Here is a 230,686-nt window from a genome sequence, read left to right on the forward strand (position 1 = left end):
CTGCAGGACCGACCACAGGAGTAGCCGTTCGGCTTCCTTGCGGTAGTTGTCAAACGTGGTCTTCGTATCGGCGAAGCGGGCGAGCCACGCGCGAAGCGCGTCGAGGTCGGTGTCAGCGGCGACCTGCATGCGTCCGCTTGCGCGATTCGTGCCGTGACGGCCATCGAGGTCGGGGGACAGTTCTAGCGCATCGAGCGGGCGCGGGGCGGGCAGGGCGGTTGTCATGGTCGGAGGCGGCGGTGGCCCGGGTTGCTGGCATGGACGTAATTATGAGCGCAACAGATCGCATAAAATCAACATTATAGGATTAATGTCAAAATTCATCGCTTCGTGCGTCAGATATACGGCGGTTTACGTAGTAATATATGAGGAAATTCAACGGTGAGGACCTCATGAATGACGGCCTGTCCCCCGACGCGGCGCTGGCCGCCGAGATCGAGCGCCTGAAGGCGACGTTTCCGAAGACGCGCGAGCTGTATCGCGAGATCTGCGCGCTGCTGTTCTTCCGTCACGGCATCACGCCGACCGCCAACCGGCTGTACCGGCTGTACCAGCTGGTCCGGCGCGGTAGCATGGGCACGCCGACCGCCGTGCTGGGCGAGTTCTGGTCGGAGTTGCGCGAAAAGAGCCGGGTGCGCATCGACCATCCGGACCTGCCTGCCGATCTCGGTGCGGCCGCCGGGGAACTGGTCGCCACCCTGTGGACGCGCGCGACCGCATCAGCCGGGGCCGCGCTCGACGCGCTGCGCGACGAGGTCGAGACGCAGCGGGTCGAGGCGCAGCGGTCGGTCGTTGCCGCCCGCGATGAGCTGGGTCGCGTCGAGACCGCGCTGGAGCAGCGCACGGCGGCGCTGCTGGCCGCGCAGGTCGAGATACGGGATCTGGACAGGGCACAGGCCGAAGGCCACGCCCAGCGACAGGCGCTGGAGGGAGAACTGGTGCGGGTCCAGGCGGCGCTGGCCGCGCGCGACCGTGAACTGGTGGAGGCAAGGGAAGGGTTTTCGCGCGACCTGGCGAAGCAGCGGGAAGCGGCTGAACGCGCAGAGGAACGGCTCCGGGCTTCCGAGAAGCGTGCATTGCTGGAGATCGACCGCGAGCGCAGTACCGCGACGAAGCTGCAGAAGGAGCTCGATGAGGCCACGCGCCGGGCGGACCGGAAGGACGCCGACCGCCGCCGTGCCTCTGAAACCATGCAGGCGCAGCTGGGCGATGCACGTCATCAGGCGGGCGTGCTGCAGGGGCGGCTGGATGCCGTTCAGGCGGAGAATACGCGGCTGCAGGCGGAGATGATGACGCTGCGGCAGATGGAAACGCGCGCACGGGAAGCCCGGGTGTCGTCCGCACCGGCCGGAGTCCGGAAGGCCCCGCGCCCGACCCGTTCGACCCGCACCGTGCCGTCCGTCAAGCCAGCAACGCGTCGCAAAAAAACGGTATAGATGCAGGGTGACTCGTCGCTGAAGGATAGCCTGCATGGCCGACCTCTACCTGCTCGCCGGACTGACGCTTCCGCAGGGCGTCGCGCATGAGTCCCTGCCCGGAGCCGTGACGCTGTTCGTGTCGGATTGCTGGCACGGCATGAGTCGCACGCAGATGATGGCCCGCGCGAAACGGCGTGGTGTGCGCCTGTCGTTTCGCGCAACGACGCCATGTCCGTCCGGCGAAACCGGCGTGTTCGAGTTGCGCTTCAACGATGGTGCAGGGGAATGCCTGATGCTCGCACGGCTGCAGCGGGTCGGAGGCAGGCGCGGTAACCGCCGGCAAACCAGGCGGACCGACGTATCCCCACCGCCGCCATGCGATCCGCGACAGACCAGGCTGTTCTGACGCGACCACCCCGGTTGCCGTGCAGCGCGCCGCTCGCTATGCTCCATGGCTTCAACCAATCGGTGAGTGACGAAGTGCGGCGCGTGACGGTCAGAAAATCATCGGTTCATGGACGAGGTGTGTTCGCGCTACAGGCGATTCCTGCCGGCCAGCGGGTCTTCGAATATCGCGGGGAGGTGACGTCGTGGCGGCGGGCATCGGCCCGGTACCGGCGATCCGGCGTGCACGGTCACACCTTCATCTTCGGGCTGGCTGACGGTCGCGTGATCGACGGCAGCGTCGGGGGCAACAGCGCCCGCTGGCTGAACCACTCCTGCCAGCCGAACTGTGAGGCTATCGAGGACGGGCGGGGGCGGGTTTTTATCGAAACCATCAAGCACTTAAAGCCGGGCGACGAGCTTTTTATCGCCTACGGACTCACGATCGATGAGGAGAAGTCCCCAGAGATTGTCGCTGACTACGTGTGTCGCTGTGGGGCGACGAAGTGCACGGGCTCGCTGCTAGCCTGACGAGCGGATAACGACTTCCGCCAGACGCCGGAGAACTCAGCGCTAGCAATGTGAAGCGGGCACTCCCCGGAAGCCCGACCGGATAGTTGTTTTGAAACTGAAAACGCCAAACCGGAAGCGACGTGAAGATTGTCTCCGCACTGCGGAGGGAATTTGAGGGGTAAAGTCCCTCACTGGAGCGTGGACCGCGATCGTACACGGCTACAGCTAGCGAAGCCGCGTCGGCCGGCTTATCCCGGCGAGCCGGGTGACGCAGTTGCGTGCCGATTGCGCAGAGGTGTGCGGATCGGGTAGGGTGGCAGCTCTTCACAACCTCGATAAGGCGGAGCGCAATGAACAAGCAGGAACTGGTGGACGCCGTCGCCGCGAAGACCGGCGACAGCAAGGTCGCCACAGGCGAGACGATCGATGCGGTGATCGCGGCCATCACGGGCGAACTGACGAAGGGCAAAACGGTACAGCTAATCGGCTTCGGATCGTTTTCGACGGGCGCGCGCGCCGCACGGGTCGGGCGTAACCCGGCAACTGGTGCAGAAATCCACATTCCAGCCGCGAAGACAGTGAAGTTCACGGCGGGCAAGGCGTTCAAGGATGCGGTGAACGGCGCCTGAAACCGGCGGCAGGTTGGCGGAAGTCGCATTGGATGTAGTGACCAGGCAGCCGGCACGGACACAGATCGGCTGGCTGGCCTGTAGCATTTGCTGCGAGATGCCGCGCTGTATCACGACGCCCGCGCTTTTGCTGCCTGTCTATATACCCGAATTGAAAAGAAACGACCCCGGACCACCCGGCAGACCTTGTGTCCGACCATCGGTGCGTTGCTTCCTACCGGACGCGCATCGTGCGCGTCATCGCGGAAGCCCGCGGGCAGCCGTCAAACGGCGGCCACCGCGGGCTGCTCAGCCGGTGGCACGAACGCGAGCGGGATCGTGTGTACTTCGTCGTCGAGCCGCACGACGAGCTTGTCTTCAGTGTGCTTGATGATCTCGACGTCGCCGAAGTGAAATTGGCGGTGGTGGTTCGCGCAGACGATCAGCGTGTTGCGCGACATGTCGAGACCGCCGTTCGCCAGTTCTTCGAGGTGATGCGCCTCGGTGTACGTGCCGCCATTGCGCATCCTGAAGGTGTGGTCGCAGACCTGACACTGACGGCCGCGAGCGTGCTTCAGCAGCCGCACGAGCTCTGCGTCGCGCTCGTAACGCTCAGCCAGTTCGCTGATCTTCGTCGGCGGCTGGCCGCTGTTCTGCTCGTCGATCGCGGCGATCCGGGCCAGCAGCTCGTCGAGCAACGTCGGCGGGGGCGCGACAGGTGCTTTTGCAGGCTGCACGGGGGCGTTGGCCAGATTCATGTGCGGTTCAAATGAAGAAGCCCGCGATGCCGGTCGGCGAGTCGCGGGGCTTGATGCTGTATGGTGGGGCGTTACGCGAACGACATTTCGAGGCTGATGCCCGAGTAGTTCACCCGTGGCGCGACTTCCCGACCTTCCCCCTTCTCGAAGTACACAATGCCGTACCGCTCCATTGTCTTAAGCGTGCGCGAGAGGTTGGACTTGGCCCGTCCAGACGCCTCGGCCAGCTCCGTCAACGATGCCGGGTTCGTCTTCGCGATCAGCGCGAGCAACGCCTGATTTTTGCCCGACAGCACCTGTGCGAACGACTCAGGCGACGAGAACCAGATCTTCGGCTCATCGGGTGACGGCTTGTATTCGCCCCGCGCGATCGCCATCGTCCGCGCCTTGAATTTCTCCATCGGGGCAATACCGACTTTCAGGATGTGTACGTCAGTCATCGCTCTCGCTCCTTTCCTTCATCACTGTTTCGACTTCGGTCCAGAAGTCTGCAAGCAACGTCGCGGCATCCGCGTAATCGTAAAACCGGATGCGCTCGCCGGCGTGCTTGTGGTCGTACTCGATTCGCGTCCTGGCACCCGGGCCTGAACCCTCCCGGATCGGATGCGCGTTATCGAATCCCAACAGGCGAGAACCCTTTTCATCGTGCAACGTCAGCGAATACCGCAGCCCGTGCGGGCGCTCCGGTGATGCTGCGATCCGCGCTACTTCAAATTTCACCCAACAACACCCGGTGTCGTCGACGGTGTACATCACGCCGTCCAGCTCGAGCAGGGTGTCCAGGCTGTGATCTCGATCTGTCATGGCTTGTATGTTATCATCCGGTGACAACTAATGCAAGGAATGCCCCGGTTACCGGGAAAACCCGTTCGTGGGCGCAGCCTGGGGTAATCGTCCTTTCCGCGTTAAATCTGGCGGTAGCCTCGCGCGAAACCGCTCGCAGCAAGCCCTTGCGCATTGGATGTAAGCCACCCCCGCTGAAAGAAGGATGACCACCACTCGGGCTGATTGGCGCGGCCAATCGGGACCCGCGTCGCTACGCGGATCCCGACCGGCTCGACATCGGGCGGCGCGCGTTCGCGCCGCTCTCGTTCGGCAGCGGTCCGCATGTCTGCATCGGCGCGGCGCTGACGATGATGGAAGCCGAGATCGTGTTCGACAAGCTCATGCGCCGCTGGCCCGCGCTGGCTCTTTCCGAGCCTCGGCCTCGATGGAATCGCAATCCGGTCTACCGTGGGCTGGCGACGCTCCAGCTGCATGTTCCCGCGTCCGCTTAAAGCCGACACATGGGTTGGAGTCGGACGCGGGATTGTCTGGCGTTGGGGAGATTTCGCGCGGGGGCGCACCAACCCGCAGGCGCAAACGCCAGACGTGCGGCTTCACAGTGGGAGGTTCTCTCCCGTTGGCGAGAAAATCATCTGCTAAGGATAGCTATGGATTAACCCCGCAGATGATTCCCGTTCGTCAACTTGACAGCGCCCGCGCGCTGTCGATTCAAATCCCCGCTTACCGACCCAGCAATCTCGCAGCGTTCTCGCCGTACACCTTGTTCATCTCCACACCGGGAATCTTGATGTCGTCGAGTACGGCGCCGAACTGCCGGATCGCGGCAGTCGGGGCGAACGGAAAGTCCGTGCCGAACAGAATGTGGTCAGGCGTCGTAATTTGCGCGAGCGCGCTCAATGGCGCCGTTCCTCCCGAAAGGGCCGTGTCGAAATACAAGGATCTGACCGCCTCAAGCGGGTCACCCACGCGCTCGATTGCCCCAGGCATCATCGAAATGGAGAGAGCAAGACGGGGTACGAGGAAGGGCAACGTGCCCCCGGCGTGGGACAGAATGAACCGCACATTCTTGAACCGGGTTACCGCGCCCGAAATAATCAGGCTCGCCGCGGTGCGCGTCGTCTCGAACGGATATTCCAGCACAGACGCCGGAGCGACGCGCGGTATCTCGTGAGGCGGTTGATTCGGGTGCACGAAAACGACGGCGCCACGACGGTCCAGTTCCTCCAGCAGCGGGGTGAAATGCGGATCCCCCAGATACATGCCGTCGTAGTTCGTGAAGAGAATGAATCCGTCGACCTTCAGCTCGTCGAGGGCATAACTCACCTCGCGCAAGGCCGCGTCGATGTCCGGCAGCGGCAAGCTGGCAAAGGAACCAAACCGCCCGGGATGGCGTGCCCCGAGATCGGCTGCATAGTCATTGCATTTGCGGAGCAATGTCGCCGCATCCGGAATCGTCGGGCCCGACGAGATGGACAGAATGCCCTCGTCAATGCCATTTTCATCCATCATCGCGAGGGCCGCCTCTACGGACCAGCTTGGGGCAACCCCATTGGGCATGGCGGCGTTCAGTATGTCGAGACCTACAGCGTCCACATACAGCTTGGGAAGGAAATGTTGGTGGGTGTCTATCTTTCGCGTCGGCATGACTATCGTCTCCTGATCTGGATTCCGGACTAGCAGGAGGGCAGGCCCGCTGCGCCCCTCGCTTCGTTCAATTCCACTATACACTAAATTTTACGAATGAAAAGTATAGTGAGAGGGCTTCCCGACACTTGCACAGTGCCGTGTACCGGAACGGTCTTTCACGGACTTTCGCAAACTGCTTCATTCCAACCCTATGCGTGTCGGCCTTCCAGTCACTCTCACGGTTGAGCGGCCGGAATGTCCCTCGGTTGCGAGAAGCATTTATAGGGGATAGCACTAGCCCAACAAAGCTGTACGACCGGAAAATTACCGAGTAGTCTAATGCTGTACGGACGGTAAAGTTAAAAGAAGAGTTGCTTCATTCGCGCGAACGGCAATGTTCGGATGTATCGTCAGAGGAGACTGAAAATGAAGAGGCTATCGTGCGGCGCCGCTGTGTTATGTGCAGCATCGGCGTCCGCGTACGCACAGAGCAGCGTGACCTTGTATGGGATCATCGATGAAGGCATCACGTACACCAGCAATCAAAAGGGCCACTCGAACTGGCAGTTGCAGAGCGGTGGGGCCTCGATATCGCGATGGGGCTTTCGCGGGGCGGAGGATCTGGGCGGTGGTCTGAAAACCATCTTTGTTCTGGAGAGTGGCTTTGACCCGTCGACGGGTAACCTCGGCAACAACGGCGCGCTTTTTGGTCGATCGGCGTATGTGGGCATTGCCAGCCCGTACGGAACGGTGACACTTGGACGTCAATACGACGAGATGGCCAATCTGCTGTCAAAAACCAACGCCGGCCTGAACTGGTCGGTCTTTCTGGCCCACCTCAATGACGTTGACAATACCGCCGGCGTCAACCGTATTAACAATGCCGTCAAGTACGCCAGCCCCGTTCTTGCCGGATTCACCGTCGAAACACTCTATAGCTTTGGCGGAGTGGCGGGGCAGTTCTCCACCAACAGCGTGAAGTCGTTTGGTCTGAGCTACGCCAACGGGCCGCTGTATGCTGCTGCGGCCTATACCTACATCAAGAATCCGCTCAACTCTGTGTTCGGCGGCGTCGCCCCGAACGCAATTGCATTCTCAGCGTACGTGCCCCATGCGCAAAGCCAGCAGATCTGGGGTACGGGTGCCCAATACAATTTTGGCAAGGCCACCCTCGGACTTCAGTACACGTCCACGCGGTTCGGAAATGCCTTCGACGGCGCAGATGTTCGCTTCGACAACTATGAAGCAAATCTGGGCTACCAGGTCCGGCCGGACGTTTTTGCCGGCGTAGTGTACATCTACACCCACGGGAAGGTCGACGCAACGGACCAGTCTCCAATCTATCGCGCACTTGGTCTCTTTTCAGATTACATCTTGTCAAAACGGACAGATATTTACCTGGTTGCCCAGGTGCAGAAGGCGGCTGGCTCTGCGACGCAATCGCAGATTACAACCGTGTCGGCCCCATCGAGTGGAGCGACACAATCCATCGTGCACATTGGGCTGCGTCATAAGTTCTGATCTGACGAGCGCGTTTGACGGCATGGATTGATCAATATATTTCGCATACCGAATTACAATGCGGCTTGAAAACGGGAACTGCCAGTGGCGTGCGGATCGGTGGCGGTGCTGCTTGCGGTTCTCTGCGTTTTCCGGCCAACACGCAACGGGAAATCACTTGACGCGATGGCCGGGCGGTTTCCAGCCCAGCAGCGTCTCTGCGCTCCATTGCGCTGAGGCAAGTCTGGAGATGAAGAAATCGGCCAACGCGCTGACCTTGGCTGGCCGCGCGCGGGCAGTGGGGGTGACCAAATACAGAGCGCCTTCAGGCAGTCGCCAGTCGGCCAGGATCGGTTCGAGCTGCTTGTCCGGGAAATACTGTGTCGCGACAAACTCAGGAAGCTCCGCGATGGCGAGTCCTGCGAGCAGCATGGGCAGTAGCGCTTCCACGCTTGTTACCCGCAATGCCCCCGTTGGCGTGATCGTGCATTCCTCGCCGCTTTGGTGGGTGAAGCGCCAGACGTCGCGCTTGTTCCTGTTGGCGTAGGTAAGACACTGATGGGCGCCAAGATCATGCGGGTGCCGCGGTCGACCATAGCGGGACAGATAGGCAGGGGATGCCACGACAAACCGGCGCACGGGTGCAATGAGACGTGCGGCGAGTGACGAATCTTCCATGATGGCAATGCGGAGGGCGGCGTCGAAGCCCTCTCCAATCAGGTCGACATGGGCATCCGTGAGATCGAGATCAACGGAAATATCCGGGTAGGTGCGAAAGAACTCGGGCAGCAGCGGGGCGACCCAGCGAGCGCCGAAGGAGAGCGGTGCAGCGAGCTTGACCGGACCGCGCGGCCGGCTCGAGGTCTCACGTGCGAAGTCCTCGGCCTCCTCTGCGTCCGCGTAGATTTTTGCGACTCGCTCGGCCAGCAGATGGCCGTAGTCGGTCAGTGCAAGTCGTCGGGAGGTGCGGTTAAAAAGCCTGCCCCCCAGCCGCTCTTCCAGGCGGGTGCTGGCCGGCTGGCCTGGGGTTCGGGTCCCCGTGGCGAGGCACCGCACTATACGGGTGTGGACTTCATCATCGTTCGCGACGGAAGGATTGAAGCACTCTACGTCTTTCTGGATTCAATGCCGTCATAGCCGCGTCAACACCTCTGTCGGCTTCCGGTGCGCAGGCATCCCCAGCCTGCTTTAGATGGAAGCGGCGGACGACGCCTCGCCTTGCGCCTGACCGTGCGTGCGCGTACGCACGAAAGCCGCGGCCAGCGCGCCGGCCGTTACCGCCGCCATGGCCCCCAGCAGGAAAGCCAGGTGGTAGCCGTTATTGAGCGCAGTAGCGGCATCGGCACCCGCAGCGGCCAGGCCATCGGTGCGCGCTGCCGCGGAGGCTCGCCAGGATGGCGAGGCCCAGCGCGCCGCCCATCATGCACGACGTGTTGACCACACCCGAGGCCGGACCCGACTCATCCGGCGTTACGTCGCTGATCGCGGCAAGCCACACCGGATCGAAGGCCTCCCCCGCCCCCAGACCCATCAGCATCATGCCCGGCAGCACGTCCAGCACGAAACTGCCCCCGGCCGGCGCACGCGCAAACAGCAACAGCCCGGCCGCCGCCGCCAGCAAACCCAGCGAGAGCGGCGCGCGAATCCCGAAGCGGGCGTCATGGAACTGCTCCTGTCGGATGCTGGCAGTGCAAAACTGCGCAGCGGATGTGAAACGGGATGCTGGTGTTCAGGGAGGCTTTGCTGTCAGGCCGCCGCCGGGATCACGAAATTCGCTTTGGCCCATGCGGCAAACTTCGTCGGCTGCTGGCCGGCGACCTTGTTGGCGAGCGCGATCGCGTCGCGCGAATCCGCGCCGAGATACGTGTGCGCTTCGAAGTACGCGAGCATCGCCGCGATCCCCTCGGCGTGCGGAAACCAGCCAGCAAAAACCTCACGCGGGACCTGCTTGAACGAGAGCGTGTTTCCTTGTTGATTCAGGGTGGCGATGATCTCGTTGAAGCTCAGGAAATCGCCGACAAGCGGCAGATGTTCACCGTGCCCTGCGAGTTCCGGCTGCTCGAACGCACCCGCCACGAGACGGCCGAGTTCGGTGATGTCGCCCATATGGATGACGCGCCGCCCCGGATCGAGCGGCAGCGCCCATCCCACAGCGCCATCCGGTTGCTTCTGCGCAGCCATCAGGCCGATCAGGTTCTGGTAATAGAACGGCGCGATCACGAACGTGTGGTACGCAAATCCGGCCTCGCTCACGACGTGTTCCATTTTCGCCTTGGCCGTGAAGTGCGGGACATGGATCGTGCCGCCGCTGATCGTCTCCACATTGGGAAGCGTCGACCAGATGAAGTGCTGTACGCCGGCGTCTTTCGCCGCATTGACAGCCGCGAGCGCCTGCTTGGGCTCGTCTGCTTGTGCTTCCCACGAATTGGTCACCAGGAAGACGCCATGCGCTCCGGCAAATGCGGCATTGAGCGTTTCCGGACGATTGAAATCCGCCAGCACGACTTCGTCACCCAGCTTCGGATGCGTGGCCGGATTGCGCGTCAACGCGCGCACTTTGAATTGACCGCTCGCCTGCAGCGCGCGCACGACGGAGCCGCCTTGCTGGCCGGTGGCGCCGACGACGGCGATGAGCTTCGGGTTGTTCGGCATGGTGGTTCTCCAGCGAGTGTTTCGTTAGGGCGATGCTGCTTCACGCAGCGAGTGCGGCGGTCTCTTTCTTCGCCGAGGCGATGGCCTCGCGGCGTGCCTGCGGACCCATCGCCACCCCTTCCGCGCGAATGAAGGCGATATCCGTGATGCCCAGAAAGCCGAAGGCCGCCTTCAGATAGGTTTCCTGATGATCGACGACGGCGGCCGGCGAGCCTTCGCTGTATACGCCGCCGCGCGACGAGGTGATGATCAGCTTCTTGCCGCCGCACAGTCCGACCGGGCCGTCCGCCCCGTAGCGGAACGTCTTCCCCGCGACGGAGATGCGGTCGATCCAGGCCTTCAGCTGAGAGGGCACGCCGAGGTTGTACATCGGCGCGCCGATGACCACGATGTCGGCTGCCAGGAAATCATCGAGCGCGGCCTGGCCCAGGGCGACATCGGCCTTCAATGCATCGTCGACCGGAGCGCCTTGGGCGGCCGCGAGGTGTGCGGCGCTCAGATGGCCGATCGGTGTGGCGGCAAGGTCGAGACGAATGACCGCAAGGTCGGGATGGCGGCCCCGGAAGGTCGCGACGACATCCGCTGACAGATCACGGCTGACGGAGCCTTGCCCGAGGATGCTGGAATCTACGTGTAACAGTTTCATGAGAATGACCCTCGAATGGGATTACTGTTTCAGTGCTTCGGCCGAGATGAGCAGCCTGGTCTTCATACTGAAGCCGTACGACTTGCCAAAATCGACGCCGAAGTCGCTGCGGTCGAATTCGCCCGCTGCGTCGACGCCGCACACCTCGCGCTTGAGCATGGGGTGCGGCATGCACTTGAGCGAGTCGATTGCCAGCGTCAGTGGCCTGGTCACGCCGTGCATCGCCAGATTGCCGACGACCGCGGCCGGCTTGTCGCCCTTGAACTGGATCGTGCCCTTGTAAGTCGCTTCCGGGAACTTCGACGCGTTGAAGAACTGATCCGCCTGCAGGTACTGGTCGAGCTTCGTGCTACCCGTGTTGACCGACGCAATGTCGGTCGTCACTTCAACGGTGCCGGTCCTGGCCGCGCGATCGAGCGTCACCGTGCCCTGCGACTTGTCGAACTTGCCACGCCAGACCGACACGCCGCCCATGTGGTCGGCCTCGAAGCTCGGGTACGTGTGGTCCGGATCAAACTGGTACGTCGACACGTCCGCGAATGCCGACAGCGACAGTGAGGCGGCGAGTGCTCCAGCCCCGATCATCAAATGCTTCTTCAAATCAATCTCCTTGAAACGTCAGGTTGCCGCAGCTGTGCGCGGTATCGGGTGATGCAACGCCGCCACGCTTACTTCGTGGCAACGATATGAAACTTGATCTGCACGTCGTCCGAGACGATCGACGTGTCCTTCCACTCGCCTGTGCCGACGTCGAACACCGAACGCCTGATCGGCAGCACGCCGTCGAACGTTTGCGTGGCGCCGCTTTGCGTGACGGTGACGGTGACGGGCACGGTCAGCGTCTGCGTCTTGCCCTTGATCGTCAGCTTGCCGGTCACGTTGTACTTGTTGCCGCCCGCGGGCTCGATCGCCGACGACACGAAGGCCGCGCGCGGATACGTCTTCGCATCGAACCAGTCCTTGCCGGCGACCTGATCGTTGTACATCCGGTCGCCGATGTCGAAGCTCGCGACCTCAATCGACACCTGTGCGCTGCCTTGCGCGGCCTGCGCCGGATCGAACCTGATCTGCGCGGAGAACTTCTTGAACACGCCCTCGGTCGGCACGTTCATCTGCTTCGAGATCGCGGACACCTTGCTCGCCGACAGGTCGAGGTCGGCCAGCGCTGCGCTCGACGCAACGAGCGACACTGCGGCGAATGCTGCCGCCATGGAGCGGGAGAATGACTTTTTCATCGAATCCTTCATTTGGAAAAGGGAAGCATTCGCGACAGCAGGCCGTCGCGATCCAGCACCTGATGCTTGACTACCGCCAGCACGTGCAACACCACAAGGGAAAACAAGACGTCATTCAGGATCACATGGAGCGTCCTGAAGGTTGCCTTCAGCACCGGATCGGGATCGATCAGGCGCGGCAGCGCTACGATGCCGAGATACACGACCGGGATGTTCGACGCCGACCTGTAGAGGTAGCCGGCCACGGGAATCGCGAGCATCAGCCCATACAGCAGGACATGCACCGCATGCGCGCCGATCCGCTGCGCCGCCGGCATGCCGGCCGGGAGCCCCGGCGGCACGTGGGTCGCGCGCCACACCACACGCACGATCGCGAGCGCGAACACGGTCACGCCTATCCACTTGTGCCACGAGAAGTATCTGAGTTTCGTCGGCGTGAAGCCGGGGATGCCGGTCATCACCCAGCCGAGCGCGAAGCCGCAGATGATCAGCAGCGCGATCAGCCAGTGCAGCGCTACCGCGGTCCGCGTATAGCCGGCTGGCGCGGCCGGGATGGAATTTGAAACCATAAGCTCCTCAATATGGCGAAAGGTCGCAATCGGTGTCGGCCGGGCAGTCTCCCGTCTGGTTGACTCGTTCACGCGTCGACGGTGCCGCATGGCGGCTGACGTTCAGCCGGACAGCCTGTCCGCCGTCCTTGCGATCGGTTCACCCTGATGGCGCGCGCCGGCGAGCTCGATCACGAATCGACTTGCCCCGCCGGCAGCCTGGAAACAGCGGCCTCCTGTGCGACACCTCAAGTATGGGGATCAAGGGCGCTTCACACTAGATGGTAAAATAGGATTGGATTAATCCATTTATGGAGAAATGCCATGCTCGATCTGAATGACCTCGCGATGTTCGTCCAGGTCGTCCGTTCCGGCAGCTTTTCCGAGGCGGCGCGGCGTCTGCGCATGCCGGCGAATACGCTGAGCCGGCGCATCGATCAACTCGAAGGGCAACTCGGCACACGTCTGCTGCATCGCTCGACTCGCAAGCTCGCGCCGAGCACGGAAGGCCAGGCGCTGTTCGAGCGTTATGCGCCGGCGCTTGACCAGATCCTCGAGATCGGGCGGCTCCATGCCGATGAGCAGGCACCGTCGGGGTCGGTTCGCGTCACCGCGATGGCCGGCCTGTTCGAATTCTTCCGCCTGGAATGGCTGCTCGAGTTCTACGCGCGCTATCCGCACATCAGCATCGACTTTTTGCTCGACGACGCGCCGTCCGATCTGATCACCGAGCGCATCGATCTGGCCTTGCGCATGGGCATCGAGACCGGCAGTGGCTTCAAGGTGCGTCGGCTGGGGCCGGGTGCAATGATCCTGGCGGCGAGTCCGGCCTATCTGGAACGGCGCGCTGCGCCACGCACGCTGCGTGAGCTGGCCGAACACGACTGTCTGACGATTTCCAATCGCCAGGGTCGCAGCACGTGGCGTTTGCAGGGTCCACGCGGCAGTCAGGAGGTGTCGATCAACAGCCGGTTCGCGGTCAACGACATGCGAGTGCTGGCGCAGGCTTGTGTAGCCGGACTGGGGATTGCGCTGCTGCCGCAGTTGATCGTCGAGCCGATCATCGCGCAGGGGAAACTGGTGCGCGTGCTGCCGACTTATCGGCGCGCGAGCGCGAGCCTTGGCCTGCAGCTCGTCTGCACGAGCCGCCCGCCGGTGCCGCCCGCAGTAGCGGTCTTCGCAGAATTTCTGTTGGAGAAAATGGGCGACACGATGACAAAACCGGCACAGAACCATGCCGGCGATATGTTCGTCACCTCACCCTGGACGGGCGAAGCGTAGGGATCAATTCACCGTCGAACAGATCCTTGCGGGCTCATGTCAGCGATACGACGGCCCAAGGCTCGTGGCGACCGAGGGGCGAGGAGGAGTAGGTTCGCCTGTCTGGAGACCCCGTCCGGCAACAGAAGCGGGGCTCAAGTGCTATGGCGGAAGAGCCCGCGAAATCAGGCGGCGGTCTTTGCGCGACTCGACACGCGCGGCTGCTTCGCGGTACGGCCCGGACGCGGCTCAACCGTCGCGGACCGGCTGGGGCGAGTCTCTCGATGAAAGATGAGTTCCTCAACCATTTCCCAGTATGAATCCACCACCTTGGGATCCGACGAGGAAATATTGGCGGTTGCCTGCATCTCCGGACCGAAGCCTGAAAGGGTTGACGTCAGGCTGATCAACAAATAATGGAAGATGATGGGTTCGCATTGGGGCAACGCGCCTTCTTCCTGTGCAGTACGAATCTGCGGCAGGAGCCCGTTTAGCAGGGGCTTGAGCACCGTATCGGCGAGCCATTGCAGCCTCGGGCTATAGCAGAGGAATTCCTGAAGCATGAAGCGATGGAACTCGGGATAGTCGACCGTGAATTTGAACAGGGCCTTGTACATCCCTTTCACGTGGTCCGCGGCGCTGACAGCGGGCGTCTCCGCCAGATAGGCGTCCCACTCGTGACGAATATGTTCGAACACGTATTCGGCTACCGCCTGCCAGAGAACGTCTTTCGAACGGTAGTGGTAGGTGATGAGCGGGTGCTGCAATCCGACCCGGTCCGCGATACTGCGTATGCTCGCAGCCTCAAAGCCCTTCGCGGCGAACTCCGACAGCGCGGCATTCAGGATGGCGGAACGCGTCTCCTGCGCACGTTGCTGCTCCGCACGCCGAAGCGCTGTCGGACGTCCCTTTCGGGCAGAGTTCTTGCTGGAAACGGTGCGTTGCGCCATATGGTTTCTCGAATAGGAAGCTGGTTGCCGGACCGCACATTCGCGGGGGCCTGGCATGACGGTAGTGTTCGATGCCGCTTTCGGCTGCCGGTCTTAGGTGCCGCGCCGTGGGGGCAATCTGAAAAACTGTACAAAAGTATAATACATTGGATCCCGCGTTCTGCGTACTCCTCCGGGCGACCACCCGCGTGTTTCCCAACCTCTCTTTGCGGTAAGCCTTGCGCACAGAAGTCGCGCTTTTAAATTGAACGATGGTAAAATATAATGTCATCGTGGACACGGGAAGATCCCGAATCCCGTATCCCGTATCAGGTCCACGTGATGTGTGTATAGACCGGAGACATAGCTGACAGATGTGCGGAGACATGGTTGACACTTCCGGGTATTAAAACGCCCGGTCCCGACCATGCCCTGGAACGCAAGAGACACCATGAGCCTCCGACAGGAATTTGTTCATCTGGCCAGTCAGCGCACGCTGACGATCACCGAGTTGTGCCAGCGCTTTAACATCAGCCGGCAGACCGGCTACAAATGGCTCAAGCGCGGCGAGAACGCGCTGTCAGATCAGTCCCGGCGCCCTGCCAGCAGCCCCTCGAAGACACCCGCTGCGATGGAGCAGGAAGTGGTGCGGCTGCGCCAGGCGCATCCGCGCTGGGGCGGCCGCAAGATCAGGCGGCGCCTGCAGGATCTGGGCTTTGAGGCGGTGCCGCAGTCCAGCACCGTGACCGACATCCTGCACCGGCACAACCTGATCCTGCCGGCCGATTCAGCGATGAGCGAACCCTGGAAGCGCTTTGAGCACGAGCAGCCCAACGTGCTCTGGCAGATGGACTTCAAGGGGCACTTCGAGACCCTCCAGAAGGAGCGTTGCAGTCCCCTGACGGTACTGGACGACCACTCGCGCTTCAGCATCCTGCTACGCGCCTGTGGACCCACCGACACCGCGACCGTGCAGGCGGGATTACGGGAGGCGTTCGGGCACTACGGCCTGCCGTTGCGCATCAACACCGATAACGGCTCGCCGTGGGGGTCGCCCGGCAGTCCCGGTCAGCTTACCGAGCTGGCCGTCTGGCTGATCCGGCTGGGTATCCGCATCAGTTACAGCCGGCCTTACCACCCGCAGACCAACGGCAAGGACGAGCGGTTTCACCGTACGCTGAAGGCTGAAGTACTGAACGGACGAAGCTTCGCCACCCAGCAGCACGTGCAGCAGGAGCTGGACCGCTGGCGCACCATCTACAACTGCGAGCGCCCGCACGAGGCGATTGGCATGAACACACCGATCAGCCGTTACCAGCCGAGCCCCCGGGCGTATCCATCGATCCTGCGCGAGCCGGAGTACGGCCCGGATGATGTGGTATTGCGGGTCAAGTCCGATGGCCGGCTACGCTTTGAAGGACGGAAACTTAAAGTCTCGAATGCACTTTATGGGCCGCCGGTTGCGGCACGCGCAAAGCCTGGCGAAGACGGCGTATTTGAATTCTGGTTTGCCCATCATCGCATCCTCACCCCTGACCTGAGGAGCAACAATCCCTGACCATAAGGTGTCAACGATGTCCCCGCACATGTGTCAATCATGTCCCCGGTCTATACAGATGTGTTAAGAAAGTGCCGAATTGACGCGCCCAGTCAGTGCCACCTTGGTGGGGCATGCACCTGAACGGATCCCGGTTCCTCCACCAGAACACTGTGAACGCAGGCATCGCCAAATGCAGAGAAACATCACCTTGACCTCCCGTGAAGATCTCGCGGTCATCACTTTGGGAAACGAAGCGCAGGCCAACGCGATCGACCTGGCGTTCTGCACGGATCTATTGAATGCGCTCGCGGACATCGAGGCGCATGGCAGGTACCGCGCGGTCGTTCTGCGATCCTCCGGGCGCATATTTTCAGCCGGTGGGAATCTCGTCCAGATTCTCGAAGGGCTGCAAAGGTCCGACGGCTTTCTCGAAGCCCTGATCAGCCTGCTCAACGACCTGATTCTGAAGTTGCGGCGACTGCCGATACCCGTGATTGCGAGTGTGCAGGGGGCCGCGGCAGGTGCAGGTTTTTCGCTGGTCATGGCGTGCGACCTCGTTGTCGCCTCACGTGCGGCTCAATTTGTCGTCGGGTACGGCAAGCTGGGCACCTCGACCGACGGGGGACTTTCCTTCCATCTGGCGCGGCGCCTGGGGTCGGCACGCGCCCTCGAAATTCTGCTGGCGAGGGATTCGTTGAATGCGGAAGAAGCGAACTCGCTGGGGTTGGTGCAGGCCGTTGTCGATCCAGCTTCGCTGGAAGAAGCTACGTTCGCATTGGCGCGGCGTGTAGCCGACGTGCCGCCAGTTGCTGTCAGCGAGATGAAAGCACTCGTCGGCAACGCATCGGAGTACGGGCTCGCACAACATCTCGAGGACGAAAAGCAGGCGTTTTTGAGGTGTGCCGCCACGGAAGCGTTCAGTCAGCGAGTCGCCGGATTCGTCGGACGATCGAATTCGCCAGCAAAATCGCCGACCTGAATTCCGCCTGGAGCAAGGGATTGACCGCCAGGCCAATTCCCAATACACGCCGTCTGTTCCAGAAATGACGTTGCCAGGATCGTACTGTCCGGCGCGCTTGGGGGGCGCTGCGTAAATACCATCACCGGGCAGACGAAATGCAGGTCTGCAACCCCCATCGGTATCGCAACTGCCGGGCTTCTTCATCCATCCCCGTGACCATTCCAGGTGCGCTTCGCGCGTCGACGGTCCGTCCGTAAGTCGGCGCCCCATAGGGATAGTCCCAGTCTCATAATCCTGTACGATCGGAAAGCTTTTAACTAGAATAAACCTGCACGATCGGAAAATATAAAGTTCGACGACGCGAGCGCAGATGACATATGTCCGAAGTACGTCAGTGGCGCTTTGTGGTGACTTGAGGCGACCACGTTATTTCTGTCCGGTCGCCTTCGGGAGAGTGAACCGGACATGTTTGATACGACACTGCGGCCACGCTTCATCGCGGCAGGAAGCCGAAGTGAATCCTCAGTGAACCCTGCCTCGCACGCCTCAAGGACAAGTAATGGAACGCAGAGACTACGTTCATCGCGACATACGCGGATTCTTCAATGATCATCCGATAGGGAAGCAACAGTGGGTGGTGTTTATCCTTTGCTTTGCGGCGACCACGACCGAGGGATTCGATACGATCGTCATGGCGTTCATCGCACCCGCCGTCAGTCACGAGTGGCACCTTCCTCCCGCAGCCCTCGCGCCATTGGTTGCGATCGGGTTGTTTGGGCTGCTGCTCGGGTCAGTCATCGGCGGATCGTTGGCCGATCGGGTAGGGCGCAAGGCGGTGATCATCGCGGCAATCACATGGTTTGGTATTGCGGCGATCGCATCCAGCGAGGCGCAATCAGTCGTGCAACTCGTTTTGTTCCGTTTTGTCACCGGTCTCGGCATTGGCGCCGCCATGCCTGCCACGTCAGCGTTTGCCGCTGAATATAGCCCCGACCGTTCGCGCGCCGCGATGCTCGCTACCATCATGTGTGGGATTCTGTTCGGATCAGCGGCCGCTGGCTTTGTCACCTCTTTCGGAATAGGTGTGCTGGGCTGGAGAGGTATGCTGGCTTTGAGTGGCGTCCTGCCGCTCTGCGTCGCGGGTCTATTCGTCTGGCAAGTACCCGAATCGCCGCTCTATCTGGTGGCGAGTAGTAAGTCCAACGAAGTTGTCAAGCGAGTCTTGACCAGAGTCTTCCCTGCGGTTGATTGTTCCGGCTTGTATTTCGTCATGGGGGCGCCAGCCGGTTCGAAGAAAGGAAGCCTTGGGCTCGTAGGAAAGGATTATCGGCTCGGCACAGTGCTCACCTGGATTACGGAATTTGCCGGATATCTGGTCTTCTTTCTCGTCGGATACTGGTTGCCGACGCATTTGAAGCAGAGTGGCCTGTCGATGCAGGAAGCTTCCCAGGTGTCGTCGATGTTCCAGTTCGGCGCGCTTACCGGCGCGGTGCTCTTCGTGTTCCTGGTGCGCCGCATCAACGTTGCCTCGGTCATTTGCGGCTCCTTTGCCGTAGGGGCGTTGCTCGTCGTCGTGCTAGGCCTGTCCGAAGCGGCATCATGGCTCGCGGGAATCATCTTCCTGGCCGGATTGGCTACCGGCGGCCCTCTAACCTGCATCAACACCATTCCGGGCATCTTCTATCCGACGGCGCTTCGTGCATCCGGTGCAGGATGGACAGTTGCAGTTGGGCGGGTTGGTTCAATCATCGGCTCATCGCTGATTGGCCTGATAGTCATTTCGGGTTACCCCTTTGTGCTCGTATGCGCTGTGTTGTCGATACCGCTCGTGATAGCCAGCGTCTGCATGGCAGTGATGGCGCGTATTCTCTCGGCGCAGCACCGGCTGGAAAGCGAACATCTCGAAGCGATCAGTTCGGCGCCGCCTGACAGCGCGCTGCCGGACATCCCCGTGCATTGATGACGTTCAATCCCCGGCGCACCGGTAATCCGGCGCGCCGGGTTGCCAATACCGCGTTATAAGAAAGACGTAGCAGCAACGACACGAGCATTGCCAACTCCGTGCTCGAGTTCCTGCTAACAGGTGTTACTTGCCTTGCATACTTTACGAACGTGAAGTATAGTGATTTGCAGAGGTCGTATTGTCGCGGGACACCGCCGAAGGGCAGGCGCGAAGAGTCCGACTTCCAAATATCCGGGCCGCCTTCGAATTCGTCAGCGGCCGTCTGTTGAAGCCGAACATACCTATGTATCTGGAGGCGAGACATGATTGAAGAACGCGACGTCTACGTAACGATGCGGGATGGCACTCGTCTGGCCGTCGACGTCTATCGGCCCGAGGGGAGCGGGAAGTATCCGGTGCTCTACGCTTCCGCTTTGCATAACAAGGACCTTCAGGGTCCGGACATTGCCGACGTGTTGCCTCCGCAACCCGCGCACGCTCCGCTATGGTTTGGGCCGGTGGAAGCGGGCGACACCCGGCGCTTCGTGGCCAATGGCTATGTGCACGTGATCGCCCAGCCGCGCGGTTCGGCCAAGTCCGAAGGCCACTATGGCGAAGAAAACACCGACCACTACGACATGATCGAGTGGATCACGCAACAGCCCTGGTCGGACGGGAAAGTCGGAATGGTCGGCATCTCGGGGTTCGCAGGCGAGCAATGGCGCGCTGCCGCACAAGGGCATCCGGCGCTCAAGGCGATCTTTCCCTACGACGCTTGCAGCGCCTACGGCGGCATGTTCGGCTTTCGCGATTTCAATCCCGGCGGCGTCGTGCATACGTTCCCCTATCTGCTTGATGTCTTCAGCACGGTGCATGAGTCGCGCAATGTGCCCGGACCGCTGCCGGATGAGCAGGAAGCGCTCTGGCGCGAGGCCATGCGCAATCCCGACTACAAGATGTACATCAACCTCTACAACATCCTGACGCAGAAGGGGCAGCGTACGTGGGTGATGTATCACATTATGACGAACCCCTGGGAGCCGGACGGGACCGTCGAGGGCAGCGAAGAGCTCTTCAAGAAGATCAAGGTGCCGTTCTATACGGGCTCCGGTGCCTATGCATACACCTACAAACTGCATTGGCTGGGCGCCCAGCACTATTTCGCCAACGTCAAGCAACCGCGCAAGCTGGTCTTTACCGGTCCGGCACACCTGGAACGCCCGTTCCACCAGTACCACGACGAAGTGATCCGCTGGTACGACTATTGGCTGAAGGGGGTCGACACCGGCATCATGGACGAGCCCCCCGTCCGTTACTGGGTCATGGGCGCCAACGAATGGCGCACGGGCACCGACTGGCCTCTGCCCGAGACCCAATGGGCGAAGTATTACCTTGGTGGCTGGGAGCGGCTTTCCACGGAAGAGCCGCGCCCCGCGGCGCAAGTGGGCAATGCGTTGCGCGAGCCGGACGTCTTCACCCAGATGCCGCTGAAGAAGACAAGCAAGGTCGAGCGCCTGCGCTATATGACGGAGCCGCTTGCGCACGATGTCCTGGTGGCCGGTCCAATCTCGCTCACGCTCTATGCAGAGATCGACCAGCCGGACACGAACTGGATCGTCGTGCTCAAGGACGTGGGTCCGGATGTGTCGGTCGTTACCGCGCGCGTCGGCGAGCGCAGCGTTCCCGATACTTTGCCCGAACGCGAGCTGACTCGCGGCTGGTTGAAGGCGTCGTACAGGGCATTGGATGCGGACCGCTCCAAGCCTGGGGAGCCGTTCCACAAGCTGACCAGGGATTCAATCAAGCCTGTTACTCCGGGCGAGATCGTCAGGTACGAGATCCAGGTGCTGGCGACTGCCAACCAGTTCAAGGCTGGCCATCGCATCTGCGTCGAGATTTGCAGTCTTGACGTGCCGACCGGAACCGGCGCGATGACCGACGTCGAATACATTCCGTATCACGTAGGCAGCAGCAATACGGTGACTCACAAGATTTACCGCGACGCTGACCGGCCATCACATTTGCTGCTCCCCATCATTCCGCTGAATGATTCGTCATCCTGAATCAAGGAACTTTGAAGGGCGCCGTGCGCGCCCGGTGACTTTGACTGACAACATGAGGTTAGCAAATGAAGAGCATTCGTTTTGAGCGTCGCGGAAAGGAAGGGCATATCGTGCTGGCGAATCCGCCCTACAACCGGCTTGACGCGCGTTTTTCCCAATGTCTCCGGGACGCGGTTCACGAGGCGAGCGAAAGCGATATCCGGGTTCTCGTCGTTCGTGCGGAAGGGCCGCATTTCAGTCTCGGCGGCGAGGTTCGCGAATGGCCGGGCAAGGACCTGAACTGGTTCCGCACGTTCGTTGCCGAGGTCAATACGTCGTATCGCGCCATCGAGGCCTTGCGTGTGCCGACCGTGGCGGTCGTGCAGGGGCTGGCCTTCGGTGGCGGACTGGAGCTCGCTCTTGCCTGCGATTTCATCGTGGCCGCGTCGAATGCGGTGTTCCGATGCGTCGAGGTCACCACCGCCATGCTGCCCATCGCGGGTGCGCTGCAGCGGCTGGCCGAGCGCGTGGGGCGTAGCCGTGCCTCGCGTTTTGCCATGCTGGGCGAACCGATTCCGGGGAGCCTTGCCGGGGAGCTTGGGATTGCCACACACGTGGCAGAACCGGATCAGCTCGAAAGCGTCGCCCAGGCACTGGTCACGCGACTCGCGGACGGCCCGACGCTGTCGTTTGCGGCGACGCGCACCCTGCTCAAGACGTGGTCGAGTGGCGGGGTGACAGGCGCGGATGCGGCAATGCTCGATATCACCATGGGCTTGTACGTCACGGAAGACGCGATCCGTGGCTTCGCCAACACGGCCGAAGCGTTCGACCGCGACGAGGAGCCTGGCGATCTGGTGTTTTACGGCAAATAGCGCGGCGGCTGTTACAGCAGACGTATGACCCTGGTTCAGTGCACACCTGAACTGTGATTCACAGCAGCGTTGGAGAATGGATTTATGCAAACCTTACCCGGTCCCCTTGCGCTTATTGCACCTGCCGACGGCATGGCCTATGTGCGCGGCGCCGCGAATGTTCCGTTGACCGAAGCCACAATCGGCGAGTTTCTGCGGGATACGGCGCTACGTTTTCCCGACTGGCCAGCCGTGGTGTTCCGCGACCAGGGCGTGCGCTGGACATGGAAAGAATTTGACGAGCGGGTCGACCGGCTTGCCGCGGGTCTGTTGTCCCAGGGGATAGAAAAGGGCGACCGCGTCGGGATCTGGTCGCCCAATCGATTCGAATGGCTGCTCACGCAGTTCGCCACGGCGCGTGTCGGGGCAGTGCTGGTCAACATCAACCCTGCCTACCGGGTTTCGGAACTCGAGTATGCGCTGCGCAAGGTGGGGTGCAAAGCGCTCGTGACGGCCGAGCAATTCAAGAAATCGAAATACGTTTCGATGCTGCTCGACATCGCGCCGGAACTTGCGACGCAACGTCCTGGCGAGCTGCAGTGCGCACGCCTGCCAGAGCTTCGCACCGTGATATCTGTCGGGGACTCCGGCGTACACGGGATCCTGCCGTTTTCTGCTGTGATGCTGGAGGGCGAGGCGATGCTTCGGGCCGAAGGACCAACGACTGTAGCGCTGTCGGCTCGCGACCCAATCAATATCCAGTTCACGAGCGGCACGACGGGAAACCCGAAGGGCGCCACGCTGACGCATCGAAACATCGTCAATAACGGGCGCTTCGTTGCGATGGCGATGAATCTTTCCGAAGTTGATTCGCTCTGCATCCCCGTTCCGCTCTACCACTGCTTTGGGATGGTGCTCGGCGTGCTGGCGTGCGTATCGGCCGGTGCGCAGATGGTCTTCCCGGGTGAAGGGTTCGATGCCGGCGCGACCCTCGCGGCGATCGCTGAAGAACGCTGTACGGCGCTTCATGGGGTGCCGACCATGTTCATCGCGGAACTCGAACATCCGGAATTCTCGACGTTCGACCTGAGCAGTTTGCGCACGGGCATCATGGCGGGTTCACCGTGTCCGGTAGAGACCATGAACCAGGTGGTCGCGAAGATGCACATGCGGGAGGTCACCATTGGATATGGAATGACGGAGACCAGCCCGATATCGTTTCAGAGCGCAACGACAGACCCACTCGATAAGCGCACGACCACCGTCGGACGGATTCAGCCGCACCTCGAAGTGAAGATCGTCGATACCTTTGGCAATACGGTTCCCGTTGGTGAGACTGGAGAACTGTGCACAAAAGGATATTCCGTGATGCTGGGGTACTGGGACGACCACGAAAGGACGCGTGAAAGCGTCGTTGACGGATGGATGCGGACGGGCGACCTGGCCACCATCGACGCCGACGGCTACTGCAATATCGTGGGCCGGCTCAAGGACATGGTGATTCGTGGCGGCGAGAACATTTACCCCCGCGAGATCGAAGAGTACCTCTTCAGGCACCCAAAAATTCAGAACGTACAGGTGTTCGGCGTGCCGGACGAGAAGAACGGCGAGGAACTCTGTGCGTGGATCGTGCTTCGGCAAGGAGAGTATGTGACCGAGGAAGACATTCGGGAATTTTGCCAGGGACAAATCGCGCACTACAAGATCCCCAGGTATGTTCGCTTCGTCGACGATATGCCGTTGACCGTTACAGGGAAGGTTCAGAAATTCGTGATGCGAGAGGAGATGATTCGATCGATGAGTTTGAGCGAGACAAAGACAGCGTGAGAGGGATGTGAAAGCCGGATTGGCAAGCATAACGCGCAATACCAGCTCTCTATTTATTTAGGCATCCACATCGAATATCCGCGTGCATTGGGTGACAGGATCTGATATCAGGAGAAATCGACATGGCAGAAATTACGACAGATGTACTCATCGTGGGGACAGGGCCCGCAGGCTCCGCTTGCGCAGCGCTGCTTTCCACCTACGGTGTCGACAACATGGTCATCAACACGTACCGCTGGCTGGCCAACACGCCGCGTGCGCACATTACCAACCAGCCAACGATGGAGGTCTTGCGCGACCTCGGACAGGAAGTAGAGCAGGAGGCTTATCTGCACGCGACCAGTGATGATCTCATGGGCGGAACGGTATTCTGTGAAAGTCTGACGGGCGAGGAAATCGGCCGCGCGCCGAGCTGGGGCTTGCATCCCACGTCGCGAGGGGAGCGCCGCCTGGCGAGCCCCACCAAAGTGAACGATTTGCCGCAGACGTTCATGGAGCCGCTGTTGTTCAAGACGGCCTGCTCGCGCGGCACTCAGGCGCGCATGAGCACGGACTACGTGAGCCACACGCAGACGGACGACGGCGTGATCACAGTATGCCGTGATCGTTTGAGCGGTGAGGAGTTCACGGTCAAATCAAAGTATCTGGTCGGCGCGGACGGCGGGAACTCCCAGGTCGCGAAGAATGCGGGGCTGCCTTTCGAAGGGAAGATGGGTGTGCGCGGCTCGATGAACATCTGGTTCCGCGCCGATCTCTCGGAGCTTGTCGCGCATCGGCCCGCGGTGCTTTACCCGATCATGCAGCCGGGGGCGGAAGTCGGCGGCATCGGGATGGGGCTGATCCGGATGGTGCGGCCGTGGAATGAGTGGTTGATCGTCTGGGGCTATGACATCAACGACCCGGCTCCGGTCATCGACGAAGCCAAGGCCACGGAGATCGCGCGTCAGCTGGTCGGTAAGCCGGATCTCGAGATCAAGCTGCTGGGGGCGAACACGTGGACGGTCAACAACATGTACGCCACGCGCATGCAGGACGGGCGGGTTTTCTGCATGGGAGACGCCACGCACCGGCACCCGCCGTCGGGCGGCCTGGGTTCCAACACTTCCATTCAGGATGCGTTCAATCTCGCCTGGAAACTCGCCGCAGTGATCAACGGGAAAGCGGGTGCAGCGCTTCTCGATAGCTATACGTTGGAGCGCGCTCCAATCGCAAAGCAGATCGTCACGCGCGCAAATCAGTCGATTGCGGAATTCGCGCCGCTTTACGAGGCGCTTGGAATTGCGGAAACGACGGATGCGAAGGTCATGCAGGCCAACATGCATGCTCGCAGTCTGTCGACTGCGGCTGCGGAAAAGCAGCGAGAGGAAATTCGCGAAGCGTTGGCGTTCAAGAAATATGAACTGGACGCCCACGGGGTCGAAATGAATCAACGCTATCACTCCGGCGCGATTGTCACCGACGGTCAGGAGGAGCCGGCCTTCGAGCGCGATTCAGAACTGTATTACCAGCCGACGACGTGGCCAGGCGCTCGCTTGCCCCACGCCTGGGTGTTCGACAAAAAGGGACGGCAGCACTCGACGCTTGATCTCGCCGGGCATGGACGGTTCACGGTTTTCACAGGACTCGGAGGTGAGGCATGGGTCGAGGCCGCTGCACATGTCGGGGAGGAACTTGGCGTCGAAATCGATGTGCGCGTCATTGGCCCGCGTCAGTCGTATGCGGATCATGCCGGCGAGTGGGCGAGCGTGAAGGGGATCAGCGACTTCGGCTGTCTGCTGATCCGCCCGGACCACCACGTAGCCTGGCGCAGCTTTGAAGGGGTGGTTGATCCGGCTGCCGAACTTCGCCGCGTCATGCAGACCGTACTCGCAAAATAGGCGCTGCCGGCCGCGTCTTACCCCGGGGCGTTCGCGGCGTCCAAGGGGTAGGACGCGCAATAGCAGGAGAGAACGGTGAAGGAGTGGATGCCGCGGACACCATGTGGGACCGATCGTTTTCCCAAGCGGGTGCGTCATGATGAAACAAAACTCTACCGCTAGATATTCCGTCCGGACGCGCCAGCCGGTGGAACTGAAGCGTGCTGGGCAGCAGAGGGCCGAGGAAACCCGTTCGGCAATTCTGCACGCTGCGTTGCTTGAATTCGCGTCGAGGCGTTTCGATGCTGCAAGCATCCGCAGCATTGCCGACCGGATTGGCGTGCGGCATCCGCTCATCACCTACCATTTCCGATCCAAGGAAATTCTGTGGCAGGCCGTTGCCGGATACGTATTCGAGCGTGTGCGCAGTGAACGCGATGCCAATCTGTCGGGCTCGGATTCGGTAAGTGCAGTCGAACGGGTCAAGCTGGCCTATCGGGCGCTATTCCGCTTCAGTGTGGAGTACCCTGAGTTTCATCGCTTCATGCTTCAGGAAGAGCTAGGCTACAGTTCGAGGCTGCAATGGATCGCCGATACGATTCTCAAACCACTGATTGCGTGGCTCCTACCGCAAATTCGCGCCGCTCAGGACGAGCATGCTTTGCCGAAGGTCGAACCTATCATTTTTCACTATATGTTGGTCAGTCTGACGTCGACGCTATCGGGCTTCGGCCCTGAAATCTCGGTGACAAGCAATCTCTCACCGTCCGACCCGGCGTTGGTCGATGCATGCTGGCGCACTATCGAGCAGCTCGTCTTCAAGACATCACCGGCGCAGAGGGCGCCGGCGGGCGGGTGAATACTTCGAGTTTCACGGCTTTGGCGCACTCCCTTCGAATGCGCGCTGAAGCAACGCACGAATCGCATTACGTTCCAGCGGCCGGGGATTCCAGTACGCATTGCTGCACGCGAGGTCGGCGGCGTGGTCCAGCTGGTCTTCGCGCATGCCGATGTCTTTCAACGCGATGGGCGCGCCGTTTGTACGCGCGAGCTCGAATAGACCCTGTGCCGCACTCTCATGTCCCACTGCTCTCGCGACGCGCTTCATGGGGTCGGGCGCAGCCTCGGCGTTGTAAGCGAGCGCATGCGGGAGCACGATCGTATGAGTCGGCGCGTGCGGCAGATCGAAGCTGCCGCCAAGCGTATGGCAGAGCTTGTGATGCAGGGCCATGCCGACGCTTCCGAGAACGGCGCCACATAGCCAGGAACCGTACAAGGCGTCGGCGCGCGCAGACGGGTCGTCTGGACTGGCGACGATGGCGGGCAGGCTGCGCGCGAGCGCCGTGATGCCTTCTTCCGCCATCAGGCTCGTAAGCGGATTCGCGTCACGCGAATATAGGCCTTCTGCCGCGTGCGCAATAGCGTTGATCCCGCTTGTTACCGACATGCCAACGGGGAGGGTGAGCGTCAGGTCCGGGTCGTATATCACGGTTTTGGGCATGACGCGAATATCGGTCCCAGTTCGCTTCAGGCCTGCGTCCGTCAGCCCGTATATCGGTGTCATTTCGCTACCGGCATAAGTGGTGGGCAACGCGAGAATGGGCAGGCTCGACTCGAGCGCAATCGCTTTGGCGAGCCCAATTGCTGACCCGCCACCGGCAGCGATGATGCAATCGGCGCCCAACGAGGCCGCGACCGTTCGTGCTTCGACAGCCAGTTCGAGTGGCACGTGCATGGCGGCGCGATCGAAAAGACCCGCTGAGTGGCTTCCGAGCTGCTCCGCCACCGACGCGCCGAGTGCGTGCTGTTCCGGGCTGCAGAGAACCAGCGCGCGCTGTTCGCCGAGCGCCAGCAGTTCGCGCCCTAGATGCACGCGTGATCCATTACCAAATACGACACGCGTTGCGCGACCGTTATAGACAAAGTCGGAGAGGGGCACGGGGGACCTCGTGGAAGGAGAGAATTTTCTGTTGACGAGCTCGTCGAGGGCCCTTGGTCAAGACCAGACTTTCAGGTGCGGGCAGCTAGAAACGCCGGATCACGACGCGTGGCCGACAGGATTGAGAACGAACTCATAGTCGAGCGTGTAAAACGGCGTGTCCATCAACGTGCCGTCCGGTGCCACGCCTGGCGGGTGCTCAATCCAGTCAGCCACCAGGGTCGAGCGCACGCCGAACACGGCGTCCGAGTCGAGGTACTTGTCCCCGTTACGGAAGATATGCGTGATCACAGGCTCGTACCCGGCCGCGTTGATCCAGAAATGCAGGTGTGCGGGCCGCCACGGATGTCGTCCGAGCGCTTCGAGCATCCGCCCAACCGGACCGTCATGAGGAATCGGATATGCCTCGGCGAGGATCGAGCGAAAGTGAAAGCGTCCATCAGCAAGCGTGCGCAGGCGACCGCGGCCTTGATGCTTTACTTCGGCTTGCTGCTGGGCAGCATACTGCACGTCGTAGTAGCCATCTTCGTCCGATTGCCAGACTTCGATCGTCGCACCCGGCACCGGTTCCCCATTGAGACCGCGAACGTAGCCGCTAACAAAGCACGGCAGCCCTGCTGCGCCATTGGATATGTCTTCGCCGTTCTCATAGTCGGGCGCCCCTTCGACAAAGAACGGCCCGAGCACGGTGGTCTCGGTGCAGGTGGGAGGCTTGCGGTTGTTTTGCGTCGTGGTCAGCATCGACAGGCCTAGGGTGTCCGATAAAAGGATGAACTCCTGGCGTTTGTCATCAGTGATGTGGCCGACTTCGGTAAGGAAATTGATTGCGTAGGTCCACTCGCTCTCGGTCAGCTTGACTTCACGTGCGAAGGAATGCAAATGTTGGACGAGACTGATCATGACCGTATGCAGCCTGTCATTGCTGCAGTCAGACATTGCCGCAAGCACTGCTTGCGTGATGGTGTCCTCGCTGATATTGCGCATTATTGTCTCCGGGATTTTGCTTGCTGAGCGCACCACGGGAAGGTGGCCATGTCGGCACTCTAGCGATGTTCCAGAAGAAAAAATATGCGCTATAGTGAAAACATATTTCCATTGGGCGGAAGAATCATCGCATGGACCGCTATACGCAAATGGAGTTCTTTGCGCTGACAGCCGAACTCGGCAGCCTGTCCAAAGCTGCGGAACGCCTGGGCATTTCAAATGCAGCGGCGAGCCGGATGCTGAGCGCGCTCGAAGATCGTTTAGGGACACGTCTGGTCGAGCGCACTACGCGCCGACTGTGGCTCACGGACGCAGGACGCGAGTATCAACAGCGTTGCGCGTCGATCCTCGCGGAGATCGCGGATGCCGATACCGCTGTCAGTGATATGGCGAGGCGGCCGAGGGGCGTACTGCGTGTCACGAGTTCGGTGTCGTTCGCTGTCTTGCATATTGCCCCGTGGCTGCCGGAATTCAGGCAACGCTATCCTGAACTGTCCGTGCAGATCACGGCGGCGAACCGTTATCCGAATTTTATCGAAGCGGGCATCGATTGCGCGATTCGCACGCGCGAACACGAGGGGGACTCGGGCATAACCGTACGGCGGTTGGCGCACACGCGCCGCGTGCTGGCCGCGTCCCCGGCGTATCTCGCCAGGCACGGCGTGCCGCAGACGCCCGACGACATTGCAAACCATGGCGTGCTCGTTTATAGCTACGCGACGAACCCCTTTCTGCTCGAATTCAAGCGAGGCCGGGAGCGGCGCAGCATTGCAATCAGCGCGGTGCTGGAGTCGAACGAAGGACAAGTCATCTGCGCAGCGGCGCGGGCCGGGCTCGGCATTGTGGTGCAGCCGCTCTACATCGTGCACGACGATATCATCGCCGGACGGCTGGTTCCTTTGCTGGGCGACTGGGATTTGCCACCGCTGACAATCAATCTCGCCTATCAGAGTCGACGAAACCAGCCTGCGAAGATTCGGGTATTTGCCGACGCGTTGACCGAGCACGTCAGGAATCTGGACCTGGAGAATCGCTGGAACGCAGTGCCCAAAAGTGCCCTCGCTGCACGAACCGCGCAGAAAACCCCGGTTCGCTGATTCCGGATAGCTCGACAGCGTGCGTTGCGGGTTTCTGACGCCATTCTTCCACTAAGTGGAAATCAATTTTTCCGCACGCGCATTTTTCTTGCCCGGAAACAGATCTATCGTTAACTCAAAATTTGGCGACCGGAAAATATAAAGAGGTGGAGCGGATGGTAAAGAAATGCTACAGCTTCGACCACGACTTCGTTTTGAATCCGCTTCGTGAGACAGAGCAATGATCAGGCACATTGTGATGTGGCGTGTGGCAGGCAAGACCGCGAGGGAGCGCCGCGAGACGGCCAGACGCGTCAAACTGGAGTTCGAGAGCCTTCGAGGCTTGATTCCGGGTTTGCTGGAGATGGATGTGGGGCTTGATATCAGTGAAGTCGACTATGCGTGCGACGTCGTTCTCGTGGCCGATTTCGAATCACGCGCCGCCCTCGAAGTCTATGCGAACCACCCGGAACACCTTCGGGTTCGCGAGGCGCTTGCCGGTCTGCGAGAGGCGCGTCACCAGGTTGATTACGATGCAAGCTGATCGCGCTGCCGTGACTACTATGCAGGCTCTTTAAAACATCAGGGTGGAACCAATGAGGACGACATATAAAGCGGCATTGTTGGCGATAGCGGCTTGTCTTTCGACTGTTGTTCTTGCCCAGGGACCGACATCGGCCCCGGCTGCGCAAAGCGACGCCGCAGTAACCGGTCAAGCGTCTCAACCCGGGGGCTCGAAGAAAGCCGACCGGGCCGCGAACCGCTCATTTGCGAAGAAAGTGCACCAGGTGCTGAACAGGACGAAGGGCCTGGCGGGGACGGACATTGCGGTATTTGCGAACGCACAAACGGGGGAGGTGATTCTGAGCGGCTTCATTGATACCCCAGACCAGGAACACATCGCAACGGACGCTGCCAGCAAGGTGCAAGGTGTCACGTCGGTTAGCAGCAAAATCGTGCAGCGGCCCCAGCTCTAGTTTAAAAAATCGCACGACGCACCGCGCTGACTCATCAATGGCCGTACCACTTTTCGTTGAACGCTTCGAATCCCGCAACGAGTGCGTCGAGCAGGTGTCGGACAGCCGGAACCATGCCTCGGCGCGTGGCGAAGATCGCGTGCACGAGGCCTGGCGTCGAAGCCAGGTCGGGCAGCAGGTGCCGTAGCCGGCCAGCCTGAATGTCGTCCCCGACAAGTTCGCGAGGCAGCAAGGCCACGCCGACGCCTTGCATTGCGGCGATCCTCAGGCTGGCCAGATCGTCTGTCGCCAATCGCGGGTGATGTGTCAACGAGGTCGCCTGACCCTTGGTGTCGACCAGGTTCCACGCAAACCGTCCGCTGCCGTTCGCCATCGAGAGGGTTGGCCATTCTTTCAGCGATTCGAGGGAGCCGGGCGCCGGATGGCGCGCCGCCAATTCCGGACTGGCAACCAGAATGTGGATAGACAAGCCGAGTTGCCGGACTGCGAGATCGGTGTTTTCGAGCGGGGGACGCCTGACCCGGATCGCAAAATCCAGACCTTCCTCGACGACATCCACACGGCGGTTGGTCGCATCGAGCAGTACCTGGACTTGCGGGTTGTCGTCTATGTATCTGGAAATGATCGCGGAGACACCGGAACTCAGTAATGCCACCGGACAACTGACGCGAACCGTGCCCTGAGGCATGGTTCGCGTCTGGTCGACGATGTCTTTGGCAGCCTTCGATTCCGCCACCACGGCGAGGCAATGCTCATGGAACTGCCGGCCGGTTTCCGTCAGCGACAGGCTGCGGCTCGTGCGATTGAGCAGGCGGACCTGAAGCTCCTCTTCCAATGCGCGAACACGCCGGCTGAGCTTTGACGTTTGCATGCCGCGGGTTCGGGCGGCAGCCGTGAAGCTTCCGTGCTCGACCACCTCCGCGAAGATCCTCAGGTCATTGAGGTCATTGATCTGGTTCATTGGCGAGTCTCAATGGAGTTTCATCTTTCTATCACGGGCAACGTTGCATTGCAATTCAGGAGATATGCGCATGATCGTTGCGTATATAGCATTCCGTGACGGTCTGAATCATTACGGTATCGGTGGCCGCCGATCTTGCGACTGTCCCATGTTTGGGCGGCGGGAAAAAGGAAGCGACATGTTTGAACACCGGCGTTGGGAATCACTGGGAAGAGCCGATCTCGGCTGGCTGCGCGCGAAGCACCATTTTGCTGTCAGCGCGGACGACAATCCCGAACACGACGCTGTGGGTCCCTTGATCGTCTGGAACGACGATGAGATTGCGGTCGGCGGTGGCTTCCCGATGCATGGGCACCGCGACATGGAAATCATCACCTATGTGCGCCAGGGTGTGCTCGGGCATCGCGATACTTTGGGATCCGAAGGAACAATCCGCGCGGGTGATGTTCAGGTGATGAGCGCGGGCACCGGTATCCGCCACACCGAGTTCAACAAGGGCGATGTACCACTCAAGCTCTATCAGATCTGGTTGGTGCCTCGCGAGGCCGGCGGCGAACCCCGATGGGACATGAAGCAGTTTCCCAAGGGCGAGCGCTCCGGGCGCTTCGTCGTGCTTGCGAGCGGTTTCGCCAGAGACGAAGGCGCGCTTCCCATTCGTGCGAATGCGCGGCTGCTTGGCGCAACGCTAAAGGCAGGCGAGCGCATCTGGCAGGCGTTGAGTCCGTCGCGTTGTGCGTATCTGGTGGTGGCACCGGGACGAATCGAAGTCAACGGCGAACTCATGGGTCCGCTGGACGGTGCCGCGATTACGAAAGTGCCGGCGGTCGAAATAACGGCGCTCGAAGATTCCGAGCTGATGATGGTGGACACCGGCCAGGTGTAATTTTCATAGTCCACCTACGTGAGTCAATTTCAGGAGGTCATCATGGATCGTTACAAGTTTCTGCCGCTGTTGGGCCGTATCATGATCGGAGCACCGTTCGCCGCGAGCGGGCTGGGCAAACTCGGCGCATACGCCGCGACGGTCGGCTATATCGCGGCGATGGGTTTGCCGGTACCGCCGCTCGCGTACATTGCCGCGGTGGCCGTCGAACTGGGCGGCGGCTTGCTGTTGCTGTCGGGATATCGTGCGCGCTACGTGTCGCTCGCGATGGCGGTGTTCTGTCTCGTCACGGCGGCTTTCTTCCACCACAATTTCGCAGATCAGAACCAGATGATTCACTTCCTCAAGAATGTGATGATGGCTGGCGGCCTTCTGCAGATCACCTACTTTGGTGCCGGTGCGTTCAGCCTCGACGCGCGCGCCGGGCGGATCGCCTCGCGTGCCGCGCCGCTCAGCGCGAGCTAGGCGAGCCAGGAAGACGGATCCGTCGAGGCGAACGCTTGCCTGAACGGGTGGGTGATCGTCTCGTCCGGCTGGTTCCTCTGTCGCATCGCTATCCTCAAACGGAGATTCACCGTGTCGAACAGGCTCGCGGGAAAGGTGTGCATCATCACTGGAACAGGCGGGAGCATGGGGCGCGAGGCCGCGCTGGCGTTCGCGCGAGAAGGTGCGCTCGTGGTCGGCTGCGGTTTGTATGCCGACGATGCGCAAGCCACGGTCGATGCAGTGCGCACCGCCGGCGGCACGATGGTGTCGCTGCATCCGTGCGATCTGACGAGACCCGCCGACTGTGGGGCACTCGTCGACCTCGCTGTGCGGACATTTGGCCGTCTCGACGTCCTTTTCAATAACGCCGCGATGGCGTACTTCAACTGGATCGAGGACATCTCGGACGACGAATGGGACCGCAATCGTCGCGAAGAGGTTGATCTGGTGTTCTACCTCGCGCGGGCCGCATGGCCGCATCTGAAAGCAAGCCGCGGCGTGATTGTGAACACGGCTTCCCTGAATGCTCTCATGAGCTTCAAGAACCTCGGCTCGCTTGGGGTGATCGAAACCAACCAGACGCGAGAGCAGCTGAAAAATCCGGAGTGGGCCGGCTACATGCTTGGCAAGACGTCGGTCGACTTGGACGGCCCGAGGAAGTGGCGAACGTCGCTTTTTCTGGCCTCCGATGATAGTTCGTACGTGACCGGCGTCGACATCGTCGTCGACGGCGGAATGAAGGTCTGGTAATCGCCCGGTCGAGTCCGGTCGAGGGCTCGATCGCCGGGCAATTCGTCCTGCTGATGGTTCTGGTGCAAATATGCTCATTGGACCGGTTAAAGTAGCGATCCAATCAATCTGGTGGGCGGCGATGAGCAAGAGGAAGGGGCTGGAGGGGTTGTTCGATGGCCGGCATTTTGATCGGGAGATCATTGTCCTGTGTGTGCGCTGGTATCTTCGCTACAAGCTCAGCCTGCGCGATCTGGTCGAGATGATGGCCGAGCGGGGATTGTCGCTGGCACACACCACGTTCATGCGTTGGGTAAAGCGCTTTACGCCGGAGTTCGTCAAGCGCTGGAACCGGTTTGGCATGCCCACTGGCCGGTCATGGCGTGTTGACGAGACCTATCTGAAGATTCGTGGCAAGTGGGTCTATCTCTACCGGGCGGTAGATCGGGTCGGCCAGACAGTGGACTTCATGCTCAGGGCAAAGCGCGATGTGAGCGCGGCCAAAGCCTTTTTCAGCAAGGCCATCAAACATCAGGGCCAGCCACCGGAGACGATCACGCTCGATGGGTATGCCGCCTCGCACCGGGCCGTGCGCGAGATGATCGCTGACGCTCTGCTGCCTGAGGGGACGCGTGTGCGCTCCTCGAAGTATCTGAATAACGTGATCGAACAGGATCATCGAAACATCAAATCCAGAACGAACGTGATGCTCGGATTCAAACGATTCAGGTGTGCGAAGACCACGATTTCAGGCATCGAGTTGATGCACCGCATCCGCAAGGGTCAGTTCAATCTCCGCACTCTCGGACTCAAGGATACTACTGCACCCGCCGTCTGGAATTCTGTCCTATTCAATAAATAAGGCATCCTTATGTATTGGAGATGTCTCGGTTTCACCAGCTGTTTGCACCAGAGCCGCGTCGGTCATGGTATTGCTCCGGATTTATCCCATTTTGAGTGTAGCCCTGTTGTGGCCAACGAGCCTCAACTATCGGTCTGCGCATGGACTGATCCGTCCATTCGCATCGGCTCGTCCAGCGAGCAGACGTTGCTGTCGGCGCAGATACGAGCTCGGGCGCTTTGCGCGATTGCTACTGATAGCGGCACCGTGCAAACAATCTCCGGGCGGGACAACGTCACGCGATGACATGCTTCGACGCAGGGGCCTTGCGCAGAAGTGACATACCTCGAGCGTGGCTTTGCGTCTTTTGCGGCACCTGCTGGCGGTTTCGACCGCTCATGGCGATGCGCACACCGATGCAAATTGCGACGGGTCATGAAGCATGGCAGGAACTATGACAAAACTGTCTGGACAGTTTTCCATCGAGCGCGTGCACGAAAGCTGTACGCTGGTGGTTCCCGACCGCGACGGGATCGGACCCAGATAAGCGCACGGCATCCGGCTTTCATCACCTCAGGCGCAGCTGCGACGCACTCGGGCACTGCGTAACGTTCTGGGATTATGGCGACGTCGCGAAGGGGACCACGAATATCGGTGTCGAACAGACGGGAGGGCGGAAGATGCGACTGATCGAACCTGATGAACGCCAGGCTTTCCTGGCGACCTTGCAGCGCAAGGGACTGGCAGAAGGTGAATTCGAACTGCTGGAATCGGATACGACTGACCCGAAGGGCGACGAGAATGTCGGTCTGCAGGGATATGTCACCGTAACGAGACTATCAACACAAATTGCGAGGGAATACCCAATCGGCTTCGAAACCGGCTGGGTGCAGCATTTCAGGCAGGATCTGGAAGCTGGTGTCTTCGATAAGCAGGAGTGAGATCCCACATCTCATTGAGCTGCAGGTAAGAGTTGACCGGCCACCCGGTGCCAGCTTAGTCTCACTACCTGTCGCACGGACCGGGGCTGACTGATTCCGCATCGCGTTATTTCGCGGGCTACCCAATAATCGGCGCTTCAGGCAACGCTTGTGCCCATTCGCGTCAGGCGGGTTCGTCTGTGCGGGCACCCGAAGGAACGATTGCAGACGACATCACGAGTTGCCTGAAGCGCTGCGTGCGACGTCAGGGTGGCGACCTTGTCGTGATGGGCACGCAGGGGCAGGCATGGCGTGGGCAGGCCCGTGCTTGGCAGTATCGCCGAGCAGTTCCTGCGCATGTCGACTTGCCCAGTCATGCTGATCCGATCCGAGACAGGCCTGTCGCAGTGAAGCCGCGTACCGAAGGTGCAACTTTGCCGGCCTATCCGGATTGGTATAAAGTCAATCCTCGACCGCTACGCGATGGGTGCGCATTGCCGCATCCGTTCCCCATGGGTCTGCCGCCAGTATGAAATACAAAGACTCTTGGGTCTCGAGCGCAGAGCGTCTCAGGAGGACGTCAAACGTTCGTATCGGAAGCTCGCGCGCAAGTACCACCCGGACGTCAGCAAGCACACTGACGCCGAAGATCGCTTCAAGGAACTGGGTGAAGCCTACGAGGTGCTCAAGGACCCGGAGAAGCGCGCGGCTTACGACCGCATGGGCAGCGAGTGGCGCAACGGTCAGGACTTCCAGCCGCCGCCGAACTGGGACGAGGGCTTCGAATTCCGCGGCGCGGGCAACGAGGCCGGCCAACAAGCCGATTTCCACGATCTCTTCGAGCAGATGTTCGGCGGCGCGCGTGGCGCGCATCCGCGGCAGCGGCCTTTCGATGTGCGCGGCGAAGACCATCACGCGAAGGTACTGATCGATCTCGAAGATTCCTATCGCGGCGCCCAGCGCTCGATTTCGCTGCAAATGCCGATGATCGATGCGCAAGGCCATGTTTCGCTAGAAACGCGTACGCTCGATGTATCCATTCCAAAGGGGATTCGCGGGGGCCAGCACTTGCGGCTGAGCGGGCAGGGAGCCGCAGGCGCCACGCCCGGAACTGCCGGCGACCTCTACCTGGAAATCGCCTTTCGCGAACACCCGCGCTTTCGCGTGGACGGGCGCGACGTCCCGCTCGAGTTGCCGGTGGCACCGTGGGAAGCTGGCCTCGGCGCGCAGGTTACCGTGCCGACGCCTGACGGTTCGGTCGAGATGACGGTGCCAGCGGATTCTGCCGGCGGCAGGCGCTTGCGGCTCAACGGCAAGGGCATTCCAGGCAACCCGCCAGGCGACCTATATGTGATTCTGAACATCGTGCTGCCGCCGGCGGATAGCGACACTGCGAAGGCCGCTTACGATGCGATGCAGCGGACGTTCAACTTCAATCCTCGCGCGCACTTCTATCGGTGATCATCGTGAAAGAGACGAGTACGACGACCTATTTGCAAGGGCAGATTGTCGACGAGAACGTCGAGTTCACCCTGGTTGAATTGAGCCGGGTGAGCGGGGCATCGGAGGAGGAATTGACGCACTGGGTGTCTGAAGGCGTGTTTGAGCCTATGGGCGAGCGGCCGCAGGAGTGGCGCTTCAGCGGCGCGTGCGGACTGCGCAGCGGCTGGCACACGACTTTCAGATCAACCCTCCCGGCGTCGCGCTAGCCCTCGATCTGCTCGACGAGATCGACGCATTACGCGCGCGTGTGAAGCGCCCTCGCGGAAGCTAGGCGAGCCTATGCGTGATGTCTTGTTGCATTGACACCGGCTGAGATGTTTCCGAATAGCTCTGTGCATCTATATAACCCCAGCGATTTCGATAGAAATTCGCGTTCAGCGTGGTCCGCCCCCTAATTCTGGCAGCCCTGTCGGGTACCCAGCGTCTTCTCTTCAGACTGTGACAAAGTGGCGCCCATCAGATCGGAAATAATGGGCATCACTTTGGTCTCGCCGTCTATAACGGCGGGCGCGAGCCGCTTACGTTAAGTGTCGGTTTCCCACTGTCGTTCACACTGTAGAAACGTCTTCGCCTTGTGGCGCGAATTACAAAAACGCCTGAAGCTCTGCGGGGCGAGTGGCAGCAAGTCCGGCTACGGCGGTCATTCCATCGACGGCGGTTCCATCGGTCCAGCAAACAGTGCGCGGTCGAAGAACGGGTCGTCCAGTTCCAATATTTCATCGTCGCCGAGAAGGACCACAACTAACTGCCGTGAACCGTTCCCAGGCACGTCTGCGATCTCCCCGATTGTTTGCTTCGGCGACCGGTCGTCCGTAAATCGCACCCAGTAGTATCCCGGCGCTACGGGTCGTGTGTCCGTCCAGTCCATAACTGTTACCTCCTGAAATCCCGTGTAGTTGATCGCTACCACATTGTCGAGTTTATCGCGGCATCGTCGACGGCAGTTGGACGGCGCAGTCAGCTAGGAATAGTTGCCAGTCTGTACAGACGAGCGTGCTGTTCGTCGATGCGCTCGCGCGTCGGCGCCGCCGAGCAGATGACTCACAGGAATGTGTGACGTCAATGCCGGCACAGGGTTGCGGGGTAACCACTTTTACTGGGGACGGTCCACGGCCCAATTGCGCGGCCCGTCTGACAGACATTGTTTGTTGACTCCCGAAAGGCCTCACCATTGAACGTTGCTTTTCGAAAAAAACGACTAACCGATCGTGTCGGCCGCCGACGGAAGCAGAATCGATTTCCGGCTGGCCCAAGCGACTGACTTCGCCGAATGTGCAATCACTCGCGAAGCACTCGAAGTCCATTTCTGGCTGCCACCACGCGCCAATGCGAGCCGCATGTTCAAAGCCTTCGACGACGGCCGGAATCGTGTCGTCGCGGTCGCGCAAAGAAAAATGCGGCTCGGCCGGGCTATCCGGTTCGACTGACCAGTCACGACTTCGCCGCGAGACGTCAGGGAGGCCGAGTCTTGGGCACGGTAAGCGGAAATGGTATTGATTTGACTCCGATCGCTGTCCCTTGGGTGCAATCTTGTAAAAAAGCGCGACCGTCCATGTTCATGTCATGTCGAGTGTTGATCATTTCTTTTATGTAAATGTTCTGAATCACAATGGATAGGAATCCGAAAAATACCGGCCAGGCTGCCGCTGTCAGAAATTCGCTCGTAAATCCCGTCGTTAAAATAAGAAGGATTATCTTAATACCACGGTTTCAGAATGGGTTCTTTTGAAAACGCAGCTTCACGGATTGGCGTGCAAGCGCCTTAGTGCGGATATGGGATGTCAGCGCCGACACAACGCCGGTAACCCTGCAGACCCTGAAGACCCAGCAGACACCCAGATGAAACCGCAGCGTGGATGACGTTCGCCATCGACGCTGCGCCTTTGGCAGACCGCGATCTGTGCTGTCCGGGACCGCCCCGTCCGGTCGTGGTAAAACAGCGCGCGAATGCGCCGGTGTGCGGCGCACAGACGCAATCAGGAGCACAGGTTGAGAAGGAAGTCAGAGAACAGGTCGCAGGTCATCGCGGTACGCGTCGAGCCGGCAATCGAACAGCGATTGAGAGTGCTGGCGGAGGTCACCGGGCGCAGCCAGTCGTTTTTTCTCAAGCAGCTGATCGAGAAGGGCATCGACGCGATGGAAGACGCGTGGCTGCCGCAGGAGGTGGTTGCGCAGGTCCGCAGCGGGGATCTGCCCGCACGGCAGCGTGGCACCACCTTGGATCTGTTCGGGGATTCGATTTGCGACCGGTGAGCAAGGGCGTCCTACGGATGCCCATTATTGATGCTTTGACGGGCAGCGAGACGGCGCAACTCGCCGACTTCGTTCAGATCAAACGAGCTGCCACTTGGTCCTGACATCCAGGGTATGAAAGTTGTGGCTTTCATACCCTTCGCTTGCGGACACGACGGTGGCAGTGAGCACTAGAAGCCTGAGGGGAACGCATCGAGGCGTCGGGTTCAAGCCGGCGAACTGCGGCGCGACGGCGCGGGCACCTGGTATCTGGCGGCATGGATCCGACGGAGACGGAATGGTCGGAGCGGCTTGGGGTGACCGCCGGCACGCTGGCGCGTGACGTTGCCGCTGTAAGTTACCCACTCGCTTTGCGCTATCGGCGTGCCGCAACGACGTCCGCGGTATCGGTATCGCGGAAGACAGGTCGGTCCGGGCAGGCGGCGGCAGTTCCCGCGCGCTTGCTCAGAACCCGACACCTATGCCGACGCCGACCCCACCGCCGAGGCTGCCGCCTCCCACGCCCACGCCTATGCTCGGGCCCGGCGCGTAGTAGCCAGGACCATAGGCAGGATCGCTGTAACCGTACGGCGGGGCAGCAACACATCCCGAGAGGGCCGCTGCCAGCGCTAGAAAGCCGAGAAGTCTGAGCATGATGGTCTCCCGTGGACGAACTGCGCAGCAAGACCTGATCCCGGTTCTGGCGGGGTCAATTAGTGTTGGCCCGTCGCGACCTGAAGCGCTTCCGCCCGCCAGCCCGATATCCCGCGTTTAGGCGACGCATGCAGAGTGTCAGATGTTGTTTTTCGCTGGCAGGAATTGTTATACGGAGTCTCGTTATACGGAGTCTCGTGCTTTACGGTTACTGCTCCGGAAGTAAGGGCGATTCCCGACTTTTAGTGTGTGTTCAGGCCGACCGTCCCGTTGGGGCGGTCGGCCAATTCTTATTTGCCGTCCGGCAGGGCGGATGGGCGGTGCAGGGGGGCGAAAGTGACGCTCTCGGCGTCAATGGAAATAATACGACTTATCACCATTGAAACGATCAAAAAGCGCCGGAATGGATGCCGCGCAGCCGTTCTCAAAGTCGGCGCGGAATTAAGGGGTGGATAGTTGCAGCTATCTACCCCTTCATTTGCGGACACTGGGCCTAATATGAGCCGGACGGCGTCGCCGGATCGCATCATGGGGTGATGACGCGGTGCGCCGACCGTGACCTGAGGACGCGGGACTGGATCGCTGTGGTAGTCCGCAGGCGCGAAGCGCGCGGTACGCGCAACGGAAGACGTTGAAAACGCAGAGACGTGCGACCCTCGGAAAAGACTGGACCTCCGGCGCAGAACCCGGAGTTTGACGTTTCTCCGTCAGCGTCCTGGACCGTGCACGGGTCAGATTCCCCCAGACGACTTCTTCCGGTGCGTGCCCGGCACGACAGGACGACGGGCCTGTCGCGGACCACCTGCCGCTGCGTGCCGATTGCGCGAAGGCGCGCCGATCGGGTAGGGTGACGAGATTTCAACCACAACGAGGAAGTCACCATGAACAAGCAGGAACTGGTGGATGCAGTCGCCGCGAAGACCGGCGCAAGCAAGGCGGCCGCCGGCGAGGCGATCGATGCGTTTATCGACACGGTCACCGCGGCCGTCACGAAAGGTGACACGGTGCAGCTGATCGGCTTTGGCTCGTTTTCGACGGGGGCGCGCGCCGCGCGCGTCGGCCGCAATCCGGCGACCGGCGCCGAAATCCAGATCGCGGCTGCGAAGACAGTGAAGTTCACGGCGGGCAAGGCGTTCAAGGATGCCGTGAACGGCGCCTGAGACCGGACGCAGGCCGTCGGCCGGATGTCTGCCGACGGCGCGGCTGCCAGCAGTAGCCGCTGCAGGCAGTCGACGAGCTAGAGGGCCAGCCTGACGCCAAGGGGTCTGCTGCCATCGAATGCTTCCTCGATACAACTGATTGTTTAAGCATTTCAAGAGTCGTGTACCCAGCTGCCGGGTAGCCGGGTACCGTTCACGCAGGCCGTGCAGTCGTGTTAAATGCAGCAAGAACTCGATCACCTCCTCCGAGGCTGCCAGTTCTCGCTCGCTATTTCATCGCTTTGCTCAAACGTTCCCGGGAGCGACGTAAGCGGTTTTCACGGTCGTATAGAACTCGCACGCATAGGTGCCTTGTTCACGCGGACCCAGACTCGAACCTTTGCGCCCGCCGAACGGAACGTGGTAATCGACGCCCGCGGTCGCCGTATTGATCATTACCATACCGGCCTGTACGTGACGCTTGAAATGGCTCGCATGAGCCAGCGACATTGTGCAGATGCCGGCGGAAAGGCCGAATGGCGAGTCGTTGGCTACGGCAAGCGCTTCCTCGTAATCCGCGACCTTGATGACGGAAGCGACAGGACCGAACACTTCCTCCGTGTTGATCGTCATCGCCGGGGTCGTGTTGGTGACGAGAGCGGGTGCCAGGAAAAATCCTTCTGTTGCCGAGGGAACACGACCACCGCCAAACACCGAGCCACCTTCGGTGCGTGCGAGTTCGATATAACGCTCGTCCTGTTCCAGCTGTTTGGCGTCGACGACGGGACCGATCTGCGTCGACGCATCCAGCGCGTTACCAATCTTGAGACTGCGCATGCGCGCCTGCATGGCCTCGACAAAACGGTCGTGGATGCCGCTCGTCACGATCAGGCGGCTAGATGCGGTACAACGCTGGCCGGTGGAGCAGAAGGCGCCGTTGATGCACGCCTCGACCGCGACGTCCAGATCGACATCGTCGAGCACGACCATCGGGTTCTTGCCACCCATCTCGAGCTGGAACTTCTTCCCGGTGGCGACGCATTTCGCGGCGATGGCCTGGCCGGTCCCAACCGAGCCCGTGAAGCTGATGGCATCTACGTCAGCTGATTTGACGAGTGTTTTCGCCGACGATCGAACCCGTGCCCATGACGAGACTGATTACGCCCGCCGGTGCACCGCCTTCGGCGATGATCTTGACGAGTTCCCATACGCTTCCCGGCACGAGTTCCGCCGGCTTGATGACGACGCAGTTTCCATGCGCGAGCGCAGGCGCGATCTTCCAGGCGGGAACAGCGATCGGGAAGTTCCACGGCGTAATCAGACCGATGACGCCCAGCGGTTCGCGTGTGACTTCGACCGTCAGTCCCGGGCGAACGGACGGCACAATCTCGCTGCCGACCCGCAATGCCTCGCCCGCAAAAAATTTGAAAATCTGTCCAGCGCGTCCCACTTCGCCGACTGCTTCGGCGAGCGTTTTCCCTTCCTCGCGTGCAAGAAGCTTACCGAGTTCGTTTTTGCGCGCAAGGATGGTGCCGCCGACCTGGTCGAGCAAGTCAAAGCGCTGTTGTGGAGTGCTGAGCGACCATGTGCGAAAGGCTGAGCGTGCAGCCGCCATCGCTTTCTGTGTCTGATCTGCGCTGGCCTGTGCGAAATGGCCGATCACGTCGCTTGTGTCCGAGGGGTTCACATTAGCAGCGAAGTCGTTGCCATCGACCCATTCGCCACCAATGAAGTTCTTGAATTGTGTCATCGTAAATCCGTCAATGATTAAATACTTGCTTGATCAGCTGGGGTTCAGCAGCGAGCGCTCGGCGAGGTTGGCGTACAGCGCACGCACGCCGAATGTCCACGGAGCGATTGCGGTCGACAGCCGCACGATGTTGACGAGTGCGCCAAGCGGACGGGCGCTGATCGTCACGCGGTCGCCGAGCTGATGTGTAAAGCCGCCACCCGGCGCATCGCGATCCTTGATCGGAGAGAACATCGTGCCGAGGAACTGAAGTTGACCCGCAAAAACGGACGCCTATCCTTTTGAAGAGATCCTATGTATAGGGGGGACACCCAATAGGCTGATCGTAAAATCAGTCCGTATGAACCTTACTCAAAGGAGAGGATCATGCGCACAGACGATACACACACGACGTGTTCCGAAACGCTCGTGCTCGCGGTGTCGCTGGAACTGGCGGCAGCGAAATGGAAGGTCGCGCTGCACGACGGTCGTCGCGAGAAGCCGGCCGTGCACACGGTTGCGCAGCCACAGGCCGCGGCCCGCCTGCAGGCCGTACTGAACGTGATCGAACAGCAAAAGCTGAAGTGGTCGCTACCGGCCGGCGTGCGCATCGTCGTCAGCTACGAAGCTGGCCAGGACGCGTTCTGGATCTGTCGCGCGCTGCAGGCACAGGGCATCGAGTGCTACGTCGTCGATCCGGCCAGCATTCCGGTCGAACGCCACCGGCGGCGCGCCAAGACCGACCGGCTCGATGCCATCAAGCTGGTGATCAACCTGCGCGCCTGGCTGCGTGGAGAGCGTGACCGCATGCACGTGGTTCACGTGCCGTCACCGCAGGACGAAGCGTCGCGCCAGCTGATGCGCGATCGCGGACAACTGCAGAAGGAAGTGCTGCAACACCGTGACCGGATGCGCAAACTGCTGGTCACGCTTGGCTGCTGGGATGAGGTCGATCACAAGGCCTTCGCGAGCCGGCTCGCCCGTGATGAGGTGCGGTGCCACGACGGCGCGCCGCTGCCGCTCGAGTTACGGGAGCGACTGCTGCGCGAGTGCGAACGGCTGGCGCTGGCGCAGCAGCAACTCGCGGCACTCGAGAAGACGCGACAGGCGAGCGTGCCGGCGCCGGCGCGCCGGCGAAGCGATGCCCTGGCGCGCCTGAAAGGGATTGGCGAAGTGGGCGCGTCGCGCCTGGCGCTCGAACTGTTCTGGAGGGAGTTCAGCAACCGGCGCCAGGTGGGTGCCTGTGTTGGACTGGTGCCGCAGCCCTACGACAGCGGCCAGAGCCAGGTCGATCAAGGCATCAGCCGGCAGGGCAACCGACGGGTGCGCGCGTTACTGGTCGAGATGGCGTGGGACTGGATCCGCTACCAGCCCGGCAGTGCGCTGACGCAGTGGTTCAACCAGCGCACGCAGGGCACGGGACCGAACCGCCGCGCGCGACGCATTGCGATCGTCGCGGTGGCGCGGCGCCTGGCGATTGCGCTGTGGCGCTATCTGAAGGAAGGCGTGATTCCCGAAGGAGCACAGCTAAAGGCAGCCTGAGCCGAAAGGTACGATGAGCACCCAATGAGTGAAACCCGATATACACAACGTTGAAGTGAACATGCCCGTGGCACCTCCGGGTTACTGACGTAACCGGTCAAGAGATGGGGCATGCTCCCGGAAAAGATTCCGGCGCATCGCGCATGCAGGATAAGGCTGGCTAGGCGCCAGCGGATAGAAGGTGGTCGGACGTCACGTCTGACGCGCGCAACCATCGGCTTCAGACCAGGGGGACGTAGATCGGATCGCAGCAAATTTCGATGCATCATGCGCCTGTATGCCTGGCGAGCATAACCCGTGCTCGCCAGGCATACGCCAGCCTATCGAACTCTTCCTGTGTCAAGGGTCCGCTGGCGCCAGGCTTCGCCCGCCCTTGACACAGCTCATGCGCCTTCGCCACAGGAGGCGCACAAGGAGAAGGCTTTGCCAATGTGGACTTAGACTGCTCCCGTGAAAGCAGACCTTGACAAAGTTCTCCTCATAGAAGGAGGTGCCGAAATGGGCAAGCATCGTACCCCGTACCCGGCGGAATTCCGGGCGCAGATGGTTGAGCTGGTGAAGGCCGGGCGCACGCCGGAGGAACTGGAAAAGGAGTTCGAGCCGACCGCGCAGACCATCTACAACTGGGTGGCACAGGCCGGTCGCGATGCGGGCGTGCGCCATGACGGGCTGACCACCGCCGAGCGGCAGGAGCTTTCGCGGCTGCGTCGCGAGAATCGGCAACTGAAGATGGAAAGAGACATCCTCTCTCACGCAGCGGCCTGGTTTGCCCGGGAGACGGGAGCCGTATCGCCGAAGGATACGGATTCATGAGAGCGAACCGGGCCCGCTGGCCCATCGCCACGATGGCGCGGCTGCTCAGGGTCTCCACGAGCGGCTATTACGGGTGGCTGGCAAGAGAGCCATCGGCGCATGCATGCAGTGACGCGCAGCTGCTGGCGCGCATCCGCACCCTGCATGCGAGCTCGCGCGGCACGTACGGCGCGCCCCGTATTCACGCGCAGCTCGCGCGTGAGGGAGTGCACGTGGGGCGCAAACGGGTGGCGCGTCTGATGCGTCTGGCTGGTCTGTGCGGGGCCAGCCGCCGGCGCTGGAAGCTCACCACACACCAGCGCGCGGGAGCGCGGCGCGCGCCCGATCTGGTGCGCCGCCACTTCAGCGCCGCCGCGCCGAACGTGCTGTGGGTGGCTGATGCCACCTACATTCCGACCGGCGAAGGGTTTCTGTATCTGGCCGTCGTGCTTGATGTATTCAGCCGGCGTATCGTGGGCTGGGCAATGTCTAACCATCTGTACACCGAACTGATGCTACGCGCACTGGACATGGCATTGTTGCAGCGGCGGCCCGTGGGCGTGATCCATCATTCGGACCAGGGGTGTCAAGGCGAATTCAATCGGTCGTTGCAACATCTCGAGATTGGAGGTGTTAAATGGGACGACCACGAGGTTGGGCTGCGCAACAGACGGGGCGGGCATCGATGTCTTCACCGGGCAGGCCAGGTGTCAATCAGTTAGAGACGAAACAAGCATTCTGGAACTGCATTGCCGAGGGAATGGAGAGTGATGCCGCCGCGTTGGCGTGCGGCGTGTCGCAGCCCTTGGGCCCGCGATGGTTTCGCCAGGCTGGAGGCATGCCGCCGATAGATTTGGCGCCGCGCTCGGGTCGCTATTTATCGTTCTCGGAGCGTGAGGAGCTTGCCTTGCTTCGGGCGCAGGACTGCGGGGTTTGCGAGATCGCACGGCGGCTTGGTCGTTCGCCCTCGACCATCTCACGCGAACTGTGCCGCAATGCCGCGACCCGTGGCGGTACGCTGACCTATCGGGCGACGGTCGCGCAGTGGAAAGCCGAGCGAGCGGCAAGGCGGCCCAAGACCAGCAAGCTCGCCGAGAACGAGCGATTACGGGCTTATGTGCAGGACCGACTGGCGAATGCGGTTACCGATGAGAAGGGCCGGCCGATACCGGGACCCAACGTACCGTGGAAGGGAAGACGGCATGGTCGTCGGGCCGACCGGCGTTGGGGCACTTGCTGGAGTCCGGAGCAGATCAGCCGCCGGTTGCGACTTGATTTCCCCGATGATGAGTCTATGCAGATCTCACACGAAGCCATCTATCAAGCACTCTACATTCAGGGCCGTGGTGCATTGCGACGCGAACTCTCTGCGTGTCTGCGTACCGGCCGGGCACTGCGCGTGCCACGGGCCAGAACGCAGCAGCGAGGAAAAAGCTTCATCACCTCCGAGGTGCTGATCAGTGAGCGCCCGGCCGAGGTTGCCGACCGTGCTGTACCTGGGCATTGGGAAGGAGATCTGATCATCGGCCTGAACAGCTCTGCAATTGGCACTTTGGTTGAACGTACGACCCGATTCACAATGCTGCTGCACCTACCGCCCATGCCGGGCCACAATTCTGGCGCTCGGGTGAAGAACGGGCCGGCGTTAGCTGGCCACGGCGCCGAGGCTGTTCGCAATGCCATTGCCGCGAAGATCGCGATGCTGCCCGAGCATTTACGCAAGTCACTAACTTGGGATCAGGGCGCGGAAATGGCCCAGCATGCGCAGCTACAAATCGACACGGGTTTGGCAATCTACTTCTGCGATCCGCGAAGCCCGTGGCAGCGTGGAACTGACGAAAACACCAACGGCCTGTTGCGACAGTACTTCCCCAAAGGCACCGACATCAGTCGATATTCTGAACGCGAACTCGATGCGGTCGCCAACACACTCAACGCCCGACCGCGCAAAGCCCTTCAGTGGAAGACCCCCGCTGAAGCGCTTGAAGAGTTACTATCCACAGCTTAAAAAACAAGTGTTGCAACGACTCCTTGAACCTAAGCAATATACGTCGATTGCCTTCGGACGCCGCTGCCGCGAGGCAGGCGTGCAGCCATCGATGGGCACCGCAGGCGACGCCTATGACAATGCGATGTGCGAGTCGTTCTTCGGCACGCTCGAAGCCGAGCTGCTCATGCGCGAACACTTCGATACCCATGATCAGGCCAGGCGGCGTATCTTCTCCTTCCTGGAGGGCTGGTACAACGTACGCCGCCTGCACAGCAGCATCGGTTATCGCGCACCGCTCGAATTCGAAAGCCTGCATGCGCAGGAGCAAACGCCATCGCAGTGCGGGTTGCCCACCGCCGGGCAGCGTCACGGTCGTGACAGGCGACCCGCCGCCCGGCCGTGGACAACCCGAGATCCAGCAAGCCATGGAGGATCAACAACACATTAAACCCAACTGCAAATCTGTCCGTCCAACCGGGTCAACCTCAGAACAACATGAAGCCATCGGGATACTGATGGTGCTTGCCCCATGTCTGACTCACCAGGTCAAGGGGGTCACGGCTGATCTCCCGCATATGGCTGACGCCTTCGAGCAGGAAGCCGTCGTCGGTACCTTCGACGCGCAGCGAAACACTCGTTTCTCGAATCGTGTCCAGCGTGAACCGTCCGTCGAACAGGCGGATAAACGGGCCGATCGCGCATGAGCCGTTGTTGTCCTTGCATTTGCCCAGCAGCAGCGCGGAGCGGCCTTCGATGTCGCGCAGATTGACGTCGTTACCCAATGTGGCGCCCACCACCTCGCCCTTGCTGTTGACTGCGAGGACGATCTCCGGCTCTGGCGCTGTCAGGTTAGTGGAAAGGCGGCGGTAAAATGATGAAATGAAGAAGACGAAATCGCTTTATCACGGCCACCGGTTCCCCGCTGTCGTTATCAGCTGTGCTGTTCGCTGGTATTTTCGGTTCAGCCTGAGCCTGCGCGACATCGAGGAGTTGTTGCTCGAGCGCGGTGTCGTAGTCACATACGAAACGATCCGTTGCTGGTGTGACAAATTCGGCGCCGGATTCGCTCAGCGCGCCAAGGCAGTGCGGCGCAAGCCGGGTAGCACGTGGCACCTCGACGAGATGTTCGTGAAGCTGCGCGGTGAGCCGTATCTGTTATGGCGTGCGGTCGACGAACATGGTGCCGAACTGGATGTGCTGGTGCAAAAGCGTCGCGACAAGGCTGCGGCAAAGCGCTTTTTCCGGCGGGTGCTGCGTTCGAACCCGGTGCCGCGCAGGATCGTTACAGACCAGTTGCGCAGTTACCCGGCAGCGAAAGCGGATATTCCCGAACTCGCTCATGTGAAGCACGTATTTGTCAAAGCGGCGGCACGTGTGAACAATCGCGCCGAGAACAGCCATCAGCCGACCCGCAGACGCGAACGACACATGTGCGGCTTTCGCGATGCACGCCGCACACAGGCGTTTCTCTCATGCTTTGGCCCGATCAGGCAGCACTTCGCCTTGCCCAGACATCAGATGAACGCGGCATGTCATCGTGCCATACTCACGAAACGAATCGCCGCCTGGCATGGTTGGACCGTCGACGTTGAATTCCAGCATACTATCTGATCAGGATACCTATATTTAACCAGAAACGTAGCCTGTGCTCGTCAAGTTGACAAAGCCTGCGAAACGATAGCACGGTGTACGTTGGACTGGATCTTCACAAGGACTCGATCACGGTCGCCTACGCGATCGACGCGGGCGAGATCGAGCTGCTGGGCAAGACCGGTACGACCGGGGCCGACATCGATCGCCTGTGCACACGCCTGCAATCCAAGGCGCCGCACGTGCGCGTCGTGTACGAGGCAGGTCCATGTGGTTACGGGCTGTACCGTCAGCTCGTCCAGAAGGGCTTCGACTGCATGGTCTGCGCACCTTCACTGATCCCGCGCAAGCCGGGCGAGCGCGTAAAGACCGACCGGCGTGATGCCATCAAGCTGGCGCGCTCGCTGCGCGCCGACGACCTGTCGGCCGTGTACGTGCCCGGCATTGAAGACGAGGCATTCCGGGATCTCGCCCGCGCGTGGGCGGCTGCCCGCGAGGATCTGCGACGTGCACGGCATCGACTGAAGTCGTTCCTGCTCGCGCATGGCGTCCGTTATACCGGTAGCGCAAACTGGGGCGAGGCGCACCGTCGCTGGCTGGGCCGCTGTTCGTTTCCCAGCGCCTGGCAGCACCTTGCCTTTGACGAACACCGGCGCACGATCGAGGACCGGCTTGCGCAGTGCGCCCGTCTCGAAACAGCCGTACGCGAAGCGGTGATCTCCTGGCGCTTCTATCCGGTAGTGCTGGCCCTGCAGGCCATGCGGGGCGTCCAGTTCGTTACCGCCGTCGGGATGATTTCAGAAGTGGGCGACCTGTCCCGCTTCGAACACCCGCGTCAGCTGATGGCCTGGCTCGGCGTAACGCCATCCGAGCATTCATCGGGAGGCAAACGCCGCCAGGGCAGCATTACCAAAACCGGCAACAGCTACGCCCGAAGACTGCTGGTCGAAGCGGCCTGGAGTTACCGCCATCCTGCCCGCGTCAGTCCGGAAATCCAGGCCCGTCTCGAAGGTCTGCCCAAGGCCATCATCGACCGCGCCTGGGACGCCCAGGTGCGGCTGTGCCGACGATTCCGCCGGCTGACCGCGCGAGGCAAGCCCATCAACATCACGGTCGTGGCTATTGCCCGCGAACTGGCGGCGTTCATCTGGGACATCAGTCGACTGGCCATGGCGCTTGCAATACCTCGCAGCAAACCGCCCGCGGCCTGTGTGTGATTTCCCGAACAACGGAAGGAGTTTCCTGAAGGCGGCGCAGCCCGGCATCCGAGCAACCCGCGATGGTATTACGCAACGGGCATCACCAACTTGCGGCGGAAGTTAGCGGCAGGCTCATGAGGCGGACCTCTGTAATGCGGTATCCAACCCGCGGATGTCAGTGTGATCCACCGTCGAGACTTACTGCTGCGCCGCCCTCAGGAAATTCATGCGTCGATGCAACCTGGAAACCAATTTCGCGATTGACACGCAAAGTCATATCAATACCAGCGAACAGCACAGCTGATAACGACAGCGGGGAACCGGTGGCCGTGATAAAGCGATTTCGTCTTCTTCATTTCATCATTTTACCGCCGCCTTTCCACTAACCTGACAGCGCCTCCGCAGCTTCAGCACCCGACACCGCACAGTGTCAGACGTGGGCGAAACAGACGACAGGTGTGGACCCGGGTGCGCTTGCCCCGCAGGTTTCAATGCTCCCGGGTTTGCCAGGGCCGCAGGGCGAGCGCAGACGCGGCGCCGCAGGTGGCGCAGCAACGGGGGCGCTGGTCGGAGCGATCGCTGGCGACGCGGGCAAAGGGGCGGCGGTCGTCGCTGTCACCGGCGCTGTGGCAGGCGGCATGCGGATCGCGTTGACTGCCCACAGGCCTTACGCTCCAAACATAGCGCCATTGTGGTATTCATCGCGAGTATCCCGCTCACGAGGCTTTGTCGCGGTAAGGATCGAGGGACGAACGAGATCGATATGAGAAGTACTGCTTATATTGCAAGATCGTAGAATTGATCGGCGGCGGACGGATAGGTTCCGCGAGCGCACTTCATCTGTCCTTTCGCGATCATGTGCATAAGCTCAATACCGGCCAGAAGGATCCGGGCACTGCGAAAAGTCTTGAAGCCTAGCATGGGCCGGGTGCGCCGCTTGATCGCCCGATGGTCCTGCTCGACGAGGTTGTTGAGATATTTGGACTGGCGGATCTTGATAGGCGTTTCACGATCAGCATTGATCGCTTCGAGCGCGGCGAGATTGGCACCGCTTTTATCGATGGTCACCCTCTCGGGGACGCCATTCTGGGCGATAGATTTTTCAAAGTAACGCCGGGCGGCAGTCTTGTCACGATGGGCGCGCAGCAGGAAGTCGATGGTGTTGCCGTCCTTGTCGACGGCGCGGTAGAGATATTTCCAGTCGCCCTTGACGCGGATGTATGTCTCGTCCATGCGCCAGCTCTTTCCAACTGGCCGCTTGCGACGGCGAAACGCTTTCTCCAGTACCGGCAACAGCTTGAGCGCCCAGCGATGGACGGTCGAATGATCGACCGCAATCCCACGTTCGGCCATCATTTCTTCAAGATGACGCAGACTCAGCGGATACGCGACGTACCAACGCACGCACGTCAGAATCACCTCCAGCGGATAGTGCAAGCGTTTCAGTACCTTGGCCAACGCCGGGTTCAGCGTCTTCATCGATTCTCTCATCGGTGACTTTGTATCGCCGGAGTTCTACCGTCCATCTCTTACTGCGACACAACCATTCATGATCGGTTGCGCGCGATTCGAGCACGCACCGATGCGGCGTGGGGTGCTAGGGCGATGCGGCAGCGGAAACTCGCACGATCAACTTTTCCTTGGCCTTGGCCAACGCGAAGATTACGTCCTCGCACATTTGTGCCCGGGCAGAGTGCTCGCTTGTGCAGCGAGGGGAGGGAAACGGCCGATCGAGTCGCAGGGCGGTTACAGCCGCCTTTTGCCATTCGGCTGCGCACTTAGACGTGCACCCAAACGTTGGCTAGACGAACATACCCTTGATCAAACTGATTACCAACGTGTCACTCTCATATATGGTCATTCTCATCACCTTCCCGCGTATTGACAAAGCCGGAGAGGGCCGCACCGGTCACCGGCACTTCACTTCGTGAGCGGAGCCCTGTCGGGTGAGTCGAGGCTAAACACCCGCACAATCATCGCGTCGATCATTCTAAAGAATCCGTCGCCGCCATAGCCCGCGAGGAATGCGATCGCCGACGCGGACAAGGTCAGCACGCCTGCCCCGGAGTGGACTTGCGCAGCGACCGAGGCCGGCGTAAAGAACAGCCCAACAGCTAACCCGGCAATTGCGCCGATAATAAGACGGATGATGCCGAGCGTCTCATCGCGTGGCGCAAGCAGGCTGCAGGTGATCCGGTTGCCGATATCTCGAAGGAACGACGCGATTGTTCCTACCACGCCGAATACTACCGGCAAGACGTAGCTTGCATACGCGGAAAGCACCAAGGTGATCGACTGGATATTTTCCTGCTTAGCCACATAGTCGTTGCCACCCTTTTCCTCGATTCCAGGCGACGTCGGAAACGGCCACATCAACCATTTCGACGGCCACTGGTTGGCAAAACTCGCGGCGTCGGTAATTGACTTGATATAGCGCGCCTGATAGTAGGACCACTGATTGCATAGCAGTTTGATCTGGTTACTTTGCTGTGCAATCTTGTCGTCGCGGCAACGCACCGGAACGGCGTCATGCGTTTGCTGCGCGGCGGGCAACGCCGCATTTTCCTTGTCGACCTGCGCGTAAATCTGACTGGTCAGGTCGGCCGCGCTTTTCTGGTCTTCCTCGAACCGAGAAGTCACCTGCACGCCGAAAACCACGAGCCACAAGAGCAATGCAGCGAACAGCGTGAGCACAACGCCCAGCCGCGCCACACCCTTATGAAACCATCGAAAGCGCTTTGCGCTTGCTATCAGGCCGGGATATGCCGTCCCGGCAACCGAGGCGCGTGTTTGGGGGGGCACTTGGGGCGTTTTACTGACAATGGATTTGTCGGTCTCCGCAAGAAAAAGGTAGGTATAAGCAATCGTTACACCGGAAGTCGGGTATGCGATCGCATTGAGTTTGTCTTTTACGGACAGGAGTAGTGCCGAATTGTCGGCCTTAGCTTGGATGTCCGCCACTGGTTGTGGCGGATACCGCATCTCGCAAATGCGTCGAAGAACCTCGTTCGCTGAGAGTAATGTTCCGGCAGAAAACCGATCCGGAAACTTGATGTCGCCGATTTCCGAGATATGAACGTCAGGCCGCCCGGAAATATAGTCCAATAGCAGATGCACTTCATTGAGGTCGCGACTAAAAATGAGTTCATCGAAAGTGCCTGTGGAGGCTTGGACGACGTGTGGGTCATCTACTGCAGGATCGGCCATCGGAATGCCTCTGCAATGCGTCTAAACGCTGGGCGAATCGGGAATTAAGTTGACTCCACGCTGATATGCGTCTTCAAAGCGAACTAGACCATTTGTGCCACCGTTGACAAGTTGCCGCGCGGTCGCCATGTTGCCGGCAAGCAGCGCGTTCTTGATTGGAAGCTCCCGGTCCGCAAGGAAGAGCGCGAGAAGGTCGGCCGCGATGGCCGGATCGCCAGCGAGGTCTGGGTTCTCGACCAAGTCGACCGGCGTCGTGAGCTTGGGGCCGTATGTCGCATAGTTCAGTCGGCCCGTGAGCTGGATGTAACCGCGCCCCTTGAACCGCTCGCCGTCCGGGGCACCCTCATTGCCCAAGTCCTTCCGATGGTCATAAAGATCAAATGGAGTTCCCGATGGCGACGTGTTGAAGCGCGACTGTGCTTCGCTGATCGGTTCGAAACACTCCACCTCCGCGCGCACGGTCGAGAGAGCCATTAGGACCATCGGCTTATCGGCCACCCGGTTATTCACTAGAGCCAGAAGTACCGTAGGCAAGTTCTGGCTGATGTGTCCAATCGGTGTCTGCGGAAACATTTGACTGACGACCTCGACTGTCACTCCCGGAATGGCAGAGGGTAGCGCATCCGAATCGGCGAGGCCGAGCGCGGAGAGGGTACGCGGCCCTGCCACGCCGTCGGGCAACAGGCCCTCGCTTTTCTGAAAGGCCATTACCGCCGCAACAGTACCCTGCCCGTACATGCCGTCGATCGCACCGGGATTGAAACCACGCTGTGCGAGCGCTTGCTGCAACGCCTTCACGTCGTCACCGCTGTCTGCCTGTTGAAGCGGTCCCGTCGGCATAGCCATCTCCTACTGCTCTTCCGCAAGCGCGTGCCAGTTATTGGAGCGCTAAATCTGGATAGTTCAGACATTAGTCGCTAACGCGGAAATCTCCAGAACAAAACGGGTTTTTATGTTGCCTAGCGCACGCTCACCGCAGCCAAGCTTTTACGTTCAACTGGTTGCGGGTTTCCCTCTAGCGCGAGCTGGAGGCAGCGAAGCGATGTGGCATGAGCGCGCAGGGGAGATTTGAGTTGTGAAAAAAATGCGATCGTTATGTTACTTTGAGCGATCAATGGTCAGGATTGCAGATGACATGGGCGTGACGCTTCATGGCGCGCTGCGCCATCGCCATGGTGCTGGCACCAGCGCTGATTGTCAGCAGTAGTGCCGCAGGTTGATCATCGTGTAAGCGAGGGTCTTGAAGGCGTAATGGACCGGGCTCAGACGCTCGAAGCGAAGCAGCAGGCGCCGGAACTTGTCCTCCCAGGCGAAGACCCGCTCGATGGTCCTGAAGCGCTCCTCGAAAATGGCCGGGTCGAAGCGCAGTTTGCGGCCCCGCTTCGGCGCTTTACGTCCACGCGGATTTTCGGGAATGTTGGGAATCATGTCCCGGTTGAAAATCGCCTTGCGATTGACCCGGCAGTCGTAGACGCCGTCCAGACTGACCGTTGAGCCTTGCAGGTCCATGCCAATGGCGCGGGCCATGTGGCTCAGTCTGGGCAGCGCGTCACGCAACAGCGGCGATTCGTTGCGGTTGCCCGGGGCAGAAACGAATGGTGCGATCACGTTGCAGCGGCGATCGCAGAAGGCGACCACCTTGTCGCCTTTCAGGTGTTTGTGTCCGCTGTACCCCAGGTTGTCGCCGCCCTTCTTCGCAGCAGTGGTCGTGCCGTCGCCGTCAACTGGTTGCGGGTTTTCTGAGGGGGCTAAATTTGTCTGCGAGCCGCATCAGGACTGGATTTGGTGGTCTGCGCGGCCGGATCGGTTAAAGTCCAGATTTGTGGATGTTGCGGATGGCTGGAGGTCAATGCGGGCAAGCGATTCCAACGAAACTAAGTGTTGAGCAGTTCGAGCAATTTGAAAATCATCTAGCGGGCCTCCCACCGTCGCCATGGAGGCGACGGGGTTTAAAGTGAGTTTGCGAAGTGCTTTAACCAGAAGGAGGCTGAGATGAAATATAGCGGAATTGACCTGCATTCGAACAACAGCGTGGTGAGTGTCACCGACGAAGCAGACGGGGTTGTCGCTGAGAAGCGCCTCCCCAACGATTTGTCGAAGATTCTCGCGTTTCTCGCGCCATGGCAAGCGGAGCTCGCGGGCGTCGTGGTCGAGTCGACCTTCAACTGGTACTGGCTCGTCGATGGTCTGCAGGCGGCCGGCTTCACTGTGCACCTGGCACACACCGCGGCCATCAAGAAATACGACGGGCTCAAGCACAGTGGCGATGAAACCGATGCCCGTTACCTGGCGCAGCTGCTGCGCCTTGGAATTCTTCCCACCGGCACCATCCTCTCGCCGGAGCACCGTGCCGTACGCGATCTGGCCAGGAAACGCATGCAACTGGTCCGCAGCCGCACCAGCCATATTCTCGCGGTTGAGAACATTACGGCACGCCAGTTCGGCACGCGGATCACGAGCAATCAGGTCAAGCGGCTGGGCGAAGAAGCGATCAATCAGATGCGGCTGCCAGACGACGTCGCACTCGCGCTCCGGGCCAACGTCGCAGTGATCACAACGTTGTGTGCGCAAATCGACGTCCTGGAAAAGCGTCTTCAGGAAAAGGTCGCACCGAACCCCGACTATGCATTGCTCACTACGGTGCCGGGCATCGGCCAGACACTGGCAACCGTCATCCTGCTGGAGACCGGCCCCATCGAGCGCTTCTCCGGCGCCGGTAACTTCGCGTCGTACGCCCGTTGCGTGGACAGCCAGCACACGAGCAACGGCAAGAAAAAAGGCGAAGGCAACATCAGGAATGGCAACCCGTATCTGTCCTGGGCGTTCATCGAAGCGGCCAACCTCGCGCTGCGCTATTGCGCCGAGGCCAGACGGTTCTATGAGCGCAAGAAAGGCAGAAGCAACACTATCCTGGCCCGCAAGGCTTTGTCGCACAAGCTCGCCCGCGCATGCTTCCATATTCTGAAGGACCACAAACCGTTCGATACGACACGCTGCTTTACATAAGCTTCCGGACGTCGGGCGGCAAGCCCCGTGGCAAGACTGAGCTCCAGCTCCGGGAATTTGAATGGGATGCCGTGCCGCCGTCCCCCGATGTGCAGTCAAAGCGGATCGCCCGCAATACGAGCCACCGATGGATTGGCGCCCAGATGTTGGGCAACCCTTGAATTTGTACGAACCCCATGGACGTATTGCGGTACCAATGTTCTTCTGGGGCGGCACCGCCGCCAGGGCGAAAGGCGCCGGTAGCATTGCCGCTCGCTTGAACCTGATGGGTGTCTGGTGCGATTCGTCGCAGCCAGGAAATGAAGAAACGGACGCGTTCGGCCGACGCATTCGGGTACCAGAGTTCGAAACCGGCTGTTGAGGCAGTCGATGGTGGTGTTTGCTCACTTGACGCAGGCCCGCTAATGGGTGGGTGTCTTGCCGCATCTGAGCCGGGGCCGGCGCGGACCGGCACCGACGCTGACGTTGCACAAGATCTTCAACTACATCCTTCAGCTGCTGTACATGGGCTGTCAGTGGAAGGTGCTGCCGATCGAAAAGAATGACGAAGGTCGTCCTGAAATCCACTACACGCGCATCTCTCGGGCGTTGCGGCGATGGCAAGCCGATGGCTGCATCGACGCGATTTTCGCAGTCTCGGTGCACAGGCTTCATCAGGACCAGCTCCTGGACCTCACGGTCATTCACGGCGACGGCACGACCACTGCCGCGAAGAAGGGCGGCGACAACCTGGGGTACAGCGGACACAAACACCTGAAAGGCGACAAGGTGGTCGCCTTCTGCGATCGCCGCTGCAACGTGATCGCACCATTCGTTTCTGCCCCGGGCAACCGCAACGAATCGCCGCTGTTGCGTGACGCGCTGCCCAGACTGAGCCACATGGCCCGCGCCATCGGCATGGACCTGCAAGGCTCAACGGTCAGCCTGGACGGCGTCTACGACTGCCGGGCCAACCGCAAGGCGATTTACAACCGGGACATGATTCCCAACATTCCCGAAAATCCGCGCGGACGTAAAGCGCCGAAGCGGGGCCGAAAACTGCGCTTCGACCCAGCCATTTTCGAGGAGCGCTTCAGGACCATCGAGCGGGTCTTCGCCTGGGAGGACAAGTTCCGGCGCCTGCTGCTTCGCTTCGAGCGTCTGAGCCCGGTCCATTACGCCTTCAAGACCCTCGCTTACACGATGATCTACCTGCGGCACTACTGCTGACAATCAGCGCTGGTGCCAGCACCATGGCGATGGCGCAGCGCGCCATGAAGCGCCACGCCCATGTCATCTGCAATCCTGACAATTGATCGCTCAAAGTAACATAACGATCGCATTTTTTTCACAACTCAGATCTCCCCTGCACGCTCATGCCACATCGCTTCGCTGCCTCCAGCTCGCGCTAGAGGGAAACCCGCAACCAGTTGGCTTTTAAACAAGACGGCGCGGGCGCGGCGTTTACCAGCCCACTGAATCATTCAACGCAGTGCTGCCCGAAGGCGGCACATTCAGCATGCGATTGCCGTTGCCCGGCAAGTTCTCCCACGTCACGCTGCCGTCCGCATTCTTGCGGTAGTACTTGTATTGGACGCTGCCGCTCGCCGGTAGATTGACCGTGTTGTTCCACACTGGATAGTTGGCGGAGTCCACTGGCAAGCCAAGATCGGTGTTCCAGTTGCCGAGAGCGTGGGTGCTACCTGTCACGTACATGTACTGCCCGGGCTGCGTCTTTGCGTTGACGCTGATCGTGACGCCGACCTGCCCGGCGGCGGGTTTTATCACGCAGTTGCTATAACGCGCGCACACGATGGACGGAGTAGCAGCGCGCGCGTTGTCGCTGTTGTCTTCGGCAATGCGCGCAGCGGCTACGAGCCCCGCGACTTCCGCCGCGATCGTGGACGGCGAATAGCCCGAGTTCTCCTCCCGGCGGTCCTCATAGGTCCACGGCCCCGTGCGAACAATATAGTCGGCGCTCAGGCGGATATTCGGCCACAGCGCGTTGTAGACGGCCGGCCCAAGACGCCACGCGAGCAGGATCGGCCTCGCCTGCTCGTCCATCTGCGTGCCTTGCCAATACTGCGCGCCGTTCACCCATGAATTCTGCGGGAAACGGCCGATGCGGCTGAAACCTTGCTGGCATTTGTTGGCATCGTATTCGGCGTTGCCGCAGTCGGCTTTCTGTTGCTGCGTGTTGAAAAGATAGTTGACGACCGCGGCGGCTGTCGTAGTATCGCCGGCGGTGATGAGCGCATTGGCGAACTTGAATAGATCGCGCGCCCACACGAGGTGATAACCACCGGCGTCGCTATCGCCCTGCGTTTCGCCCCATGGCGTGCCGATGCCTGCAATCATTGCGCTATTGCTCTTGTCCTGCATTGTCTTGAGCGTCATCGTGGAGAGGTAGTACTCGTCGTTCGCGGTGCCGTTCTGCGTCGAGAGGCCCGATGCATAGCGATGCCAGGCAATGTCGTATTGCGAGCGCAAACCGCCGAGGCTGTCGCCGAGCGTAGCGCTTGCCGTCTGCATCGCATTGCTCGCGGACGTGCTGTCGAACGACAGCACGATGTCAAACGAGAGGCTGGTTGCGCGGCCGGCGCCAAGGTCGAGCCAGCCCATCTGCGCGACATTGCCGTTGGTCGCGGACGAATAGGTCCAGTCCATCTTTCTATCCGGCGATGTCCCGCCGAGCAGATCGGTCCAGCCGTCGCTTTTTCCGATGAAGCCGTTCGACACCATCATCGTGCCGCCTTGCACCTTCCACGGCAGCGATGATGCAAGCGCTGAATAGCGCGAGTTGTGGTTGCCAACCAGCATCGTGCGGCCATTGCTCGCCTCTGCGGTGAAGCTCGTGTTGCCAGAACCGGCGTTGTCGAGATGCGGTTTGAACAGCAGATAGAGGTTGTAATCGCTAACGTGGGTGCCGTTCAATGCCCGGAACGTGACGCGCTCGATCAGCGAATTGCGCGTGGGATCGCTGTAGATGACCTTGACGATCTGCGAGTTGTGCGGGGCATTGCCTGTCGCGACTTGCCAGCTCATCGTGTGCGGATCGGTCCGCGCGGAGGTATAGGGCTGGAGCTTCTCCTCGTCGACGAAAGTGGCAGCGGTATCGCCGACGAGAAACTGCAAGTCGACCGTCGCCGTCGTGTCGAGCACCGGGTAGTAGACCTCCGACACGATGCCGCGATAACCCGTGAAATAGATCTGCGACGCCGGATTCAGTGCCGTCCCGAGAAAGGACTTCTGCGCCGGCCCATGCATCGCGGGCAAGCCGGGACTACCAAATGCCTCGCCTGAGCTCGTTGCATGAGCGGCGCCTATCAGCAGTGCGGCGACGACCGTCGCCGCCGCACGAAAGACGGTATGGAGTTTCATTGCGTGTCTCTCCTCGATCTACCGCTGCCTCGCGTTTCCGTCGATCAGTGACTCGCGCCCGAAGTCAGCCGATCGATCATGTTGCGGATCGCGCGCATCTGAACGCTTTGCTGGTCGGCGAAGTGATTGCCCGTGTAGCCCCACGAGTCCCAGCATCCATTCGGATTCAAGCCGGGAATCGACACCGCCTGCGGAAATAGCACGACGATCTGGTTGCTGTCCGCCCATTGCGTGTAGCCCGCATGCCGAACGAACGTCGTGCCGAAGAGGAGGCCGCTGCCCGGCGGCGAATCGATCGGCAAATAGTCCTGGCCCTGCTCGCAGCCGTGTAGCGCGATGTGCAGGCGGCACGGTGCACCGGCATCGCATGCGCTCGGCGCGTAGAGCCAGCCGCTGCTGTCCATGCCCGTGGTCCAGGTGAAACTCGAAGGACGGTCGGTTGGCAGGTAGCGGTTCTGATCGAAACGCAGGTAGCGGCCTTTTTTGCGCTGTCGTCGTTGCGGGCGGCGCGAGTGGGGCGGGACCATAGATCCAGCTGAGTATGTCCTTTGCGCCATCCACATTGCACTTGCCGATGAATGGCGACACGGTCTTCGAGCATGCCACGCCGTAGTTGAGTGTCGGCATGGTATGGCCCGCGTCGTTCAGTTCGATTGTCGACACGTTTTGCGCAGGCACGCCGAGTGCCGCGTAGTACGCCTGCAACTGCGTGACCACCGGCCGTGGCACGGTGGTGTCGTCCGCACCGGAGAGGGTGACGACGCGTTGTCGCACGATGTTTGCGGCGTCGTCGATGAGATGATTGGCCGAGGATGTCTTCGTGAACGCCACGAGCGTCGGGACGTCGGTGCTGGTCTGCGTGACCTGGCACAAGCTTGGCGGCTGGATGGTGCACGAGCACTTTGTCGTCGCGATCAGCACGTCGTTTTGCGAGCAGTAATAGGGGCCGGCCGCGACGACGCCCACGCCCTTGATGATGGACGAATATGCCACCGCCAGTTGCACCGCCATAAAACCGCCGGACGAAATTCCCGAGACAGACGTCTGGCTGATGTCGATGTTCAGCGCCGGTAGCGGCGGGTAAGTGATCGGGGCCGCGAAGCAGTTAGCCGACAATGCCCACAGCGTGACGGCACAGATAGACGGGATGATTTTCATCGGTTTGCCTCACGATGGGTTGTGTTTGCTTGCAGAAGCATTGCGAAAAAAACCCCAACTGATACGTGGACAACTCGAATACTTCACAGGATCTTTCATGCGACACAGCCATTTCGGTTGGGGATGTCTTGGGAAGATTGGCATTGTTCCTTATAGACGGCACTGAGCGCTCAATTGTCTTCGAGACGTGCAAGAGCCTCGGCGACCGTCGGACGCGTTAGTTCGGGGCCGACTCAGGACGTGTCGATCAGGTTTTGTTGAGCAACAAGGCGACGTTGCGTTCAGCCAGCGCAGCGATTGTGCGCGATGGGTTCAGCCCCAACGCTCGCGGGACAATGGCGCCGTCCATCACGTATAGATCGTCGTAGCCAAATACCTTCCCATTCGCGTCGACGACACCATCCGCCGCAGTGAGGCCCATGTTGCAACCGCCAAGCGGGTGAGGGGTGATCAGCTTGTGCAACTTGCTCCACGTCGGTGGGATGAAAGGACGGCCGCCGGTGGCGACCGACAGGCGCTCGTGTGCGTCGATCATCGCATCGACCACCACCTGCGATCGCGTGTACGACCAGTCGAGTCGCAGCTCACGGCGCCACGGGGCATGCCAGCAGCGACCTAGGCGCATCCGCCCGTCGCCCGGATCGACCGCCTGCCCGAACCACGGCATCATGTTGTTGAAGGGGTCCTCGGAATCAAAATGGCGCGCGAAGCTGCGCCAGAAGGTGCGCAACGCGCCATGAGGCGTTCGCTGAAGCCGGCGTTGCACGAGGTCATGAGTAAGATCCGGCACCCCACCGTCTTCCACGAACAGTGACTGGCCGTTGGCGCCAGCATGGTCCAGCAGATCGATCGCGGCGGAAATAGTCACGCCATGCGATGGGGAAATCTTGCGGCTCCGATAGAACGTTGCAGTGACGAAGTCGCCATTGAACGCCCATCCGCAGCCGAGTCGCGAAGACAGATTGGGCAGCGAGCGATGTTCGTCGCGACAGCGTAGCAGCAACTCGGTGCTTCCGATTGACCCGGCGCTAAGGATTATCCTGGCTGCCGTGGCGGTCCCAGGCGTGCAGCTGCCTCCTGAGCGGTCGACGACATTGAAATGCACACGCCATCCAGGGCTGAGTGGCTCGATCTTTTGCACCACATGCAGCGGCAGGATCTTTGCGCCGTGGCGCTCGGCTACGGCGAGATAGTTAAGGTCGAGGGTGTTCTTCGCCGACACCTGGCAGCCGATGTCACAGTTGCCGCAGTGTACGCACGTGCCTTGCTCCACTCCATGCACGTTGGTGAACCTGAACGAATGGCTGTCGCTGCGGGCATCGGGCAATGACGGATCGTAATCGGGCGAGAAGCTTACGGCCAGCGGTAGCTTTCGAAAGCGGTCGCCCCAGCCGCACGCCTCGGCGGCCTCGCGCATGAGTCGCGTGCGTTCGCTGAACTGGTTGTCGGGCAGCTCCTGTACGCAGAGCATGTTGCCAACGATCTCATAGTAGGGCTTAAGCGCTTCATACGTGATCTCCGGCGGCCAACCGCGGTCGAAGGCGTCACGTTTTGCTTCGACCGAGACATTGGCGTAGATCAGCGATCCTCCGCCCACACCCGCGGCAGCGACCACCCACATGTTCGAGAATGTGCGCAGGTCGGCCCAGCCATTGAATCGTTGCGGTCGCTGCTGGTTCCACAACCAGGACTCGGCATCGTTGCGCGGATAGGTCTGCGGCGGGGTCCAGCGCCGGCCACGTTCCAGCACCAGCACGTCTTGTCCCGCCTCCGCGAGACGACAGGCCGCAACTGCACCGCCAAAGCCGCTACCAACAACAATCACATCGTGCTCGAACGTGCTCATGTCGGCGATCTCCTGATATAGATGCGCCACAGTTCAGATACGAAAAACCTGAAGAACCGCCAGATCGCATGTGCTGCCTGTTGCGAGTTCTGAGCATTCGTGGCGTGAACCGTATGCATCAGTCGAAGGAGCTGGGGCACGCCAAGGTGCAGCACGCCGGCGCCGACCACGGGTCCGTTCGCATCGCCGCCCTGATGCAACGTCGTGTAAAGCGTCGTCGTCTCGCCCCACATCCTGAACAGGCTGCCAATGCGGACATGCTTCTTGCCCGCAAGATAGTACGGTTGGCCCGCGTAACGAAATCCGATTTCGTAGATCATGTAGGTTAGCTGTGGATCGTCGCTGGGCGTGAACAGGCCGAAGAGGCCCGACTCCGATGGCATCGCGAGTCCAAAAGGGGTGAAATCTATGTGGCCCGTCAGGCCACCGAGGTGACGAGGGTCGGCGATGAAGGCAGCCATGTCGTCGATGTGAATCGTGGCGTTCATGGTCAGCGGGGAAGTATCTGCATCGCTTTCGACGGCAAGTGGGTCGGTAGCCCCGATGCGAAAGCCTCCCGCCATCGTCTCGCGGAAGCTCAGCCCCACGCCGGGCTCGCGCATGGCAGATGCGCTCGGGTTCAGCGGTGACGGAGTACCGAGGCGCAACGTGCGTCGCGCGTCACGGTAGCCCATGTCGATCAGTGTCGCGGCATCGATCCGGCCCAGATAAAAATCGGGGTCGAGGGGGAGAGGGCGCTCCGGTTTGATCACATGCACGGTAATGGGCTGGTCATGGCCAAAGACAACCTCGCCGCCCGCGATCCTGCGATTGAAATCCGCGATCGTCTCCAATTCCCGGTTAAGCGAGCCTGTAGCGCTCATCTCGATCATGTGCACGTACTGGTTGAATGCGCCATTGCGGTAGACGGGCGTGTTGCCGATGCACCAGACGAGCCAAAGTTCGCGCGCGCCCCGCTCGACACAACTCAGTAGATTGGCGTCTTTGATCCAGACTGCATCCGTCCAGGTCTTGCCGTTGGCCTTCACGGCGGGCATGAAGATAGGTAGCGAGGCGGCTGCGACTAGCCGCTGCAGGTCAAGCTGTGGGTGGGAGATGGGCACCACGGTCTTGTCGTCGAAACAACAGGCATTGAAGGACCCATCAATGCCAATCGCCGCGCGGATCAGATCGATGGAGATGCCCAGAGCTGGATAGACGTGCTCCGTCAGGCCGGCAGCGCTACCCAACGCGCTCATGTTTGCTATGTGCAAATATTCAGGTGCCGGCCGTAGCGCGGCGAACTCCTTGACTGGCAGTGCGCGCCAACGAGCGCACAACTCATCGGGCGGCACGCCGGACAACAAGGCAGCCAGGTTGATCGTGCCGCCAGAGGCACCGTCGGCATGACTGAATCGCAGGCCCTCGTCAATTAACGCCTTGACTGCGCCCGCCTGATAGGCCACACGCATGCCGCCGCCGGCCAGCACCAGTGCGCGACGAACAGAGGGGTTGTCAGCCGCGATAGGCGGGCAATGGTTTGCGCTCACGACGTCCTCCCGCGCCAGACTACCCCCCACACCAGGAATCCCGTCACAGCCTCCAGTACACAGAACGCGATGAAGGCCTTGGTGGGGATGCCATCGACGATACAACTCAGTACGCGGGCCGCGACACCGGCGCACAGGCCGCCGAGAAACACGCGTGATGCAGTGCGAGGCAAAAAGATTTCGTTCCGAAAAACCCGACAAAACGCACCGAAGCCCAGTTCGATCCCTTTGAGAAAGCGATATTGGCTGAGAAAGGTGGCCCAGTGCAGTTCGTCGATCGAATCCAGTCGCACTTCGAAGATGTGAGGAAGCTCCCACGCGGCAATGAAGATTCCGCTTCCACCGATGCCCAGAAGCATCAGCGTGTAGCCCCAGAAGAAAAGGCGCGCCATTCGTTCCATTGGCTATCCTCCGCGGCGTCGCAAGTCAAGATAGAGCAAGCCGCTGGCCCCATCGAACATGGCCACCAGCAGTGCCGCGGGAATGAAGACGCCATGCGTGACGCCCCACGCTACGAACGCCGACGCCAGTAGCTTTTGGAACGCTCCCCAGAGAAGCACGACGGAAAGGGCTTCCGTGCGCCGCTGTGCGTTTAGCAGAATGCCGCCGAACAGCACCATGAACATGCCCACCGTGGCGAACAGTTGAGCTGCGAGCCGATCGGGCGGCGTGTCCGCGATGAGGGCCAGCAAGGAACCCGGGGCGATGACCTGGGCAGCTCCCGTCAATACGGTTATGGCCGCTATCACTTTTGTCGCGAGGCGTTCCAGAACCAGGATTTGCATCATCGCCCCAACGCTGAATAGCGGCTACGGTATGTCCAACGCGCGAAATACCAGGCCATCGCAAACCACTGTATGCACCACAACGCGGCACGTATCCGATTGAGCCGCATCCATTCGTTCAGCACCTGGTGCAACCGGGTCGCATCCTTAATGTGACTGGCCATTTCTGCGTTGAGCGGGAAGATCCATTTCAGTGTGAGAAACGTAGCAATGAACACACCGAGCAGGACGACAATCGGCACCCAGCGCGTGGGCTGACGCCATTCGGCGATGAGCATGATGAAGCCGCTCGCCAGCATCAGCTTCGTCATCGTCGTGAAGAACGCGGTAGCTGCCGACACCTGGGGGACGAATTGCAGGTAGTAGTTGTCCGGGGTGAGCTGCGAGGCAATGGGAAATGAAAACAGCACCAATGAGCCGCCCGTGCCCATGTACATCGATGCGCACAGCAGGAGAAAGGCATGGTTGGCGATGAGAAAGCGGCCGATCATGGCGCGGACTCCCAGTCTGCCGGCCGGGCGGGCGGTGCAAGCCACTGCTGGGACTGCCCGAGCGGATACGTGGTCTCGAGGCCCGGCATCGGGCGGTTTGGAGGCTCAGCGCTGGTAACGAACCAGCACTCGAAGTAGTCGTCCAGCACGCCCGCTGTCGACGGGAAGAAGCCTGTGGCGATCGGTGTGGGATCGATATCCAGCGCCTTCAGCCAACCCATGCGCGGATGATCGCCGATGAACATGCGAGCGGACCCGGGAGCGAACAGCGAGAAGCCGAGCTTGCCCTTGAAATAGATGTACGACTTCATGAGCATGCCGCGAAAGGAGCAGTAGTTGACAGCTCCTGTGGTCACGGGCAACCACGCCGACCGTGGCTTCTGCACGTCTATGCGCATCATCATCTCGTCATTGAGGTCGTACTGGCTGCTGACCCACTGCTCTCCGATGACGAAGTCGAGGTTCGCCTGGTGCTTCGGCATGCCCCAGATGCCACGACCGCCTTTGACCGAAATCTCGGTCGACACTGGAAGGTCCACCACGTACTGCCCTGTGCCGAAGGTCTTCATGAGAAGGCCCGGCAACAGGCGCGGGGCCGGGCGGCGGCCGCGGGTGCAGGCGATCGCGATGGAGTACTCGATGTAGTGGCCGATGTTGGTGATGACGTAGTCGATCACGGTCACGACAAGCAAGCCTCGTCGCCAGAGCTGGAATGGATGGACTTCATTGCCCGGGATCACACTGCGCGCTGCGTCGAGGTCGATTGAAAAGACCGCCATCAGCGCCGGCGAATTCTGGGAAGCGACCGGCATCTCGAATGGAATGTCATCCACCCGTGCATGGCGGCCAGCAAGCCACTTCTGTCGTGCCGGTATCGCCATGACGGGCTCCCTTTGTTGGTCCAGAGTCAGTGCGGGGCGGCCAGTGACGCCATGAGCACGGGAAACACGTCGCGCTCCGCGTTCTTTCCGATGAAGACGTCGAGATGCCCATATCCGCCCAGCACATGCAGACGGTGATAGTTAGGCCGGTGGCGCTCGAACCAGTCGAACGTAGCTTGCTGACTTTGCCACTTGAAGCAGTCGTTGAGCTCGCCGGCGATGAACGTGAAGCGCGCCTGCGTCTTCGGCGGCTGTGCTGTCGGGTCCGGCAGAAGCCCCGGCAACTGTGACACCAGGTGACCTGCATCCAGGCACCGGTTCATCTGCCGGAAGAACGAGATCGGCACATTGGCGAATTCTTGGCGGATCCAGTCGTGCACGGCATCGCTGAGATTTTCATGGCGCCACAGCACCGGAAATCCTATACCGAAGGTGAAGCTGGAAAACCGGCAGACGCCATTGGTGCACTCGTGGTGGGTAAGCCGCACCAGACCTTTGAGCAGGTTGGGTACGACACCAGAGGCGTGCTCGCCCCATTGAGGATTGAGATAGTCGGTCATCAGGCTGACGATGGGCATTGCATAGCGACCTTTGCGATATGAAAGCCAACCGACCTGAGGATGAAGCGATACTGCGTTTGATACGATCGTGTCGACTTGCGGGACGAGCCCGGCAACTGCCGACAAGAGGAAACTGGTTGAGCCCTGGCAGTGCACTACAGCTTTGATCGTGGGGGCCCCCGTCAGATCGACAATTTTCCTTACGGCGGCGGGGTGATCATACAAAGCCGCTTCGTCCAACGTCCATTGGCATGGCGGAAGATCGATGCTCGCGCGCCAGTTTTCCAGCCAGACGTCGTATCCCTCGTCGAGCAATGCATCGACGAAGTTGATGGTGTTGGGCGGGCGAAAGATGTTGGCGCGCACGCCTGCCCCATGCACCAGCAGAACAGGCCCCTTCGAGGCCTGCCTGGATGCGCCGATGTGAATAAGGTTGCACGCATGCCCGTCGCTGGCGCGAAACGCGACAACTTCTTCGTGGGACATGAGCAACTCCTTTTGAGCGATACGAAGATCTCAACAGTGCGTAGACGTCGATGAACAGCTTTAGCTGAATCACGGAGCTTTTTGTGCTGAGAAACCGGTTGTAACGAACTCCAATGCGAGTGAGTGCCGGGTCGAGCACGACGGTCTGACAACATGAAAACGATTGGTCGGGATTTTATTTAAAATCAAACTCCGTTCAGAAAAACGGGCACTCAACGAAGATATGACGTGCTCGCTGACAGCAGGCACTGCGTGGCGTCAAATGAACGAACGCCCCCACCTACCAGGCAGAAGAAGCTGAAAGGAAGTGGACCTATACTGGCCGTCGGCATCAAAGTGCCAGATAGAAGTATGCCAGGGGCGGCCACTTCCGGCCGGTGCGCGAGCAGCTCGTGCAGGCGCAATGCCGCTGGGCGACCGTGCAACGATTCGCGCGTTGTCATCAACGTCTCCGGGAGATGACCCGTTTCCGTGGACGGTTAAGCAGCTGAAATCGAAATGGACTAATGTGCGTTACCGAACATAACAAAATGTAATGAGGGCGGAACGACAGGCGCACGGTATAAGCTGATCAAAGCAGCAAGGCCGGGCTGCTTGCGGCACAATGGCTCGTCGTTGTGCATATGGCACGTCCGCGCAGACTGCCGATGCGCTGCGTTTGCGGCGAAGCATGCAAGCCGGCGGTGCGGCGCAACACGGCAATTCGCTGGCCTGACGACGCGATCGATGACAAGGGTCTCGCTACTCCCTGGTTGATAACACAACGATGCGAATACATGAATGGTCTCGAATGCGGCGCCATCGATCTGCGTTGTCGAATTCAATTGAGCGAAGCGGTGCCTGTTTCGATCGGCTCTTCTCGAAAGTTGAGGTGCATGCATGCGCAAGACGCTCTTTGTTATCTCGGACTTACATCTTGGCGGCGCGCCAGGGACAAAAGAGCTCCGTGGCTTTCAGATCACGCCGCCACGTACCCAGGCCCTACTGGCGCGCTTCATTGATGGCCTGCCGGGCCGCAGTCCAGAATGCGACGTGCGCCTTGTGATTGCGGGCGACATCGTCGACTTTCTGGCTGAGGAGCCATTCCAGGCGTTCACCGGAGACCCTCAGGCGGCGCGTGCGAAACTCGACCACATTTTGGCCGAGACTGCACCCGTGTGGGAGGCGCTGAAACGATTCATTGCCAGCCGCGATGGTGCGGTAACGCTGATGCTCGGTAACCACGATATCGAGCTTGCATTGCCGGGGCCACGACAACTGCTTCTGGACGCCATAGGGCCAGGCCGGATCGAGTTTATCTACGATAATGAAGCATTCACGTGCGGCCCGGTACTGATCGAGCATGGAAATCGCTTCGACGAGTGGAATGCGGTACCGCATGGTGCGCTTCGACGCGTGCGGTCTCAACTGTCGCGCTCGTTGCCGCTGAAGCCGGAATTTCCGGCGCTGCCGGGCAGCCGCCTGGTTGTGGATGTGATGAACCCGCTCAAGCGGCAATACCCTTTTGTCGACCTGCTGAAACCTGAAGATGCGGGCGCACTGCCTATCGTCGCCGCGCTTGGCGCGGCTGGTATTCGGGACGTGTGGCAGTTCTTCCAGAAATATCGTCAAACGTGGGCTGTCGATTACGATGAAAATCGCGAGCCGCTCGGCGAAGAGTATATAGGTAGCGGTGACCAGAGCGACCAGAAAATGTTCGATCTCGCGCAGGACATCGCGAGCGGTGGTGATGCCGCGCAGATCAACGCGGCAAGCGATATTTTGCATGGCGTCGGCGGTGCCGTGGCGGAAATGGTTCGTGAGGGCCGCCGCGAAGCGCTATTCAAGGCAATTCGCGCAAGCGCTGGCAAGCATCGACTAGCGTTCGAGGTCGGCGAAGAGGTGGCTCCGTATCTGAGCGCGGCGCGCACGGCCTCGGCATCGGGCTTCGAGGTCGTTGTCTATGGGCACACGCATCTTGTCAAACGCGTCGGTCTTTCCGCAGTCGATGGCGCATTGCCCGTCTATCTCAACACCGGGACCTGGGCCGATCTGATGCGTATGCCGGATTCCATCTGGGGCACGGAGGACAGTGCGCGCAAGGCATTGATGGCATTTGTGGCCGATCTCGAAAGCAGTTCGCTCGACCAATGGCGCCGTGCGGTTCCGACGTACGCGAAAATAGAGATCGACGGTGATGCCGTGCTCAGCGCGGACGTCTATTTCGCCGATGGCAATGCCGACGAACCTGTGAGCACGGCCGGGCTCTTGCAACGTCTTGCAGGAGGGCCTGCACATGCCTGAGAACAACGGCAACTCGATCGACCGGCTGAAAGAGAGCAGCGTCTTCATCCGCAGTACAGAGAGTTCCGGTTCGGGTTATCTCGTCGCCCCGCAGCGGATCGCGACCGCGCTGCATGTGGTCAGGCACTTGCAGCCAGGACAACGGGTTGCTGTAACCGTCGGTGTGGGTGGCCCGACGGTCGAGGCAACTCTGCTGAGATCCGATCCCGAAGCCGATGCGGCTGTGCTTGGCTTCCAGGAAGATCTGATGGTGGCTGCACTGCCGGTCGCGAAGACGCTCGTACGCGACGTGGCGTGGACCAGTTACGGCTTCCCGACATTGGCCGACAAGACGGGACTGCCGGTCGGCCTGCCGATCGATGGCCGCGTAATGGACGCCCGAACCCGCAATGATGTCGGTCAAAGTGCGGTTTTGCTCTACTCGGATCAGATCGCCGCCGGCAATGCTTCACCGCTGCACGGCTTTTCGGGCGGGCCGATTGTGGTGGCGGGTGCATTGGTCGGTCATCTGACGAAACATATCGGCGACGCCGACGACAAGCGCCGGGCCGCATATGGTTACGTCTACGCGTGTCCGATCGACGAAGTGGTCAAACTTCTCGATGTCGAGCCGCTAACGGTGGAGATAGCGCCTTCTCCGATTGAAACGCGAGCGGAATCAATTCCCCACCTCAATACGAATGAGTATCACGTATTCGTGAGCTATCGCTCGACCGACCGCGCGTGGGCGATGAGTCTCGTGGCGCGCCTGGAAGGAGCAGGGCTGCGTGTGTTCATCGACCAGCGAGAGCTGAAGCCGGGGGAATATCTCGCGGGTCAACTCGAATCTGCGCTCAAGCGCAGCCGAGCAGCGGTCGTTCTGGTGAGCCAAGACTGGCTCGAGTCGCCATGGTGTCAACAGGAAGCGAATGTCCTCGTAAAAAGGGCCGTCGAAGACGCGAAGTTCAAGCTCGTGCCATTGCGTGTCGGCGACGTTTCAATGCCCACGTTTCTGGATACGCGTGTTTGGGTCGATTTCAAGGGCTCGAAACGGGCCGAGGGGCCGAAACTGGATAGTCTGCTTAGCGTGCTGGCCGATCTCGATCCCGGCAGGGACCCGAGAGCCGTTCGCGCGGACGCGGCCGATGTGCGCGTGACTGACCGGTTTGTAGCCGAAATCATGACGGCGGCAAAGGGTGATGGAAGACGGATCCTCGCCGTTCTGGACGAGTGGCGCAAGACCGAGTTGTCGGACAGTGCCCCGCTGATCAAAGCGGCCGAGGTGTTCAACGGAAAGGGACTGTTTGAATCCGCTCTGGAGATGCTGAAACCGCTTGAGCCGACCGTTCGGGTGCGGCAACTGCGCGCGTTCGCGCTACGCAAGAAGGGTGACGTTGACGAAGCGATCCATATGCTGGAGGCGTTGCATCGGGAGGGCGTGGTCGATCCGGAGACGGGCGGCTTGCTGGCCGGATGCTACAAGCAGCGTTGGCTTGATACGGACGATCCGGCGTTCAAGCAACTTACCTACCGAACCTATCTTCAAACGTACGAACGTTTTGGTGATGCGTTCAACGGCATCAACGCGGCAGCGATGGCCTTGCAGTGCGATGACGTGCCGCGCATGTTCCAGACTGCAGGCAAGGTCCGTGATGCGTTACTGACAAACGACGAAGCGACTCTTCCGCATTGGGATCTGGCGACCCTGGGTGAGGCGTGCCTGTTGCTTGGAAAGTTCGACGATGCGCGCGAATGGTACGGAAAGGCGGTCGCGAAGGCCGCAGGTCTGCACGACAATATCGCCATGATGCGCAGGCAAGCTCGTCTGAATCTGAGTGCACTCGGCAAACCGCCGGATTGGCTGGATGATCTGCTCACGGTGCCTCATGTGCTTGCCTACTTTGGGCACATGACAGATGCGGATGATCGCCCGAGCCCGCGCTTTCCGCAAAGCAAGGTCAGTAAAGTGCGCAAGGCCATCAGAGACCGGGTTATAAGGTACGGAAACCTGTATGGCTTCGGCCAGGCGGCTCGCGGAACCGACTTAATCGTGCTCGAGGAACTGGTGAGCCATGGGCGCGGAGCGACTGTCGTGTTACCGATGCCCGAGGCCGATTTCGTGGCGATCTCAGTCGGTGACCAATGGAAGGCGCGTTTTGACAAAGTGAAGGCCACCGGACGGGTCCAGTTTTGCAAGCCGCTTCGGGACCCATGTCCACCGGACGCTGAGCTGGGAAGGGCGCTCGAAGAAGCAAATCGCGAAGTGCAGAAGCGCGCGCTCGAATTCGCCCGCCGGCTGGACGAAACGCCGATCGTCCTGGCGGTTTGGGACCGGCAGCAGGGCGATGGTCCAGGGGGAACCGCCGACGCGATCAGGCTATGGCAAGACGATGGGTTTGAGGTGGACGTGATCGATGTCGGTAACGTGTAAGGTGATCGTGCATGCACAAGCCTGCTACGTTTGCGGCATATTCGATGTGGTGGGAGCGGGATCGTTGCACGCGATCGATGCACCGCGAACGTTCGGAAGCGGATGAAGAGTCGATCGCCGGACTACATGATCGGCTAATCGTCTCGCTCATAGCTCGATTCGAACTTGGAGGATGTCATGGCGTACCCGTCCTTGCCGTCTTCGTCGTTGAAGACGAGATAGTCGCCGGCAGCATAGCGGGTCTGGCCTCCCCTGGTCATCACCTCGCCAGCCATCTGTGCGATCTCAGCCCAGACCGGCGTGATCTTTGAATAGGCGCCGCGGCGAATTTCGCGGTACGTTCGGGCAAAGACGTCAGCATCAACGGTATAGATGTCACCGTCGTTGTCCACAAGCCAATCACCGTGCTTGCAGCGCTGATCCGCGCCCCATTTGTAGTAACTGAAACCGGCTGTGTCGAGTTGCAAGCGCACCGCGACAACGAACTGCCCCGGTTTGCGGCGGTAGCGACGACGTTCGCTCATGTTAGGTTCCGAGATAGATGAAGCGGAATTGGAATTGGCAATCACGGCCGCCAGCACCGAACCGCCGGTTGGCGATGCTCAAACGCTACCACGGGTTGCGCCTGCCGACTACTACGTCTGGGTGGTAAATCAGGGCAATCGCATCAAGAGACCTGCATTCCAAGCACTCGAGCCCGATAGTGTTCATCGAATCCGGCCTTGAGGCGCTTGTTCTTTATGCCGACCTTGGTAGCTTTGTCAGCGCGCAGTAGATTCGACACGATACGGCGCAGGATCGCGAAGTTTTGTGCTGCATTGTCCACCCGGGCACGACATTGATCCTCGCCAAAGGCGACATCGAGCACCCAATGCATGCTGTTTTCGATGACCCAGTGGGCGCGCACCGCCTCGTTGATCCGTTTCGGATCAGCGGACAGGCTGTTCATGTAGTAGCGCCGTTCCAGCGAAACGCGGCCTTCGATCTCGCGGGTGGCCTCCCCCATCGCCACCGAACGCAGGCCGGCCCATTTGCCGTCCTCATCCAGCCAGTCAATCATGTCGGTCGCAACGCACCGGCGCGTCTCGATTCTTCCGTGCACTTTCTTGCCTGTCTGACAGTGCTCCGCGAAGCGCACGTTGCGCAAAGACTGTGTGCGCTGTGCATCGAACAGTTGCACGATTGCTTCATGCAAGGCAGGCTGATTGCCTTTGACCGCAAGCACATAGTCGGCACCTCCAGCCACGATCTTCGCCGCGATCTCCCGCTGGCAACCCATCGCGTCGATCGTCACGATCGCACCCTTGAGCAGCAAGGCATCCAGCAATGCCGGGATCGCGGTGATCTCGTTGCTTTTGTCTGCAGTCCTGACCTGGCCAAAGGTCGCCCCCAACGCGCCACAATAGGCCGATGCCAGATGGATCGCGCTTCGCCCCATGCCGTGCGAGCGCCGTACTGTCTTGCCGTCAATTGCCACCACCTGGCCCGTGACTGCAGGACAAATGCCGCTTACCCATCGCACAAAGCACGCCTCGAACTGCCGCGCATCAAGCGCCGCGAATACGCGCCCGAACGTGTCGTGCGAGGCAATCCCGTTGCGCAGCGGCAAGTACCGGCGCAGCCATTCCAGTTGTCCTTGCGCCCACAACGCAATCCCCACCCAGGTGTCGGCACCCGACAGGATCGCCGCCGGTGCAGCCACCAGCATCTCCGTCAGATCATGCTCCGGAGTGCGTACACGCGGATCCGTCAGGTCCCCAAACGCGTCTTGCAAACTCAACGGCTCGTATTCGTCGTCCACACCACTCTCGGCTCTTGGCAAAACCAAGAGTTAACGCTTCTTCGCAGCAGTCTACAACCCCCATTCGTAACCCATTGTGTGTAAACAATTTTTCGTGCGATTGCCCTGGGTGGTAAATGTCGAAACGGAAGTCGCCAGGATCAATTGTTGTCGCTAGCCAGAAGGGAGAAACGCGACTACGCATTACGCGAATCTTCGCTTCGTGGTTAGCACGAAATGGCTACCCGGCCGCTTTTCAATCCGGTACCATCAATGCTGGAATCGGCTGTGAGCAGGTTTGCACCCACGAGCTTTTTTTACATACAGCGTCGGCGACGCTCTGACCTTGTACTTCGCGATCCACCTAGCTGGTCCAAACTGGCTTGCGCCAGTCGCACATATTCTAGGCGACTCGCAGCAAAAGCGAACGCCGGGAATCGACGCAATAGGAGGTTGGCACACGGGAGTTTTTCGGTATGTTCCTCGCATTGTTGCGCGATCAGCGGATTAGGCTGCATCTTGAAAATAAATTCTTCGCACCCGGGCCAATTCCGCCACGGTCTGCAAAGCCTCGCGGTAGCCGAAACGAGGCATCGATGCCATCCGAACGACTGTGGCATCACGGGAGCGCTGCAGTTCCCTGATTTGCTTCAGTGCATCGCTCAATTCGGACGCGGGGACCACGTCCTCGCCGACACTAACCGCTGACAGACTACCGTTCTGACGCAGCTTGCGCCAGTGAAACAGCTGGTTCGGACCGGCGCCGTGCTGGCGTGCAACTATCGAGACCGACTTGCCCGGCTCAAAACTCTCTCGCACCATCGTCAGCTTTTCATCGGCTGACCATCGTCGCCGGCGCTCCGGCGCCGTCAACACTTTCATCACTTTTTTGCTTGTTGTTTGTGTCAAAAAATCTGGCAAGGCTACTGTGGACGCGATTTCGCCTGCGTCACACTGCGCCGCAGTCTCACGAGTATGCTCGTTGCTTCGGCGCTGAAGAACACCGGTTGGCATGCCGAAACTGAGGTTGATGTTGTGAACGACGGCGCAGAAGGCATGCGTTCCCTAGTCACCGATGTGGTACCGAACGTTGCAACACCAATGCTCGACTGGTTTCACTTGGCTATGAAGCTGCATGCGGTGCGGACTCCGCTGTTCGCGAGCACATTCGAACGAGCACAGGCGATCATCCAAAGATGCCGGAGGCTCTGGGCGAAGATCCGTGACGCGCTGTCGCGCGGACGAGCGGCGCTTGGTACCGAGTTCGCGCGTACGCTCGGCACTTCGCTCGCTGAGGCTGCGTCAACGTTGAGGCCGTCCTGTGGGCTCGGCGCAACGGTTCTCGACATCCCGCAACGTGTCAAAAAATTACACCGAAACAATGAGATACGAAAATTCGCCATTAGCAATATGAATGAACGTCACTAGCGGAATTAGCGAACCTTCAGCAGCCAATATACCTTCCAGATACGCCGCGTCGGACTATAGACGATCTCCTCTGGATGTAAAAAGGAAGTTAGCTATGCGCACCGACTTTAAAAAGACGCGCACGTCAGCGTCTAGAGATCGGGAATGCCATTCCCGCGGCTTGTCCTGACACGGTCAGAAAAAAATCCATTACAAGTTCACAAGCTAGCGACTACTGTAAATGGATTCGACGAGTTCTCCGTTCGAATGCCGACGTTCTCCGGACCGTCGCGCGCGGTCATACGAATGATCGTGCCGGCACCTCTTCTGCGGAGATGCTATGAGATTTGCTTCCGCTTTCGGGATGACGTGTTTGGGGCTGGCGTGCGGAGCATGCGGGCGCGGACGGCTTCCCGCACTGCTGCTCGTCGCGGCGATGAGCGACGTCGCTTTCGCCGATACACCCGAGCCCACGGTTCCAGATGCTTCCGCCTCCAGCGACGCGAGCCAGGGGGTGCTTCCGCGCAAGCCGCTTGACATCGCGGTGAGTCTGGGAGTCGGCTATGACAACAACGTGAGCCGCGCGCGCGATTCCATTGATAAGCTCTCCGACGAGTCGCTGAAGGGGGAGATCGCGAAGACATTCTTCATTCCGCTCGGCGATTCCTTCCAGGTCATGCTCGACGTATACGGCGGCGCCGAAGGGTTCCGGACCTATACGAAACTGTCGAACCTCTACGCAGGTCTGTATGGACAGCTTCAATACCGGCCGTCAATTGCTTTCTATGCGCCCGTGCTCTCTGTCTTCAGTCTCTTCGAAGGTGACCAGTACGGCTCGGACCTGCGAAGGGGTTATCGCTATTCGGTGGGCGGCATGATCGATCAGCCTGTGACCGACCGGATCCGGGTGACGGGTACGCTTGCCCATAACCAGCGCTACGCGAAGAGCGATGTATTCGCGGCCATCGACAACGCCGCGCAACTGAGCGTCAACTATCGGACGTTCGCGGGCGGTCGCTTCTACGCCAATGTGGAATACCGGCTTGGCGACGCGGTGTCGTCGGGACGGCTGACGCTCGACAACATCGACGTTGCAAACGTCTTCGTTCGTGACGACGCGTTCAATCGCGACGATTTCTTCAGTTACCGCTTCCGGGCGCACATGTGGTTCACGTCGCTGGGCTATGTCCACCCGATCGGTCCGAACGGATCATTGGATGTCTCGTGGCGTTATACGCATGTGACGCCGACGGAGCGGCCCGACTTTGAAGGGGCGAGCGACGTGCCCTATGTGTCCAGTCAGTTCATCATCACCTACAAGCACCGCTTCTGAGGGCAGGGCCATGACTTTGAGACCGCTTGCCAGACTCCCGGCCTTCGCGCTGGTGTCTTGGCTCGCCGCCTGCACCGGCGGCAGCAGCAGCAGCAACGATGTGTCGCCCTCTGCACCGCCCGTCGCGGCGCCGACGAGTTCGGACATGTTCCTGATCTTCCCGAACCCGCAGTTGCCTCCCGACGCCACGCAACTGGCCCAGGCGCAGACGCTGTCCGAAGACTATGCGAAGGCGTACTACGCGGCTATCGATCCGCTCAACGAGCGGGATACGCTCGACAAGTGGAAGGCCGCAAACGGCTTCGGAAGTGGTACGGGAACCGAAGTCACCGCTGTATTCGGCGATGTGCGCGATCTTGGTTACGGGCGCAGGATGACGGCGCGGCGCGATCCTGCGCGCAGGACCATTGCGTTTCTCGTCGAGAACTACCTGACGAGTCCGGGCGGCGTCTATGGCTACACGCCGCAAAGTCTCAGCGCTGCAATCGTGAAGGACACGCGCTGGCGCATTCTTTACAACGCCATTGAATTCAGTCCGAGGCCTGGCGCCGGGCCGAACGATGCACCGTTCGCCAAGTTTTTCAACTTCGATCGGATTACGGGACAGCGCCAACTGACGGTCGATATCGACGGGCGAGGGAGTAAGGCGATGCCGGCGGTCTGCTTCAGTTGTCACGGCGGACGCGCCGATGCACTGGACAGAAATGCAAGCGGTCAACTTTTCTATGGCAGTCCATTGTTCGCAACATTGCCCGGGACTTCCAACGCTAATGGTGATGCACAGGCGCGCCTGCAGCCGTTCGAGGTTGGCACCTTCGATTTCTCGACAATGACCGGAAACACGCGCGCCGATTACGAAGCCGCGCTGAAGCTGATGAACCGCTTCGTCCTGTGTTCATACCCGTCGCCCGCCGGGAGCGGCGGCAACAACTGCCCCGATGAACCGGCCTTCAGGCGCGAAGCGAACGTGAACGAATGGCAGGGCGGCGCGGCGAATCTGATCCGTAACGCATACGGCGGCGACGGACTTCCCAATGACGTTTATGCGGATACCTACATGCCGGTTTCATGGGCCAACAACAATCCGGACCTGTATCGCAGCGTCATCGCACGATCCTGCCGCGCGTGTCACATGTTGCGGGACGATGCGAGGTCTGCCGACTTCCCCTACATCCATCTGGACTTCGACGACTACGCGACCTTCAAGAACTACGCCCCGCTGACACGGCACTACATGATCGATCTGGGGACCATGCCGCTTGCCAAGATTGTGTACGACAACTTCTGGCAAACGGACGGCCCGGAAAAGCTCGCTCAGTTTCTCGAACAGACACTCGTGCCGACTCCCGCCGAACCGCTGCCCATCCGCGACGCATCGGGTAAGGTGATCCAGCCGGGGCGTCCGATCGCGGATCCCGGGCCGCTTACCCGCACGGTGCGCACGGGATGGGTGGCATTGAGAGCAGTTCAGACGTTCAACGACGCCTATAGCTGGACAGTCGTTTCCGCGCCTGCGGGCATCGCACCGGCGGCGGTGCAGATCGAAAACGCAAACACGCCTCGGGCCCGTTTCAACGCAACCGCGTCCACGGGAACCTACAAGGTGCAACTGGTGACGAGCCGGGCTGGCATGAAGAGCGATCCCGCGACCGTCGAGGTGTTTGTAAGCAACGACAACGCCCTCTTCGATCAGAACACGATCGGGCTTACTCAGATCAACACTATTCTTAGCAGGGATACCTGCTTCTCATGCCACTCCTCGCCATCGTCAGAACCGACGCCGCCGGTGGATTTCCAGTCGGCTCCGGGCCAGTACGAAAGAATCACGAGCCGAATCAATTTCTCCGATACTCGATTGAGCAAGCTCCTGCTCAAACCGGCTGCCCTCGTACCGCACGCCGGCGGAAGCGACCCGCTCCCTCAGTTCAAATCGCTCGCCAACCCGGGAACTGCCGACAGAGTCGACTACGACAACTTCGTGAACTGGATATCCAACGGCGCACCGCAATGACCGCGTAAGTCGGCGCGATGCGCCGACGCGCTTCATCGATAACGGCTCTGGTCGCGCTCATACAACGTGTCGAATCTCGGGAACGACGGTGGCAGCACGCGTCCCGCAATCGTCTCGATTACCGCCAGCTCCTGATCGGTGTGATTGACGAACGGCGCATTACGGATGCTGTTGCCGGCCGATTTCTTGCCGGCATTGATGAACAGCGGCCGGTCGTGATGTGTGGACACCACGGTCGTCCTGCTTTGCGGATCGTCTTTCGCGACGACATCGGTGGTGCCGAAGCAGGTGCAGAAGTAGGTCTGCTCCGGATCGGTCTCGAGATAGAGCCCGGTGCCGCGAACGCCGATGAGCGCGGTCAGCGTATCGATGCGGACCGGCCTCCCCGGCGCGAAGACCGACAACACCTTGCCCATCGCGAGATTGAGCGACACGGGCGTGGAAGGCGCGTTGACGTCGGTCGACTTGTCGAGCAGCAACTGCGTGTTGTCGCGCATGAGCATGGCCGTGTCGCCGACGACGAAGATGAACTGGCTGCGTGGCCCCGTGACGATCGTGTCGCCCGGAGCAATACGTGATTTCATCGTCGCGGCCTCGCCGTTGATCGTGCATGTGCCGTCGATGCTGAACACCGACTGGCCCGGCGGCAACTTGCGCGGCACGCCGCCGAACAGGCTCATCGCGTAGGCTTGGCCCGCCACCCCCCAGGCTGTGAGCGTAGTGCCGACGAGGGCACTGATCACCAAGCGGCGGCGCGGATCTTCTGCTTCACCAAAGCGTGACATGGAGGGGCTCCGTCGATGCGTCCGGTTTCGGGCTTGCCGCGGCAGAAGACTTCGCTTTCGCACCGCGGATACTTCAAGGTATGTCAGTTTGTGTCGACTATCCATGCCTTTCTTCATTCACTCACGGCGTTCGCTCGACGCTGTGCGTGCTTCGCCTGCCGATGCTTCCGCACAGGGAACACCTTCGCACACGCAATGAAACGACGGTGCGCCGTCGGCGGACTTTGGCCAGTCGGCGGAAGTCAAATTTCGATTGGCGATCGCGCAGGCCTGTTCGCGCAGCGCTGCGGGATCGATATCCCAAAGACTCACCGAGCCGTCGAAGCCCGCCGCCGCGAGCTGCTTGCCGTCCGGGCTGAAGGCGACAGCCTGCAGACGCGCGGTCGCGCCTCCAATCGTCACGGGCGAACGAATCTCCCTCATGTCGTGCAGGATTACGTTGCGGTCCCATCCGACCGATGCAAGGTCGTCGGATGTCGCGCCGAATGCGACGCCCGTCGCACGCTTTTGATGCTCTTCCATGACTACGGGCTTGTCGAAGTTCGCCGTATCCCACGCATACACGACGCCATGCCAGTCCGACGCCGCAAGCCTCTTTCCGTCATGGCTCAGAGCGAGACCGCTCACGGCGTCGCGGCACTTGAACAGTTCGCGCGGCGCACTGCCGGGCACGGCGCGCAGGTCGCGTAGCAGAATCCTGCCGTCCGCCCTTCCGCTGATGAGCCCGGTGCCGTCAACGCTGAACGCGAGTACGAGCTCCTCTTGTCTCACGCCCCGTCTGGGATACCTCGCGACGACTGCGCCCGTGCGCAGATCCGTCAGCGTGGTTTCCGTCTCGGCGGCCGCGGCTAGCAGCGAACCGTCGGGCGAGAAGACGACGCTCGTGACGCGTCCCGGCTGCGGGAAGATGCGCAACGGTGCGGACTGTGCGTCGGCGTCCGAGCGCCATAACTTCACTGTGCGATCCCATCCGCCCGACGCGAACAGCGTGCTGTCGGGACTGAAAGAGATGCTAGTCACGACGCCGTCGTGTGCGGACAGTGCGACGCGGTGCAGGCTTTGCCGGTCCCATATCACGACCTGATCGGAGCCGCTCGCGGCGGCGAGCCGTTTGCCGTCGGGGCTATAGGCGAGCGCGGTGACCACCCGGTCGTCGACCGGCAGCTTGGTGACGGCTCCGCTTGCGTCGGGATGCCAGAGAATCACCGAGCGGTCCTGGCTGGCAGAGGCGATCTGGAGTCCATCCGCGCGCCACGCGACGCCGAAGACCTTGTCCGTGTGGCCACTCAGCGTGACGACGGGCTTGCTCGTCGCGACGTCCCATATCATGACGGTCCTGTCGCCGCTCGATGAAGCGAGCTGTTGCCCGTCCGGGCTGAAGGCGAGGCTTCTGACCGCTTCCGTGTGGCCTTGCAAGGGCTTGCGCGGGCTTGCGCCGCCGCACATGACATTACGCAAGTCGACGAAAACAGTCTGCGCAGCGCTGCCGCTCATACAGCCCATGTCGAACATGTCGATGTATCCGCTGGTTTCTCCCATCGCGAGAGTGCGGTCGTCCGGGCTGAAGGCGACGCCGTAGAACCCGCCGCTCCGTTTCTCGCTCAAGACCGCGAGAGGCCGGTCGGGCCTCGTGACCTGCCAGACGACGATGCGCTGCGTCGTGCTGACGGCGAGCAGCTTGCCGTCGCCGCTGAAGGCGAGGTTCGTCACACTCTGCGCGCCTTGATAGGCGGTGCCTTCCGCATGGCCAGCGAGGGGCCACACGAGGACGTTGCCTGCGATATCGCATGCGGCGAGCATCGTGCCGTCTCGGTTGAACGCAACGCTCACGACCGTCGCGCGGAAGCCACCGAAATCCCGAATTTTCGTGCGCGTGTCGGCATCCCATAGCGTGACGGTTTTCGCGTCGCCGTTCGCGGTGACGAATTCGTGCGTCTTCGGCCGGAACGCCGCGCCGTAGAGCTCAGTGGGCGCCGATGTGACGACGCCGAGCAGCCCGTGCGTGGCTGCGTCCCAGATTGCGGTGGTGTGATCGTAGCTGCTGGAAACCAGCAGCATTGAGTCGTCGCTGTAGGCGACGCCGAATACAGGCGCTTCATGTCCGCGCAGAAAGGTGATCAGCTCGGGATGTGCCAGGATCCGCTGCATGAGACGCGCGCTGTCTCCCGCGTCGTGCGTGGTCCGCATTGCTTCGAGATGCAGCAGCAGTGCGCGATCGTAGTTGCTCTTTTCCATGCTGTCGGCGCGAGCCATCAGCGTGTCGTGCCGAACGCGCTGGCGGTGCCGCTCCGACGTGGCCACCAGCACGGCGATCACGGCCACACAAAGCGTGGTCGCGCCGAACGCGCGCCACGCATTCCGGATGCGCCTGCGCCGCGCTTCGAGCATCGCCTCGCGGGCGCGCCGAATGTCCCGGCTCTCCCTGACCACGCTCGTGAGGACGTCGTGAGCCAGCTCCAGCCGTCGCACGCCGCGCCGCTCGTCAATACGCAACAGGCGCCGCCTGACGAGCAGTTCGAGCCCGTCGCGCATATGGTCGCCGCGCGTGAGCGCTGAGAGATAATCGCGGCTGTCACGGTCGCCGCGCGAGGTAATCAGTTCCTCTTCGACGAACTTTTGCAGGTCATCCGGACACCCCTTCATGCTGCGATGATAGAAGCTCGACAGAATCTCGCGATCCGCTCCTTCCAGCAGCCCGATGTCGATAAACGGCAGCCCTCTGTCGATCCGCTTGCGGTTGAGTTCACTGCAGACCACGCTCAGCAGGGGCGGGTCGATCTCCATGAACTCGAAGTTCGATCGTTCGGCCGGAGGAGCCGGTTCGTTCTTCCAGGCGAGCTGAATGATGCGCCGGGCGATGTCATCGTCAACCAGCCCGCCGCCCGCGCGCGTGATGGCCGAATACGCCTGGTCGCCGCTCATGGCGGTGAGCGGCAGCCGGTTGTACATCAGCGACGGCATGAGCTTTCTGCAACCCTCCAGTTCCGCTAGAAAGTCCTTGCGGAGGCTCAATATGACCTTCACGCGAGCGCGCGTGAACTCGAAACGGCCTGCCGCGGCGGGATCGCGTTCCAGCAGCGAGCGGACGGCTTCTGGCGGGCGATTCTCGACTACTTCCGAGAGTGCGATGAAGAAATGGGCGGCGCGCGCGCGCGCCGCTTCGTCGTCGCGCTCCGCGGTGAAGATCTCCTCGAACTGGTCGAATACGATCACCGGCGCGACTAGCTGAGTACGATCGTTCCAGAACTCGACGTCGTGGCGCTGAAAATAAGACCACAGAGTTTCGTCCGGCGCGGGCGGCGTACATCGCACGGCGGCGCGTTCGCATGCCGCGAGCAGGGAATCGAACACCTGTTGTACGAGGGGAGCCGCGTCCGGAGCATGGTCGAGGCGGATATAGACTGGCAGCCTAGCTTCGTCGCGTAAGAGAGGAAACAAACCGGCATTGAGCAGCGAGGTTTTGCCGAGTCCTGAACGCCCGTGCAGCACCGTCAGGGTCTCGCGTCGCACGAGGCGCAGCAGGGCCTGCGTTTCCCGGTCCCGGCCGAAAAAAAAGCCGTGCTCGCGTTCGCTGAACGATGCGAGTCCCGGCCAAGGATTCTCCGGCGTCAGCGGGTCGCGCGCGAAGTCGTCCATGTCAATGCGCCGGTTGACGCCGATGGAATTCCTGCACGAGCTTCACGAGCCGGCTTACCGATGCCGCGTCGATCTTTCCACCGGGCGCGTCGATCGCCTGAACGCGGCTGAAGCAGGCGGGCAGCGCGTCGGCGCTGCCCATGCGAGTGTCGTCGATCACGACCGGCACGATGAACGGCTCGCTCGCGGCGATGCCATCCGCGATTCGGCTCGCGCTGTTCCATTCTCTCCAGAAGTAGCGGCGGCGATTGGATTCGCGGAGCGTTTCGCGCGACACGATGGGCACGAACAAGGAACATCGCTCGACGTTGCGGCGGATTTTTTCGTCCCACTCGTCGCCCGCCTGCAGCGCTTCGCGGTCGAACCATACGTCGAGGTGGTGCACGCTCAGCGCGCTGGCGAGCAGCTTCGCCGCTTCCCGGTTCTCGCTCGCATAGCTGATGAAGATCGCGCCACGCGCAACCATCTTCAAGACCGGCGCGGCGGCAACGGGGCGAGGCGACGGGGTGTCGTCATGATGCCGGAGGCGCCAGCGGCGCGTCAGCTCCTTCACGAACGCGTAAGAACTCGTCTTGATCACGCGCGTCTTGCGGCTGAAGTTCTCGAGAAAGAGCAGCAGGCCGGCGGCGTCATCGGCCTGTTCGCCGACGAGCGTTTCGCAGAACCGGCGCGATTGCGAGAGCCCCGCACTGCGCGATGCACGCAGGAAGAAGCGCGTCACCCAGTCGTTGAGGCCGCAACCGAGAATGAGCAGATAATGCTCGCGCAGCGCATCGAACAAATATTCGGGTTGACGCTGCCGGTCCTGCAGCGCATGCAGAAATTCGAGCAAATCTTCTTCGCAGGTCACGAATTCGGGCGCGCAGCATGCCTTGCCCAGCAGGTAAAATACGACCGGCTGCGTCAGATCCTCGAACGGCACAGGCAGGTCGCTGACGTTGTTCGGCGCATAGGCGATCCTTTGCGCGCGTTGCTGCGGCCTGGCGTCATCGATAGCTTGCGCGAGCGCGGGATCGCAGGTCAGCAATACGAACAGCTTGAACGGTTCGATGGATACGAGATCGCGCAACGCGTGATCGTCTGCGAGCGCGATGCCTGGTTTGAGAATGGCATAGATATCCGAATAGATTTCCTGCCGGTCGCCGCCGTCGCTCAGGTACTTCGACACCACGTCGTTGTACGTGAGGCGCTTTGGAAGACCGGATTCAGGCAGGTTTAGCCTCTTAAGCAGCCTCTTAGAAATCCACTGGTCAATTGGTACGAGCGTGCCGTCGTCGGGAAGCAGCACGAGTTCAGGGCCGATCACCGGGATGACGCGGCCATCCTCGATGGAATCGAGGAGCGTTTCCCATTGACGCTCAGGATCTTCGTTCATCGCGTGCCCCGTCAGTAACTCAGCGGCGTACCGGCGTGCACCGGGCCTCTGACACGATGTCGTGCTCGAATCGAATCATGCAGCAAAGCATATTGCTTGTCGAGTGAGCGCCCGATGTGAGGATTGGGATCACTTCCCGAGTCAATTGAAAAACCGTCCCCAAGTTGGGTCGAGATCGACGTTAACGCAATAGCAAACGATCCGCCAGGGAATTTCAAAAGAAAGTGTTCCTGTTCGTCAATGAAAGGCAGGCCTTAACCCGGGAACCGGCCGTGTCCCGTGTTCATCGTGGACAGTTCCGCTCCTTTGTCTGCACCGAGAGAGCATGCTCCTTCTCGCCACAGCGCGCATGAAGCCATGATCAGGCTTGCCGCGTCGAGCGAAGCAGGCGTCATCAGAGAGTTGAAGGTTGATATGGCCAGTAGCTGGAAATCACTGTCAGGTGTCCCATCGTTCACACCTGACACCACGCTCCTCATGACCGATGCGAGTGTGTTGATTCACGATACCGGTGGGAAGGACTGATATCGGCTGAGGCCGGACGGAAACGGCAGGTACGACATCGCAGGTGTGACCTGGTCAGGACCGTTCATGATGACCAACACGAGGCAGTTCTATGCATCCGGCGTTCTGAAAGATGGGCGGTTATTCGCGCTAGGCGGCGAGTATTCCGATGCCGGCAACGCTGTCCAGACCTTGGTGCCGCCCCCCCCAAAAAGGTCGACTGCGCGCGGACTACCTGGATCTTCAGAATTTCCTCATACTCGTCTCCGTCCTCGTGCCTCGCAAACACCCTTAGCATTTTATCGCCCGGCCCGGTTGGCGTAATGACGTACCGCGCGGTGCCCGCCCCCTGACTTAGGTCCAGTGTGCGAGGTTCCGAAGGTCGCACCTTGAAGGATTCGGATTCAAGCCTCACGGTCTCCTGCTCGATCATATCGCGCAGTGTTGGAGCAACATCGGTTTTGAGGTCGATCTGCACTTCAGCATCCGAGTCTTCGCGCAGCGTGATAAGTGTCGAGGACCTCGACCATGCGGGCGCGAAGGTGGGTCCGCTCACGATCGATAACATCGATCTGACCGGCTTTCTCAAGCTCGGCACGCCCGCGCTCGCGTATATTGGCTTCACGGGCGGAACGGGCGCGAAGAGCGCCGCGCAGACCATCCTCGACTGGAGCGTGCCTTGATGCGTGGATGGTTCCGCGGACATCTTCGTGCTCAGACGATCTTGCCTTCCTTGACGTACTCGCGCTTGATGGCCGCCTCCAGGCTTTTCAGGTCCACCCGGCGCGAGGCTCGGGCGAGGGCATCGATTGCGCAGAACTGCGTGACGTTGAGAATGCTTGCGCCGGTGAGTTCGTGCCGCGCCGCAATGCGATGCCAGTCGATATCGTCGGCGAGCTCGATCTGCGCGGGGAAGGTCTTGCGCCAGATTTCGTAGCGTTCCTCGGGACGTGGCATCGGAAAGGGGATGATGGCCTGCAGGCGGCGCACGAAGGCATCGTCGATATTCGCGCGCTGGTTGGAGGCGAGAATGACGAGGCCGTTATAGCCTTCGATTCGCTGCAGCAGATAGGCGACTTCCTGATTCGCGTACTTGTCGTGCGCGTCGCGTATGTCGGTGCGCCGGGAGAAGAGGGCGTCGGCTTCATCGAAGAACAGAATCCAGTTCTTGTTCTCGGCCTTGTCGAAGAGGCGGGAGAGATTCTTCTCCGTCTCGCCGATGTACTTCGATATCACGCGCGAAAGATCCACGCGGAATACGTCCTTGCCGGTATGCTTGCCGAGCAGCGTCGCGGTGAGGGTCTTGCCGGTGCCGGGCGGGCCGTAGAACAGCGCGCGATAGCCGGGTTTGATCCTCTTGCGCATGCCCCATTCGTTGAGCAGCGTATCGTTGTGCGTGATCCAATTCTCGATCTCGCGTATCTGCGAGCCGGTGGCAGGATTGAGTATGAGATCGCGCCATTCCATCGCGGTCTCGATGTGCTCGGCGGGGAAGTCGAGACTGAAGGCCGGAGGGCTGACCTTGCCGGTGACGATTTCTTCGACGATTTCGGGGTTGACGAGCAGGCGGCCGCTCATCATGGGCTCGCCTTCGCGCACGGGTTCGAGCCAGAGAATGCGATTGCGCGTTAGCCAGTGGTCGTTCGAGAGGATTCGCCGAACTTCGAGACCTTGCTCAAGATCGTCGCCTGCGAGAACGAATTGCACGGTTTCGCCAGTGGGCAGGACGCCACGATGATGTGTGCCTTTCATCCCGCCGAATTCGAGAAAGTCGGCGCCTTCCGGCAGACATGCGGCGATGAGATTGTCCAGCAATGCAGGTCGGAAATGCGGTGCGAGCGCGAGCATGAGCGTAACGAACTCGTGGAAGCCGGTCTCCTTGCGATTGACAAAGCGCGCTATCCACGAATCGTCGTCCCGGAAGTTCAGCTCTTTCGAAACGTATTGCTCGGTCTTGCCGAAATGGACATTCAGCCTGCCGGCTATGATTTTCGCAAGCCAGTCCAAAGCCAACTCGATGTTGGCTGCATTGGGGTTGGGGGGGCTGGAGTTGGGGAGTGTCATTTTTTCTTGGGGACATCTAGATAAGGCTCCCAACTCGTTTTGGCTAGTTTGGTGAGCGCTGTCACGGGATTCTGAGTCTGTTCATTACCAGGGAGCCGAGTAGGTAAGCGGAGATTACTTACCGTTGAGTTGCCCATTGTCAAAGCCTGGTTATACGCTGCGCGAAACTCTTCCTCAACGTGATCCATGTCTGGATTTATTTCATCCTCCTCAGTGGGAATAACGGTGCCTGGAAAATTATGCTCGAGAGTCGACTGTCCTGGTTTTACTGAAATATTGCCCTTCTTCGTTCTTATGACTTTAGCTTTTTCTCCCAATTTTTTGGGAATCGCACGGTGAATGAATGTGTGAACCTCTTTCTGTAGCCAGATTGCAGACAACTCTTTTCCTTCCTCATTTGCTCTATGACTCTTGGCCTTTTTTTTCAGCTCTTTTCTTAGGTCCTTATCGTCTGCCAGCGCTGCTGCTTCTTCGAGTTTCGATGCGAACCAGGACACCAGGACTTTCACGGGCACGTGGTGGGACTCTCCTATCTTAAGCTCCGGCTTCGTCGATTTCGCGAAATTAGGAGGGTCGGCGGGATGCCCGCTTACCGAAAAGTACCGTTGTCTTTTTGGAATCGTTATCTTTGGCTTGTCCTTAGCAGGATTGATCGAGCCTTCCATATGGACGGTCTCCTGGTCTTCATTCTCACTGTCGATCACCAGGTCGAGAGCCTGCATGTTGTACTTTTTCTTGATCGCGGGAAGCCCCTCCCGGATCTCCTCCTCGCTCGTGTCTGGCTTTTTCTGCAACGTCTCCGCTTCTGTCAAAGCCAGATCCAGATCACGCAGTTTCTGCTCCGGCGTACGTTCATCCGGCTTACTGTCCTTCCCGGAAAACAAACTCGCAAACAACGCCTTCGCCTTCCCAACCACCCAATTCACCGCCACCCCAATCGCCGCATCGACCTTGGCGCGCACCTTCTTCACCACGTCCATGATCTTGTCGGTGACCTTGCCAAGCCCGAGGAAGCCGGCAAGGAAGCTGATCGCGAGCGAAAGCAGCCCCGCCAGCGTGCTCTCCACGCGCTTGGCCGCAGGGCCGATATTGCCCGCCGCGATATTGACGATGGAATCGACGAAAGCGGTCACGACCTCCATGACCTTCTTGATCTTCTCGACGAACACCATGATGGTGTCGTAGATCGAGATGATGGCCGGAATGAAGCCCGCACCCGGAATGAACATGCCGAGGAGCTTCGGAATCGCTTTCTTGACGATGGTATCGGTCACGAAGGAAATGATGCCTTCGATCACCTGATCCTTGAGATCGGCGAGCTTCTCCTTGACGAGATCCCAGACCGCCGCAATGCCGCCCGTCACGAACGCCTTCACGACATCGAAGGCGAGTTCGAGCCCCTGCATGATCTTCTCGCCGCGCGGGCCGAGCGCGGTGACGATCTTGCCGCGCACCTGCGCCCAGGTGATGCCGAGCACACTGAGCGCGAACTTGCCCAGCTCGATTAGACTCCCCGCCTTCGGTATATAAACGCCCTCCAGCGAACCGGTGAGCCAGTCGATGATGCCCGTCTTCAGATGCTCGCCGATACGGTCGGCAAAATTCGTGAAGCCGAGCTTGGCCGCTTTCACCAGATTGCCGAGGAAGGGCATTGGGTTCTGCACGATGCTCTTGAGCGCATCGCCCGTGCGTTGCAGATAGCCCATGAGGCCGGGCTTGACCACGTCGATGACGATCTTGAGCAATTCCCATACGGTCGATAAACCCCAGGTGACGAAATCGACCGCGATGTTGACGAAGGTGCCGACGATCTTCCCGAACGCGCCCGCAAGCGTGGCGATGTCCTGAAAGTTCAGTGCTTCCAAGGTGCCGACGATCTTCATCGGAATGGCGTGCACCATGGCCATCAGGCTGCCGAGCGCATTCTGGAACCACGCGTACGCGCGCGCGATGGCATTGCCCTTCTTGATGTTCTCCCAGACCTCCTCCTGGCCGATCAGCTTCATGAAGCCGCCGATCAGGTTTTCGGCGCCGCGCGGCACAGGTTCGCCCGAGATGGGGTCTTCGCCCAGCAACACGCACAGCAGGTCGTAGCCGCGCGTGCCCTGCGCGAGCGCGGCGAGCGGCTTGAGAATCGCGTCCTTCACCATCTTCAGCAATTCGCCAGCCGTGGACAAGGCGAACTGGATCAGTCTGCCGGCAGGGTCGGCGAAGATATGTTTCGCGCGCGCCCACACGCCGTCGAGGTTGAAGATGTCAGTCCAGCTCAACGAGTCGAGAAAGGTCCGCAGCGCTGCCGAAAGGCCGCCACCGATGTCGCCGAGTTCGGCCAGCTTGCCCTCGACCCACGTCGCCGCCTTCGCGATGACGCCGTGATTGTCCAGCGCCTGCGTGATGAAGACACCGCCCGGTATCAGCTCGATCAGCGCGCGGAGCAGGTTCGCGGCCGAGCGGTCGGCCGTGCGCAGATTGATCGGATTGACGCCCATGATGAGCGTGAGCAGCCGAAAGCCCGGAATCGCGTTGGCCCAGTCGGCGAACTTGTCGAGTGCGTCCTGAACCCCCAGACGCTGCACGGAAGGCGTCGCGCCCGATGTCGAAACCTTGGGCGTGCGCTGGATCGATTGCCCCTGCTGGATGGTGTGCGTCAGTTCGTGAGCAAGCAGTTGTTTGCCGTCGCTCGAATCCGGCTGATACTGATTGCGCGAGAAGAAGATGTGATTCTGGTAGGTGAACGCCCTCGCGCTCAGCCGGTTGCTCAGGTGCGATGCTTCGGCGTCACGATGCACGCGCACACCTTGAAAATCCGCGTTGAAGCGCGGTTCCATGAAACCGCGTACGTCGGCGCCGAGCGGTTCGCCACCGGTCATCCGGCCGCGTATCGCGGACTGCACGTCATTCTGGACCGAAGGCGAGCCGTCGACTCCGGTGGGAGACTGCGCCTTGTGGATGGTCTCGTCCGCCGCGCGCAGGATCTGCTCCTCCGCGCGATGCGGCTCAAGCGCCTGCTGCGCGTTTTCACCGGGTGCGGCGGCGCGAAGAATCTTTTCCTCCTCGCGTCGCTGGATGCGAGGCTCGGCAGCGGCGCGAAGGATTCTTTCCTCTTCGCGTCGCTGAACCTGATCGGCGCGTTCCCGCTGAAGCGTGTTCGCACCGCCGGGCGCGGGCATGCGCATCACGCGCTCCGCAGTCTTGTCCGCTTCCTGCTCGAAGCTGTCGCCGGGACGATTGACCGTCATCTTCGTCTGGACGCGCGCAAAGAACGGCTGTCTGGCCGCGTGCGGACGCGCCGCAGATGCGGTGCCGGATGTCTTCTCGGCCGTGGCTTTCAGGGCGCCCACGCGATGTTTTCCCGGTCTCAGTTACGCCATTCGACCCATAGCAGCCGCGTCATCCACGGCAGCCGGATCGTGCCGATACCCCACGGCAAGTCGTCGAGGAGTATGTCGAACGTCTGCGTCTCGACTTGCAGCAGATCGTCGTCGCCCCGTTTGCTCAGCTTGCCCGGCCGCGTCAGGAACGTGCCGCGCAGCGCATCGGATGAAGCACCGCGCAACGCCGTCCAGTGTCCGATGACGGCCGCTAGCAGATCGCTCGCTTCGGTCGTTTCCGCATCGGTCAGTTCGACGGGCGGCCCGGCCAGCGCATCGACCGGCAGACCGCATAGCAGCTTGGGCAACACGAGCGCGTATTCGGGCGCAGACGTCGCGCCGGTCGCGAGAAAATGCAGCAGCGCCAGCGCGCGATCCGGCTGCACGAGCGCGCCGTCTGCGGCAACGCCGAGCCGCTCGAACAACGCGGGAAGGAACGGATGCAGCAGCGCGATTCCCGCGCAATCGATGAAGAGCGCGTCCTCTGCATCGACACGCGTGTGTGACGTGTCGGATGCTTCGGAGGTCGGCGCAGGCCGCGCGTCACCGTCGGGCTCGGGCAGCGCGGAATCGCCGGTAGTCACGTCCAGCGCCAGGGCAATGTCCGCGAACGCTCGTCGCGCTGCCATGCGCTCGTCGCCGGAGCCTGCATGGTCATCGCGATACGTCGACTGCGCCCATTGCGCGAGGAGTGTCTCCACAGTGACCATCCGGCGCGAGGACAGCATGTCGAGCGCCGCATCGCGCAACTGCGCCGAAACACGCGTCAAGGTGCTGCGCGCATCGACGTGACGGGCCGCTTCGACGAGCAACGTCTGAGAAGCCGAGGCCGCAGGGGGCGAGATGCGTTCGAAGAGCGCATCCACGAAGGCGGCAGAGAATTGCTGCTGCAAACGCGTACGCGCGGCGGGCGCACGCATCAGTTCGATGAAGGCAAAAGACCCGGCGCCCGGCGGCGTCTCCCGCCACGATGCGCCGACTGCCTGCTCAAGCGACTGTCCGGGCGAGAGCCGGAACCACCACGGCAGCGCGCCGGTCGCCAGAAAATGCAGCCATGCCGCGTGCACGGACTGTGGGCCCGTCAGACGCCGCACGACGCCAGGACCCGCTTCGTCACGACTGGCCGACGAGCTCGCGCACGCGCGGATGCGTGCGCCTACGGCTTGCGCTACCGCGTGCACGAAATCGCGCTCGAAGGTTGCGGGCGTGAAGCATCCCGCGTCCACTTCGAGGCGTTCGAGAAACCAGTGCTCGTCGCGCGGCACGGATTGCGCGAAGGCATCGTCGAGCGCGTTCGTAAGCCCTCCGCACAACTCCCCGAGCTTGCGCTGCAGCGCGAAGCCGTCCACTTCGGAACCCACGACGAACAGGTCCACTAATTCACGGCGAACGATATGCGAAATGCTGTCCATGCTGTGCCTCTGTTGTCGCGCGCGGCAACGCCTAGCCCACGTTGACGATCTGCGAACTCGTGGCCGAGCAGCCGTTCGCATTGAAGCCCGTGACGGTCACGAGCTTCGAGCCGGACGTGGCGAACCGGGTCTTGAACTTCGCTCCGTTGCCCATCGGCGGATTGCCGCCCTGGGCTTCCCACAGGAAGGTGATTCCCCCCGGCACCGATGCCGTCACGGTGAAGGTCTGCGTAGCGCCCGCCGCGTTGCCCAGCGCGATCTGCACGGTGAAGTCGGCCTCCGCCGGACAGAGTGCGGACGCTTCGGTCTGCTGACACTTGTCGGTCGAGACGCCATCGAAGGCGGGGACGGTGACTTGCGTGTCGTTTGCACTGATCGTCGTGCCCTCGGGCGTATAAGCCGCGTGCAGGGTGGTCTTGCCCAATGCGAGCGCATAGCCCACGCTGACCTGGATATCGAACTTCAGACACTGGAAATACTCGATCGAAAGCACGCCCAGCCTTCCTGGCGCAGTGGCCTTGTAGGCGAGCGTGAGCCATTGCGGGCCGTCGGCTTCGTTCAGTCCCGGCGTGCTCGCAATGAGCCTGTTGATCTTCGTGAGCCAGCCGTTGACGAGCGCCGGAAATTTGGCCGCCGTGAGCTGATCCTTGGACGACACCTTGATGATCTGCCTGACCTGCGCGCTGAGATCGACTGGATTGCCGGGCGTGGCCTCTACGGTGAAAATGAGGTCGGTCAGTTCGAATGCTTCGTAGGCGTCGGAGGGGTCCGGGTCGGGCAGGAAGAAGCGGAATCCCCGATTGAGCGCAATGCCTGCGCAAGGCAGCGTGCAGGGCGGCGGACACTCGTGCGTGAACTGCGTGGTTGCCGTGCAGCCCAGGCTGTCCGTGACCGTCACCGAAACCGGCGTGCCGCTTTGCGTGGGACCGGCGCGAAGCGTCTTGTCGTCCTGCAGGACACCGCCGCCGATCTGATAAGGCGGCGTGCCGCCGACGATGGGCGCGGTCGTGGTGTAGGCGCCCTGAGCGCACTCGAAGACCGGTTCGCCGATGACGAGCGTCGGCGCCACCGTGACGGTCTGCGGCAGCGTCTCGGAGCCGTCGTTGTCGCGCAGTTTGATCTCGTGATTGCCTGCGGTGAGTTGCAGCGGGCCTGTCAGCGCCTCATAGGCGTTGCCGTCCAGCGCGACGTCGTACGGCGGCGAGCCGCCCTCGGCGCTGATCGACACGGCGGCGTTGCCGTTCGTCGCCGTGCAGCCGACCGTGACCGTGAACGACGGCGGCACTTTCGGCAGCACATACTGGATGCCGGGACTGCCGCCCGAAACGCGATAGGGCAGGAAGAAATCCGCGATCACGATACCGTTCGCCAGCCCATTCACGACCGCATCGATGATGCGCCCGGCGGGATCGGCGTCGTCGCTGCGGCTGATCCCGGGAATGTTCAGCGTCGGGCGCGTGAGCAGGCCGATGAGCAGGTTGATGTCGTCGTTCGCGATCAGATTGCGGTTGGCCGCGATATTGCCGATGGCCTTCATTACCGAGGAGGTTTCCGCCGGATCGGGCGCGGCGGCGGGCTGCACGTCGAGCGCCTGTTGCAGCGCCCGGATGTTGCCGATGCCGGTCATCGTGCGCTGCCGCTGCGGCATGCCGTGATAGACGACGATGAACGTTCCGCCGGGCGGCACCCCCGCCTTGTGCTGGATGCCGGGGTCGCTCTGCAGGAAGGTCGAGATGAACTGGCGCTTCTTCAGCTCGCTCACGCGCGCGGCATATTCGTCATGCACGGCCTTGACTGCGTCGAGCCGGGCATCGAACAGAATGCCTTCACAGATGTCGATGAACGCGTCCTCTGGCAGGAAATTCTTCAGGTCTGGCGTGACGCTCTTGATCGCGTCCGAGCGCAGATAGCGGATCAGGCTCATGAGGTCCTGATACTTGTTCTCGAAGTTCGCATAGTCGAGTGCGTCGAGCGTCGGCGGCACGCTCTCTGCGAGCTTGCTGATGTAGTAGATGGCGACGACGTTCGGATACGCGGTGGCGTCCGGCGCTCGCGTGTTGTTGAAGAGCGTGCAGTAGACGGTCAGCACGACGTTCGGATCGACCGCATTCTGATCGATGTCGAGATAGCCCTGATTCTCGAACTGCGTCAGGTAGAACTCGTACCACGAGCCGACTGTGTTCGGAGCATAGCTGTAGTGCGGCGCGTACTGTTGCAGCAGTGGCAGGCCGGGTGTGCCTGCCTTGAGCGTGAGCCCGGCCACGGGCGCAATGTCCTTGACGTAGAGCTGCATCACGCCTTCCGCGAGAGCGGACATGAGTTCGCCGCGCAGTGCGCCGTAGAGCGCTTCGAGATCCTGAAAGCGCGCGACATCGCTGGCTGGATCGACGGGCTGGGTGTCGTCGTACAGGCCGGTGCGCAGCGCGATGACGTCGATCGGCAGACGATACTGCGAGCGCAGGGTGAGCAGGGACTGCATGACCGCCTGATAGTCCTTGCCGAGATGGCCTTCGATGCGCAGGAAATCGTATGGCTCGATGTCGTAACGCAGCGGATCGGTGACGAAGGCCGGCGCGGGAGGGTTCGCGTACAGGTCGGCGTTGTAGCTGAAGTTCTGGTTGGCGCGGTTGCGGCGCGTCTTCACCGGGCTCCATAGCTGATAGAGCGGCGGCTTGCCGTTCTGCGCGTAGTAATACGGAATGGCCTTGCGTTCGAGTGCATGGTCGTCGCGCGCAATCGTGCTCGGCGTGATGCGGATCTGCGGATCGGTACGCAAGGCGCGGCTCGCTGGCGGCAGTGACGGCGTGTTAGTAAAGGAGACCGTCATTGCCACCAGACGCGCGAAGAGTTGCACGACTTCCGCCGTCTTTTCCGCGCAATCGCCCGTCGCTGGCGACGCCAGGAAACCTTGCCGGTAGCCTGCCGGCTGCGCGACGCCGCCGGGCTTCAGGAGGCCGAGCATCAGATGGCGCGGGAATAGTGCGTCATCCGGACAACAGGCGCAGATCAGGTCGAGGCCGCTCCAGCGAAACTCGTCATAGGCGCGCAGCAGGTCGTCGAAAAGGTCCGCGTAATACTGCAGGAATACGACCTGCGCATTGTTTTCCGGCGCACTGTCGAGAAAGCCGTAGGCCGCGTCGAAGCCGGTGAACGGATCGTTCGGATATTGCGCCGCGAGCAGTGGACGGAACGCGGCGTAGGCCGCGCTCAACGCATCGGCGGTTGCCTGTGCGAGGCCGTCCGTGCGCACCATGTCGAGGAACGCGGTGTACAGATCGTTCGACGTCACGATGGTGGGATCGATCACGCCGAAGCGGCGCAGGCGCAGATCGGGCAAGTTCAGCCGTGCGGACAGCACGGCGTCCAGGTCGGTCGCGGTCAGTCCGCTGCCCAGATTATTGGTCGCCGCGATGATCTTGTCGAGATCGCTTCTTGCGATCAGCAGGCGGCGCACCGTAGCCGTCACCTGCGAGCCTTTGTCGTCGCAGTTGTTCGGGCTGCAGTTGCGCAGCGCGTCCTTCCTCAGTTCGAGAAAGAGGAGCACGGCCTTGTCATCGAGAAAGCCGGCCGGCGTGTCGAGCCGCGTCGTGTTGGGCACGCCGTCCTCGAACAGTTCCCATAGCGCGTACTGGCCCCCCGCAGTGCTGAACGGCGAATAGGCGATATCCGATGGCAGGGTGTACGTGCGGCAGGCGACCAGCGACTCATCCAGCGGCACGACGATCAGATAGCCTTCGGAGGTCACGCCGCAGCCTTTGGTGAGCGCAATCGTGCTGCCCGAAAGACTGATCTCCAGACCACACACGATGCCGATACCGATGAGATGGGAGCGGGTCTGACGCTCTTGCTGATCGAGATAATCGAATACATCGTTCAGATGCTGGCTCATCAGCACCTGATTGGCTTGGAAGACCGGGAAATGATCGAGCAGGCTTTCCATGGCACACCCCGTCATCAGGAGGTTATGAGGCTGAACGACGCGGATAGTTACCCAGAGCGGTGCTGTCGAGCCGAACCGGATTCTGGTCGCTGCCGTCGTCGCAATCGTGCAGCGTCGCCCCTGGCCATGAGTTGTGCAGACCGGCGAGCAGCGTCACCACCGCCCACAGCCACCACGACGGTTCGGCGTACGCCGCGTAACGCTCTTTGAGCAGCGCTTCGATCGTCTGTTGCGTCTGTTGCGCGTTGTCGCCGAAATCCATGCCCGGACACAGCGCGATGTCCGGGGCGGCGAAGGCGGTCAGTTCGCTCAGTGCGTTGCCGGCCCTTACGTTGGCCTGCATCCACGTGTAGAACTGCGTGCCGTAAGCCATCACAATGCCCTGCGCGCAGTCGCACAACTGCGCCTCTGTGACCGTGGTGCTCACGACATTGGCCGCGAGAATGGCCTCTACGCGCTCGACGAGCCGCTCGCCGGTCCAGTCGATCGCGGCGCTGGCCTCGATCCAGTGGCGCCAGGCCCATTCGAAGCGCTCGAACTGCCAGCCGTCGCGCGCGATCTCCACGAAGCGCGCGGTCATCACGCCGCGAATCTGGTCCCACAAGGTCTCGTCGAAAACGGTCGTGCATGCGCCGGCCGTGAACATGGCGACGGCGCCGAATTGCTGCGCGATCTGCGCTTCGAGCGCGTCGGCATGAATGAAGACGAGCTCGCGCCCGGCGTACCAGGCGGCGAAGGCATCGCTGAATGCGTGATGGATCGACAGCGCGCACGTACAGGCATCGGCGGGAGTGGGTGGTGTGCCGTCGGCGGTCTTGCCGCTGGCGATGAGAAGCGCGGCCAGCGTGTCCACGACTTCATCGCACGGATTCTCGACGAAACCGTCATTGCCCACCCAGCAGATTTTCGGCAGCAGATGCGCTGGCGTCTCCTGACGGATGGTGCGCTCGGCGTAGCGGCGCAGATCGAGGTTGTCCGTGTATTGCGGCGTCCAGCCGCGCATGACGTACGTCATGCGGAACGAATAGGGATCTTCGCCTCCGCAGGTCGAGCAGCCGTTGTCGCAACAGGCCGGATACAGCGCATCGCCGATGAACTTCGGCCGCAGCAGCAGGTGCTCGACCACGAGCATCCGTGCGCTCGCGCTCCACGCGAGCAGCGTATCCCGCCGGGTGGCGGCGTCGTCTTGCGTGGCGAACGAATCCGGCGACAAGCCCATCTCCGCGCCCGCCGCATCCGTCAACGACAACGTGTTCGGCCCGTGGAGACCCACCGCGATCTGCCACGCGCCGAACAGGATCATGCGTTCGACGATCAGCTCGTAGGCGTTGCGTTCGGCCTCTGTCTCGCTCGCCGCCGCGACCTTCACCGAACCGTCCAGCCAGTGTTTGCCGAGAGCGTCCATCAAACGATAGCCGACCGTGTATTGGCCCGCACCGGGCGCGCACACGGTCCATTCGAACGCGAGATCGGGATAACCCAGCAAGAGAGCGATGCGTCTCTCGACGCCAGGATTGTTGCCGGGCGCGGCGGGATTCGCGGCATAGTCGAAGGCGCGCGCACGATCGTGGCTGATTTGCGGATAGCGCAGGAGAAACGCGATCTTGCTCGCGATGAGGCTCGGCAACGCCACGGCACGGGCCGCTGTGTCCGTGAGCAAGAGCGCGTACTCGTCGAACTGTTCGCCGAAGCGCGCGAGCAGATGATCGAGAAAGCCGTTGCGGCGCGCGAGGAACTGCGCCGGCGTCTCGGTGAGCGCCTCGACGGCGGCCGTATTGAAGACGGTCGTATCGGCGATATCGTCGAAGCCCTGGATGAGCGTGCCGTCGAGCTCCTTCGAGAAATACGTATGGTCTATCGCGGGATCGAGCGAGAACAGGTCCGCCGTATGCGCCAGTTGCTCAAGCGAGTCGGCGAGCAACTGCTCGAACACCATCAGATAGGCTTTCAGATCGCGTGCCTGCGCACGTCGCGCGGGCGTGGCGTTCGGCGGCAGGCCGTCCGGCCCGATGCCGTAAGCAGCCGGGAAACTGTACTGCACCGGAAAGTATTCGTCGGCATTCGAGAAGTTGCCGGACGGCACCGGCAAGTCGTTCGTCCCTTGCGGATTCTTCGGCCGGTCCGCGTCGCCGCGCAACTGGTTGAGCGTGTCGGTCGCTTCGTCCACGCGCGCCCTGAAGGGCAGGCCGTTCTTGTAGAACAGAAAGCGCGACTGGTTCAGATAGAGCCGCGGTTTATGCCGCGGACTGATCGCGAGCAACCACATGGCGCTGACCTTGAGCGGATCGTAGACCGGCTTTTCGTTCACCCATGTAGGATCGGCTGCGCCGGACACCGTGTTGCCTTCCGCATCGTATTTGGTCATGAGCAGTCGATTGACCGCCAGCACGCCATCGATTTCCATGAGCCGCCTGATGATGTCGGAGCCGCGCAACATGGCGCGCGGCACGGCTGCCGCGAGGTTGTCGTCCTCGATGAAGCCGTTGGCAAGCGCCGGTCCGTTGAAGATCACCTCCGATGGCACGCCCTTGTCCTGCAACTCTTGCAGCGTTCTGAACGGAATCGGCGGATTCATGTACTGCTCGATTGCAAACCAGATCTCGCCCTGCACACGGTCGATGTCGGCATCGGCCGCGACTTCGATATCGGCGCAGACGGCCACTTCCTCGATGCCCACGCTCGTGATGAGGCAGTAGTCTTCGTCGAGATTGCGATACTGCTGAAGCGCGCCTTTCGCGAGTTCCACGGCGTTGTGCGTCGCGATCGCCTTGTGGCGGTAAAGCGCGACGAAGCCATCCGTGCCGGCGTCAGTGAGCAACGCGCGCCAGTCCTGCGTGCTCGCGGCGTCGCGCACGGCGTTGTCGCCCAGTACGCGCAGCGCCGCGTTCGCAATGTCGACGCTCGCGCCGTCGGTCGCGAACGTCACGCGCAGGCTCACGTAGAACACGTCGTTCCATACGCTTGCGATATATGCGTCCTGCTCTTGCGGCGTGGCGAGATCAAACACGTTGTACGTCTTGGTCGCGCCGAGGCGCAGCAAGTCGATCGAAAATTCGCCCGGCTTGTCGAAGGCATCGTCGCGCTGCAGAAAGCGCGCCCACTGATCGCGTTCGAGCAGGTAGATATCGGGAAAGCGCAGTTCCATCACGACAGGATGCGCGCCGGCATCGTCGTGATAAACGGTCGCCGACGTGATCTTGCGGTCGTTGAGGTCACCCTGGTCGGGGTCTTCGTCGAGTTCGAGCAGAACTTCGTAGAGGCCGAGCACCCATGCCTCCTTCGCGGGGTTCGGCGCGGCCGCAGGCTTGCCATACTGCAGCACGAGCGCGCCTTGCGTATCGCAGAACGCCCACCAGCTCACGTCGCACGCGCACTGCTTGCAGATGATCCACGCATCGCGCACGCCGGCCAGATCGATCAGCATGCGCCGCATGTCGTTCACCGTCGAAGGATTGACCGTGAGGATGGTGCGCGCCGTGAAGAATGCCTGATGCGGATAAGGCTGCTCCGGATCGGTGGATGGCTTCGCGGGCATAAGAATGTCCTCGATGCGCCAGCCGATGCGATAGCCGATATCCGTTATCGCATAGCAAAGCGCTTCGAGGATCGTGATGCCGGGATCATGGACGTTGTAGTCGGTCCATTGATCGCTTCCCGCCTTCTGCACGAAACCGATGCCTTCGCGGCGCAGCTCGTAGAAATCCTGCGACGGATCCAGAACGGGCTTCCTGACGAGAGGAGCGACGACGGCGTTCATGCGCCGCACCCGCAACTTTCGGCGAGCGTGCGATCCGGCTCGGCTTCGATGGCCGTGATCGCGTGCGCACCCGCAGGCGCCGACACGAGGATCGACACGGCGTGCGAACCGGCCACCTCATCGAGATCCTCCGTGCCGGGCGGCTGGCACGGGATATCGTGAAACAACTGGAAGTCGGTGACGTAATCCACGTAGGGCTGGTTTTCAACGAAATCGATCAGCGCCGCCTTGCGGATCATGCCGCCGAACGACGGTGCGCCCGAACCGCCGAAGGCCCACGGAGAGAGGAACCGCGTGATCGCCTGCTGAAGCTGCGTGGTGTACCACGCGCGGTCATAGCCGTCGTACAGCTTGAGCTTGAATGCGACGCGCACTTCCTCGAACTGCGGATTCCGGACATGCAATTGCACGAAGCAGCCAGCGCGTGTGCGCACGAAGGCTTCGATGTCGCTCAACAAGCCAAGACTCGTATAGGGCTTGAGCGGGTCGGTCTGCTGTTGCGATTTGAGGTCCGGCAGCGTGACGATGGTGACGTGTCCCGGCGCAAGCTCGCGATAAATGCCGCCGCTGCACGGCGTCGCGCCCTCGCTGTCGGCGGGTTCGTAGCAGGTGTGGTTCAGGCATTTGGCCTTGTAGATGGCGGGAAATGCTTCGAGGATCAGATGCTCGTAATCCCACAGGTCGATGGCGCGATCCTTGTGCCGCAAGCGCTCGCTCACGCGCCGGTAGAAGTCCGCTGGCCGTTCGGCTCCGCGCCCGCCGAACGACGCGAACGGCTGCGCGACGCTCTTCACGTCGGCGTCCGGTGTCGCGAGTTGCGTGACCGTGCCGGGCGGCAGCGGCGTGGCGGAGAAATCCGGCGCATTGCCCTGATCGGAGAAGACGGCCTTCAGCGCTTGTGCCGCTACGAGCTGCAGGCGGCATACCGCATCGCTCGCCTGACTCACGGCGGCGCGAATCCAGAACATTCCAGCGGGCAGGAGCCGGTTGGTGCGGGTCGCATCCCCGGGCACCGCGAACGTCGTGATGCCGGAGCCGAGCAATTCGCTGGTTGCATCGGTGATGGCGTTCTCGGGGAATTCGACCCACCGGTCCGACGCGAGATAGGACCAGTCGATATGCGGGCTGGGCTTCTGCGATAGCGGATTGGCTGTGCCGTCCACGACCTGGAACAGCAGCGAAAGATTCTGCGGCGGCGCAAGCCCGGTGATGCCGATGTACAACTCGGCTTCGCTCGCGACCGGCGCGCCGCCGCGCACGAAGCCGAACGGCGGTAACAGCGGCACGGGCGCGCCATCGCCGAGATACGGATGCTGCTCGGCCGTACCGAACGGCGCGAGATGGAAGAAGCGTCCGGTGCGCGTTTTGAAGGCCAGCGTGGTCGCCGAGTTCAGCGCGAGCGTCGTGTGGGCGGCATAGTTCATCGTGAGCGCGGCGGCGATCGGACCTTGAGGCGGCTTCGGGCCGGGATTGATCTCGCTGTCCTTGCGCAAATACGCGATGAGCGCCAGTTGATATTCGCTCTGGCCGATATCGTCGTCGAGTGAGAGCCTGACGAAGCCGTGGCGGCTCTGCGTGCCGTAAGCCTGATCGGGGTCGAAATCGGGTGCATCGAGCACGGGCAGGTCGAGACTGGCGTCGAGTGCGAACGATGTCGTCATGCCCGAGGCCGGGGCGAGCGAAACCGCCGCGATCTGAGACGGCGTCCAAACGCCCGCGCGAAGAAACTCGATGCCGGCATGCGGCATGGATTTCGTTTGCGCGACCACTTTGCCCTGCTGAATCGCCATCTGCACCATCTGCGTACGTGTCCTTTGCAGGCTCTCCGTGACGGACGACGTTTGCGGATAGACCGTAGGCGCAACCTGCCATGTCAGATCGAGTTCGGCGCTGACGAGGTGCTTCTGGAAAATCTCCTTTGAGCCGATGACGAGACTGCTGCCCGCCACCGCCGAGGAGCCGAATGGCTGGAACGGCTTCGACAGATCGATGGTGCCGAAATCGTTAGCCACTACGAGAGACTTCATGCCGGTGACGCTCACGTCGATGTCGATTGCCGTGATGGTGACGTCTTGCAGCGCGCCGTATGCATAGGTCGCGGCGAAATCTTGAACCAGCGTAGCGACGAGCAGCGGCAGCGTGGTGTCGAAGTCATAGCCATGCGTGGCGGGCGCATAGGGGGCGATGGCGTCATCGGCGCCCGTCAGGTCGATGCGCAGTTCCAGCACGCCGCCGCGTGCGACGAAGCTCGTCGCACGCTTGTCCAGCCACCCCTTCGCGGTCGTCAGGCGGCAGTCGAAACCGGCAGCGAAGGACTGCCCCTCGGATAGCGCCGGTGTGCCTCCGGTCGTCAGGCTCACGACGATGGAGCGCATACCCTCAGCCATCAGCAGATAGTGCGATGCAATGGCGAACCCGATCTGCGCGGGCGGCATGTCGATCTGCGCGAGCGCACCGTTGACGTAGACCTTGTTGAAGAAAGGCTGCCACGACGGATCGGAATCCGGCAGCGGCGCGCCGAGACCATCGGTGGAATTCGCCGCTGGCGCTGCGTAAATGCGACCTTGATCCTGCTGGCCGGGCACCGGCTCGCTGCCATGGCGGTACACCGTCTTCAGCGCCGCGACCACCGCCTTGTTCGCGACGAAATCCGCGGTATTGGCGAAAAACGCGTTCTTGCCCGCGCTATCCTTGCCGGCCTTGAACAGCTCACCGGACGGAAAATCGTGGCTCTGCGTCTGCTTGGCGAGCACCGCGAGCAGATGCACATAGCCCGGCTGCGCGGGCTTCTCCTTGAGCCCGAGAATGGTCCGGTAGTAGAAGTCGAGATGCCGCTGCGTCAGCGTGTTGCCCGCGTTGCGCGCGTGTTCCAGCAATTGCAGGAAGGCGAGATACAGCGCGTAGTGTGGCGCGTGTGCGGAAGAGTTTTCTATCGTATCGACAAGGCTCGATTGCGCCACGCTCACCGTGCGTCCAAACACCTTCAGGAACTGGTCGAACACCGCGCGGAACAGATTGTGGGTCGAGCAGTGGTTGATGCGCGTGAACGGGTCCGGCGCGCCACCCGCACCGTAGACCGTCGCGTCGGCATCGGTGCCGTTCAGGTAGTCGTCCCAGGAACCGGCGCCGCGCCAGTGCGCGGACAGGCCATCGGTGAGCACGTCGGCGAACGCGCGGGCCTTGCGGCGCAGGATCCACAGATCGGGCGACGGCGCCACCGCGTTCACGACGCCCAGCGATTCCCCGCCCTTGTAGTAAGCGACGAGTCGCCTGAACGCAGGCGCGAGTTGCGTGCCGATCAGATTGCGCAAGACGCCTTTGAGGGCGACCGCATCCGGCAGCGACTGCGCGAGCGTGTCCAGCGCCTGCGCCAGCGTGCCGATAGCAGCGTACAGATAGCCGAGACGGTCCTTGAGGGCCTCCGCATCTGTGGCATTGCTCAAATCGTTCAGGTAGTCGAACCAGCCACGCACGGCCTGCCTGTACTGATCGACGTCCTCGGTTGCGGCGACGGCGAGCGGTACGGCGGCGTCGGTTCCGAAGTAGTCGCTCCAGTGTCCCGGCAACACCACGTTGTTCGCGTCGTAGCGCTGCAGCAGTGCGGCATAGCCCTGCGCGAACACGATGCCGTCCGCCACCGTGCGGGCATCGGCCAACGCGGAGTCCGGCGCGAGCGCCGCGTTCGTGCGGTCGTCCTGGCTCGTGCCTTCGCGCACGAGTTTCAGCGCATCGATATTCTGCGAACAATCGTCGGTCATGGCTCAGGTGATGTCGGGCAGCAGGTTGATCGTGGTTGTCAGATTGATGTCGGTCCCTTCCTGGATGTAATACGGATAGACGAAGTTGAAGCGCGAGTTGGTGGTCTTGACGCGGTACTCGACCTGAATCAGCACCACGCCTTCGAGGATGCGGCTGTCGTCGAGCGCGACGCTGTCCAGCGTCACGCGCGGCTCGAAATACAGGATGGCCGACTCGATCTTGTCCTGCATGAGCGTCTTCATGCGCGTATCGAGACTCTCGAACAGCAGCTCGCTCAGGTTGCATCCATAGAGCGGCTGCATGACGCGCTCGCCCGGCGTCGTGCTGAGAAGGATATGCAGGCTCGACGCCACATCGGCTTCGTCCTTGAGCATCGCGACACCGGTCGCGGGGCCGCTGAAGTCGGGCGGAAACGACCAGCCGGTGCCGAGAAACTCCGGGGTCATCGTCATCCTCCGATCAGCACGGTCGGCGCGCCGAGCGATAACACGGCGCCGCCACCGCCGGTCGGGTCGGCCACGCGCGCGGCGGGCAGTCCTCCGATCAGCACCGTCATCGAACCCATCACGATGGCGTCTACCCCGCAGCCGTCGCTCATGCGCGCGGCCGGCAGCCCCGCGATCAGCACCGTCGGTTCCCCCGGCGGCACGATGGGCGCGGGAACGCCGTTGGTCGCCGTGCTGACGATCGTATCGCTCACCCGTGCGGCAAATCCCATGACACCCTCCGAGCGTAGTCCCGCGCGCCCGTGTCCGGTCATCCGGACCACGCGCATCCTTCGAGCCTCAGTTGATCTCCACCACGCCGCCCTTGATGACGGTGGAGGCATCGCCATTGATCCGTGTCTGCGCGCCGGACAGTTCAGCCGAGCCGTTGCCCGATACTTTGAACGCACTCTGCGCGCTCAGATCGGCATTCGCGCCCGACATCGTGATGTCCTTCGCCGCCTTGAAGGTCAGGTCCTTCGCGCTCTCGATGGCGATGCCGTTCTGGTCGAGCGTGATCTTGTTGCCGTTCTGGTCCTGCAGGACGATGCCGTGCGCGTCTTCCGACAAGGTGATCTTGTTGCCGGCCGGCGTTTCGAGCGAGATGAGCTTCTTGCCGTCGTCGAAACTCATCTTCAGCTTCTCGCGGCTGACGTAACCCTTGTGATCGTTGTCGTCGGCGGGCGCTTCGGGCGAGGGCCGCGCGCTACTGTTGCACTGGCCGAGGATGACGGGATAGCGCGGGTCGCCGCCGAGAAAGCCGACGATCACTTCGTCACCGACTTCCGGGCGGAAGAACGTGCCGCGTCCGTTGCCCGCATCGAGCGTGGCGATGCGCGCCCAGACGCCGTCGGCGCTCGTGGAGACGAGCGGCAAGCGGCACTGAATGCGGTCCTCGCCGTCGGGATCGCCGCCGATCTGAGTGATGACCCCTGTCTGAAGCCCCGCAACAGAGGGCAGCAGGCCCGCCGCGGGCATGGGCCGCAGATCGATGGTCTTGGCGAAGGTCTCGGGGCTGAGGCCGAACTGCACGTCGGTCTCCCAGTTGCCGCCAGCAATGCTCTGACGCACGCCGGACACGTAGAGCTTGCCCTGAAAGCGCTCCCCGATACCGTCTATCTGCACGATATCGCCAGGCGCGATGCCCGCGAAGCCCTGACAACGCGCGCGTCCGCGCAGCCGGGCGAGCCGCATGCGCAGCAGCCGCGCGTCGGCCCAGGTCTGAAGCTGGGACTGGTCGATGCCGCCGCCGTGCATGATCTCGTCGGTATCGTCGCCGACGGCGCGCGCGAGGTCAGCCGCGGCGATGTTGCCCGCTGGCGGCGTGGCGGGCTCGCTCGCGTCCGCCGCGACCCGCTCTTGCGACGCCGCTTTCCAGCTCACGGCCCTGATGCCCTTGGTCTGCTCGCGCGCGTCGGTCTCGATATCGAGTTCGAGCACAGTCGAGCCGTAGGTCATCTGCAGCACGGGAGTCGCGTCGGTCTTCGGTCTGGCGATGCTGATCTCGTCGTCGCCCACGATCACGACCTGACCGTTCGCGTCGGCGCGGCACAGCAGGAAATCCCAGTCGGTGGAGTCGTACTGCACCACCTCCTTAAGATCCGGGCGAGTCGCTTCAATATCGCAGGGCAGGGCATGGGCGTCGAGGATGCGCACCATGATGTCGCTGTCCTTCAGATCGGTGAAGTAGGTGCTCTTGCGCGCGGTGGTCGTCTTCACCGCGTTCGCATGGCAGTCCACGCTCAACACGCCGCCATTCTTGCGGACCTTCAGACGCTGCCGGACGATCATGCCCTTGAAGACGGTCTCGTTGTGCGAGCGATAACCAAACTGTATTTCGATCGGCTTGCCGGGCGTGAACATGTCGGCGTTGCTTGCCGCGAAGGTCGCCTTCGCTGCCTCGCCGTCGTCGATCTGAAGCGAGGCCGAGGGGATGCGATTGAGCTCCCGGTTCACCGAAACGGCAAGCACATGCAGCGTGTCGGGCAAGGTCTCGCCGTTCACGAGAATGTTCATGGTGCAGACATCGGGCGTGGCCGGCGTCGGAATCGTGGAGGTGTCAGCCATCGGAAGCGCTCGCTGTCATGACAGTCGTGCTCGTTTTGGCGAGCGGCGGGAAGGTGAGAATCGATCCGGGTTTCAGGCTGCGGAAGTCGGTCAGTCCGTTGCGCGCGGCCACCTGCAGGTAGTACGAAGGGTCGCCGTAGATCAGATAGCAGAGTTGCGGCAGCGTATCGCCGCGCTTGATACGGCGCGCCTGCGTGAGATCAGGCGATTGCTTGTTCTCCTTGGCGGCGCGCTTTTCTTCCTCGATGCTACTTTTGAACGTGACCCTGGCGGTGGCGCGGATCGGCGTGCCGTCGCTCTTGAACAGCTTGTAGTTGATGTCCACGGCCGTCACGCGGCCCTTGAAGATGGAGTTCTCGCCCCACACGAGCTTGAAGTGACGCGGTTCGTGCGAGTCGCCCTGATAATCGATCACGACCTTCCTGAAGCGCAGGAGATCGTCGGCGATGGAATCGCGCGGTTCGCCGTCGATGATGCCGGTGTTATCGAACAGAAACTCGAAGGTGAGGTCGGTCGGCTCGCTGTATTCGTACTTGAGCTGCTTGCCGCTCGTGCCTTGTCCTTGCCCGCCCGGCGAGAACTTGAGCTTGTACGACAGCGTGTAGTTCTCGGGATTAATCAGCGCTTCGAAGGAGTCGTCGGCTTCCGCGACGCCGCCGCTCTCCGCGGCCTTCGAGTCCGCGAAAGCGAGGATCAGCATCTTGCCGTGCTTGCCGGGTATCGCCATCACCGTTCCTTTTTCGCTTGCAGGATGTGCAGCACCTGTTCCACGCATTCCGCGACGAGTTCGTCTTTCGCCGCGCCCTGTGCATCGTGCGACGCGTCATGCGCGCCGCCGTGGCCCGCATTGGCCGAGGTTCCTGGCGGCAGACCCGCGACCGTGACGCGAATGTGCAGCTCCTTGATTTCGATGGGCATGTCCGCTCGTCGTATGAAGATGTCACGCAAGAACCGCGATGCGTCCGGCCTATAGCGAATCCTGCAGGCTGAAATAGCGATACGTCAGTTCCATCGTCTCGATGACCACGGCGCTTTCGCCGGAATTGAAGTCGCTCACCATCCATTTCTTCGGGATGGCGTGCGCGACATTCCAGGTGCGCAGCGGGTCGCCTTTTTCGTTCATCAGCGTCACGTTGATGTCGGTCGGCGTGAACTGCCGATCCACGAACGCCGCCGTGAACCAGTCGATCACGGCCGAGCCCATCAGCATGCCGCGCTTGAGCGTCATGTCCGCATATTTGGTTCGTACCGGCAGTTTGTGCTCGAAGCGGTTCTCGCCGCCTTCCTTGAAACTCTCGTAGTCGTACTCGACCGAGAGACCGGAGACGCTCTGAAAGCGGGCGTCCTCGGTAGCGGCGGGGCCGTTGCCGAGCATGAACTCGACCTTGTAGTAGAAGCTCCACGGAGGGTAGTATTCGCTCATGGCTATCAGCCGTCGATATCGATCGGGCTCAATCCTTCGTGCGCGACCTCGATGGACTCGATCGCGATTTCGTTGGCGTCGGACTTGAGATCGGGCGCGCTGACCTTCGTCGGAAAGCAGCGCGCCGCCTTCCAGGCCGCCACGGGTTCGTGCTTTTCGTTGAGCAGACGGATGATGACATCGCGCCGCGTGTTGGCGCGATCGTCAGCGACTTCCTCGAACCAGATGTTGAAGTCGGTGTCCTTCTCGAACTTGCCACGTTTGAGCACGATGGCCGCGGTCTTCTGCAGACCGGGCATGGCGATCTTGTGAAAGTCCTTGCTGTCGCTATGCCGGTACTCGATCTTCTCGCGCTCCATGACGAGGCCGGTCACTTCGCTGAAGCTAATCATCGCGCCGTTCCAGTCCACCTGGAAATGGAACCGTGGCAGCGGGTAGGGTGTGTTCTGGCTCATGGATCGACTCCCAATTCAGACGTGTGGTGGGCGGGCTGCTTCAGGAGGTCGGCATCAGCTGTACGAACTGCAGGATGATGAACTCGGCCGGACGGACCGGGCACAGGCCGACCGTGACTTTCATGCGGCCTTCGAGGACATCGATCGCCGTCATGGTGGCGCCGAGGCCGACGGACACCACATAGGCATCGGCTGCTTTGGTGCCCATGAGCGCGCCCTGGCGCCATTGCACGTTGAGGAAGTTTTCGATCATGCCCTTCACCTTGACCCAGGTGTTGGCGTCGTTCGGCTCGAAGACGAATTGCATGGCGGCCTTGCTGATCGATTCCTCGACGAAGATGCAAAAACGCCGCACGTTGATATAGCGCCATTCGTTGTCGTTGCCCGCGAGCGTGCGCGCGCCCCATACCAGCGTTCCTTTGCCGGTGAAAGCGCGAATGGCGTTGATCGACAGGCCGGCCGTCGGATCGATATTGAGCGTGCTCTGTATCTGATTGGAGATCGGAATGGTCGGCTGGATCACGTCCGCGATGCTGACGTTGCCGGGCGCTTTCCAGACGCCGCGCGCATTGTCGACCGCGGCATAGATGCCCGCGATGGCGCCCGACGGCGGCAGATTGTTCGGGATCTGGTCGATGGCCGCAATCGCGCGGTTGTAGAGCTGGTTCTTGGTGGCCGGCAGGTCGCTGAGTTTTCCCTTTGTGCCATCGATATCGACTTCCGTATCCTTCGCGTAACTCAGACTGATGAAGGTTTGCAGATTGGGCGCGTAGACCGCACCGTAACTCGCGCTATCCAGCGGCCAGGAACCGCTGCTCCTGAATTTCGAAGCTGCATCCGTTATGTCCGTGGTAGACACGTTCATGGATTGCCCGGCGTCCGCGCCGTGCAGGTCCATGATGGCGAAGCGGTCCTTAAGTGCGAAGCATTGCTGTAGCGTGAACTGGTATAGACCGACGCAGGAGACAAGGTCGAGTGTCTGCGCCTCGGGATAGACGATCAGCGTCGGCTCATCCACCAGGTTCACCGCGGCGAGGCCGTTCTTGAGGTCTGTCGCCGTCATTGCCGCAGCATAGTTGCCCACCGAACAGATGTAGCAGGGGCCGCCGCCATTGTCGAAATACAGCTGGAGCGCATACCACATCAGATGCTTGGTGCGCTTGGCCTCGTCCAGTGCGGCCGTGACCGCGACCGAGCCGTCGGTGCCAGTGGTCATGGTGACCACGATCGCCGTCTCCGGGTCCGCCTGGCCAAACAACATCTGGTACTCGGGCATGGACGTGATACGCGTGGGCTTCATCGTCAAGTTCGGATCCGTCGCCGATTGCGCGGTCTCCGTGTAGCCGATGAAAGCGGGGATGGCTGTCGCGACCGGCGCAACCGACGGAGGGAGCGTCGGAATTTCCTTTACGTAGACGCCTGGTACGGTGATGGTGGTATCCATGAGTTTCCCTTTTAACGCATTGAGGCCGATCGCCTATACGTAGATCTCCGACACGAGCTGAGTGATTCGCGTGCCGCTGTGCTGCGCCTTGACGATGCCGCGCGACGGTTTCTGCCATGCGCCCACACTGCCGCGAAACGTCAGCGGCAAAGGCTCGGGCGAACTCGCTTCGAGCGCGCCCGTTTGCTTGTCGAGGTAAGTCCAGATGGTCGAGCGGTTCTTGAAGCGCACCTGATAAGTCGGCGCCGGCGTCTTCGCGGCGCCCGTGGCATCGACGAAACTAAATGCGTCGTTGTCGGCGCGCATGGCGCTCAACTGGATCACCATGTATGCGTCGTTGGAGATGTCATTCGACAGTTGCACGCCGCGCGCAGGCGCGCCCGTCACGCCCGCCGGCGGCGCGATGACGGGGGCATCGCCCTGATTGACGAAGACGGGCATGGCTTTCGCGTTCGCGTTCAGCTGTTGAGTCGCAGCGCCAGGGTTGTCGCTCGTGAGCTGGGCGAGCGCGGTTCCCGACAGAACGAGCGATTCGACCGGATCGCTTGCATTCGGCGCCGGATATTCTCGCGACAGGAAGAGCGCGTTATTCGCGCCTGAGCCACGCGTGGCACCCGTGAGATTGGACAGGACCGGCACGTTCTCCCGATAGCGATAAGTCGTCCGGTCGGGCGCATGGTCGTCGGGATCGAATACTTCATAGAGCGCTCTCGACTGCAAGGTGAGCGCCGTATAGTCGAACACGCGGGCGTCGGCGACCGACACGCTGAAGTCGAGCTGCGTGTCCGTTGCAAGCGTCGCGGTGGCGGGCACGGTAACGATGAAGCCCAGCGCCGTTTGCACGAAGCGGCCGCGCAAATCATCGATGCGCTTTTGCGTCGATGGCGTGGGCGTCGCAATGAGGAGCGGCCGCACGTCATAGTCCAGAAGACGCTCGGCCTGCACGTCGGCGGCCAGTGCATCGAACAACTTCGCACCGTCGTCGAGCCAGTAGTGATGCAGTAGGCGCACCTCGAACAGGCGCACGTAAGAGCTTGTCGTGCGATCGACCATGTCAGCCCGCTCCCGGGTTCTTCTGATAGGTGTCGTTGTAGACGTGCGTAATGACTCCGGCTTCCGATTGCGTGGCCTTGAACTGCATTTCCAGTAGCCGCAGCGTATAGAGCACGAACGGATACTGCTTTCCTCCGAGCGTGCCCCACAAATGGTTCACTTCTTCCATCGTCGGCGAATAGATTTCGAAGATCAGTTTGAACGTTTCGAGTTGATCGAGCGGATTGTCCGGTGCATTGGTCAACATTGATTCTGGCGCGACGGAGTCCTGGTCGAAGAAGTTCGAAAACTGAAAGAATCTGATGGCGCGCGAAAGCGATAGAAGGGCGTTGGTGTAATTCGTATGCGTGGCGACGAGCAGAATGTGAAAATTCAAAAAGACCGGCGGATTACGATAGATGACGCGCAACGTTGCGTCGTTACGCACTTGATTCGATATGTTCTTGAGCGTCTTCTCCTCACGGATGTTAATCATGGAGAAGCCGAGCACATCGCGCGGAATCGCACCCTGATTGGCCGCGCCATTTCCCACACCCTCGGCAATATTGCCGAGCCTGACCTGAGGCGAGACGGAAGGCAGCCCATAGATCTTGTCTAGGTGCCGTTCAAGTTCGTTCGCGACGATAGTCAAAGCGTGCGAAAGCATTCGCCTGCCTCCTTTCAAGTGCGGAGCGTTCTTACGCTGTCTTTCTTCTTACAGACTATAAGCATGCCGAACTACATAAATCGAACTGCCCACCGGTCGAATGCACTCACTCAGCGACTTCTAACTTATGTGCGGATCAGATGCAAGAAGAACAGGATGAAACCTGGTAGTGCCGATCTCATGACCGGAGAGATTTCGCGTCGGTAAGTCGCGAGTGCCACCTGAATGAAGGTTAGGCAGCGAGCGACGCAAGCGCAAATGGCAATACGGGCGCAAGCCGCCAATCTAACGGCATTTTCGGCCTTGTAGAGGCCGTTCGCAGAGCCAGCAGCAGAGCCGCGTTAAAGATATATAGCGTGCTGTGCGTTCAGGCTCGTCGAAAAAAACGTCTTGCACTAATTCGAAAAGCATCTATAAATGGCGCGAAGGTCCGGATTTATTGGTCTGGAAAACGCGTTATTGTTTAGAGCAATGAGGCCCAGAGCGCGATCGTTCGTTATGAAGCTGGATATGATCGTAGGCCACACCTGTAGCGTTTTGTCAACAGCACAATATTGCCACTGTATGCAGTGTGTCTCGCTCGCGCATTACTTGATGCGGTGAGCGAACCGCTCCATTGCTTTCTCTAAGAGTGGCCCACAAGACATCGCGCAGGCTCGGATATGCGCTGGGAGAGGTGCATCGCCGGGGCTTTGTTCGGATGGGGGGTATTGCGAAGTTTAGGCGGATTGTGTAGAAGCACACCATCATAAAGCCAGTCCAGATCATGCCATACAAAGCCAGGCTGAAACAGGGTGAAGCGCGCAAGCGCAAGAAGCCCGGGTACCGGGTGACTGCGAATGCGCGCGCGTACAACCAGAGTCTGAGAAAGCGCGGCATGATCAGCCTCTATGTTGCCGATGACGATCTGAAGGCGCAGTTTATTAACGCGAAAGTCCGTACGCCCGGCGTGTCGGGGCGCGAGCCACTACACCACCGCGTACATCGAGCTTATCTATACGTTCTACCGGCTGTTCGGCTGGGGCATGCGGCAGATCACCGGGTATATGGAAGACTACCGGGCGACCCGGGGGCTGGACATTCCGGTGCCCAGTTCGGGCCAGCTGTGCGACCGGTTCGCGGCGCTCGAGGTGAGTGTCACGCAGCGCTGCGAGCAACTGGCCAGACGGCTCGCGCGCGGCGAAGCAGTGAGCATGATCGTCGACAGCACGGGGCTGAGCTTCGGGCGTGCGAGTGAGTGGTACGAACAGAAGTACGGCAGGAAGGCGACGCAAACACCGTGGCGCAAGATGCATCTGTCGATCGACGGGGAGATGAACATTTACGCGATCAGCATTGCCACCACAGAAGTATCGGATAGCGAAGGAATGGACGCGGTCCTGCCCGCGGATCTGCCAGTCGAGCGGGTAATCGCGGACGGCGCGTACTACAGCATCGAGCGCACCGAAGCGCTCGCGCGCGCGGGCGTGACGCCTGTCATTCCACCGTCGGCTCACGCCGTCGTGCATGGCAACGACCAGACCCGCTGGCATGATCAGATCGTCAAATACATCGATGAGAAAGGCATCTATGCGTTCCACAAGAAATATGGATTGGCGTACGCGCGCTGGTCGAAGCGCAGATCTCACGCATCAAGCGATGCATTGGCGCCACCCTCCTGACGCAGAAGATCGCGTCGCAGGAGAGCGAAGGCGTGATCATCGCCAACATCATTAACCTGTGGAAGTCGTTTGGGAGGCCCGTTTCCGTCAAAAATCTATAGTTGCGTCCGCAGCATGGGAACTCATACCCATCCGAACAAAGCCACGCGACTCCGGACTTTTCACTTGGTCAATATATCGTGATTTGACGGAAGCACCTTGAACCGGATGAGTCGTCAGTCGCCCACTACCTACTTTTTTGCCGATCACAAACGTGGCTTCGCGCTGCCTAATGACTGTTCGAATATGCTCGCTCTCGCGTAGTTCCTGCAACGGTCGCATGGCTTAATTCGTGTGCACGCGGAAAGATCGTCGGACGCGGCGATAGTCACCGGGGGAAACATCGCTCCTTGAGCGGACACCGCGGGCCAGTGCACCTGCAGCGTCATGTCAGCTACACCATGGTAGGCGAGCAGCGCCCGGCCAATTTGCGATTACTTTCGGACAAGAAATTACTGAAGCTTGCATTTCCTACTCACGCGACTATGGTTTAAAACAATTGCCTTTGAAAAGGCGTCGCGCCACTGACTCGCCCCCCAGGTGAACGGTTTGGGTGATTCTTTGCTGATCTATCTTCTCCGCACCCGACACGTGATCGAACGTTTTTAAACATCTGCCTCTTTAACGATCTTGAACTTTTTTCGAAAAGTGATGATGCCTCACCCGTCTGCTCGTCGGTTAGGAAAAAGCCAGCGTCGAATGATCGGCACAGTACAATGTTCAGGAAGATTGTGCCTGAATGGCGCTCCGCGAATCGCGCGTTTTAATATGTAGTAGTGCTAGTTATGTACATTCGTATGCATCCTTCTGAAGCGCGGCGGGAACAATGTCGACAGAGGTATCTATGCCCATTACATACGCACGATGCGCCATTTCAGTGCTATATCGCCCGGAGCGGCGCCACGCCGTCGGATGAGGGGTGCAAGGTAGCGCCCACGATTGAGGGGAAACGAGAACGTCTAGCAGGGCAAGTGGTCAGCGCTCGAACGCCCAGGCGTGTGATGACTTGTTTCGAAGTCTTGGGCCAACGCCGCCGAACGGCTAGTTCTATAGGAGGGCAACATGGCAAATATCAGGGTTTCAGTGATCAATGCGAGCACGGCTTTGACCGACGACGAGGTGAAGACTGTGCTTCCCGCGCTACAGACTCAGGTTCACCAGCACTTTGCGCCGACATGGGGAATCGACGCAGATCTCACCTTCGTTCCCAAGAAGGCCAAGCCTGCCTTGGGTTCCTGGTGGCTCACAATCCTCGACAACTCGGACCAAGCGGGCGCCCTCGGCTACCACGACGTGACCAACGAGGGGCTTCCGCTCGGTAAGGTCTTCGCCAAGACCGACCAGCAATACAACAGCAAGTGGACAGTGACTGCAAGCCACGAGTTGCTGGAAATGCTCGCAGACCCGGAAATCAACCTCACGGTATTCGTGCAGCCTAGCGCCACGCAGGGCATCCTCTACGCGCATGAAGTCTGCGATGCCTGCGAGGCGGACCAGCTTGGCTATGACATCAACGGAGTAACGGTTTCAGATTTTGTTTTTCCGTCGTGGTTCGAGGCATTCCGCCCGCCGGGAAGCACGCAGTTCGACTACGGAAAGCATCTACAGAAGCCAGTCCCCGCGCTTATGCCCGGTGGTTACATCGGAGCTTTCGACGTGGCATCGGGAGGCGGCTGGAATCAGATCACGGCGCAAGGTCATCCATTAACGTATCAAATGCGTGCCAAGGTGGGAACCCGGAGAGAGCGACGTCGGACGCCGCGTGACCAGTGGCTCAAGAGCGGCGTGGAATTCTGACATACCTATCGGAGGAATTTTGGCGCGGCATTCGCCGCAGCCCCTCCTGCCTTTCGATGAAGGTATTCCCAATCTCAACGCGGAGCACCCAGCAAAATTACTTCGCCACTAGCACGCGACTTGAGGACGCTGTTACACGCAACCTTCTCCGATGACGCGCGCTTTGTGACCGACAGATGTAGCAGCCAAGGGCGCAAAGGGAGACAACGCCAAGGCAGCCTCCGCGTCGCGGGAATTCGTTCGCATGATCTGGCACATTGTCATGGCGGTCATGGCGGTCATGGCCGTAGCGGCGTGCGCGTGCGCATTTGGATAAATGCGTTTGGAAGGATCTTCGCACCACTATGCGGTGCGCCGCCAGTCGAGCCTGCGCCCGCGGGTGCACCACCGGTTGAGTCCGCGCCTTCCGGTGCGCCGCCTGCGTCCCCTGCGGGGCACACTCCATTGCGAAGCGTGCGGAAAACCGCGGGTGGCAAAGTCGAGATGCGGAACGGCAAGGTCGTGAGCCGTCCTTCGTCGCCGCGACCGAGTGGGTCCAGAGGCGTCACAAATGATCACTTTGATGGTTCATTTGCAAGAGATGTTGAACCTGAGCCCGTGTCGCCGCTCGAGCCACCGCCCTTGTACGAGGTGCCCCAGCCACAGGAGATGCCTCACGCGGAACCGGCCTCAACCCCAAAGGCGCCCGCCACGCCCCAGGCAAAAGCCCCAAGCCAGATGAAAGCAGAATTGCCGCCTCTTTCAGGCCGACTGCGCGGGCGAGCCGATGTACCAGAAGAAGGGGAATACGACGAGCATGGATGCTTCTATCTTCCGATTGCAATGCAATTCGGAAGTTATCCATGTCGTGTGGACTGTGCGCGATCGCTCAGCGGGGAGTTGAGGGAATGTCACCAAGCCAGGAGGTGAGTCGGCTGAGTTCGATGCCATGGATCAGTTGAGGAATTTGTACGAAGTCAAGACGGGATACGGCTGGATGAACCGCAAACACTGACGCCGTAGCGGCAATGCATGCGCTTCGGCCGGCGCAATTCGCAGCCGTTCCTTGAGCTGGGCGCGATGACGTGTGACGTTCAACTCCTGTCTGACTGATGCCATGCGCTTCGAACAGCCTCGATCTCGTATGTGATTCACCGTGGGGCATCATATGACACTTGAATGTAAGCAGTGCAAGGCACTGAGTCCGGACGACAAACGGTTCTGCGGGGAGTGCGGTGAGCCGCTGGATCCGGCCTTCGGAAGCATCAGGATCTTGATGAATTCTTTGGTGAATTCTTTGGTGAAGGAGCAGGTGAGGGAGGTGCTGAAGGCTTCAACAATAGCCCATTGTTTGCCGAAATCACCGCTTCCATCTCGCCGGAATACAAGGCGTGGGATTTCAGCAAACGCCGGAGCTTCAATGAACTTCGTCCGGGCATTGCCTACGCGATGCTGGATGGCGGCGAAATCTGGGGCAGCGCATTTTGGGAGATGCGCGAATTGCTCGGGAAAGCCGTCACGGACAAGCTTCTGTTCGATGCGTGGTTCCGGTTTCGTAGCAACGTCGATAAAGATGCTACGGGCGCGGCATTCGTTCGGCAAATAGTTGAGTTAGACCGTTCGAAGAGCAATCCCGCGCATACCGCCCAAATCACAGGGATCTTTGCACGACGGCAGCTGAAGATCACGGAATAGGATGTGATCTGAGCGCGTACACAGTGACGTCGAAATGAAGCTTATGTGTCGTGGTTTCGAGGTATGCGGTCCACGAACGACGCCACTCAGAGGTGCTCTGAGGCGTAAATTGTGTGGTAGGGAGAAGGGTCAGCGGAGATTGGCGGGCATCTTCCACGGCAACAGCGCGTCGTAGTCGTCGACGGTCTTCGCCAGTGGCAGACGTTGGAACAGCCAGGTGAGGTAGCAGTACGGGTCGATGCCGTTGGCTTTTGCTGACTCGACCAGCGAATAAAGATTCGCACTCGCATGTGCGCCAGCAACTGTATCGGCAAACAGGAAGCTTTTGCGTGCGACGACAAACGGGCGAATGGAATTTTCGCAGGGATAATGCCGCCGGTGGAATTATGCCGCGCGCACTGGATTGCCTCACTGCAGATGCCGGCGGCGCTCGGATCGAACGCTTGACGAGCGGCATAATCAAAGCCCCTCGAGGAATGCAAGCAATGAGTCCGGCGGCTGATATCGACCGGGGACTTGCCCGGATCGCGACACATGAGACAGAGCACGTTCCTTGAGTTCCATGTCAGCGTGCAGGTAAATCTGTGTTGACTCGGTAGATTCGTGGCCGAGCCAAAGTGCGATGACACTCAAGTCCACACCTCGTCTTAACAATGTCATTGCAGCGGCGTGGCGTAGCGTGTGTGGCGTGACGTTCTTGAGCTTCAGCGAAGGACAGATCTGCTCTGCGGTCGCGACATGACGCGCAACGAGCCTTTGGAGAGCGTCGGCGCTGAGGCGATTGCCGGTCAGAGCGGGAAACAGCGGATCATCAGGCGCACCGTGTTGTTCCTCGAACCATTCCTTGAGAATCGCGACGACGTCTGGACGCAAAGGCGTACAGCGTGCCTTGCGACCCTTTCCCATGCAGCGAACATGGGCGCCGACTCCCAATTGCAGGTCCCGGTTTCGCAGCGACGTGATTTCGCTGTTGCGAAGGCCGGTCTGGACAGCAAGCAGCAGTAAGGCCCGATCGCGCCGACCGATCCAGGTGCGAACGTCAGGTGACGCTATAAGCGCACTGACCTCGTCATCCTTGAGGAACTCGACGGGGTGATGTTCACAACGCTTTGCCGGCATCGCGAGGACTCGCTGGCAGTGTAATGCGAGCGCCGGCTCATTTAATGCCACGTATTGAAAGAAGGCATGAAGCGCGGAAAGACGCGTATTGCGCGTACGCGGAGTATTGCCTCGGTCACGCTCGAGATGATCGAGAAACCTCGAGAGGAAGCGGACATCAAGGTTCTCCGCCAGCAATGAGGAAGGCGCTCGCTTGAACTGCTCTGAAGCGAACAGAAGCAGTAGGCGAAATGTATCGCGGTAACTCGCGACTGTGTGTGGGCTCGCGCCCAGCTGGCCTAATAGCCGATCGGTAAAGAACCGTTGAAGTAGCGGGGCCAACGTTGGCGTATTCATACCCGGCCTCTCGACACATGAGAGCCTAGCCGCTCGGCGGCCAGGCCAAGCAGTTCCGGAACTCCTTCGACGTACCAGTAGGTGTGCCCCACGTCTACGTGACCAAGGTAAGTGGCCAACTTCGGCAGTTCCAGGCCTACGTCCAAACACCTCGGTACCAATCGATGAGCGTTCGTGTGGCGAAGCTGTGACGGATATCCTGCAATCTGGGACCGTGGCCGACGCGCCCATTCCCAACGTCGACACGCAAGCCGACAGTACGAGAAACCTTCGCGAAGGTACGGCGAACGGATGTTGCATTAAGTCGCCTTCCGCGCTCCGATAGGAAGAAGGCTTCGCTGCGCAATTGCGGAGCGCATTCAATCCTTCGCTGTTGATATCGCTCAAGCGCCAGTCGCGTGGATTCGGAGACTGAGGTAGCCTGACTTTTTAAGACACTCCTTTTTGATAAACTTTATCAATGGGAGCACAGATGACGAAACCAAGAACATACACGCCAGAGCTTCGTGAAGAAGCTGTAAAGCTTGTGCTTGCACAGGGCCTGACGCTGGATGAAGCGGCGAAGCGAATTGCCATTCCGATGGGGACTTTGGCCACGTGGGTCAAAGCAGCCAAGCGTGGCAATGGCGCCGTGACGGCGCCAGGCAGTCGTACGGTTGCCGAATTAGAAGCCGAGGTAGCCAGACTACGTAGGGAACTGGCGGAGACCAAGATGGAGCGAGATATCGTAAAAAAAGCGGCAGCGTATTTTGCGCAGGAGTCGCTGCCAAATACGCGGTCATGAATACGATGCGACTCGATTATCCAATTGCTGTCCTGTGCCGTGCCTTTAAGGTTTCGCGCAGCGGCTTCTATGTCTGGTCTAAAGGTAAGCTGTCTCCACGTGCGCAGGTTGATGAACGCCTGAAAGTCGCCATCAAGGCTGTGCACAAGCAGAGCCGCGAGACCTATGGCACGCGACGCGTGAAGCCTGAGCTTGAGGCACAAGGCTTTATAGCCGGCCGCGACCGCATCGCTCGCCTGCGCCGAGAGCTCAATCTGCGGTGTAAGCAGAAGCGCAAATTCAAAGCCACGACGAATTCGAATCACAACTTGCCTGTCGCCGACAATCTGCTGAACCAGACGTTCGCGCCAACGCGGCCAAACGAAGCCTGGGTGACAGACATCACCTATTGTGCCACCGACGAGGGATGGCTCTACGTCGCCGGTATTAAGGACGTCTTCACCTGTGAGTTGGTTGGATACGCCATGGGTGAGCGCATGACACAAGGACTCACGGCGCAAGCTCTGTGGCGTGCTGTGCGCAACAAACGCCCCGAGAAAGGCCTGATTCATCATTCGGACCGTGGGAGTCAATACTGTGCTCATGACTATCGGAAGCTGGTTGAACAATTCGGCATGCAGGCCTCAATGTCGCGTAAGGGCAATTGCTTTGACAATGCTCCGATGGAAAGCTTCTGGGGCAGTCTAAAAAACGAACTGATACATCACCATCGCTACGCCACGCGTGCCGACGCGAAGGCAGCAATTCAGGAGTACATCGAAAGCTTTTATAACCGCCAACGGCGCCACTCACGCCTAGGCAATGTTCCGCCAGCGTTGTTTGCCGAAGCGTTCAGCAAACAACAACAGGCGGCTTAAGAAAAGAGTGTCTGCTGTTGACAGTACACCTCACCGCACGCAGTCCCGACGGCGAAGACAGTTCCGCTGCCGCACTCATGAGGCGGGTTATCTCGTCGTCCGAGAATATGTACGGCAGTTTGCGACGTCTTCTTCCGGCGATAAGACGTGGAGGTGGCACCTGCGTAAGTGGTTCGCTAGCGCTGAGCCAGCATGCGAATCGCCTTACCATCGTAAGTCGTCGTGCCCATGTGGCATGTTGTACACCCTGAGGTTGCATGGCCCACTGCATGGCCAGCTTTGTGGTGATGAGTCGCGCTCCCTTACGCTCCATGAAGTCGACGAAATATCCGAGCGTTTGTGCGGGCTCCTGATACTTGGTTCCAAACGCACGGCGCAGATCAATGTATTGCTTCAGTGATTCACGAAGAGTGGTCATCACATGTCTCCCGGGACAGGCCAAGGCTTCGCCACGGCACGTAGTGCCTCGCAAGAAACCTTCGTATAGATCGCGGTGGTGTTCTCCGTGCGATGTCGCAACACCTCGGCGATTTGCGAGAGTGATGCCCCATGACGGATCATTTGTGTCGCGAGGCTGTGCCGCAGCAAATGGGCCGCTCCGCGACTTGTTCTCTCGATTCCCGCACGCGCAAGCGCCTGACATACGATCTGGCCGATGGCCCCCGGCCCGGCCAGTTCACCACACGGAGCTTTCTCTCGTAGAAAAACGCGTCGCGATCGACAGATGCCGCGATCCTCACGAAGGTATGCCGCCAGCGCTTCGCCAACATCGGGAAGTAGGGGCAAACATTGCACAGCCCGTCCTTTGCCGTGTATTGTGATCTCACCGGTTCGCCAATGGAGATCGTCAAGCTCAAGTGCCGCAACTTCCCCGGGACGCAAGCCAAGCCGTGCAAGTAAAAGCAGGATTGCGCGATTGCGGCGCCCACTTGACGTAGGCCGATCGGTGGTCGCCAGCATTCGCTCGACCTGTTCAGGCGTAAGAAACGCGGGAATCTCTGCGTGGCGCCAGCGACGTACGGTAGGAACGCAAACTGAGAGATCACGTTCTATGTGACCGTGAATGAAAAGAAATCGGCAAAACGATCGGAGTGCTATAGCGAGCAGGCGCGAATACTCGCTTGAGTGGTTTCTGGCGTGGTCCAGAAGGAAACTTCGGATTGCAGCTGCACTGAACCAGTCCGCCGCATCGACATTGATTCCAACTGCTCGCTCGGAGAGAAATGCCCGGACAAAGGGCGAATAGACACGAACCGAACATTCGGTCAATCCACGATCAGAGCGCAGAAATTGAGTGTAGGCTCGCAACAGTTCGTCGGCGCGAGAATCAACGTTCGCTGATATGGTCGGCGTCGCAAACTCAGTTTGCGTGCGAAGATACCTGAACAGATGCGTCAAAGTGCGCCGTACGAACGACAGCCTGTAGGGTCCGGCGCGGTACAAGCATGACGAGAACACTTCGATGTCTTGGTCTTTGAGAACAGTCATCACGGGCTTCTCGGACCGAATCCATTGCGCGAACGCGGCAATCACTCGCCGTTTCTTACGAAGCGTGGACGGAGCGTAGTCAACCGAACGAAGGTAATTGAGATAGCGTTCGACAAATTCGTCGAACGTATGAGCCGTCGGAACTCCGGCGGCCGGTGGGTGGGTATCTACGGACATGATGCACCTCCTTCTCTGGCGTCAAGCCAGTTAAAGGAGAGCCCAAGAATTATGCCGCGTCAATGCTCGGTCCGAGCGCACACGACGTGGTTTGGGTGCTTCCAGCGCGGCATAATTCGACCGGCGGCATTATGCCTGTCATGCCGCTAGCGGCATGACAGGGATTGTTCGATATAGGCCAGTTGCCGTTCTCGATGTATCGGATCAGCTTGGGCCACTGCCCATGCAGATAGGTTAGCGCCTTGCCGAGTAAGCTTTGCGGCACGACGCCGGGCAACTGTTCAAGCATCAGCTTTTCGATGGCATCGAGCACGCGTGCACTGTATCGTCGTCGCAATCGCTGTCGTCGTTCAGCCGCCCACGTTTCACTGCGCGCCTCCGCCGCGAACAGCTTGCCGATCAGTTTGATGAAGCGTGTGGCGAGCAGATCGGGGGACCGTGCCGCCTTGGGCACGTTATCTTCGGCCTTGACCAGATACCGTCTCGCATGAGCCCAGCATCCGAGGTGCACGAGCTGATACTGTTGTGCGATGCTGTTGTAGGGCTCGTATCCGTCGGTCATCAGAACCGCGCCCTTGCGGATGCCGGCGAACAGTTTGTCGGCCAGCTTCGCGCCGCGACCAGCCGTATAGGCGAAACAGCGGATGGGCGTTCCCGATCCGGTCATTTGCGACCAGAGATAGCTCTTGGTTTGCGGCTTGCGCCCTTCTTCCTTCAGGACCTGGAACGTCGTCTCGTCGCAGTAGATCACGTCAGCATCGAGCAACGCGTCGCGCATCAGGTTGATAACAGGCTGCGTCGCGAGACCGACGCGGACCATGCTCGCTGCGAGCGTGTTCGACGAGATGTCGCCACCGAAGCGTCGCAGCAGGCCCGCCTGGCGATAGATCGGCATGCCAAACTGATACTTGCCGGAGGCGACCCACGCGAGCGCCGATTCCGTCAGCAGTCCACGCGGGATGATGCGCAGTGGCGCCGGCGTGACCTTGATGCCAAGATCGCAGCACGGGCAGGCATACTTGACGCGCTGGTGCTGGATGACGCGAAGCTGTTCGGGGATCACGTCGAGCTGCTCGCTCGTTTCGACGCCGATCTCGACGAGCGCGTGGCCGTCGTGGTTGCAGAAGCGTTCGGCTTCGGCAAGTTCGTGCCGAACGAATTCGCGCGGCAGATTGGGATCGAGCGGTTTGCGATGACCGCGCTTCTTGCGCGTATGCGCGGCGATCGTGGTTTCGGGAGTATCTTCCTGCGCGGGTGTCGCGTTCGTGCCGAGCACTTCGGCTTCGTTGAACAGACCGGGCTGCACAGAAGCTCGCACTTCGCTCTTCGGGCCGAATAGCTCGCGACGGTAAGCACGCAGTCGTTCCTCGGCGAGATCGCGCTCCGCCGTCATGAGGCGCAGTGCACTGCGTAACTCGTCGCGCTCTTTCTGAACGGCACCATGTTCCTCACGCATCGCGAGGAACATCCTGAGTTCGTCGGCGTCAATGGTCACGTTGATCGGCATGCCACTTAGACCGGCACGCCGATAACGTGTTCAACTCACGCGAGCATAATGGCGTTTCCGATGCCGCTGAAGAGCAGCAATGTCGGCACCTTCGAGAAGCCAGTGCAGCAGATTGACGGTCAACGTCACGACTTCGGTTTTGCTGTCAGGCCAGACGAAGCGGTCATTGGCCTCGAGTCTCTTGAGCATGAGCCAGAAACCGTTGTCCTGCCAGCCCAGGATCTTGACGCGATCGCATCGCCGGTTGGTAAAAACGTAGAGCGAGGAATCCATCGGATTCAGGCGCATCGCCTGTTCGACGAGAATCGACAGACTGTTCATTCCGTACCGGAAATCGACGGGATCGCGGTGCAGATACACCTTCAGATTTTCGTCGAACCGGAACACGGCATCCTCCCGAACATCTGGACCACGGTGCTCAGTTCGTCGATGCTCGCTGCACTGAGATCAAGCTCCACGCCATTCGACAGTCGCACATGCAGCGAAAGCGTGATCGGCGCAGTTGCAGTCAACACGAGTGGCAACGGCGGCACCGATGGTGCTGAGACGACCGGCACAAATGCAGAGGGAGACGGTGCGGACAAGAGGTGCTTACGTGAGCCCGCAACGTCGATCGATACGTCATCCACGCCACGACGAAAGTCCTCGTGGGCAATCACGTCGACGGAAGATGACGGTAGATCGCGCTCGCCGGCGCGCGTTTCCTGCGATGCCCATGCGATGCCTTTCTCGCGCTCCATCAGGTACCTTGTGATCCATTTGCGCAGCAGGTTAGCGTTGATCCCGTGCTCCTGTGCCAAACGGGCGACCGACGCGCCTGGTCGCAACGCGGCCTCGATCAGTACGCGCTTGCCTTCCTCGTCATAGCGACGGCGCCCGTCGCGGCTTTGACGAACTACTTTCAACTCTGAGTCTTTGCCAGTCATAGGTGTCCACCTCCAAAATAGGTGGACACCTATGCTCCTCGCTCAGAGCGTCGTTGGGTAGACGCCGAATATGGATCGCTTACGTTTCGAGTGACTGGCGTACGGATTGACAAGCTTAAAGTGATCAATTTTAGTGAGTGAACTATTTAGTTCACATCGTGCGTTGTCGCTGGCTGCTCACTTGTCTGTTGGCTTCGCCACTTGAACCTCTGTGTTCGCCGACCAGCGCGCTGCATCGCCCGCGATGGCGCAACCGGGCGAAGCCGCGTGCGGCGAATTCAGGGCGACGGACAAACGTTGTGAACTGCAGCGTATCTTACGGTGGGCAAATCGACCATCGTGGCGACAAATCGCGAGTGGCCGCTTTCTCAGACAAGCACTTTGCATAAAACCGAATTTAGTCTATATTCGGTCTAAGCGAAGCGACAAACCGAGGATCACACATGCGTCTGGCAGACCACGTAAAGCCAATCAGCTACCTGAAAAGCGATGCAGCGCAGATTGTGAAGGATCTGACGGCTTCCGGCGAGCCGCTGCTCATTACGCAGAACGGTGAAGCCAGGCTCGTCGTTCAGGACGTGCAAAGCTATGAGGACACGCAGCAAACGCTGGCGTTGCTCAAGATTCTGGCCTTGGGTCAGAAAGACATCGAACAGGGGAAATTCAAGGACGCGGATGCGTTTCTCGCGGAGCTCGACGACCTTGACCGGAAGGAACAGATCGGCTGATGGCGCAGACGAAGTTCAAGCTCCTGATACTTGAAGAGGCGCAGGAGGATACGAAGGATCTGCGCCGGTACATTCTCAGGAGTTTCGGTACCGAGACGTGGAACCAGACGTCCAAGCAGCTTGCCCTCACGTTTGGAAACATCAGGCAATTCCCGCAGAGCGGTTACGTTCCAGCGGAGCTTTCAGATTTTGGCGGTCTGAACTTCCGCGAAGCGTTGAGCGGTCAGAACCGGGTTATCTATGAGGTGCGCGGTGACACGATTTACATTCACGTCGTCACCGATACGCGCCGCGATTTACGCACGCTTCTTCAGAAGCGACTACTGCGTTCGCGCTGATAAACACAGGATTGGCTGTGTTTTCAAGGTGCCATGCCGGGGTGCTCGCCCGGGATCGGCCACACGGCGTCTCCCGAGAAAGCTCACCGTCATGACGAATGTCGATTTTCAATATGAGACTACCCGTCAATGCCGGCTGACACGCTACAAAACAAAAACCCGCGTGCAACAAAGGGATTGCGGGAATGTGGGGCGCGCAACAAACGCTCCATGATGGTCTTCGTTCACGGACGCCGGGCGTAGCTGAATCGTTAAATCGTTGACGACCGCGCTGCTTGCAACTTCTGGTAGATTTATCGTTACGCGGCGCAGTACAAATACAAAGACCGCGAATGATCTCGTTGAGGTGCGTCATGGAAGTTCTTGATCGCGCGCCCGTCGTCTCGCCGGACGGACGCACCGTGGTTTTCATCCTGTCGGCCCGCGGCCGCAACGTCGAAGGCGCGGTTGCGCGTGTCGCACTCGAAGAACATTTCTGGCTCTCGCCTGACGCCGACGCGGCACGCACACTCAAGGCATTTGAAAACGGTCGCAACCGCATCGTCGCGGTCACACAAAGAAAGTTACTTGCGCGGCCGGACGAGCCGCTGTGGCTGACCGCCAACGACTTCGTGACCCGGTAACCGACCGTTGACCGAGGATGACGGTCGCGTCCATGTCCGTCTGATAGACACATAAAAAGCACGCTCGTGCTGTCGAGGCCAGATTCAGATGTCCGCTTTCTGGCCAGATAGAAATGTCCGGGTTTAAGGGTTCCGGCTTTGCTTCTCATGGGTTAAAGATCACGCAGTGTCGAAGACACCGTTCTGAATGGGCAGGGCGCTTACGCCTGTTCCACCGTCTCTTGCAGACCGTCGGCCAGGTTTGCGGGGTTGCGGTTGTGCCTGTCTTTGCCGGGCAAGATCCACAATCGTATGTTCGACGTCGGCCTGCGTGAACTCGCGTTGTTTCTTCTTGCCCGTCGAACGACTTTGGCCTTTGGTTGGAGCGCCCAGATGCGTTCGGGAAGGTGCCTTGCCGATGCGCTGGTTATCGCGTTGTGCCTGAATCGCCTGAGAGACCTGAAGCACGTGGCCCAGTCGCTTGTGTTCAACGACGGCGGCCTGATCGATCTCTGCCAGCCGGTCGTACTGCCTGCACGTCAGAACACGGCCGTCCACCCGGAGTTCGATCCGCGCATCCGGGTACTCCCAGACCTCGATATATCGATCAATCAGCTTGCGGTGCTCCGGCGTATCCTCGAGCAGGTACATGACCTTGTCGTATTGCACCGTCAGCGACTTCGTCACTTTGCGCGGCTCGCGCCAGGTGAGCACCAGATCAAGGCTCTCGTCAGCGCGAAGCGGCCTATGTGCGTCGAACTCGCTTCTGGGCGGCCTGGCGAAACGCGCGTTGTAGGCCGCCATGAAGGCAGGCGCGTATGCATTGGCCTGGGCGAGCGTGCTGATGCCACGCAGCCGCAGTTCCTTCACGAGGCGATCCTGCAAAGTCAGATGTGCGCGCTCGACGCGCCCCTTGGCCGGACTGCTGTTCGCGCAGAACGTGTCGATATTCAGTTCGTACATGGCGCGGCCGAAGTGGGTCACGCTATTACCATCCTTGTTCGCCCCAGTCTTGCGAAACACGCTGTACTTGTCGCTGTACAACGCGCCCGGTTTGCCGTGCTGTTCGATGTACGCACGCGTCGCTTCAAAGTAGCTGAACGTCGACTCGGTCTGCGTGAAATGCAGCGCCATCAACCGGCTCGTCGCATCGTCGACGTACACCAGCAGGGCGCACGCCGGCGCCCGATCCTCGAACCACCGGTGATCGCTGCCATCGATCTGCACCAGTTCGCCCAGACACGCACGACGGGCACGTGGCTGGTAGATCTTTGGCGGACGTTGACGGCGCGGCACCCACAGATGGGCATCCATCATCAATTGCCGGAGCGTTTCCTTCGCCAGGCGGATGCCGTGGCATTCACGCAGCTTCTCGCACGCCAGCGTGGGTCCGAAATCGGCGTATCGCTCCCGCACGATCGCCAGCGCCCGCTGGGCCAGCTCGTCGTCCAGTCTCCGGTTCCCGGGCATGCCGCGCTTGCGCGAGACCAGTCCAGCCGCGCCAGCCTCGCGAAACCGCGTCACCAGACGGCGTATCTGCCGCGTCGTCAGTCCGAGACGTTCGGCTGCACGCCACGGCTTGAGCCGTCCGTCCATCACGTCCTGAATGACCTTGAATCGGTCCAATTCCCGCATCGTCATAGTTATCCGTTCTGTCACAGCCATCGAACTCTCCAGCGCCGGAAAAACGGCAGCTGGCTAGCATACGACGGCATCAAAAGCGGACATTTCTATGCGGCTAAAAGCGGACATTATCATCTAGCCGCTACAAGTTCATGTCGAGGCCATTCTGAAATGTCCGGGTTTGGACTTTTTAGAAATGTCCGGTTTTGAAGTTCAGAAATATCTACTTTTAAGGGCTTTAAAGCACCGAGCCAACCCGAGTTCCGGCAGTTCTCAGGATCGCCTCATTCAGCTCTTCACGCGTCAGTTCCCGCTGCTTGCGGGTGCCTACCTTGCGCTCCTTCGGTCGGGGTGCTTCGCCCTGGTTGGTCCGCGATGGCGAGCCCGACGCCCGCCGGTCATCACGCTGCGCCTGGATCACCTGCGCCATCTGCAACGTGTGCCCCAGCCGCTTGTTGTCAACCACCGCCGCCTGGTCAATCTCGGAGAGCCGGTCGTAGCGGACACAGGGCAGGGCAGCACCATTCACCCGGATCTCGATGCGCCCGTCCGGATACTCGAACACGTCCAGATAGTTGTGAATCAGGCTGCGGTTTGCCACCGTGTCTTCAAGCAGATAGATCACCCGGTCGTACTGCACGGTCAGCACCTTCGACACGCGCCGCGGCACGCGACATGTCAGGATCAGGTCAAGATCGTCATCCGTCCGCAGCGGCCGGTGCGCGTCGAACGTGCTCCTGGGCGCCTTGCCAAACCGGCCGTTAAAGTCGGCGATGAAGTGGGGCGCATAAGCGTTGGCCGCCTCCTTCGTGCTGATGCCACGTAGCCGCAACTCCTTCACCAGTCGGTCCTGCAACGTGAGATTGGCGCGCTCGACGCGCCCCTTGGCCTGACTGCTGTTGGCACAGAACGTATCCACATTCAGCTCGTACAGCGCCCGGCCAAACTGCGTCACGCCCTTGCCAGGCGTCACCGAATGGCTGTTGCAGTGAAACACGCTGGCCTTGTCGCTATACAGCGCGACCGGCTTGCCATGCTGTTCCAGGTAGCGGCGCATCGCCTCGAAGTAGCTGAAGGTCGATTCGGTCGCCGTGAAGTGCAGCGCCATCAGCCGGCTGGTCGCATCGTCGATGAATACCAGCAGCGTGCAGGCCGGCGCGCGGTCCTCGAACCAGCGATGATCGCTGCCGTCGATCTGGATCAGCTCGCCCAGGCATGCGCGGCGGTTTCTCGGCTGGTGGAGTTTCGGCGGCCGCTGCCGGCGTGGAATCCATAGCCCGGCATCACGCATCCAGCGCCGTACCGTTTCCTTCGCCAGCGCCAGCCCGTGACATTCACGCAGCTTCTCGCAGGCCAGCGTCGGTCCGAAATCCGCGTAGCGCTCACGCACCAGCGCCATGGCCCGTGCACGCAGATCAACCGGCAGCTCGCGGTTGCTCGGCTGGCCACGCCGCGCCGAAATGAGTCCCGCCGGTCCTGCAGCCTCGTAGCGCCGCACCAGCCGGCTGACCTGACGCTCGCACAGCTGCAGCCGCTCAGCCGCCAGCACGACCGTCAGCCGCCCCTGGACGACCGCCTCGATGATCTTCACACGCTCGAGCTCGTGCATGCTGATCGTGATGAATCCACGTCCGTTCATGGTCGGGCTCCGGGCTGGCTGTGATGCCGCAGCATGCGCTACAGCGGCCGGTCCGGAGCCGGGAACCGGACATTTCTAATGAGCCAGAACCAGACATTACTAAAAAGCTCTGACAAGTTCATGTCAAAGCCATTTCAAGATGTCGTTGCTGGAGCTAAATAGAAATGTCGTATCTGGCACCGGTGCTGAGTCTCTTTTTATGGGTTAAAGCTCAATGCAGTGTTGCAGGACAGCACGTGAACGGGCAGGGCGTGTCAGTCCGTTCAGTGGGTGCCTGCAGACCGCGGCCCGGGTTTGCGAGCCTTGACCGCGATCGTGACCGGCTTTGCCGATAACTGCGTCAGCGTTGCATTGACATCTTCCCGTGTGAACTCGCGCTGCTTCTTCGTGCCCGGTTCGCGCTGATTGCGTCCGGCGGCCAGCCCACGATGCGTGCGTGACGGTGAACCCGAAGCGCGCCGGTCATCACGCTGTGCCTGCAGCGCCTGCGCCACCTGCAGTGCGTGCCCCAGCCGCTTGTGCTCGATCACCGCGCCCTGATCGATCTCCGACAGCCGGTCATAGGGGACGCAGGGCAGGGCAACGCCATCCGCCCGCACCTCGATGCGCCCGTCCGGATACTCCCACACGTCGATATACCGGTGGATCAGTTTCCGGTTCGCCGGCGTGTCCGCCAGCAGGTACATCACGCGGTCGTACTGCACCGTCAGCGACTTCGTCACGCGCCGCAGTTCGCGCCACGTCAGCAGCGCGTCCAGATCCTCATCGTCGCGCAGCGGCCGGTGTGCGTCGAACGTGCTCTTCGGCGGTTTCGCAAAGTGCGCGTTGTACGACGCGATGAAGGCAGGCGCATACGCATTGGCCGCCGCGATGGTACTGATGCCGCGCAGCCGCAGTTCCTTCACCAGCCGGTCCTGCAAGGTCAGGTGCGCCCGCTCGACGCGGCCCTTGGCGGAACTGCTGTTCGCGCACCACGTGTCGATGTTCAGTTCGTACATCGCGCGGCCAAAGTGCGTCACGCCCCGGTCGCCGGTCTGCGTGTGCGTCGGCCGGAACACGCTGGCCTTGTCGCTATAGAACGCGACCGGCTTGCCGTAGCGCTCCAGATACCCACGCGTCGCCTCAAAGTAGCTGAAGGTCGATTCGGTCGCCGTGAAATGCAGCGCCATCAGCCGGCTGGTTGCGTCGTCGACATACACCAGCAGCGTGCATTGCGGTGCCCGTGCCTCGAACCACGGATGCTCGCTGCCGTCGATCTGCACCAGCTCGCCCAGACACGCGCGCCGGGCCCGCGGCTGGTAGAGCTTCGGCGGGCGCTGCCGGCGCGGAATCCATAAGCCCGCATCGGTCATCAGATGCCGCACGGTTTCCTTCGACAGCGTGATCCCATGGCATTCGTGCAGCTTCTCGCAGGCCAGCGTCGGCCCGAAATCGGCGTAGCGTTCACGGATGATCGTCAGCGCCCGCACAGCCAGTCCTTCATCCAGTTTCCGGTTGCCCGGGCGATCGCGTCGGCCCGAGCACAAACCGGCGGCACCCGAAGCCCGATAGCGGATCACCAGCCGCTCGACCTGGCGCACGCTCAGCCCGAGCCGTTCAGCTGCGCGCCCGGGCTTCAGTCCCAGCTCCACAATCGCCTGAATCACCTTTAAACGGTCGAGTTCGCGCATGTTCAGTGTCACCAGTTCGGCTGCACGCATGGCGGGCTCCCGCAATCAGACCGGAAACGCCGAGCATGGCACCCGCTGCAAAACACGACATCTGTAAATAGCCAGAACACGACATTCTCATATTGCCGCTACATGTCAATTGTTGATAATTGTATTTATGTAATATTGATTAGGAAAACTTGATTGATTCGTAAGGCCGTTGGTAGGTGTAATTTTACTTCTAAAAGTTTTCTGCCTCTTTTGAATTCTCAGTGGGTGGTTTGGCGGGTCAAGGGCGGGCATAAGCCCGGCGCAGCGAACCCTTGAGGCGCCTGATTCGATAAGCTGAGTCATGGCTGGTTGCGGCAGAATGCTGCAACCAGCCATGCAAGACGAATCGAACAATGACGAACCAACTATTTGAAGCCGCCCTGGGAATCAAGGCACCGTGGTACGTACAAAGCGTCGACTTTGATACCGGCAAACGCCAACTCACGATTGCCGTGGACTTCGTCGCGGGCAGTCGGTTTGCCTATGCTGGCGTAGCCGGCGAGCACCCCGTGCACGACACGCAAATCAAGCGTCTGCGCCATTTGAATTTCTTTCAACACGAGTGCTATCTGGAAGTACGTGTGCCGCGTGTGCGCTTGCCGGACGGCTCGGTACGGTTGGTGGAACCTGATTGGGTCGGCCAACTCAGCGGCTTCACGTTGCTGTTCGAGGCGCTCGTGCTGATGCTCGCTCAGCAGATGCCGTTTGCTGCCGTGGCGCGCATCGTCAACCTGTCGTGGCACCGGGTTCACGCCATCTGCTCGCGCTATGTGGAACTGGCGCTCGCGTCGGCGGACCTGTCGGAGGTGACGACGGTGGCGATTGACGAAACCTCGTACCGGCGCGGTCATGAGTATCTGACATTGGTGGCCGACATGCAGGCGCGGCGCGTCGTGTTCGTGACGACCGGCAAGGATGCCAGCACAATTGAAGGCTTCGCGGCCTATCTTGTCCAACACGGTGGCAAGCCCGAGCAAGTTGACTCGGTCAGCATTGACATGTCACCGGCCTTCATCAAGGGCGTAAATGAGCATCTCCCCGATGCGCGGCTGACCTTCGACAAGTTTCACGTCGTCGCTCACGCGTCCAAGGCGCTCGATACCGTGCGTCGACAGCAACAGAAGGTCGACCCGGAACTCAAAGGTATGCGCTGGACGCTGCTCAAAGACTCGAACAAACTCAACCTGGCGCAATTGACCGACCTCGAGGCGCTCGTCAGTCAGTACACCACGAAGCGCACCGCGCGCGCATGGCTATATCGCGAGCAACTGCGCGAGATTCTTGAGCGCAAGCAAATCAATGTCGTCTCCGACATGCTGCAGCAGTGGTGCACCAACGTTATGCGTTCGAAGGTCGAACCGATGAAGGACGTGGTGCGATTGATTCGCCGACACTTTGACGGCATCGTCGCCTGGACCCAGACCCGCCAGACGAACGGCTTCATCGAAGCCATCAACGGACTGTTTCAGGCCGCCAAGCGCAAGGCACGCGGATACGCTCGCTTCGAAACCATGCGAACGGTCCTGTTTCTCATCGCAGGCAAACTCGACTTCTCCGCCTTCAACTCGCATGCCCGCTGAAGGCCGTCACCCACTCCGTTTTCAAAAGAGCCAGTTTTTTGCGGCGAAATTCCGCTCTAAAGAACGGTACTCGCTACGCTCCGGGTTGTGCACGAAACTGTTCCGCCGACATGGCATCACGAGCTGCTTCAAGTAGAGTTCAATGATGGCGTATATTCCGTCTTCGAAGGGGGGCGGGTCGTCCGTCGGCAGTCGATGCTGGAGGACGCACGAGCATGACGCAGCGCTTTCCTAGCGGAAGGTGATTTCGTCGTTAGACTGCGGGACGGTTGACTCTTCGAGAATGGCGCGAATGAGGTATTTCGTTTCCATGCGCTAACCCGTCGTGGCCGGAAAGAAAGCCAGCGGCCCGACTTTCTGGCGGTAGAACAAAAAACAGAAGCCGCTGGATCTCGAAGAAAGGCAGTGGCGGTGGCGGTGGCGGAGTGTACGTGTTGTTCAAGATCGCGGCCGGCATCTCAGGGATGGAACATATATCGGGCGACGGTTTGGAAGTGTTTCCTGCTGCGCGTCATGCAGAGGCAACCGCGAAAGTTGACTGATCAAAACACGGGTGGCTCAGTCGAGTCACGCTCTGGATCCTTCGCCTTTGCCGCCTCGATTTCTTGCTCGTTTTTGCGGCGCAACTCGGCAAGCGAAGCGAATCAGTTTTTGGCGAACGAACCGGCGAGAGGCAGGCCTTCAGCGTATTGTCGCCCCCTGACGTCAACACCCGGGCGGGGCAGCGCAACTTCGCACTGGCCCAGTACCTTTTCGCGCATTTTGTGACGACCGGTCGCGTGACGGATTGCATCGCGCGTGACGCTGAGGCAGGGATTGATCTTGTCCTTCCATTCCGCCTGGAAATTACTCACGTTGACTTCCCGGTTCAGGTTGATCGTATGGCGCAGTACCAGTGCGGCGATGATGTCCTTCTGGAATGCGGCGTCTTTGCCGGCGTACTCATTGCTCATCCCGTTTCTCCTTCAGTTGGTGAAGCGCCATTGTGCAACGGGATTCCGTCAGCGCAAGAGGCTGTCAAGCCATTGTTTTAGCTGGATTTCCCAGGACACAAATCCGATTCCTCCCCCGTACATATGGGCGCGAGGCGAGGAACGCTATGACTATAAGCGCCCGGTCATCTGACCATGCCTCGATTGACTACCGGCCATAGCCGACGTTCCTTGCGCTGCACAACTCAACCGCGTTCATCAAAGCGGACTGGTCCGTCCGGTTGCGGCAAGTCAGTCGGCGCGTTCACGAAAAGAATGCTGCGGCCGATGCGCCAGCCTGCCGACCGTGAAGGCGTGCGGCTCTTCCGGGTCGCCTGCGCGCGACCTACCCGAAACTGAAAACAGCGACGCTGACGGCCAGTACGGGATGGGATACCGGGCGAGTTGACGACATGAAGCGGACCGCGCCGATTGAGGGGCTGTACAGATTAACGGACAGTGCACCGCCTGCTAGCCCGTGTGTGCCCTTCGAACCAGAGGACGAGCCCAACACCCCTGTGCAACTGTTGCAGCCCTACCAGATACGGGCGATCCCGGTGGCAACCAACCGCTTCGCGCTGCAAAGGTGGCACCGCTACTGAACTGGCGGCATGACTCTGTGATCGATCCGGCCTGCACGCTGGTTGACAGGCCGTGCAGCAGTTACGTGCACATGACACTGCGTGCGACCACGGCGACCGGGCTGGAGTATGCGAACGACCCGGTCGAGGGGTCGACGTCGCGCATGGTCGAGGAGTTTCAGTATCTCGCGGTGCGCCGCGGGTATATCGGTCTCGTATTGCGTGGAGCCCCTGCACGGTCTGAAGAAAGTATTTACTTTGCAACAGGACGACCGCAAGCATTTGATTTTCGCCAGTTAATTGGTAGAATTTCGCCAATTGAGCGACTATGTAAAGCACGGAGGTAAAAGGGATGACGAACAAAACTGCCGAATCAAGCGATATCGAAGCGGATTTCGCCAATTTGGCGGGTTTGCTCATCGATGAAGCATATGATGATGGCCGCTTGTTTTTGGCGAAACTCGTCCGCAAGTATCGAACCGTACGGCCGTCGCTCGCTGATCAATTAAATCTTTCGTTGCGTCGTTCAAACTTGCGCGCCTCTGGGTCATCTGTTTTGCGCCGAGCTCACCCCGAGCCCGCGGAGCCAATTCCCGTCGATGCAGACACAAAAATGGCGCTACTTCGCGTCTTCGACGATCGGAAGGGGATTGAGCATCCTCTTTTGGGCGAGAGCTTGTTTCGTCAGATCTCCGGCATCATCAGGGAGCGCGTCGAAAGGAAGAAACTGGAAGACAGGGGGATTCGCCCAACGCGATCTGCAATCCTCGTTGGCCCGCCAGGAGTTGGGAAGACACTTTCCGCGCGTTGGATCGCTGCAGAGCTAGGTAAGCCGCTCTGGGTATTAGACCTTACGACCGTAATGAGCAGTATGCTCGGAAAGACTGGCAATAACCTGCGCCTGGTCTTTGATCACGCACGAGCCAATGACTCAATTCTTCTGCTTGATGAAATTGATGCTATCGCGAAGCGGCGAAGTGATGATTCTGACGTTGGGGAACTAAAGCGACTCGTCACCGCTATTTTGCAAGAAGTCGACAACTGGCCTGACTCGAGCTTGTTGCTCGCTGCGACAAACCACCCGGAGCTCGTTGATCCTGCACTTTGGCGAAGGTTTGACGCTCAACTCCAGTTTGCTCAGTCCGAGAAAGGCGTAGTAGGAGCGGCGGTCCGACGCTTCCTCGGGGCAGATCTCGGCGAGTTCGAGGCGGTCGCAGATGTGCTAGCGGAGTCTCTTAGTGATCTATCGCCGGCGGACATCGAGCGCGCGATTATGGCGCTTCGTCGACGGGCTGTTCTTGATGGTGAAAGTCCGATTCACGCAGCGCTGGAGCTCATCGGAGAGCAAATCGCGACGGTAGAGAAGCCCGTTCGACAGCGGATGGCTATAGAACTAGCGCGGTCGGGACAGTTTTCTCACAACAAGATTATGGATCTTACGGGAGTGTCTCGGGACACTATCCGGAAGTACGCGGGACCTTCACCAATTCGCGGCCGGGGCGGCCGAAAGGATAGCTAGACATGGCTGCGGGGCGATTTTTAATTGGACGGGGAGAGCTACTGACTTACGATATTCCGCCTCCGCCGATTGACCCTGACAAGGCGCACCCGTATGCGTTTGACGACGCGATGCGCCATCTGATGCCTCAGATTGCGACAGCGTCGGCAGAGTTTCAAAACCTCCCGGCTGAGGCTTGCCCCGGTGATATGGCAGTCGCAATGATTGACCTGCACCCGGCTTATATTGCAAAGTCGTTCTTCCCCTCTCAGTTTTTGCGGGAGGCAAATCTGACCTCTCTGGGAAGCCGCTCCGTCCTCGTCAGGCCGCGAAAGGAGACGCGCAAGACGGCGCCGGAGGTGCAGACATCGACGAGACTGTTCGTCGCCGGAACGCGTAGATCTTTCGCGCGATTGCCAGGAGTCATCGGACAGCTCAGAGACAATAGCCGTGAGGCTCTTCAGTTTGCCGAAATTGAAGACTTTCGAGCGATGACGGCGGATGATCGCATCAGAACGACGCATAACGGACATGAAACCGTGTTTGAAGCCGGCTTGCACTTGTTGCCGGATCAAGATGTCGACGTGCTACAGGCGGCGTTCTCGGCGTATGCGAACCTGTGCGGATTCGAGGTGAACGCAGAGTTCGTGTTTCCGGTCGGTGGGATGCTGTTTGTCGCAGTCCAGGGTCGTCCCGCAGTCGCTCTGGAGCGACTTGCCAAATTTTCGTTGCTACGTGTACTGAGACCGATGCCGATACTGCGGAGTCATCGACCCGTTCCGAAGGGATCCTTGGTCCGCGTACCCTTTGAATTACCCGTTGTTGATCCCGTGTCTGATGAGCCCAAGGTCGCTATTCTGGACGGCGGGTTGCCGGACCAGCACGGGTTTGATAGGTTCGTGCGTATGTATCGTGAATCAGATCCTGCAGCGAGCGATGTCTCCGAATTTCTCGATCACGGAATGGGGGTAACTTCCGCATTTCTGTTCGGCCCCGTTGAACCGGGTCAAGAGGCTCGACGGCCATATTCCTATGTGGACGTCTATCGAGTGTTGGACGACGGGTTCAAAGAGGAAGACCCTCTTGAGCTATACCGCACGCTGGCACATATCGAAGAAGTGCTGCTCTCTCGGCAGTACCAATTTTTGAACCTTAGCCTTGGTCCCGAGTTGCCCATTGAGGATGATGATGTTCATGCATGGACGGCTGTTTTGGACACCATGTTGAGCGATGGCGGTACGCTTGTTACCGTCGCTGCGGGTAACAACGGTGAATTGAAGCCCGAGCTTGGCTTAAACCGGATTCAAGTGCCCGCCGACTGCGTCAATGCATTGGCCGTGGGTGCAGCGGATAAGTCTCAAGATGAATGGGCGCGCGCTCCTTATTCGGCACAAGGTCCGGGGAGAAGTCCTGGCATTCGTAAGCCCGATATTGTGGCTTTCGGTGGCTGCCCGAAGGAGTACTTTCACGTCGCGAGACCTGGAAAGAGGCGCGAACTTACCGCCACCATGGGCACGAGCTTCTCTGCCCCCTATGCCCTCCGCTCCGCCGTGGGGATACGCGCGATTCTAGGTGAAGCTATTCATCCACTTACGATCAAAGCGCTTCTGATTCATGGCGCTCAGACTCGCGATGGGCATGACGCGAAAGATGTCGGCTGGGGGAGGATTCCAGAAGATATTGCCGCAGTGATTACTACGGGTAACGGGGTCGCGCGAATTATCTATCAAGGGTTTCTTCGCCCAGGGAAATACCTGCGCGCTCCGGTACCGTTGCCGGACGGCCCCTTGGAGGGGTTCGTCACCCTGACGGCCACATTCTGCTACGCGTGTACAGTGGACGTTGAAGATGCTGCGGCGTACACAAAGGCCGGCTTGACTGTGACATTCCGGCCCAACGTTGAGAGGAAGACTGGACGCAGCGCCGAGACGAAGAGCTTCTTCTCGCAAAAGGAGTTTCGTACCGAGCAGCAGCAGCGGGCCGATCTCGGGAAGTGGGAGACCGTGCTGCACGCGACACGTAGAATGCGCGGAAGCAGTCTAAATCAGGCAGCTTTTGACATACACTACACAGCTCGTGACGGAGGTGGTGCCGCGGGCGCACACGCGGAATTGATTCCGTACGCGCTCGTGCTCACTGTTCACGCTCCCAAGCATGGTGAACTGCATAGCGACATCCTTAAGGCGCATCACCAACTACGAGCGATCGAGCCACGCGTAAGCGTTCCCTTGCGTGTTCAAAATTGAAAATTTGAGGTCGCCTCTGCGGGTGGATGCTAGCGCATAGCGCGCTACAAGACTGCAAAGTTTGGCGCCTCCATAAGACGAGATAAACGGCGGCCTATGCTTCCAGAAAGTCAATCAATACAGGATGTCATTAAACGAGTCCTCTCACCCGAAGGGCTTCGCGATGAATTCGATGACGAGGACACGGCGGATCAGAGGGATCTCTATTGCGTCCAGTCGGAGGACGCGACCGACGAGGAAACTGCTGAATCATTAGGCGACGCAAACGATGATGAGGAGACCCTTTCAGAAGACGAGCAAGAGGTTTTGCAGACGTTGCGGCCGTGGCTTGAGTGTCCGGCTTGGCCGCCTGATCTGTTCGCTGTTGCTGCGACTATTATCGAGCTTGCAAGTTGTTTTACGCACGCATCGTGTATGGACTCCGGGTTTGAGGAACGAAAGGCTTATATCTCGGAGGTTTCCGAAGCTGCAAAACTTTGGCGGGGGAACGTTACCAATGCTCCTGATATCGTAGACGAGTGGTGGCTTGAGCTTCTTGTCCTCTACGGCCAAGTTCGTATAGATCAGCTGCACGACGACCCGCATGGGGTGGTCAGCGACCGGGTTTTGCAACTGCTTATTAGATTGCTGGCGGTCGCCGACGAGGCCTGCGTGGGTGTAGGCTGGTCGAACGATACCGCTAGCGATGCCGCGAAAGAGTGTCTTAATGCCCTCACGACGGGAGACACAACAGATCTCAAAAAATGGAGCAGTGCACAGCATTCGCTCTGTCGACGAGTATCTCCTCATGTCTGCGTGGTGTTCCCAAAGGCGCTTACTACGCCAGTTGGTTGCACGGTGCGGTCGATGAGTCATCATCTGGCACTTTTGCCACCCGTTACGGTCTTGAAACCGCAGTGGCTTCTGACGGACGACAAACCTGATGCGCGCGACACCGGACCGGCCAAGAGAAAGGCTCTACGTTTGCTGATTGTTCCGTTTCCTTTCAGGGTCAGTGAAGATGCGTTCACACGTAAAGGGGAGCCGAATAATCTCGATGGGCTGGGAAAGGTACCATCCTATTTCGGCGTAAATCAAACTTGGTTGGAGAAGCCAAACAGCAGCGACAAAGTTTCGGCTCGCGAACTAGTCGACGAGTTACTGAAGCCGCTTCTAGAGTCCGCGAAGCGCGGGGCGGGGGGCGATGTAATTGACGGTATCTTGCTGCCGGAGCTAGCGTTTGACAAAGACCTTGCCGCGCAGGTGGGTGCTGAGCTTGCGCTGATAGCTGGTGAGTTCGGGCTCAAGTTCTTCATCTGCGGCGCATCGGAGGAAGGAGATGGAAGCCTTCCTTGCAATGTGGCAATGAACTGGGTGTTTCGAGCTCAGGGGCCAAATGGCGAGGCCCAAGTCACACCCGGAAGTCACAGGAAGCACCATCGATGGGCTCTCGACGGCGCGCAGATTGAGCGTTACGGCCTGACGGAGCTGGATCCGTCCTCGAAATCATGGGAGTACATTGACGTCTCTCGGCGAGAGCTCCCGTTCTTCGCAGTTCGCAACGACTTATGCATGACCGTTCTCATCTGTGAGGACTTGGCGCGCGCAGATCCGGCGATGCAGGTGATTCGTGCCGTAGGACCAAATTTGGTGGTTGCATTGCTTATGGATGGCCCTCAACTGATCCAAAGGTGGCCTGGACGATATGCCACGGTTCTCGCCGAGGATCCTGGTAGCTCGGTGCTCTCAATTACAAGTGCGGGCATGGTTGATCGATCCAACTTGCTTGAGCGGAATCCGGTTCGGTCCGTTGGTTTGTGGCGACACGAGAATGGCAGCTCACAGGAACTTTACCTACCAGTTGGCCACCACGGTCTGCTGCTGTCGGTGGACTCTTCTTCGGAGACGCAATTTACATTGGACCATCGGCCGGATTCGGAGACAACGAACCGACTAAAGCTGAGAACAATCAAGCCTTTAGCGCTTGCGGAGCCTCCCAAGTGGCTTTAAACTGGTTACGTTAAGTGGAGAAATCAACGATGGAACAGCGAGTCGTACGCCACGTTTTAGAGGGTCGCACGCTTTCCGATGAAGAGCAGCGGCGCTTGGAAGTCTACGCGATCAAACGCAGAGGACTGGCAAAAGAGGCGCAGGAGCGCAAGCACGAGCGCGTCCGTCATGCGATCAGCATGTTGAAAAAACTGAAGGCGAAATGATTTCGTGGGGAGCCCGCCAATGGCGGGCTTTTATTTTGGATCTTGAATTTGACATAATCCTAATTATCAACAATTGAACTTGTAGAGGCTAAGTAGTAATGTCCGCTTTTAGCCAAGTTCAAATGTCCGCTTTTTCGCAGCGTAAGCTGACCAGCCGCCGGCGTTCCGGCGCGGGAGGCTTTAATGGCTGCGACCGAACGGATAACCATGACGATGCGCGAACTGGACAGGTTCAAGGTCATTCAGGACGTCGCCGACGGCAAGCTCAAGCCGTGGCGCGCGGCAGAACGGCTCAGGCTGACGACGCGGCAGATCCGGCGCCTGGTTGCGCGACTGCGCGAACATGGACCGGAAGGCCTCGTGTCGCGTCGGCGCTCGAGGCCCAGCAACAACCAGCTGGACGCGGTGATGGCCGATCGGGCACTCTCGATCATTCGTGATCGCTATGTCGATTTCGGGCCGACACTCGCGTGCGAGAAGCTGTACGAATGTCACGGCATCCGGCTTGCAAAGGAGACGGTCAGGCGTCTGATGACGGATGCAGGTCTCTGGGTGCCCCGCCGGCAGCGGCCACCGAAGATCTACCAGCCGCGTGCGCGGCGCGCGTGTCTGGGCGAGCTGATCCAGATCGATGGCTGCGATCACCGGTGGTTCGAGGAACGGGCGCCGGCCTGCTCGCTGCTGGTGTACGTCGACGATGCGACGAGCCAGCTGATGACGCTGCATTTCACAGCCACCGAGTCGACCTTCAGCTACTTCGAAGCGACGCGTGCGTACATTGAACGCCACGGCAAGCCTGTCGCGTTCTACAGCGACAAGTACAGCGTGTTTCGCAAGACGGGTGCGAACAAGGATGGCAACAGCGTGACCCATTTCGGCCGGGCGATGTACGAGCTGAACATCGACACGTTCTGCGCGAACAGTAGCCCCGCCAAGGGGCGCGTCGAACGGGCCCACCTGACGTTGCAGGACCGGCTCGTAAAAGAATTGCGGTTGCGTGGCATCAGCACGGCGGCCGGAGCCAATGCGTATGCGCCTGCCTTCATGGCAAATTACAACGCGCGCTTCGCGAAGCCACCAAAGAGCGGATTCGATGCTCACCGTCCACTCAGGGCTGACGAGAATCTTGATCTGGTGCTCACGTGGCGCGAGCCGCGCAAGGTGAGCAAGTCATTGACTGTGCGGTATGACCGCGTCACGTATCTGCTGAACGACACGCCCGAGCACCGCAAACTGATCGGCCGGTATATCGAGGTCTGGGAGTACCCGGATGGGCGTATCGAACTCCGCGCCGATGGTCATGCACTGTCATGCAGACAGTACGACCGGCTGACCGAAGTTGACCAGGGCGCGGTCGTTGAGCATAAGCGGCTGGGTCACGTGCTTCAGGTCTCGCAGGTGATCCAGGCTCAACGCGATAACAGTCGGATCGGAAAAGCGCCTTCGCGAACCCACCTCGGCGTTGCAACCAGGGTCCAAAGCCGCTCGCCAGGCAAGAAGAAGCAACGCGAGTTCACGCAGGCCGATATCAATGGTGTGATTCTGGAACAGTCGCAGCAGCGGCAAATGCAACAACCACGCAAACCTGGCTGTCGGTCTGCAAAGGTGATCGACGCAGACGTAAGCGCCCTGCCAGTTCAGGCGTCGTCCTTCAACAAGGTGTGAGACAAAAGGCGTTAGAAACAAACCCCTTAAACCCGGACATTTCAACTTGGCCGGAAAGCGGACATTTCAGAATGGCCTCGACAGAACTGTAGCGGCAATATGAGAATGTCGTGTTCTGGCTATTTACAGATGTCGTGTTTTGCAGCGGGTGCCATGCTCGGCGTTTCCGGTCTGATTGCGGGAGCCCGCCATGCGTGCAGCCGAACTGGTGACACTGAACATGCGCGAACTCGACCGTCTGAAGGTGATCCAGGCCGTGGTGGAGATGGGACTCAAGCCCGGGCGCGCAGCTGAACGTCTGGAGCTGACCGTGCGGCAGGTCGAACGGCTGGTGATGCGCTATCAGGAATCCGGAGCGACCGGTCTGGTTTCACGCAAACGTGGCCTGGCGAGTAACCACCAATTGCCCGCCGGCAAGGCCGAACAGGCGCTGGCGCTGATACGGGAACGCTATCCGGACTTCGGGCCGACGCTAGCCTGCGAGAAGCTGCATGAGTCGCATGGCATCGCGATGTCCGTCGAGACCGTACGCACGCTGATGATCGCCGCCGGCCTGTGGATTCCGCGCAGCCAGCGGGCACCGAAGGTCTACCAGCCACGGGCCCGGCGTGCCTGTACCGGCGAGCTGGTGCAGATCGATGGCAGCGAGCATGCGTGGTTCGAGGAGCGGGCGCCGCAATGCACGCTGCTCGTGTATGTCGACGATGCGACCAGCCGCCTGATGGTGCTGCACTTCACGGTCACCGAATCGACGTTCAGTTACTTCGAGGCGACGCGCGCGTACCTCGAACGCTACGGCAAGCCGGTGGCGTTCTACAGCGACCGCGCGAGCGTGTTCCGGCCGGTGTACAGCCGCACCGGCGCACGCGGTATCACGCAGTTTGGCCGCGCGATGTACGAGCTCAATATCGAGACATGGTGTGCGAACAGCAGCCCGGCCAAGGGCCGCGTGGAGCGCGCGCACCTGACGCTGCAGGACCGGCTGGTCAAGGAGCTGCGGCTGCGCGGCATCAGCACCATCGCCGCCGCCAACGCGTACGCACCCACCTTCATGGCGGCCTACAACGCCCGCTTCGCGAAGCCGCCCAGGAGCACCTTTGACGCGCACCGGCCGCTGCGTGACGATGAGGATCGACGCAATCCTCACGTGGCGGGTGATGCGCAAGGTCTCAGATTCACTGACGCTGCAGAACGACCGTGTGATCTATCTGCTCGACAACACCAAGGCGAACCGTAGGTGGATCGGCCACTACATCGATGTATGGGAGTATCCGGACGGGCGCATCGAGATCCGGGCCGACGGCATCGCCCTGCCCGTTCGCCGCTACGACAAGCTTGCGGAAATCGACCAGGGCGCCATCATCGAGCACAAGCGGCTGGGCCACACACTGCAGGTTGCGCAGGCGCTGCAGGCGCAGCGTGATGACCGGCGTGCCTCGGGTTCGCCGTCGCGCACGAACCGGGGCATGCCCGTACGCGCAAAGGACCGCCGGCCCGGCAAGAAGAAGCCGCGCGAGTTCACGCAGGCCGATATCGACGGTGTGATTCTGGAACAGTCGCAGCAACGGCAAGCGCAGCAACCACGCAAACCTGGCCGTCGGACTGCAAAGGTGATCGACACAGACGTCAGCGCCCCTGCCAGTTCAGGCGTCGTCCTTCAACAATGCATGAGAGCAAACCCGTTAAAGACAAACCCCTGAAACCCCCGGACATTTCTCAATGACTGGAATGCGACATTTCTAATTAGCGGGAACCCCGACATCTGAACTTAGCACCGACAGGAACGATCGTGCGTTTTCTGTGTTTATCAGACGCATCTCGACGCGACAGTCATCGTCAGCCATCGGTCGGTTACCGGGTCACGAAGTCGTTGACGGTCAGCCGCAGCGGTTCGTCGGGCCGCGCAAGTAATTTTCTTTGGGCGACCGCGACGATGCGGTTGCGACCGTTTTCAAATGTCTTGATTGTGCGTGCCGCATCGGCGTCGGGCGGTAGCCAGAAGTGTTCTTCGAGTGCCGCACGCGCAACCGCGGCTTCGACGTTGCGGCCGCGGGCCGACAGCATGAAAACCACGGCGCGTCCGTCCGGCGAGACGGCGGGCGCGCGATCAAGAACTTCCATGACACACCTCGACGATATCATTCGCGGTCTTTGTATTTGTACTGCGCCGCCCAGCGATAAATTTACCAGAAGTCACAAGCCCATCGATCGCCAACGACGTAACGATCTGGCGCGCGGCCGCCGCCCGCGGTCGCTTATCACCATGACGCATTTACCAGGATCTTCAGCGTCCTAGTGCAGTGTTCCATTCTGTTTGGAACTTAAGCGGCGGTTTGCGCGAATGACCTTCTGCAGGATGTCGCGAGCGCTTTTTGGTCCAGATGAACGGTTTGGGGTTGGTGTTGTGATGGGCGACGTACTCATCGATGGCGGCGACAAGTTCGGGCACGCTGGCAAACACGCCTCGGCACAACCGCTCGGTGGTGATATCGCGGAAGAAGCGCTCAACCATGTTCAGCCACGACGCGGAGGTGGGCGTGAAGTGCATTTGAAGCGCGGATGCTTGACCAGCCAGGCCTGTACGGCCGGATGCTTGTGCGTGGCGTAGTTGTCCGCGATCAGATGGAGCGTCTTGTCCCTGGGCGTTTCGCGATCGATCTGGCGCAGGAACTTCAGCCACTCGATGTGCGTGTGGCGCTGTTGGCATTGGCCGATGACTTGACCATCCAGCACGTTGAGCGCGGCAAACAGCGTGGTCGTGCCATTGCGGGCTATGGTGCAAATAGGAATGGCGAAATCGGTTAGAGTTGTCGAAGCAAACGAACTGATGGCCGGCGATGAGCAAGTTAAAGACTATGGATGTGTTGTTCAATGGACGACATTTCGATCGAGAGATCATCATTCTGTGCGTGCGCTGGTATCTTCGTTACAAGCTTAGCCTGCGTGATCTGGTGGAGATGATGGCCGAGCGGGGTTTGTCGCTGGCGCACACCACGATTCTGCGCTGGGTGAAGCGCTTTACACCGGAGTTCGTCAAGCGCTGGAACCGTTTTGGCACGCCCGCAGGGCGGTCATGGCGTGTTGACGAAACGTATCTTAAAATCCGTGGCAGGTGGGTCTATCTGTACCGGGCGGTGGACCGGGCCGGCCAGACAGTGGACTTCATGCTCCGCGCAAAGCGCGACGTGGCCGCGGCAAAAGGCTTTTTCGGCAAAGCCATCAAGCATCAGGGCCAAGCGCCGGAGACGATCACGCTCGATGGCTATGCTGCCTCGCATCGCGCGGTGCGCGAGATGAAGGCCGACGGCTTGCTGCCCGAGGACACAAAGGTCCGATCCTCGAAGTACCTGAACAACCCGATAGAACAGGACCATCGCAACATCAAGTCCAGAACCAACGTGATGCTCGGCTTCAAACGGTTCAGGAGTGCCGCGGTCACGATTTCAGGCATCGAGTTGATTCATCGCATTCGCAAAGGTCAGTTCAACCTCGCAAAGCTCGGCCTCAGGGATACCATTGCGGCCTCAGTCTGGAATGCCGTCCTGTCTGCTCGATGAGGTATCCTACCTATTGAAGACCTCTCGACCAAATTGCCTATTTGCACCAGAGCCCCCGGACGCAGGCGGACTTTTCTTCCGGCGACCGCGATAATGCGGCGCGGTCCATCAGCAAACGCCTTGAGCATCCGGACCTGGTCAGCGTCTGGCGGCCGCCAGAATTGCCCCTCGAGCGCCTCTCGCATAATCGCACAGGCGACCTCGCTGCGATGCCCGGTCAGGCGGAACGACATTTCATGTCGGTCCGCCGCTCTATTGGAGACGGGGTTTGCGGTTGACGGGCACGCAGACGTGCCGGACGGTTAGTTGCACGTTTTGCTCGAAATGGATTTCCGAGGTGAGTCTTTACGGGAGATGAACTTCACAGCGCCATGCGAAGTTGCGGTCATCTGATACAGCGTGTCGGCAAATTAAAAAGACTGTCACGCCACCCAGGGCGAACATCGAGCAGCCATTTGGATTTGCGTTCGCGTTGCGCGATCGGCTGCAATCGACCCGTTTGCGCCATTCGACCAAGTCTCGTGAATGACTCTAGCATCCGCATGAACAGACGCTCGAGAGCCTGTGTCGAGTTCAGGTTTTATGTCAATCGTGTGCGCGGTTCAAGCGGAGCGAATGACGCTGATCGACCGGAACGGCCGAGAGGTAAAGGTAACTGACCGTCCGCACTATGTCTCGCTTGCCTGCTGACTATTTGATGTCGAAAGGCCCGCATCGCGCGGACAGCACCAACTATCTGAAGCGGTAGTTGATTGCGGCCACAACGTTCAGTTCATCCCGGCGCTCCGTGATGGGACTGTGTGCCGCGTCGTGCTGCAGCCGGCCAACGGTTACGGCCAACGAGCCGACCCATTTCTTCGTTATGTCATAGCTCGCGTAAGCGTTCAGGTGAATGTCACGTAGTCCCGCACTCGTGTTGAAGGGTGGCAGACCCGACGCAGCGCTCTGTGTGGCGCTCACGCCGAATAACGACCGCGTATATTCTGCATTTGCCCATGTCGTGCCCGGCCCGAATGACACCAGGAACCTTGAGGTCAGCGGCAGGTTAGCCAGCAGATCAGCACTGACCAGAAGTCCCTGGCCCGTTCCCGCAATGTCCTGGTAGGCCGCAACCGAACCGGTCAGCAACGACACCGAATAGTCGGCAAAAAGTTTGAGTTTCGGGCCCTCGTCCACGTTGCCTAACCCATGCAAATGCGGGTCGTCGGACTCGTTGCGCGATTGAAAATCCAGGCTGATCGCAGCGCCGACATGGTAGGTGTCGCCCTTGCCTTTAAGCACATTGATCCCGATCAGATCGAGACCCTGCGAGAAAATCCGGTCATCGTAGGAGATATCGAGCGATGGAATCGGCAGGAGTCGCAACTCGCGTGCGCCTGGATATCGGGGAGAAAGCATCAGGCCTGGACCCACCGATATCTTCCATTTATCGGCCCCGGCAGGATTCACGCTCGCGTCCTGGTCGTCGGCGAACGCATGCGTGAGGCAAAAGCACCCAAACGCAATCGGCAAGCACTGCAGCGCGCGGCTTACCCTCACGGCGCCCTTCCCGTCGTTGCGAGAGCAGTGGCGCCCACGCCCGCATGCGAAGCCTCACACCTCGAATCAAGCACCACTTTGCACCCCCGCTTTTGCGATGTGCCGCAAACGCCTCGCGAGTGCCCTGGAGACTACCGGAGCGGCTTTTCCGCCTGCACCGCTTCGGGCCACTTCACTTTCCCGCAGAAACACGCCTACTTCCCGCGCGACGATTTCGCGTTCGTTGTCGGACGTAATCATGTGGTACGAATCGTCCAGATAAATCGAACGCAGAAACGCGGAGCCAATGTGCGAGCTGACAAATTTCGCGTTGTTGGGATTCGCAGTTTCATCGTCGATAGCGTGGATGATCAGGCAGTCGTTCTTTATATCGCGGACAAAGCCGCGCACGCTCCTGGCGAGCCGCGAGGCTTCGTGGAGCGCCGGCAGGGAAATGGTGGAAGGGCCAACCTCGCTGAACCCATCCTTCTGCATTGCCCGTGCAATTTTTGCTCGCAGCGCCTCGTTCCTGAGTCCGAATGGCGCCCCTTCGCGATATCGCCAGCCTCCGCGCATGGGCGTGTAATATGCCGCCCCCAGCAGGAATCGATACCACGGTATCGCCCACCCGTCGTAGGCGAGCGTGACAGACAGGAGAACAACGGCTTGAGCCGCCGGGCGATGCCTGACAAGCGCCAGCGCCAATGTCGCCCCGATAGAAAGACCGCAAACGGAAACACGTGCATACCGGCCCGACAGCTCGTCGAATTTTCGAATCACTGCCGTGAGCCATGCTTCCATTTTGCGTTCGGGGGACCCCGCGCTATAGCCGTCAAACGTGGGCGCGCAGATCACGAAGCCATTGCGCTCAAGAGCTCGGGCAAGGAACCGCATCTCGAGCGGCGTACTGGAGAGGCCATGGATCAGGAGGACCGCGTGATCTCCGCCTTCGTTGAACAACGACTTTGTATCTGACAAACTCAGCCCCCAAGCCGTAAGACCAGAAAGTCACCTGCGTGCGTCCTGAAGCGTTCGCAGACGCAGTCCATTGGCTGGAACTGTCCGGCGCCCATGTCCACGCGCGCGCGATGGTTGCCGGGCGTGAGCGTCGGCAACAGGAGCCTGATGTCTTCGGAATGAACATGCTCGTAGCGCAGCCCCGGCGCGGTGGCCGCTGCAATCCTCTCCGACATGGCAACACCGGTGCCGCCGCGGTCGTCGAGCGCCGCCCGGTGATCAAGTGCCTGAATCAGGATAATGTCGTCGTGGTAATGAGGAAGATGCCGCAGCAGCCGATGCGTCTCATCGACCGCACGACCGGCCAGCAGCCTCTCGTTATCAGCACGCAAAAGCATTTCATAGCGGGATTGCGCTACGAGGCCGATGAGTTCGCTCCGGAACTGCGCGCGACGCAACCTCTCGATCAGGCAGATGACTAGAATGCTGACGAGCGGAAGCGAGACGATCAAGCAGACGTCGGACTGGTCGAGAACGCTAATTTGCTGATAAGGCGGTACGAACAGGTAGTCGGCTATTACGAGGCCAAACCCCATAACGGCGAGCGCCGGCGCCATTCCAAAAAAATATCCGATCAGCGCTGCAGCGATGAAGTAGGCCGTTCCGGGCATGATGGGCCCGAGCAGCGGACCCAGCAGCAGTCGGCCCCCGCTTGCGACGATGAGCGCGAGCGCTGCGAAATACCAGCCGCGAAGGCCTCGGGGCGCCCAGCCGCTCGAATTACGAACTTTCATAATCTGTCATTTGCTTTGACGCCTGGTCTTGCGGTCATTCAGATGCCCGGCAAACTTTGTGGTGCCGGGGCGACTCGCACCCGCCAACCTGACGGTTTAATGACCGAAGTAAATCGACTTCGTGTTGCCAGTGGCCTCAGAGCGTGCCGCTGTGGGGGCGCCGGATGCCGACACACCACCGGCTACACCCCCGTAGCTACCAGTCACTTCATTTTGCGCAGCCACCCTGGCTTCGGCCGCCTGGATGCCAGCCGGGTAATCCGGGTTGTTGCCCATACCCCTGGCGGGGCGCCAGCCAGCCTTTTCGAGCTGGACGAGCTCGGCGCGCACCTGCGCACGCGTCACCGGCCCGTTCGATTGTTGAGCGAACGATACGGCCGGCGCGGCCAGGGCCGAAGCGAGAGCGACGGCGGGAATGAGTGACTTGAGCATGGTGAAACTCCGGTTGCTGGCCGCGAAGGGCGATTGGTAAGGGCCGGGCAGTGTGCTGCGGCGACAACCGGAGTGAGTATAAACCCGAGCTATTGTAGTGGTTAATTCAATAGTTTATATTGATCAAATAGACTGCTTCTAAAGCCATCGAAGAAAGGTGGCGCCATGCCGGCCGTTTTGTCGGGGCGAGGTGTATGACCGGAATGGCGCCTATCTCGGCGAAATCATGAGCAGCAACCGCCTGATCACCAGCCGGGCCAAGCGTGACTGGCACAGGCCCGGCTTCAGACCGTTGCCGGCACGGACGGCCTATCCCCGTTACACGAACAACCCCGGCTACACCGTGCCCCCGGGTTACGAGGACTTTCCCAGCCCCGAAGAACTTTGAAGGAGCCGGCAATGAGGCAATGGCTGAAACGCGGACGCCGGGTGACCGGCGCGATCGCGCGCAGGATTACCGGCATCAGCGTGCCGTTTGGCGGTGTGCAATGGGCCGATCCGGGACCATCCGACGCCGCGATCGTCCGGCGTTTCATGCTGTTCCTTGAAGACCGGCGCGTGCTCTATAACCCGATGGATCTCGAGGTCGTGAGCCAGGTCGAGACCTCGGTTCACGCCATTCGTGAGGAATGCACGAAGACGCTGCAGGCGCTGCCGCCTGATGTGTTTGCCGCGACGCCGCTGCGGCTCGTTCGCGCCGCGGCCCGACGGTTTCAGGACGACCAGCACGAAGAGTTCCGGTTCTTTGACGAACGGTGGCACGCGCGGGGGGCAACGCCGGGCTTCTTCACCGCACTCGGGGCGTTCCGGGCGACGGTCGGGCAGCCGGTCGCGCTGCTGGTGGCCTACTACGACATCGCCATCGAAGGCGACCTGGCGACCGTGCTGCCCGGGCTGGAGAGAACGGGTCATGACCCAGCCCGTGGCGTTGGTGCAAGGCCAGGCGCTGCCGGTCGTGGTGACGGCGGCGGGCGAGCGCGCCGGCATCCGCTTCCTGGAGTTTTTCGCGTCGGCGATCCGCAACCCGCACACGCGCCGCGCCTACGCGCGCGCCGCGGCCGACTTTCTGACGTGGTGCGCCGGCGCCGGCGTGCCGTCGATCACGGCGGTGCAGCCGCAGCACGTCGCCGCGTGGATCGAGCTGCAGACGCAGACGCGGTCGGCGCCGACCGTCAAGCAGCGGCTCGCGGCGATCCGCCACCTGTTCGACTGGCGCGTGACCGGCCAGATCGTGCCGCACAACCCGGCCGCGTCGGTGCGCAGCCCTTCCCACACCGCGAAAAAGGGCAGGACGCCGGTGCTCGACGCGACCGAGGCGCGGCAGCTGCTTGACCGCATCGATGTGACGACCCCGATTGGCCTGCGCGACCGCGCGCTGATCGCGCTGATGGTGTTTTCGTTCGCGCGGGTGGGCGCCGCGCTGGCGATGCGGGTCGACGACGTGTACGTGCAGCAGCGGCGCCTGTGGGTGCGCCTGCGTGAAAAGGGCGGCAAGCGGCACGAGATGCCGCGTCACCACACGCTCGAGGCCTACCTGCATGCGTATCTCGACGGCACAGGCATCGGCGGTGATACGAAGGGGCCGCTGTTCCGCACGGTCCGGCGCGGCACCGGGCAGCTGAGCGGTACGCCGCTGCCGCAGGCGAACGCCTAGGCGATGGTGCGACGTCGCGCACTCGCGGCCGGCATCGGCACGGCGATCGGCAACCACACGTTCCGCGCGACCGGGATCACCGCGTACCTGAAGAATGGCGGCACGCTCGAGAACGCCGCGGCGATGGCCAATCACGCGTCGACCCGCACCACGCAGCTGTACGACCGGCTACACGACGAGATCACCCTCGACGAGATCGAGCGGATCCGCCTCTAGTGTCTAAGAGGCCAGTTCAAAAACCCCTGAGGGGGCTGTTTACTTTCTCGGCAAGCTGTTAACCTTGGATGCCTGAACAACGGAACCCAAGGGATGGAAGCGCCGATCATTGATGACGAATTGTGGACACTGATCAAACCGTTACTGCCGCCGCCCAAGCCCCGGCGCAAAGAGCATCCTGGCCGCCCACGCGTATCGGATCAGGCGGCGTTGAATGGCATCCTGTTCGTGTTGAAAACCGGTCTGCGATGGAACCATCTGCCGACCGTATTGGGGTTTGGCTCCGGCGCGACCTGCTGGCGACGACTGAACGACTGGCGCAAAGCAGGAGTATGGGATCGACTGCACGAACTGCTGCTCGACAAGTTGCGCGAGGCCGGGCAGATCGATCTTTCATACGCTGCCGTCGATTCCTCGTCGGTACGAGCTGTTGGGGCGGGCGAAAAACTGGCCCGAACCCCACGGATCGCTCGCGACCCGGTTCCAGGCACCACATCCTCGTAGACGCCAATGGCGTTCCCATCACCGCCATCCTGACCGGCGCGAACCGCAACGACGTCACCCAGTTGCTGCCGATCGTCGACGCGATTCCCCCGATCCGTGGCGCGCGCGGCCGACCACTTCAGAGACCCAAGGTCATCTATGCCGATCGTGGTTACGATTCCGATCCGCATCGTCAACGATTGCGCGAACGCGGCATCAAACCGGTGATCGCAAGGCGCCGCACTGAACATGGCAGTGGTCTGGGCAAATTCCGTTGGGTCGTTGAACGGACTCACTCGTGGCCCCACAACTTCCGTCGTCTTCGCATACGCTTCGATCGTCGAGCTGACATTCACGAAGCATTGTTGAAATTCGGCTGCGCCCTCGTCTTCTGGAACATCTTCAGGCGTACGGAGCAGCCTTTTTGAACTGGCCTCTAAAGAGGAGACGTCATAAAAGTACAATTCAGGTATGCATATCATCTGTGATGCGCGCGGATTGAATGTCTCTGATCGACCCATCTCCGCCATTTACAGACTACCGCGTCACGGCAGCTATTGAAACGAAAGCGGACCTATGGCGGACATCCAGATAAATGGCAGACTGGCCTGAAGCGGTCCGTCAGTGGCATATGGGCGACCGAGGCCTGTCCCTTCGTAGATGAAGACAAGTGCCCGCAAACAAGATACATTGAGATCACGCTGGGTGACCGGTCGGGGCGGGGAGAGCCGGAACGATGGACCGAGAAAAGTGTTCTGAAATCGGTCAGTGGCGCGATCACGTGCGCCGCCGCAAGAATCCTGCCAGTCGAGCTTTTTCGCAGGCTGCGTGTTTGTCACCCGCCCAACGGACAGAAATGCCAGCGAACCGAGGCGGCCTGGGATGAAAGCGGTGAAGCAGTACGCGCGTTGTGCCGCGCGTTCCCGCCGCTGCAAGGAGTCGCTCCCATGCTAAAGACCGCCGCCGTTGTCCCGGAGGAACAGAATTTCATCCTCTCGAACTTGTCGCCCGGCCGGGCGCAGAGACGGCTTGCCCTTGCCGTCGTGCTCGCCTTGCTGGTCGCCCTTTTGATCGTGGCTGGGCCGCTTTCGACCATCAAGCCGGGACGGATCGATGCCTTCGTCCCGGCCTATTCCATGACGCTGTTCGTGATCGATTCGGTCACCGCGGTCCTGCTGTTCGCCCAGTTCTCCATCATCCGTTCGCGTGCCCTTCTCGTGGTCGGGAGCGGATATCTCTTCACGGCGCTGATCGCGATCTCATGGATGCTGACCTTTCCGGGCGCCTTCGCGCCAGGTGGTCTGCTTGGCGCCGGGCTGCAGACCACGAATTGGCTTTATATCCTGTGGCACGCCGGTTTTTCGATGTTCATCATCGCGTATGCCCTATTGAACGAGGCCGATCCGACCAAGGGACTGTGGCGAGGTTCCGCGGGTGCGGCCATTCTTTCAAGTGTGGTCATGACCGCGGCCGTAGTATGTGCGGCGACAGTTCTTGTCACAGCGGGGCATGCGCTGTTGCCCCGCAACATGCTCGACGCGGTACGTTTTTCTACCATCCGGATTTATATTGCCGGATATCAAATCCTGTTGAGCGTTGCTGCGCTCATTGTGCTCTGGGTCCGGCGGCGTTCAGTGCTGGATTTGTGGCTGATGGTGGTGATGTGCGCGTACGTAATCGAGGTCTGTTTGATCGCTTATCCCAATCCGGTCCGCTTCAGCATCGGCTGGTATGCCGGCCGGCTCTGCGGGCTCCTGTCGGGCAGTCTCGTCCTGTTTGTCCTGCTGTACGAGATAACGACGCTTTACGCACAGATGCTGCGCGCGGTCTTCGCGCAACGCCGCGAGCGCGAGGCGCGGCTGGTGACCGCGGAGGCAGTCGCGGCCACGATCGCTCACGAGGTCAAGCAGCCATTGACGGCGATGGTCACCAATGCCGATGCGGGCTTGCGCTGGCTTAATCGCGCGACGCCCGGTCTCGATGAAACGAATGCGGCACTCGAGCAGATCGTCGCTAATGGCCATCGCGCGGCAGCGGTGATCCAAAGAGTTCGGGCAATGTTCAGGACGGGTGATCTGAACAGAACGGCGTTTGACGTCAACGGTCTCATCGGGGAAACCCTTGCTTTGGTGCGCGCTGACCTGCAGAAGCACCGGATACTGGTGCGCATCGAGCTCAACGAGCAGCTACCGCAGGTAATAGGAGATCGAATCCAACTGCAGCAGGTGCTTCTCAACTTGATCACAAACGCCATCGATTCGATGGTGGCAATTGACGTGCCGCGAGTCCTGTCCGTGAAATCCGAGGTCGATGCCGGCGGTGGCGTACAGGTGTGGGTGAGGGACACCGGAAGCGGAATCGGCTCGCATGACATCGACCGGATATTCGACCCGCTCTTCACGAAGAAACCTGATGGTATGGGAATGGGTCTGGCGATTTGCCGCTCGATTATCGAGGCGCATAACGGCCGCATATGGGTGGTCCCAAACAAGGCCCGGGGCGCCGTCTTTCAGTTTGTTATTCCCGCCGACGGTGCGACCTCTGCCGGTCCTTTACGAGAAGAGCAACCCGAGGATCTCCCGCAAAGTTCGCGCCGCTGATGCTGATTAGATGATCTACGATTGCCTCGACTTCCTTCGGCTCGGTAAGCGCCCGTCTACCATCGTCGGAAAAGGAATATTTACCTCGGCCTCTCAGACTCGTACCAACTCACCGGTCTAGTCACGGCTGGGAAGCATCGTCTGGAATCCTTCTCTTTCGGTCAGATGAACGACAGTTCCGCCTTCGATACTGTTGAAAAAGTCGCTGTGTGGGTTTTTCAATTCGCTCGCAAGAAAATCGCCCTCTCAGATCGCCCTACAAACCGCTCTCAAGCACCGGGCAAGGGTAAGAAGACCCCTACCCTCTAACCTCGCGAGAAAGACGGTCAGCGACTTTTTCAACACTATCCCTTCAATACCGGACGTTCGACATCAAACTGTGAAGGGCTGCTTGTGGCCGGCTGGCGTCCTTGGTGTCGACGCCGACACGAACCCCGGCGAGCGACCGGACTGAACCCCGTGCCATACTTGCGAATCCCATCGCCCATATGTCAACGACCTTGATGACCGCCTTTTCCGCGTCCATCGGCTTTAACTTCAATCCGCTCGGCCGCCGCTCCGACAAGCGGGACGACCACGCCTTCATCGAGCATCTACGTAGCGACCCGGCCGCGCGCTTTCTCGTCTTCGACGGCGACGTCCCCATGCTCAAGCGAGGCAGCGAATATGACCCGTGGTTCGTCGCCAGCGAGACCGCTGCCTTTGGCCAGCCGCTTCATAGCGTCTTCCTCGGGGAGGATACCGACGGCGGCGGACGCGTCGCGCTCGGCTTCGCGCTCAATCTTGCGCCAGAGGACCCACCGCCCGGCACCGACTATGACCGCATCGACCTTCGCTCGCTCGCGTTGCAAGACCTTGTCGCTGCGGGAGCGCTCGGAATACTGGCCGAGGCGAAGTCGATGCTCGACTGGCATCGCCGCCACTCCTTCTGCGCAAACTGCGGCTCTGTAAGCCGCGTCACGACGGCCGGCTGGCAACGCATCTGCGATGTTTGCGGCGCACGCCATTTCCCGCGTGTGGATCCAGTCGTGATCATGGGTGATAGACGGCGAACGGTGTCTGCTCGGACGCCAGCGCCATTTCGCCCCTGGAATGTACTCGGCGCTTGCTGGTTTTGTTGAACCGGGCGAGACCGCGGAAGACGCCGTGCGCCGCGAAGTGATGGAGGAGGCTCGCGTGAAGTGTGCACGGGTTGTCTACTTCGCGTCGCAGCCGTGGCCGTTTCCTTCACCACTGATGATCGGTTGCTTTGCGCAGGCGAGCGATACCGACATCGTCGTCGATACGGACGAGCTCGAAGACGCCCGCTGGTTCTCGCGCCAGGAGGTTGCGGCGATGCTCTCGGGAACGCATGCGGATGGTCTGTCGACGCCCAAGCCGTTCGCCATTGCCCATCATTTGCTGCAGGCGTACGTCGAGAAGGGTGGCTCGGTATTGTTCAGCTGAGCGTCCCGCAAAAGGAGCGCTTGCAATTGCACAGAATCGCCTGGTGCGCGAGGCCAGAAGCTGGATCGCTCACTCCGGCGTAAGGCGTCGGTGGGGACCGATTCTCGCCGCCCCCCAGGCTTATCCCGTCGGCCCGATTCGAATGATGCGCGACGACCCATTCATCTCAAGCTGGACTTCCGATTGTTGACCATCTTGGGCAATGCGTCGAACGTCTCACTTGCCGAACTGAGACCAGGCCGCTTCGCGCTCGCGTGCACGCACGGCTGCGCAGTCTGTCGATCTGAAGTGGTCGTCCAGGGCAGTCGTGTCAGACACGGCGACCCAGTCGCGTCGATAGGACGAACCACGCCAACTCGCGGTCCGGCAGGGGCTCTTCAGGCCCTCTGTAGAATGTCCATGGCCTTTTCGGCATCGTCCAACGAGTCGACCGCGAGATAAGCAATGAACTGTGTGCCAAGTACAGCAGCGGAAACGCCGCGGAGGTTGATCTCCCCGTCGGCCAGCATCTGGGTCAATTGCGCGATGATCCCCAACTGGTCCAAACCCATTACACGAACGGAGTGAAGGCTCGGGGTGACGGTGAACCCGACCTGTGTCGCGGCATGGATCTCCCTCTCCCCCTGCAGCGGTGCGACAAACACGACCCCTTTGCCCGATGCTTCCGGCGTGCGACGTGCGATGACGAACTGCAGGTCTACGCCAGCATCCCGCAAGGCGCTTAATACTTGCGCAAGCCCGCCCGGTTTGTCGTCGATGGTAGCTGCCCAAACATCGACGCGTTCTACGCTCAGTTCCATGGCAGCCCCTCCCGCCTGATTCATCTCCCAATTAAAATCTACTTCACCAATGGCACGCGAGCAAGGCCAGCAGTGTATGCGAGACACGGGAATGCCCGGAATCCCCGGGCCGCACTGGCGGGTTTCATGCTATGCAACGCCGGCACCGTGCGACTAGGAAACTATCCGTTTTGGTTTGACGTCATGCGACGCTTCTTCCCGGCAAGCTGCCGATATAGCCGGCGTCGACCATCCGGTCGCGCCGAGAAGCTGCGGCGTGCCCGTCCGCAGGGGATGCGTTACATGCATGCAACGCTCGCGAGCGGGGCGGAACTAACGATTGTGCGCGACAATCTACGCCATTCTTCTCTCGCTACAACTTCGATCTGCCTGCAGAGTGACGAGGTCAAGCGGCCTCGCCATACGAGTCGGGCGTTCACCGCAGGATAGGTCCCTCCGTCCAACTGTCTCAGTTCGACCCGCTTGCGCCATTCGGGTTTTCGCCGTCTCAACGGCGGGTATTCGGGTCCAACGGACTTCTATGCGCAATTGGTCCGGCGCCAGTGGATCCTCTCTGCGAAGAGTGCATCGTCGTACCCTTTTTGCGACGGGAGCGAAGGGCAATTCGGGCACAGCCAGACTTTTGCGCCACTCTAAATCTTTGTCTTCCCGCGCCACTGGTTGTTAGGTTCGCGCACTCCTGCGAGCCAGTTCTCGAGGTCGGCATCCGCGGTCCGCGCCGACTGTTCAAGTATCTCGATGCCGTTCGGAACGATTGTGGAAATCTCCACGATCATGCCATTGGGATCCTGGGTGTAACACGAATAACAGTAGCCGTGATCAACGATCTCTACCGGGGCACCAGCCTCTTCAATACGTTTGAAAAAGTAATCGACGGTTTCCATTGTGTCGACTCCCAGTGAAATGTGATGCTCATACGGATCTCGGGGCATCGGCATCGGTTCGTCACGCATGCCTTCTTCAAACTGAAAGAAGCCGAGCGCGCTGCCGTCTCCGACTTCGAAGAAGCAATGAACGTAGTTCGACGGCGTTTGTTTGATGACGTCGTACGCCTCAGTCCACGTACCGACGAGCGGCAGCTGAAGAACGCCCTCGTAGAAAGCCCGGGTGGCGGTCATATCTTTAGTGCGCACAGCATGATGGTGCCAACCGCTAATCCTGTTGGACCTCAGTCGTTCCTTTCGACGCGCAATAACGGAAGTGTCGGAATCTACTTGCACGGCTTATCTCCAATCTCGGTTTGCCAATCTCCAGGTGCCGTTGGCGGGGCAGTTCTAGGACAACGGAAGCTAGTGTATTAGACTATCAATATTAGTTACCAATAGTAAAAAACAATATTTCGACGTCGCGATATTAATCGGGTGAGTGTGGTCGGCCCCCCTTCGGCCCCAGTCCGCTGCGTCGGGCATTTGCCGATCGGCGACGATCCGAAGGAGCCGCTGTTTTCGCACCGTCCGGCGCGGCACCGGCCAGCTCGGCACGACACCGCTACCGCAGGCCAACGCCTACGCGATGGTGCGGCGCCGCGCGGTTGCCGCCGGCATCGAGACGAAGATCGGCAATCGCACGTTCTGCGCGACCGGCATCACCGCGCACCTGAAGGACGGCGGCACGCTCGACCACGCGGCCGCGATGGCGAAACACGCATCGACCTGCACCACCCAGCTGTACGACCGGCGAGGACGAGATTAAGCCTGAACGAGATCGAGCGGATTCGCCTGTAAAGAGGAGGGATTCCAAGAAAGGGAAGTCCACGCACGCCAGGCGTCTGCGAGGTAGGCGGTTCGAATGTCGCTGATCGACCCGAAGCCGCCCGTCGCCGCGTCGTGCCGAATGTCCTTTGGCAGCCACGTACAGGACACACACACAGACGGCAGGCCGCGGTCAAAGCCGATCCCCGCTGAACGAGATTGAAATTCGGCTGGTTACCCAACCATGGCTGGCTCGCGTCAAACACCGCAACCGGAACATAGCTGAAATATAATAGTGAACAACATGGGTAGCAGCGAGACGAAGCTTGGCGCGCTGGCACATACAGTTGCAAGCCATCCGCCCACCGGTACTGCGTTACGGCTTTGTGGTCGTATGCGTTGGAATCGCGCTTGGGCTGGCGCTAGCATGCCAACATTACGGCTTTCACGATGCCGAAATGCCGCTTTTTGACCTGGCCATCGTTCTCGTTACCTGGTATGCCGGTATAGGACCATCCGTGCTGGCGGTTTTCCTCTCGGGAGCCAGCAACACCTACTTCTTTACCCCGCCACTTTATACCTTCGAAATCACTTCGGAAGATCTGCCGTACCTTGTTCTTTTCACAGTATGGTCAGCAATTATTGCCTCTTTCGTAGCTATTCGACGTCGAATCGAGGACCAGCTTCTCGACGCGCGGGACCGCCTCCAAATTGAACTTGAAGTGAGCCGGCAACGCGAGGACGAAATCCTTGGGCTCAATCAAACACTCGCCAGGCGCGCAGCAGAGCTTGAGGCGAGTAACAAGGAATTAGAGTCTTTTTCCTATTCCGTCTCCCACGATCTACGGGCGCCAATTCGGCACATAGTGGGGTTCTCAGAGCTGCTTCAAAAACACACGTTTTCTTCCCTTGACGATAAGAGTCGTCGGTACATACAAACCATTCTCGAGTCGGCAAAAAGAATGGGGGATCTGATCGATGATCTGCTGGCCTTTTCCAGGATCGGGCGAATTGAGACCAAAATGACCTTTGTGAGCCTCGAGCTGCTCGTTAAGGAAGTCATCGCGGATGTCGGGCAAGACGTGAGGGACAGAGACATATTCTGGGATATCAAGCCCCTCCCGGTCTGTTACGGAGATCGGTCCATGCTGAGGGTGGTTATCGTCAACCTTGTATCGAACGCGGTCAAATTCACGAGCAAGCGAGCAGGTGCCAAAATAGAAATTGGTTGTGTGGACGTGAATGAAAATGAACTGGAAATGTTCGTAAGGGATAATGGTGCGGGCTTTGACATGGAGTATGTAGATAAATTGTTCGGCGTATTTCAACGTCTGCACCTTGCGGAACAGTTTGAAGGCACGGGCATAGGACTAGCTATTGTTCAGCGCATTATCGTGCGCCATGGCGGAAAGGTCCGGGCCGAGGGAATGCTTGACCGCGGTGCCACTTTCTATTTCTCCCTGCCTAAAGCACGGGATGCGACGACCAATAGGATTGCGAGCATACTATGAACGAGTTGGGACGCATTTTGCTCGTTGAGGACGACCCGAGAGACGTCGAACTCACTTTGGCCGCGCTGGCGGAATACAACCTGGCAAACGACGTAGTGGTCACCCGAGACGGAAAAGAGGCTCTGGATTACCTATATTGCAGGGGACAGTTTTCTGCGCGCTCGAGCGAAAATCCGGCGGTCTTGCTGCTCGACCTGAAACTTCCCAGGGTCGATGGTTTGCAAGTCCTGGAGAAAATTAAATCGGACGAGCACCTGAAGATAATACCGGTGGTGGTGTTGACATCGTCCCACGAGGAAAAAGACATGGTGAGAAGCTACAAGCTCGGGGTTAACGCATATGTAGTAAAGCCGGTCGATTTTCACGAGTTTATCAATGCCGTCAAGGAACTAGGCGTCTTCTGGGCACTCATCAATGAGCCGCCGCCGGGCAGTGTCAAAAAGGTACGCTAATGTCTCCGCTCCGCATTCTGTTGCTAGAGGATAATACGTATGACGCGGAGCTCATTCAAGAGCTCCTCGAAGAAGCTCATCGCGTCTGCCAGGTAGTCCGCGTCCAGTCTCGTGCGGAATTTCTGACGGCTCTAAAAACGGTTGAAATTGAACTGATTCTCGCTGATTATAAACTTCCTTCATTCGATGGTCTCTCGGCTTTAAAACTCGCGCTGACTGTCCGTCCAGAACTGCCGTTTATCTTTGTTTCCGGCACGCTTGGCGAAGAAGTGGCGATCGAAGCACTTAAGATTGGGGCGACGGATTATGTTCTGAAAACGCGACTATCAAGGCTAGTGCCTTCAGTTGAACGAGCATTGCGCGAAGCCCAGGAACGAGCCGAACGCAAGAAGGCGGAAGAGGCGCTACGCCGAAGCGAAATGTATCTGGCGGAGGCGCAGCGACTCAGCAACACGGGAAGTTTCGGCTGGAACGTTACGAGCGGGGAAATCTACTGGTCCGAAGAGACTTATCGAATATTCGCCTGCGACCCTGCGATAAAGCCCACCCTTCAGATGGTGATCGACCTAACTCATCCGGACGACCGAACGCGTTTGCGGAAAATCCTCGACCGCGCCTCGATCGAAAGGCGCGCCTTTACGGCCGAGCATCGCCTGGTGCTGACCGATGGTTCTGTTAAATACGTTCGGGCTGTGTCTCATGGCTTCATCGGCGAAAATCCGGATAGTTTCCTCTTCGTAGGAGCGGTAACGGATATCACGGAGCGCAAGTGCACTGAAGAAACCCTACGGGAGCAGGCTAATTTGCTTAATTTGACGCATGACGCTATTTTCGTTTATGACATGAACGGAGTTGTCACGTACTGGAATCGTGGCGCGGAGGCGTTGTACGGATGGTCGGCAGAGGAGGCCAAAGGCAAGCTTGTTCCCGAGTTGCTGGAGACGATCTTTCCAGTACCGGTTGAGCGAACCACAGCGGAGCTGAGCAGTAGCGACCACTCGGAAGGCGAGGTTGTGCGTACCAGGAAAGACGGAACACAGGTAACAGTGGCGAGCCGTTGGTCATTGCAACGAAATGTAAGGGGCATGCCGGTTGCCGCTTTGGAGTCGAGCAACGATATCACCCCTCGAAAACTTGCCGAAGTAGAGCGCGGGCGTTTGAGCCAGTTAGAGGCGGATCTCGCGCACATTAACCGCGTCAGTATGATGGGCGAACTGGCCGCTGCGCTGGCTCACGACATCAAGCAGCCGATGGCTGCCGCGGTCACGGGCGCGGGCGCGTGCATTAATTGGCTCTGTCGGGATGCACCCGATATCAAAGAAGCATGCGCCGCTGCCTCGGCAATGGGCGCGGAAGTCATGCGCGCCGCTGGCATCATTGACGGAATTGGCTCACTCTACAGGCGAAGCACACCAGAGCGGGAATTGGTGGACTTGAACGAAATCGTTCAGGAGATGGCGGTTTTGCTGCGGGATACCGCCGATCGGAAGTCCATTTCGATCCGAACGGAACTCGACACGGGGCTTCCGAAGACAACAGCACACCGTGTACAGCTCCAGCAGGTCTTGATGAACCTCATGCTCAACGGCATCGAGGCGATGCAACACACGGGTGGTGAACTGATCGTCTCATCGAAGAGGATCGAGCATCGTCAGTTGTTGATCTCGGTGAGCGATTCGGGCATCGGGCTTCCTACCGATGAACCCGAGCGCATTTTCGAGGCATTTTTCACGACGAAACCGAAAGGCACCGGCATGGGACTGTCCATCAGTCGGCGGATCATCGAGTCGCATGACGGCCGGCTGTGCGCCAGTCCGAAAACAGGAGGGGGTGCGACGTTTCAGTTCACCCTGCCCGGCGAGGAGATGCGCCCAGAACGTCTCGTGCCGCTATAACCCAAGCCAGTGCAGAAGGCCAACACGCGATCCCGATGACCAGGGTTGTTAACTTCCGTTCGACCGTGTTAACTTTGTGACCGTCCAAACAAGACGGCGGGAACAGGGATGATATTCGGAGGCGTATTTTCGGAGCTGCGTGACGCACGGCGGGCGCAGGGCAAGCGTTACGCGCTGGAGCCGCTGCTGTGTGCGATCGTGATGTCGCTGATGGCAGGCGCGAATTCGCTGAGGACGATCGAGGTGTTCATTGGCGAGCGGCGTGCGCAGCTGAACGAGCTGTTCGGGACGGACTGGCGCAAGGCGCCGAGCTGGGTGGGCATCCGGAAATTTCTGCTCCAGCTCGACGAGCACGATCTGGAAAGCGCGGTGCGTGCTTTCGCGCAGAAACAGGTTTGCGCGCCGCCGGGGCGGCAGTTCATCGCGCTGGACGGCAAGGCGCTGCGCGGCAGCGCCTCACGTCTGGAAGACATGACAGCCCGGCATATCGTTTCGGCTTTTGATCAGCAGGGCCTGATTGTGCTGGGACATGTCGAGGTGGCGGAAAAGTCGAATGAGATTCCGGCCGCGCAGGCGTTGATCGAATCGCTCGGGCTACAGGGGCGGGTCTTCACAATGGACGCGTTGCACTGCCAAAAAAAACGCTAGCGCTCGCCCTGCAAAAGCAGGCCGACGTTCTGGTGCAGGTCAAGGCCAACCAGCCAACCTTGCTTGCCGCTTGTGAGGATCTTGCCCGCTACTGCACGCCTGCAGAATGCGACGTGCAACACGACAAGGGCCATGGTCGCATCGAGACGCGTACCGTGCGTACCTATGGCGTGCCGGTGAACTGGCTGGAAGCTGACTGGCAGCCGCTGGTACAGCAGATCGTGAGTGTCTCGCGAACGGTCGAACGCCGAAACCGCACTGGCGGCTGGGATTGCAGCAGTGAGACGGCGTGGTGGGTCAGCACCGCCGTCATGAGCGCTGCAACTTGCCAGATGGCCATCCGTGGTCACTGGTCGGTGGAAAACCAGAATCATTACGTGCGCGATGTGGTCATGAAAGAGGATCACTGCACGACGCGACACAAACCCGGAATCCTGGCCCGCCTGCGCTCCATGGCACTGAACTGCCTGCGAGCGACATCTGATCGAAGCGTAACTATCGAACTGCGGCGCAACGCCTTGAATTTTGAACACTTACAACGTTGCGCCTGCGGAAGGAGCAATTAACAGCCGTGACCGGGCCGTCGACAAGGACGGCAACACCATCGACTTCCTGCTACGCGCGCATCGGGACAAGACTGCAGCCCGGCGTTACTTTGAGAAATCGATCGCTCAGAATGGCGTCCCCGAGACGGTGACCATCGACAAAAGCGGTGCCAATCTCGCCGCACTCGAAGCGATCAATGCCGATCGTGAAGCGCCCATCAAGATCCGCCAGTCCAAATATCTCAACAACCTGGTCGAGCAGGACCATCGGGCGATCAAGCGACGAACGCGGCCCATGCTGGGGTTCAAGACTTTTCGCTGTGCCCGGATCCTTCTGGCCGGCATTGAGATTATGCACATGATCGCGAAAGGACAGATGAAGTGTGCTCGCGGAACCCATCCGTCCGCCGCTGATCAATTCTACGACCTCGCAATATAAGCAGTACTTCGCATACCGATCTCGCTTGCCCCTCGATCCTTACCGCGACAAAGCCCGAACCGCTGGGCAGGTTCGCGACGAACTGCAGAACCGCATGGCGAAAACCGCCGCTGACGTGCCGGGAGCCTTGCGCGTGCGCATACCGCTACCAGAGCGGCATCCGCCGGACGCATCCGGCCGCAACTGGAACATAGTGCCGCTCAATGACCTCGGCGCAGATTGCGCACATCACGTCCAGAAGGTGATCGAAGACATGCGCACCGAGTTCGTGCTTCCAGATTGACGCCTTGATACGAAACCGGAGCGCCTCATGCAAACGCACGTGTTTGAACATCGAGGCTACGAGATCGTGGTACAGCCGGAGCAGAACGCATACGGCGCGTGGCAGGCAAAGTGAGTGTGCGCCATGCCGATAGCACCGTGGCCGAATTCCGTCCGGATACGGTTCAGCCGGAATGGCTTGCGCAGGAGAAGGCGGTGCGGGACGGCATCGAATGGGGCACGCGTTTTGTCGATCACAAGCTGGAAGAGTCGCACGACCCGATGTGATGGAACCATCAGCGAAAAGCGCACAAAACCCGGCAGTTTCGCGAAAGACGCCACTCTACGATGGGCTTACCGTGCACGAATACGGCCAACCGCCGTTATCCCGGCGCGGCCGCCTGCTTGTGAAGCGCGAGAAACGAAAGAAAGTTCTGAACGTCCTCAAAGGCGGATCGCATATTTATGGTCAGAATCTATGGACGCATGCGCAGCGCAAATGGCTACGCGATACGCGACTTCCTGCATCGCTGCGACATACCGTTCGAATGGATCGAACTGGGCAGCAATAAGGAAGCGGAGGAACTGGCGCACGTGCAGCATCTTTCCGATTCGCGCTTGCCGGTCTGCGTCTTCCACGACGGAACGCGGCTCGAATGTCCCACCATCCGGCAAATCATCGAGAAGCTCGGCTGGTTTACGAATCCATCCCGTGAGGCCTACGATCTGGCGATCTACGGCGCAGGACCGGCGGGACTGAGCGCCGCGGTGTACGGTGCATCGGAGGGGCTGCATACCGTACTGGTGGAGCGCTGGGCACTGGGCGGCCAGGCAGGCAGCAGTTCGAAGATCGAGAACTATCTGGGCTTTCCACAGGGCGTGAGCGGCGCGGAGCTCGCTGAACGGGCGCGCGACCAGGCCATCAAGTTCGGCGCCGAAATCCTGCTGGCGCGCGCCGGCGTGCACGCGGAGTTTCCGCCCGGCCAGGGCATCGTGTATCTGGAAGACGGCACACGTATCACGGCGCGCACGTGTATCTGCGCGACCGGCGTGGCATATCGCACGCTAGGCCTGGTTGGTGAAGAGCGCTTTCTCGGCGCGGGCCTTTATTACGGCGCCGGCGCGAGTGAGGCCGCGCTGATCCATGGCGAAGACGTATATGTGGTGGGCGGCGGCAATTCGGCGGGACAGGCCGCCATGCATTTTTCCCAGTCCGCCAACCGCGTCTATATGCTCGTGCGTGGCGCATCGCTCAAGAACACGCTGTCCCAATACCTCGTGGATCGCATTACCTCGGCGCCGAACATTGAAGTGCGCACGTGCGCCGAAGTTACCGCGCTCGCAGGCAGTGACGTGTTGCAGGAGATCACGCTGACCGATGTGCGCACCGGCCGGCAACGCACGGAAAGAACGAATTGGCTATTCGTCTGCATTGGCGGTGTGCCGCAGACCGAATGGGCGCAGGAGGTTGGCATTGTCCGCGATGAAGGCGGCTATCTCGTGACCGGTCCCGACCTGCAGGAATATCGGGCGGCCCTGAAATGGCCGCTCGAACGCGCGCCGCTACATCTGGAAACCTGTGTGCCTGGCGTATTCGCAGCGGGCGACGTACGTCACGCGTCGATCAAGCGCGTGGCGTCGGCAGTCGGCGAGGGGGCAATGGCTGTGGCGCTGGTGCATCGCTATCTGGATAGCGCTTGAGCGCAAGCGCAACCTTGATCCGCGCACGTCTGCGCACACCTGTCCGAGGAGTACGATCATGACCCCTGGTTGCACGCACCTGGGCGAGGCCCGCATTCTCCACACGCCCATCGACTATTGCGAGGACTGCGTGAAGCTTGGCCAGCCGTGGGTACATTTGAGGCTTTGTCTTTCGTGCGGACACGTCGGCTGTTGCGATTCGTCGCCCAACCGGCATGCAAGCCGGCATTTTCACGCGACCGGCCATCCGCTGGTGCGTTCAATCGAACCCGGCGAAACGTGGATCTGGTGCTATCGCGACGAGATCGTCGCAGGTGAACTTGAATCGTGACGGCGACGCCGCCCGCACGTGGCGGGCGGCGTCGCGTTCTTCAGCATGCCAGCGTCACGCATGCGCCGGTGCCTGCTTCGACGCCTCGCTGGGCGCTTCCGTGGGCGTTGCTCCTTTCAGCACACGCACGGAGTGCGCACCCGAGTCGTAGGTCATTGTGACCTTGTCGCCGCCGCGCACGTCGCCTCGCAACAGCGCATCGGCGAGTTGCGACTCCGCCTCAAGACGGATCTTGCGTTTGAGCATCCGCGCGCCGAACTCGGGGTCATAGCCGATCTGCGCAAGGTGATCGCGCAACCCGTCGTCGAACGACAGATCGATGCCCTGGGCCAGCGCCGTACGCTGTACGCGCGCAAGTTGCAGATCGACGATGGTTCGAATCTGCTCCTTGCCGAGCGCACGAAACACGACCACCTCGTCGACGCGATTGAGAAACTCCGGCCTGAAATGATGCCGCAGGATTTCCATCAACCGGTCGCGCAGTTCAGGATAGTCGAGCTGCTTCGAGTCGGCCTTCATGTTGTCCTGGATCAGCTGCGAGCCGATATTGCTGGTCGCGATGATGATCGTGTTGGTGAAATCGACCAGACGTCCCTTGCCGTCGGTGAGCCGCCCTTCGTCGAACAGTTGCAGCAGGAGGTTGTGCACCTCCGGGTTCGCCTTTTCGATTTCGTCGAGCAGCACCACGCAATACGGCCTGCGCCGCACGCGCTCGGTGAGTTGGCCGCCTTCCTCGTAGCCGACATATCCGGGCGGCGCGCCAACCAGCCGTGCCACCGTATGACGCTCGGAATACTCGCTCATGTCGAGGCGCACCAGCGCGTTCTCGTCGCCGAACACCGAAGCGGCAAGCGCCTTCGCGAGTTCGGTTTTACCCACACCTGTAGGCCCAAGAAAGAGGAAGCTCGCAATCGGCTTGCCGGCCTCCGTCAAACCGGCGCGCGAAAGCCGCACCGCTTTGGCGACCGCGGAGACGGCTTCATCCTGGCCGACCACGCGCTCCTTCAGGCGCTCTTCCAGTCGCAACAGCTTTTCGCGGTCCTCGGCCGTGAGTTCAGATAACGGTACGCCCGTGAGCGACGAAACGATCTGTGCAATGTCTTCCGCCGTCACTGCCTGCGAGCTGGTGCCGCGCTCCTTCTTCCACGTTTCAGTGGTTTCATGCAGGTGTTTTTGTTCCGCGACGAGCTGTTCTTCCAGTTCCTTGGCTTTATCGAATTGCTTTGCAGCGCTGGCCGCGTCCTGTTCCTGCTTGATGCGGCGGATGCTCGCCTCGATATCGTGCAATGGCTGCGGACGCGAATTGGATGAAATGCGCACGCGGGCGGCGGCCTGATCGAGCAAATCGATTGCCTTATCGGGCAAAAAGCGCGCGGCGATGTAGCGGTCCGAGAGCTTTGCCGCAGCAGCGATCGCCTCTTCGGTGATTTTCACCTTGTGATGCGCTTCAAGCCGGTCGCGCAGGCCACGCAGAATCTCGATCGTTTCCTCGACGCTAGGCTCAGGCACCATCACGGGCTGAAAGCGCCGCTCCAATGCCGAGTCCTTTTCAATGTACTTCTGGTATTCGTTCAGCGTGGTCGCACCCACGAGGTGCAGCTCACCGCGAGCGAGCGCGGGCTTGAAGACATTGCCGATATCGAGGCCGCCTTCGCCGCCGCCCTGGCCGGCGCCGACAATCGTATGCAGTTCATCGATAAACACAATCAGACGATCCTGGTTCTCGATGATCTCATCCAGCACCTGCTTGACGCGCTCCTCGAACTCGCCACGATACTTCGCGCCTGCCACGACGCTATTGATATTCAGTTCGACGACGCGCTTGCCGCGCAGCACTTCCGGCGCCTGGTCCTGAGCGATGCGTTGCGCGAGGCCTTCGACGATAGCGGTCTTGCCTACACCGGGTTCGCCAATTAGCACCGGATTGTTCTTGCGCCGCCGCGCGAGCACTTCAATGGTGGTTTCGATTTCCTTGTCACGGCCGATCACCGGATCGAGCTTGCCTTGACGCGCAAGCGCGCTGAGATCGCGCGCGTACTTGTCGAGCGTGGGCGTGGTCGAGCGGTCTTCCATCTTGCCGTCTTCGGCACCCTTGCCGACCACCTTGACTGCTTTTTGCCGCAGCGATTGCGGCGACAGCCCGAGCTTGCGCAGCAATTCACCTGCAAAGCCGTCTTCTTCCTCGACGAGCCCAATCAGAATGTGTTCTGGTCCGACATAGCTGTGACCCAGTTCCAGCGACGACTTCAACGCATTTTCCAGCGTACTTTTGGCGCGTGGCGACACGCCGATCTGCTCATTGTCGCTCGGCTCCTTGCGGGTGCCGCGCGGCGCGGTCTGGTCGATGGTCTTCTTGATCTCTTCGGGATCAAGCTTGAATTCGCGCAGGATTTCCTGCACCACATTGTTATCGGCGAGCGCCAGCAACAGGTGTTCTGTATCGACTTCGTTCTTGCCATATTCGACCGCTGCTTGCGCCGCAGCTTGCAGGCGGTCCAGACCGCTCTGGCTCAGGTACGTCTGCAGGTCCACCGCTTCACGCGCCCGGCGATGCCGGCGTGTCCGGCCGCCTGGCTGTCCGCCCGCTGAATCGCCCATTTGCCCGCTACCGGCGCCCGTACCCTGATCCGCGCCGCCCGATTGTCCGGGCGAGCGTCCGATGCGTGACCGGCTACCGCGGCCGCTTTCCATCTGTGGCCACATGTCGTCGAACAGACTGTCGAACAGTCCGCCGTGAAAGAGGGACTCGAGCGGCGACAGGCGGCGCTGATTGCGCGCCATGAACTCCATGTAGTGCTCATCGCACAGCATCAGCTGACGGCGTTGGCCGTTTTCGGTGATCGTGATCTGCGAGGTTGCGGGCTTTCCACAAACACTGCACTCGGCCATGATGAACTCCTTTTCGTCCGCGAGGGCATCGCTTCCCGGGCGGGTAATGGGTGGGTGGAAATATCTGTTCCGCTGCTTATTCCGATGTCGCCTTGTTTGCGCGCTGGGCTCGCGCTGCACTCGAAACGAGGCAATCCAGTGGACGGCACGTCGATTGATCCGTTGTTCCCGTGGCACCCAGTTCCTCCAACCGTGCGCAGGAACGCATCGGCATGCTCAAGCCCGCGCCGCACGGTGGCTTCGTCCGTGTCGAGGCGTACCACGACTTCCCGCAGTGGCACATCGTCCACTTGCACTGGCAGCACCGCGTGCCGCCACGCGGGCAACTGGCTCAGCAGCTTGCCCGTGAGCGAGCGCACTTCATGCTCGCTCGCTGCCTCTTCGCGTTCTTCGCCGCTGCCGGGCAGCGCGTCTTCGACCTTGAGCGTTTCGTCCGGTTGCCAGAATCCGAGAATCTGCTGTTCGCCTCGCCGACTTCGTCTGGGATCCCAACCAGCGTAGCGGTGCAGCGCGCCCTCTTCAATGGATATCCCGGGATGCTCGCGAAGGCGCTGAAATCCGCCACGTGTTCGGCTTCTTCCCCGGCAGCTCGCGGGGGCCGTGGACAGTACCAGTCGCAGCTTTACGCGATAAGCGTCGCCGCTACACAGAGTGTCCCTTTCGACACCCGCCCGCAAACTGACCAGTTCCGTCGAAGACGGGTGCAGATCCCGCTTCGGATGGTGCGCGGCCAGTTCACCAATCTGTTGCTCGATGCTGGCGTGGGCCGAATCACCGAGACTCCGGAAGCTGACGAGTTGTTTCACGATAGGCCTGACCGTGGAGTACGGACGGTGCTATTTGATCTCGATGCGCCGCTTCGCTGCCGGTTCTCCGGCCGCTTTGGGGACGCGCAGCGTCAGCATGCCGTTTTCAAATCTGGCCTCTGCCCGATCGAGATCGATGCCCGCGGGCAGCGGGACCGCGCGCTGAAAGTGTCCAAACGACCGCTCGACCCGATAGCATCCCTGTTCTTCGCTGGTCGATTCGAAGCGCTTGTCGCCGCTGATGATCAGCATGTCTTCAATCAGTTCGAGTTCGACGTCGTCGCGGGTCATGCCCGGCAATTCAACGACAATACGCAGTGCGTCGCCTTCGTCGGTGACGTCGATCCGCGGCTGAAACTCGCTCGCGCTGAAGTCGCCGAACCAGCTCCCGAGCGGTCCACGCCCGCCGAACGGATCGCGGATCAATTCGGCGAAAAGATGAATCGGATCAGGCAGCGGCCAGCTGGCAGGCGCGAGTACCGGCGCAGCAGCCGCTGCCATCGGTGCCCCGTTACCCGTTTGCCTGCCGCCCGCCTGTTGCCCGTTTTGCCGGGCACTCTCCTGATTGATGCGCGGCGCACCGGTCTGGCCCGATGCGTTTTTTTGCGCGGGGTGCGAGCGTAAAAACCGGAACGGATTCCATTTGTCGAGATCCAGAAGCATGTGATTCTCCTTGCGTGAGGTATACCAGTGCCAGACCTGACGCTGGACCACTGGAGATGACGGGCAGTCCATTCGCCCTCCGGATGCGAGGGGCGCGGCCGGCGCGGCATCGCCCGCGATAGCGGAACCAGGCCGGTGCGGGGTTGGCCGCGGGCTTGACCTTCTGACCCGCGAGTGCTCCTGAACGGTGCGTTTACGGATGCAATGGCGCGTGCGGCTCGCCGGTCAGGCCGTCACTGTGCCAGGCGCGCGCAGTGATGCCGAGTACGAACAGCAGCGCGCCCGTGAACAACGCATACACGCCGATCAGCCACACGAGCGCTAGTGCGCCGGCGCCCGGAAAGAGCAGCACGAAGATGCCAAACAGCACGGACAGCACTCCGGTTAGCACCAGCATCCACGCATTGCGCAGGCGCCTGTGCAGCCGCGTTGCTGCGATCAGATCGAATACGCCGGTGATAATCGCGTTTGCGCCGATGACGGCGACCAGTACGAGCGTGGTAATGCCCGGCACTAACGCGGCGATCACACCGGCGCCGATGCTGCAGATGCCGAACAGCAAGGGCACCCACCAGCCGCCGTGCGTCGCGCGGTAGCGGATGGCCGCGAGAATCGCGACGATGCCGCCGACGATTGCGTAGGCGCTAAAGAGGGTGATCAGCAGTAGCAGAGTGAGACCGGGCAAGAATAGCGCCAGAATGTCGAACAGCAGCGCTACCGTGCCACGCAGAAGGAGCATCCACCAAGCGCGTCCAAGCAGTTCATCCATGTGGGACTCCAAACTGTACCGTCATGCGATGAAGTTCAGTCTAGGCCCCACGTATCTGCGATTCTTTCGCGTTTCTGCCGTGCGTTTCGCAATTCTGCATTCGTTCACGAGGCGTGCTGAATGGCATCCAGATGCACGAAAATAACCTGATCCAACCGCGCTTGCAGCCCCGCCGGGAGCGCGAAAAGCACATAGATCGCGGATTCCAATAGGGACTCGACATGGCTATTTCGCACGCTTTATGAGGTCAGATTCCTGCATGCCAGTCTCGCGCAAGCCAGATGGAACGCCGAGAGCCCTCGTCCAGGCTCGAAGACACCATGCGCAGCGCTCTCGCCGCCTGGCGCGTGGCAGATTCGTGTCATGGCCTCAGGCGACGCCGCGCTGTTAGATGGCAGTGCGTAAGGCAATATGATCGCGTGCGTTTACGTGCGGCAGGTTGAAGCTTTCGCCAGAAGCATGACAAAGCTTGTGATGCAGCGCCATTCCCACGTGCCCCGCACACAGCCGCATAGCCTTGCACCCCAGAGGCAATCGCTGCGCGCTAACAGGCTTCGGGCTCGTTCTCGATACCGCGCAGTCTGGTCGCCAACGCACGTATTCCGTCTTCGGCCATCAGCGACATGACTGGATTGCCGTCATGGGCGTACAACCCCTCCGCCGCATGCGCAATGGCATTGAGGCCGCTCACGAACGACAAGCCGGGCGGCAATTCACGTGACAGCTCGGGGTCGTAGATCACCGTCTTCGGCAACTCACGCAGGTCGCGTCCCATACCTTTCAGATCGTCCTCGGTCAGGCCATAGATCGGTGTCATCTCTGAGCCTGCATACCTGGTCGGGATCGCGATGATCGGTAGGCGATTCGAGCGCGATCGACTTACCCACGCCTGGTCCGATCGATGTTCCCAGATCGCGGACGCGCGTGCGGTGCGCATAACGTGCCGCTTCGCGAACCTGACCGCGTTCGAACGCCACGCAATACCCGGCGTAAGCGTTAGCTCAGAAAGCCTTCAGGAACGAAGGGTTGCTTTGAATCCCGGCTAATAGCGTGTCGAGCGTCGCCCCAAGTTGCCCGGCAATATAGCTCAGCAGCAACTGCATCAGCGAGGTCGGGATTGCTTCCGCCCATATTACGAATCCGCCTTAAGCAGCCTTGAATTCGACGTAAGCTTGGGTATGCGACGAGACAACGAGGAGACTTCTTCTCATCATGAAAGAAGAAACAAGATCGACCCCGGATCGCGGGTTACGCTGCCAAGCAATGAAGGTCGCTTTCGCCGATGGCGGGCTGAATTCACTGCAGGGACTTCGCCTCGTTATACCGACAGGTAGCACTGTTGCGCGGGCTGCGGGCTGCGACGACTTCGGAGTGAATCACTCCACCCTGATAAGTGCTCCATTTGCCGCAGTCATGCCGGCGGGCGCGCAGTTGGCCACGATCGCTGACAACGATCCCACGGGATGGGTTATCGCACTCAAAAGGGGCGTACTTGGGCAAGTCTCGCAAGAAGCGTTTGATGCGGTCCCGAAATGGTCCAGGTTTTGGGATCCGTTCCTGCGCGAGGCCGCGGACACATTGGGTGCTCTGCATCATGCGGAGCTCATCGACGCTGCCTGCGCCGACGCTTTTGCCGATGTCATCTCGGTGCACATCGCTCTACGCCACGGGCACTGTGCTGGTGTGGCCGAGCCGGACATGCCTCTTACGCATCAAATGCTGACTCGCATTCAAGCCTTCGTTCATGAGCACATAGCCGAACCCATTCTGGTCGAGCAACTCGCAGTGCTGGTGCACATGGGTGCATCAAACTTTGCACGCGCTTTCAAAACGTCGACAGGTAACCCGCCCCATCTGTACGTGACACTCGAACGAGTGAAATTTGCCAGGACGATGTTGTGCGAGGAGATTCTTCCCCTGGTTGACGTTGGCGCACGCGCGGGGTTTCAGACTCAGCAGCATTTCACCGAAGTGTTTCATCGATACAGCGGTGTGACGCCACGCGCATTCCGACTAGCCCACCGGAACGCCGGTAGCTGATTCATTTGGCGAAGTTGCGAGCAAAACAATGACCGCGGGACTGCCGCGCGCGCAACTAAACCAGAGCGACAAGAGTTTCTCGAAGTAGGTACTGCCCTGGGTCACGAGCATGAACATATCTGCGTCCGCTAACCTGGCATTCATGTCGCTCTCCGTACTTGCGGCGAGCGCTCAAAAATGACTGCGTTCCATCCTGCGTTTCGCTGGGCTGTTGCCGCAAACAGCCCGGCAAGCTATCTGCCGATCGCCAGCGCGTATCGCAGTATCAACGTCATGCTGCGACCACCAGAGACGCGTCGATCAGGTGCTCCGCGAGGAACCAGACCTGCAATTCGTTAGTGCGCAATACGTCGCTGACCAGCACGTCATTGGTGCCAAAGTCGCCCAACTCGTTGGCCTTGCTGGCTGCACTGCGAGTGGCCACAATGACGATTTCATGCGCCTCCAACAGACGCGAAAGCTGTACCGGCACCTCTTCGCGTCCGCGTGGCGGACGCGGGACGATGGTCATTTCCGCCACATCGGCAGCCATGGCGATGCTGACCCCACCGAGCAGTTGAATCCGCTCTGCTAGCGTGTCGACGAGTTTTACCTGCTTATCGTAATGCGCGTCATGTAGCAGATGCAACGACTGGAACGTAGGCCCAACGACCTGCCAATGATGCTTCTTGTACATGTCGCGCAGCGTCATAGTGTCGGCCAGGATCTGATTCAACAGCTCTATGCCCGTTTCGCACGCGGTTTGGGACAACGCGATTGGCAGCTTTACGACGTGACCGTACGGCTGCAGCTCATGTGCGCGCTGGTGCAGCTTCGGCTCGGGCACATGTATCACGTCGCTGGATTGGTTTCGGGTTTCGGACCTGCTGGCCCCGGTCGCCTTTGCCATGACTCACTCCTTCAACTCAAGCGTCGTATCAGGCCATGCTCAGCCTCGAGAGCAGCGCTTTTGCTGCTGCTTCCGACGACGCGGGATTCTGGCCAGTAATCAGGTTTGCCGCGACAACCACATGTGATTGCCAATCCGGCCCCTTCGAATACTTGCCTCCATTCCTCTTCAACATGTCCTCGACGAGGAAAGGCACCACTTCGGTAAGACCGACGGCCGCTTCTTCCGAATTGGCAAAGCCCGTTACGGGTTTATCGCGCACAAGCGGAGAGCCATCGGACGCCTTTGCATGACGCAGCACACCGGGAGCATGGCAAACTGCGGCGACCGGCTTTCCCGCCGCATACATGGTTTCGATCAATGCGATCGACTGCGGATCTTCTGCCAGATCCCATAGCGGTCCGTGCCCGCCGGGATAGAACACGGCGTCATAGTCCGCGGCCGAGACAGTCGAGAGCTTCGCTGTATTTGCCAAAGCCGCCTGCACTTCCTTATCCTTCTTGAAACGCCGGGTCGCTTCGGTTTGCGAATCGGGATCGTCGCTCTTGGGGTCGAGGGGCGGCTGCCCGCCTTTGGGCGAAGCGAGTGTCATCTCGACGCCTGCGTCCTTGAACACGAAATAAGGCGCGGCAAACTCCTCGAGCCAGAATCCGGTTTTCCGGCCCGTATCGCCGAGCTGGTCGTGTGAAGTCAGTACCACCAGGATTTTCATGACAACCTCGCGAGTCCGTTCAATTCACGTTGCAACGAGCCGAAGAGCGGTGTCATCAACCCAGGGCATACTGGCAGTATAGGCGGCTGTCAAGAGCGCTGAGGGTGCTGCCGGTGTTGGTGCTGTGTCCTTTCCCGCCCCTCGGCCACGTCGGTACGCAAGCGAGCCGCCCAGTCCAGTCTCCAGCAGGCCGTCATTAATCGATGGTGATCCGGTTGTCGACGTACGTCACGCCGGGGGCAAGCCATGCGATCCGCTCGGCCTCCTCGCGCTCGGCCCATGAGCGGACCTTGCCGCGCAGGACGACCTTATTGCCTTCGGCCTCGACCGTGATGTGCTGTGCGTCGACTTCCGCGTTGCGCTTGAACGCGTCGTCGATCTTGCGCTTGAGGTCCTCGGGCTTGACCTTCGGCTTGATCTCGATCTCGTTCGTCAGGCCCGTTACGCCGCTCACCCGCAGCGCCGTGTCAGCCGCGCGGCGGCGCTGGTAGTCCCATTCGACTTCGCCCTTGAGCGTCACCTCTCCGTCCCTGACGACCGCCTTGATGGTGTCCGCCGTATAAGGCAGCTCGGCCTTCAGTTGGGCAATGATCTCGCGCACGATCTCTGGATCGGGCCGCTTGTTGATCAGAGGCAATCGCACCTCCACATCGTTTGCGACCCCCTTCACGCCGCGCACACGCGTCGCGTCCTCCTCCGCCTTGCGCTTTTGCCTCCAACTGCGCGCGAAACCAGACAACGTGACCGCGCCGTCCTTGACCGCAACCCCGATATCTGATGGATCGATGTCAGGATCCCACTTCAGTTCGTACTCCACATCTCGTTTGATGTCTTCGTCGGTTCTCATCGCTGCTCCTCGTCGGTTTGTTGATGGACTAACGCGCGCGCGGGCTACGCCCTGCACCGCACGCATCCGTCCACGGTAGGGCCACGGTAGGGCGCGCGGGGCAGATTTTCTTCCCTACGCCTGCGCAGTTTTTGCGGAATGCTGCCGTACGTTCACATCTGAAAGCCGAGCAGCAGGTGCGCAGAGATCCGACACGTCTTTGCAGGAATGAGGAAGAAGTGCAACCGGCTAGAGCCTAGTCTTGATGTCATCGTCATCGGGTCAATGGCCACGTCGACGTCCGAAGGTGCGCGCCGGGCGGGACATGCAAGGCTGGCACCACCGCTGCTTCGCGGCGCGGTCGACCGGCTTGCGCGCCGCGCTGAGCATGAATTCAACCGTCTTGCCGCGAAAGGGTCTCGGTTTATTTCCCAGAGAAATGGAGCAAATCGATGAGCGATCTAGTCGTTGTAAGCTTCAAAGGCGAAGAGACGGCCGACCAGGTATTGACCAAACTCCAGCAGATGCAAAAGGAGCACCTGATCGACCTTGAGGATGCCTGCATCGTGGTCCGTAGCGCGAAGGGCAAGGTACACCTCAAGCAAGCCGTCGATCTCGTCAAGATCGGCGCGCTCAGCGGCGCGGCTTGGGGCGGTATGTTTGGCGCGCTGATTGGGCTGATGTTGCTCAATCCGCTCGTCGGGCTGGCAACGGGCATGGCCATCGGTGCTAGCACGGGCGCGTTGTCGGGCGCACTCTCGGACTATGGAATCGATGACGATTTCATGCGTTCGACGGGCCAGAACATTGAGCCGGGTTCGTCGGCGCTCTTCATCCTCGTGCGTCGCGTGAATTTCGACAAGGTCCTGCCAGAGCTGAAGCCTTTCGGCGGAAAGGTATTGAAAACCTCTCTGACGAACGATCAGGAGGAACGCCTGAGGAAGGCGCTAGAGAGCCTGAACAGCAGCGGCACGACAGCATGAGCACCCCTGCGCTGCATCAGGGTTGTGAACTTGAATTCTGTTGAAGTTCGCATTTGGGTCGGATCGACACCCCGACAATTATGCGGACCATACGGTGTGGACGTCGATCACATCGACGCGCAGTTCGACATTGGAGAGTGCTCACGCTTAAACTTCCGAAGACTAATATGACCGCATCTGAAGGCCGGAGAATCGAAATTCAGCAGTTGCGCGAACTGAGCGTCGGCCGACCGTGCTGTAGCGGAGGCTTCGTCACTGGATGTGCTTCCTGGGGCAACAAGGTCGTTGAGAACACAGGCGCGCGGGACAAGCGGCCGGGCAAGGTCCCTTTCGGATCGTGAGTTCCGGAGGTAGGGCAACGGACTTCTAATCCGTTGGTCACCGGTTCTTATATCGGGTGTTGTAAGTTGCATGCTTGACCGTATCAATTTCTGTTAAGTCGCGGTAGCTCAATCGGATAGAGCAGCGGCCTTCTAAGCCGCAGGTTATGGGTTCGATTCCCGTCCGCGACACCATCTTTCCCAATAGCGACAGGCTTCTCGAGGTAATAACACCTCGTTGCGAAGTCTCGTCTGTCGGCCCAAGTATGCAATTTAGTTGCATACTTGGGCACTGAGTGCTACTGTTATTTGCAGTTGCATACTTGGGGGCTGGCAGTATGTACAAGCATGTGAGTTTGCGCAGACGACAGGCTGGCGGGCGGACGACATGGCAGCTCCTCGGCCCCGACGGTCTTCCCATTGCTGCCTTCGCGGCATTTGCAGAGTCTTTACGCAACTCACCTCCCAACACGCGTGAATCCTACTGCCGGCACCTCGCTGAGTTTTTCAACTACCTAATCGAGGTAATGGCCTATCACGGCCAAGGTCAACCGCTGACCAAGCTGCAACTTGCTGACGCGCTTGAGGCCTATGGCGAATACCTGCTCCTCGGTACAGATGCTTCCCATCCCATTGCGCAGGCGGTGGCTGTCTCGTTGCCGCCAGGGGTCAACGCCACCAGCAGCTTGATTCCAAAAAAGGCCGCGCTCCGGCGCTTCCTGAAGCTGTCGGAGACAGTGCGTAAAGAGCTGGCTGAACTGGCGACCGTCTACAACAACAGAATTGTCGTCGCCGAAACTTCACTTCTTCCCGGCTTGGGCCAGAAGCGGCAATTGCAGCCTCAAGAAGTCAAAGCGATGAGAGCGCATTCGATGCTTGCCGGCGTCGTTTCTGGGGGGCCTCAACTCATTGAGTGCGTCGTGCTGGGCGATGCGACGGAAATCGTCGATTACGACGAGTCCCGAGCGTTTCCATACGATAAGGTGATGGACCTCATTGATGCGATGCCCACAGAACGCGATAAATCCATTTATTCGCTACTGGCCGCAAGCGGCTGCCGCACCCACGAGGGCCTTCAAACGCTCCTTAGCGACGACGTTGATGTCGAAGAAGGAACTGTGCATTTGGTTGACCCCAAGACGAGACCCGGGCACCCAAGCTATCGCGCACTTTCTCCAAGCCAACGAGAGTCGCTCGCGTGGAAAGGACGTACAACCGACCTGACTCTTCTCATTGAGCCTTTTGCCAGCGTGTTCTTCGAATCGCTTCAGCGATATTTGGAACGCGAATACATAGCGCACGGGCGGCACGATTTCCTGTTCCAGTTTCTCAAAGGCCAGCAACGCGGCCTGCCGTATTTTCTGAGCGCGCCCTCAAGCAGATTGGATGTTTTTCAGGGCGCGTGCGGGCGTGTTGGCGTTTCGCTACCGAGGGGGACTGGTCCTCATTCGCTTCGGCATATGTACGGGACATACGTGTTGAATTACTTCCCTCGAAGCAACGGGGACTACGGCCTGCCCGTCCCAATTGTGCAGCAACTGCTCGGGCATAGCGATGTCAAGAGCACGTTGAAATATGCCAGATTCGATAAAGACCTACGCAAGCTGGAAATTCAGCACGCCAACCGGGTGCTTTTTCGCAATGGCACTCCAAAGAAACTGCTGGAGCTGAAGCTAGAGGCGCTTGAGGCCCAAATGGCAAAGGTACGTTCTCAGATTGTTCAGGAGGGCAATACCCGTGGTTAATCTGACGCCGCACAGTGTCGTATTCAATAGAACGGGGGATGCGCTTCATGCCGACATTAGGGCTGCTCTCACCCAGAGTGCTGACGCTTTGCTATTGGCCTATGGGCTGGAGCATATCGACCTTGCGATGGTTACCACTAGCACGCATCTTAGAGGAGCGTATGCGAAGTTTGTCCGCAAAAGTGTACTGAGCAAACCAGACCGACGATTCGACGAGGCGTATGTCAGGGAAGCACTCGAAGCGTATCGGCAGAAGACGGGCTATCTGACAGAAGCACATTTTAAGGCGCTGATGTTTCCATCCACGGGGATGTTGGCTTTCAAGCGAAGCTACGCGGTCACCATTAGGCCTGGTGTTGGCTTGTTCCTCGTCGCCCTCCATAGCTCGGGCGCAATCACGTTGCCAATAACTTTTCCGTGGCCCTCCATACGCAACGATGCTCCACAGGTCGGAGCCGGCAGGAGGCGAGAAGTCGGTGGGCTAGTCGCCTCGGAGCTTTTAGCCTTTATACGCACCTTGGACTCGCAGTCCGATTCTCTTCCCCATGCCGCGTTTGATTCCGTTGGACGAGACCGCAAACGCAAAGAGTGGTTTCTTACTTACGGTACGAAATTGCTCCTAGCTACCGGATGGCACCGAGCGGAGGACGTTAACATCAGAGACTTGTTGGCTATAAAAGGAGCCGAAGAAGTCCTCAGCCCGAATGACACTCTGCCTCTCGCGTATAAGGCACTCCTAGACGTCTTGAAGTCCGCTTTCGGAGAGCGGGTCGCTATAACCGCAGAGAGCTGGGCAGCGGCGCTGCGCGATGATGCGTTGCGGATTGCATCAGGGTTGGGTAGGCCAGAGGAAGGACCACTTCGCCACATATTCGACTCGGGGCCACGTAGTGACCGCGACCTGCTGCAGGAACTGTTGCATGTCGAGCCCGTATGGGCAAAGCCGGAGCGTATCCGCGCGCTTGAGCGTCTTCCGGGACTTGAGGTCGATATCCGTAGTATGAGCGAACAGTGGCTCGAGTTGGAGGAGCTCTATGTCCGGAAGACGGCGAGGGAAAGCTACAAGCAGGTCAAGTTGGCGCTTCGTTGGTGGAACATTTACTTGTTTTATTACCTTCCGTACTGGTTTGCCCGCAATCCTGGCGCTGTCTTCACGTACCCCCGTTCGCCTTCACTTTTACTCAAGACTGTATTCGTCAGCCGCCTGCTTCCATTAGAGCAGGAAATGCCGGTAACGTTTATCGAGTTCATGAATGCGCACGGGGAACATCGCAAATGGTCTAACAACGGCTACTATGCAAACCTGCTCCAGCTACAAGGCTTCTTCGAGTTCATCGAACGTTACTCTGAGGAGCTTCCAGGCTGCGAAGGATTCAGCCAGCCGTTATCGCCGCATGATTTCCCGCGAACGTCTCGGCCTAAAGCGACCAAGAAGCGGCCAGTTCCGCGCCGTCTCTTCGCGGTATATCTCGACTATCACGAGGCGCTCCTCGCGCATCATTACGTAGTGACGAACCTTGCTCTCTCGGGGACGTTAAGTTCTGAGCAGGTAAAGAAGGTTGCAGAGTGCGGTGTAATCGACACATTCGCTAGCGTGGACCTCGTAGGCTTCGTGCCTGTGTTGTTCGCAAGCGGAAAGACTATCCCCCTTCGATTCATCCCGAATGTTCTCGACCTAGGTTGGCGCACGGTGAAAGGTGGACGGTCTGTATTTCTACCGCACCCGCACGCGGTTCATCAAAATCTCGTCGCGCTACACACCGGGCTACGGCATAACCACATTCAATGGCTAGACCGAGACTTATTCGATTCGGTCGTCGGCGATGACGATACAGAATTTGCGATGCTATTCGTGAATACTGACAAGGAGAAGAAGGCTACGTGGACCCCGCATGTCAATATCCGTGTCATAGAGTTGCTCCGCGCTCAACGCGACTGGGTTGAGCTAATTGACGAAGCTGGGTTCGATGCCATTCATTTTTACAACGACAATCCATCGACCAAGTGGCCGAAATTCCGCCCGCTCTTCGCGTACACGAAGGATGGCAAACCACACGACGACACGACTTACGGCGTTGTATGGAAGAGCACGTTGTGCGGCCTCCAAGGGCTGCTCCCCGAACTCATCAGTTACGGTTCGACACGCCCGCTCCTAAGACTATTGCCGCCGGGCCTACGAGCGAACGACCCAGACCTGAAGCTAAAGCTTGAGGCTTATGGAAAGCGGTTTGGCGCTGGCGAGCATTGTCAACTAAACGTGATGACGAGCGTGACCCCACATAGTAGTCGCGTCGCAGTCGTCTCGCAGTACATTACATTTTTGCCAACTGACCTGATTGGCAAACACATTACAGGTCAGCGTCCCGGCGTCGTCAATTACTACGTGCACCTTGACCAAGAGACTTTGGAAATCGAGCAAGTACATCAAGCCGCTCGCATGAGAGATGCGGCTTTGCGAAATGCTTTTGAACCCGTTCTGACTGGACGCAAGGAAACTTCTGCTTTCATACATGCTGACAGCGTGAACTCGCGGCTCGCGCAGAGTATGCGTGCCAACCTCGATGAGACCTTAGTCTCTTATGGGTGCATCAGCATTTCGTTCAACGAGAAAGCAGCTAAAGGTGTTGATGTGCTGCGATTGACACGAGGCATCGACGCGGCCGCAAACAAAACCGAAATCTGCCCTTACAACAATATCTGCCCCCCAGAGGTTGTTAAGGACTTACGCGGAACGCATCGTTGCAGCCTCTGCGACTATGCAGTACGTAGCGTCGACCATTTGCCCGCCGTGGGCGCAAAAAAGCGGCAAGTCGCAGAAATGGTTGACGAGCTCGAAGCTTTACTTTCGGCAGACGAGAAGACACTCAACGCGAAATATACCGGAGAAGAGCTTGACCGACTCGAGGAGGAGCGGGGTCGACTCTGCGAAGAGCTCACAGGTTGGATTCTCAGCGAAGAGGTCCTTGAGCTGACGCGGCAGAGGATTGCAGCTGGTACAGACAATCGAAAGTGGCTTGTTCAAAGACCTGAAATTATTGAGCGTGACCTTCAGAGGGTTGTGGCACCGACATCTATGACTGAATATCTTCTCGCGCGTTTGGGGGAATGTATTGCCTATCCTACGATGCAGAGCCCACAAGTCCGCGCTCGATTTGACTTACTAAGACGAGAGTTGCTTGCGAAGTCCGGAAACCTGCGAGCAGCATTTGCCCAAGATTTGCCGATTGACCCGGCAGCAGAATGTGCCGGATTGTTGAAATCAATTGCTGGCGCAACCGGCCTGAACGCTGCGCAGCTTGCCGAGGTACTTGACAAAGAAACATCCGAGTATGGATTGTCCCGTACGTCGTTGAGGTTGCTAGGCGAAGAGGAGAGCGAGCAATGACGAAGCCCAGCAGGTTTGCCGTGTGGCAGGAAGCTAATCAGACCCGGCGAGAAGCCATAATTGACGAATACCTGCTGTACCTCGGAAAGACCCGGGTAAAGGTCCGAAATGCAACCGACCTCGCCGACCTCACTGCTCGCCACATTGCCCAGGTCGAGGGGGCTCCGTGCAATAAATCTACCTTGATGCGTAACGTCCGGTATAAGTCAAAGATACTGACGTACCAAAAGCAACATTTGGACACGGGGTCGAGATTGCGAGTTGGTCGCGCGATAACCGACCCGGGCGCCGAAGCGCTTCTCGTCACCAAAAAGCTAGAAGCAGGAAACCTGAAGCGAGAGGTCGAGAGACTTAACATCTACATCGAGTCGCTCGAGGAGCAGGTTGAGCAATTCAAAGAACGGAAGGGTCTCCAGTCACCAGAGCGTCTTACTGGCGAATCGTTGCCGCCTGGACAGACGGCAATGTCCGACTATGAGTTTAAGTTCGTTCGAACGTGCCAAGCATTGCGAGCTGTCCTCAGTCATATGAGTTTGACCCTCGAAGTGGATTCCTCGGCTCAAAGGATATTGGACAGGTCCAAAAGACGAAACAACGTGGTTGTCGACAAGGAGCTTGCTGGTTCGTTCGTGGAATGGCTTAACAGCGTTTCGAAAGGTGATAAATGAAGAACGGAAGAGACAAAGGGCGAGAATATCTCGCGATGTTGCAGTCCTTCATTCAGGCCGGAACCCCAATTCCTTTGGGACGAGACGGAGACGTGAATAAGGCGGAGCTGTCACGAATAACAGGAATACCGACGAATTCGTTCTATCAAAACGAGGACGTGCGCTTGCTTTGTGAAAGCCTGAAGAGTTTGTCGCAGAAGCAGGCTCTTCGAGAGAAGAGTGTTGGACCCGCGAATGCAGACCAACATGGTGGCTCGGCACGAACCGGAACCCAACAGTTGCAACGGCTCGAACGAAAGTTGAACACGCTGGAGCAACAGAATGCCGTAATTGTCGCGGAGAACCACATGCTGCGAAAGCAGGTAAAGGACCTTCTGCAACAACTGGGCAGACAGGACATGATGATTGACACCGGGAAGCGTATTGTTACTCCGCCGGCGGGGGACTAATGGAGCTCGCGCCGACCTCTACCGTACGGCTGTCCGTTCGGCGTTTGCTCAGCATACTGGGTAACGGTGCGACCATTTTCAGCGCGGTTGATGAGGCTGGGAACGCCATTCGTGTCATCGCTCCGCCGAACGTGTTCGTTCGCGCCCCGGTCACCGGTGAATCATGGCTTGTAAACGGAGGTTTCCGAAACGATGGAAAGTATGGATTGCAACTCCATGCAACCAGCGTTCGATACGAACTCCCGCGTGGACATTTGCTTACACACTACCTTTCCGAACACCCTGACTTCCGGGGAATTGGAGAGGGCAAAGCGGCACGCTTGTGGGAGGAGTTCGGGGAGCGGCTCTCTCATGTGCTGTCTGATGGCCTGACAGACGAGCTTGAACGAGTTGTGAGCCCGTCGTTGGCGCGGTCACTCGTAGACACATGGGCTCACAAGCGTGAAGAAGCGGAAACAGTTGAATTCTTGGACGCTCACGGACTTGACCTGCGGATGGCAACAACTCTGCGTCGTGTCTGGGGCACCAAGACTCGTGAACTTCTCCAGCGGAATCCCTACTATTTGCTTGCGCTCGCTTCGTGGAGGCGCGTCGACTCTTTGGGCGCGAAACTCGGAATCGCTGCCGACGATGACCGCCGTCTCGTAGGTGCGGTTGAGTCCTGCCTGTACGACCGTCTGCAGTGGGGCCATACCGTAGCTTCGTCTGGCGCTCTGGAGGCGGCTTTGGCGGGCCGGATAGACCGACGGTTGGTAAAAAGGGCAATAGAGGTGGCATTGGCCGAAGGCGCAGTTTGTGGCAATTCAGTGATTGGGTATCAGGCCTTCGGAGCATGGGCGTTGGAAAATGGGATTGCTAGCCGTATACGCTCGATGTTGTCGGGCGAGCAGCGTTCTCAAGCCCCTCTGTTTCCAATGCAGACGCTAGACGGATGGACGGCGCAGAACATTCGTGCTGTTGAGACGGCTCAGGGCTTTCGTCTCAACGATGAGCAAGGTGCGGCCGTTGTACTGCCTTTCGAACATCAGTTTTGCTTGTTGACCGGCGGAGCTGGCGTCGGTAAGACGACGGTTTTACGCGTCGTTCTTCAATTGGCTGAAGCGCAGAACCTTTCCGTATTGCAGATGGCTCTGGCTGGTCGGGCCGCTCAACGCATGGAAGAGGCCACGCGTCATCCTGCAATGACTATCGCGAAGTTTCTGAGCGCAGTACGGTCTGGTCGATTGGAAGTCACCGCTGAAAGCCTGATAGTCATCGACGAAGCTTCAATGCTGGACTTGCCTACGCTATATCGAATTCTGCAGCACATGCCAGATGGTGCGGGACTGATGCTCGTGGGTGATTCTGCGCAGTTGCCCCCCATCGGGTTCGGCTTGGCATTCCATCGATTAGTTGGCAGCGCAAAAGTACCTCAGGTTCAACTGCGGACTGTTCATCGACAGGCCGCCTCCTCTGGTATTCCAACAGCAGCCTCAGACGTACGCGAGCATTTGGTGCCGAGGTTTGTTCCATTCGAGGGCAAGCATGCCGGAGTAAGTTTCATTGATTGCGATTTAGATGGCGTCATGCCGCTTCTGCGGACTATCGTCCAAGAGTGGGCTGGCGAGGATTGGCAGGTTCTTGCCGCTGTCAAAGGAGGACGAGCAGGTACCCGCTTCATCAACGGTAGCTTTCATGCTCAAGCAGCGAATGCTGGCCCGCAAGATTCCTTCGTGCCTGGTGAGCCCGTCATTCATTTGCTCAACGACTACGAGCGCTCTCTGATGAACGGGGCGCTTGGTCGCGTGGTTTCGGTCGAAGCCGACGGCGCGCTGCAAGTTTCTTTCGACGGTGATATGCACGTTTTCCGACCGGACGAGGTGTCCGGACGAATCGAACTAGCTTACGCCATCAGCGTGCATAAAGCACAAGGGTCGCAGTTCGGTCGGGTGGTCATTGTGCTCTCGAAAAGTCGCTTGCTGGACCATTCGCTCGTCTATACGGCACTGACACGCGGCGTCGAGCAAGTCGTGATTATTGGGAGCCGTGAAGCTTTTGAAAGCGCTGTCGTGTCCCCGCCGATAGCGCAGCGCAGGGAGGTCGCGTTTGACTTGTAGAAGCCCCCTCTCTGCAAAACAAACTACGACTGCTGCGTACCGATGCCCTGTCCGAAGGCCATAGTGTGCTTGCCCCAGCGCTGCATTGCAGCGCTGGGGTGAGGCGGTAGCAGCCGGCCCGGTAGGGCTTCGCGCGCAGCGCGAACTGCGTAGCCCGCCGAACACATGGCCTGAGCTGAAGCGCCTGGCGACACGAAATAGGCTGTTGTTTGTAACATGCAATCAGTTGCACGCTCAGGTCGAAGAAGAGTGCCTATACCAGGCTGGGCGTTTGGCCGAGTTCAGTCACTCATAGGGTCGATTTTGACGAAATTTTCCTTATATAAGGGTTCGAATCCCGTACGGCGCGTCCGGTGGAGGACGGCATGAAAGCAGGAAGCACCACTATTGCGACGCTCGCAGCGGTCGTCCTGTCAGGGCTCGTCTACGTGAATTGCCCACAGATAAGATCGCTGTGCGCCGAAGGCAAGGCTCTCGACCTAGCCGTCTGTGCTGCGTCTAAGATCCAGGTCGCTTGAAAGACGGAAGCGCGCCGGAAGTACAAAATGTGTGTGGAACGAACGACATGTTCCCTTTAGGTAATGCCCGCCGTTAGCGTTCGGGTCTCCAAGGCGAGCACACAAAGCGCCGCCAAATCGAGAGACCCGGAGAGCATCTGCATGCCAGATCGTGCGACGTCAGAAACGCGAACCTTTCAGGCTCGTCCAACTCAGAAGCGATCTTCGCGAGTAGCTTGTTAGGCGCGATGCCGGGGTCGAGCACGCGAGACCCGTGGTGTCGAGGATCTCCTGCTTCACGCACGCGCTGATCTCTCGCGCCACCCGGCAGATCAGTGACGTCGATTTGAATGTCGTCGATGCCACCATTTTCGATCTGCGTGATGAAGGTGGCGATCTCCGCCTCCGATAACCGTGATTGCATGTACGCAACGCCGCTGCAATAGCGAAATTCCGCTGGTTCTCTTATGGAGCGCAACATGACAAAGGAAAGTCGCGTCGACATCCCGAAGTCGAAAGCCGGGGCGCAGGAAGCGCCGATGACCCTGGACGAGCAACTCGACGAAGCGCTCAAAGAGACCTTTCCTGCGAGCGATCCAATTGCCGTTCACCCGGAGCCCGAGCAACGCGCGAAGAAGTAAACTCAATCGTCTTGGGTACTGGAAAGCAACAGAGCGAGCTTCTCGACGCGCTGCAAACGACGTTTCCTGTGCGTAGATTTGATCGACGCGCCCGGACAAGTCGGAAAGTCTTATGATCCAACGTGCACATTTATCGCGATGAGGGGCGACGCAGTTCGACCGCAGAGTAACTGTGGCGAACACGAAGCGTCCCGGGGGATGGCTTCAGCCCGATTTCCTTGCGTTGACAATGCCGTTCCACGTTCGCAAAGTCGCCATGTTCATTCGCAAACGAAGGATGGCGATGAAGGCAGCATTGCGCAATAACTGCGCAGGCGAAGGGAAGAAATGCACGTCGGCACGCTTTACGATGGGCCAATTCGTGTGGCGCAGGGCGCAGTCCGTGTGCGTACGTCAGTCCATCAACAAACCGATGAGGAGCAGCGATGAGAACCGACGAAAACATCAAGCGGGACGTGGAGTACGAACTGAAGTGGGATCCGGACATCGATTCATCAGATATCGGGGTCGCGGTCAAGGACGGCGTGGTCACGTTGTCTGGTTTCGCGCGCAGCTGGAGGCAAAAGCGCAAGGCCGAGGAGGACGCGACGCGTGTCCACGGCGTGAAGGGGATCGCAAATGACGTGGAGGTCCGGTTGCCTCTGATCAACAAGCGGCCCGATCCAGAGATCGTGCGCGAGATTCTTGCCCAACTGAAGGCCGAGCTCCCTTATTCGGCGGACAACGTCAAGGCGGTCGTCAGGGAAGGATACGTGACGTTGAAGGGCGAAGTCGAATGGGACTACCAGCGCCGCCGCGCGGCCGACACGGCGCTGCGGGTGAGCGGCGTAACGGGCGTGACAAACGAGATCGAGATCAAGCCGAAGGTCAAGCCCGAGGACCTCAGGCGCAAGATCGAGGACGCGTTCAAGCGCAACGCGGAAGTCGACGCACAGCACATCACGGTCGAGGCCGAAGGCAATAATGTCGTCCTGCGTGGCAAGGTCCGCTCATGGGCCGAGCGTGAGGAGGCCGAGCGGGTCGCATGGCTTGCCCCCGGTGTGACGCACGTCGACAACCGGATCAACATCGGGCGCTGACGGCTAGGACCGGTCGGTTCGCTCCCAGCCGGTCATCGCGCGCGCTTCGGCGGTCTCTATCGACCCGAGTGCGCGATACAGCATTGCCTCAACCGGCCTGGTTCGCATCCAAGAGCCCTGCTGGCCCGGATTCGAACCGAGCGCAACGCCTGTGTCCTTTCCGCCTACGGAGCTACCGCGATGACCTACAAAAACGTCGTTTTCAACTCAACGCGAGCGAGCACGTTCATCCGCGACTCGGAATCACCCTGCGGCTCGCGAAGCGCTTCAGCGGCGTCTGACGGGCCTCTGCTCGGTGCTCACCCCCGTTACGCGTTCGTTGCATGTGATGCGGGCGCGGCCGAATGCTTTCACAACGATGAGAAGCGCGTCTTGAACGGCGTGGCGCACTCGAGAAGCTCTCCCAAGAAACTCGCGCGCGGTGAAGTGTCGGGACAATGGGTCAAGGCCGCGGTCCTGAAGACGGTGAAGCAGATCATCGACTTCACCGTGAATGGTGCGAAAGGAGAGCCGCACGGCAGCCGCATTTCGGGCGCGGATCGCCACGGTTATCGCGCGTGACGGGGCCGAGGCCACCGTTGCGGGGATGGACGGCGTGCTCGATGTGCCGGTCGGCGAACTGCTGCTGTGGCGCGCGGCCGATCTGGGCACCGACCTGATCGTGATGGGCGCATATTCTTAATGCACTCTTCGCATGGTCGTCGAAGCCGGCTATCTGGTTGGCAACCCGTTGTCGCTGTCGCGCCAGCGCGCCCGCCGCACCGGGCCTGGCGTCACGCGCTACCTCGACCGCGCGCTGTGGAACGAAGTGAAGCGCCATATCTACAGCCTGCCGAAGGACTCGCCTCGCGAGCGGGAGCGTGCGTTATCTGCGTGCGCGGTGGCAGTTCACGCTGTTCTATCTCGGCGGACTGCGGATCTCGGAGGTCCTGCCTGCAATGAATTTGCGGGACGGCTTTTTGCGAGTTCGTCGAACGTCCGGAATGTGCGGACGTTTTTCCGACGCATCGGGCGAAGTTCGAGGCGAACGCCGGTCGTGAATGTTTTCGAAAGCGGCAGAGTGGCTGAAGGCACGGCAGGGCCGCATCCGATCCCCGATGGAGCGATGGAGCGGGTGACCGCAGGATCGCGACACATCTGAGCAGGAATTGGAAAGAAGCGCACGCCGGCCATGGCTAGACTCGGCGGAGAGCGGGACCCTGCGATGTGATTGACGCCGACGCTTCGAAGCGTCTACGGCGGCGCTTTTCGGGCCGAGTCCAAAACGCAAGGAGCGAATTTATGTCTGATACGGAAATCGCGCCCGGGGAAGCCCGGCAGCACGACGAGCAAGTCCCGCTGCGCAAGCTCTTCGAACCCGTAAAGGTGGGACCGCACAACCTGCGTCATCGTGTCGTAATGGCGCCGCTGACGCGTTCGCGCGCGAGCCGACCAGGCAACATACCGTCGCAGCTCAACGCCTGCTATTACGCGCAGCGCGCAGCGGCCGCGCTCATCATCAGTGAGGCGACGCAGGTGTCGATGCAGGGACAGGGCTATGCATGGACACCTGGGATCCATAGTCGCGAGCAGGTCGAAGGCTGGCGGCTCGTGGCAGACGCCGTGCATGAGGCGGGCGGATTGATGTTCATGCAGCTCTGGCACGTCGGACGCATATCGCACCCCTCGTTGCAGCCCGATGAAATGCTTCCCGTTGCGCCGTCTGCTGTCCGGCCGAAAGCGGAGGCGTTCATCGAGAACGAGCGCGGCGAAGGTGTCCTCGCGCCCTGCGTCACGCCTCGCGCGCTGCAGATCGAAGAGATGCCGTATCTCGTGCGCCAATACTTCAGGGGTGCGCGCAACGCAAAGGCTGCCGGTATGGACGGCGTCGAAGTGCACGGAGCGAACGGGTATCTGCTCGACCAGTTTCTGCTGTCCGGCACGAACCGCCGCACGGACGAATACGGCGGGTCGAGCGAGTGCCGGGCCAAGCTGCTGTTTGAGGTGATCGAAACGGTTTGCGAAGTGTGGGGGCCTGAAAAGGTTGGCGTACGGCTCTCTCCTCTCGGCACCTTCAACGACATGCATGACGACGATCCCGAGGCGACCTTTTCTTACGTCATCGAGAAGCTCAATCGATACGGGCTGGCTTATCTGCACATCGTCAATCCCGCGCTGGCGGCGACCGGGGAGGATCTCGCTTTCACGGAGCGCGCGAAACGCATGAGCGAAATGATACGCCGCACTTATCGTGGTGTGCTGATGGTCGCGGGCGGGTTCGACGGCAGCAGTGCGGAAAGATGGCTCGAGGACGGCAACGCGGACCTGATCGCGTTCGGACGCCTGTTCATCGCCAATCCCGATCTGCCGGAACGCTTCCGGTCACACGCTCCGCTTAATTCGCCGGATCCGTCCACGTTCTACGGCGGCGGCGAGCGTGGGTATACCGACTATCCGTCGCTCGCGCAGGAGCGTGGGGAGGCCCCACGGTCGGTGATCGATGGGCGTTGGAGATAGACTATCGTTGGCCGGCGGGCTCTCTGGCGTCACGCAACGATTGCGATGCGCGCCGAGCCGGCGACCCATCACGCTGAGAGGCTCACCATGGCTGTCATTACCTGGGTTGTCGTTGCCGACGGCAGCCGTGCACGATTCTTCGAGACACCGGGACTTAAACTGGACTTGCGGGAAATCGAAGACCTCGTCAATGTCGTCCCGAGTGGACCGGCGCTGAGCGAGAAGGATCGCGAAAAATTCGCGAAGACCGTCGCCGACCGCGTCGAACAGGGACGGCTTCATCACCGGTATCATCGATTGCGATTTGCCGTGGAGCCGAAGTTTCTCGGGATGCTGCGTGAGCGTCTGAGCGAGGAGACGCGTCAGATGATTTTCGAAGAGATTAACGAAGACCTCTCGGCCCTCGATGCGCGCGAAATTCAAGCGCACCTGCGAAGGCATTGACGGCGACCTGCCGTAGACCGCATTAAATGGACGCGATCAAATCTGAAGTGCGACAGCTTCCTCGTGTAAGGTGCGCACATGCGAAAAAAAAGAAGAACGTATCAACGGCTTCAGCCTGAAGAGCGCATTTCCATTGCAAGCATGAAGCAGCAGGGTTCGAGTGTTCGGGCCATCAACTGTGAGCCGCGAGCTGACCAGAAACACATGTTCTGCCGTGGGCTATGCGTCTGCGCCGGCGCAGCCGCTCAGCACGGGCCGACGCGAGGCTGCGCGCCCATGTCCCAAGCTGCACCCTCAAAGCCTGTCGTGGCGCGTCGTACTCACCCTGCTGGAATGGAAGTGGTCGCCCCAGCAGATCTAGGTACGCTCAAGCGCATGTGGCCCAGCGGTCCGACCCAGCACGTCTCGCACGAGACCATCTACACCGCCATCTATTCGCAGCCACGCGGTGAGCTGCGTCGCCAGCTAATCGCCTGTCTGCGCCACGGCCACAGCACGCGGATGTCACGCAAGCGGGGCGCTGACCGGCGCGGCCAGATCCCAGACATGGTGAGCATCTATGTGCGCCCGCCTGAGGTCGACGACCGGGTGATACCAGGCCATTGGGAAGGCGACTTCATCAAGGGCGCCGGCAACCAGTCTTCCGTCGGCGTGCTGGTTGAGCGCAGCAGTCGCCTGGTGCTGCTGGCGAGGATGGAAGACGCCACCGCCGCCTCGGCACTGGCGGGCTTCACTGCCAAACTGAATTCGATCGCCGCCCCTTTGCGCCAGAGCTTCACCTACAATCAGGGTAAGGAAATGACCCGGCATCAGGAACTCAGCGCCGCCACCGGCGTGCGTGTGTACTTCTGCGATCCGCACAGTCCATGGCAACGCGGTAACTGCGAGAACACCAACGGGCTGCGGCGGCAGTATCTGCCCAAAGGCACTGACCTCTCGATCTACAGTCAGGACGAACTCGATGCCATCGCCGACGGCCTCAACAGCCGACCTCGCGCTACCCATGCATTTCATTCGCCATTCGAGGTCTTCGAACGTATACTCGCAACCGCTTCGATAACCTCAGCTTCCATTCATTAGCCACTGTTGCGCTTCACTCTTGAAACCGCCCACCACTTCGCCGACCTATTCGCGACCTTGCAGCGCGGCAATGCGCTTGTCGATCGGAGGGTGCGTCGCGAACAACCCAAGCCAACCGGGTTTGTCGGTGATGCCGAATGCCTTGAAAGTTTGCGGAAGTTCGCCGGGTTCAAGCCCGCCCAAGCGGGCGAGCGCGCTGATCATCGGCCGCGGTGAAGCCAGCAGTTGAGCAGATCCCGAATCGGCGCGAAACTCGCGCAAGCGCGAGAAGTAGGCGACGATCACTGAAGCGAGGATACCGAAGACGATCTGGCAGGCAATAACAGTAACGTAAAAACCCGGGCCCACCCCGCGTTCAGTGCGAAAGACAGTCTTGTCCACGAAGTAGCCGACTTCACCGACGGCAAGGGACGTCTGGTTGATTCTACGAATACGATAATCATCGCCGCCAGCAATCCATCTCGCGGACATCGGCTATGACCCGGAGTTCGGCGCACGCATGCTCAAGCAAAAAATCCCTCAGGAAGGGGAGTCGCAGCTCGCGGACGCCGTTTTGCGCGGCGAACGCGCCAGGTGAACTGGGCAAAGGGTGAAAATCGGATTATCGGCGGCTGATTTCAACCCTTGGCGTATTCGAATTCCGGGAGCTTGCTCAGCGCATCCTTGCTCGCGCCCTCCAGTATCATCTTCGGTGTGATCTGCTTGAACCGCTGCACCGGAATAGCGACGCGGTGCGCAGCGATGCCGAGAAATCCGCCAACATCGATGATGGCCACGGAAAGTGACCCGTCGGGCGCGATAATCAGGTCGTCGATCCGTCCTATCTTTTCGTTTTTGTCGTTGTACACGTCGGTGTGGACTAGCTTCGATGCACGCCACCCCTTCGCTACAAGTTGCGTTTGGGTGACGGTCACGCCGAGAGGCACCGCGCCTGCGACCGGGGCTGCGGGCTGCTGCCCCGTCGCGGAGCCGGCCGGGAACACGGTGGCCGTCACGGCGAGCAAAAGTGAGAGGGTTCTCGTAGCCTTTTCGAGTTTTTCATCCATGATGTACTCCCAATGCGTACGAATAAATAATGGGGCACCCTGCCCCGCCGTGGCCTTTATGGGTGCAGCGGCCCGTTCCGCTTGCCGGAGAAGTCGCTACGCCGCCGGCCGCGCGGACTGTTGCGGAGTGCTATCAGCAGCACTGCAGTGATCACGGTCTGCATAGGCCGAGCGGCAATGGAATCCACCGGTCTTTTTGGCTCGAGCGATGCCGGAACCCTGTGAGGACCGCCGCGGCGCATCCTAACAGCGCGTACGCAGCGACCATGGCGATTAGCAGAACAAGCGTAATTCCAGGCGCCAACAGCGCGAGCAGACCCAATAGTAGTCCCGCGATGCCTCGCACCAAGAGCAGCATCCGCCATGCATGTGCTAACAGTTCGTCCATCGATGGTGCTCCGATCTCAACCAAGGTGAACTTCATCCAGGACGTCAGCTTTTGCGCCGAGCTGATTCGGCCCATGACGTCAAGCCTAAGCTCGCCAAGGGCGTTCTTCTTTCTCTTTTCTGCCTAGAGGTATCGAAAATCTGCAGTGTGACCCGCGCGCGGACCGGTCGCGAAACCGGGACGAAAGGATCGGCGAAGGCGATGTTGGTGTCCTCCTGCAACTCGCGAGTTGCCGCACCGATCAATCCTTCTTCCGGCTTCACTGTTTCGCCCGGCAACTACCACCTCGAACCCCACTTCGCGACGAGCAACAATGCGGCTATCCGCTACCAGTCGGGCGTCCAGCTTACCGCGGACTACGGCGTCAATTACCACATCAAACACAACTGGCTCGTCGGCGTGGGCGGATAGCCGCTCGTGCTTCAGCGCCATGGCGAACTCAAGGATCTTGCAATCCGTGGCCGAGAGTCCGTGAGGTTTGCGAGCCGCGCCCAGCGGTGTGAAACCCTCGCTGGACGTTCAAGCAGTGGCCAAGAAATACCTTGCGCGACATCTCTCGACTGAATTCACCGGCCATCGCCCGCTTCATCGCTTTCAACACCGACGAGAGTGGACTGCCGTCGTTCTCAAAGGGCTCAGCGACATAAATAATGTTCACGCCAGCGCGGCGGCATGTGTACTCATAAAAGGCGCTCTCATCGACATCCTGAAAACGTCCCCAGCGGCTGACGTCGTACACCAGAACGCTGGAAAACCTGCGAGCGGGATTTTCCACATCAAGCAGCAGTTGGATCAGCGCTGGCCGGTCACGCAATGTGAGACCGCTGATTCCCGCGTCTTCGTAGTCCCGCACGATCCGTATGTTGTGTGTGGCTGCATACCGGGCAATCGCTTCGCGCTGGAAGAGCGGAGAGTATTCCTGGTGATCGGTGGACATGCGAATGTATTGCGCGGCCCGGGGCGGCGCAGCCGGGTGAATAGAAGGCGTCCGGGCGGGGGACATGGAAGCTCGACTGACGGTAAGCTTCAGTGCTAGTGTTTTTCGCTCAAGATCGGCGATAACGCTTGCCGCGAGAGGAAACCGACATTATTGCCCTGCGCCCGCTCCAGTCCGGCATCAGAAACATTCGCGGCGACGCTATGCGTGGAATTACTTGAGGACGGCAATTCGCAGGGCTACGAACGCTTAAAGCCCGGTCGCAGTTCCAATGAGATTCATGCGATCACGGTCGTGAAGGCTTATCCACTCATTTCAACGTCACTCTATCTCGGTCGTTGACGATCCGTGCACTGGCATCGGGCGATTGAAATCGACCATATGCGACTGGCTGCGAAATCGGCGAAATTGCTTCGATTCCGCTGATGCTGCCATACACTAACGACGGGGATCTTAACGCTGGCAAGAGCAGGTCCTGCGTGAAAGTCGATATTTGGCGCGAGTCGGGAGGACCATTCTCCTGCCCGGGTTGGTGCTGCCTTCCCGAAATCTGCAGTTTTTGACCCTACACGGAGGTTACAGTGAACGAAACCGAAGCGAACAAATGCACCGAGATTCGTCTTCATGCAGGGACTGTTATCGAGAACGGCTGTCGACGCGCGATCGTTGCCTGTACCGACATGCTGGACGTCACCCAGACGAACGGCGCTTACGAGCAACTATGCGAAGTTAGGGACGCTTCGCCCGGTCTTCACGTTGCAGCTAAAGCCGCACGACACAATGCTGGCCGGATGCGGTACAACGGATGATCGAATCTACCGGATTGGACGAGGAAGCACGCGCCGAACTGCTCTGCTATCTTGCAATAGCCCAGCTTGTCTCCAGGGCGCGCGGCGGTGATTGGCTACGCACAGATCACCTCGTCGAGTCGACCCGCATCTGGCTTGCCGGAAACGGCGCGAAGGCCAACTGGTCAGAGCGGGTGCAACTTGGCACTCTCTCAGAAGAGATCGCGCTCGACCTGACAGGTCTGCCGGATTTCGCCGACGCGGAATACCTGGCAAGACTGTTTACCGACGGGTGGAGACTGGACTATCGATCGCCTGTTGTACGTGGAATCTACTCAGCTTGCGTGGCCAAGTTGAGCGGGGAAGCATGACCTAGTCGTCACACTACCTTCGACCGTGTAGCTATCGATGTTGACGTGGATGTCGCGCCCGTCGAATGAAAAATGGCGGACGTTGCATCGGGCCGAAGTCGTTAAGGGTTATTCGATGCCTGCCATCGGCCGCAGGAATGTGAGGGTGTCTCTGCGCGTGTTGGCAGGCGTCGAATAACCCTTAACGGACCCGGTCCGATGGCATAGTGCGCTGCTTCAAGTGCGTTCCTCGGGCGCCACTGCTATGACGCCCGGCGTAGGGAATACATCAGAGCATCTCTGGTGTCTCAGCGCACCGGTTCGATCTTGAAAGCATCGACCGCTACACCAAGGTCCACGCCTTCACCGCTGCCGCTCAATGCCATCGACGTCGTTCCCTTGGTCAGCACCTGGGCAGTACCGCTCCTCCCCGCGCCGGCCGAAGCACCGACTTGCGCATAACTGCCGTACACATCCCTGATGCTGTAGACATTGGTGATATCGCCGTGGCCACTGACGTGAAACTTGCCGGCCGTCAGGCCGCCGCCGTGTACGCTAATCGTCACCGCGGCCCTTTGCCCATTGTCGCAAGTTACTCTGCCGCGTCCTTCGGCGTGCTGATAAATCGCCGACCATCCGGACATGCTGAAAGTCAGATGGCATTTCACCGGCGCGCCGCCTGCCTGAGCCGGGGTGGCGGTCAAGCCCGCCAGGGCACCCACGCACAGCAACGTGGCGGCAGTCGATACAAGGGTATGCTTGCTCATAGAAGTCTCCTGGCCCCTGAACATAGGGTATCCAGTGTAACCGTCATTTGCAGCGGGTCGGCTGATGGCCACCGAATGTAGATGCGGCAGTGCGGGCGAACGCCGGTTCATGGCCGACCCGGCGGTTGAGGGTCGGTTACGGAAATCCGGCATGGGATGTCGTGGCGCGACTCAAATGACTGTTTCGAAGACCGCAACGGTCGTAGGCCTCACAATCTTACGTTTGCCGTTTCCATGAATTACAAATCTAAAATTCAACTTATCGAAAGGCGTCGACCTTGGTCTTGGTCGCGTTCAGCCGTTCCTCGTTGCATTTCCACACGGGTCCCCTATTCTCTCTCTTGGGCACGTGCGTTTGCTTGCCCTTTTTTGAACTCGGCCAGGTGAAATCGGGAACCAGGTCATTGTTACGGGAGCGGTGAACGCGACGATTTTTCTCGCTGATGACCGTTTAATGGCTATGCAACAGGAGGAAGAGATGGCGAAGGTACTCGTTTTGTACTACTCGATGTACGGACACATCGAAACGATGGCCAACGCGGTGGCCGAGGGCGCCCGCGCTGTGCCCGACACCGAGGTGACGCTCAAGCGGGTGCCTGAAACGATCCCCGACGAGCAGGCAACGGCATACGGCGTCAAGCTGAACCAGCCAGCGGAGGTGGCCACACCGGACGAACTCGCGGAATACGACGCGATCATCTTCGGAACGCCCACGCGATTCGGCAACATGGCAGGCCAGATGCGCACCTTTCTCGACCAGACCGGTGGTCTATGGATGAAAGGCGCCCTGGTCGGCAAGATCGGCAGCGTGTTCGCGTCGACGGCCACACAGCATGGCGGCCAGGAAACCACGATCACCTCGTTTCATTCCACGCTCCTGCACCAGGGCATGGTGATCGTCGGCGTGCCGTACTCGTGCAACGGGCTGACCAACATGAACGAAATCACGGGCGGCACGCCTTATGGCGCAACCACGCTCGCGGGTTCGGACGGCAGCCGACAACCCTCGCCTAACGAGCTCGATATTGCCCGGTATCAAGGCAAGCACGTCGCCGAACTGGCAGCGCGGCTCTTCCATTGAACACTGCGCAATCAAAACGAAGATGGCGGGCGCGTCAGCGTGACGAAAGGAGCGGGCCTGACCGCCGCAGGCAAAAGCTGACCGGCTTTTCCGGCGCAGTCGCCTATATGACATCGGCAGAGGCGCCTGCGCCGACACTCTCCGCAATCGTCGCGATCGTCGCGGGCTTTTACACCCGTCCGCTCGCGCTGCTGCTTGCGCTCTATACCCTCGGCACTGCATTGATCGGCCATCACTACTGGACCACGACGGGCATGGAGCAGTATGCGAACATGATCAACTTCTACAAGAACATCGGCATTATCGGCGCCGTGCTACTTCTATGCGCGACAGGTCCCGGGAAATACTCGCTCGACAGAAAATAGTGGTGTAGCGCAGGCCGACAGACGAAGCGCGACTCAACATGACCGCAGAGCGATTCGTCGATCAACTTCATACTCTCCCGTCAGCGGAGACAGCGCGCACGACCCGGTAAACGCGAACCAGCAATCACCGTAAGCACGAAGGACTGTTGCTGGAGCGGAGCGGCCGTATGAATGGCCGTACGAGCACGAAGGCGAATGGCTGCAGTTCGCCGAACCCGGGCCGACGCAAACCTCGCAGGATCGCTGATCGCAGCAGATATGCGAAAGGCATGGACCGACCCACTTCAGCCAATTATCGATCCGCCAGGTAGATGGCAGCACTCGGGCGCACATCGGACATGGGGAGAGGAGTCTCCTAGTCCGCGATCCCTTCTTCAATCTTCCCTTCCGGTCGTAGCGCCCATGGATGCGCATTACCTCTCGACGGACCCTGTCATTGAGAATGTGAGCGCGCCGTCGGTAGGTCATCTTCCGCTTTGAAAATCCTTTGCGGCTCTCTGACTAGAAGAATCGAGCGCGTTCCATGGCTGCATGACATGGCAATCACGCAGGTTCCGCGTCACGATAATTGTCTGCCATAGCAACAGCAAGTGTCCGCAGAGGGGCGTCGGCCTTCTCGTGATTCAGATGAAGCGGCTTCACATCTGCGGTCGAACCTTCGCGGACTGCCCCATCGATCTGCGCCAGCAACTCCGCAATCAGCGTCTGACGCCTGCGAAATGCAGCGCGCCGGTTAGACGGAACCTCGCTGATGTCGCGGTGATATGGGCGAAGCGGCAGCAAGAACCGCCCCTCGACCTCAATTCCGCCTAGTTCACGCCAGAAGCCGTCGTAGTCCGCGCTAAACTGAACCGCTGTTGCAGCGGAAACATGCGTCTTCTTCGTCACTCCAGTGAGCGCGTCCACCCCTGCCATCCTGCACAATTCGCCAACGGCTTCCATCACAGCTGCCTTCGGTCGTAGGCCATGACATGCACGTGTGGCCTCGCGCACTCGCTCTCTGTCCCCGCTGGCCGGCCCTTGCAGCCCCCCGATCAGCGCTCCCCGTTTCCCTGTTTGGGGATGCATTTCGAAGCTAACGGTCGCCCACGCAAGATCGACGTGCTCAAACACGTCACGCCAGGCGACGGTAAGCAATCCTTCGCGCCAGCAGCGTACCGGCTCACTCACAACGAGCGCATACCTGCCGTTCGATGCCAACGTCGCATATTCCGAATTCAGGTAGAGCGTGCGCACCATATCTTCACCGAATAGCTCCCGAACGACTCGAAAATGACCGCACAGCAGCTCGGCACGCGCGTATGCAGGCATATCGGCCTGGGCGAAGCAACGAAAGGGCCGTTCAAGAAAGCGCCGGTTGCAGACAGCAATATCCGCAAGCAGGGAGTTCGTCGTCAATGCCTTCAACCAGATGCGTGCCGCAAACGGACTGAGTAGTGCGTACATCAGCACGCGGACCCGCCGGAAGATATCGTGAGGAGTTCGTCCGGGAATAGCTCTAGATAACAGGCGGCAAACTTCAGAAAGCGACATTATCGACCACGATTTATTTTCATTTTAATGAAAGGTGCTAGCACGGAGGCGACCGCGGCAATTGCAAGAGTTGCTGCCAGCAAGCTTGTCATAAGGGACGGCGTTCCGATTCGTAACTTTAGTCAATCCGAATATCGGGCCTCTCATTCGCAAATCGAATTGTCCGTTCAATACATCGCATTCCTCACCGATCACGGCGAACCCCATCGCGAATGCTCGTCTTCGGACAGACCATGCGACTACTCTCAAGATGCGATGTGACCGGCATCGAATTGTTACGCAACATTTCTAGCGTAACCGAAGATTACAGGATATTCCGGTGGGCGCCTAGTGCCGACAGGAATATCGTGGGCGGGATTTGAAAACCGGGCGCATCGTGGAGACGAGGTTGGCCGACAAGCGACACTTCACCAATAAGATTTGAATGGCCGGTTCGCGACCTGGGCCGACGCCTGGATGTCTGAGCGGCGGCGCAGGCGAATGACGCTTCATGGCCGGACAGCGACCGATTACTGCCCGGCCGACCGTGGCTCAAACCTCGGTCTGTTCCGCCATCTCGAGCGCATCGTCGACTTCGATGCCGAGGTATCGCACTGTACTTTCCAATTTCGTATGACCGAGTAACAACTGTACCGCCCGCAGGTTTTTTGTACGGCGGTAGATCAGCGATGCTTTGGTCCGGCGCATCGTGTGCGTGCCGTATGCCGTGTCGTCAAGTCCAATCGACCGCACCCACCGATGCACGAGCCGCGCGTACTGACGCGTTGAAAGATGGGGTGATGCATGAATCCGGCCCGGAAACAGAAAGTCCGAAGGCGAGAGCCCTGCTGCCTTGATCCAAACTTCCACGCTCTCGCGGGTCTGCTCGGTGATTTCGAACTGCACCGACCGCTGCGTCTTCTGCTGCATCACAGTGGCCCGGGGCGCAACGCGTGAGCCTAGGCAGACGTCGCGCACTCGCAGCTTTGTCAGGTCGCATGCCCGTAGCTTGCTGTCGATCGCCAGATTGAACATCGCTAAATCGCGCGTTTTTGCCCCAAGCTGCAGCCGGATCCGGATGGCCCAAATTTCCCGAAGCTTCAGCGGCGGCTTCTGCCCGGTCAGCTTGCCCTTGTTCCACGGCACGCGCAGCACAGTGCTGTTAATAGTCGCGTCCATGACGATCTCCTTTCAAGCGAAGGGAGACTGAGTTTGCGCCTACCAATGGCGGGCGATACCCGACCCGCAACGGTCCGTCAGGTTTATCCAAAGCGGCCATTCAATGCTGCCGTCTCAATCAGCCTCCCCTATCGGACAAGCTATGCGAAAAGGCGGGTTTCGCCACTGCTCGTCAGTGAAGGGTCAATCGGGCTGCCATCAGTTCACACAATCACTCGCGACCGTTGAGCGACCGGGATGGACTGTTTCTGGACTATAAAGTACATGGACAATCGCAGATCCGGGGGTGCCAAACTCTGAAAACCGCTTGGCGCTTAGATTAGGCGTTATCGCACAAAATACCATCTTCCGAAATGGGATTGACTGCATGAGAAACCGACGGTATTTTTTGTGACTGGGCGTCATGCCCCGCCGCCTCACAGTTCATTTCGATTCCGTGCCTGCTGTGGAGTCTCGTCGGCACGGAAACTCGGACCGAAGCCATGCGTATCTACTTCCAGAACGCGTCTATCCCGACGCGGGCCGCCAATCGGCTCAAATACCGCCTTTCGCTAAAGGAATCCCACGCGCGACAGGTGACCTCCGAAGTCTTCGGCTATAGAGACTGGACCGACCTCCACAGCGAGCTGGGCAGCAAAGTAGCTTCCGCACTCGACGAAGCGTGTGACAGCGCGACACTGACCGCGAGACGCGGATATCAGGCGTCGCAATTGGCCGCATCGTCAATTGATCTTCACGGTGAATCCGCGGACGACCTTGTTCGATGGTGGCAACCATCGTCCGCCCATGCGCAAGACGAAGGCGGGCACCCGACAGGAACGCCGTTTGCCGGCTCCAAGGAAGATCTGAGTTTTCAGGATGCGCTGAGCACGTTGGCTCACGCCGCGCAGTATCCCGTTGGCCACTTCGAACAAGCGCTTACGACTGGCATACACAGAACGGAAAACGAAAGCTCGCTGAGGTTTGTAGAATCGATTGCTGATGAGTTGCTAAGCGGCAACCGAAACCGGGAACCCGAAGTGGCTCGTCACCTTCTTGAGGCTTTGGCCGCGCGCGGACTGCCCCGATCGATACTTAACCTGGCGACGAGTTTGACGCTTGGCGATGGTGGGCCGAAAGACGAAAAGAGAGCCAGGGACTTGCTTAAGCAGCTGGCTGAATCTGCTTCAACGCCCGATGATCTGAAGCAGATTGCCGAATCACGCCTGGGCACCGCCTAAGCGCCACGCATCCCGCGGAAACCCCGTACCGCTCCAACTGCGGGAGCGGACGGCGGAGACGGGCGGCATCCCCGCTGCATTCAACGCCGGGCTGCATTGCGATCACGCTGCGGAAGAGGGATCAACCAATGGCTCCGCCGAAAGCTGCTCATTTCTATTGGCTCGTGGCGGCCAGAAGCATCCAGCAACCAGGCATCTCGCCTGACTCTTTGCGACAAGTCGGGTTTCCGGGGTCCCCTGGGGCTGGTCTGTATAAATCGCGGACGCAGGCGTTGCAGAATTGGCCGTGGAGCGGAAATGCCACAGGCGGCCGGGCGTTACTCCGGCTACTATGTCCTCACCACTGTGTCGGGCGATTTTTCCGACCATGCGCTGGCGAGTGATGAGCACCTTTACACCTGCGGTGCAGGCACCCGTGGGTTTGATCATTGTGCCGTATTCGCACCAGCATGGCACGGACGGGGACCGCATCGACGTAGACGCAGATTGAAAATCATCTAGCGGACCTCCTGCCGCCGCCCTGCCGGGCGACGGGGTTAAAGTGAGTTTGCCAAAACCGCTTCAACCGGAAGGAGGTCATCATGAACTATAGCGGCATTGACCTGCATTCGAACAACAGCGTGGTGAGCGTGATCGACGAAACGGACCGCGTGGTCGCCGAAAGGCGGCTGCCGAACGACCTGCCAAAGATCCTGGCGCTTCTTGCCCCGTGGCGACCCGAACTGGCCGGCGTCGTGGTCGAGTCCACGTACAACTGGTACTGGCTTGTCGACGGCCTGCAGGCGGCCGGCTTCGTGGTACATCTGGCCAACACCACGGCGATCAAAAAGTACGATGGGCTCAAGCACAGTGGCGACGAGACCGACGCGCGCTACCTGGCCCACCTGCTTCGTCTGGGCATCCTTCCCACTGGCACCATATTGCCGGCGGAGCACCGCCAGGTCCGCGACCTGGCCCGCAAGCGCATGCAACTGGTGCGCAGCCGCACCAGCCACATTCTCGCCGTTGAGAACATTACGGCGCGTCAGTCCGGCACGCGAATCACGAGCAATCAGGTCAAGCAACTGGACCAGGCCGCTGTCGGGCAGCTGCATCTCCCAGACGACGTGGCGCTCGCGGTCCGGGCGAACGTCGCGGTCATCGCGACGCTCTCCTCACAGATCGCCATCGTGGAAAAGCGTCTTCAGGAAAAGGGTCGCGCCACGTCCGGACTACGCTCTCCTGACCACGGTACCCGGCATTGGTCAAACGCTTGCGACCATTATCGTGCTGGAAACAGGAGCCATCGAACGCTTCGCCAGCGCCGGCAACTTCGCCTCCTATGCGCGGTGCGTGGACAGCCAGCGCATGAGCAACGGCAAGAAAAAAAGCGAAGGCAATACCAGGAACGGAAATCCATACCTGTGCTGGGCATTCATCGAAGCAGCCAACTTCGCGATGCACTTTAGCACCGAAGCCAGGCAGTTCTACGAGCGCAAGAAAGCCAGGACGAATTCAGTGATCGCACGCAAGGCACTGGCCCACAAGCTCGCCCGTGCGTGCTTCCACATGCTGAAGGAGCGAAAACCATTTGATGTGAACCGCTGCTTCGCATAAGCGTTACGACGGCGACCGGCAAGCCCTGATCGTTGACTGGCGAGCAGCCACCGAGATTGAATGGGATGCCGTGCCGCCGTCCCCGATTTGCAGTAAAGCGGATCGCCTGCAACACGAGCCAACCCTGGATTGGTGCCGGACGTCTGGCAACCACGAGTATTGTGCGAATTCATTGGACGTGTTGTGGCACCAACGTTCTTCTGGGGTGGCAGAGCCACCAGGGCGACCGGCAACCGATGTACGCCGATCGCTTGAGCCTGATGGGTGTCTGGCGCGATCCGTCGCAGCCATGAATCGAAGAAACGGGTGCGCTCGGCTACTGCATTCGGTCAGTGCAATCGAAATCGCTTGCTCAGGCAGTCGACGGTATTGTTTGCTCACTTGACACCGGGCCCGCTAATGGGTGTCAACGATTTACCCGCCGGTATCGGATGACTCTAGATGGCCGAAGGTGTGTGAAAACACATGCTGAACGCAGCGTTCGAAAAAATCGACCCTTCAGATCGCTCCGTATTGGCTTGGCAGCAACTCGGGAAGGGTAAAGCGACACCCGAAAACCGAGTACTCTTGAGTTTTCACGCACCCTCGGCCGTCTTCCGCCATCACGCGTCTCCTCATATAGGTTGATGCGAGTCCATGATGTCAGCTGCGATCTGCATTGAGATGACTGTGTGATCGAGGCAGACGTTTGCCCTGACGTCCTCGACGTAACCATTCGTGTGCGAGCGTGCCGGGCTTCTCGAATGCGGATTGCGTCGCAGCACGATCATCGATCAGAACTGAACCATGTCAGAGCGCGTCACATTCATATTCTTCGCAAGGCTGGCCGGTGCGTTTAACAGAATCCATGTCGCGGACAGTTCGGCGAACGGGTCCGGGGCCGAGAGCGTGTCGATCGGCACCACCGCTTTGAAGCCGCGCAATGATGCGGCGCTTGCGGTATAAAGGACTGCGCCATGCGCGACGGTTCCAGTGACGATTACGGTATGGATGTGTTTCGCCTTCAATGCAGCTTCCAGCTTGGTACCAAGAAACTTGTCGACACCCGAGCGCACTACCGTCTCCTCCCCCCTGGGCGCAAGCACCGGAGGCACCGACTTGATCGACCCAGTCGGCGTCGTGCTGTAGACGACCATCATCTTGTGCCGACGCGCAGCGTCGAGCAATGCGGCGACCTTCGGTAACGAGGCGAAACAAGTCGGTCGCTGCGTCGTCGTGCAATTACCAGTGTCGAAATCGAGCACGAGCAGCGCGGTATGGGCGGGATCGACCGTTACCGAGGGCAGAGGCGGCGACGGCGGCAGATGCACCGAATTCCAGGATGTAACAATGTCATTCGCCTGTGCCAGGCCGCCGAACAGCGGGACAAGCGCGACTGCATAGCGCAGGATACGAGAGCAACGCATGGAACCTCCTTCTATATGAGCCAAAACGATGGTGGCTCAGTTTCCGTTGAAACGAACCAACGACGATGCTGGATACTACGACGAACCCGATCGAAAAAGACCATCGCATCTCGGAATATCCGATGCGGCCGCTTGCGAAGGCTGAACATGAGCTGGTCAAAAGAATCCGGATAGTTTTGAGCTAGAGAATTTCCGGCGACACGCGTGCCCAAGTAGGGCCGCTGGTCATGAAGAAGTCAAAGTCACCGAAAGGCAGATCGCGTTCGCGCTGCACCAAGCCGACATCGGGGTGTAGGTCGACGGGCACTGACCGACCCTCAGCGGACTTCCGGCACGTCGAGGCATCAATGGCTCTTCACAAAGTGCAGCGGACGTTCATCCGGGGGATGTTTGCTGACGGGTCGGCGCTGATTTGCAACGGTTCTGCCTCGCACGCGAACGGTGCTTTTTTGACCTTGTTCGATGAAGCCTAGAAGCGGGTACGCAGGCCTGCCGTGACGGCTACCTGGCTGCTGGTGGCCGACGGTGACAATCCGTTGATGTCAGCCGTAAATACGGCGCCGCCGCCGCTCACGTGCTGGAACTGGCCTTCGACGTACACGTCAGTCCGTCTGGACAGTGAGTAATCCAGCAGTAGGTTGACCTGGTTCCACTTCGGGCTCGATGCGCCCGCGAGGCTGGAGCTGCCGTCTGTGAACGTGTACGAACCTGTGACAGTAAATGCCCGCGTCACGTTATAGCCCGCGTTGACTTCATAGTTGTCGAAACGCAGACTCGAGTTAGCGAGGGGGATCGGCGAGGAGCCGGTGTTGTTGATCCCCGTTGCGTTTTCCAGTTTTGTTTCCGTGAACACAAAGCCGACCGTCGCCGGACCAAACGCGTAGTCGAAACCCGCGCCGAACGTACGTTGCTGCCCGGCGCTAAACGTCGAGTCGCTGCCGGTCACCTGGCCGGCCGGATTGACAATGGAGTCTGTAGCGCCGGCCAGATTGGCGGCACTGCCGCCGTTGCTCAGCTGCAGGTACGACGCCGCGAAACGAAATGGACCGTTATTATATGAAGTACCGAAGCTATAGGCGCGGTTGTCGGAAAAGCCACCCGCCGCGTTCGAGAAGCCGTACAGGCTACCGAACCGCCAGCCGTTGTAGTTCGGACTCGCATACTTCACCGCATTGTTAATCCGCATCGTGTTCTGCAGGTTGTCGTTGTCGTACGGGTGCCCGAAGAACACGCCGCCTTTGGCGGCGCCGGCGCCCGCCAGCGGCGCCAGATAGTCGACCACCGAATCGTATTGACGGCCGAACGTCACCGTACCGAACTGATCGCTCGACAGACCGGCGAACGCCTGTCGGCCGAACAGCAGGCCGTGCTGGCCAAGGGCGCCATTGGTGAGGGTGAAGCCATTTTCCAGCGTGAAGACAGCCTTGAGGCCGCCGCCCAGATCTTCCGATCCACGCAGACCAAAGCGGTCCGGGTTGATGCTGGCATCGGTCATCCCGAATCTACTGTGCCCTGCGGTCGACCCCGTTTCCTTCTGGTTCGACGTATACGTCAGCCCCGTATCGATGAGGCCGTACAGCGTTACGCTGCTTTGAGCGTGTGCCGCAGTTGCAAAAATACCCGTCAGCAGGGCGATCAGAAGAGTTTTTTTCATTGCAATTGCCAAAAATCGACGACCTGGAATATCCCTATTTGTAGGGAAATGCTACTTTCAGCCAGGCGAATGTTGCACTCTCAAAGGGTGTCGCTACATGAAATCGAAGATTGAAAAACTTGGTGATCGTATTCCTTGTGACCGGATGCGTAGGTGTCCGTTTCTGACTCGGCGCGTGGCCCATAAAATAAGTACGTCTGCCGAAACCATTCGGCGAAAATGCGGTGCAAGCCTGCTCAGATCTCGGCAATATCGCGGCCGTTATCTTCAATGACCGAACCAGAGTGACTTGTGGCCGCTGTACGTACGGTCGTTGCCCGGCGTGACGATCGTCATGCGCGAGCCTGCTTGCGACGACCCCGTCAACGCGACGCCGCCTACCGACTTATCGGTCGTCGACTGCTGCGCAGCGACGTTCGATTGGGTAGCCTGGGCGTCGGTTTGATAGTTGGTGCTTTGCGCGAAGGCAAAAGCGGGCGCAGCGAGTGCGCAGGAAACGAGAAAAGCCTTGAGCGTTCCTTTCATGATGGTTCACCTATCGTTGAGTAATGGCTGCGTTCACATGAACGGAGCCTTAAGGCCCTTCATTGCGTATCGAGAAGAGTAGAGTTGATGCCATTCTGAGCAGTTTCGAATGACCAGATCCTGTCTCGCGCATTACCAAGTTGTCAGCTTTCGCCCCTTCGCCAGATTGAAGCCGTAAACGCAACAACCGCCGCGCGGCAAAGCCGGTGCGGCAGTTGTTGCGTTCGATAAAACCTATCGACTAGTTCGCGCCGGTAACGTCGTCACCCGCGCTCATCTGCTGCTGGGTCGGACACACCTCGTGCAGTCGACGGAGGAAGTCGTCGCCACATTGCTGACGTAGAACCCTGTCTGTCCCAATGGCAGCTCCTGCCCGATGAAGGAGCGTTTGTCTTCGACAATCGGATGGCCGGTTTCGGATGGCCGGTTTCACGCCCTGAGGTAGTCCGTCAAGCTTTTTCAGGCTGTGGTGCAAATAGGAATGGCGAAATCGGTTAGAGTTGTCGAAGCAAACGAACTGATGGCCGGCGATGAGCAAGTTAAAGACTATCGATGTGTTGTTCGATGGACGGCATTTTGATCGAGAGATCATCATTCTGTGCGTGCGCAGGTATCTTCGTTACAAGCTTAGCCTGCGTGATCTGGTGGAGATGATGGCCGAGCGGGGTTTGTCGCTGCGCACACCACGATTCTGCGCTGGGTGAAGCGCTTTACACCGGAGTTCGTCAAGCGCTGGAACCGTTTTGGCACGCCCACAGGGCGGTCATGGCGTGTTGACGAAACGTATCTTAAAATCCGTGGCAGGTGGGTCTATCTGTACCGGGCGGTGGACCGGGCCGGCCAGACAGTGGACTTCATGCTCCGCGCAAAGCGCGACGTGGCCGCGGCAAAAGGCTTTTTCGGCAAAGCCATCAAGCATCAGGGCCAAGCGCCTGAGACGATCACGCTCGATGGCTATGCTGCCTCGCATCGCGCGGTGCGCGAGATGAAGGCCGACGGCTTGCTGCCCGAGGACACAAAGGTCCGATCCTCGAAGTACCTGAACAACCCGATAGAACAGGACCATCGCAACATCAAGTCCAGAACCAACGTGATGCTCGGCTTCAAACGGTTCAGGAGTGCCGCGGTCACGATTTCAGGCATCGAGTTGATTCATCGCATTCGCAAAGGTCAGTTCAACCTCGCAAAGCTCGGCCTCAGGGATACCACTGCGGCCTCAGTCTGGAATGCCGTCCTGTCTGCTCGATGAGGTATCCTACCTATTGAAGACCTCTCGACCAGATTGCCTATTTGCACCAGAGCCCTCCTTGACTGGTTGTTGAGTGATGCAACGGCCAGCAGGCGGTTGCCTAATAATAGTCATCCTCGCGCTGGTGCCGGACAGCGAGGATGCTCACCGTACTTGCATCATCAACCTCGAACAGAACGACATACCCTGCCGAACCAAATGGCACGATCAGTTCGCGCAGAAAGGGGTTGTGTTCATCCGCCTTCCTGCACGTGAAGGGGAATTGTTCGAGGACTTGGGCAGATTTTCGCAGCGCCTCAAGCGCGCGCTCCGCGGCCGCTATATCGCGGTCCAGCAGATATCTGTAAAGGCGCAGCACGTCACGACGGGCGCCAGCGGTATAGCGGACACGGTACGTCAATCGTCTTTTCCTGCCGTCCTTGCCGCCTGTAGCATGCTCGCGAGTTCCGCATGCACATCGTCAGCGTCGAAGTACTCACCCGTGCGATGGGCTTCGTCGCGCGCGGCCCGCCCCCGTGCGACGAATTCCCGCTGGAGGCGGCGCTTCGCAATACTTTCGCGGAGCGATCCCTCCATGAACGAGGACAGACTCTCGTTCTCGTTAAGCACTTCCTCTGCAGCCTTGCGCAATTCCGGCTCTACACGCAGCGCGGGCATCGTTGCAGTCTTCATGGCAAACCTCACTGTATTGCATTTGCGATACATTTTACCAGCTTACCGGCAGGCGTGCGCAGGCATAAATCAAATGCCCCCTTTTCGCATGCCACTTAAAAGAAAGCAGGTCGACACTCCGTCTTGTCCACGGCGCTCCGGCTTGCTGCCTGCAACTTGCCCGGGTCGGCATTCTGCGGCAATTCGATCACGCGCCGGAACGCGCCGGCAAAACGCTCCTGTGCATAGGTGCGGGCGTCGCTGCGGGTCGGGTCATCGCGGCCGTCACCACTGAACTCCGGCCGCGCAGGCTTGCGCTCGCCGCTGATCGTCAGCAGACCCTTGTCGATCGACACGTCGAGTCCGGCAGCGCTGACACCGGGCGCGAACGCGACGATCTCGATCGAGTCGTCGGTCGTACCAATGTTGACCTGCGGGAAGGCGCCAAGGCGGCCGCCGCGGATGCTGGACGGGAAGCCGCCGAACAGGCTCGCCATCTGCTGCTGCAGACGGTCGAATTGCGAGCCTGTATAGATGTTGTATGGTGCTGCGCCATGGCCTCGAGGCGAAGCGACGCACGAAGGCCGCGGGATCTCCGTACGGGACAGTGTGTCGAGTCGTGTCACGGCATCGACCGCCCCTGCCACATCATCGACGATATAGCCCGTCACGCCGTCGGCAATCACTTCCGGTACTGAGCCTCGATTGAACGCAACGACGGGCGTGCCATGCCATCCCTCGATCATCACCAGGCCAAACGGCTCAGACCGGCCGATCGGGAACAGCAGCGCGCGGGTGCCTGAGAGGGGTCCAGATTTCTGCGCGTCATCGATCTCGCCGACCATTTCGACATGCGGCTGCGACAGCAGCGGCTGAATCGAGTCCAGAAGCACGCGTCGTCGGCCCTCCCCGCCTTCGCCGCAATCTTCAGTGGCGGACCAGCGCGCGCGGCGATCTCGATGGCCTGGGTCAACCCGCTTTTCAGCACAGATCCGGCCGAGGAAAGCCAGACATCCCGGTTGCGTTTCCGTTTGCTCCTGGCCTTCCGCCCTTCCATGGCAAAGCACCTGATGCGCTTGAGCCTGATTCCTGTGGTCTCGACAATCTGGTCGATTCTTTCGATCTGGCCTTGCGTTTCCTCCAGGTGCTGTTCGAATACCGATCCGAGACCTGGAGTGGTCGATGCCCGTGCCATCCTCGGGAGGGAGTTCGTCATCTGCTTATCGGCACGGTAAATGTCGGACAGCGAATGAACGAACAGATCCTTCAGCGTCTTCGTACTCATAGCTACTTCATCGAGCCGGATTTCGAAACGGCCCTCCAATGGGTCCAATGGGGAGTGACCTGGCCGCGAAGCGCGCAAACAGCATGTCCCTGTCGGCCATTCGATACGCGTCTCTCCCGGGCGCCGACCACCGCCGGACCGGGTCCAGGTCGGAAACGGCACAGCGTATGCTTCAGGGTTTCTGTGATGCCGTCAGATGAGCGCGAGGAGATCGGCGCCGCCGGTGCGAAAGCGCAATTCTTATCTTTGACTGGCTTGTGCGTTGGTAGGTTGGAGGAGCTATGAAGACTGTAAAAATCGACGCCCTTCGTCCCACGCAGATGACTCACGGCCTGCGCGAAATACGTCAAAAGACCGCAGCGTACAAATAGCTTTCAGGCCACGACCTGGACATGGTCATCGCCGAAAAGCCGGTTCCAGTTGTCTACGGGCCGGGCGGCACGCCATTCGCCATCGACCATCATCATGTCGCGACGGCGCTCTGGCGCGCCGACATTCGGGCCGTCCCGATTGTTCTGGTGGAGGACCTGTCGTCATTGTCGCAAGGCGAATTCTGGCTGACCCTGGAAAACCACCGGTGGACCTATCCGTATGATGTTCATGGCGGGCGGGTATTGTTCACGATGATGCCCAAACACATCTGGGACCTCGCCGACGATGAATATCGAAGCCTCGCATCCGTGCTGATCGCCTTGCTCGGATCTACCGCATGGCCGCCAGGACTTCTGAAAGGAAGCGAAGGCAGCATAGGAAGCAAGGCGGCCGATAAGTCCCCGCCGGAGGCGGCATCCAGCCTGTGACGCTGCTGCCGTTGTCCTGGCTTCCGCGCACGGCCGCCGAGCACGAGACCTGGGACAGCTTTCTTTGGCGGCTGGACCGAGTGGCTGGAGGCGATCAACAGACAGCGAGAACCCGGCGTGGGCGGACATTTGACGACGTCGCGGCGCGCGCGCCTGAGGTCAACGAGGACCGCGAAAACGCGGGAGTCCGCTCAGATGCCGGGCACCGCGCTGCACAGGATGATCTATCGGTGTCGTGTTTGGCGATATCGGAACGAGCCCGCTCTACACGCTTCGCGAATGTGAAGGCGGCGGGCGGCATTACCCACATGAATGTGTTTGGAATCGTGTCGCTGATTGTTCCCATCTCGCTGGTCATCCTCACGGGCCTTTTCAAAATCCAGAAGCGCGGTACCGGTGCGGTCGGAAAAGTGTTCGGACCGGTGATGATTGTATGGTTCGTGACGCTGGCAGTGCTTGGCGCATCCCATATCGTCACGCATGTCGATATCATGCGAGCCGCATCGCCCCTCTACGCCATCGCGTTTGTTGCGCATGCGCCGACGACGGCATTCTTTGTCCGGCAAATCACAGTCCCTACCCTGGTGGCCCCATACCCGGGCGCCCGGCGCTGTGAAGCGGTCGCGACATGCCTGGCACCCACCCGAAGTCCGTGCCCGGATCGCACGTAGACCCGAGGCAACGTTGTAGCCGACCGACCGGTAAGTCATGAGGTTGCCGCGAGCGTATTGCTGATACTGGATAGTCTGAAGGTTGCCTTACATAACTATTTCGTGAATTTATCGGGCCGCAGGGCGTCGTAGGTGGATCCTTTCATTTTTACGTTCCCATGCGCCAACGTCCATCCGTCCCTGTTCCCCTCGCAGACCGATTCCGTCCCGGCTCCGCCGGCACGCGTCAGGCAACACTTCGGCGGCTGCCGCCGCTACTCGCGTGGCTGTTCGCGGGTCTGCTCGGCTTGCTTCTGGCAATCAGCGTGAGTCACCCTGCTTTCGGCGCGACCTCGACGACGACGCCGAGCGCATCGAGCGCCGTGCCACCGCCGGCGTCCACACCGCTAACGTTGACACCCGAGCAGGCCCGCGCCGCGCTCACCGTGTTGACCGACCCGAACCGCCTTGCCCAGGTCGACGATACGCTGCGTGCGGTCGCAGCCGGCAGTGCGCTCGCGGCGTCCACGGCAACCGGTAGCGGCCCGCCCGCCCCGAGCGGCCGTGCCGGTGGGCTCGCCCATACGCTCAGCGCGAACGGCCTCACGTCGCAGTTGTCACGGCAAGCTGCCCATGCTTTGCTGACGGTCGGATTGCAGGTGAAACACTCAGCGGCGACTCTGCTCAACTTTCGAGCCGCGCGTGCGTGGTGGACACACTATGCGAGATCGCCACAGGGCCATGCGGTATTGGTCAGCGCCGCCTGGATGCTCGCGGCAACTTTGCTGCCGGCGTTCGTGCTCGAATGGCTAGTCGGCCTCGCCTTGGCTCGGCCTCGCCGCGCGCTCGCGGCTCGCGATGTCGGCGATGCCAGCGCGCCGCTGACGCCGCCCGGACAAGCCTCCCCGCGCTCGCTCGAAGCGGCCCGTGCCGCGCAGGGAAAGCGTCGCGCCGCGCAAAACTGGACGCTGCTGCAGCGCTTGCCGGGGGCTTTGCTTTACGCGGTGGTCAAAGTCATTCCGTTAGCCGGCTTCGCGCTGTGCGCGACCGCGGTGATGTCGATCCTGACCGACGATGGCTCACCGCAAGACCAGGCGATCGGCGCGCTGATCGACGCCTATGTGATCTGCCGCGCGGTGCTAAGCGTCTGCGGATTCTTCTTCGCGCCAGATGCGCCGAATCTGCGTATGCTGCGCATCAGCGATCGCTGGGCCGCGTTCGCGCAGCGCTGGGCGCGACGCATCGTGGCCACCGTCGGCGTGGGCACCGGGTTCGTTGAAGCGGCCCTCGCATTTGGCTTGGCCGTACAGGCGCACAGTACGATCACGAAGCTCATCGCACTGGTCGTGCATGGGCTGGTCATCGCCCTGATCGTGCAAGTCCGGCGACCGGTCGCCGATGCAATCCGCGCCGCCACGTCGAGGCGCGGTTCGATCGTGCACCTGGGAAACTGGCTCGCGGACGTTTGGGCCGGCCTGACGATATTTTGCGTCATCGCACTCTGGGTTGCCTGGGCGCTGGGCGTGCATGACGGTTTCGCGAGAGTGCTGCAGATGTTAGGTCTGTCGATCGTCGTGCTGGCCGTCGCGCGAGTCGTCGGGATCGTAACCTTTGGCGCGCTCGGGCGGGTTTTCCGTCATGCCGAGGACAACGCCCGCACGTCGATCGCCCGTCGCCGTGCATACCGTTACTATCCGATGCTGCGCCGCCTCGTCTCGTGGCTGCTCTGGCTCCTAACGCTGGTGGCGTTGCTTGAAGTTTGGGGACTTGACGTCACGCGCTTCTTTACGCAGAACGCGGTCGGCCATCGGTTAGGCATGGCGCTCATGACGATCGCCATCGCGGTCGCCATCGCTATGCTGGTATGGGAACTGGCCAATGTGGCCGCCGAGCGCCGCCTCGACGCGTGGCGCAGCGGCGGCGACCTGGTCCGCGCGGCACGCCTGGACACGCTGCTGCCAATGCTACGCACGGCGCTTTTCGTCGCGATCCTGTTGGTCGTGGGCCTGACCGTGCTCAGCGAAATCGGCGTGAATACGACACCATTGCTGGCGAGTGCCAGCATCTTCGGCGTCGCGCTCGGATTCGGTTCACAGAAGCTGGTGCAGGACTTTATCACCGGCATCTTCCTGCTGATGGAAAACGCCATGCAGGTCGGCGACTGGATCACGGTGTCCGGCGTGTCGGGGACGGTTGAGTATCTGTCCATCCGAACGGTGCGGCTGCGCGGCTTGGACGGCTCGCTGTACACGGTGCCGTTCAGCTCCGTGACGACCGTCAACAATTCAAATCGTGGCATCGGCAATGCAGCTGTCAAGGTGGCGGTCGCCTATGGCGCGGACGTTGACCGCGCCATCGAAACGCTGGCCGAAATAGGCGCCGAATTGCGCGCCGACGACAAGTTCAAAAACGGGATACTGGGCGACTTCAGTTTCTGGGGCGTCGACCAGCTCGATGGCGCGAGCGTGACACTAGTCGGCCAGATTCAGTGCAGCGATGCGCAGCGCTGGACGGTGCAACGGGAATTCAATCGGCGCATTGTCGATCGCTTCATTGCACGCGGCATCGAAATCGCCAATCCGCAGCGCACCTTCGTGACGGGCGCGCCATTACCGGCGGACGACGCGAGGCGCGACCGCAATGGCGCAGACCGCAGTACGCGATCCTTCAGCGAGGCGTGCACCTGATCCGCCGGACGCCCTCAGCGGCGTTCAATGCAAAGGTGCACTGGCGGCTGTGCGCGGTGAGGGCATGCTGGGCGGACCGGCGCAGGAGTTTGACGTTCATCCGAACCAGATCACCGAATGGAAGCGTCAGAGCGCAGCCGATGTCTTTGGCACTGCGAGCCCACGGCATCGAGCCGCCCGTTTTTGACCTGAAACGCCAAAGCACCTGGCGTGGTGCGACAACTCCCGATCTTCGCGTAGGACCGGGCGTCCGAAAAGCGGACGCCCGGAAACGTCGCGAACTTACAGTTCTGAACGGCCGCAACGGCCGATTATGCAAAGCGGTCTGGGAAAACCAGTCGATCTGCTGAAACGGCCTGCACCACACGGTTTGCCTGCTCTGCATAATCGCGCTGTTGATCGCGATGGGGGCAGCAATCGAAGCGTACGATCAAGCCCCGGAGGTTTGCGCGAATGCCAAGGATGTGCCCTTTTCTAAGGGGCATGGCAATACGAGCCTTAACTCGAAGCCCTCGGCACGTCACCTCGACGGAACCAGACGGTTCAGGCGAAGCGGAAATTATGTCAAACGCGCTCTAGGGAAACGCTGATTTATTCCTGATGGCGGTCATCGTGGGACCGCCCGAAAGCGTTCACCAGAGCAGGGTCTCGGGATGAGCGGAAGATGAAGCGACAAATCAGTTTTGCGGAAGCGGAAAGCCAGGGGAAGAAACGGGTGACACGCCGTCAGCGGTTCTTGACTGAGATGGAAAGCGTCGTGCCGTGGCCTCGTCTGCTGGGGGTGATCGAACCGTACTACCCGAAAGGCGAACGTGGCCGTCCGCCGATTGGACTGGAACGGATGCTGCGGATTTACTTCCTGCAGCAGTGGTACGGGCTGTCGGATGAGGCGCTGGAAGACGCGCTCTACGACAGCATCGCGATGCGCACGTTTGCCGGGATTGATCTGGCTGTCGAGAGCGTGCCGGATGCGACCACGCTGTTGAAGTTTCGCCGACTGCTGGTCGAACATGATCTGACGAGAGCCTTGTTTGATGAGATCGGCATCATGCTTTGCCAACGCGGCCTGTTGTTGAAGGAAGGCACGATGGTGGACGCGACGATCATCGAGGCTCCGCCGTCGACCAAGAACGCCGAGAAGACCCGTGACCCGGAGATGCATCAGACCAAGAAGGGGAACGAATGGCACTTTGGCATGAAGGCCCATATCGGCGTGGATGCCGATTCGGGGCTGGTGCACAGCCTTGTTGGCACGGCGGCCAATGAATCGGACGTTTCGCAAGCGCATGCCCTGTTGCACGGCCATGAAGAGCTGGCGTTCGGCGATGCGGGCTATATTGGCGTGGACAAGCGCGATGAGATGAAGCAACACAAGGCCAAGTGGCATGTCGCGATGAAGCGCGGGAAGATCAGGGCGATGCGCGAGGGCGCCTTGAAGGATCTGCTGATCGCGGCTGAACGGACCAAGGCGCAGATTCGTGCTCGGGTCGAGCATCCGTTCCACGTCATCAAGAATTTGTTCCGTCATCGCAAGGTTCGCTATAAGGGCTTGGCCAAGAATACGGCGCAGTTGTTCAGCCTGTTCGGCCTGGCAAATCTGGCGCTCGCCAAGAAGCTGTTGTTGGCCCCACAGGGGAGCAATCCGTCCTGAGCGCGAAAAACGCGCCGGGAGACGCATGAAATGGCGGAAAACTGCGCTAAATCTGCGTGTTTCTCTCTCATCATGAAAAGCCGAGGTTATCGGCGTGTGCAACATCATGCACAAACCTCATTGATCAGCGTTTCCCTAGCATGAACGCCGTGAACCCACCCGAGACGCAGATTTTCCGCAGCGGATAGTCGAGTTGTTTCCACGATTGCGAACTATGCATAATAGGTCGATTCCACGACACACCCTGGAGCTCGCCACGGTAAGGTGCAGGGGCGGCGAGGATTGCCTCGAGATCATTCGGCAGGCGACGTTGCAGTACGGTCCGGTCTTCGGCATCACTGACCACTATCACACTGTTGTTCGAGTGCAGGTCTATTCCGCAGAACTTCATGTTGGCCTCCGACAGGTCAAAGGGTCTGCTTCACCTTGGCTCTACCCCCGCGCCTCTCGCCGCGAGATTCAGGCCCGCTACATGATTGTCAACGGCGTCCAGATAGCGAACGCCGACGCAAGCTCATGCAAAAACATTCAGCGTTAACGTACCAGCTCTATGCGCTGCCCGGAGAGATCCTGTGGAGCAGGTGCAATGTCGCGGGTCTCAACGCGAGTTTCGATCATTCCTACGCCGTAGACGAGTCCCGTTCGTGCCCGCGCATAGACGTCCATTCCGACATAGCGGTGGACAGTTTCGATCGGGTGGGCTTCCGCGGCATCTAATGTCGAGAAGGCACGCACTTCAAATAGACGGTCATTAACAGGCTCGAGGAACACTCGTAGTGAGTCAGTGATTGTGGTCGCGCCATAGTCGTTGCGTAGATGCGCGATCCACCGATCCTGCAGTTCTGCCAGCGCCCTCTGTAAAGCAGCGTGAACCGTCGGGGTCAAACAATTCTCTGCGATCCAGTCACTCACCTGTGACAGGGAATACGGAGCGGTGTCCGAATGGTCCATCACAGGAATCCAGATTCCCACGTTGTTCATGTAAGTTCCTCCTCTCTCTCTATCACGGTCGAAAAAAGGCACCGGGGACAGCCCGGTCACTCATTGCCGTACCGAATATGCCCCGTTCACCAACGGCGCCCATGCCTCGCGCTTATGGACCACCGCGAGACATTGTCTGGCTGTCTCGCCTACGCGTATTTGGAATCTGCAGCCGTCGATGTCATCGGCTCTGTCGCCCGCCCGCAATGCCGGAGCCAGTGATCACGCCAGTCGGGCCGTCCCCGTCGCTGGCATGTACGCAACGGCGATCATCACCTTGCCAGCCGGCAGACAGCGGCAGCCGTGCCAAGGGGGTATTTTCTAGCCGCAAGGGCCGCGTGCAATGTTCCCTGTCGCACTCACGGATGCAGACAAGCCAAAAGAAAATGGTGTTAGAACAGGAATTTCCGCGTGCGATTCGAATCTGGACATCCGCGCATGCGACGCGTGCTTTCGCGCGTCGGTTGGTGATTGTTCTTCGGACGGTTGTGAAGCGGCCGTTGCAAGAGCGGGCCGCCGATGTGTTCGGCGCGTCGGGCGCGCCCGTCAACGAGCCGCCGGTGGATCTGAAGACGCCTCACGCACAGATCGGCCAACTGGCGCTGGAGAATGATTTTTGTCCGGCGCGACTGACGGGGCACGCGGCGAACGCGAGACGTCGGCCGAAGATACGAAAGCCGACGGCCCGCGCATACCAGGCAGGCACTTGATTGACCGGCGCGTCGCGCGCGCTTTGATGGCAGCAGACCTTTGTCTGGCGATGAATATTATGCTCGTTCGTGCGGAGGTTTTTAATGCGGCGGCGCACCGTTCATGTGAATGTTGTTAAAATGCGTTTGGCCGATATAAAAGCACAATAATAATATTACATGAGCGGGGATTCGCCGTTTGACGAAAACGTTCTTCCCGGGCATTAAAGGCAGCGCTGTGGCCCTGTCGATTATGGACATGCCCATCATTCGCCGGCCCTTTGTAGTCTCGATGACGGGCGATAGTGCCAGCTACGACGAGCGCGCGCGGCTGTTCGATGTGCTTCTGCACAAGCCGTTCTCGATGGAAGCGCTGATGCAAGTCATTTCAGCTGCTCAAGACAGTGTCGACGCGAGCGTTTCTTTAGCCGCCTAGAATCGCAGCTGCGTGACCACTGGAGGCAATCGGCACGCTTCGCAGGCTCAGGGAAGGCTCGCCCCTCGAACCAAGCGCAGATGGGCGCTGACCGGACAGCCGCTCGCCAGATGCTCACCGGTCTTGAGGTTGAACACTTCGATCGAATGGTGCTTCCACCGAAACGTAGAGGCGGTTGCGCTTGAGGTCGACGGCGAAATGATCGAAATCGCCATCGGTGACGTCAGGCAGCGGGATGGTCTTGATCAGTTGGACCGGTACGGCGGGCTCTGCGGCGTGGACTGCCGGAACCATGAGGCAAGTAACTGCGATTGCGGTGCTACCGAGAAACCGATTGAACTTCATTTTCTAAAATCCCCAACTATCTGCTGGCCGCGCAGCGGGCGACAGGATCGTCGACCGCCGCGGCATTTTTATGTCGCGGATCGCAACGTGGCACCCGACGTCGCGGTACCCCGATCCGCATTCACGATTAAAAATATGAACGTTAGGAAGTTCGCTGGCTCACAAGGGAGTGCTTATGAGTCAGCTTTGCTTACCTGATCCCAGAGTCTCGAAAACGCCTACAACGACCAAGCGTATTGCAGCCTTTCCAATCGGTGCGGTGGAAATGCCCGATCCATCCCTTGACTCCGGTTCATAACGTAACCGCAGAGAACGGGTTGCCGTTCGTCAGCTTTTTCGGTTGCGTTCGTGTGGGACGGATAATGAACTCGGCTCATTAATCGGTGGTGAATCGAAAATTACAAGATCGACAGAGCCATTTTGCAAAGACAGCATTCCAGACGGCAGACGCAGCGGGATCCGTGAGGCCGAGCTTCGCGAGGTTGAATTGTCCTTTGCGAAACCGCGATCATTTTTTGGAGGTTGAAAGAAGCCCAAAGCGGTCGTTCCATCGAGCCTGCAGCACTCGCTGGCGGTCTACGACGCGTTGCTGGAGGTCGCCGCATGTATCTGCAACATGACCGGATTGCCGCGCTGTGCGCACACCTCAAACTCGACTGCATTGCTACCGACTGGGCGCTGCTCGCACAACGCACTGCAACGACCGATTCGCGTATGGCTGACTTCCTTGAACAGCTTTTGCAAGCGGAACTCGGTGCACGCGAGCAACGCAAGCGTCACGTGCTGACGAAGCTGGCGGCACTGCCCAGCGTCAAGACGCTGGAGCAATATGACTGCGGCTTCGCCAGTGGCGCACCGCGTGCGCAGATTCAGGATCTGGCGAGTCTGGCGTTCATCGAGCGGGCCGAGAATGTCGTGATGCTCGGACCATTCGGGGTCGGCAAGACGCAGGTATCTATAGCGGTGTGGAGTTGACGCCGAGAGCGAAGTCTAAGAGGACGCTGGCGATGCCTCTGCAAAGTGATCGCGGGTCAGCTCCGCACCTTCCAATACCCGCTGTCGGAGTACCCTTGCCTGCGGGCACCGGAACCGTCAGTCATCAAGATCGTGGGGGACCTCGCAAAGTTCGTCCCGAAGATGTCAAGCAAAGGCTGAGGGGTTCGGGCTGGAGCAGGCAAGAGTAACGAGATGGTGGCGCATGATGTACTGAACATCAAGCGGCCAAGAATGAAACACCTGGCTGTGCTGCCCAGCGTCGAGCCCACACCTTTCAATCGTTCGGGGATCATCGTGCCTGTTACTGCGGAAGTTCCTGTTCACCGACGCACTGTCGGCATTGATCTCGCAATCAGCGCTGTTCAGGTTGCGCAGATATTCGACGAGGGTCGCGCCGTCGGCAAACCCATCCGTTTCCGGCTAACATCATTCGACCTGAAACGTTTCGTTGACGCGGTGACGGCCGGGTGCGCCGGCGGGAACTCCGACTTAAAGTGGGCAGCTCGACACACCACTGCCGCATGGCCAATCAGGGCGAGCGGCGCTGCCATGCGCATGAATACCTCGCGATCCGTTATAGCCGGCCGGCCTCCTTGAGGTAGTCGATGATTGCGGCACCGACCAACGCTGAGAGTGGATAAGTGGTGGTGTTGCCGGCATTGCACTTGCGGATTCTAAATCGCTCGTTGCGCCAGTCGATATCGTCGTGGGTACACGCAGATCGTCGACTGGCTCCTGTACGCCGGTCACGGACTGGCGCCATAACGCAGATCAGTTACAGCCCACGCGGAGCCGGTGCATTGGTATTCTGCATGCCGACCACACGGACAAGCACCACGGTCAGCCAGAAAATTCACGGCACATCGGAGATGCTGATAAAACCACCGAATCGCGGCCGGGGAAATGAGCAGATAAGAGACGCCTTGAAAGAGCCTTAAGTGATTCTTAAGGACCTCGAAAAGGTCAAAAAATATACCAATCAAGCACTCCGAATCGAGGCCGAAAGACAGTGCGCAGTAAACACGTTTTGTCTATCGGGAGATTTGGATGTCTATTCGGGCAATCGGTCAGAGCACGGCAGAAGCATCAGCGTCATTAGCCGCGCCGACCTCGAGTTCAGCGCCGAGCGCGCCTGCATCGGGCACGAGCGCTTCTTCGGCTACGGGGTTGTGCACCAGCACGTCCGCGTCGTCCGGATCGTCGTACACGGTCAACATCAGCAGCGCCGCACGTGCTTTGTTGCCCGAAGCAAGCGAGACGTCGGTTCAAACCGCGCAGGAAGCAGGCAAAGGCGATCAGCAGGCGCAACGTCTGCTCGCCAAGGAGGTCGCAGCCAAAGTGCACTAACGCACTCAGGACGTTCAGCCTGAAGGCAGAGACCGCCACGCCGGATCGGCGGCGATCCCACAGAATTGGAATGCGAGCCGACATGAAACGCTGAGCAGGGTGATCGCGCCGGCAGTCGAGCGCCGGCAACTGCGCTGCCGTTGGGGCTCAACCTACCGATTCACGCTCGAGCATACTGCCTTTCGCGCGCCGTTTCGCCAGCCAATGTGAAAGACGGTCGAACCACAGGTGTACGACCGGCGTCGTGAAGAGCGTCAGCATCTGCGAAAGGATCAGGCCGCCGACAATCGCGATGCCGAGCGGGACACGCAATTCCGCGCCCGCGCCAGACCCAAGCGCGAGCGGCAGCGCGCCGAACAGCGCGGCGAGTGTCGTCATCATGATCGGCCGGAAGCGCAGTACACACGCCTGACGGATTGCTTCGCGCGGCGATAAGCCTTGCTCGCGCTCCGCCACGAGCGCGAAATCGATCATCATGATGGCGTTTTTCTTGACGATACCGATCAGCAGGATGATGCCGATCATCCCCATGATCGATAGGTCCTGGCCGCATAGCATCAACGCGAGGAGCGCACCTACGCCTGCCGACGGCAGCGTAGAGATGATCGTGAGCGGATGAATTGCGCTCTCATAGAGAATGCCGAGAATCAGATACACCACGACGAGCGCCGCTGCGATCAGATACGGTTCGCTGGAAAGCGACGCCTGGAACGCCTGCGCCGTACCCTGGAACGACCCCGTCAAGCTGTCGGGTTTGCCTGCCGCGACTTCGGCCTGGTGAATCGCCGTCACGGCATTGCCGAGCGATTGCCCCGGCGCCAGATTGAACGAGATCGTCACAGCCGGGAACAACCCCTGGTGATTCACCGAAATCGGCGACACGTTGTTTTCGATCTTCGCGAGCGTGTTGAGCGGCACCAGTTCATTCGTCAGCGGCGAACGCACGTAGAGGTGCGCGAGCGCGTCGGTGGTCAACTGGAAGTTCGGATCGACTTCCTCGACGACGTGATACTGATTCAGCTGTGTGAAGAGCGTCGCGATCTGCCGTTGGCCGAACGCGTCGTAGAGCGTGTCGTCAATCGCTTGCGCGGTAATGCCGAAGCGCGAGGCGGTACTGCGGTCGATCACGAGCGTCGCGCTGGTAGCGGCAGCCTGCTGGTCGGAGGTGACGTCGGCGAGTTGCGGCAGCTTCGACAGCTTGTCGGTCAGCACGCCTGCCCAATGATTCAGTTCGTTGATATCCGGGTCTTGCAGCGTGTACTGATACTGCGCGGCGCTGATGCGGCCACCCACCTGAATATCCTGGCGGACCTGCATCGACAGTGAAAGGCCCATCACCTTCGCCACCTGCGGCTTCAGTCGATTGAGCACCTGCGCGGCGCTGTCTTTGCGTTGCCCGAACGCCTTCAGGTTGATCATCACGTGGCCCTGGCTCACGGTCGGATTCGCACCCATCCAGTAGTAGATGTTATCGACGGCGGGATCGGCTTCGATGATATTGCCCAGCTGCTGCATTTTCAAAGACATCGCGCGCGGGGAAATGTCCGGCGCGGCCTGCGCGACACCCATGATCAAACCGGAGTCTTCCTGCGGGAAGAAGCCCTTCGGGATCTCGACAAACAGCGCGCCCGTCGCGACGATCGTCGCGATCGTCACGCCAAGCATCAGCTTCGGCCGATTCAACACCCAATCGAGACCCCGCTCGTAACGCCGCTCCACCGCGACAAAGCCTTTTTCGAGCCATGCTTCGAGCTTGCGCATGCGCCCTGCTTCATCCGGCTCAGGCAAGCGGATCAACCAGCCGCATAGCATCGGCGTGACGGTCAGCGAGACCAGCGCCGACATCAGGATCGCCGCGCTCACCGTCACCGCGAATTCGCGGAACAGGCGTCCGACAATGCCGCCCATCAGCAGGATCGGAATGAACACGGCGATCAGCGAGATCGTCATCGAGATAATAGTGAAACGCACTTCCATCGCGCCGAGCAGCGCGGCTTTCATGCGCGGCACGCCTTCCTCGATATGCCGCATCACGTTTTCGATCACGACGATCGCATCGTCCACCACGAAACCCACCGCGATGGTCAGCCCCATCAGCGAGAGATTGTCGAGGCTATAGCCGAGCAGATACATCACGCCGAACGTCGCGACCAGCGACAAAGGAATCGTCAGGCTCGGAATGATCGTCGCCCACACGTTGCGCAGAAACGAGAAGATGACCATCACGACGAGCGCGATTGTCAGCATCAGCGTGAATTGCACGTCATGCACCGACGCATTGATGGTCTGCGTGCGATCGCCCACCACATGCAGATGCGCGGCCGCGGGCAGCGACGCTTCGAGCGCGGGCAGCTTCGCCTTGATGTTGGCGATCGTCTGCACGACGTTGTAGCCCGGCTGCTTGTGAATATCGAGGATGATCGCGCGCTCGTGCTGAAGCCATGCAGCCTGCTGGTTGTCCTCAGCGGCGTTAAGAACGGTGCCGAGATCCGATACGCGAATCGGTGCGCCATTTTTGTACGCGACCACGAGATCGCGATACTGCGCGGCGGTCGTGATCTGATCGGTCGCATTGAAAATCACCGAGCGATCCGGGCCGTTCAGGCTGCCCTTCGGCGCGTTCACGGTCTGCAAGCCGACGATCGAGCGCACGTCTTCGAGCGTGAGGCCGCGGGCGGTAAGCTTGTCGGGATCGAGCTGAATACGCACGGCAGGCCGCTGCTGGCCGTGGAAATCGACGAGGCCCACGCCTGGCATCTGCGAAATCTGCTGCGCCAGATAGTCCTCGGCGTAGCTGTCGAGTTGCGTAAGCGTGAGCGATGGCGACGTCAGCGCCAGTGACAGCAAGGTGAAGTCGGCCGGGTTGACCTTTTCGTAGGTCGGCGGGTTCGGCAGGTTCTTCGGCAGGGTACCGCCGGCCGCGTTGATTGCTGTCTGCACGTCCTGCGCCGCGCCGTTGATATCGCGTGACAGATCGAACTGCACGGCGATGTTGGTGGTTCCCAGCGAGCTCGACGACGTCATCTGCGTGATGCCCGCAATCAACGAGAGTTGCCGCTCGAGTGGCGTCGCCACCGAAGTCGCCATGGTCTCCGCGCTCGCGCCCGGCAATTTCGCCACGATCTGGATAGTCGGAAAGTCGACTTGTGGCAAGGGCGCGACCGGCAGCAGAAAATACGCCACCGCGCCGGCCAGCAGCACCGCGATGGCAAGAAAACTGGTCGCAATGCGGCGCTTGATGAACAGTTCCATCAGGCTCATGACGGATTGTCCTGGTTCGCCTGGCTGCCCGCCGGGTTTGCGTTGGCCGGTGCCTGGGCCACCGTCGGCACCGTGGTCGCCGCCACGCGCACGCCTGGATTCAAGCGGCTTTGTCCATCGAACACGACCCGATCCCCGAGCGCGATGCCACTGCGTATCTCCGTCATTCCGTCGACCGTCACGCCGGTTTGCACCGGACGCATCTGCGCCGTGCCGTTCGCGTTGATCACATATAGCTGCGTGCCGTTCTGCGTGTTCACCACCGCGCGGCTAGGCACCGCGAGCCGCTGCGCATCGGTACGCACCAGCACGCGGGCATTCACCAGTTCGCCCGGCCAGAGCTTGCGGTCCTTGTTGGTAAACGAGGCCTTGAGTTTGATCTGGCCGGTGGTCGGGTCGACCGTGCTGTCGATGAACACCAGCGTGCCGTCGGCGAGCGCCATACTGCCGGAACGCGTGGTCGCGTTCACGGCCAGCGGCGCCTTCGCTTGATTCGCGAGCAGGTCGGGCAGCACATCTTGCGGCACGGAGAACAGCACGGTGATCGGCTCCATCTGTGTGACGGTGACGATACCGGTCGTGTCGGTGGGATGCACGATTGCGCCGATATCAGCCTCGCGCGCGCCGACGCGCCCGGTGAACGGCGCACTCAGCGTGGTGAAGCTGAGTTGCAGCCGGTCGCTTTGCACCAGCGCGGCGTCCGCGGCGACTGTTGCGGCGAGTGCTTCCACTTGCGACTTCGCGGTATCCACGGCCTGGGTCGTCGCCGCGCCGATGCCCACCAGCTTCGAGTAGCGCGCGAGATCGAGCCGCGCGTTATCGAGCGATGCCTGGTCCTTGCGCTGCGCTGCTTCCGCTTGATGCAATTGAGCAGCAAGCGGTCCCTGATCCAGCTGTGCGAGCAACTGTCCGGCTTTCACTTCCTGGCCTTCAGTGAATGCCACGCGCTGCAATTGACCGTCGACGCGCACTTTGACGTCCACGGTATTGAGGGCGAGGACCGTGCCCACGGCCGCGACGCGAATCGGAAAGTCGCGGTTCACCGGATGACCGGCGTTGACCGGCACAGCAGCCGCCGCCTTGACGGCCGGATGCCTTGGCCAGAACCACGCCACGAGAATGACGACAAGGACGACGAGCGCCAGGACTAAAGGCGCACGGCGGCGCGCGCGAGGCACCTCGTGGTTCCGAAGGTCGGTAGATTTCATGAGCGGGAAGGCATGGAAGAGGAAGCGGCACTGCTATCGGTGACGCCGAAGCCGCCGCCGAACGCGCGAAACAGGCTCACCGACGCTTGCAGACGCGCGAGCCGCACCTGCACCAGCGTGTCTTCGGCCTGATAAAGCGTGCGTTGGGCGTCGAGTACGGTCAGGAAGTCGATGGTGCCGAGCTTGTACTGCGCTTGCGCGAGCGTGGCGGCTTTACGGGCGGCGTCGGTGGCGTTCTGGTCGGCGGTTTCGGCGAGCTGCTGCTGTTGCGCCGCCGACAGCGAGTCCTCGACATCCTGCAGCGCTGCGACCACGGCTTGCTGATAATCAGCAACGCCCTTCGCTTCGGCGGCCTGGCTTGCGTGCAACTGGCCATGCAGTGCGCCGCCGTCGAACAGCGGCGCGGCCAGCGAGGTGGCGAGGCTCGCAAACGGACTCGACAGGAAATGCGAAAGGGACTTGCTGCTGAGTCCGCCGTCGGCTGTCAGCACGATGTTCGGCAGGAAGGCCGCGCGCGCCGCGCCGACGCTCTCATTAGCCGACTGCAACTGCGCTTCCTTCGAGCGGATATCGGGACGCGTTTCCAGCAGGCTGGCCGGCAGATCCGGACGCGGTTGCGGAATGGCGATGTCGGCGAGCGCCGCATCACTCACTGTGAACTGCTCGGGCGCGGTGCCCACCAGCACGGCAAGCGCATGAATGCTGGTGTCCAGTTGCTGTTGCAACGCCGGCACCGCGGCCTGGAAGGTGGCGAGCGCATTGCGTTGCTGCTGCACCTGCAGCTCGGTCGCGACGCCTGCGTCCTGTTGCGCGAGCAACAATTGCAGAATATGCGCGGCGTCGTCGGAGATGGACCGTGCGATTGCCAGACGGCGGCGCAGGCTCTGCACCTGGAAGTACGTGTCCGCCACCGATGCGGTCAGCGTCAACGCCACCGTATCGCGATCGAACTCAGACGCGCGCGCGAGCAGGTCCGCCGCGCTGGCGTTGGCGGCGTTGAAGCCCCAGAAGTCGACCTCGTAACTGGCTTCGGCAAACAGGCTCTGGGTCTTGGTGGTCGAGCCACGCCCCTGGTGGCTGCGGTCGAAGGTGGCGCCGAGCGACAGCGATGGATACTGCGGTGCGCCGGCTTTCTCGGCGTTGCCGCGCGCCTGTTCGACGCTCGCAATCGCCGAAGCCAGCGTGAAGTTGTTGCGCAGACTGCGATCGATCAGCGCATCGAGCGCGGGGTCGTGATATTCGCGCCACCAGCCGCTTTTGACCGGAACGGTATCGGCGAGCGGCGCACTCGTCGAGCCGTCAAAGTGCTGCGCGAGCGGCGCACTGGGCCGCTGATAGGCCGGCACGAGCGAGCACCCGGCCAGAGCCACGACACCCAGCGCGCAGACTGTGCCGCATACGGCAGCGCGGAGCGTCAGATGAGGCGCACGAGGACTGGCGACGCGCGAGAACGGCGCCGAATGGGGCAGCCCTGACATTGGAGAACGCTCCGGCAACATGGGAATGTCGCCAGATTAGTCAGCGGGTCCTGTCGGCGCTCTCGCCCGATAATTAAAAAAATTTAATGTAGAGCAACATGCGGACGGAGCGGCCTGCGCGAGGCGTCAACGTCGCCCAAAGGTGCCTAAGGTGCCGGGTTCAGCACATAACCGGCACCCACCACCGTATGAATCAGCGCTACGGGAAAATCGCGATCCACCTTCGCGCGCAGCCGATGCACGTGCATATCGATGATATTGCCGCGCGGTTCGAAATCGTAGTTCCACGCCGCCTCGAGCAGCATGCTGCGCGTCACGACCTGGCCTTCGCGGCGCGCCAGGCATTCGAGCAACAGAAACTCGCGATGCTGCAGGCGCAGATCGCGGCCGCCGCGCGTCGCGGTTCGCGCCCGGGTATCGAGCACCAGATCCGCGCATTCGATCCGCTCGCTCATCCGGCTGCGATCCGCGCGCCGCGCGAGCGCCTCGATTCTCGCCAGCACTTCGACGAAGGCATACGGCTTCACAAGATAGTCGTCGCAACCGGCGCGGATGCCCTCCACGCGCTCGTTCAGGCCGCCGACCGCGGACAGCATCAGGACCGGTGTGGTATCCCGGCCGGCGCGCAATTGCTGCACGAGAGCGAGGCCGTCGAGCGCCGGCAGGAGCCGGTCGGTCACAATCACGTCGTAAATGCCCTCGCGCGCGTAGGCAAGCCCGGTCGCGCCGTCGGCCACGGTGTCGACAATCAGACCGCTTTCCCTCAAACCGCGCGCCAGGAACTGGCTGGCGCGCGTATCGTCTTCGACCAGCAGGATTCGCATGCGCTAAAAGGTTGATAAGGGCTTACATTAAAATTTTTTAATGTTGGCGCGAAACGCCTGGGCAGTTTCGCGCGGCATACTTTGGTGCATCGTAGGTACGAGCGTAGTGTATATGGCAGGCTCGCAGTGAGCTCGCCGCCCGCTCACTTCTGGAAAAACGCATGTCGAACGTATTGGTCGTCGAAGACGACGGGCAAACCCTCGCGGAGATCGTTGAAGCGCTCACCGATCACGGCTGCAAGGTGCAGGTCGCGAGCACGGGCCGCGACGGTTTGATGCTCGCGGTCGCCAACAGTTACGACGCCATCGTGCTCGACCGCATGTTGCCAGGCGGCCTCGAAGGGCTCGGCATGCTGGCCGCGTTGCGCAGCGCCGGCGTGCTCACGCCGGTGCTGATTCTGAGCGCCCTGTCCGCGGTCGACGAGCGCGTACGCGGTTTGCGCGCCGGCGGCGACGATTATCTGACGAAGCCGTTCGAATTCATCGAACTGACCGCGCGGCTCGACGCGCTGATGCGACGGCGCGAAGCCGCGCCCGGTGTGCAGGAATACCAGGTCGGCCCGTTGCGTCTCGACCCGCTCAAGCGTGAAGTGAGCTGCGCCGGCCGTTCGGTGCCGCTCTTGCCACGCGAATACCGGTTGCTCGAATACCTGATGCAGCATGAGGGCCAGGTGGTGAGCCGCACGATGCTGTTCGAAGCGGTATGGGATTACCGGCTGGACGAGCGAACCAATGTGATCGACGTGCACATCAGCCGCCTGAGAAGGAAGTTGGACCCGGACGGGACGGCTCCGATGATCGATACCGTGCGCGGTTCGGGGTACATGCTCCATGCGCCTGACTGAACTGCACCGCACCACTGGTTTTCGCCTCGCCACGCTGTTCCTGATGCTGTTCGGCGTCATCGCGATACTTCTGTTCGGCTATCTGTATCGCGAGATCACCGGCTTCGAACAGGAGCGCATCGACGACTGGCTGATTCGCGAGCACGCACAGTTGCAACGCGAAGAGCGGGACGAACTGGTCGCGCGATTCGAACATCAAAATCAGTTCGATCCGCGCCGTCAGCGTCCGTTCGGGCTGTTCGACGCTACCGGCAAACATCTTGCCGGCGGCTACGCGGGCGATCAACCGGCTATTCCGGTCTTCGACAAACCGTTTTCCATGCGGCTCGCGAAGCTGCCCGGCCACCCGCCCGGCCGATGCATCGCCGCGCGCGTGCCGGAGAGCCGCATTGCGTTGCAATGCCAGAACACCCGCGAGCTCGACCACTTCGACGAAGAGCTGTTGCACGCACTGCTTTCCACCGCCATGATCACGCTCGTGATCGGCCTGGTCGGGGCGAGCCTGATCGGTATTTCGGCAATGCGGCGGCTCGACGCGGTGACCGCCTCGATCGAGGAAATCGTCGCCGGCAATCTTAGCAGGCGTCTGCCCATGCATTCGAAACGCGACGACGTCGATCGCCTGGTCGGCGTCGTAAATGGCATGCTCGACGAGATCGAGCGGCTGATGCACGAGGTCAAGGGCGTGTGCGACGCGATTGCGCACGATCTTCGCACGCCGCTCACACGGATGCTCGGCGGACTCGAACGTGCGCAGCGCCGCGCCAAAACTGAAGCGGAGTATCGCGCGGCAATCGATGAAACCATCGTCGAAACCAGTGGGTTGCTGCGCACCTTCAACGCGCTGCTGCGCATTTCGGAAATCGAAAGCGGCGTGCGACGCGCGGGATTCACAACGGTCGATCTGGCTGCCGTTGCCAATGATGTGTTCGAGTTCTACGATCCGACTGCCGAGGACAAGCAGATCGCTTTCGAACTGCAGCGAACGGTATCGGGGCCGCTCGACATCCAGGGTGATCCGAACCTGCTGTTCGAGGCGCTGGCGAATCTGGTGCAAAACGCCATCAAATTCGCACCGCATGGCGGCCATGTGCGGATCACCGTGTTCCGCGACAAGACCGGTGCGGGCGTCACCGTTTCGGACGACGGGCCGGGGATTGCGCCCGCCGAACAGCAAGCCGTGCTGCGCCGCTTTTATCGCGGTGAGGCGAGCCGTCACACGCCCGGCAGCGGGCTCGGCCTGAGCCTTGTGCTGGCAGTGGCCGGCATGCACGGCATGTCGATCTGTTTCAAGGACGCGATGCCCGGATGTGAAGTCCTGTTCTGTAAACCCGCTGAATAACGCCATATTTATGGTCGACGCACACGGCCTTTGTCGCCTGCTCTGACGAGCAAGCGCCGTTTCGAACGGCGCAGCGTTTGAAAGGTAAGCGCACGGGGAACGCGTCTTGAGTTGCGTTGAAATAACCGCACATTGCCATAAGGGTGCGACAATGATTCCACGTGTAAGATAACTCGCAAGCATTGCGGCTGTATGTGGAGACTGCGCGCGCTGGGCGGCATCTCCGGTCCGCCCAGCCATCCCTGCAAAGCAGTGGCCGGTCGCGCCGTTTCGAACTTCGTACCAGCAGGCATCCGCCGTGAAGCAACGGAGGAGTGATGGGAACTTCCGCTGACGTTTGGGCGCTCGCGCGCCTGTGCTGCATGTATCCTGTGCTGGCCGGCATTGCGATATGGTATTTTTCGCGGTTCGATCGCCTGGTGCGCGTCGTGCTCGGACATCACTGAGCGTTGGCCTTCGCGCGAACCAGGAATCGCACTCTTTCGAAAAGAGCATGAGCAGTGCGCGTGACTGCGGGCCGGTGAGGTGCCGCACCCGCGTTGCCCGCTTTCTCGCACCCGCGGAACCGGAGTTTTCTCACTGGACTGACGTCACTTGCTCTGGCGCGAGGCGCGCAGCCGACCGCCACAACGCCTTCCAAACCTTAGTCCCATAAGGCTCCCCCGCCGGCGGCCCGTCAGCGACCGGGCTTTGTTGCGGTAAGGTAAGCAGTGCGGTCGGCGGTAACCAATCGGCGACCCTCAACTTGCGGGCGGAAGATCTGTTCGAAGAATAGTCGTTCGTCCGCTGTGAACTGTTCCGCAAGAATGTCGCCGAGCCGCGGCGCCCAAGGGTGAGGCGAGCTGCCAAGCAGCACATCCCACGAAGCGATCGCCGCGGGGCGTACATCTATGTGGAACTCCATATGAACAGCCGTGAACCCGGCGTCCAATGCGAAGCGAACCAGATCGCGTTCACCGTAGTTTGCAATCGGACTGGCAGAAATCTTTGGCTCTTTTGAAAACGGAGTGGGTGACGGCCTTCAGCGGGTATGCGAGTTGAAGGCGGAGAAGTCGAGTTTGCCTGCGATGAGAAACAGGACCGTTCGCATGGTTTCGAAGCGAGCGTATCCGCGTGCCTTGCGCTTGGCGGCCTGAAACAGTCCGTTGATGGCTTCGATGAAGCCGTTGGTCTGGCGGGTCTGGGTCCAGGCGACGATGCCGTCAAAGTGTCGGCGAACCAATCGCACCACGTCCTTCATCGGTTCGACCTTCGAACGCATAACGTTGGTGCACCACTGCTGCAGCATGTCGGAGACGACATTGATTTGCTTGCGCTCGAGAATCTCGCGCAGTTGCTCGCGATATAGCCATGCGCGGGCGGTGCGCTTCGTGGTGTACTGACTGACGAGCGCCTCGAGGTCGGTCAATTGCGCCAGGTTGAGTTTGTTCGAGTCTTTGAGCAGCGTCCAGCGCATACCTTTGAGTTCCGGGTCGACCTTCTGTTGCTGTAGACGCACGGTATCGAGCGCCCTGGACGCGTGAGCGACGACGTGAAACTTGTCGAAGGTCAGCCGCGCATCGGGGAGATGCTCATTTACGCCCTTGATGAAGGCCGGTGACATGTCAATGCTGACCGAGTCAACTTGTTCGGGCTTGCCACCGTGTTGGACAAGATAGGCCGCGAAGCCTTCAATTGTGCTGGCATCCTTGCCGGTCGTCACGAACACGACGCGCCGCGCCTGCATGTCGGCCACCAATGTCAGATACTCATGACCGCGCCGGTACGAGGTTTCGTCAATCGCCACCGTCGTCACCTCCGACAGGTCCGCCGACGCGAGCGCCAGTTCCACATAGCGCGAGCAGATGGCGTGAAGCCGGTGCCACGACAGGTTGACGATGCGCGCCACGGCAGCAAACGGCATCTGCTGAGCGAGCATCAGCACGAGCGCCTCGAACAGCAACGTGAAGCCGCTGAGTTGGCCGACCCAATCAGGTTCCACCAACCGTACCGAGCCGTCCGGCAAGCGCACACGCGGCGCACGTACTTCCAGATAGCACTCGTGCTGAAAGAAATTCAAATGGCGCAGACGCTTGATTTGCGTGCCGTGCACGGGGTGCTCGCCGGCTACGCCAGCATAGGCAAACCGGCTGCCCGCGACGAAGTCCACGGCAATCGTGAGTTGGCGTTTGCCGGTATCAAAGTCGACGCTTTGTACGTACCACGGGGCCTTGATTCCCAGGGCGGCTTCAAACAGTTGGTTCGTCATTGTTCGATTCGTCTTGCATGGCTGGTTGCAGCATTCTGCCGCAACCAGCCATGACTGAGCTTATCGAATCAATGCGCCTCAAGGGTTCGCTGCGCCGGGCTTATGCCCGCCCTTGACCCGCCAAACCACCCACTGAGAATTCAAAAGAGGCGAAAAATCTTCATCTTCATATTGGCATCCTAATTGAATGGAAATTTTTGTCTCGATGGGCAGGCGACTGTGGCCGCCGAACGAAATGACTTCACCTCAATCAGATGCAGCCAAGGTGAACACCACGGTCACCTGACAATCGTATGCCGCAATTGTGTCCGCGTAATGAATTGAAATATTTTTGCGCGTCGATAGAAGACGCGTCGCTCACTGCCTGATAGCCGAATGGGAGGCCGGTCATGCTGGTACGCCGCTATTAGCTATTAGCTATTAGCTATTTGCAATAGCAGTAGTGCCAATGAACTATTAGTTATCGCGGTTCTGCGCGTCGAAGCATGATCCGGGTTGCAACTGGAATGCGGTGGGAAGCACCGATCGATGCACGCTCCGCGAACACACAGGGAATTCATGCGAACGGCGACGAGCACGTTCGCTCTCGTCGCGGGCCGTTAGCGCAATCAAAAACCATCAGATCGTCTCGCACCCGTCCTTATGGCAACCTTAAGAGAGCGCGAATTGGTAAAAATATGACCGCACCTATAAAACCGGGCCCGGTAACTTGTGGACCATCGATTGCCCGAGCCAGCAGGACCAGGTGCGTGGCAGTTGACACGGCTTTGCCAACTTGTCGAGGTTGAGGCGGAAAGGCGGCAGAAAAGAGCATCCGCCAGAAAGCCCAGGACGGATTTCGGGTAACTTCGGTGATTTCGCGCCACGCGACGAACCGTGCTGGGAGTTGTTTGCGAAAGAGTGAAGCGCGCAGCAGATGTCGCTTGAGCGCGAAATGTTGCCGGATCGGCCCGAAGCACGAGAGAAATTTCTGTGTGCGTTTCGGGTCGCGAAAGCCGCG

Annotated in this window: 189 protein-coding genes, 1 tRNA gene and 32 pseudogenes (2 of these 222 cut by a window edge); 111 read left to right on the plus strand and 111 right to left on the minus strand. The window is 60.1% G+C overall.

All coding sequences use genetic code 11. The features are described 5' to 3' along the window. A protein-coding gene (locus tag P0D84_RS39740; RefSeq protein WP_408347389.1) for a tyrosine-type recombinase/integrase crosses the window boundary here: on the minus strand, positions 1–225 show its beginning. Its footprint begins 951 nt before the window's first position; the window shows 225 of its 1,176 coding nt (coding positions 1–225); the start codon lies at positions 223–225; its stop codon lies off the left edge, out of view. 167 nt (positions 226–392) lie between these two features. Here P0D84_RS39740 and P0D84_RS39745 point away from each other — a divergent pair, with 167 nt between their 5' ends. From P0D84_RS39745 to P0D84_RS39760, 4 genes are all read left to right on the plus strand, one after another. Next, the gene (locus P0D84_RS39745) at positions 393–1,436 is read left to right on the plus strand and encodes a DNA-binding protein (RefSeq protein ID WP_408347392.1); all 1,044 of its coding nucleotides are present in this window, start codon (positions 393–395) and stop codon (positions 1,434–1,436) included. A gap of 34 nt (positions 1,437–1,470) precedes the next feature. Beyond that, a complete protein-coding gene (locus P0D84_RS39750) occupies positions 1,471–1,824 on the plus strand; it encodes a hypothetical protein (RefSeq protein ID WP_408347395.1) in 354 nt (117 codons plus the stop codon). A 74-nt stretch (positions 1,825–1,898) separates the two neighbouring features. After that, entirely contained in the window at positions 1,899–2,333 is a 435-nt protein-coding gene (locus P0D84_RS39755; protein WP_408349707.1) for an SET domain-containing protein, read from the plus strand. 317 nt (positions 2,334–2,650) lie between these two features. Next, entirely contained in the window at positions 2,651–2,944 is a 294-nt protein-coding gene (locus P0D84_RS39760) for an HU family DNA-binding protein (protein ID WP_408349710.1), read from the plus strand. Positions 2,945–3,207: 263 nt separating this feature from the next. On the opposite strand, the gene P0D84_RS39765 is transcribed toward P0D84_RS39760, so the two are convergent. From P0D84_RS39765 to P0D84_RS39775, 3 genes are all read right to left on the minus strand, one after another. Then, complete coding sequence (locus P0D84_RS39765; RefSeq protein ID WP_408347398.1) at positions 3,208–3,681, minus strand: hypothetical protein; 474 nt, start codon at positions 3,679–3,681, stop codon at positions 3,208–3,210. A 71-nt stretch (positions 3,682–3,752) separates the two neighbouring features. After that, the gene (locus P0D84_RS39770) at positions 3,753–4,121 is read right to left on the minus strand and encodes an HVO_A0114 family putative DNA-binding protein (RefSeq protein WP_408347401.1); all 369 of its coding nucleotides are present in this window, start codon (positions 4,119–4,121) and stop codon (positions 3,753–3,755) included. Beyond that, entirely contained in the window at positions 4,114–4,434 is a 321-nt protein-coding gene (locus P0D84_RS39775) for a toxin-antitoxin system TumE family protein (protein WP_408347403.1), read from the minus strand. The genes P0D84_RS39770 and P0D84_RS39775 overlap by 8 nt, the downstream gene beginning before the upstream one ends. A gap of 308 nt (positions 4,435–4,742) precedes the next feature. Between P0D84_RS39775 and P0D84_RS39780 the strand changes: the two genes are divergently transcribed. After that, positions 4,743–4,958, plus strand: a complete 216-nt coding sequence (locus tag P0D84_RS39780) for a cytochrome P450 (protein ID WP_408349713.1) — start codon at positions 4,743–4,745, stop codon at positions 4,956–4,958. A 229-nt stretch (positions 4,959–5,187) separates the two neighbouring features. Here the strand turns inward: P0D84_RS39780 and P0D84_RS39785 are convergent, their stop codons facing one another. Then, positions 5,188–6,111: an amidohydrolase family protein gene (locus P0D84_RS39785; RefSeq protein ID WP_408347406.1), complete on the minus strand. Its 924-nt coding sequence runs from the start codon at positions 6,109–6,111 to the stop codon at positions 5,188–5,190. A gap of 408 nt (positions 6,112–6,519) precedes the next feature. On the opposite strand from P0D84_RS39785, the gene P0D84_RS39790 reads away from it, so the two are divergent. Continuing rightward, positions 6,520–7,614 (plus strand): porin, encoded by a 1,095-nt coding sequence (locus tag P0D84_RS39790; protein WP_408347409.1) that lies wholly within the window; start codon positions 6,520–6,522, stop codon positions 7,612–7,614. Positions 7,615–7,767: 153 nt separating this feature from the next. Here the strand turns inward: P0D84_RS39790 and P0D84_RS39795 are convergent, their stop codons facing one another. The 7 genes and pseudogenes from P0D84_RS39795 to P0D84_RS39825 all read right to left on the minus strand — a co-directional run bounded on the left by P0D84_RS39795 (position 7,768) and on the right by P0D84_RS39825 (position 12,695). Then, complete coding sequence (locus tag P0D84_RS39795) at positions 7,768–8,649, minus strand: LysR family transcriptional regulator (protein WP_408347412.1); 882 nt, start codon at positions 8,647–8,649, stop codon at positions 7,768–7,770. 132 nt (positions 8,650–8,781) lie between these two features. Beyond that, positions 8,782–9,247 (minus strand): annotated as a pseudogene (locus tag P0D84_RS39800) (MFS transporter); the annotation flags it as partial. A 92-nt stretch (positions 9,248–9,339) separates the two neighbouring features. Then, positions 9,340–10,245, minus strand: a complete 906-nt coding sequence (locus P0D84_RS39805; RefSeq protein WP_408347415.1) for an NmrA/HSCARG family protein — start codon at positions 10,243–10,245, stop codon at positions 9,340–9,342. 40 nt (positions 10,246–10,285) lie between these two features. Further along, complete coding sequence (locus tag P0D84_RS39810) at positions 10,286–10,891, minus strand: FMN-dependent NADH-azoreductase (RefSeq protein ID WP_408347418.1); 606 nt, start codon at positions 10,889–10,891, stop codon at positions 10,286–10,288. Positions 10,892–10,912: 21 nt separating this feature from the next. Next, positions 10,913–11,491 (minus strand): YceI family protein, encoded by a 579-nt coding sequence (locus P0D84_RS39815; protein WP_408347421.1) that lies wholly within the window; start codon positions 11,489–11,491, stop codon positions 10,913–10,915. A 68-nt stretch (positions 11,492–11,559) separates the two neighbouring features. Further along, positions 11,560–12,126 (minus strand): YceI family protein, encoded by a 567-nt coding sequence (locus P0D84_RS39820; RefSeq protein WP_408347425.1) that lies wholly within the window; start codon positions 12,124–12,126, stop codon positions 11,560–11,562. An 8-nt stretch (positions 12,127–12,134) separates the two neighbouring features. Further along, positions 12,135–12,695, minus strand: coding sequence for a cytochrome b (locus P0D84_RS39825; RefSeq protein ID WP_408347428.1), 561 nt, complete (start codon positions 12,693–12,695; stop codon positions 12,135–12,137). A 303-nt stretch (positions 12,696–12,998) separates the two neighbouring features. On the opposite strand from P0D84_RS39825, the gene P0D84_RS39830 reads away from it, so the two are divergent. Further along, positions 12,999–13,955 carry a LysR family transcriptional regulator gene (locus P0D84_RS39830; RefSeq protein ID WP_408347431.1) on the plus strand — a complete coding sequence of 319 codons (957 nt, stop codon included), beginning with the start codon at positions 12,999–13,001 and terminating at the stop codon, positions 13,953–13,955. Between the two features lie 164 nt (positions 13,956–14,119). On the opposite strand, the gene P0D84_RS39835 is transcribed toward P0D84_RS39830, so the two are convergent. After that, positions 14,120–14,884, minus strand: coding sequence for a TetR/AcrR family transcriptional regulator (locus tag P0D84_RS39835; RefSeq protein ID WP_408347434.1), 765 nt, complete (start codon positions 14,882–14,884; stop codon positions 14,120–14,122). Between the two features lie 406 nt (positions 14,885–15,290). On the opposite strand from P0D84_RS39835, the gene P0D84_RS39840 reads away from it, so the two are divergent. The 8 genes from P0D84_RS39840 (at position 15,291) to P0D84_RS39875 (ending at position 26,744) form a co-directional block, all read left to right on the plus strand. Next, positions 15,291–16,421 carry an IS481 family transposase gene (locus P0D84_RS39840; protein ID WP_408347437.1) on the plus strand — a complete coding sequence of 377 codons (1,131 nt, stop codon included), beginning with the start codon at positions 15,291–15,293 and terminating at the stop codon, positions 16,419–16,421. A 172-nt stretch (positions 16,422–16,593) separates the two neighbouring features. Continuing rightward, complete coding sequence (locus P0D84_RS39845) at positions 16,594–17,382, plus strand: enoyl-CoA hydratase/isomerase family protein (RefSeq protein WP_408347440.1); 789 nt, start codon at positions 16,594–16,596, stop codon at positions 17,380–17,382. A gap of 541 nt (positions 17,383–17,923) precedes the next feature. Then, positions 17,924–19,324, plus strand: a complete 1,401-nt coding sequence (locus tag P0D84_RS39850) for an MFS transporter (RefSeq protein WP_408347443.1) — start codon at positions 17,924–17,926, stop codon at positions 19,322–19,324. A 305-nt stretch (positions 19,325–19,629) separates the two neighbouring features. Then, positions 19,630–21,369, plus strand: coding sequence for a CocE/NonD family hydrolase (locus tag P0D84_RS39855; protein WP_408347446.1), 1,740 nt, complete (start codon positions 19,630–19,632; stop codon positions 21,367–21,369). A gap of 65 nt (positions 21,370–21,434) precedes the next feature. Next, positions 21,435–22,223: an enoyl-CoA hydratase/isomerase family protein gene (locus P0D84_RS39860; protein ID WP_408347449.1), complete on the plus strand. Its 789-nt coding sequence runs from the start codon at positions 21,435–21,437 to the stop codon at positions 22,221–22,223. An 84-nt stretch (positions 22,224–22,307) separates the two neighbouring features. Continuing rightward, on the plus strand, positions 22,308–24,029 hold the full coding sequence (locus P0D84_RS39865; RefSeq protein ID WP_408347452.1) for an AMP-binding protein: 1,722 nt from the start codon (positions 22,308–22,310) through the stop codon (positions 24,027–24,029). 122 nt (positions 24,030–24,151) lie between these two features. Then, entirely contained in the window at positions 24,152–25,906 is a 1,755-nt protein-coding gene (locus P0D84_RS39870) for an FAD-dependent oxidoreductase (protein ID WP_408347455.1), read from the plus strand. 187 nt (positions 25,907–26,093) lie between these two features. After that, on the plus strand, positions 26,094–26,744 hold the full coding sequence (locus P0D84_RS39875; protein ID WP_408347458.1) for a TetR/AcrR family transcriptional regulator: 651 nt from the start codon (positions 26,094–26,096) through the stop codon (positions 26,742–26,744). A 12-nt stretch (positions 26,745–26,756) separates the two neighbouring features. On the opposite strand, the gene P0D84_RS39880 is transcribed toward P0D84_RS39875, so the two are convergent. Continuing rightward, entirely contained in the window at positions 26,757–27,824 is a 1,068-nt protein-coding gene (locus tag P0D84_RS39880) for a maleylacetate reductase (protein ID WP_408347461.1), read from the minus strand. A gap of 99 nt (positions 27,825–27,923) precedes the next feature. Next, complete coding sequence (locus tag P0D84_RS39885) at positions 27,924–28,808, minus strand: intradiol ring-cleavage dioxygenase (protein ID WP_408347464.1); 885 nt, start codon at positions 28,806–28,808, stop codon at positions 27,924–27,926. 131 nt (positions 28,809–28,939) lie between these two features. On the opposite strand from P0D84_RS39885, the gene P0D84_RS39890 reads away from it, so the two are divergent. The 3 genes from P0D84_RS39890 (at position 28,940) to P0D84_RS39900 (ending at position 30,861) form a co-directional block, all read left to right on the plus strand. Beyond that, complete coding sequence (locus tag P0D84_RS39890) at positions 28,940–29,905, plus strand: LysR family transcriptional regulator (RefSeq protein WP_408347467.1); 966 nt, start codon at positions 28,940–28,942, stop codon at positions 29,903–29,905. Between the two features lie 220 nt (positions 29,906–30,125). After that, on the plus strand, positions 30,126–30,428 hold the full coding sequence (locus tag P0D84_RS39895; protein WP_408347470.1) for a Dabb family protein: 303 nt from the start codon (positions 30,126–30,128) through the stop codon (positions 30,426–30,428). Positions 30,429–30,480: 52 nt separating this feature from the next. After that, positions 30,481–30,861: a BON domain-containing protein gene (locus P0D84_RS39900; protein WP_408347473.1), complete on the plus strand. Its 381-nt coding sequence runs from the start codon at positions 30,481–30,483 to the stop codon at positions 30,859–30,861. Positions 30,862–30,895: 34 nt separating this feature from the next. Here P0D84_RS39900 and P0D84_RS39905 read toward each other — a convergent pair whose 3' ends face one another. Next, positions 30,896–31,822, minus strand: coding sequence for a LysR family transcriptional regulator (locus P0D84_RS39905; RefSeq protein ID WP_408347476.1), 927 nt, complete (start codon positions 31,820–31,822; stop codon positions 30,896–30,898). A 178-nt stretch (positions 31,823–32,000) separates the two neighbouring features. Between P0D84_RS39905 and P0D84_RS39910 the strand changes: the two genes are divergently transcribed. From P0D84_RS39910 to P0D84_RS39945, 8 genes and pseudogenes are all read left to right on the plus strand, one after another. Continuing rightward, complete coding sequence (locus tag P0D84_RS39910) at positions 32,001–32,705, plus strand: pirin family protein (protein ID WP_408347479.1); 705 nt, start codon at positions 32,001–32,003, stop codon at positions 32,703–32,705. Between the two features lie 42 nt (positions 32,706–32,747). Beyond that, entirely contained in the window at positions 32,748–33,170 is a 423-nt protein-coding gene (locus tag P0D84_RS39915) for a DoxX family protein (protein ID WP_408347482.1), read from the plus strand. Between the two features lie 111 nt (positions 33,171–33,281). Then, positions 33,282–33,941, plus strand: coding sequence for an SDR family NAD(P)-dependent oxidoreductase (locus P0D84_RS39920; RefSeq protein ID WP_408347485.1), 660 nt, complete (start codon positions 33,282–33,284; stop codon positions 33,939–33,941). A 121-nt stretch (positions 33,942–34,062) separates the two neighbouring features. After that, entirely contained in the window at positions 34,063–34,782 is a 720-nt protein-coding gene (locus P0D84_RS39925; RefSeq protein ID WP_408347488.1) for an IS6 family transposase, read from the plus strand. A gap of 659 nt (positions 34,783–35,441) precedes the next feature. Continuing rightward, a complete protein-coding gene (locus P0D84_RS39930; RefSeq protein WP_408347491.1) occupies positions 35,442–35,702 on the plus strand; it encodes a transcriptional regulator in 261 nt (86 codons plus the stop codon). A 303-nt stretch (positions 35,703–36,005) separates the two neighbouring features. After that, a complete protein-coding gene (locus tag P0D84_RS39935; protein WP_408349716.1) occupies positions 36,006–36,092 on the plus strand; it encodes a hypothetical protein in 87 nt (28 codons plus the stop codon). A 72-nt stretch (positions 36,093–36,164) separates the two neighbouring features. Beyond that, positions 36,165–37,142, plus strand: a complete 978-nt coding sequence (locus tag P0D84_RS39940; protein WP_408347494.1) for a DnaJ C-terminal domain-containing protein — start codon at positions 36,165–36,167, stop codon at positions 37,140–37,142. Further along, positions 37,139–37,455, plus strand: a pseudogene (locus tag P0D84_RS39945) (chaperone modulator CbpM). Before P0D84_RS39940 ends, P0D84_RS39945 begins: the two are co-directional and overlap by 4 nt. Positions 37,456–37,824: 369 nt before the next feature. On the opposite strand, the gene P0D84_RS39950 reads toward P0D84_RS39945, so the two are convergent. After that, a complete protein-coding gene (locus tag P0D84_RS39950; RefSeq protein WP_408347497.1) occupies positions 37,825–38,052 on the minus strand; it encodes a hypothetical protein in 228 nt (75 codons plus the stop codon). A gap of 340 nt (positions 38,053–38,392) precedes the next feature. Here P0D84_RS39950 and P0D84_RS39955 point away from each other — a divergent pair, with 340 nt between their 5' ends. Together P0D84_RS39955 and relB are read left to right on the plus strand one after the other, a co-directional pair. Next, on the plus strand, positions 38,393–38,611 hold the full coding sequence (locus P0D84_RS39955; protein ID WP_408347500.1) for a DUF1488 family protein: 219 nt from the start codon (positions 38,393–38,395) through the stop codon (positions 38,609–38,611). A gap of 562 nt (positions 38,612–39,173) precedes the next feature. Next, positions 39,174–39,437, plus strand: coding sequence for a type II toxin-antitoxin system RelB family antitoxin (gene relB / locus P0D84_RS39960; protein ID WP_408347503.1), 264 nt, complete (start codon positions 39,174–39,176; stop codon positions 39,435–39,437). Between the two features lie 444 nt (positions 39,438–39,881). Here relB and P0D84_RS39965 read toward each other — a convergent pair whose 3' ends face one another. After that, the gene (locus P0D84_RS39965; RefSeq protein WP_408347506.1) at positions 39,882–40,070 is read right to left on the minus strand and encodes a hypothetical protein; all 189 of its coding nucleotides are present in this window, start codon (positions 40,068–40,070) and stop codon (positions 39,882–39,884) included. An 881-nt stretch (positions 40,071–40,951) separates the two neighbouring features. Here P0D84_RS39965 and P0D84_RS39970 point away from each other — a divergent pair. Continuing rightward, positions 40,952–41,230 carry an HU family DNA-binding protein gene (locus P0D84_RS39970; protein WP_408347509.1) on the plus strand — a complete coding sequence of 93 codons (279 nt, stop codon included), beginning with the start codon at positions 40,952–40,954 and terminating at the stop codon, positions 41,228–41,230. Between the two features lie 285 nt (positions 41,231–41,515). Here P0D84_RS39970 and P0D84_RS39975 read toward each other — a convergent pair. Then, a pseudogene (locus P0D84_RS39975) lies at positions 41,516–42,959 on the minus strand (aldehyde dehydrogenase family protein). A gap of 33 nt (positions 42,960–42,992) precedes the next feature. Further along, positions 42,993–43,217, minus strand: a pseudogene (locus P0D84_RS39980) (fumarylacetoacetate hydrolase); the annotation flags it as partial. Between the two features lie 108 nt (positions 43,218–43,325). Between P0D84_RS39980 and P0D84_RS39985 the strand changes: the two are divergent. The 5 genes and pseudogenes from P0D84_RS39985 to P0D84_RS40005 all read left to right on the plus strand — a co-directional run. Then, positions 43,326–44,480, plus strand: coding sequence for an IS110 family RNA-guided transposase (locus tag P0D84_RS39985; protein ID WP_408347512.1), 1,155 nt, complete (start codon positions 43,326–43,328; stop codon positions 44,478–44,480). Between the two features lie 498 nt (positions 44,481–44,978). Further along, on the plus strand, positions 44,979–45,293 hold the full coding sequence (locus tag P0D84_RS39990) for a transposase (RefSeq protein ID WP_200655180.1): 315 nt from the start codon (positions 44,979–44,981) through the stop codon (positions 45,291–45,293). Continuing rightward, positions 45,290–45,994, plus strand: coding sequence for an IS3 family transposase (locus P0D84_RS39995; RefSeq protein ID WP_408347515.1), 705 nt, complete (start codon positions 45,290–45,292; stop codon positions 45,992–45,994). Before P0D84_RS39990 ends, P0D84_RS39995 begins: the two co-directional genes overlap by 4 nt. Continuing rightward, a complete protein-coding gene (locus tag P0D84_RS40000) occupies positions 45,910–47,280 on the plus strand; it encodes an IS30 family transposase (RefSeq protein WP_408344547.1) in 1,371 nt (456 codons plus the stop codon). The genes P0D84_RS39995 and P0D84_RS40000 overlap by 85 nt, the downstream gene beginning before the upstream one ends. Positions 47,281–47,314: 34 nt before the next feature. Next, positions 47,315–47,578, plus strand: a pseudogene (locus tag P0D84_RS40005) (transposase); the annotation flags it as partial. A gap of 172 nt (positions 47,579–47,750) precedes the next feature. Here P0D84_RS40005 and P0D84_RS40010 read toward each other — a convergent pair. After that, a pseudogene (locus tag P0D84_RS40010) lies at positions 47,751–48,101 on the minus strand (fumarylacetoacetate hydrolase); the annotation flags it as partial. 40 nt (positions 48,102–48,141) lie between these two features. Between P0D84_RS40010 and P0D84_RS40015 the strand changes: the two are divergent. Both P0D84_RS40015 and P0D84_RS40020 read left to right on the plus strand, forming a co-directional pair. Next, positions 48,142–48,873 carry an IS6 family transposase gene (locus tag P0D84_RS40015; RefSeq protein ID WP_408347518.1) on the plus strand — a complete coding sequence of 244 codons (732 nt, stop codon included), beginning with the start codon at positions 48,142–48,144 and terminating at the stop codon, positions 48,871–48,873. Between the two features lie 56 nt (positions 48,874–48,929). Next, on the plus strand, positions 48,930–50,069 hold the full coding sequence (locus tag P0D84_RS40020) for an IS110 family RNA-guided transposase (RefSeq protein WP_408348031.1): 1,140 nt from the start codon (positions 48,930–48,932) through the stop codon (positions 50,067–50,069). 263 nt (positions 50,070–50,332) lie between these two features. Here P0D84_RS40020 and P0D84_RS40025 read toward each other — a convergent pair. Next, positions 50,333–50,407 (minus strand): annotated as a pseudogene (locus P0D84_RS40025) (IS6 family transposase); the annotation flags it as partial. A 135-nt stretch (positions 50,408–50,542) separates the two neighbouring features. Here P0D84_RS40025 and P0D84_RS40030 point away from each other — a divergent pair. After that, entirely contained in the window at positions 50,543–50,818 is a 276-nt protein-coding gene (locus tag P0D84_RS40030; protein ID WP_408347521.1) for a glycine zipper family protein, read from the plus strand. Between the two features lie 10 nt (positions 50,819–50,828). Here the strand turns inward: P0D84_RS40030 and P0D84_RS40035 are convergent, their stop codons facing one another. The 4 genes from P0D84_RS40035 to P0D84_RS40050 form a co-directional block, all read right to left on the minus strand. Continuing rightward, on the minus strand, positions 50,829–51,530 hold the full coding sequence (locus tag P0D84_RS40035; protein WP_408347524.1) for an IS6 family transposase: 702 nt from the start codon (positions 51,528–51,530) through the stop codon (positions 50,829–50,831). Positions 51,531–51,971: 441 nt separating this feature from the next. Continuing rightward, complete coding sequence (locus P0D84_RS40040) at positions 51,972–53,258, minus strand: hypothetical protein (protein ID WP_408347527.1); 1,287 nt, start codon at positions 53,256–53,258, stop codon at positions 51,972–51,974. A gap of 21 nt (positions 53,259–53,279) precedes the next feature. Then, complete coding sequence (locus tag P0D84_RS40045) at positions 53,280–54,098, minus strand: peptidoglycan-binding protein (RefSeq protein WP_408347530.1); 819 nt, start codon at positions 54,096–54,098, stop codon at positions 53,280–53,282. Between the two features lie 357 nt (positions 54,099–54,455). Next, a complete protein-coding gene (locus tag P0D84_RS40050; protein WP_408349719.1) occupies positions 54,456–54,935 on the minus strand; it encodes a hypothetical protein in 480 nt (159 codons plus the stop codon). A gap of 315 nt (positions 54,936–55,250) precedes the next feature. Here P0D84_RS40050 and P0D84_RS40055 point away from each other — a divergent pair, with 315 nt between their 5' ends. Both P0D84_RS40055 and P0D84_RS40060 read left to right on the plus strand, forming a co-directional pair. After that, the gene (locus P0D84_RS40055) at positions 55,251–56,264 is read left to right on the plus strand and encodes an IS110 family RNA-guided transposase (RefSeq protein WP_408341218.1); all 1,014 of its coding nucleotides are present in this window, start codon (positions 55,251–55,253) and stop codon (positions 56,262–56,264) included. A 417-nt stretch (positions 56,265–56,681) separates the two neighbouring features. Next, positions 56,682–57,473 carry a transposase gene (locus P0D84_RS40060; RefSeq protein ID WP_408347534.1) on the plus strand — a complete coding sequence of 264 codons (792 nt, stop codon included), beginning with the start codon at positions 56,682–56,684 and terminating at the stop codon, positions 57,471–57,473. 234 nt (positions 57,474–57,707) lie between these two features. On the opposite strand, the gene P0D84_RS49120 is transcribed toward P0D84_RS40060, so the two are convergent. The 10 genes and pseudogenes from P0D84_RS49120 to P0D84_RS40105 form a co-directional block, all read right to left on the minus strand. Continuing rightward, positions 57,708–58,055 carry a carbohydrate-binding module family 20 domain-containing protein gene (locus tag P0D84_RS49120; RefSeq protein WP_459252237.1) on the minus strand — a complete coding sequence of 116 codons (348 nt, stop codon included), beginning with the start codon at positions 58,053–58,055 and terminating at the stop codon, positions 57,708–57,710. Between the two features lie 12 nt (positions 58,056–58,067). Beyond that, a pseudogene (locus P0D84_RS40065) lies at positions 58,068–59,624 on the minus strand (glycoside hydrolase family 15 protein); the annotation flags it as partial. Positions 59,625–59,668: 44 nt separating this feature from the next. Further along, positions 59,669–60,151: an alpha/beta hydrolase family protein gene (locus P0D84_RS40070; RefSeq protein WP_408347540.1), complete on the minus strand. Its 483-nt coding sequence runs from the start codon at positions 60,149–60,151 to the stop codon at positions 59,669–59,671. A gap of 878 nt (positions 60,152–61,029) precedes the next feature. After that, positions 61,030–62,628 (minus strand): GMC oxidoreductase, encoded by a 1,599-nt coding sequence (locus P0D84_RS40075; protein ID WP_408347543.1) that lies wholly within the window; start codon positions 62,626–62,628, stop codon positions 61,030–61,032. Further along, complete coding sequence (locus P0D84_RS40080; protein ID WP_408347546.1) at positions 62,625–64,157, minus strand: patatin-like phospholipase family protein; 1,533 nt, start codon at positions 64,155–64,157, stop codon at positions 62,625–62,627. Before P0D84_RS40080 ends, P0D84_RS40075 begins: the two co-directional genes overlap by 4 nt. Then, complete coding sequence (locus P0D84_RS40085) at positions 64,154–64,558, minus strand: DUF4345 family protein (RefSeq protein WP_408347549.1); 405 nt, start codon at positions 64,556–64,558, stop codon at positions 64,154–64,156. Before P0D84_RS40085 ends, P0D84_RS40080 begins: the two co-directional genes overlap by 4 nt. Positions 64,559–64,561: 3 nt before the next feature. Beyond that, positions 64,562–64,945: a hypothetical protein gene (locus P0D84_RS40090; protein ID WP_408347552.1), complete on the minus strand. Its 384-nt coding sequence runs from the start codon at positions 64,943–64,945 to the stop codon at positions 64,562–64,564. Beyond that, on the minus strand, positions 64,942–65,433 hold the full coding sequence (locus P0D84_RS40095) for a hypothetical protein (RefSeq protein WP_408347555.1): 492 nt from the start codon (positions 65,431–65,433) through the stop codon (positions 64,942–64,944). The genes P0D84_RS40090 and P0D84_RS40095 overlap by 4 nt, the downstream gene beginning before the upstream one ends. After that, positions 65,430–66,314 (minus strand): acetoacetate decarboxylase family protein, encoded by an 885-nt coding sequence (locus tag P0D84_RS40100; protein ID WP_408347558.1) that lies wholly within the window; start codon positions 66,312–66,314, stop codon positions 65,430–65,432. The genes P0D84_RS40095 and P0D84_RS40100 overlap by 4 nt, the downstream gene beginning before the upstream one ends. A gap of 26 nt (positions 66,315–66,340) precedes the next feature. Further along, the gene (locus tag P0D84_RS40105) at positions 66,341–67,360 is read right to left on the minus strand and encodes an alpha/beta fold hydrolase (protein ID WP_408347561.1); all 1,020 of its coding nucleotides are present in this window, start codon (positions 67,358–67,360) and stop codon (positions 66,341–66,343) included. An 879-nt stretch (positions 67,361–68,239) separates the two neighbouring features. Here P0D84_RS40105 and P0D84_RS40110 point away from each other — a divergent pair. Both P0D84_RS40110 and P0D84_RS40115 read left to right on the plus strand, forming a co-directional pair. Further along, on the plus strand, positions 68,240–69,643 hold the full coding sequence (locus tag P0D84_RS40110; protein ID WP_408347564.1) for a metallophosphoesterase family protein: 1,404 nt from the start codon (positions 68,240–68,242) through the stop codon (positions 69,641–69,643). Then, the gene (locus P0D84_RS40115; RefSeq protein ID WP_408347567.1) at positions 69,636–72,053 is read left to right on the plus strand and encodes a TIR domain-containing protein; all 2,418 of its coding nucleotides are present in this window, start codon (positions 69,636–69,638) and stop codon (positions 72,051–72,053) included. Before P0D84_RS40110 ends, P0D84_RS40115 begins: the two co-directional genes overlap by 8 nt. A gap of 134 nt (positions 72,054–72,187) precedes the next feature. On the opposite strand, the gene P0D84_RS40120 is transcribed toward P0D84_RS40115, so the two are convergent. From P0D84_RS40120 to P0D84_RS40130, 3 genes and pseudogenes are all read right to left on the minus strand, one after another. Then, entirely contained in the window at positions 72,188–72,577 is a 390-nt protein-coding gene (locus P0D84_RS40120; protein WP_408347570.1) for a hypothetical protein, read from the minus strand. Positions 72,578–72,720: 143 nt separating this feature from the next. After that, positions 72,721–73,854 (minus strand): ISAs1 family transposase, encoded by a 1,134-nt coding sequence (locus P0D84_RS40125; RefSeq protein ID WP_408347573.1) that lies wholly within the window; start codon positions 73,852–73,854, stop codon positions 72,721–72,723. 606 nt (positions 73,855–74,460) lie between these two features. Beyond that, positions 74,461–74,715: pseudogene (locus tag P0D84_RS40130) on the minus strand (transposase); the annotation flags it as partial. Between the two features lie 30 nt (positions 74,716–74,745). Between P0D84_RS40130 and P0D84_RS40135 the strand changes: the two are divergent. The 3 genes and pseudogenes from P0D84_RS40135 to P0D84_RS40145 form a co-directional block, all read left to right on the plus strand. Next, positions 74,746–75,150 (plus strand): annotated as a pseudogene (locus tag P0D84_RS40135) (ISKra4-like element ISBugl3 family transposase); the annotation flags it as partial. 430 nt (positions 75,151–75,580) lie between these two features. After that, the gene (locus P0D84_RS40140) at positions 75,581–76,573 is read left to right on the plus strand and encodes a hypothetical protein (RefSeq protein ID WP_408347576.1); all 993 of its coding nucleotides are present in this window, start codon (positions 75,581–75,583) and stop codon (positions 76,571–76,573) included. Positions 76,574–76,583: 10 nt separating this feature from the next. Then, positions 76,584–78,584 carry a hypothetical protein gene (locus P0D84_RS40145; protein WP_408347579.1) on the plus strand — a complete coding sequence of 667 codons (2,001 nt, stop codon included), beginning with the start codon at positions 76,584–76,586 and terminating at the stop codon, positions 78,582–78,584. 32 nt (positions 78,585–78,616) lie between these two features. Here the strand turns inward: P0D84_RS40145 and P0D84_RS40150 are convergent, their stop codons facing one another. The 3 genes from P0D84_RS40150 to P0D84_RS40160 form a co-directional block, all read right to left on the minus strand. Continuing rightward, positions 78,617–79,369: a FecR family protein gene (locus P0D84_RS40150; RefSeq protein WP_408347582.1), complete on the minus strand. Its 753-nt coding sequence runs from the start codon at positions 79,367–79,369 to the stop codon at positions 78,617–78,619. A 117-nt stretch (positions 79,370–79,486) separates the two neighbouring features. Next, positions 79,487–83,005 (minus strand): nSTAND1 domain-containing NTPase, encoded by a 3,519-nt coding sequence (locus P0D84_RS40155; RefSeq protein WP_408347585.1) that lies wholly within the window; start codon positions 83,003–83,005, stop codon positions 79,487–79,489. 1 nt (position 83,006) lies between these two features. After that, entirely contained in the window at positions 83,007–84,380 is a 1,374-nt protein-coding gene (locus P0D84_RS40160; protein ID WP_408347588.1) for a toll/interleukin-1 receptor domain-containing protein, read from the minus strand. A gap of 1,007 nt (positions 84,381–85,387) precedes the next feature. Here P0D84_RS40160 and P0D84_RS40165 point away from each other — a divergent pair. After that, the gene (locus P0D84_RS40165; RefSeq protein WP_408347591.1) at positions 85,388–85,567 is read left to right on the plus strand and encodes a hypothetical protein; all 180 of its coding nucleotides are present in this window, start codon (positions 85,388–85,390) and stop codon (positions 85,565–85,567) included. Positions 85,568–85,598: 31 nt separating this feature from the next. Here the strand turns inward: P0D84_RS40165 and P0D84_RS40170 are convergent, their stop codons facing one another. The 16 genes from P0D84_RS40170 to P0D84_RS40245 all read right to left on the minus strand — a co-directional run bounded on the left by P0D84_RS40170 (position 85,599) and on the right by P0D84_RS40245 (position 110,760). Then, entirely contained in the window at positions 85,599–86,948 is a 1,350-nt protein-coding gene (locus tag P0D84_RS40170; protein WP_408347594.1) for an ATP-binding protein, read from the minus strand. Continuing rightward, positions 86,945–90,187, minus strand: coding sequence for an eCIS core domain-containing protein (locus P0D84_RS40175; RefSeq protein ID WP_408349722.1), 3,243 nt, complete (start codon positions 90,185–90,187; stop codon positions 86,945–86,947). The genes P0D84_RS40170 and P0D84_RS40175 overlap by 4 nt, the downstream gene beginning before the upstream one ends. A gap of 119 nt (positions 90,188–90,306) precedes the next feature. Further along, positions 90,307–91,731 carry a contractile injection system tape measure protein gene (locus P0D84_RS40180; protein ID WP_408347597.1) on the minus strand — a complete coding sequence of 475 codons (1,425 nt, stop codon included), beginning with the start codon at positions 91,729–91,731 and terminating at the stop codon, positions 90,307–90,309. A gap of 31 nt (positions 91,732–91,762) precedes the next feature. After that, positions 91,763–95,671, minus strand: coding sequence for a PKD domain-containing protein (locus tag P0D84_RS40185; RefSeq protein WP_408347600.1), 3,909 nt, complete (start codon positions 95,669–95,671; stop codon positions 91,763–91,765). A gap of 22 nt (positions 95,672–95,693) precedes the next feature. Next, positions 95,694–99,428, minus strand: coding sequence for a baseplate wedge protein (locus tag P0D84_RS40190; RefSeq protein ID WP_408347603.1), 3,735 nt, complete (start codon positions 99,426–99,428; stop codon positions 95,694–95,696). Then, complete coding sequence (locus tag P0D84_RS40195; protein WP_408347606.1) at positions 99,425–103,186, minus strand: baseplate J/gp47 family protein; 3,762 nt, start codon at positions 103,184–103,186, stop codon at positions 99,425–99,427. The genes P0D84_RS40190 and P0D84_RS40195 overlap by 4 nt, the downstream gene beginning before the upstream one ends. A 3-nt stretch (positions 103,187–103,189) precedes the next feature. Beyond that, positions 103,190–103,633 (minus strand): GPW/gp25 family protein, encoded by a 444-nt coding sequence (locus P0D84_RS40200; protein ID WP_408347609.1) that lies wholly within the window; start codon positions 103,631–103,633, stop codon positions 103,190–103,192. Positions 103,634–103,635: 2 nt separating this feature from the next. Beyond that, positions 103,636–103,905, minus strand: coding sequence for a PAAR domain-containing protein (locus P0D84_RS40205; protein WP_408347612.1), 270 nt, complete (start codon positions 103,903–103,905; stop codon positions 103,636–103,638). Positions 103,906–103,972: 67 nt separating this feature from the next. Beyond that, positions 103,973–105,739 carry a type VI secretion system tip protein VgrG gene (gene vgrG, locus P0D84_RS40210; protein ID WP_408347615.1) on the minus strand — a complete coding sequence of 589 codons (1,767 nt, stop codon included), beginning with the start codon at positions 105,737–105,739 and terminating at the stop codon, positions 103,973–103,975. Continuing rightward, positions 105,732–106,466 (minus strand): CIS tube protein, encoded by a 735-nt coding sequence (locus P0D84_RS40215; protein WP_408347618.1) that lies wholly within the window; start codon positions 106,464–106,466, stop codon positions 105,732–105,734. Before P0D84_RS40215 ends, vgrG begins: the two co-directional genes overlap by 8 nt. Beyond that, positions 106,466–106,657, minus strand: a complete 192-nt coding sequence (locus P0D84_RS40220; protein WP_408347620.1) for a DUF5908 family protein — start codon at positions 106,655–106,657, stop codon at positions 106,466–106,468. The genes P0D84_RS40215 and P0D84_RS40220 overlap by 1 nt, the downstream gene beginning before the upstream one ends. Before the next feature lie 49 nt (positions 106,658–106,706). Next, positions 106,707–107,162, minus strand: a complete 456-nt coding sequence (locus P0D84_RS40225) for a phage tail protein (RefSeq protein ID WP_408347623.1) — start codon at positions 107,160–107,162, stop codon at positions 106,707–106,709. 5 nt (positions 107,163–107,167) lie between these two features. Further along, the gene (locus P0D84_RS40230) at positions 107,168–107,617 is read right to left on the minus strand and encodes a phage tail protein (protein WP_408347626.1); all 450 of its coding nucleotides are present in this window, start codon (positions 107,615–107,617) and stop codon (positions 107,168–107,170) included. Between the two features lie 40 nt (positions 107,618–107,657). Then, positions 107,658–109,061: a phage tail sheath family protein gene (locus tag P0D84_RS40235; protein ID WP_408347629.1), complete on the minus strand. Its 1,404-nt coding sequence runs from the start codon at positions 109,059–109,061 to the stop codon at positions 107,658–107,660. 33 nt (positions 109,062–109,094) lie between these two features. Then, a complete protein-coding gene (locus P0D84_RS40240) occupies positions 109,095–110,114 on the minus strand; it encodes a hypothetical protein (protein ID WP_408347632.1) in 1,020 nt (339 codons plus the stop codon). 1 nt (position 110,115) lies between these two features. After that, a complete protein-coding gene (locus P0D84_RS40245; protein WP_408347635.1) occupies positions 110,116–110,760 on the minus strand; it encodes a Pvc16 family protein in 645 nt (214 codons plus the stop codon). Positions 110,761–111,725: 965 nt separating this feature from the next. On the opposite strand from P0D84_RS40245, the pseudogene P0D84_RS40250 reads away from it, so the two are divergent. After that, positions 111,726–112,421: pseudogene (locus P0D84_RS40250) on the plus strand (transposase); the annotation flags it as partial. Positions 112,422–113,522: 1,101 nt separating this feature from the next. Further along, positions 113,523–114,257 carry a hypothetical protein gene (locus P0D84_RS40255; RefSeq protein WP_408347638.1) on the plus strand — a complete coding sequence of 245 codons (735 nt, stop codon included), beginning with the start codon at positions 113,523–113,525 and terminating at the stop codon, positions 114,255–114,257. A 933-nt stretch (positions 114,258–115,190) separates the two neighbouring features. On the opposite strand, the gene P0D84_RS40260 is transcribed toward P0D84_RS40255, so the two are convergent. Beyond that, positions 115,191–115,355, minus strand: a complete 165-nt coding sequence (locus tag P0D84_RS40260) for a hypothetical protein (RefSeq protein ID WP_408347641.1) — start codon at positions 115,353–115,355, stop codon at positions 115,191–115,193. Positions 115,356–115,583: 228 nt separating this feature from the next. On the opposite strand from P0D84_RS40260, the gene P0D84_RS40265 reads away from it, so the two are divergent. Beyond that, the gene (locus P0D84_RS40265; protein ID WP_408347644.1) at positions 115,584–115,931 is read left to right on the plus strand and encodes a hypothetical protein; all 348 of its coding nucleotides are present in this window, start codon (positions 115,584–115,586) and stop codon (positions 115,929–115,931) included. A 129-nt stretch (positions 115,932–116,060) separates the two neighbouring features. On the opposite strand, the pseudogene P0D84_RS40270 reads toward P0D84_RS40265, so the two are convergent. Continuing rightward, positions 116,061–116,291, minus strand: a pseudogene (locus P0D84_RS40270) (transposase domain-containing protein); the annotation flags it as partial. Positions 116,292–116,390: 99 nt separating this feature from the next. After that, positions 116,391–117,386 (minus strand): tyrosine-type recombinase/integrase, encoded by a 996-nt coding sequence (locus P0D84_RS40275; protein ID WP_408346597.1) that lies wholly within the window; start codon positions 117,384–117,386, stop codon positions 116,391–116,393. A 472-nt stretch (positions 117,387–117,858) separates the two neighbouring features. Between P0D84_RS40275 and P0D84_RS40280 the strand changes: the two genes are divergently transcribed. Continuing rightward, positions 117,859–119,027 (plus strand): IS3 family transposase gene (locus P0D84_RS40280; RefSeq protein WP_408335889.1). Its coding sequence is split into 2 segments (ribosomal slippage): positions 117,859–118,123 and positions 118,123–119,027, totalling 1,170 coding nucleotides; the frame shifts between segments, so codons are not numbered across the junction. Between the two features lie 417 nt (positions 119,028–119,444). On the opposite strand, the gene P0D84_RS40285 is transcribed toward P0D84_RS40280, so the two are convergent. The 4 genes and pseudogenes from P0D84_RS40285 to P0D84_RS40300 form a co-directional block, all read right to left on the minus strand. Continuing rightward, positions 119,445–120,692 carry a tyrosine-type recombinase/integrase gene (locus P0D84_RS40285; RefSeq protein ID WP_408346591.1) on the minus strand — a complete coding sequence of 416 codons (1,248 nt, stop codon included), beginning with the start codon at positions 120,690–120,692 and terminating at the stop codon, positions 119,445–119,447. 148 nt (positions 120,693–120,840) lie between these two features. Continuing rightward, positions 120,841–122,199 (minus strand): annotated as a pseudogene (gene tnpC, locus P0D84_RS40290) (IS66 family transposase); the annotation flags it as partial. A gap of 30 nt (positions 122,200–122,229) precedes the next feature. Next, positions 122,230–122,586 carry an IS66 family insertion sequence element accessory protein TnpB gene (tnpB, locus tag P0D84_RS40295; protein ID WP_408347650.1) on the minus strand — a complete coding sequence of 119 codons (357 nt, stop codon included), beginning with the start codon at positions 122,584–122,586 and terminating at the stop codon, positions 122,230–122,232. Further along, positions 122,562–123,125: a transposase gene (locus P0D84_RS40300; protein WP_408347653.1), complete on the minus strand. Its 564-nt coding sequence runs from the start codon at positions 123,123–123,125 to the stop codon at positions 122,562–122,564. The genes tnpB and P0D84_RS40300 overlap by 25 nt, the downstream gene beginning before the upstream one ends. A gap of 443 nt (positions 123,126–123,568) precedes the next feature. Between P0D84_RS40300 and P0D84_RS40305 the strand changes: the two genes are divergently transcribed. The 3 genes from P0D84_RS40305 (at position 123,569) to P0D84_RS40315 (ending at position 124,814) form a co-directional block, all read left to right on the plus strand. Further along, on the plus strand, positions 123,569–123,853 hold the full coding sequence (locus P0D84_RS40305; protein ID WP_408347656.1) for a type II toxin-antitoxin system Phd/YefM family antitoxin: 285 nt from the start codon (positions 123,569–123,571) through the stop codon (positions 123,851–123,853). Then, a complete protein-coding gene (locus P0D84_RS40310; RefSeq protein ID WP_408347659.1) occupies positions 123,853–124,191 on the plus strand; it encodes a type II toxin-antitoxin system RelE/ParE family toxin in 339 nt (112 codons plus the stop codon). The genes P0D84_RS40305 and P0D84_RS40310 overlap by 1 nt, the downstream gene beginning before the upstream one ends. A 353-nt stretch (positions 124,192–124,544) precedes the next feature. After that, positions 124,545–124,814, plus strand: a complete 270-nt coding sequence (locus P0D84_RS40315) for a DUF1488 family protein (protein WP_408347662.1) — start codon at positions 124,545–124,547, stop codon at positions 124,812–124,814. A 159-nt stretch (positions 124,815–124,973) separates the two neighbouring features. Here the strand turns inward: P0D84_RS40315 and P0D84_RS40320 are convergent, their stop codons facing one another. From P0D84_RS40320 to P0D84_RS40330, 3 genes are all read right to left on the minus strand, one after another. After that, positions 124,974–126,458 carry an ISNCY family transposase gene (locus tag P0D84_RS40320; protein WP_408347665.1) on the minus strand — a complete coding sequence of 495 codons (1,485 nt, stop codon included), beginning with the start codon at positions 126,456–126,458 and terminating at the stop codon, positions 124,974–124,976. Positions 126,459–126,654: 196 nt separating this feature from the next. Next, complete coding sequence (locus tag P0D84_RS40325; protein WP_408347668.1) at positions 126,655–128,055, minus strand: ISNCY family transposase; 1,401 nt, start codon at positions 128,053–128,055, stop codon at positions 126,655–126,657. A 263-nt stretch (positions 128,056–128,318) separates the two neighbouring features. Then, positions 128,319–129,755 (minus strand): ISNCY family transposase, encoded by a 1,437-nt coding sequence (locus P0D84_RS40330; protein WP_408347671.1) that lies wholly within the window; start codon positions 129,753–129,755, stop codon positions 128,319–128,321. A gap of 353 nt (positions 129,756–130,108) precedes the next feature. Between P0D84_RS40330 and P0D84_RS40335 the strand changes: the two genes are divergently transcribed. Then, positions 130,109–131,335 (plus strand): ISL3 family transposase, encoded by a 1,227-nt coding sequence (locus P0D84_RS40335; protein ID WP_408342594.1) that lies wholly within the window; start codon positions 130,109–130,111, stop codon positions 131,333–131,335. A 644-nt stretch (positions 131,336–131,979) separates the two neighbouring features. On the opposite strand, the gene P0D84_RS40340 is transcribed toward P0D84_RS40335, so the two are convergent. Next, the gene (locus P0D84_RS40340) at positions 131,980–132,288 is read right to left on the minus strand and encodes a hypothetical protein (protein WP_408347674.1); all 309 of its coding nucleotides are present in this window, start codon (positions 132,286–132,288) and stop codon (positions 131,980–131,982) included. A gap of 951 nt (positions 132,289–133,239) precedes the next feature. Here P0D84_RS40340 and P0D84_RS40345 point away from each other — a divergent pair. The 6 genes and pseudogenes from P0D84_RS40345 to P0D84_RS40370 form a co-directional block, all read left to right on the plus strand. After that, positions 133,240–134,406 (plus strand): AAA family ATPase, encoded by a 1,167-nt coding sequence (locus P0D84_RS40345; protein ID WP_408347677.1) that lies wholly within the window; start codon positions 133,240–133,242, stop codon positions 134,404–134,406. A gap of 2 nt (positions 134,407–134,408) precedes the next feature. Then, a complete protein-coding gene (locus tag P0D84_RS40350) occupies positions 134,409–136,631 on the plus strand; it encodes a S8 family peptidase (RefSeq protein ID WP_408347680.1) in 2,223 nt (740 codons plus the stop codon). A gap of 96 nt (positions 136,632–136,727) precedes the next feature. After that, positions 136,728–138,620, plus strand: a complete 1,893-nt coding sequence (locus P0D84_RS40355) for a ribonuclease H family protein (protein ID WP_408347683.1) — start codon at positions 136,728–136,730, stop codon at positions 138,618–138,620. Positions 138,621–138,649: 29 nt separating this feature from the next. Further along, positions 138,650–138,826: a hypothetical protein gene (locus P0D84_RS40360; protein WP_408347686.1), complete on the plus strand. Its 177-nt coding sequence runs from the start codon at positions 138,650–138,652 to the stop codon at positions 138,824–138,826. 183 nt (positions 138,827–139,009) lie between these two features. Beyond that, positions 139,010–140,491, plus strand: coding sequence for an ISNCY family transposase (locus tag P0D84_RS40365; protein WP_408347688.1), 1,482 nt, complete (start codon positions 139,010–139,012; stop codon positions 140,489–140,491). Between the two features lie 190 nt (positions 140,492–140,681). Continuing rightward, positions 140,682–142,092 (plus strand): annotated as a pseudogene (locus tag P0D84_RS40370) (ISNCY family transposase); the annotation flags it as partial. Positions 142,093–142,342: 250 nt separating this feature from the next. Here P0D84_RS40370 and P0D84_RS40375 read toward each other — a convergent pair. Both P0D84_RS40375 and P0D84_RS40380 read right to left on the minus strand, forming a co-directional pair. Continuing rightward, positions 142,343–142,612 carry a DUF1488 family protein gene (locus tag P0D84_RS40375; RefSeq protein ID WP_408347691.1) on the minus strand — a complete coding sequence of 90 codons (270 nt, stop codon included), beginning with the start codon at positions 142,610–142,612 and terminating at the stop codon, positions 142,343–142,345. A gap of 171 nt (positions 142,613–142,783) precedes the next feature. Further along, positions 142,784–143,260: pseudogene (locus P0D84_RS40380) on the minus strand (IS630 family transposase); the annotation flags it as partial. Positions 143,261–143,328: 68 nt separating this feature from the next. Here P0D84_RS40380 and P0D84_RS40385 point away from each other — a divergent pair. Continuing rightward, on the plus strand, positions 143,329–144,048 hold the full coding sequence (locus P0D84_RS40385; RefSeq protein WP_459252232.1) for an IS6 family transposase: 720 nt from the start codon (positions 143,329–143,331) through the stop codon (positions 144,046–144,048). Positions 144,049–144,780: 732 nt separating this feature from the next. Here P0D84_RS40385 and P0D84_RS40390 read toward each other — a convergent pair. From P0D84_RS40390 to P0D84_RS40405, 4 genes are all read right to left on the minus strand, one after another. Further along, positions 144,781–145,587, minus strand: a complete 807-nt coding sequence (locus P0D84_RS40390) for a MipA/OmpV family protein (RefSeq protein WP_408347694.1) — start codon at positions 145,585–145,587, stop codon at positions 144,781–144,783. Positions 145,588–145,653: 66 nt separating this feature from the next. Beyond that, positions 145,654–146,544 (minus strand): alpha/beta hydrolase, encoded by an 891-nt coding sequence (locus P0D84_RS40395; protein WP_408347697.1) that lies wholly within the window; start codon positions 146,542–146,544, stop codon positions 145,654–145,656. Between the two features lie 2 nt (positions 146,545–146,546). After that, positions 146,547–147,317 carry a DUF4118 domain-containing protein gene (locus tag P0D84_RS40400; RefSeq protein WP_408347700.1) on the minus strand — a complete coding sequence of 257 codons (771 nt, stop codon included), beginning with the start codon at positions 147,315–147,317 and terminating at the stop codon, positions 146,547–146,549. Positions 147,318–147,413: 96 nt separating this feature from the next. Continuing rightward, a complete protein-coding gene (locus P0D84_RS40405) occupies positions 147,414–147,749 on the minus strand; it encodes a DUF4148 domain-containing protein (protein ID WP_408347703.1) in 336 nt (111 codons plus the stop codon). Between the two features lie 399 nt (positions 147,750–148,148). On the opposite strand from P0D84_RS40405, the pseudogene P0D84_RS49200 reads away from it, so the two are divergent. From P0D84_RS49200 to P0D84_RS40435, 6 genes and pseudogenes are all read left to right on the plus strand, one after another. Then, a pseudogene (locus tag P0D84_RS49200) lies at positions 148,149–148,583 on the plus strand (DUF6650 family protein); the annotation flags it as partial. Positions 148,584–148,659: 76 nt separating this feature from the next. Continuing rightward, positions 148,660–149,619, plus strand: a pseudogene (locus tag P0D84_RS40415) (tyrosine-type recombinase/integrase). 93 nt (positions 149,620–149,712) lie between these two features. After that, positions 149,713–150,530 (plus strand): IS5 family transposase gene (locus P0D84_RS40420; protein WP_408347706.1). Its coding sequence is split into 2 segments (ribosomal slippage): positions 149,713–150,061 and positions 150,061–150,530, totalling 819 coding nucleotides; the frame shifts between segments, so codons are not numbered across the junction. Between the two features lie 519 nt (positions 150,531–151,049). After that, entirely contained in the window at positions 151,050–152,702 is a 1,653-nt protein-coding gene (locus P0D84_RS40425; RefSeq protein ID WP_408347709.1) for a sensor histidine kinase, read from the plus strand. A 503-nt stretch (positions 152,703–153,205) separates the two neighbouring features. Then, a complete protein-coding gene (locus P0D84_RS40430; protein ID WP_408347712.1) occupies positions 153,206–153,823 on the plus strand; it encodes an NADH pyrophosphatase zinc ribbon domain-containing protein in 618 nt (205 codons plus the stop codon). Beyond that, positions 153,795–154,148 (plus strand): NAD(+) diphosphatase, encoded by a 354-nt coding sequence (locus P0D84_RS40435; RefSeq protein ID WP_408347715.1) that lies wholly within the window; start codon positions 153,795–153,797, stop codon positions 154,146–154,148. Before P0D84_RS40430 ends, P0D84_RS40435 begins: the two co-directional genes overlap by 29 nt. Positions 154,149–154,525: 377 nt before the next feature. On the opposite strand, the gene P0D84_RS40440 is transcribed toward P0D84_RS40435, so the two are convergent. Together P0D84_RS40440 and P0D84_RS40445 are read right to left on the minus strand one after the other, a co-directional pair. Further along, a complete protein-coding gene (locus tag P0D84_RS40440; RefSeq protein ID WP_408347718.1) occupies positions 154,526–154,948 on the minus strand; it encodes an ACT domain-containing protein in 423 nt (140 codons plus the stop codon). A gap of 632 nt (positions 154,949–155,580) precedes the next feature. After that, a complete protein-coding gene (locus tag P0D84_RS40445; RefSeq protein ID WP_408347721.1) occupies positions 155,581–156,168 on the minus strand; it encodes a VOC family protein in 588 nt (195 codons plus the stop codon). A gap of 292 nt (positions 156,169–156,460) precedes the next feature. Between P0D84_RS40445 and P0D84_RS40450 the strand changes: the two genes are divergently transcribed. From P0D84_RS40450 to P0D84_RS40495, 10 genes and pseudogenes are all read left to right on the plus strand, one after another. Beyond that, positions 156,461–156,640: a site-specific integrase gene (locus P0D84_RS40450; RefSeq protein WP_408347724.1), complete on the plus strand. Its 180-nt coding sequence runs from the start codon at positions 156,461–156,463 to the stop codon at positions 156,638–156,640. A gap of 325 nt (positions 156,641–156,965) precedes the next feature. Further along, complete coding sequence (locus P0D84_RS40455) at positions 156,966–158,150, plus strand: ATP-binding protein (RefSeq protein WP_408347727.1); 1,185 nt, start codon at positions 156,966–156,968, stop codon at positions 158,148–158,150. Then, a complete protein-coding gene (locus P0D84_RS40460) occupies positions 158,147–158,602 on the plus strand; it encodes a response regulator (protein WP_408347730.1) in 456 nt (151 codons plus the stop codon). Before P0D84_RS40455 ends, P0D84_RS40460 begins: the two co-directional genes overlap by 4 nt. Next, a complete protein-coding gene (locus P0D84_RS40465; RefSeq protein WP_408347733.1) occupies positions 158,602–160,497 on the plus strand; it encodes a hybrid sensor histidine kinase/response regulator in 1,896 nt (631 codons plus the stop codon). The genes P0D84_RS40460 and P0D84_RS40465 overlap by 1 nt, the downstream gene beginning before the upstream one ends. Positions 160,498–160,605: 108 nt before the next feature. Beyond that, positions 160,606–161,711 (plus strand): annotated as a pseudogene (locus tag P0D84_RS40470) (ISAs1 family transposase). Between the two features lie 10 nt (positions 161,712–161,721). Then, positions 161,722–162,129 (plus strand): annotated as a pseudogene (locus P0D84_RS40475) (IS6 family transposase); the annotation flags it as partial. Positions 162,130–162,223: 94 nt separating this feature from the next. Further along, on the plus strand, positions 162,224–162,412 hold the full coding sequence (locus P0D84_RS40480) for a hypothetical protein (RefSeq protein WP_408347736.1): 189 nt from the start codon (positions 162,224–162,226) through the stop codon (positions 162,410–162,412). Between the two features lie 27 nt (positions 162,413–162,439). Next, positions 162,440–162,678: pseudogene (locus P0D84_RS40485) on the plus strand (DUF6566 family protein). 177 nt (positions 162,679–162,855) lie between these two features. Next, entirely contained in the window at positions 162,856–164,091 is a 1,236-nt protein-coding gene (locus P0D84_RS40490) for an NAD(P)/FAD-dependent oxidoreductase (protein WP_408347739.1), read from the plus strand. A gap of 58 nt (positions 164,092–164,149) precedes the next feature. After that, entirely contained in the window at positions 164,150–164,422 is a 273-nt protein-coding gene (locus tag P0D84_RS40495) for a UBP-type zinc finger domain-containing protein (RefSeq protein ID WP_121325482.1), read from the plus strand. Positions 164,423–164,476: 54 nt separating this feature from the next. On the opposite strand, the gene P0D84_RS40500 is transcribed toward P0D84_RS40495, so the two are convergent. The 5 genes from P0D84_RS40500 to P0D84_RS40520 all read right to left on the minus strand — a co-directional run bounded on the left by P0D84_RS40500 (position 164,477) and on the right by P0D84_RS40520 (position 170,366). Then, positions 164,477–167,311 carry an ATP-dependent Clp protease ATP-binding subunit gene (locus tag P0D84_RS40500; protein ID WP_408347743.1) on the minus strand — a complete coding sequence of 945 codons (2,835 nt, stop codon included), beginning with the start codon at positions 167,309–167,311 and terminating at the stop codon, positions 164,477–164,479. Next, on the minus strand, positions 167,233–168,117 hold the full coding sequence (locus P0D84_RS40505) for a hypothetical protein (protein ID WP_408347746.1): 885 nt from the start codon (positions 168,115–168,117) through the stop codon (positions 167,233–167,235). Before P0D84_RS40505 ends, P0D84_RS40500 begins: the two co-directional genes overlap by 79 nt. A 30-nt stretch (positions 168,118–168,147) precedes the next feature. Continuing rightward, positions 168,148–168,780, minus strand: a complete 633-nt coding sequence (locus P0D84_RS40510) for an Hsp20/alpha crystallin family protein (protein ID WP_408347749.1) — start codon at positions 168,778–168,780, stop codon at positions 168,148–168,150. 193 nt (positions 168,781–168,973) lie between these two features. Beyond that, complete coding sequence (locus tag P0D84_RS40515; protein ID WP_408347752.1) at positions 168,974–169,549, minus strand: HdeD family acid-resistance protein; 576 nt, start codon at positions 169,547–169,549, stop codon at positions 168,974–168,976. A gap of 544 nt (positions 169,550–170,093) precedes the next feature. Next, on the minus strand, positions 170,094–170,366 hold the full coding sequence (locus tag P0D84_RS40520) for a dehydroquinate synthase/iron-containing alcohol dehydrogenase family protein (RefSeq protein ID WP_459252233.1): 273 nt from the start codon (positions 170,364–170,366) through the stop codon (positions 170,094–170,096). Between the two features lie 395 nt (positions 170,367–170,761). Between P0D84_RS40520 and P0D84_RS40525 the strand changes: the two genes are divergently transcribed. Further along, positions 170,762–171,589, plus strand: a complete 828-nt coding sequence (locus P0D84_RS40525) for an AraC family transcriptional regulator (RefSeq protein WP_408347758.1) — start codon at positions 170,762–170,764, stop codon at positions 171,587–171,589. Between the two features lie 271 nt (positions 171,590–171,860). On the opposite strand, the gene P0D84_RS40530 is transcribed toward P0D84_RS40525, so the two are convergent. The 3 genes from P0D84_RS40530 to P0D84_RS40540 all read right to left on the minus strand — a co-directional run bounded on the left by P0D84_RS40530 (position 171,861) and on the right by P0D84_RS40540 (position 174,037). Further along, the gene (locus P0D84_RS40530) at positions 171,861–172,478 is read right to left on the minus strand and encodes a Dps family protein (RefSeq protein WP_408347762.1); all 618 of its coding nucleotides are present in this window, start codon (positions 172,476–172,478) and stop codon (positions 171,861–171,863) included. 28 nt (positions 172,479–172,506) lie between these two features. After that, positions 172,507–173,190, minus strand: a complete 684-nt coding sequence (locus P0D84_RS40535) for a type 1 glutamine amidotransferase domain-containing protein (RefSeq protein WP_408347765.1) — start codon at positions 173,188–173,190, stop codon at positions 172,507–172,509. 196 nt (positions 173,191–173,386) lie between these two features. Beyond that, complete coding sequence (locus P0D84_RS40540; RefSeq protein WP_408347768.1) at positions 173,387–174,037, minus strand: BON domain-containing protein; 651 nt, start codon at positions 174,035–174,037, stop codon at positions 173,387–173,389. 431 nt (positions 174,038–174,468) lie between these two features. Between P0D84_RS40540 and P0D84_RS40545 the strand changes: the two genes are divergently transcribed. From P0D84_RS40545 to P0D84_RS40575, 7 genes are all read left to right on the plus strand, one after another. Next, positions 174,469–174,999 carry a DUF1269 domain-containing protein gene (locus tag P0D84_RS40545; protein WP_408347771.1) on the plus strand — a complete coding sequence of 177 codons (531 nt, stop codon included), beginning with the start codon at positions 174,469–174,471 and terminating at the stop codon, positions 174,997–174,999. Positions 175,000–175,437: 438 nt separating this feature from the next. Next, positions 175,438–175,514 (plus strand) — tRNA-Arg (locus tag P0D84_RS40550). A gap of 143 nt (positions 175,515–175,657) precedes the next feature. Beyond that, on the plus strand, positions 175,658–177,064 hold the full coding sequence (locus P0D84_RS40555) for a tyrosine-type recombinase/integrase (protein ID WP_408333441.1): 1,407 nt from the start codon (positions 175,658–175,660) through the stop codon (positions 177,062–177,064). Next, positions 177,057–180,449 carry a hypothetical protein gene (locus P0D84_RS40560; protein WP_408339922.1) on the plus strand — a complete coding sequence of 1,131 codons (3,393 nt, stop codon included), beginning with the start codon at positions 177,057–177,059 and terminating at the stop codon, positions 180,447–180,449. Before P0D84_RS40555 ends, P0D84_RS40560 begins: the two co-directional genes overlap by 8 nt. Next, complete coding sequence (locus P0D84_RS40565) at positions 180,446–181,117, plus strand: hypothetical protein (RefSeq protein ID WP_408333444.1); 672 nt, start codon at positions 180,446–180,448, stop codon at positions 181,115–181,117. The genes P0D84_RS40560 and P0D84_RS40565 overlap by 4 nt, the downstream gene beginning before the upstream one ends. Further along, positions 181,114–181,566: a hypothetical protein gene (locus P0D84_RS40570; protein ID WP_408333447.1), complete on the plus strand. Its 453-nt coding sequence runs from the start codon at positions 181,114–181,116 to the stop codon at positions 181,564–181,566. The genes P0D84_RS40565 and P0D84_RS40570 overlap by 4 nt, the downstream gene beginning before the upstream one ends. Continuing rightward, positions 181,566–183,662 carry an AAA family ATPase gene (locus P0D84_RS40575; protein ID WP_408333450.1) on the plus strand — a complete coding sequence of 699 codons (2,097 nt, stop codon included), beginning with the start codon at positions 181,566–181,568 and terminating at the stop codon, positions 183,660–183,662. The genes P0D84_RS40570 and P0D84_RS40575 overlap by 1 nt, the downstream gene beginning before the upstream one ends. A gap of 591 nt (positions 183,663–184,253) precedes the next feature. Here the strand turns inward: P0D84_RS40575 and P0D84_RS40580 are convergent. Further along, a complete protein-coding gene (locus P0D84_RS40580; RefSeq protein ID WP_408347774.1) occupies positions 184,254–184,583 on the minus strand; it encodes a hypothetical protein in 330 nt (109 codons plus the stop codon). A 55-nt stretch (positions 184,584–184,638) separates the two neighbouring features. Between P0D84_RS40580 and P0D84_RS40585 the strand changes: the two genes are divergently transcribed. The 7 genes and pseudogenes from P0D84_RS40585 to P0D84_RS40615 all read left to right on the plus strand — a co-directional run bounded on the left by P0D84_RS40585 (position 184,639) and on the right by P0D84_RS40615 (position 189,899). After that, positions 184,639–184,800, plus strand: coding sequence for a hypothetical protein (locus tag P0D84_RS40585; RefSeq protein WP_408347777.1), 162 nt, complete (start codon positions 184,639–184,641; stop codon positions 184,798–184,800). Positions 184,801–185,225: 425 nt separating this feature from the next. Continuing rightward, positions 185,226–185,879: a BON domain-containing protein gene (locus P0D84_RS40590; protein WP_408347780.1), complete on the plus strand. Its 654-nt coding sequence runs from the start codon at positions 185,226–185,228 to the stop codon at positions 185,877–185,879. A 180-nt stretch (positions 185,880–186,059) separates the two neighbouring features. After that, positions 186,060–186,440, plus strand: a complete 381-nt coding sequence (locus P0D84_RS40595) for a hypothetical protein (RefSeq protein WP_408347783.1) — start codon at positions 186,060–186,062, stop codon at positions 186,438–186,440. 113 nt (positions 186,441–186,553) lie between these two features. After that, a pseudogene (locus P0D84_RS40600) lies at positions 186,554–186,808 on the plus strand (tyrosine-type recombinase/integrase); the annotation flags it as partial. 352 nt (positions 186,809–187,160) lie between these two features. Next, on the plus strand, positions 187,161–188,375 hold the full coding sequence (locus P0D84_RS40605) for an alkene reductase (protein ID WP_408347785.1): 1,215 nt from the start codon (positions 187,161–187,163) through the stop codon (positions 188,373–188,375). A gap of 87 nt (positions 188,376–188,462) precedes the next feature. After that, complete coding sequence (locus P0D84_RS40610) at positions 188,463–188,819, plus strand: host attachment protein (protein WP_408347788.1); 357 nt, start codon at positions 188,463–188,465, stop codon at positions 188,817–188,819. Positions 188,820–188,897: 78 nt separating this feature from the next. Then, positions 188,898–189,899, plus strand: a pseudogene (locus P0D84_RS40615) (IS30 family transposase). 45 nt (positions 189,900–189,944) lie between these two features. Here P0D84_RS40615 and P0D84_RS40620 read toward each other — a convergent pair. Next, positions 189,945–190,292, minus strand: a pseudogene (locus tag P0D84_RS40620) (M48 family metalloprotease); the annotation flags it as partial. A gap of 106 nt (positions 190,293–190,398) precedes the next feature. Between P0D84_RS40620 and P0D84_RS40625 the strand changes: the two are divergent. Beyond that, the gene (locus P0D84_RS40625; protein ID WP_408349728.1) at positions 190,399–190,476 is read left to right on the plus strand and encodes a hypothetical protein; all 78 of its coding nucleotides are present in this window, start codon (positions 190,399–190,401) and stop codon (positions 190,474–190,476) included. A 40-nt stretch (positions 190,477–190,516) separates the two neighbouring features. On the opposite strand, the gene P0D84_RS40630 is transcribed toward P0D84_RS40625, so the two are convergent. Next, positions 190,517–190,945 (minus strand): PRC-barrel domain-containing protein, encoded by a 429-nt coding sequence (locus P0D84_RS40630; protein WP_408347791.1) that lies wholly within the window; start codon positions 190,943–190,945, stop codon positions 190,517–190,519. Positions 190,946–191,096: 151 nt separating this feature from the next. Next, entirely contained in the window at positions 191,097–191,408 is a 312-nt protein-coding gene (locus tag P0D84_RS40635; RefSeq protein ID WP_408347794.1) for a DUF308 domain-containing protein, read from the minus strand. Between the two features lie 132 nt (positions 191,409–191,540). Between P0D84_RS40635 and P0D84_RS40640 the strand changes: the two genes are divergently transcribed. Further along, complete coding sequence (locus P0D84_RS40640; protein WP_408347797.1) at positions 191,541–191,744, plus strand: hypothetical protein; 204 nt, start codon at positions 191,541–191,543, stop codon at positions 191,742–191,744. A 28-nt stretch (positions 191,745–191,772) separates the two neighbouring features. On the opposite strand, the gene P0D84_RS40645 is transcribed toward P0D84_RS40640, so the two are convergent. Then, positions 191,773–192,336 (minus strand): recombinase family protein, encoded by a 564-nt coding sequence (locus P0D84_RS40645; RefSeq protein ID WP_408347800.1) that lies wholly within the window; start codon positions 192,334–192,336, stop codon positions 191,773–191,775. 515 nt (positions 192,337–192,851) lie between these two features. Here P0D84_RS40645 and P0D84_RS40650 point away from each other — a divergent pair. Further along, a complete protein-coding gene (locus P0D84_RS40650; RefSeq protein ID WP_408347803.1) occupies positions 192,852–193,079 on the plus strand; it encodes a hypothetical protein in 228 nt (75 codons plus the stop codon). Continuing rightward, positions 193,076–193,429 carry a hypothetical protein gene (locus P0D84_RS40655; RefSeq protein WP_408347806.1) on the plus strand — a complete coding sequence of 118 codons (354 nt, stop codon included), beginning with the start codon at positions 193,076–193,078 and terminating at the stop codon, positions 193,427–193,429. The genes P0D84_RS40650 and P0D84_RS40655 overlap by 4 nt, the downstream gene beginning before the upstream one ends. A gap of 287 nt (positions 193,430–193,716) precedes the next feature. Here the strand turns inward: P0D84_RS40655 and P0D84_RS40660 are convergent, their stop codons facing one another. Further along, entirely contained in the window at positions 193,717–194,175 is a 459-nt protein-coding gene (locus P0D84_RS40660) for a hypothetical protein (protein ID WP_408347809.1), read from the minus strand. 478 nt (positions 194,176–194,653) lie between these two features. Here P0D84_RS40660 and wrbA point away from each other — a divergent pair, with 478 nt between their 5' ends. Beyond that, positions 194,654–195,256 carry an NAD(P)H:quinone oxidoreductase gene (gene wrbA / locus P0D84_RS40665; RefSeq protein ID WP_408347812.1) on the plus strand — a complete coding sequence of 201 codons (603 nt, stop codon included), beginning with the start codon at positions 194,654–194,656 and terminating at the stop codon, positions 195,254–195,256. A 74-nt stretch (positions 195,257–195,330) separates the two neighbouring features. Continuing rightward, positions 195,331–195,621 (plus strand): annotated as a pseudogene (locus P0D84_RS40670) (DoxX family protein); the annotation flags it as partial. A 543-nt stretch (positions 195,622–196,164) separates the two neighbouring features. On the opposite strand, the gene P0D84_RS40675 reads toward P0D84_RS40670, so the two are convergent. Next, entirely contained in the window at positions 196,165–197,154 is a 990-nt protein-coding gene (locus tag P0D84_RS40675; RefSeq protein ID WP_408347815.1) for a DUF535 family protein, read from the minus strand. A gap of 531 nt (positions 197,155–197,685) precedes the next feature. Continuing rightward, the gene (locus P0D84_RS40680) at positions 197,686–198,312 is read right to left on the minus strand and encodes a tyrosine-type recombinase/integrase (RefSeq protein WP_408347818.1); all 627 of its coding nucleotides are present in this window, start codon (positions 198,310–198,312) and stop codon (positions 197,686–197,688) included. 482 nt (positions 198,313–198,794) lie between these two features. Here P0D84_RS40680 and P0D84_RS40685 point away from each other — a divergent pair, with 482 nt between their 5' ends. Then, positions 198,795–199,532 (plus strand): SEL1-like repeat protein, encoded by a 738-nt coding sequence (locus tag P0D84_RS40685; RefSeq protein ID WP_408347821.1) that lies wholly within the window; start codon positions 198,795–198,797, stop codon positions 199,530–199,532. Positions 199,533–200,113: 581 nt separating this feature from the next. Beyond that, positions 200,114–201,128, plus strand: a pseudogene (locus P0D84_RS40695) (IS110 family RNA-guided transposase). Positions 201,129–201,901: 773 nt separating this feature from the next. Here P0D84_RS40695 and P0D84_RS40700 read toward each other — a convergent pair. From P0D84_RS40700 to P0D84_RS40710, 3 genes are all read right to left on the minus strand, one after another. Beyond that, on the minus strand, positions 201,902–202,534 hold the full coding sequence (locus P0D84_RS40700; RefSeq protein ID WP_408347824.1) for an isochorismatase family protein: 633 nt from the start codon (positions 202,532–202,534) through the stop codon (positions 201,902–201,904). Positions 202,535–203,003: 469 nt separating this feature from the next. Further along, the gene (locus tag P0D84_RS40705) at positions 203,004–204,188 is read right to left on the minus strand and encodes a porin (RefSeq protein WP_408347827.1); all 1,185 of its coding nucleotides are present in this window, start codon (positions 204,186–204,188) and stop codon (positions 203,004–203,006) included. 267 nt (positions 204,189–204,455) lie between these two features. After that, positions 204,456–204,713: a hypothetical protein gene (locus P0D84_RS40710; RefSeq protein ID WP_408347830.1), complete on the minus strand. Its 258-nt coding sequence runs from the start codon at positions 204,711–204,713 to the stop codon at positions 204,456–204,458. Between the two features lie 530 nt (positions 204,714–205,243). Between P0D84_RS40710 and P0D84_RS40715 the strand changes: the two genes are divergently transcribed. After that, a protein-coding gene (locus tag P0D84_RS40715) for an IS6 family transposase (RefSeq protein ID WP_408347833.1) occupies positions 205,244–205,962 on the plus strand; the annotation gives its coding sequence in 2 pieces (ribosomal slippage) (positions 205,244–205,391 and positions 205,391–205,962; 720 coding nt in all). 100 nt (positions 205,963–206,062) lie between these two features. On the opposite strand, the gene P0D84_RS40720 is transcribed toward P0D84_RS40715, so the two are convergent. The 5 genes and pseudogenes from P0D84_RS40720 to P0D84_RS40740 all read right to left on the minus strand — a co-directional run. Further along, entirely contained in the window at positions 206,063–206,362 is a 300-nt protein-coding gene (locus P0D84_RS40720) for a type II toxin-antitoxin system RelE/ParE family toxin (protein ID WP_408347836.1), read from the minus strand. After that, positions 206,359–206,634 (minus strand): YlcI/YnfO family protein, encoded by a 276-nt coding sequence (locus P0D84_RS40725; protein WP_408347839.1) that lies wholly within the window; start codon positions 206,632–206,634, stop codon positions 206,359–206,361. Before P0D84_RS40725 ends, P0D84_RS40720 begins: the two co-directional genes overlap by 4 nt. A gap of 146 nt (positions 206,635–206,780) precedes the next feature. After that, positions 206,781–207,110: pseudogene (locus tag P0D84_RS40730) on the minus strand (Hsp20/alpha crystallin family protein); the annotation flags it as partial. Between the two features lie 61 nt (positions 207,111–207,171). Continuing rightward, positions 207,172–207,698, minus strand: a pseudogene (locus tag P0D84_RS40735) (glycosyltransferase); the annotation flags it as partial. Then, positions 207,662–207,898: pseudogene (locus P0D84_RS40740) on the minus strand (YciE/YciF ferroxidase family protein); the annotation flags it as partial. The pseudogenes P0D84_RS40735 and P0D84_RS40740, both read right to left, overlap by 37 nt. A 281-nt stretch (positions 207,899–208,179) precedes the next feature. Here P0D84_RS40740 and P0D84_RS40745 point away from each other — a divergent pair. The 5 genes and pseudogenes from P0D84_RS40745 to P0D84_RS40765 form a co-directional block, all read left to right on the plus strand. Further along, a pseudogene (locus P0D84_RS40745) lies at positions 208,180–208,578 on the plus strand (ParB/Srx family N-terminal domain-containing protein); the annotation flags it as partial. Between the two features lie 116 nt (positions 208,579–208,694). Further along, positions 208,695–209,369: a KUP/HAK/KT family potassium transporter gene (locus P0D84_RS49125; RefSeq protein ID WP_459252234.1), complete on the plus strand. Its 675-nt coding sequence runs from the start codon at positions 208,695–208,697 to the stop codon at positions 209,367–209,369. Between the two features lie 305 nt (positions 209,370–209,674). Then, a complete protein-coding gene (locus P0D84_RS40755; protein ID WP_408347842.1) occupies positions 209,675–212,035 on the plus strand; it encodes a mechanosensitive ion channel domain-containing protein in 2,361 nt (786 codons plus the stop codon). Then, a pseudogene (locus P0D84_RS40760) lies at positions 212,026–212,186 on the plus strand (transposase); the annotation flags it as partial. The gene P0D84_RS40755 and the pseudogene P0D84_RS40760, both read left to right, overlap by 10 nt. A gap of 513 nt (positions 212,187–212,699) precedes the next feature. After that, positions 212,700–213,686 carry an IS5 family transposase gene (locus P0D84_RS40765; protein WP_408347845.1) on the plus strand — a complete coding sequence of 329 codons (987 nt, stop codon included), beginning with the start codon at positions 212,700–212,702 and terminating at the stop codon, positions 213,684–213,686. Positions 213,687–213,810: 124 nt separating this feature from the next. Here the strand turns inward: P0D84_RS40765 and P0D84_RS40770 are convergent, their stop codons facing one another. Both P0D84_RS40770 and P0D84_RS40775 read right to left on the minus strand, forming a co-directional pair. After that, positions 213,811–214,077, minus strand: coding sequence for a hypothetical protein (locus P0D84_RS40770; RefSeq protein ID WP_408347848.1), 267 nt, complete (start codon positions 214,075–214,077; stop codon positions 213,811–213,813). 143 nt (positions 214,078–214,220) lie between these two features. Continuing rightward, positions 214,221–214,667, minus strand: a complete 447-nt coding sequence (locus P0D84_RS40775; protein WP_408347851.1) for a hypothetical protein — start codon at positions 214,665–214,667, stop codon at positions 214,221–214,223. Positions 214,668–215,555: 888 nt separating this feature from the next. On the opposite strand from P0D84_RS40775, the gene P0D84_RS40780 reads away from it, so the two are divergent. Then, complete coding sequence (locus P0D84_RS40780) at positions 215,556–215,792, plus strand: response regulator (protein ID WP_408347854.1); 237 nt, start codon at positions 215,556–215,558, stop codon at positions 215,790–215,792. A 114-nt stretch (positions 215,793–215,906) separates the two neighbouring features. Here the strand turns inward: P0D84_RS40780 and P0D84_RS40785 are convergent, their stop codons facing one another. Next, positions 215,907–216,137, minus strand: coding sequence for a hypothetical protein (locus P0D84_RS40785; RefSeq protein WP_408347857.1), 231 nt, complete (start codon positions 216,135–216,137; stop codon positions 215,907–215,909). 603 nt (positions 216,138–216,740) lie between these two features. On the opposite strand from P0D84_RS40785, the pseudogene P0D84_RS40790 reads away from it, so the two are divergent. Next, positions 216,741–217,103 (plus strand): annotated as a pseudogene (locus P0D84_RS40790) (ATP-binding protein); the annotation flags it as partial. A 222-nt stretch (positions 217,104–217,325) separates the two neighbouring features. Beyond that, positions 217,326–217,730 carry a hypothetical protein gene (locus P0D84_RS40795; protein WP_408347859.1) on the plus strand — a complete coding sequence of 135 codons (405 nt, stop codon included), beginning with the start codon at positions 217,326–217,328 and terminating at the stop codon, positions 217,728–217,730. A gap of 470 nt (positions 217,731–218,200) precedes the next feature. Here the strand turns inward: P0D84_RS40795 and P0D84_RS40800 are convergent, their stop codons facing one another. The 5 genes from P0D84_RS40800 to P0D84_RS40820 form a co-directional block, all read right to left on the minus strand. Beyond that, positions 218,201–218,350 carry a hypothetical protein gene (locus P0D84_RS40800; protein ID WP_408347862.1) on the minus strand — a complete coding sequence of 50 codons (150 nt, stop codon included), beginning with the start codon at positions 218,348–218,350 and terminating at the stop codon, positions 218,201–218,203. 277 nt (positions 218,351–218,627) lie between these two features. Next, positions 218,628–221,741: an efflux RND transporter permease subunit gene (locus P0D84_RS40805; protein WP_408347865.1), complete on the minus strand. Its 3,114-nt coding sequence runs from the start codon at positions 221,739–221,741 to the stop codon at positions 218,628–218,630. After that, positions 221,738–222,949, minus strand: a complete 1,212-nt coding sequence (locus tag P0D84_RS40810) for an efflux RND transporter periplasmic adaptor subunit (RefSeq protein WP_408347868.1) — start codon at positions 222,947–222,949, stop codon at positions 221,738–221,740. The genes P0D84_RS40805 and P0D84_RS40810 overlap by 4 nt, the downstream gene beginning before the upstream one ends. After that, complete coding sequence (locus tag P0D84_RS40815) at positions 222,946–224,427, minus strand: efflux transporter outer membrane subunit (protein ID WP_408347871.1); 1,482 nt, start codon at positions 224,425–224,427, stop codon at positions 222,946–222,948. Before P0D84_RS40815 ends, P0D84_RS40810 begins: the two co-directional genes overlap by 4 nt. Positions 224,428–224,573: 146 nt before the next feature. Continuing rightward, the gene (locus tag P0D84_RS40820; RefSeq protein WP_408347874.1) at positions 224,574–225,251 is read right to left on the minus strand and encodes a response regulator transcription factor; all 678 of its coding nucleotides are present in this window, start codon (positions 225,249–225,251) and stop codon (positions 224,574–224,576) included. Between the two features lie 161 nt (positions 225,252–225,412). Here P0D84_RS40820 and P0D84_RS40825 point away from each other — a divergent pair, with 161 nt between their 5' ends. From P0D84_RS40825 to P0D84_RS40835, 3 genes are all read left to right on the plus strand, one after another. Continuing rightward, positions 225,413–226,096: a response regulator transcription factor gene (locus P0D84_RS40825; protein ID WP_408347877.1), complete on the plus strand. Its 684-nt coding sequence runs from the start codon at positions 225,413–225,415 to the stop codon at positions 226,094–226,096. Beyond that, a complete protein-coding gene (locus P0D84_RS40830) occupies positions 226,083–227,438 on the plus strand; it encodes a sensor histidine kinase (protein ID WP_408347880.1) in 1,356 nt (451 codons plus the stop codon). Before P0D84_RS40825 ends, P0D84_RS40830 begins: the two co-directional genes overlap by 14 nt. Before the next feature lie 317 nt (positions 227,439–227,755). Next, on the plus strand, positions 227,756–227,884 hold the full coding sequence (locus P0D84_RS40835; RefSeq protein WP_408347883.1) for a hypothetical protein: 129 nt from the start codon (positions 227,756–227,758) through the stop codon (positions 227,882–227,884). 575 nt (positions 227,885–228,459) lie between these two features. Here the strand turns inward: P0D84_RS40835 and P0D84_RS40840 are convergent. Both P0D84_RS40840 and P0D84_RS40845 read right to left on the minus strand, forming a co-directional pair. After that, positions 228,460–229,686 carry an ISL3 family transposase gene (locus P0D84_RS40840; protein WP_408347885.1) on the minus strand — a complete coding sequence of 409 codons (1,227 nt, stop codon included), beginning with the start codon at positions 229,684–229,686 and terminating at the stop codon, positions 228,460–228,462. Positions 229,687–230,509: 823 nt separating this feature from the next. Next, positions 230,510–230,686, minus strand: a pseudogene (locus P0D84_RS40845) (DDE-type integrase/transposase/recombinase) (its annotated part continues 180 nt past the right edge of the window); the annotation flags it as partial.

The organism is Paraburkholderia sp. RL17-337-BIB-A (genome assembly GCF_046025895.1).
GTDB classification, from domain to species: Bacteria; Pseudomonadota; Gammaproteobacteria; order Burkholderiales; family Burkholderiaceae; genus Paraburkholderia; species Paraburkholderia fungorum_C.

Coding starts and splice junctions, on each gene's coding strand:
- P0D84_RS40595 (WP_408347783.1), top strand. CDS start 186,060: ATGACCTACAAAAACGTCGTTTTCAACTCAACGCGAGCGAGCACGTTC.
- P0D84_RS40055 (WP_408341218.1), top strand. CDS start 55,251: ATGAAATATAGCGGAATTGACCTGCATTCGAACAACAGCGTGGTGAGT.
- P0D84_RS40400 (WP_408347700.1), bottom strand. CDS start 147,317: ATGAAAGTTCGTAATTCGAGCGGCTGGGCGCCCCGAGGCCTTCGCGGC.
- P0D84_RS39865 (WP_408347452.1), top strand. CDS start 22,308: ATGCAAACCTTACCCGGTCCCCTTGCGCTTATTGCACCTGCCGACGGC.
- P0D84_RS40450 (WP_408347724.1), top strand. CDS start 156,461: ATGGTGCGGCGCCGCGCGGTTGCCGCCGGCATCGAGACGAAGATCGGC.
- P0D84_RS39810 (WP_408347418.1), bottom strand. CDS start 10,891: ATGAAACTGTTACACGTAGATTCCAGCATCCTCGGGCAAGGCTCCGTC.
- P0D84_RS39910 (WP_408347479.1), top strand. CDS start 32,001: ATGTTTGAACACCGGCGTTGGGAATCACTGGGAAGAGCCGATCTCGGC.
- P0D84_RS39940 (WP_408347494.1), top strand. CDS start 36,165: ATGGGTGCGCATTGCCGCATCCGTTCCCCATGGGTCTGCCGCCAGTAT.
- P0D84_RS39970 (WP_408347509.1), top strand. CDS start 40,952: ATGAACAAGCAGGAACTGGTGGATGCAGTCGCCGCGAAGACCGGCGCA.
- P0D84_RS40500 (WP_408347743.1), bottom strand. CDS start 167,311: ATGGCCGAGTGCAGTGTTTGTGGAAAGCCCGCAACCTCGCAGATCACG.
- P0D84_RS40510 (WP_408347749.1), bottom strand. CDS start 168,780: ATGCTTCTGGATCTCGACAAATGGAATCCGTTCCGGTTTTTACGCTCG.
- P0D84_RS40105 (WP_408347561.1), bottom strand. CDS start 67,360: ATGTCCCACGAAGAAGTTGTCGCGTTTCGCGCCAGCGACGGGCATGCG.
- P0D84_RS39855 (WP_408347446.1), top strand. CDS start 19,630: ATGATTGAAGAACGCGACGTCTACGTAACGATGCGGGATGGCACTCGT.
- P0D84_RS40540 (WP_408347768.1), bottom strand. CDS start 174,037: ATGAGAACCGACGAAGACATCAAACGAGATGTGGAGTACGAACTGAAG.
- P0D84_RS39870 (WP_408347455.1), top strand. CDS start 24,152: ATGGCAGAAATTACGACAGATGTACTCATCGTGGGGACAGGGCCCGCA.
- P0D84_RS40150 (WP_408347582.1), bottom strand. CDS start 79,369: ATGTCACGCTTTGGTGAAGCAGAAGATCCGCGCCGCCGCTTGGTGATC.
- P0D84_RS40590 (WP_408347780.1), top strand. CDS start 185,226: ATGAGAACCGACGAAAACATCAAGCGGGACGTGGAGTACGAACTGAAG.
- P0D84_RS40090 (WP_408347552.1), bottom strand. CDS start 64,945: ATGATGCAAATCCTGGTTCTGGAACGCCTCGCGACAAAAGTGATAGCG.
- P0D84_RS40375 (WP_408347691.1), bottom strand. CDS start 142,612: ATGGAAGTTCTTGATCGCGCGCCCGCCGTCTCGCCGGACGGACGCGCC.
- P0D84_RS40170 (WP_408347594.1), bottom strand. CDS start 86,948: ATGACACTCCCCAACTCCAGCCCCCCCAACCCCAATGCAGCCAACATC.
- P0D84_RS40585 (WP_408347777.1), top strand. CDS start 184,639: ATGACAAAGGAAAGTCGCGTCGACATCCCGAAGTCGAAAGCCGGGGCG.
- wrbA (WP_408347812.1), top strand. CDS start 194,654: ATGGCGAAGGTACTCGTTTTGTACTACTCGATGTACGGACACATCGAA.
- P0D84_RS40335 (WP_408342594.1), top strand. CDS start 130,109: ATGACGAACCAACTATTTGAAGCCGCCCTGGGAATCAAGGCACCGTGG.
- P0D84_RS40365 (WP_408347688.1), top strand. CDS start 139,010: ATGGCTGCGACCGAACGGATAACCATGACGATGCGCGAACTGGACAGG.
- P0D84_RS39850 (WP_408347443.1), top strand. CDS start 17,924: ATGGAACGCAGAGACTACGTTCATCGCGACATACGCGGATTCTTCAAT.
- P0D84_RS40245 (WP_408347635.1), bottom strand. CDS start 110,760: ATGCTTTCGCACGCTTTGACTATCGTCGCGAACGAACTTGAACGGCAC.
- P0D84_RS40430 (WP_408347712.1), top strand. CDS start 153,206: ATGACCGCCTTTTCCGCGTCCATCGGCTTTAACTTCAATCCGCTCGGC.
- P0D84_RS40075 (WP_408347543.1), bottom strand. CDS start 62,628: ATGAGCACGTTCGAGCACGATGTGATTGTTGTTGGTAGCGGCTTTGGC.
- P0D84_RS40435 (WP_408347715.1), top strand. CDS start 153,795: ATGTACTCGGCGCTTGCTGGTTTTGTTGAACCGGGCGAGACCGCGGAA.
- P0D84_RS40385 (WP_459252232.1), top strand. CDS start 143,329: ATGAGCAAGTTAAAGACTATGGATGTGTTGTTCAATGGACGACATTTC.
- P0D84_RS40330 (WP_408347671.1), bottom strand. CDS start 129,755: ATGCGTGCAGCCGAACTGGTGACACTGAACATGCGCGAACTCGACCGT.
- P0D84_RS40660 (WP_408347809.1), bottom strand. CDS start 194,175: ATGAGCAAGCATACCCTTGTATCGACTGCCGCCACGTTGCTGTGCGTG.
- P0D84_RS40225 (WP_408347623.1), bottom strand. CDS start 107,162: ATGAGCGAATACTACCCTCCGTGGAGCTTCTACTACAAGGTCGAGTTC.
- P0D84_RS40830 (WP_408347880.1), top strand. CDS start 226,083: ATGCGCCTGACTGAACTGCACCGCACCACTGGTTTTCGCCTCGCCACG.
- P0D84_RS40460 (WP_408347730.1), top strand. CDS start 158,147: ATGAACGAGTTGGGACGCATTTTGCTCGTTGAGGACGACCCGAGAGAC.
- P0D84_RS39890 (WP_408347467.1), top strand. CDS start 28,940: ATGGACCGCTATACGCAAATGGAGTTCTTTGCGCTGACAGCCGAACTC.
- P0D84_RS40325 (WP_408347668.1), bottom strand. CDS start 128,055: ATGAACGGACGTGGATTCATCACGATCAGCATGCACGAGCTCGAGCGT.
- P0D84_RS39820 (WP_408347425.1), bottom strand. CDS start 12,126: ATGAAAAAGTCATTCTCCCGCTCCATGGCGGCAGCATTCGCCGCAGTG.
- P0D84_RS40785 (WP_408347857.1), bottom strand. CDS start 216,137: ATGAAGTTCAATCGGTTTCTCGGTAGCACCGCAATCGCAGTTACTTGC.
- P0D84_RS40820 (WP_408347874.1), bottom strand. CDS start 225,251: ATGCGAATCCTGCTGGTCGAAGACGATACGCGCGCCAGCCAGTTCCTG.
- P0D84_RS40610 (WP_408347788.1), top strand. CDS start 188,463: ATGGCTGTCATTACCTGGGTTGTCGTTGCCGACGGCAGCCGTGCACGA.
- P0D84_RS40205 (WP_408347612.1), bottom strand. CDS start 103,905: ATGGGATTTGCCGCACGGGTGAGCGATACGATCGTCAGCACGGCGACC.
- P0D84_RS40425 (WP_408347709.1), top strand. CDS start 151,050: ATGCTAAAGACCGCCGCCGTTGTCCCGGAGGAACAGAATTTCATCCTC.
- P0D84_RS40765 (WP_408347845.1), top strand. CDS start 212,700: ATGAAGCGACAAATCAGTTTTGCGGAAGCGGAAAGCCAGGGGAAGAAA.
- P0D84_RS39765 (WP_408347398.1), bottom strand. CDS start 3,681: ATGAATCTGGCCAACGCCCCCGTGCAGCCTGCAAAAGCACCTGTCGCG.
- P0D84_RS40070 (WP_408347540.1), bottom strand. CDS start 60,151: ATGGTCCCGCCCCACTCGCGCCGCCCGCAACGACGACAGCGCAAAAAA.
- P0D84_RS39885 (WP_408347464.1), bottom strand. CDS start 28,808: ATGCGCAATATCAGCGAGGACACCATCACGCAAGCAGTGCTTGCGGCA.
- P0D84_RS40725 (WP_408347839.1), bottom strand. CDS start 206,634: ATGAAGACTGCAACGATGCCCGCGCTGCGTGTAGAGCCGGAATTGCGC.
- P0D84_RS40220 (WP_408347620.1), bottom strand. CDS start 106,657: ATGCCCATCGAAATCAAGGAGCTGCACATTCGCGTCACGGTCGCGGGT.
- P0D84_RS39900 (WP_408347473.1), top strand. CDS start 30,481: ATGAGGACGACATATAAAGCGGCATTGTTGGCGATAGCGGCTTGTCTT.
- P0D84_RS40015 (WP_408347518.1), top strand. CDS start 48,142: ATGAAGAAGACGAAATCGCTTTATCACGGCCACCGGTTCCCCGCTGTC.
- P0D84_RS40040 (WP_408347527.1), bottom strand. CDS start 53,258: ATGGCCGATCCTGCAGTAGATGACCCACACGTCGTCCAAGCCTCCACA.
- P0D84_RS40185 (WP_408347600.1), bottom strand. CDS start 95,671: ATGGAAAGCCTGCTCGATCATTTCCCGGTCTTCCAAGCCAATCAGGTG.
- P0D84_RS40235 (WP_408347629.1), bottom strand. CDS start 109,061: ATGGATACCACCATCACCGTACCAGGCGTCTACGTAAAGGAAATTCCG.
- P0D84_RS40440 (WP_408347718.1), bottom strand. CDS start 154,948: ATGGAACTGAGCGTAGAACGCGTCGATGTTTGGGCAGCTACCATCGAC.
- P0D84_RS40675 (WP_408347815.1), bottom strand. CDS start 197,154: ATGTCGCTTTCTGAAGTTTGCCGCCTGTTATCTAGAGCTATTCCCGGA.
- P0D84_RS40350 (WP_408347680.1), top strand. CDS start 134,409: ATGGCTGCGGGGCGATTTTTAATTGGACGGGGAGAGCTACTGACTTAC.
- P0D84_RS40160 (WP_408347588.1), bottom strand. CDS start 84,380: ATGAACGAAGATCCTGAGCGTCAATGGGAAACGCTCCTCGATTCCATC.
- P0D84_RS40680 (WP_408347818.1), bottom strand. CDS start 198,312: ATGGACGCGACTATTAACAGCACTGTGCTGCGCGTGCCGTGGAACAAG.
- P0D84_RS40530 (WP_408347762.1), bottom strand. CDS start 172,478: ATGGCAAAGGCGACCGGGGCCAGCAGGTCCGAAACCCGAAACCAATCC.
- P0D84_RS40300 (WP_408347653.1), bottom strand. CDS start 123,125: ATGACTGGCAAAGACTCAGAGTTGAAAGTAGTTCGTCAAAGCCGCGAC.
- P0D84_RS40710 (WP_408347830.1), bottom strand. CDS start 204,713: ATGAAAGGAACGCTCAAGGCTTTTCTCGTTTCCTGCGCACTCGCTGCG.
- P0D84_RS40495 (WP_121325482.1), top strand. CDS start 164,150: ATGACCCCTGGTTGCACGCACCTGGGCGAGGCCCGCATTCTCCACACG.
- P0D84_RS40570 (WP_408333447.1), top strand. CDS start 181,114: ATGAAGAACGGAAGAGACAAAGGGCGAGAATATCTCGCGATGTTGCAG.
- P0D84_RS39905 (WP_408347476.1), bottom strand. CDS start 31,822: ATGAACCAGATCAATGACCTCAATGACCTGAGGATCTTCGCGGAGGTG.
- P0D84_RS40840 (WP_408347885.1), bottom strand. CDS start 229,686: ATGACGAACCAACTGTTTGAAGCCGCCCTGGGAATCAAGGCCCCGTGG.
- vgrG (WP_408347615.1), bottom strand. CDS start 105,739: ATGGCTGACACCTCCACGATTCCGACGCCGGCCACGCCCGATGTCTGC.
- P0D84_RS40520 (WP_459252233.1), bottom strand. CDS start 170,366: ATGACACCGATCTATGGCCTGACCGAGGACGATCTGAAAGGTATGGGA.
- P0D84_RS40000 (WP_408344547.1), top strand. CDS start 45,910: ATGGGACGACCACGAGGTTGGGCTGCGCAACAGACGGGGCGGGCATCG.
- P0D84_RS40405 (WP_408347703.1), bottom strand. CDS start 147,749: ATGCTCAAGTCACTCATTCCCGCCGTCGCTCTCGCTTCGGCCCTGGCC.
- P0D84_RS40340 (WP_408347674.1), bottom strand. CDS start 132,288: ATGAGCAATGAGTACGCCGGCAAAGACGCCGCATTCCAGAAGGACATC.
- P0D84_RS40775 (WP_408347851.1), bottom strand. CDS start 214,667: ATGAACAACGTGGGAATCTGGATTCCTGTGATGGACCATTCGGACACC.
- P0D84_RS39750 (WP_408347395.1), top strand. CDS start 1,471: ATGGCCGACCTCTACCTGCTCGCCGGACTGACGCTTCCGCAGGGCGTC.
- P0D84_RS40795 (WP_408347859.1), top strand. CDS start 217,326: ATGGTGGCGCATGATGTACTGAACATCAAGCGGCCAAGAATGAAACAC.
- P0D84_RS40035 (WP_408347524.1), bottom strand. CDS start 51,530: ATGAAGACGCTGAACCCGGCGTTGGCCAAGGTACTGAAACGCTTGCAC.
- P0D84_RS40345 (WP_408347677.1), top strand. CDS start 133,240: ATGACGAACAAAACTGCCGAATCAAGCGATATCGAAGCGGATTTCGCC.
- P0D84_RS40815 (WP_408347871.1), bottom strand. CDS start 224,427: ATGTCAGGGCTGCCCCATTCGGCGCCGTTCTCGCGCGTCGCCAGTCCT.
- P0D84_RS40230 (WP_408347626.1), bottom strand. CDS start 107,617: ATGAGCCAGAACACACCCTACCCGCTGCCACGGTTCCATTTCCAGGTG.
- P0D84_RS40565 (WP_408333444.1), top strand. CDS start 180,446: ATGACGAAGCCCAGCAGGTTTGCCGTGTGGCAGGAAGCTAATCAGACC.
- P0D84_RS40030 (WP_408347521.1), top strand. CDS start 50,543: ATGCTCCCGGGTTTGCCAGGGCCGCAGGGCGAGCGCAGACGCGGCGCC.
- P0D84_RS39985 (WP_408347512.1), top strand. CDS start 43,326: ATGCGCACAGACGATACACACACGACGTGTTCCGAAACGCTCGTGCTC.
- P0D84_RS39770 (WP_408347401.1), bottom strand. CDS start 4,121: ATGACTGACGTACACATCCTGAAAGTCGGTATTGCCCCGATGGAGAAA.
- P0D84_RS40835 (WP_408347883.1), top strand. CDS start 227,756: ATGGGAACTTCCGCTGACGTTTGGGCGCTCGCGCGCCTGTGCTGCATG.
- P0D84_RS40310 (WP_408347659.1), top strand. CDS start 123,853: ATGGCGCAGACGAAGTTCAAGCTCCTGATACTTGAAGAGGCGCAGGAG.
- P0D84_RS40545 (WP_408347771.1), top strand. CDS start 174,469: ATGAGCGATCTAGTCGTTGTAAGCTTCAAAGGCGAAGAGACGGCCGAC.
- P0D84_RS40800 (WP_408347862.1), bottom strand. CDS start 218,350: ATGTTGACCGTGTACGACGATCCGGACGACGCGGACGTGCTGGTGCAC.
- P0D84_RS40360 (WP_408347686.1), top strand. CDS start 138,650: ATGGAACAGCGAGTCGTACGCCACGTTTTAGAGGGTCGCACGCTTTCC.
- P0D84_RS39830 (WP_408347431.1), top strand. CDS start 12,999: ATGCTCGATCTGAATGACCTCGCGATGTTCGTCCAGGTCGTCCGTTCC.
- P0D84_RS39825 (WP_408347428.1), bottom strand. CDS start 12,695: ATGGTTTCAAATTCCATCCCGGCCGCGCCAGCCGGCTATACGCGGACC.
- P0D84_RS40705 (WP_408347827.1), bottom strand. CDS start 204,188: ATGAAAAAAACTCTTCTGATCGCCCTGCTGACGGGTATTTTTGCAACT.
- P0D84_RS40580 (WP_408347774.1), bottom strand. CDS start 184,583: ATGCAATCACGGTTATCGGAGGCGGAGATCGCCACCTTCATCACGCAG.
- P0D84_RS39790 (WP_408347409.1), top strand. CDS start 6,520: ATGAAGAGGCTATCGTGCGGCGCCGCTGTGTTATGTGCAGCATCGGCG.
- P0D84_RS39950 (WP_408347497.1), bottom strand. CDS start 38,052: ATGGACTGGACGGACACACGACCCGTAGCGCCGGGATACTACTGGGTG.
- P0D84_RS40200 (WP_408347609.1), bottom strand. CDS start 103,633: ATGACCCCGGAGTTTCTCGGCACCGGCTGGTCGTTTCCGCCCGACTTC.
- P0D84_RS40770 (WP_408347848.1), bottom strand. CDS start 214,077: ATGAAGTTCTGCGGAATAGACCTGCACTCGAACAACAGTGTGATAGTG.
- P0D84_RS40825 (WP_408347877.1), top strand. CDS start 225,413: ATGTCGAACGTATTGGTCGTCGAAGACGACGGGCAAACCCTCGCGGAG.
- P0D84_RS40625 (WP_408349728.1), top strand. CDS start 190,399: ATGCTCAAGCAAAAAATCCCTCAGGAAGGGGAGTCGCAGCTCGCGGAC.
- P0D84_RS40630 (WP_408347791.1), bottom strand. CDS start 190,945: ATGGATGAAAAACTCGAAAAGGCTACGAGAACCCTCTCACTTTTGCTC.
- P0D84_RS40155 (WP_408347585.1), bottom strand. CDS start 83,005: ATGGACGACTTCGCGCGCGACCCGCTGACGCCGGAGAATCCTTGGCCG.
- P0D84_RS39775 (WP_408347403.1), bottom strand. CDS start 4,434: ATGTACACCGTCGACGACACCGGGTGTTGTTGGGTGAAATTTGAAGTA.
- P0D84_RS40100 (WP_408347558.1), bottom strand. CDS start 66,314: ATGGCGATACCGGCACGACAGAAGTGGCTTGCTGGCCGCCATGCACGG.
- P0D84_RS40275 (WP_408346597.1), bottom strand. CDS start 117,386: ATGAATACGCCAACGTTGGCCCCGCTACTTCAACGGTTCTTTACCGAT.
- P0D84_RS40645 (WP_408347800.1), bottom strand. CDS start 192,336: ATGTCCCCCGCCCGGACGCCTTCTATTCACCCGGCTGCGCCGCCCCGG.
- P0D84_RS39860 (WP_408347449.1), top strand. CDS start 21,435: ATGAAGAGCATTCGTTTTGAGCGTCGCGGAAAGGAAGGGCATATCGTG.
- P0D84_RS40190 (WP_408347603.1), bottom strand. CDS start 99,428: ATGAACGCCGTCGTCGCTCCTCTCGTCAGGAAGCCCGTTCTGGATCCG.
- P0D84_RS40045 (WP_408347530.1), bottom strand. CDS start 54,098: ATGCCGACGGGACCGCTTCAACAGGCAGACAGCGGTGACGACGTGAAG.
- P0D84_RS40180 (WP_408347597.1), bottom strand. CDS start 91,731: ATGGACAGCATTTCGCATATCGTTCGCCGTGAATTAGTGGACCTGTTC.
- P0D84_RS40095 (WP_408347555.1), bottom strand. CDS start 65,433: ATGATCGGCCGCTTTCTCATCGCCAACCATGCCTTTCTCCTGCTGTGC.
- P0D84_RS40085 (WP_408347549.1), bottom strand. CDS start 64,558: ATGGAACGAATGGCGCGCCTTTTCTTCTGGGGCTACACGCTGATGCTT.
- P0D84_RS39845 (WP_408347440.1), top strand. CDS start 16,594: ATGCAGAGAAACATCACCTTGACCTCCCGTGAAGATCTCGCGGTCATC.
- P0D84_RS40120 (WP_408347570.1), bottom strand. CDS start 72,577: ATGAGCGAACGTCGTCGCTACCGCCGCAAACCGGGGCAGTTCGTTGTC.
- P0D84_RS39915 (WP_408347482.1), top strand. CDS start 32,748: ATGGATCGTTACAAGTTTCTGCCGCTGTTGGGCCGTATCATGATCGGA.
- P0D84_RS39835 (WP_408347434.1), bottom strand. CDS start 14,884: ATGGCGCAACGCACCGTTTCCAGCAAGAACTCTGCCCGAAAGGGACGT.
- P0D84_RS40355 (WP_408347683.1), top strand. CDS start 136,728: ATGCTTCCAGAAAGTCAATCAATACAGGATGTCATTAAACGAGTCCTC.
- P0D84_RS39840 (WP_408347437.1), top strand. CDS start 15,291: ATGCCCTGGAACGCAAGAGACACCATGAGCCTCCGACAGGAATTTGTT.
- P0D84_RS39895 (WP_408347470.1), top strand. CDS start 30,126: ATGATCAGGCACATTGTGATGTGGCGTGTGGCAGGCAAGACCGCGAGG.
- P0D84_RS40260 (WP_408347641.1), bottom strand. CDS start 115,355: ATGGCATCAGTCAGACAGGAGTTGAACGTCACACGTCATCGCGCCCAG.
- P0D84_RS40465 (WP_408347733.1), top strand. CDS start 158,602: ATGTCTCCGCTCCGCATTCTGTTGCTAGAGGATAATACGTATGACGCG.
- P0D84_RS40115 (WP_408347567.1), top strand. CDS start 69,636: ATGCCTGAGAACAACGGCAACTCGATCGACCGGCTGAAAGAGAGCAGC.
- P0D84_RS40515 (WP_408347752.1), bottom strand. CDS start 169,549: ATGGATGAACTGCTTGGACGCGCTTGGTGGATGCTCCTTCTGCGTGGC.
- P0D84_RS40805 (WP_408347865.1), bottom strand. CDS start 221,741: ATGAGCCTGATGGAACTGTTCATCAAGCGCCGCATTGCGACCAGTTTT.
- P0D84_RS40145 (WP_408347579.1), top strand. CDS start 76,584: ATGACTTTGAGACCGCTTGCCAGACTCCCGGCCTTCGCGCTGGTGTCT.
- P0D84_RS40575 (WP_408333450.1), top strand. CDS start 181,566: ATGGAGCTCGCGCCGACCTCTACCGTACGGCTGTCCGTTCGGCGTTTG.
- P0D84_RS40655 (WP_408347806.1), top strand. CDS start 193,076: ATGATCGAATCTACCGGATTGGACGAGGAAGCACGCGCCGAACTGCTC.
- P0D84_RS39745 (WP_408347392.1), top strand. CDS start 393: ATGAATGACGGCCTGTCCCCCGACGCGGCGCTGGCCGCCGAGATCGAG.
- P0D84_RS39995 (WP_408347515.1), top strand. CDS start 45,290: ATGAGAGCGAACCGGGCCCGCTGGCCCATCGCCACGATGGCGCGGCTG.
- P0D84_RS40685 (WP_408347821.1), top strand. CDS start 198,795: ATGCGTATCTACTTCCAGAACGCGTCTATCCCGACGCGGGCCGCCAAT.
- P0D84_RS39965 (WP_408347506.1), bottom strand. CDS start 40,070: ATGCTCAGACTTCTCGGCTTTCTAGCGCTGGCAGCGGCCCTCTCGGGA.
- P0D84_RS40110 (WP_408347564.1), top strand. CDS start 68,240: ATGCGCAAGACGCTCTTTGTTATCTCGGACTTACATCTTGGCGGCGCG.
- P0D84_RS40285 (WP_408346591.1), bottom strand. CDS start 120,692: ATGTCCGTAGATACCCACCCACCGGCCGCCGGAGTTCCGACGGCTCAT.
- P0D84_RS40700 (WP_408347824.1), bottom strand. CDS start 202,534: ATGCGTTGCTCTCGTATCCTGCGCTATGCAGTCGCGCTTGTCCCGCTG.
- P0D84_RS40635 (WP_408347794.1), bottom strand. CDS start 191,408: ATGGGCCGAATCAGCTCGGCGCAAAAGCTGACGTCCTGGATGAAGTTC.
- P0D84_RS40490 (WP_408347739.1), top strand. CDS start 162,856: ATGGTCAGAATCTATGGACGCATGCGCAGCGCAAATGGCTACGCGATA.
- P0D84_RS39785 (WP_408347406.1), bottom strand. CDS start 6,111: ATGCCGACGCGAAAGATAGACACCCACCAACATTTCCTTCCCAAGCTG.
- P0D84_RS39930 (WP_408347491.1), top strand. CDS start 35,442: ATGCGACTGATCGAACCTGATGAACGCCAGGCTTTCCTGGCGACCTTG.
- P0D84_RS40315 (WP_408347662.1), top strand. CDS start 124,545: ATGGAAGTTCTTGATCGCGCGCCCGTCGTCTCGCCGGACGGACGCACC.
- P0D84_RS40305 (WP_408347656.1), top strand. CDS start 123,569: ATGCGTCTGGCAGACCACGTAAAGCCAATCAGCTACCTGAAAAGCGAT.
- P0D84_RS40195 (WP_408347606.1), bottom strand. CDS start 103,186: ATGACCGACGATTGTTCGCAGAATATCGATGCGCTGAAACTCGTGCGC.
- P0D84_RS39805 (WP_408347415.1), bottom strand. CDS start 10,245: ATGCCGAACAACCCGAAGCTCATCGCCGTCGTCGGCGCCACCGGCCAG.
- P0D84_RS40605 (WP_408347785.1), top strand. CDS start 187,161: ATGTCTGATACGGAAATCGCGCCCGGGGAAGCCCGGCAGCACGACGAG.
- P0D84_RS40240 (WP_408347632.1), bottom strand. CDS start 110,114: ATGGTCGATCGCACGACAAGCTCTTACGTGCGCCTGTTCGAGGTGCGC.
- P0D84_RS40480 (WP_408347736.1), top strand. CDS start 162,224: ATGGCGAAAACCGCCGCTGACGTGCCGGGAGCCTTGCGCGTGCGCATA.
- P0D84_RS39990 (WP_200655180.1), top strand. CDS start 44,979: ATGGGCAAGCATCGTACCCCGTACCCGGCGGAATTCCGGGCGCAGATG.
- P0D84_RS40525 (WP_408347758.1), top strand. CDS start 170,762: ATGAAAGAAGAAACAAGATCGACCCCGGATCGCGGGTTACGCTGCCAA.
- P0D84_RS40555 (WP_408333441.1), top strand. CDS start 175,658: ATGTACAAGCATGTGAGTTTGCGCAGACGACAGGCTGGCGGGCGGACG.
- P0D84_RS40255 (WP_408347638.1), top strand. CDS start 113,523: ATGGCAAATATCAGGGTTTCAGTGATCAATGCGAGCACGGCTTTGACC.
- P0D84_RS40810 (WP_408347868.1), bottom strand. CDS start 222,949: ATGAAATCTACCGACCTTCGGAACCACGAGGTGCCTCGCGCGCGCCGC.
- P0D84_RS40320 (WP_408347665.1), bottom strand. CDS start 126,458: ATGGCTGTGACAGAACGGATAACTATGACGATGCGGGAATTGGACCGA.
- P0D84_RS40175 (WP_408349722.1), bottom strand. CDS start 90,187: ATGACGGTCAATCGTCCCGGCGACAGCTTCGAGCAGGAAGCGGACAAG.
- P0D84_RS39925 (WP_408347488.1), top strand. CDS start 34,063: ATGAGCAAGAGGAAGGGGCTGGAGGGGTTGTTCGATGGCCGGCATTTT.
- P0D84_RS40215 (WP_408347618.1), bottom strand. CDS start 106,466: ATGGCGATACCCGGCAAGCACGGCAAGATGCTGATCCTCGCTTTCGCG.
- P0D84_RS40140 (WP_408347576.1), top strand. CDS start 75,581: ATGAGATTTGCTTCCGCTTTCGGGATGACGTGTTTGGGGCTGGCGTGC.
- P0D84_RS40535 (WP_408347765.1), bottom strand. CDS start 173,190: ATGAAAATCCTGGTGGTACTGACTTCACACGACCAGCTCGGCGATACG.